The sequence below is a fragment of the Enterobacter sp. ODB01 genome, assembly GCF_001623605.1.
In the GTDB taxonomy this organism is placed as follows: Bacteria; Pseudomonadota; Gammaproteobacteria; order Enterobacterales; family Enterobacteriaceae; genus Enterobacter; species Enterobacter kobei.
Genome location: NZ_CP015227.1, coordinates 2,582,118 through 2,811,451 on the forward strand (window position 1 = coordinate 2,582,118; position 229,334 = coordinate 2,811,451).

At 53.3% G+C, this 229,334-nt stretch carries 221 protein-coding genes, 7 tRNA genes, 1 other RNA gene, 11 pseudogenes and 1 riboswitch (2 of these 241 cut by a window edge); of the genes and pseudogenes, 155 read left to right on the top strand and 85 right to left on the bottom strand.

The window, feature by feature from the left end; genetic code table 11:
* The 18 genes and pseudogenes from tssK to A4308_RS12330 all read left to right on the top strand — a co-directional run.
* A protein-coding gene (gene tssK, locus A4308_RS12270; RefSeq protein ID WP_063308568.1) for a type VI secretion system baseplate subunit TssK crosses the window boundary here: on the top strand, positions 1-431 show its end. The gene continues 970 nt to the left of window position 1, outside the view; only the last 431 of its 1,401 coding nucleotides appear in the window; the start codon falls outside the window, past its left edge; it ends in the stop codon at positions 429-431.
* Positions 432-845, top strand: a complete 414-nt coding sequence (locus A4308_RS12275; protein WP_063308569.1) for a DotU family type IV/VI secretion system protein — start codon at positions 432-434, stop codon at positions 843-845.
* Positions 846-1,336: 491 nt separating this feature from the next.
* Complete coding sequence (locus tag A4308_RS12280) at positions 1,337-2,263, top strand: type VI secretion protein IcmF/TssM N-terminal domain-containing protein (protein ID WP_063308570.1); 927 nt, start codon at positions 1,337-1,339, stop codon at positions 2,261-2,263.
* Entirely contained in the window at positions 2,203-4,572 is a 2,370-nt protein-coding gene (locus A4308_RS12285) for a hypothetical protein (RefSeq protein ID WP_156491218.1), read from the top strand. The genes A4308_RS12280 and A4308_RS12285 overlap by 61 nt, the downstream gene beginning before the upstream one ends.
* Complete coding sequence (locus A4308_RS22775) at positions 4,572-5,600, top strand: AAA family ATPase (RefSeq protein ID WP_231867141.1); 1,029 nt, start codon at positions 4,572-4,574, stop codon at positions 5,598-5,600. Before A4308_RS12285 ends, A4308_RS22775 begins: the two co-directional genes overlap by 1 nt.
* Before the next feature lie 62 nt (positions 5,601-5,662).
* Positions 5,663-7,108: an AAA family ATPase gene (locus tag A4308_RS22780; protein ID WP_231867142.1), complete on the top strand. Its 1,446-nt coding sequence runs from the start codon at positions 5,663-5,665 to the stop codon at positions 7,106-7,108.
* A 71-nt stretch (positions 7,109-7,179) separates the two neighbouring features.
* A complete protein-coding gene (locus tag A4308_RS21910; protein WP_082826301.1) occupies positions 7,180-7,506 on the top strand; it encodes a DUF4280 domain-containing protein in 327 nt (108 codons plus the stop codon).
* A gap of 215 nt (positions 7,507-7,721) precedes the next feature.
* Complete coding sequence (locus A4308_RS22455; RefSeq protein WP_156491219.1) at positions 7,722-8,423, top strand: hypothetical protein; 702 nt, start codon at positions 7,722-7,724, stop codon at positions 8,421-8,423.
* A 29-nt stretch (positions 8,424-8,452) separates the two neighbouring features.
* Positions 8,453-8,941: a hypothetical protein gene (locus A4308_RS22460; protein WP_156491220.1), complete on the top strand. Its 489-nt coding sequence runs from the start codon at positions 8,453-8,455 to the stop codon at positions 8,939-8,941.
* A 503-nt stretch (positions 8,942-9,444) separates the two neighbouring features.
* Positions 9,445-9,726: a hypothetical protein gene (locus A4308_RS22465; protein WP_156491221.1), complete on the top strand. Its 282-nt coding sequence runs from the start codon at positions 9,445-9,447 to the stop codon at positions 9,724-9,726.
* A gap of 3,216 nt (positions 9,727-12,942) precedes the next feature.
* Entirely contained in the window at positions 12,943-13,077 is a 135-nt protein-coding gene (locus A4308_RS22890; RefSeq protein WP_269447067.1) for a hypothetical protein, read from the top strand.
* A pseudogene (locus A4308_RS12305) lies at positions 13,070-13,856 on the top strand (hypothetical protein). The gene A4308_RS22890 and the pseudogene A4308_RS12305 overlap by 8 nt, the downstream one beginning before the upstream one ends.
* The gene (locus tag A4308_RS22925) at positions 13,853-14,014 is read left to right on the top strand and encodes a hypothetical protein (RefSeq protein ID WP_331710264.1); all 162 of its coding nucleotides are present in this window, start codon (positions 13,853-13,855) and stop codon (positions 14,012-14,014) included. The pseudogene A4308_RS12305 and the gene A4308_RS22925 overlap by 4 nt, the downstream one beginning before the upstream one ends.
* 1,351 nt (positions 14,015-15,365) lie before the next feature.
* Positions 15,366-15,442: transfer RNA gene (locus A4308_RS22470), tRNA-Ser, on the top strand.
* Positions 15,443-16,339: 897 nt separating this feature from the next.
* Positions 16,340-16,416, top strand: a tRNA-Ile gene (locus tag A4308_RS12315).
* Between the two features lie 2 nt (positions 16,417-16,418).
* Positions 16,419-16,492 (top strand) — tRNA-Arg (locus A4308_RS12320).
* 117 nt (positions 16,493-16,609) lie between these two features.
* Positions 16,610-16,684: transfer RNA gene (locus A4308_RS12325), tRNA-Gly, on the top strand.
* Between the two features lie 372 nt (positions 16,685-17,056).
* A complete protein-coding gene (locus A4308_RS12330) occupies positions 17,057-17,974 on the top strand; it encodes a hypothetical protein (RefSeq protein WP_071890903.1) in 918 nt (305 codons plus the stop codon).
* Between the two features lie 44 nt (positions 17,975-18,018).
* On the opposite strand, the gene A4308_RS12335 is transcribed toward A4308_RS12330, so the two are convergent.
* From A4308_RS12335 to A4308_RS12365, 5 genes are all read right to left on the bottom strand, one after another.
* Complete coding sequence (locus tag A4308_RS12335) at positions 18,019-18,525, bottom strand: hypothetical protein (protein ID WP_063308574.1); 507 nt, start codon at positions 18,523-18,525, stop codon at positions 18,019-18,021.
* Between the two features lie 460 nt (positions 18,526-18,985).
* Positions 18,986-19,279, bottom strand: coding sequence for a hypothetical protein (locus tag A4308_RS12340; RefSeq protein ID WP_063308575.1), 294 nt, complete (start codon positions 19,277-19,279; stop codon positions 18,986-18,988).
* Positions 19,280-19,424: 145 nt separating this feature from the next.
* Entirely contained in the window at positions 19,425-19,958 is a 534-nt protein-coding gene (locus A4308_RS12345; protein ID WP_197469588.1) for an MgtC/SapB family protein, read from the bottom strand.
* Positions 19,959-20,744: 786 nt separating this feature from the next.
* Positions 20,745-21,860 carry a porin OmpC gene (gene ompC / locus A4308_RS12355; RefSeq protein WP_063308578.1) on the bottom strand — a complete coding sequence of 372 codons (1,116 nt, stop codon included), beginning with the start codon at positions 21,858-21,860 and terminating at the stop codon, positions 20,745-20,747.
* 621 nt (positions 21,861-22,481) lie between these two features.
* Positions 22,482-22,961: a hypothetical protein gene (locus A4308_RS12365; protein WP_156491223.1), complete on the bottom strand. Its 480-nt coding sequence runs from the start codon at positions 22,959-22,961 to the stop codon at positions 22,482-22,484.
* Positions 22,962-23,675: 714 nt separating this feature from the next.
* Here A4308_RS12365 and A4308_RS22930 point away from each other — a divergent pair.
* A complete protein-coding gene (locus tag A4308_RS22930) occupies positions 23,676-24,059 on the top strand; it encodes a hypothetical protein (protein WP_197469589.1) in 384 nt (127 codons plus the stop codon).
* Between the two features lie 1,211 nt (positions 24,060-25,270).
* A tRNA-Ile gene (locus tag A4308_RS12375) sits at positions 25,271-25,339 on the top strand.
* Positions 25,340-25,731: 392 nt separating this feature from the next.
* Here the strand turns inward: A4308_RS12375 and A4308_RS22935 are convergent.
* Positions 25,732-25,999: pseudogene (locus A4308_RS22935) on the bottom strand (IS3 family transposase); the annotation flags it as partial.
* A gap of 115 nt (positions 26,000-26,114) precedes the next feature.
* On the opposite strand from A4308_RS22935, the gene tnpA reads away from it, so the two are divergent.
* The 3 genes and pseudogenes from tnpA (at position 26,115) to tnpC (ending at position 28,496) form a co-directional block, all read left to right on the top strand.
* Positions 26,115-26,528 carry an IS66-like element accessory protein TnpA gene (gene tnpA / locus A4308_RS12380; protein ID WP_063308582.1) on the top strand — a complete coding sequence of 138 codons (414 nt, stop codon included), beginning with the start codon at positions 26,115-26,117 and terminating at the stop codon, positions 26,526-26,528.
* Positions 26,525-26,875: an IS66 family insertion sequence element accessory protein TnpB gene (gene tnpB, locus A4308_RS12385; RefSeq protein WP_063308583.1), complete on the top strand. Its 351-nt coding sequence runs from the start codon at positions 26,525-26,527 to the stop codon at positions 26,873-26,875. The genes tnpA and tnpB overlap by 4 nt, the downstream gene beginning before the upstream one ends.
* Positions 26,876-26,905: 30 nt before the next feature.
* A pseudogene (gene tnpC, locus A4308_RS12395) lies at positions 26,906-28,496 on the top strand (IS66 family transposase).
* A gap of 83 nt (positions 28,497-28,579) precedes the next feature.
* Here tnpC and A4308_RS12400 read toward each other — a convergent pair.
* Positions 28,580-28,822 (bottom strand): annotated as a pseudogene (locus A4308_RS12400) (transposase); the annotation flags it as partial.
* Positions 28,823-29,182: 360 nt separating this feature from the next.
* Here A4308_RS12400 and A4308_RS12405 point away from each other — a divergent pair.
* The 4 genes from A4308_RS12405 to A4308_RS12420 are packed head-to-tail and all read left to right on the top strand — an operon-like array spanning position 29,183 to position 33,778.
* The gene (locus A4308_RS12405; RefSeq protein WP_063308586.1) at positions 29,183-29,704 is read left to right on the top strand and encodes a Csu type fimbrial protein; all 522 of its coding nucleotides are present in this window, start codon (positions 29,183-29,185) and stop codon (positions 29,702-29,704) included.
* 13 nt (positions 29,705-29,717) lie between these two features.
* Positions 29,718-30,443, top strand: coding sequence for a fimbrial biogenesis chaperone (locus A4308_RS12410; protein WP_063308587.1), 726 nt, complete (start codon positions 29,718-29,720; stop codon positions 30,441-30,443).
* A gap of 55 nt (positions 30,444-30,498) precedes the next feature.
* The gene (locus A4308_RS12415) at positions 30,499-32,778 is read left to right on the top strand and encodes a fimbria/pilus outer membrane usher protein (protein ID WP_063308773.1); all 2,280 of its coding nucleotides are present in this window, start codon (positions 30,499-30,501) and stop codon (positions 32,776-32,778) included.
* A 31-nt stretch (positions 32,779-32,809) separates the two neighbouring features.
* Positions 32,810-33,778, top strand: a complete 969-nt coding sequence (locus A4308_RS12420; RefSeq protein ID WP_063308588.1) for a Csu type fimbrial protein — start codon at positions 32,810-32,812, stop codon at positions 33,776-33,778.
* A 1,529-nt stretch (positions 33,779-35,307) separates the two neighbouring features.
* Here A4308_RS12420 and A4308_RS21920 read toward each other — a convergent pair.
* Together A4308_RS21920 and A4308_RS12425 are read right to left on the bottom strand one after the other, a co-directional pair.
* A complete protein-coding gene (locus A4308_RS21920; protein ID WP_071890846.1) occupies positions 35,308-35,922 on the bottom strand; it encodes a tyrosine-type DNA invertase in 615 nt (204 codons plus the stop codon).
* Positions 35,923-36,379: 457 nt separating this feature from the next.
* The gene (locus tag A4308_RS12425; protein ID WP_063308589.1) at positions 36,380-37,429 is read right to left on the bottom strand and encodes a GlxA family transcriptional regulator; all 1,050 of its coding nucleotides are present in this window, start codon (positions 37,427-37,429) and stop codon (positions 36,380-36,382) included.
* Positions 37,430-38,115: 686 nt separating this feature from the next.
* Between A4308_RS12425 and A4308_RS21925 the strand changes: the two genes are divergently transcribed.
* The 28 genes from A4308_RS21925 (at position 38,116) to A4308_RS12540 (ending at position 61,185) form a co-directional block, all read left to right on the top strand.
* A complete protein-coding gene (locus A4308_RS21925; RefSeq protein WP_071890849.1) occupies positions 38,116-38,769 on the top strand; it encodes a tyrosine-type DNA invertase in 654 nt (217 codons plus the stop codon).
* Positions 38,770-39,086: 317 nt separating this feature from the next.
* Positions 39,087-39,632, top strand: coding sequence for a fimbrial protein (locus tag A4308_RS22485; protein WP_156491225.1), 546 nt, complete (start codon positions 39,087-39,089; stop codon positions 39,630-39,632).
* Positions 39,633-39,669: 37 nt separating this feature from the next.
* The gene (locus tag A4308_RS12430) at positions 39,670-40,209 is read left to right on the top strand and encodes a fimbrial protein (RefSeq protein WP_063308590.1); all 540 of its coding nucleotides are present in this window, start codon (positions 39,670-39,672) and stop codon (positions 40,207-40,209) included.
* Positions 40,210-40,262: 53 nt separating this feature from the next.
* Positions 40,263-40,970 (top strand): fimbrial biogenesis chaperone, encoded by a 708-nt coding sequence (locus tag A4308_RS12435; RefSeq protein WP_082826304.1) that lies wholly within the window; start codon positions 40,263-40,265, stop codon positions 40,968-40,970.
* Between the two features lie 200 nt (positions 40,971-41,170).
* Positions 41,171-43,780: a fimbria/pilus outer membrane usher protein gene (locus A4308_RS12440; protein ID WP_063308592.1), complete on the top strand. Its 2,610-nt coding sequence runs from the start codon at positions 41,171-41,173 to the stop codon at positions 43,778-43,780.
* A gap of 9 nt (positions 43,781-43,789) precedes the next feature.
* Entirely contained in the window at positions 43,790-44,548 is a 759-nt protein-coding gene (locus tag A4308_RS12445) for a fimbrial biogenesis chaperone (protein WP_063308593.1), read from the top strand.
* A gap of 114 nt (positions 44,549-44,662) precedes the next feature.
* Positions 44,663-45,823 carry a hypothetical protein gene (locus A4308_RS12450; protein ID WP_156491227.1) on the top strand — a complete coding sequence of 387 codons (1,161 nt, stop codon included), beginning with the start codon at positions 44,663-44,665 and terminating at the stop codon, positions 45,821-45,823.
* 140 nt (positions 45,824-45,963) lie between these two features.
* Positions 45,964-46,446 carry a CaiF/GrlA family transcriptional regulator gene (locus tag A4308_RS12455; RefSeq protein ID WP_063308595.1) on the top strand — a complete coding sequence of 161 codons (483 nt, stop codon included), beginning with the start codon at positions 45,964-45,966 and terminating at the stop codon, positions 46,444-46,446.
* A gap of 24 nt (positions 46,447-46,470) precedes the next feature.
* On the top strand, positions 46,471-46,866 hold the full coding sequence (locus A4308_RS12460) for a hypothetical protein (RefSeq protein ID WP_063308596.1): 396 nt from the start codon (positions 46,471-46,473) through the stop codon (positions 46,864-46,866).
* On the top strand, positions 46,857-47,285 hold the full coding sequence (locus A4308_RS12465; RefSeq protein WP_063308597.1) for a hypothetical protein: 429 nt from the start codon (positions 46,857-46,859) through the stop codon (positions 47,283-47,285). Before A4308_RS12460 ends, A4308_RS12465 begins: the two co-directional genes overlap by 10 nt.
* Positions 47,286-47,348: 63 nt before the next feature.
* On the top strand, positions 47,349-48,044 hold the full coding sequence (gene aqpZ, locus A4308_RS12470; RefSeq protein WP_063308774.1) for an aquaporin Z: 696 nt from the start codon (positions 47,349-47,351) through the stop codon (positions 48,042-48,044).
* Positions 48,044-48,742 carry a helix-turn-helix transcriptional regulator gene (locus A4308_RS12475; protein ID WP_063308598.1) on the top strand — a complete coding sequence of 233 codons (699 nt, stop codon included), beginning with the start codon at positions 48,044-48,046 and terminating at the stop codon, positions 48,740-48,742. The genes aqpZ and A4308_RS12475 overlap by 1 nt, the downstream gene beginning before the upstream one ends.
* Complete coding sequence (locus tag A4308_RS22895) at positions 48,726-48,854, top strand: hypothetical protein (RefSeq protein WP_269447068.1); 129 nt, start codon at positions 48,726-48,728, stop codon at positions 48,852-48,854. The genes A4308_RS12475 and A4308_RS22895 overlap by 17 nt, the downstream gene beginning before the upstream one ends.
* Before the next feature lie 18 nt (positions 48,855-48,872).
* Complete coding sequence (locus tag A4308_RS12480) at positions 48,873-49,250, top strand: YcgJ family protein (RefSeq protein WP_063308599.1); 378 nt, start codon at positions 48,873-48,875, stop codon at positions 49,248-49,250.
* A 118-nt stretch (positions 49,251-49,368) separates the two neighbouring features.
* Entirely contained in the window at positions 49,369-49,914 is a 546-nt protein-coding gene (locus tag A4308_RS12485) for a hypothetical protein (RefSeq protein WP_063308600.1), read from the top strand.
* A 196-nt stretch (positions 49,915-50,110) separates the two neighbouring features.
* Positions 50,111-50,533, top strand: a complete 423-nt coding sequence (locus A4308_RS22490; protein ID WP_156491228.1) for a hypothetical protein — start codon at positions 50,111-50,113, stop codon at positions 50,531-50,533.
* Complete coding sequence (locus A4308_RS22290; protein ID WP_063308601.1) at positions 50,533-52,791, top strand: hypothetical protein; 2,259 nt, start codon at positions 50,533-50,535, stop codon at positions 52,789-52,791. Before A4308_RS22490 ends, A4308_RS22290 begins: the two co-directional genes overlap by 1 nt.
* 208 nt (positions 52,792-52,999) lie before the next feature.
* Positions 53,000-53,389, top strand: coding sequence for a hypothetical protein (locus A4308_RS12500; protein WP_063308602.1), 390 nt, complete (start codon positions 53,000-53,002; stop codon positions 53,387-53,389).
* Positions 53,386-53,640, top strand: coding sequence for a hypothetical protein (locus A4308_RS12505; RefSeq protein WP_063308603.1), 255 nt, complete (start codon positions 53,386-53,388; stop codon positions 53,638-53,640). Before A4308_RS12500 ends, A4308_RS12505 begins: the two co-directional genes overlap by 4 nt.
* 177 nt (positions 53,641-53,817) lie before the next feature.
* Positions 53,818-53,973 (top strand): hypothetical protein, encoded by a 156-nt coding sequence (locus tag A4308_RS22495; protein WP_156491229.1) that lies wholly within the window; start codon positions 53,818-53,820, stop codon positions 53,971-53,973.
* 18 nt (positions 53,974-53,991) lie between these two features.
* Positions 53,992-54,795 (top strand): hypothetical protein, encoded by an 804-nt coding sequence (locus A4308_RS12510; protein WP_063308604.1) that lies wholly within the window; start codon positions 53,992-53,994, stop codon positions 54,793-54,795.
* Positions 54,795-55,694, top strand: a complete 900-nt coding sequence (locus tag A4308_RS12515) for an EAL domain-containing protein (RefSeq protein WP_063308605.1) — start codon at positions 54,795-54,797, stop codon at positions 55,692-55,694. The genes A4308_RS12510 and A4308_RS12515 overlap by 1 nt, the downstream gene beginning before the upstream one ends.
* On the top strand, positions 55,684-55,902 hold the full coding sequence (locus tag A4308_RS12520) for a TraR/DksA C4-type zinc finger protein (protein ID WP_063308606.1): 219 nt from the start codon (positions 55,684-55,686) through the stop codon (positions 55,900-55,902). Before A4308_RS12515 ends, A4308_RS12520 begins: the two co-directional genes overlap by 11 nt.
* Positions 55,903-55,964: 62 nt before the next feature.
* Positions 55,965-57,086, top strand: a complete 1,122-nt coding sequence (locus A4308_RS12525; protein ID WP_063308607.1) for a linear amide C-N hydrolase — start codon at positions 55,965-55,967, stop codon at positions 57,084-57,086.
* A gap of 100 nt (positions 57,087-57,186) precedes the next feature.
* On the top strand, positions 57,187-57,339 hold the full coding sequence (locus A4308_RS22500) for a hypothetical protein (RefSeq protein WP_156491230.1): 153 nt from the start codon (positions 57,187-57,189) through the stop codon (positions 57,337-57,339).
* 80 nt (positions 57,340-57,419) lie between these two features.
* A complete protein-coding gene (locus A4308_RS12530) occupies positions 57,420-58,556 on the top strand; it encodes a polysaccharide export protein (RefSeq protein ID WP_063308776.1) in 1,137 nt (378 codons plus the stop codon).
* Complete coding sequence (locus A4308_RS12535; protein ID WP_231867143.1) at positions 58,553-59,005, top strand: arsenate reductase/protein-tyrosine-phosphatase family protein; 453 nt, start codon at positions 58,553-58,555, stop codon at positions 59,003-59,005. The genes A4308_RS12530 and A4308_RS12535 overlap by 4 nt, the downstream gene beginning before the upstream one ends.
* A gap of 14 nt (positions 59,006-59,019) precedes the next feature.
* Positions 59,020-61,185 carry a polysaccharide biosynthesis tyrosine autokinase gene (locus tag A4308_RS12540; protein ID WP_063308609.1) on the top strand — a complete coding sequence of 722 codons (2,166 nt, stop codon included), beginning with the start codon at positions 59,020-59,022 and terminating at the stop codon, positions 61,183-61,185.
* 226 nt (positions 61,186-61,411) lie between these two features.
* Here the strand turns inward: A4308_RS12540 and A4308_RS22795 are convergent.
* Positions 61,412-61,540, bottom strand: a pseudogene (locus A4308_RS22795) (IS66 family insertion sequence element accessory protein TnpB); the annotation flags it as partial.
* Between the two features lie 30 nt (positions 61,541-61,570).
* Here A4308_RS22795 and A4308_RS12545 point away from each other — a divergent pair.
* From A4308_RS12545 to A4308_RS12560, 4 genes are all read left to right on the top strand, one after another.
* Positions 61,571-63,685 carry a fimbria/pilus outer membrane usher protein gene (locus A4308_RS12545; RefSeq protein ID WP_063308610.1) on the top strand — a complete coding sequence of 705 codons (2,115 nt, stop codon included), beginning with the start codon at positions 61,571-61,573 and terminating at the stop codon, positions 63,683-63,685.
* Between the two features lie 99 nt (positions 63,686-63,784).
* A complete protein-coding gene (locus A4308_RS12550; protein WP_063308611.1) occupies positions 63,785-64,927 on the top strand; it encodes a hypothetical protein in 1,143 nt (380 codons plus the stop codon).
* A gap of 151 nt (positions 64,928-65,078) precedes the next feature.
* On the top strand, positions 65,079-66,500 hold the full coding sequence (locus A4308_RS12555) for a hypothetical protein (protein WP_063308612.1): 1,422 nt from the start codon (positions 65,079-65,081) through the stop codon (positions 66,498-66,500).
* Between the two features lie 504 nt (positions 66,501-67,004).
* Positions 67,005-67,766 (top strand): FKBP-type peptidyl-prolyl cis-trans isomerase N-terminal domain-containing protein, encoded by a 762-nt coding sequence (locus A4308_RS12560; protein ID WP_180261879.1) that lies wholly within the window; start codon positions 67,005-67,007, stop codon positions 67,764-67,766.
* On the opposite strand, the pseudogene A4308_RS22800 reads toward A4308_RS12560, so the two are convergent.
* The 5 genes and pseudogenes from A4308_RS22800 to A4308_RS12580 all read right to left on the bottom strand — a co-directional run.
* Positions 67,712-67,977 (bottom strand): annotated as a pseudogene (locus A4308_RS22800) (transposase domain-containing protein); the annotation flags it as partial. The gene A4308_RS12560 and the pseudogene A4308_RS22800 sit on opposite strands and share 55 nt — an antisense overlap.
* Before the next feature lie 448 nt (positions 67,978-68,425).
* Positions 68,426-69,475, bottom strand: coding sequence for a linear amide C-N hydrolase (locus A4308_RS12565; RefSeq protein WP_063308614.1), 1,050 nt, complete (start codon positions 69,473-69,475; stop codon positions 68,426-68,428).
* Between the two features lie 1,662 nt (positions 69,476-71,137).
* Entirely contained in the window at positions 71,138-71,353 is a 216-nt protein-coding gene (locus A4308_RS22295) for an outer membrane beta-barrel protein (RefSeq protein WP_063308615.1), read from the bottom strand.
* Positions 71,354-71,414: 61 nt separating this feature from the next.
* Positions 71,415-71,636 (bottom strand): hypothetical protein, encoded by a 222-nt coding sequence (locus A4308_RS22300; RefSeq protein ID WP_063308616.1) that lies wholly within the window; start codon positions 71,634-71,636, stop codon positions 71,415-71,417.
* Positions 71,637-71,925: 289 nt separating this feature from the next.
* The gene (locus A4308_RS12580) at positions 71,926-72,285 is read right to left on the bottom strand and encodes a lysozyme inhibitor LprI family protein (RefSeq protein WP_063308617.1); all 360 of its coding nucleotides are present in this window, start codon (positions 72,283-72,285) and stop codon (positions 71,926-71,928) included.
* A 178-nt stretch (positions 72,286-72,463) separates the two neighbouring features.
* Here A4308_RS12580 and A4308_RS12585 point away from each other — a divergent pair, with 178 nt between their 5' ends.
* From A4308_RS12585 to A4308_RS12595, 3 genes are all read left to right on the top strand, one after another.
* The gene (locus tag A4308_RS12585; RefSeq protein WP_063308618.1) at positions 72,464-72,994 is read left to right on the top strand and encodes a hypothetical protein; all 531 of its coding nucleotides are present in this window, start codon (positions 72,464-72,466) and stop codon (positions 72,992-72,994) included.
* A gap of 29 nt (positions 72,995-73,023) precedes the next feature.
* Complete coding sequence (locus A4308_RS12590; RefSeq protein WP_063308619.1) at positions 73,024-74,820, top strand: penicillin-binding protein activator; 1,797 nt, start codon at positions 73,024-73,026, stop codon at positions 74,818-74,820.
* 168 nt (positions 74,821-74,988) lie between these two features.
* The gene (locus A4308_RS12595; RefSeq protein WP_063308620.1) at positions 74,989-75,414 is read left to right on the top strand and encodes a hypothetical protein; all 426 of its coding nucleotides are present in this window, start codon (positions 74,989-74,991) and stop codon (positions 75,412-75,414) included.
* Positions 75,415-75,683: 269 nt separating this feature from the next.
* On the opposite strand, the gene A4308_RS21945 is transcribed toward A4308_RS12595, so the two are convergent.
* Positions 75,684-75,866, bottom strand: a complete 183-nt coding sequence (locus A4308_RS21945) for a DUF1187 family protein (protein ID WP_071890853.1) — start codon at positions 75,864-75,866, stop codon at positions 75,684-75,686.
* 738 nt (positions 75,867-76,604) lie between these two features.
* Between A4308_RS21945 and A4308_RS22305 the strand changes: the two genes are divergently transcribed.
* The 3 genes from A4308_RS22305 (at position 76,605) to A4308_RS12605 (ending at position 77,913) form a co-directional block, all read left to right on the top strand.
* A complete protein-coding gene (locus A4308_RS22305) occupies positions 76,605-77,054 on the top strand; it encodes a DUF3761 domain-containing protein (protein ID WP_231867144.1) in 450 nt (149 codons plus the stop codon).
* Between the two features lies 1 nt (position 77,055).
* A complete protein-coding gene (locus A4308_RS12600; protein ID WP_063308621.1) occupies positions 77,056-77,424 on the top strand; it encodes a YidB family protein in 369 nt (122 codons plus the stop codon).
* Between the two features lie 138 nt (positions 77,425-77,562).
* Entirely contained in the window at positions 77,563-77,913 is a 351-nt protein-coding gene (locus A4308_RS12605) for a hypothetical protein (RefSeq protein ID WP_063308622.1), read from the top strand.
* A 331-nt stretch (positions 77,914-78,244) separates the two neighbouring features.
* Here the strand turns inward: A4308_RS12605 and A4308_RS22505 are convergent, their stop codons facing one another.
* The gene (locus A4308_RS22505; RefSeq protein ID WP_156491231.1) at positions 78,245-78,427 is read right to left on the bottom strand and encodes a hypothetical protein; all 183 of its coding nucleotides are present in this window, start codon (positions 78,425-78,427) and stop codon (positions 78,245-78,247) included.
* 2,175 nt (positions 78,428-80,602) lie between these two features.
* On the opposite strand from A4308_RS22505, the gene A4308_RS12610 reads away from it, so the two are divergent.
* Positions 80,603-80,980, top strand: a complete 378-nt coding sequence (locus tag A4308_RS12610) for a hypothetical protein (RefSeq protein WP_063308623.1) — start codon at positions 80,603-80,605, stop codon at positions 80,978-80,980.
* 955 nt (positions 80,981-81,935) lie between these two features.
* On the opposite strand, the gene A4308_RS21955 is transcribed toward A4308_RS12610, so the two are convergent.
* Positions 81,936-82,148, bottom strand: coding sequence for an AlpA family phage regulatory protein (locus tag A4308_RS21955; RefSeq protein ID WP_071890856.1), 213 nt, complete (start codon positions 82,146-82,148; stop codon positions 81,936-81,938).
* A gap of 116 nt (positions 82,149-82,264) precedes the next feature.
* Here A4308_RS21955 and A4308_RS22310 point away from each other — a divergent pair, with 116 nt between their 5' ends.
* Complete coding sequence (locus A4308_RS22310; protein WP_063308624.1) at positions 82,265-83,026, top strand: hypothetical protein; 762 nt, start codon at positions 82,265-82,267, stop codon at positions 83,024-83,026.
* Here the strand turns inward: A4308_RS22310 and A4308_RS22975 are convergent.
* The 4 genes and pseudogenes from A4308_RS22975 to A4308_RS12625 form a co-directional block, all read right to left on the bottom strand.
* The gene (locus tag A4308_RS22975; RefSeq protein ID WP_410375788.1) at positions 83,019-83,339 is read right to left on the bottom strand and encodes a tyrosine-type recombinase/integrase; all 321 of its coding nucleotides are present in this window, start codon (positions 83,337-83,339) and stop codon (positions 83,019-83,021) included. The two genes, A4308_RS22310 and A4308_RS22975, sit on opposite strands and share 8 nt — an antisense overlap.
* 514 nt (positions 83,340-83,853) lie before the next feature.
* Positions 83,854-83,994, bottom strand: a complete 141-nt coding sequence (locus A4308_RS22980; RefSeq protein WP_410375702.1) for a hypothetical protein — start codon at positions 83,992-83,994, stop codon at positions 83,854-83,856.
* A 129-nt stretch (positions 83,995-84,123) separates the two neighbouring features.
* On the bottom strand, positions 84,124-84,561 hold the full coding sequence (locus A4308_RS12620) for a hypothetical protein (protein ID WP_063308625.1): 438 nt from the start codon (positions 84,559-84,561) through the stop codon (positions 84,124-84,126).
* A gap of 461 nt (positions 84,562-85,022) precedes the next feature.
* Positions 85,023-85,169: pseudogene (locus A4308_RS12625) on the bottom strand (transposase); the annotation flags it as partial.
* Between the two features lie 141 nt (positions 85,170-85,310).
* Between A4308_RS12625 and A4308_RS12630 the strand changes: the two are divergent.
* Genes A4308_RS12630 through A4308_RS12645 form a run of 4 tightly spaced genes read left to right on the top strand, consistent with a single transcriptional unit; the run spans position 85,311 to position 89,671 of the window.
* Positions 85,311-86,396, top strand: coding sequence for a patatin-like phospholipase family protein (locus A4308_RS12630; protein ID WP_156491232.1), 1,086 nt, complete (start codon positions 85,311-85,313; stop codon positions 86,394-86,396).
* Between the two features lie 14 nt (positions 86,397-86,410).
* Complete coding sequence (locus A4308_RS12635; protein WP_063308627.1) at positions 86,411-87,469, top strand: cyclic GMP-AMP synthase DncV-like nucleotidyltransferase; 1,059 nt, start codon at positions 86,411-86,413, stop codon at positions 87,467-87,469.
* Positions 87,470-87,477: 8 nt separating this feature from the next.
* The gene (locus tag A4308_RS12640; RefSeq protein ID WP_071890862.1) at positions 87,478-89,232 is read left to right on the top strand and encodes a ThiF family adenylyltransferase; all 1,755 of its coding nucleotides are present in this window, start codon (positions 87,478-87,480) and stop codon (positions 89,230-89,232) included.
* Positions 89,207-89,671, top strand: coding sequence for a Mov34/MPN/PAD-1 family protein (locus A4308_RS12645; protein ID WP_063308629.1), 465 nt, complete (start codon positions 89,207-89,209; stop codon positions 89,669-89,671). Before A4308_RS12640 ends, A4308_RS12645 begins: the two co-directional genes overlap by 26 nt.
* Before the next feature lie 433 nt (positions 89,672-90,104).
* Here the strand turns inward: A4308_RS12645 and A4308_RS12650 are convergent, their stop codons facing one another.
* Together A4308_RS12650 and A4308_RS12655 are read right to left on the bottom strand one after the other, a co-directional pair.
* Positions 90,105-91,301 carry a tyrosine-type recombinase/integrase gene (locus A4308_RS12650; protein ID WP_063308630.1) on the bottom strand — a complete coding sequence of 399 codons (1,197 nt, stop codon included), beginning with the start codon at positions 91,299-91,301 and terminating at the stop codon, positions 90,105-90,107.
* A 226-nt stretch (positions 91,302-91,527) separates the two neighbouring features.
* On the bottom strand, positions 91,528-92,385 hold the full coding sequence (locus A4308_RS12655) for an AraC family transcriptional regulator (protein WP_045281275.1): 858 nt from the start codon (positions 92,383-92,385) through the stop codon (positions 91,528-91,530).
* 228 nt (positions 92,386-92,613) lie between these two features.
* Between A4308_RS12655 and A4308_RS12660 the strand changes: the two genes are divergently transcribed.
* The 4 genes from A4308_RS12660 to A4308_RS12675 are packed head-to-tail and all read left to right on the top strand — an operon-like array spanning position 92,614 to position 97,555.
* Entirely contained in the window at positions 92,614-94,452 is a 1,839-nt protein-coding gene (locus A4308_RS12660; RefSeq protein WP_063308631.1) for a DUF2264 domain-containing protein, read from the top strand.
* Positions 94,449-95,729, top strand: a complete 1,281-nt coding sequence (locus A4308_RS12665; RefSeq protein ID WP_045281273.1) for an oligosaccharide MFS transporter — start codon at positions 94,449-94,451, stop codon at positions 95,727-95,729. The genes A4308_RS12660 and A4308_RS12665 overlap by 4 nt, the downstream gene beginning before the upstream one ends.
* 13 nt (positions 95,730-95,742) lie before the next feature.
* Complete coding sequence (locus A4308_RS12670; protein WP_045281272.1) at positions 95,743-96,933, top strand: glycoside hydrolase family 88 protein; 1,191 nt, start codon at positions 95,743-95,745, stop codon at positions 96,931-96,933.
* A 22-nt stretch (positions 96,934-96,955) separates the two neighbouring features.
* Positions 96,956-97,555 (top strand): DJ-1/PfpI family protein, encoded by a 600-nt coding sequence (locus tag A4308_RS12675; RefSeq protein ID WP_014883278.1) that lies wholly within the window; start codon positions 96,956-96,958, stop codon positions 97,553-97,555.
* A gap of 132 nt (positions 97,556-97,687) precedes the next feature.
* On the opposite strand, the gene A4308_RS12680 is transcribed toward A4308_RS12675, so the two are convergent.
* Genes A4308_RS12680 through hpxO form a run of 3 tightly spaced genes read right to left on the bottom strand, consistent with a single transcriptional unit; the run spans position 97,688 to position 100,839 of the window.
* Positions 97,688-98,623 (bottom strand): PDR/VanB family oxidoreductase, encoded by a 936-nt coding sequence (locus A4308_RS12680; RefSeq protein ID WP_045281271.1) that lies wholly within the window; start codon positions 98,621-98,623, stop codon positions 97,688-97,690.
* Positions 98,624-98,634: 11 nt separating this feature from the next.
* Positions 98,635-99,669 (bottom strand): molybdenum cofactor-independent xanthine hydroxylase subunit HpxD, encoded by a 1,035-nt coding sequence (hpxD, locus tag A4308_RS12685; RefSeq protein ID WP_014883280.1) that lies wholly within the window; start codon positions 99,667-99,669, stop codon positions 98,635-98,637.
* Positions 99,670-99,684: 15 nt separating this feature from the next.
* Entirely contained in the window at positions 99,685-100,839 is a 1,155-nt protein-coding gene (gene hpxO, locus A4308_RS12690) for an FAD-dependent urate hydroxylase HpxO (RefSeq protein ID WP_023337051.1), read from the bottom strand.
* 240 nt (positions 100,840-101,079) lie between these two features.
* On the opposite strand from hpxO, the gene uraD reads away from it, so the two are divergent.
* Both uraD and uraH read left to right on the top strand, forming a co-directional pair.
* Positions 101,080-101,580, top strand: coding sequence for a 2-oxo-4-hydroxy-4-carboxy-5-ureidoimidazoline decarboxylase (uraD, locus tag A4308_RS12695; RefSeq protein ID WP_023332641.1), 501 nt, complete (start codon positions 101,080-101,082; stop codon positions 101,578-101,580).
* Positions 101,577-101,900, top strand: coding sequence for a hydroxyisourate hydrolase (uraH, locus tag A4308_RS12700; protein WP_014883283.1), 324 nt, complete (start codon positions 101,577-101,579; stop codon positions 101,898-101,900). Before uraD ends, uraH begins: the two co-directional genes overlap by 4 nt.
* Here the strand turns inward: uraH and guaD are convergent.
* Positions 101,880-103,196: a guanine deaminase gene (guaD, locus tag A4308_RS12705; RefSeq protein WP_045269370.1), complete on the bottom strand. Its 1,317-nt coding sequence runs from the start codon at positions 103,194-103,196 to the stop codon at positions 101,880-101,882. The two genes, uraH and guaD, sit on opposite strands and share 21 nt — an antisense overlap.
* 107 nt (positions 103,197-103,303) lie before the next feature.
* Positions 103,304-104,799: pseudogene (locus tag A4308_RS12710) on the bottom strand (NCS1 family nucleobase:cation symporter-1).
* Positions 104,800-104,943: 144 nt separating this feature from the next.
* Here A4308_RS12710 and A4308_RS12715 point away from each other — a divergent pair.
* From A4308_RS12715 to puuE, 3 genes and pseudogenes are all read left to right on the top strand, one after another.
* A complete protein-coding gene (locus A4308_RS12715; protein ID WP_014883286.1) occupies positions 104,944-105,660 on the top strand; it encodes a GntR family transcriptional regulator in 717 nt (238 codons plus the stop codon).
* Positions 105,660-106,531 (top strand): annotated as a pseudogene (locus A4308_RS12720) (aspartate/glutamate racemase family protein); the annotation flags it as partial. The gene A4308_RS12715 and the pseudogene A4308_RS12720, both read left to right, overlap by 1 nt.
* Positions 106,452-107,351: an allantoinase PuuE gene (gene puuE, locus A4308_RS12725; RefSeq protein WP_231867154.1), complete on the top strand. Its 900-nt coding sequence runs from the start codon at positions 106,452-106,454 to the stop codon at positions 107,349-107,351. The pseudogene A4308_RS12720 and the gene puuE, both read left to right, overlap by 80 nt.
* 48 nt (positions 107,352-107,399) lie before the next feature.
* Here the strand turns inward: puuE and hpxZ are convergent, their stop codons facing one another.
* Genes hpxZ through hpxW form a run of 4 tightly spaced genes read right to left on the bottom strand, consistent with a single transcriptional unit; the run spans position 107,400 to position 110,959 of the window.
* On the bottom strand, positions 107,400-107,786 hold the full coding sequence (gene hpxZ, locus A4308_RS12730) for an oxalurate catabolism protein HpxZ (RefSeq protein ID WP_045281270.1): 387 nt from the start codon (positions 107,784-107,786) through the stop codon (positions 107,400-107,402).
* A complete protein-coding gene (locus A4308_RS12735; protein ID WP_045281269.1) occupies positions 107,783-109,180 on the bottom strand; it encodes an AtzE family amidohydrolase in 1,398 nt (465 codons plus the stop codon). Before A4308_RS12735 ends, hpxZ begins: the two co-directional genes overlap by 4 nt.
* A complete protein-coding gene (hpxX, locus tag A4308_RS12740) occupies positions 109,177-109,365 on the bottom strand; it encodes an oxalurate catabolism protein HpxX (RefSeq protein ID WP_023332649.1) in 189 nt (62 codons plus the stop codon). The genes A4308_RS12735 and hpxX overlap by 4 nt, the downstream gene beginning before the upstream one ends.
* Positions 109,366-109,375: 10 nt before the next feature.
* On the bottom strand, positions 109,376-110,959 hold the full coding sequence (gene hpxW / locus A4308_RS12745; RefSeq protein ID WP_045281268.1) for an oxamate amidohydrolase: 1,584 nt from the start codon (positions 110,957-110,959) through the stop codon (positions 109,376-109,378).
* A gap of 144 nt (positions 110,960-111,103) precedes the next feature.
* Here hpxW and hpxU point away from each other — a divergent pair, with 144 nt between their 5' ends.
* From hpxU to hpxK, 7 genes are all read left to right on the top strand, one after another.
* Entirely contained in the window at positions 111,104-111,943 is an 840-nt protein-coding gene (hpxU, locus tag A4308_RS12750) for a MurR/RpiR family transcriptional regulator HpxU (protein ID WP_045281267.1), read from the top strand.
* Positions 111,944-112,135: 192 nt separating this feature from the next.
* A complete protein-coding gene (locus A4308_RS12755) occupies positions 112,136-112,918 on the top strand; it encodes a transporter substrate-binding domain-containing protein (protein WP_014883294.1) in 783 nt (260 codons plus the stop codon).
* Between the two features lie 4 nt (positions 112,919-112,922).
* The gene (locus tag A4308_RS12760) at positions 112,923-113,588 is read left to right on the top strand and encodes an amino acid ABC transporter permease (protein ID WP_023332651.1); all 666 of its coding nucleotides are present in this window, start codon (positions 112,923-112,925) and stop codon (positions 113,586-113,588) included.
* Complete coding sequence (locus A4308_RS12765) at positions 113,588-114,244, top strand: amino acid ABC transporter permease (RefSeq protein ID WP_014883296.1); 657 nt, start codon at positions 113,588-113,590, stop codon at positions 114,242-114,244. Before A4308_RS12760 ends, A4308_RS12765 begins: the two co-directional genes overlap by 1 nt.
* Positions 114,225-114,962: an amino acid ABC transporter ATP-binding protein gene (locus tag A4308_RS12770; RefSeq protein ID WP_045281266.1), complete on the top strand. Its 738-nt coding sequence runs from the start codon at positions 114,225-114,227 to the stop codon at positions 114,960-114,962. Before A4308_RS12765 ends, A4308_RS12770 begins: the two co-directional genes overlap by 20 nt.
* 13 nt (positions 114,963-114,975) lie before the next feature.
* Positions 114,976-116,217, top strand: a complete 1,242-nt coding sequence (locus A4308_RS12775) for a pyridoxal-phosphate-dependent aminotransferase family protein (RefSeq protein WP_032637023.1) — start codon at positions 114,976-114,978, stop codon at positions 116,215-116,217.
* A complete protein-coding gene (gene hpxK / locus A4308_RS12780) occupies positions 116,214-117,476 on the top strand; it encodes an allantoate amidohydrolase (protein WP_045281265.1) in 1,263 nt (420 codons plus the stop codon). Before A4308_RS12775 ends, hpxK begins: the two co-directional genes overlap by 4 nt.
* Here hpxK and A4308_RS12785 read toward each other — a convergent pair.
* Complete coding sequence (locus A4308_RS12785) at positions 117,442-118,443, bottom strand: magnesium transporter (RefSeq protein WP_014883298.1); 1,002 nt, start codon at positions 118,441-118,443, stop codon at positions 117,442-117,444. The two genes, hpxK and A4308_RS12785, sit on opposite strands and share 35 nt — an antisense overlap.
* 60 nt (positions 118,444-118,503) lie before the next feature.
* Positions 118,504-118,673, bottom strand: a riboswitch (M-box (ykoK) riboswitch).
* Positions 118,674-118,831: 158 nt separating this feature from the next.
* Between A4308_RS12785 and A4308_RS12790 the strand changes: the two genes are divergently transcribed.
* Entirely contained in the window at positions 118,832-119,332 is a 501-nt protein-coding gene (locus A4308_RS12790) for a DedA family protein (protein WP_014883299.1), read from the top strand.
* A 103-nt stretch (positions 119,333-119,435) separates the two neighbouring features.
* Positions 119,436-120,677 (top strand): bifunctional glucose-1-phosphatase/inositol phosphatase, encoded by a 1,242-nt coding sequence (agp, locus tag A4308_RS12795; RefSeq protein ID WP_023337066.1) that lies wholly within the window; start codon positions 119,436-119,438, stop codon positions 120,675-120,677.
* A gap of 33 nt (positions 120,678-120,710) precedes the next feature.
* On the opposite strand, the gene A4308_RS12800 is transcribed toward agp, so the two are convergent.
* Together A4308_RS12800 and wrbA are read right to left on the bottom strand one after the other, a co-directional pair.
* A complete protein-coding gene (locus tag A4308_RS12800) occupies positions 120,711-120,938 on the bottom strand; it encodes a YccJ family protein (RefSeq protein WP_014883300.1) in 228 nt (75 codons plus the stop codon).
* Positions 120,939-120,956: 18 nt separating this feature from the next.
* Positions 120,957-121,553, bottom strand: coding sequence for an NAD(P)H:quinone oxidoreductase (wrbA, locus tag A4308_RS12805; RefSeq protein ID WP_014883301.1), 597 nt, complete (start codon positions 121,551-121,553; stop codon positions 120,957-120,959).
* A 391-nt stretch (positions 121,554-121,944) separates the two neighbouring features.
* On the opposite strand from wrbA, the gene A4308_RS12810 reads away from it, so the two are divergent.
* The 4 genes from A4308_RS12810 (at position 121,945) to A4308_RS12825 (ending at position 124,008) form a co-directional block, all read left to right on the top strand.
* Positions 121,945-122,115, top strand: coding sequence for a general stress protein (locus A4308_RS12810; RefSeq protein WP_023332656.1), 171 nt, complete (start codon positions 121,945-121,947; stop codon positions 122,113-122,115).
* A 116-nt stretch (positions 122,116-122,231) separates the two neighbouring features.
* A complete protein-coding gene (locus A4308_RS12815) occupies positions 122,232-123,149 on the top strand; it encodes a DMT family transporter (protein WP_047028038.1) in 918 nt (305 codons plus the stop codon).
* A gap of 61 nt (positions 123,150-123,210) precedes the next feature.
* On the top strand, positions 123,211-123,480 hold the full coding sequence (locus A4308_RS12820) for a type II toxin-antitoxin system TacA family antitoxin (RefSeq protein WP_014883303.1): 270 nt from the start codon (positions 123,211-123,213) through the stop codon (positions 123,478-123,480).
* A gap of 3 nt (positions 123,481-123,483) precedes the next feature.
* On the top strand, positions 123,484-124,008 hold the full coding sequence (locus A4308_RS12825; protein WP_176450254.1) for a GNAT family N-acetyltransferase: 525 nt from the start codon (positions 123,484-123,486) through the stop codon (positions 124,006-124,008).
* A gap of 73 nt (positions 124,009-124,081) precedes the next feature.
* Here the strand turns inward: A4308_RS12825 and rutG are convergent, their stop codons facing one another.
* From rutG to rutA, 7 genes are read right to left on the bottom strand one after another with little or no spacing between them, the layout of a single operon-like run.
* Positions 124,082-125,404, bottom strand: a complete 1,323-nt coding sequence (rutG, locus tag A4308_RS12830) for a pyrimidine utilization transport protein G (protein ID WP_045281263.1) — start codon at positions 125,402-125,404, stop codon at positions 124,082-124,084.
* 21 nt (positions 125,405-125,425) lie between these two features.
* Positions 125,426-125,920 (bottom strand): NADH-dependent FMN reductase RutF, encoded by a 495-nt coding sequence (gene rutF, locus A4308_RS12835; protein ID WP_045281262.1) that lies wholly within the window; start codon positions 125,918-125,920, stop codon positions 125,426-125,428.
* A gap of 9 nt (positions 125,921-125,929) precedes the next feature.
* Positions 125,930-126,520, bottom strand: coding sequence for a malonic semialdehyde reductase (locus A4308_RS12840; RefSeq protein WP_045281261.1), 591 nt, complete (start codon positions 126,518-126,520; stop codon positions 125,930-125,932).
* 9 nt (positions 126,521-126,529) lie between these two features.
* Entirely contained in the window at positions 126,530-127,330 is an 801-nt protein-coding gene (rutD, locus tag A4308_RS12845; RefSeq protein WP_023338236.1) for a pyrimidine utilization protein D, read from the bottom strand.
* Positions 127,331-127,337: 7 nt separating this feature from the next.
* Positions 127,338-127,724: a pyrimidine utilization protein C gene (gene rutC / locus A4308_RS12850; protein WP_045281260.1), complete on the bottom strand. Its 387-nt coding sequence runs from the start codon at positions 127,722-127,724 to the stop codon at positions 127,338-127,340.
* An 11-nt stretch (positions 127,725-127,735) separates the two neighbouring features.
* On the bottom strand, positions 127,736-128,425 hold the full coding sequence (gene rutB, locus A4308_RS12855) for a pyrimidine utilization protein B (RefSeq protein WP_014883310.1): 690 nt from the start codon (positions 128,423-128,425) through the stop codon (positions 127,736-127,738).
* On the bottom strand, positions 128,425-129,516 hold the full coding sequence (rutA, locus tag A4308_RS12860) for a pyrimidine utilization protein A (protein ID WP_014883311.1): 1,092 nt from the start codon (positions 129,514-129,516) through the stop codon (positions 128,425-128,427). Before rutA ends, rutB begins: the two co-directional genes overlap by 1 nt.
* A 243-nt stretch (positions 129,517-129,759) precedes the next feature.
* Between rutA and rutR the strand changes: the two genes are divergently transcribed.
* Positions 129,760-130,398: an HTH-type transcriptional regulator RutR gene (rutR, locus tag A4308_RS12865; RefSeq protein WP_014883312.1), complete on the top strand. Its 639-nt coding sequence runs from the start codon at positions 129,760-129,762 to the stop codon at positions 130,396-130,398.
* On the opposite strand, the gene A4308_RS12870 is transcribed toward rutR, so the two are convergent.
* Together A4308_RS12870 and putA are read right to left on the bottom strand one after the other, a co-directional pair.
* Positions 130,395-130,790, bottom strand: coding sequence for a lysozyme inhibitor LprI family protein (locus A4308_RS12870; protein ID WP_014883313.1), 396 nt, complete (start codon positions 130,788-130,790; stop codon positions 130,395-130,397). The genes rutR and A4308_RS12870 overlap by 4 nt on opposite strands.
* A 102-nt stretch (positions 130,791-130,892) precedes the next feature.
* Positions 130,893-134,855, bottom strand: a complete 3,963-nt coding sequence (gene putA, locus A4308_RS12875; protein ID WP_014883314.1) for a trifunctional transcriptional regulator/proline dehydrogenase/L-glutamate gamma-semialdehyde dehydrogenase — start codon at positions 134,853-134,855, stop codon at positions 130,893-130,895.
* A 422-nt stretch (positions 134,856-135,277) separates the two neighbouring features.
* Here putA and putP point away from each other — a divergent pair, with 422 nt between their 5' ends.
* Complete coding sequence (gene putP / locus A4308_RS12880) at positions 135,278-136,786, top strand: sodium/proline symporter PutP (protein ID WP_063308633.1); 1,509 nt, start codon at positions 135,278-135,280, stop codon at positions 136,784-136,786.
* A 117-nt stretch (positions 136,787-136,903) separates the two neighbouring features.
* Positions 136,904-137,323: a DUF3574 domain-containing protein gene (locus A4308_RS12885; protein ID WP_014883316.1), complete on the top strand. Its 420-nt coding sequence runs from the start codon at positions 136,904-136,906 to the stop codon at positions 137,321-137,323.
* 69 nt (positions 137,324-137,392) lie between these two features.
* Here the strand turns inward: A4308_RS12885 and A4308_RS12890 are convergent, their stop codons facing one another.
* Positions 137,393-138,577 (bottom strand): NupC/NupG family nucleoside CNT transporter, encoded by a 1,185-nt coding sequence (locus tag A4308_RS12890; RefSeq protein WP_014883317.1) that lies wholly within the window; start codon positions 138,575-138,577, stop codon positions 137,393-137,395.
* Between the two features lie 251 nt (positions 138,578-138,828).
* On the opposite strand from A4308_RS12890, the gene efeU reads away from it, so the two are divergent.
* From efeU to A4308_RS12915, 5 genes are all read left to right on the top strand, one after another.
* On the top strand, positions 138,829-139,662 hold the full coding sequence (gene efeU / locus A4308_RS12895) for an iron uptake transporter permease EfeU (RefSeq protein ID WP_014883318.1): 834 nt from the start codon (positions 138,829-138,831) through the stop codon (positions 139,660-139,662).
* 40 nt (positions 139,663-139,702) lie between these two features.
* Entirely contained in the window at positions 139,703-140,830 is a 1,128-nt protein-coding gene (gene efeO, locus A4308_RS12900) for an iron uptake system protein EfeO (protein ID WP_045281258.1), read from the top strand.
* A gap of 5 nt (positions 140,831-140,835) precedes the next feature.
* Positions 140,836-142,119: an iron uptake transporter deferrochelatase/peroxidase subunit gene (gene efeB, locus A4308_RS12905; protein ID WP_014883320.1), complete on the top strand. Its 1,284-nt coding sequence runs from the start codon at positions 140,836-140,838 to the stop codon at positions 142,117-142,119.
* Between the two features lie 499 nt (positions 142,120-142,618).
* On the top strand, positions 142,619-143,410 hold the full coding sequence (gene phoH, locus A4308_RS12910; protein ID WP_014883322.1) for a phosphate starvation-inducible protein PhoH: 792 nt from the start codon (positions 142,619-142,621) through the stop codon (positions 143,408-143,410).
* A gap of 406 nt (positions 143,411-143,816) precedes the next feature.
* Positions 143,817-145,322 (top strand): alanine/glycine:cation symporter family protein, encoded by a 1,506-nt coding sequence (locus A4308_RS12915; RefSeq protein ID WP_023332665.1) that lies wholly within the window; start codon positions 143,817-143,819, stop codon positions 145,320-145,322.
* A 175-nt stretch (positions 145,323-145,497) separates the two neighbouring features.
* Here the strand turns inward: A4308_RS12915 and A4308_RS12920 are convergent.
* The 4 genes and pseudogenes from A4308_RS12920 to A4308_RS12935 all read right to left on the bottom strand — a co-directional run bounded on the left by A4308_RS12920 (position 145,498) and on the right by A4308_RS12935 (position 147,449).
* Positions 145,498-145,634: non-coding RNA, RtT sRNA (locus A4308_RS12920), on the bottom strand.
* Between the two features lie 43 nt (positions 145,635-145,677).
* Positions 145,678-145,765 (bottom strand) — tRNA-Ser (locus tag A4308_RS12925).
* Positions 145,766-145,902: 137 nt separating this feature from the next.
* A pseudogene (locus tag A4308_RS12930) lies at positions 145,903-146,569 on the bottom strand (isochorismatase family protein).
* Positions 146,570-146,588: 19 nt separating this feature from the next.
* Complete coding sequence (locus A4308_RS12935; protein ID WP_023337078.1) at positions 146,589-147,449, bottom strand: pirin family protein; 861 nt, start codon at positions 147,447-147,449, stop codon at positions 146,589-146,591.
* A 109-nt stretch (positions 147,450-147,558) separates the two neighbouring features.
* On the opposite strand from A4308_RS12935, the gene A4308_RS12940 reads away from it, so the two are divergent.
* Complete coding sequence (locus tag A4308_RS12940; protein ID WP_032637011.1) at positions 147,559-148,464, top strand: LysR family transcriptional regulator; 906 nt, start codon at positions 147,559-147,561, stop codon at positions 148,462-148,464.
* Positions 148,465-148,596: 132 nt separating this feature from the next.
* Here A4308_RS12940 and A4308_RS12945 read toward each other — a convergent pair.
* Positions 148,597-148,684, bottom strand: a tRNA-Ser gene (locus A4308_RS12945).
* Between the two features lie 232 nt (positions 148,685-148,916).
* Here A4308_RS12945 and ghrA point away from each other — a divergent pair.
* The 4 genes from ghrA to A4308_RS12965 all read left to right on the top strand — a co-directional run bounded on the left by ghrA (position 148,917) and on the right by A4308_RS12965 (position 151,831).
* Positions 148,917-149,855: a glyoxylate/hydroxypyruvate reductase GhrA gene (gene ghrA, locus A4308_RS12950; RefSeq protein WP_045281257.1), complete on the top strand. Its 939-nt coding sequence runs from the start codon at positions 148,917-148,919 to the stop codon at positions 149,853-149,855.
* An 84-nt stretch (positions 149,856-149,939) separates the two neighbouring features.
* Positions 149,940-150,677: a phosphatase gene (locus tag A4308_RS12955; protein WP_014883328.1), complete on the top strand. Its 738-nt coding sequence runs from the start codon at positions 149,940-149,942 to the stop codon at positions 150,675-150,677.
* 20 nt (positions 150,678-150,697) lie between these two features.
* Positions 150,698-151,252 carry a TorD/DmsD family molecular chaperone gene (locus tag A4308_RS12960; protein ID WP_023332670.1) on the top strand — a complete coding sequence of 185 codons (555 nt, stop codon included), beginning with the start codon at positions 150,698-150,700 and terminating at the stop codon, positions 151,250-151,252.
* 96 nt (positions 151,253-151,348) lie between these two features.
* Positions 151,349-151,831 (top strand): DUF1097 domain-containing protein, encoded by a 483-nt coding sequence (locus A4308_RS12965; protein WP_072251815.1) that lies wholly within the window; start codon positions 151,349-151,351, stop codon positions 151,829-151,831.
* Positions 151,832-151,874: 43 nt separating this feature from the next.
* Here A4308_RS12965 and csgG read toward each other — a convergent pair whose 3' ends face one another.
* The 4 genes from csgG to csgD are packed head-to-tail and all read right to left on the bottom strand — an operon-like array spanning position 151,875 to position 154,216.
* A complete protein-coding gene (csgG, locus tag A4308_RS12970; protein ID WP_014883331.1) occupies positions 151,875-152,708 on the bottom strand; it encodes a curli production assembly/transport protein CsgG in 834 nt (277 codons plus the stop codon).
* A gap of 26 nt (positions 152,709-152,734) precedes the next feature.
* Positions 152,735-153,148, bottom strand: coding sequence for a curli production assembly/transport protein CsgF (gene csgF, locus A4308_RS12975; RefSeq protein ID WP_014883332.1), 414 nt, complete (start codon positions 153,146-153,148; stop codon positions 152,735-152,737).
* A gap of 23 nt (positions 153,149-153,171) precedes the next feature.
* Positions 153,172-153,561 (bottom strand): curli production assembly/transport protein CsgE, encoded by a 390-nt coding sequence (gene csgE / locus A4308_RS12980; protein WP_014883333.1) that lies wholly within the window; start codon positions 153,559-153,561, stop codon positions 153,172-153,174.
* Between the two features lie 4 nt (positions 153,562-153,565).
* Positions 153,566-154,216, bottom strand: coding sequence for a biofilm master transcriptional regulator CsgD (gene csgD / locus A4308_RS12985; RefSeq protein ID WP_045281255.1), 651 nt, complete (start codon positions 154,214-154,216; stop codon positions 153,566-153,568).
* A 756-nt stretch (positions 154,217-154,972) separates the two neighbouring features.
* Between csgD and csgB the strand changes: the two genes are divergently transcribed.
* The 5 genes from csgB (at position 154,973) to ymdB (ending at position 157,419) form a co-directional block, all read left to right on the top strand.
* Positions 154,973-155,428 (top strand): curli minor subunit CsgB, encoded by a 456-nt coding sequence (gene csgB, locus A4308_RS12990; protein WP_014883335.1) that lies wholly within the window; start codon positions 154,973-154,975, stop codon positions 155,426-155,428.
* 41 nt (positions 155,429-155,469) lie between these two features.
* Entirely contained in the window at positions 155,470-155,922 is a 453-nt protein-coding gene (gene csgA, locus A4308_RS12995) for a curli major subunit CsgA (protein WP_014883336.1), read from the top strand.
* Between the two features lie 60 nt (positions 155,923-155,982).
* A complete protein-coding gene (csgC, locus tag A4308_RS13000) occupies positions 155,983-156,315 on the top strand; it encodes a curli assembly chaperone CsgC (protein ID WP_063308634.1) in 333 nt (110 codons plus the stop codon).
* Positions 156,316-156,474: 159 nt separating this feature from the next.
* Complete coding sequence (locus tag A4308_RS13005; RefSeq protein ID WP_014883338.1) at positions 156,475-156,795, top strand: hypothetical protein; 321 nt, start codon at positions 156,475-156,477, stop codon at positions 156,793-156,795.
* Between the two features lie 81 nt (positions 156,796-156,876).
* Positions 156,877-157,419: an O-acetyl-ADP-ribose deacetylase gene (gene ymdB, locus A4308_RS13010; RefSeq protein WP_014883339.1), complete on the top strand. Its 543-nt coding sequence runs from the start codon at positions 156,877-156,879 to the stop codon at positions 157,417-157,419.
* Positions 157,420-157,454: 35 nt separating this feature from the next.
* Here ymdB and mdoC read toward each other — a convergent pair whose 3' ends face one another.
* Positions 157,455-158,594: a glucans biosynthesis protein MdoC gene (gene mdoC / locus A4308_RS13015; protein ID WP_023337083.1), complete on the bottom strand. Its 1,140-nt coding sequence runs from the start codon at positions 158,592-158,594 to the stop codon at positions 157,455-157,457.
* Between the two features lie 254 nt (positions 158,595-158,848).
* Here mdoC and mdoG point away from each other — a divergent pair, with 254 nt between their 5' ends.
* The 3 genes from mdoG (at position 158,849) to A4308_RS13030 (ending at position 163,236) form a co-directional block, all read left to right on the top strand.
* The gene (gene mdoG, locus A4308_RS13020; protein WP_032628846.1) at positions 158,849-160,402 is read left to right on the top strand and encodes a glucans biosynthesis protein MdoG; all 1,554 of its coding nucleotides are present in this window, start codon (positions 158,849-158,851) and stop codon (positions 160,400-160,402) included.
* Positions 160,395-162,923, top strand: coding sequence for a glucans biosynthesis glucosyltransferase MdoH (gene mdoH / locus A4308_RS13025; protein ID WP_023338244.1), 2,529 nt, complete (start codon positions 160,395-160,397; stop codon positions 162,921-162,923). The genes mdoG and mdoH overlap by 8 nt, the downstream gene beginning before the upstream one ends.
* An 85-nt stretch (positions 162,924-163,008) precedes the next feature.
* Complete coding sequence (locus A4308_RS13030; protein WP_014883343.1) at positions 163,009-163,236, top strand: YceK/YidQ family lipoprotein; 228 nt, start codon at positions 163,009-163,011, stop codon at positions 163,234-163,236.
* Between the two features lie 6 nt (positions 163,237-163,242).
* On the opposite strand, the gene A4308_RS13035 is transcribed toward A4308_RS13030, so the two are convergent.
* The 3 genes from A4308_RS13035 to A4308_RS13045 all read right to left on the bottom strand — a co-directional run bounded on the left by A4308_RS13035 (position 163,243) and on the right by A4308_RS13045 (position 166,001).
* Positions 163,243-163,617, bottom strand: a complete 375-nt coding sequence (locus A4308_RS13035; protein WP_008500834.1) for a MysB family protein — start codon at positions 163,615-163,617, stop codon at positions 163,243-163,245.
* 97 nt (positions 163,618-163,714) lie between these two features.
* Positions 163,715-164,932, bottom strand: a complete 1,218-nt coding sequence (mdtG, locus tag A4308_RS13040) for a multidrug efflux MFS transporter MdtG (protein WP_014883344.1) — start codon at positions 164,930-164,932, stop codon at positions 163,715-163,717.
* Positions 164,933-165,074: 142 nt separating this feature from the next.
* Complete coding sequence (locus A4308_RS13045) at positions 165,075-166,001, bottom strand: Kdo(2)-lipid IV(A) acyltransferase (protein WP_023332678.1); 927 nt, start codon at positions 165,999-166,001, stop codon at positions 165,075-165,077.
* 221 nt (positions 166,002-166,222) lie between these two features.
* Between A4308_RS13045 and trhO the strand changes: the two genes are divergently transcribed.
* Positions 166,223-167,272, top strand: a complete 1,050-nt coding sequence (gene trhO, locus A4308_RS13050) for an oxygen-dependent tRNA uridine(34) hydroxylase TrhO (protein ID WP_014883346.1) — start codon at positions 166,223-166,225, stop codon at positions 167,270-167,272.
* A gap of 40 nt (positions 167,273-167,312) precedes the next feature.
* Here trhO and A4308_RS13055 read toward each other — a convergent pair whose 3' ends face one another.
* The 9 genes from A4308_RS13055 to mdtH form a co-directional block, all read right to left on the bottom strand.
* Positions 167,313-167,891 (bottom strand): YceI family protein, encoded by a 579-nt coding sequence (locus A4308_RS13055; RefSeq protein ID WP_045281254.1) that lies wholly within the window; start codon positions 167,889-167,891, stop codon positions 167,313-167,315.
* A 1-nt stretch (position 167,892) separates the two neighbouring features.
* Positions 167,893-168,459: a cytochrome b gene (locus A4308_RS13060; protein WP_045281253.1), complete on the bottom strand. Its 567-nt coding sequence runs from the start codon at positions 168,457-168,459 to the stop codon at positions 167,893-167,895.
* 218 nt (positions 168,460-168,677) lie between these two features.
* Positions 168,678-168,791 (bottom strand): YceO family protein, encoded by a 114-nt coding sequence (locus A4308_RS13070; RefSeq protein ID WP_014883349.1) that lies wholly within the window; start codon positions 168,789-168,791, stop codon positions 168,678-168,680.
* Between the two features lie 59 nt (positions 168,792-168,850).
* Positions 168,851-169,969: an N-methyl-L-tryptophan oxidase gene (gene solA / locus A4308_RS13075; RefSeq protein WP_045135502.1), complete on the bottom strand. Its 1,119-nt coding sequence runs from the start codon at positions 169,967-169,969 to the stop codon at positions 168,851-168,853.
* Positions 169,970-170,085: 116 nt separating this feature from the next.
* On the bottom strand, positions 170,086-170,340 hold the full coding sequence (gene bssS / locus A4308_RS13080) for a biofilm formation regulator BssS (protein ID WP_008500827.1): 255 nt from the start codon (positions 170,338-170,340) through the stop codon (positions 170,086-170,088).
* Positions 170,341-170,612: 272 nt separating this feature from the next.
* Positions 170,613-170,858 (bottom strand): DNA damage-inducible protein I, encoded by a 246-nt coding sequence (gene dinI / locus A4308_RS13085; protein ID WP_014883351.1) that lies wholly within the window; start codon positions 170,856-170,858, stop codon positions 170,613-170,615.
* Between the two features lie 74 nt (positions 170,859-170,932).
* Positions 170,933-171,979: a dihydroorotase gene (pyrC, locus tag A4308_RS13090; RefSeq protein WP_045135503.1), complete on the bottom strand. Its 1,047-nt coding sequence runs from the start codon at positions 171,977-171,979 to the stop codon at positions 170,933-170,935.
* A 126-nt stretch (positions 171,980-172,105) separates the two neighbouring features.
* Positions 172,106-172,666, bottom strand: coding sequence for a lipoprotein (locus A4308_RS13095; RefSeq protein WP_063308635.1), 561 nt, complete (start codon positions 172,664-172,666; stop codon positions 172,106-172,108).
* Between the two features lie 124 nt (positions 172,667-172,790).
* A complete protein-coding gene (mdtH, locus tag A4308_RS13100; RefSeq protein ID WP_014883354.1) occupies positions 172,791-173,999 on the bottom strand; it encodes a multidrug efflux MFS transporter MdtH in 1,209 nt (402 codons plus the stop codon).
* Positions 174,000-174,235: 236 nt separating this feature from the next.
* Between mdtH and rimJ the strand changes: the two genes are divergently transcribed.
* The 4 genes from rimJ to murJ all read left to right on the top strand — a co-directional run bounded on the left by rimJ (position 174,236) and on the right by murJ (position 178,071).
* On the top strand, positions 174,236-174,820 hold the full coding sequence (gene rimJ, locus A4308_RS13105; protein ID WP_014883355.1) for a ribosomal protein S5-alanine N-acetyltransferase: 585 nt from the start codon (positions 174,236-174,238) through the stop codon (positions 174,818-174,820).
* 9 nt (positions 174,821-174,829) lie between these two features.
* Positions 174,830-175,480 (top strand): YceH family protein, encoded by a 651-nt coding sequence (locus tag A4308_RS13110; protein ID WP_045135504.1) that lies wholly within the window; start codon positions 174,830-174,832, stop codon positions 175,478-175,480.
* Between the two features lie 2 nt (positions 175,481-175,482).
* Positions 175,483-176,406 carry a Gfo/Idh/MocA family protein gene (locus A4308_RS13115; protein ID WP_045281250.1) on the top strand — a complete coding sequence of 308 codons (924 nt, stop codon included), beginning with the start codon at positions 175,483-175,485 and terminating at the stop codon, positions 176,404-176,406.
* 129 nt (positions 176,407-176,535) lie between these two features.
* Positions 176,536-178,071, top strand: coding sequence for a murein biosynthesis integral membrane protein MurJ (murJ, locus tag A4308_RS13120; protein ID WP_045269404.1), 1,536 nt, complete (start codon positions 176,536-176,538; stop codon positions 178,069-178,071).
* A 59-nt stretch (positions 178,072-178,130) separates the two neighbouring features.
* Here murJ and flgN read toward each other — a convergent pair whose 3' ends face one another.
* From flgN to flgA, 3 genes are all read right to left on the bottom strand, one after another.
* Complete coding sequence (gene flgN, locus A4308_RS13125; RefSeq protein ID WP_014883359.1) at positions 178,131-178,556, bottom strand: flagella biosynthesis chaperone FlgN; 426 nt, start codon at positions 178,554-178,556, stop codon at positions 178,131-178,133.
* A gap of 4 nt (positions 178,557-178,560) precedes the next feature.
* Complete coding sequence (gene flgM / locus A4308_RS13130) at positions 178,561-178,854, bottom strand: flagellar biosynthesis anti-sigma factor FlgM (RefSeq protein ID WP_023332688.1); 294 nt, start codon at positions 178,852-178,854, stop codon at positions 178,561-178,563.
* 93 nt (positions 178,855-178,947) lie between these two features.
* Positions 178,948-179,607, bottom strand: coding sequence for a flagellar basal body P-ring formation chaperone FlgA (gene flgA / locus A4308_RS13135; protein WP_014883361.1), 660 nt, complete (start codon positions 179,605-179,607; stop codon positions 178,948-178,950).
* A gap of 157 nt (positions 179,608-179,764) precedes the next feature.
* Between flgA and flgB the strand changes: the two genes are divergently transcribed.
* From flgB to flgL, 11 genes are all read left to right on the top strand, one after another.
* Positions 179,765-180,181, top strand: coding sequence for a flagellar basal body rod protein FlgB (gene flgB, locus A4308_RS13140; RefSeq protein WP_014883362.1), 417 nt, complete (start codon positions 179,765-179,767; stop codon positions 180,179-180,181).
* Positions 180,182-180,184: 3 nt separating this feature from the next.
* Complete coding sequence (gene flgC / locus A4308_RS13145; RefSeq protein ID WP_013097138.1) at positions 180,185-180,589, top strand: flagellar basal body rod protein FlgC; 405 nt, start codon at positions 180,185-180,187, stop codon at positions 180,587-180,589.
* Between the two features lie 11 nt (positions 180,590-180,600).
* Positions 180,601-181,311, top strand: coding sequence for a flagellar hook assembly protein FlgD (gene flgD / locus A4308_RS13150; protein WP_014883363.1), 711 nt, complete (start codon positions 180,601-180,603; stop codon positions 181,309-181,311).
* Positions 181,312-181,337: 26 nt separating this feature from the next.
* A complete protein-coding gene (flgE, locus tag A4308_RS13155; RefSeq protein WP_014883364.1) occupies positions 181,338-182,546 on the top strand; it encodes a flagellar hook protein FlgE in 1,209 nt (402 codons plus the stop codon).
* 20 nt (positions 182,547-182,566) lie between these two features.
* On the top strand, positions 182,567-183,322 hold the full coding sequence (locus A4308_RS13160; protein ID WP_045281249.1) for a flagellar basal body rod protein FlgF: 756 nt from the start codon (positions 182,567-182,569) through the stop codon (positions 183,320-183,322).
* An 11-nt stretch (positions 183,323-183,333) separates the two neighbouring features.
* Entirely contained in the window at positions 183,334-184,116 is a 783-nt protein-coding gene (gene flgG, locus A4308_RS13165) for a flagellar basal-body rod protein FlgG (RefSeq protein ID WP_008500810.1), read from the top strand.
* 57 nt (positions 184,117-184,173) lie between these two features.
* Positions 184,174-184,872, top strand: a complete 699-nt coding sequence (gene flgH, locus A4308_RS13170; protein ID WP_003857987.1) for a flagellar basal body L-ring protein FlgH — start codon at positions 184,174-184,176, stop codon at positions 184,870-184,872.
* 12 nt (positions 184,873-184,884) lie between these two features.
* A complete protein-coding gene (locus A4308_RS13175; RefSeq protein WP_014883366.1) occupies positions 184,885-185,982 on the top strand; it encodes a flagellar basal body P-ring protein FlgI in 1,098 nt (365 codons plus the stop codon).
* Positions 185,982-186,935 (top strand): flagellar assembly peptidoglycan hydrolase FlgJ, encoded by a 954-nt coding sequence (gene flgJ / locus A4308_RS13180; RefSeq protein ID WP_023332690.1) that lies wholly within the window; start codon positions 185,982-185,984, stop codon positions 186,933-186,935. Before A4308_RS13175 ends, flgJ begins: the two co-directional genes overlap by 1 nt.
* A gap of 75 nt (positions 186,936-187,010) precedes the next feature.
* On the top strand, positions 187,011-188,651 hold the full coding sequence (gene flgK, locus A4308_RS13185) for a flagellar hook-associated protein FlgK (RefSeq protein WP_014883368.1): 1,641 nt from the start codon (positions 187,011-187,013) through the stop codon (positions 188,649-188,651).
* 16 nt (positions 188,652-188,667) lie between these two features.
* On the top strand, positions 188,668-189,621 hold the full coding sequence (gene flgL / locus A4308_RS13190) for a flagellar hook-associated protein FlgL (protein ID WP_014883369.1): 954 nt from the start codon (positions 188,668-188,670) through the stop codon (positions 189,619-189,621).
* A gap of 75 nt (positions 189,622-189,696) precedes the next feature.
* Here flgL and A4308_RS13195 read toward each other — a convergent pair whose 3' ends face one another.
* Positions 189,697-190,911 carry an MFS transporter gene (locus tag A4308_RS13195; RefSeq protein WP_045135546.1) on the bottom strand — a complete coding sequence of 405 codons (1,215 nt, stop codon included), beginning with the start codon at positions 190,909-190,911 and terminating at the stop codon, positions 189,697-189,699.
* 16 nt (positions 190,912-190,927) lie between these two features.
* Between A4308_RS13195 and A4308_RS13200 the strand changes: the two genes are divergently transcribed.
* Positions 190,928-191,959 (top strand): LysR family transcriptional regulator, encoded by a 1,032-nt coding sequence (locus A4308_RS13200; protein ID WP_082826312.1) that lies wholly within the window; start codon positions 190,928-190,930, stop codon positions 191,957-191,959.
* 40 nt (positions 191,960-191,999) lie between these two features.
* On the opposite strand, the gene rne is transcribed toward A4308_RS13200, so the two are convergent.
* On the bottom strand, positions 192,000-195,116 hold the full coding sequence (gene rne, locus A4308_RS13205) for a ribonuclease E (RefSeq protein ID WP_049011355.1): 3,117 nt from the start codon (positions 195,114-195,116) through the stop codon (positions 192,000-192,002).
* 572 nt (positions 195,117-195,688) lie between these two features.
* On the opposite strand from rne, the gene rluC reads away from it, so the two are divergent.
* The gene (gene rluC, locus A4308_RS13210; RefSeq protein WP_014883373.1) at positions 195,689-196,636 is read left to right on the top strand and encodes a 23S rRNA pseudouridine(955/2504/2580) synthase RluC; all 948 of its coding nucleotides are present in this window, start codon (positions 195,689-195,691) and stop codon (positions 196,634-196,636) included.
* A gap of 74 nt (positions 196,637-196,710) precedes the next feature.
* Here rluC and A4308_RS13215 read toward each other — a convergent pair whose 3' ends face one another.
* Both A4308_RS13215 and A4308_RS13220 read right to left on the bottom strand, forming a co-directional pair.
* Positions 196,711-197,868: a DDE-type integrase/transposase/recombinase gene (locus tag A4308_RS13215; RefSeq protein ID WP_045282386.1), complete on the bottom strand. Its 1,158-nt coding sequence runs from the start codon at positions 197,866-197,868 to the stop codon at positions 196,711-196,713.
* Between the two features lie 144 nt (positions 197,869-198,012).
* Complete coding sequence (locus A4308_RS13220; RefSeq protein ID WP_023332694.1) at positions 198,013-198,597, bottom strand: Maf family protein; 585 nt, start codon at positions 198,595-198,597, stop codon at positions 198,013-198,015.
* A 140-nt stretch (positions 198,598-198,737) separates the two neighbouring features.
* On the opposite strand from A4308_RS13220, the gene yceD reads away from it, so the two are divergent.
* The 8 genes from yceD (at position 198,738) to fabF (ending at position 204,941) form a co-directional block, all read left to right on the top strand.
* Positions 198,738-199,259: a 23S rRNA accumulation protein YceD gene (gene yceD, locus A4308_RS13225; protein ID WP_014883375.1), complete on the top strand. Its 522-nt coding sequence runs from the start codon at positions 198,738-198,740 to the stop codon at positions 199,257-199,259.
* Positions 199,260-199,275: 16 nt separating this feature from the next.
* On the top strand, positions 199,276-199,449 hold the full coding sequence (gene rpmF, locus A4308_RS13230) for a 50S ribosomal protein L32 (RefSeq protein ID WP_003857964.1): 174 nt from the start codon (positions 199,276-199,278) through the stop codon (positions 199,447-199,449).
* Positions 199,450-199,529: 80 nt separating this feature from the next.
* Positions 199,530-200,564, top strand: a complete 1,035-nt coding sequence (gene plsX / locus A4308_RS13235; protein ID WP_014883376.1) for a phosphate acyltransferase PlsX — start codon at positions 199,530-199,532, stop codon at positions 200,562-200,564.
* Between the two features lie 6 nt (positions 200,565-200,570).
* Complete coding sequence (locus A4308_RS13240) at positions 200,571-201,524, top strand: beta-ketoacyl-ACP synthase III (RefSeq protein WP_023332696.1); 954 nt, start codon at positions 200,571-200,573, stop codon at positions 201,522-201,524.
* Between the two features lie 16 nt (positions 201,525-201,540).
* Positions 201,541-202,470 carry an ACP S-malonyltransferase gene (gene fabD / locus A4308_RS13245; RefSeq protein WP_014883378.1) on the top strand — a complete coding sequence of 310 codons (930 nt, stop codon included), beginning with the start codon at positions 201,541-201,543 and terminating at the stop codon, positions 202,468-202,470.
* A 12-nt stretch (positions 202,471-202,482) separates the two neighbouring features.
* Positions 202,483-203,217 (top strand): 3-oxoacyl-ACP reductase FabG, encoded by a 735-nt coding sequence (gene fabG, locus A4308_RS13250; RefSeq protein ID WP_008500795.1) that lies wholly within the window; start codon positions 202,483-202,485, stop codon positions 203,215-203,217.
* Positions 203,218-203,371: 154 nt separating this feature from the next.
* Positions 203,372-203,608: an acyl carrier protein gene (acpP, locus tag A4308_RS13255; RefSeq protein ID WP_003857954.1), complete on the top strand. Its 237-nt coding sequence runs from the start codon at positions 203,372-203,374 to the stop codon at positions 203,606-203,608.
* A 91-nt stretch (positions 203,609-203,699) separates the two neighbouring features.
* Positions 203,700-204,941 carry a beta-ketoacyl-ACP synthase II gene (gene fabF, locus A4308_RS13260; protein WP_014883379.1) on the top strand — a complete coding sequence of 414 codons (1,242 nt, stop codon included), beginning with the start codon at positions 203,700-203,702 and terminating at the stop codon, positions 204,939-204,941.
* A gap of 62 nt (positions 204,942-205,003) precedes the next feature.
* On the opposite strand, the gene A4308_RS13265 is transcribed toward fabF, so the two are convergent.
* The 6 genes and pseudogenes from A4308_RS13265 to A4308_RS13290 all read right to left on the bottom strand — a co-directional run bounded on the left by A4308_RS13265 (position 205,004) and on the right by A4308_RS13290 (position 210,938).
* Positions 205,004-205,525, bottom strand: a complete 522-nt coding sequence (locus A4308_RS13265) for a fimbrial protein (RefSeq protein WP_045282243.1) — start codon at positions 205,523-205,525, stop codon at positions 205,004-205,006.
* A 6-nt stretch (positions 205,526-205,531) separates the two neighbouring features.
* On the bottom strand, positions 205,532-206,059 hold the full coding sequence (locus tag A4308_RS13270) for a fimbrial protein (protein ID WP_045282242.1): 528 nt from the start codon (positions 206,057-206,059) through the stop codon (positions 205,532-205,534).
* Positions 206,060-206,075: 16 nt separating this feature from the next.
* Positions 206,076-207,077, bottom strand: coding sequence for a fimbrial protein (locus tag A4308_RS13275; protein ID WP_023332700.1), 1,002 nt, complete (start codon positions 207,075-207,077; stop codon positions 206,076-206,078).
* Positions 207,068-209,610 (bottom strand): annotated as a pseudogene (locus A4308_RS13280) (fimbria/pilus outer membrane usher protein). Before A4308_RS13280 ends, A4308_RS13275 begins: the two are co-directional and overlap by 10 nt.
* A 38-nt stretch (positions 209,611-209,648) precedes the next feature.
* On the bottom strand, positions 209,649-210,320 hold the full coding sequence (locus A4308_RS13285; RefSeq protein WP_045282240.1) for a fimbrial biogenesis chaperone: 672 nt from the start codon (positions 210,318-210,320) through the stop codon (positions 209,649-209,651).
* 78 nt (positions 210,321-210,398) lie between these two features.
* On the bottom strand, positions 210,399-210,938 hold the full coding sequence (locus A4308_RS13290; protein ID WP_014883385.1) for a fimbrial protein: 540 nt from the start codon (positions 210,936-210,938) through the stop codon (positions 210,399-210,401).
* 392 nt (positions 210,939-211,330) lie between these two features.
* Here A4308_RS13290 and pabC point away from each other — a divergent pair, with 392 nt between their 5' ends.
* The 6 genes from pabC (at position 211,331) to ptsG (ending at position 217,332) form a co-directional block, all read left to right on the top strand.
* The gene (gene pabC / locus A4308_RS13295) at positions 211,331-212,140 is read left to right on the top strand and encodes an aminodeoxychorismate lyase (RefSeq protein WP_014883386.1); all 810 of its coding nucleotides are present in this window, start codon (positions 211,331-211,333) and stop codon (positions 212,138-212,140) included.
* Position 212,141: 1 nt separating this feature from the next.
* Positions 212,142-213,164 (top strand): cell division protein YceG, encoded by a 1,023-nt coding sequence (gene yceG, locus A4308_RS13300; RefSeq protein ID WP_045282239.1) that lies wholly within the window; start codon positions 212,142-212,144, stop codon positions 213,162-213,164.
* Entirely contained in the window at positions 213,154-213,795 is a 642-nt protein-coding gene (tmk, locus tag A4308_RS13305) for a dTMP kinase (protein ID WP_014883388.1), read from the top strand. The genes yceG and tmk overlap by 11 nt, the downstream gene beginning before the upstream one ends.
* Complete coding sequence (gene holB / locus A4308_RS13310; RefSeq protein WP_045282238.1) at positions 213,792-214,796, top strand: DNA polymerase III subunit delta'; 1,005 nt, start codon at positions 213,792-213,794, stop codon at positions 214,794-214,796. The genes tmk and holB overlap by 4 nt, the downstream gene beginning before the upstream one ends.
* A gap of 10 nt (positions 214,797-214,806) precedes the next feature.
* On the top strand, positions 214,807-215,601 hold the full coding sequence (locus tag A4308_RS13315) for a metal-dependent hydrolase (RefSeq protein WP_045282237.1): 795 nt from the start codon (positions 214,807-214,809) through the stop codon (positions 215,599-215,601).
* Positions 215,602-215,898: 297 nt separating this feature from the next.
* Positions 215,899-217,332, top strand: a complete 1,434-nt coding sequence (gene ptsG, locus A4308_RS13320) for a PTS glucose transporter subunit IIBC (RefSeq protein WP_014883391.1) — start codon at positions 215,899-215,901, stop codon at positions 217,330-217,332.
* 98 nt (positions 217,333-217,430) lie between these two features.
* On the opposite strand, the gene fhuE is transcribed toward ptsG, so the two are convergent.
* Positions 217,431-219,620, bottom strand: a complete 2,190-nt coding sequence (gene fhuE, locus A4308_RS13325) for a ferric-rhodotorulic acid/ferric-coprogen receptor FhuE (protein WP_045282236.1) — start codon at positions 219,618-219,620, stop codon at positions 217,431-217,433.
* Positions 219,621-219,970: 350 nt separating this feature from the next.
* On the opposite strand from fhuE, the gene hinT reads away from it, so the two are divergent.
* The 8 genes from hinT (at position 219,971) to A4308_RS13365 (ending at position 226,058) form a co-directional block, all read left to right on the top strand.
* Positions 219,971-220,330: a purine nucleoside phosphoramidase gene (gene hinT, locus A4308_RS13330; RefSeq protein WP_008500786.1), complete on the top strand. Its 360-nt coding sequence runs from the start codon at positions 219,971-219,973 to the stop codon at positions 220,328-220,330.
* A gap of 1 nt (position 220,331) precedes the next feature.
* The gene (locus tag A4308_RS13335; RefSeq protein WP_023332707.1) at positions 220,332-220,706 is read left to right on the top strand and encodes a YcfL family protein; all 375 of its coding nucleotides are present in this window, start codon (positions 220,332-220,334) and stop codon (positions 220,704-220,706) included.
* Between the two features lie 10 nt (positions 220,707-220,716).
* Positions 220,717-221,364 (top strand): penicillin-binding protein activator LpoB, encoded by a 648-nt coding sequence (lpoB, locus tag A4308_RS13340; RefSeq protein ID WP_014883395.1) that lies wholly within the window; start codon positions 220,717-220,719, stop codon positions 221,362-221,364.
* On the top strand, positions 221,345-222,169 hold the full coding sequence (gene thiK / locus A4308_RS13345; RefSeq protein WP_045282235.1) for a thiamine kinase: 825 nt from the start codon (positions 221,345-221,347) through the stop codon (positions 222,167-222,169). Before lpoB ends, thiK begins: the two co-directional genes overlap by 20 nt.
* Before the next feature lie 11 nt (positions 222,170-222,180).
* Positions 222,181-223,206 (top strand): beta-N-acetylhexosaminidase, encoded by a 1,026-nt coding sequence (nagZ, locus tag A4308_RS13350; RefSeq protein ID WP_045282245.1) that lies wholly within the window; start codon positions 222,181-222,183, stop codon positions 223,204-223,206.
* Positions 223,207-223,240: 34 nt separating this feature from the next.
* Positions 223,241-223,783, top strand: a complete 543-nt coding sequence (ycfP, locus tag A4308_RS13355) for an alpha/beta hydrolase YcfP (protein ID WP_045282234.1) — start codon at positions 223,241-223,243, stop codon at positions 223,781-223,783.
* 237 nt (positions 223,784-224,020) lie between these two features.
* Positions 224,021-225,325, top strand: a complete 1,305-nt coding sequence (locus tag A4308_RS13360) for an NAD(P)/FAD-dependent oxidoreductase (RefSeq protein WP_023337096.1) — start codon at positions 224,021-224,023, stop codon at positions 225,323-225,325.
* A gap of 193 nt (positions 225,326-225,518) precedes the next feature.
* On the top strand, positions 225,519-226,058 hold the full coding sequence (locus tag A4308_RS13365; protein ID WP_008500779.1) for a glycine zipper 2TM domain-containing protein: 540 nt from the start codon (positions 225,519-225,521) through the stop codon (positions 226,056-226,058).
* Between the two features lie 59 nt (positions 226,059-226,117).
* On the opposite strand, the gene comR is transcribed toward A4308_RS13365, so the two are convergent.
* Positions 226,118-226,753, bottom strand: coding sequence for a TetR family copper-responsive transcriptional repressor ComR (gene comR, locus A4308_RS13370; RefSeq protein WP_014883400.1), 636 nt, complete (start codon positions 226,751-226,753; stop codon positions 226,118-226,120).
* Positions 226,754-226,997: 244 nt separating this feature from the next.
* Between comR and bhsA the strand changes: the two genes are divergently transcribed.
* Positions 226,998-227,255 carry a multiple stress resistance protein BhsA gene (gene bhsA / locus A4308_RS13375; protein WP_023332711.1) on the top strand — a complete coding sequence of 86 codons (258 nt, stop codon included), beginning with the start codon at positions 226,998-227,000 and terminating at the stop codon, positions 227,253-227,255.
* Positions 227,256-227,328: 73 nt separating this feature from the next.
* On the opposite strand, the gene ldtC is transcribed toward bhsA, so the two are convergent.
* Both ldtC and mfd read right to left on the bottom strand, forming a co-directional pair.
* Complete coding sequence (gene ldtC, locus A4308_RS13380) at positions 227,329-228,294, bottom strand: L,D-transpeptidase LdtC (RefSeq protein ID WP_045282233.1); 966 nt, start codon at positions 228,292-228,294, stop codon at positions 227,329-227,331.
* A 148-nt stretch (positions 228,295-228,442) separates the two neighbouring features.
* Positions 228,443-229,334, bottom strand: the 3' end of a protein-coding gene (gene mfd / locus A4308_RS13385) for a transcription-repair coupling factor (RefSeq protein ID WP_045282232.1). The gene runs 2,555 nt beyond the window's last position; the window shows 892 of its 3,447 coding nt (coding positions 2,556-3,447); its start codon lies off the right edge, out of view; it ends in the stop codon at positions 228,443-228,445.

Below are 229,334 nucleotides of genomic sequence, written 5' to 3' on the forward strand. Positions count from 1 at the left end.
GGTTCGATTACGTCATCGATCAGTTACTTAGTCTCTCTGGTTCACGTGCTGTACTACGCCCTGCTGGAGAAGGTCGTTATCTTTCTTCTATTGAACACGTTGCTGTGAGCGCGGAAGCTGAAGTCTATTTATGCCTGAATTCAGCACAATTTTCTGCTTATGAGGTGCGTCCAGTGGATGAGGAAAATAGTAAATTGTGTGCCCCTGGACAACTGGAAAATTTAATTAATTACTCCTTACCTGGTGTGCCGCTCATTGTTCTCCAGCGTTTACCTCATAATCTTTCTGTCCGCGATGATGCGTTTTGTTATCGTTTGGACACGCGCTCTCCTTTATGGTCTACAGCATGGCAGGAAAAACAGGTGATCTTTTACTGGATGGATGCTCCAGCAGATTTACAGGTGGAATTGCTCTGGCAGGAGGTGAAGTAAATGGCGCTGGTTGATTACTATTTAACGCTGTTTTCTCATATGCTGATTACGCTCAAAAACCCTGAAGCCACTGCGGAGTCTTTACGGCAGGAACTAGTGCAGGAGCTTCAAACACTTCAACAGCCCAGTCTTCGTCATTATAGTCGTCAGGATATTTATGCAGCCTCTTCTGCCGTCTGTATTTGTCTGGATGAACTGATCCTCTGTTCTGGTCATCCGATGGTAGGATACTGGCGAAACCATCTGTTACAGAGAGAAATTCATAATAACAGTCTGGGAGGAATGCATTTCTTTCAGCAACTCTCAGAAATTAGCGATAATAATCATGAACTCCGTATTGTCTATCTTTTCTGCTTACTGATGGGGTATAAGGGGCGTTATGTCATTGATGAAAAAAAGAGCTGGAAAGAATAATTGACCAAAATATTAAAAAGCTACCACAAGAGTATATTCGCTGTCTGATATACAATGAAACTGACGTGTGGAATACTAGACCTGAAATGCCTAGGCTGAAAAAAAATAAACCAATACTGACTATTTTTATTATTTTGCTAGCCAGTATTGTCTACCTATCCATGAACTTAATGTTGGTTTTTTAATTACTTTTATGTTGATATTAAAATTTTTTGGGAAGTTATTAATGGTGTTGTTGGTTTTGAGTGGCGTTTTTCTAGCCTCCTCACTGTTAACAATTTATTTTGACTGGCCCGCTTGGAAGGGGGTATTGTATTTTTTTGCTAGGGATTTTTCTGGTCATTACTTTTTATCTGCTTATCAATATAAGAGTTTTGAGCAAGTGGTTATGGCATCGAATACGTAAATTATTTAGATTTAATAGCCGATTCAAATATATTAACTGGCAATCTTTTATAAAAGGTCTTGATATTCAAGGGAGACGATGGTTTATGCCGCTGAAATGGTTTCGCGCAACACCGTCTCCCTGGTATCTGATGGTGAATTTATTTAACAGTGATTGTGATCAATTACTGCAGGATCGCAATATGGCTGCGATGCGCTTTATGCCTGGCCACAGACGTAAAAGCAGTAAAGCATGCCGGTGGTGGTTTTTTCACAACGTGATGTATTTATCTATTCCTGGGCATTTTATTTATAAAAATGAGAACATCGCACCGACATGGCGCTATCTGGTGCGATGGATCTGGTTATGGTGTCGTCCACCTGCTGGTGTGATTGTCACTTTGCCCGCTAACATCCTGCACCAGAATATGGCATCGGAACATCATGCTCATGCACGTTTATTACGTGATGCACTGGGTTTACTGTTTAAACGGCTGGCGAAACGCTTACCAATTTATCTGATGATGACCAATCTGCAGCGGCTGGCGGGTGCAGAGCAGTGGCTGGCTTGTCACGATGAAACTCAGCCTACAGGGATGACGGGCGTCCTGCTGAACAGCCGCTATGATGAACGTGTGAATTATCAAGTGAGCAGGGCGATGGAGTCTATTTTTCAGTCACTTTGTCTCCAGCGACTAAATTTGCTCAATAATAGTCGTGCATTGCCAGATGAAAATTTCCTGCTTTTTCCTGAAACGATTAAAAAGCTTCAGGGACCGCTTGCTAATTTCTTATCACCGTTATGTGAGAAGGACATCTATATGGAATATGGCGTCTTGTCTGGTATATTTCTAACGGCATTTCGTCGAGACCAGCAAGGTGAAGTACATGGAATCTTCAGCCAGTATTTACTGGAAAATGCTATTCCAGCACATCAGGTTTCTATTCGTTATCAGTGTGTGCCCGGTGCCTGGTGGCTAATCCGTCAGATGATGCTGATTATGCTGGGGGATCACTGTGTTTTACTGCGGTGAAATCATTCCGGCAGATTAAAAATGATGAAGATATGCTCAGTACACAGCAGGCTGCTAGTCCGATAGAGAAAAATTACCTGCGTTTTGCAGAAATGTCTGATTTGAAAGAACAGCGGTTATACCGCTGGTTCTTTAATCCGGCATTAAATTGGATGATAACTCAACGGGCCAGAGAATATCAGCATAATACTGCCAGTCAAGAGTTTTTACCTGGTGAGATTAATAATCAGATACTAGCACGATTACATAAGGTCAATATATCGCAGCAGGCTAAACTAATTATTAACTGGGCAGCCTTTATTAACACTGAACAGCAGATGGATTCAGGGGCATCGCTACAGACACTCAATGAAATGCCGGAATATTCTGCTAGCCTGCTGAGTGCACATCCGGTGTCACTCACCTTTGAACAGTTGCTTGCAAAGCGCATGGCGGCCCGAATTTTAGGAGAAAAACAGTACCTTCCGGCGTGGAGAAAGACCCTGCGAGTGATGATAGCCAGCAAACCCAATCTGTCATGGCTGCTGGCTGTACCACTACCTGAGGGTAGTCATGATGTTCGTCTTAGTGATTACTGGCCAGCATTTTCAGCCGAACTGCCTGAGGTCGGTTTATCCGCTGATAAAGCGCGGCAGGTGTCGTGGATTTTCACACAGCAGGGTGAGCGTTATTTGTCTCATGAACTGGATATTCTTCAGCAGGCATGCGGAGATACTGTGGTTTTTCATCAGCTACGCGAAGTATTCTGGCAGGAATACTTACTAAAGCGGCAAAATGCCTGGATTAATTTTGCGAATCAGTTGTTACTGACAGAGCCCAATGTCACAGGCAAAGAGAACTGGCATGAACTACTGCTGAGTGTGATGCATACAGAGAGCCCATATGATCGATTTATGGCGGATTTATCCGTTGATTTATCAACCATTGGTAATGAACAGGCACTTCCATGGTTGCTCTTGTTCCGGGATTTCCAGCGTCAAAAGGCCATGCTGGGTCAATCAGGGTTATTTTCTGCACTAGAACGTAACCGGATGTTAATTCGTGGAAGGGTCAGGCGGTATCAGCGACTGGCCGTAAGAAATAGCAGTTTCTTCAGTGACAGCACGCTGGTCCTTTATAAAAAATATCTGGATAGCGTGCAAAATTTAGCTCATCAAGTAGAAAAGGCCCCTAAAAATACAGCCAGACTGCTCAACTTAAATGAAAATGAGGAGAGCAGGAAAACTGAGACAGAAACAGTGAATAGTATGTTTACTAATTTTTCCCAGTGGCATAGAGCCAGTACAGAAAAAAAAGATTCCGATCTGTCAACACAGGTATTATGGGATCTCTTTCAGGGAAATGCCCGCTTATTACGTGATTATATTGTGCTGAGTGCGGCTGACCAATTGCAGTATTACTGGAATACGAGTGTTTCATGGCCTCTCAATGCTAAAATAGCTGAGCAGGGGGCTGATGCTGAGGGGATTGAGAAAGATCTTTATCAACATATTGTGACTTTTATTCAGAAAAATGCCGAGGGTTTACTGGTTTTTGATGAAGAGGGTATCAGGTCTAATCACTGGCAGGAGCAGTCGCTACCTTTGACTGTCGATTTTATTAGTTATATTAATGAGTATATTAAACCGGACTCAATATCAGGTCAGTCAACCGAGACTCGGAAACGTCTACTGGATGAAAAAGCACAACTTGATCAGCGAGATGATAGTAATAAAGTACAGAGTCAGGATGCGACTCAAAATAAGTCCGAAAACAAACCAGCAGTCCTTAATATTGCGGGTCGTCCGGCAACAGCTAACTGGGATGCAACTCTACTTCCTGTAGGTACGTCACTCAGATTGATATGCAGTGATGGTGATCAGTTTTTGAATAATATGAATTTCAATACTCAGGCTAAGTTTAACTGGAAACCACAATATTGTAGTGATGTGATTTTGACGATTACTTTCCCGAAATTCAATGTGCAAAAAATTTATCCCGGACGTGAGGGACTTGTTGACTTTTTACAGGATTATTCTAGCGGAGAACATCGTTATGTTGCTGAGGATTTTCCTGTTAACAGCGAGCAGCTCAAACATAGTCGGGTAAATCTTATTACGGTCAGATATCAACTCTCCGGGCAGAATGATATTCTTTCTTCATTAGAAGCCTGGAATACAGAACAACAGCAACAGTTATCTGCTTTTCTGAAGCGTGAAGATATTAATACTCAACTTAATACTATTGATACACCGTCAGATTCTTCCGGGATTTTATCGGCACTACCGAAAAATATTACAACAACATGGCAGCTAGCAGGGTATAATTAATGGAACTTAGAGAGCTTATTAATCAGTTAAGTGAAGAAGCACAGGCGTGCCTGAATCTGGCCGTTAATATTGCAGTGGAATATCATTATCCACAGGTTTGTGCTGAACATTTGTTGCTGGCTATTAAAGAGTGCGAACCGCATATTTTTGAGCAGATACATCATTATGATGTCTGGCTACAGGAGAGAGTGTTAAGCCATGTTATGGCTGAATTTACCCGGCATATGCCTGAAAGTGATACGACACCTATTTTATCACCATCATTAGTCAACTGGCTGGAAGTCAGCGAACGTTATTCTCGCGAAAACTGGCGTGATGTGTCTGTCAGCCCACACGTGCTGATATTTACCTTAATCAGTTTGCCTCAGCTCTCATTACAGAGCTGTCCTGCCGATCGCCCGGCATTATCAAAAAATGTGCTGGGTGCTCTGGAGGAACAGCTAAAAAAGAAAAGTACCGATAGTCGTGTTGTAGCGTCGCACGCATTAGCAGGGTTTGCTGCCATTGAGCAGTTTACACATAATATGACGCATGCAGCGGCAGCAAATGCTTTCGACCCGGTTCTTGAGAGAGAAACTGAGATCCGGCAGATGATTGATGTTCTGTTACGACGTCGGCAAAACAATCCACTGCTGGCTGGTGAGCCTGGCGTCGGTAAGACCGCGTTAATTGAAGGACTGGCGCAGCGTATTGTCGCGGGGCTGGTACCTGAAACTCTGAAGAATACAGAAATTTTAACCCTTGATCTGGGATTATTGCAGGCGGGGGCAAGTGTAAAAGGGATATATGAGCAACGTTTGCAGGCTGTGATTAAAGAAGTTAAAGCCTATCCGAAACAGGTCATTTTGTTTATTGATGAAGCACATATGTTGATAGGTGCAGGAGGTGTGGCAGGGCAGTCGGATGCGGCTAACTTGCTAAAACCCGCCCTTGCCAGAGGGGAGCTACGTACAATCGCTGCCACCACTTGGGCTGAATATAAAAATATTTCGAAAAAGATGCAGCATTATCGCGGCGCTTCCAATTGATCGGGGTAGGGGAACCAGCGCCGGATGCTGCGTTATCAATCCTGCGTTCGGTAGTGGAAAATATGGAAAACCATCATCGTGTGAGGATACTCAATGAAGCGGTGATTGAGACGATACAACTTGCTGAACGATATATTACAGACCGCCAGTTTCCAGATAAAGCGTTGTGCTTATTGGATACCGCCTGCGCCAGGGTTCTGACTTCACAGAGTGCTGAACCGGTAGAAATTGAAGTGTTACGTAAACAGATCCTCGGGCTTCAGAGTGAGCTTGAGATATTGCGTAGGGAAGATATCCAGCAAGAACGTCAAAATACTCTGACAGAACAACAGGCGGAATGGCAGCAGCAGCTAGCGGAAAAACTGATGCATTTCCAGCAGCAGCAGGCTCTGGTACAGTCTATCCGACATAGCGATGACCCGCAGCAGATCCACCAGTGGCGGGCTGAATTAAAAGTACATCATCAGCAGTTTCCTTATGTTTTTGATTGCGTAGATGCAACCTGCGTTGCGGATGTTGTTGCGGGTTGGACAGGCATTCCTCTGGGTTACATTCTGGAGGATGAAAAAAAGAAGCTAATGAGTCTTGAACAGCGCCTTGCACAGCGTATTTTTGGCCAAGATCATGCGCTGAGTCAGATAGCTCGCCAGATACGCATTACCTGCTCACAGCTGGCTGATCCGCTCAAACCACAAGGGGTTTTTCTACTGGTGGGTCCGTCAGGTGTTGGTAAAACAGAAACGGCACTGGCGCTTGCTGCTGAACTGTTCGGGGGAGAGGATCGGTTAATAACGGTCAATATGTCGGAGTACCAAGAAGCGCACTCATTGGCAGGTCTGAAGGGTTCCCCCCCTGGCTACGTCGGTTACGGTGAAGGCGGAACACTCACAGAAAAAGTTCGTCGTCAGCCTTATAGTATTATTTTGCTTGATGAAATTGAAAAAGCGCATCCAGATGTGCTCGAAATTTTCTATCAGGTTTTTGATAAAGGTGAAATGGAGGATGCCGAAGGCATAAAAATTAACTTCCGTCACTCACTTATTCTACTGACCAGCAATGTAGCAGCAGATTTCATTAGTAAGAAAACACTCATCTCTCCTCCCTCTGATGCTGTTGCAATGAATACAGAAATTATGCCGATTTTAGAGCAGCACTTTATGCCAGCTTTTATTGGTAGAACGCAGGTTATTCCTTATTATGCTATAGGTTGTGGCATGCTACATAAAATCATTAAGCACAAGATAAATAAAATCCTTGAACGCTATCAAACGGTAACTGGGGAAAGAATATCTTGTCATTCATCGATGGTGGATTTTATTGCGGAACGCTGTGAATATTCGACAGCTGGGGCTCGGGATATTGATAATGTGCTCACCCGTGAGATGTTACCCATTCTGGCTGAATATGTATTAATGAATACCAGTCAGGATGCGCTACACCGTCATTTGTTTGTCGGTGATGACGGGATGGTCAAGTTGATAACCGAATTAAATGCAACGGGAGAATAAACGATGTCTTGTACGGCATTATGTGCAGGTGCAATTCTTGAGTGCGAGGGGGGATATCTCCATCCGAGCTGATGGTGCTACCAGAGCAGAGAGTCTTCATCGGAGAAAGACCAGTTGCCAGTATTATGGCCCATATTCCTGAGGTAAATATTCCGTCTTTTGGGTTGTGTCACTCCCCCAGAAATCCAGAATTTATCGCGGCGACGACTGCTGCCTTTGGTGTTCCTACACCGGTTCCCTGCATTCCAGTAACCCCTATGCCTTGGATCACTGATAAAATGAATGTCACCGTTGGTATGATGCCGATTCTTACCCATGAGGCAAAGCTGGAATGCCTGTGGGGGACTATTTCTATCGTTGAATCGGGACAGTTAAGCGTCTGCGTGGGGGATATATAATGTATTACGGGGGCGTTATTTTTTCCTGAGTAAACCTGCTTTATGTTAGATTGCGGGATTGTAGTATGAAACATGAGAGTTATCACGAGTTTTTATAAGGCTTGCAACCATATTAAAGACGGTTACTCTCAATCTTACAAGCTCCCATGTCGGCTCAGGTCGTTACCAATATAAAGTTCAATAGCTAAATTATTTAAAATGGTTGTTAATTAAGAATGAATGCCAAAAAACTCATTATGTTGAAAAAACGGAATAATGAATTTGGCTTTTTTTGCCCTGTATGCCAAGCTCATTACGCACAACATTCAGCATTACTAACCCATATGACCCAGAAACATGCAAATGATAGTTATTTAACCAATTTATCTACCTCAGTGGAACCTACTTTTTTTTTACCACCCACTCCACCTTACCCAGGGCGGAGAAGATTACCAAATAGTCTTCACGCAGAAACAGAGATAGTTTACCTTCCACCACCACCGCCTTATGTTGACAGGCGCAGCAAAAATCTTGCACGTTCTAAGAAGGTTAGTCGAAGGCATTCCTGTGAAAATATAAATGAATTAAGACATGATGAAAATTTTAATAATATACTTGCGACAATTAAGGAATCGTTGTGCGCTGCTATTATAATAAGAAATCCACATTTATTTGGAGAGGTGGTGTACGAATTATCATCGATTATGTTACCACTTGTTATACAGGTTGAAGAATGGATGAATTACATAAGCATTAAAAGTAAAAGAAATGGACAGTTTGCTAGCGTTCAGCCAGCGGAAATTATTTCTATTTTAAAAAGCTCAATTTGTTCACCACTTATTTATGCGAAAAAAATGTTGTTGCTGATTAATTTTGGTGCTTTGTTTATCGATGTTGTTAGCAGGGACTCAAGATTTTTAGAATTAATGGTAGAGTAGTTGACTTAAAAGCGATACGAAGAAGGAACTTGAACGAAAATTTTTTTGCTGTCCGCGGTAGATTGAAAACAGACAAAAAACACAATCATAAGCATATTGGCATTATGACGGAGCAAACGCTTAATAATTATCTCGATTCCCTATCGCAAAAATATTTCTTTATTAATGAGTTAACAAGTTACCCACCAGTTATGCGGGTACAGATTAAAACTGCAAATGGTATTTCCTCATTTGTTAATCAGGCAGTTGATCTTGATTTGCCTTTAATTGGGTCCATTTCGGGTTCTGCTGCTTGCCTTCAAACAGCTCTTGATATACTACTTCCTTATTATACATTAAAGCAACGGCTCGATTTAGCATTGAGTTGTTCAGCAATGTTGGTCGGGGGAGGTTACCATTCCGATGTAGAAGTTATGTCTGTGATGGCTCCGGGTATGAGCATGCAAAAAGGAATACAAGGAGTCATGTCTCTGATAACAGATAAACCAACATCGGCACTATTAAACCTAATTAGGTAGCACACGGAGCATGAAGGTGTACAAGTCCGCACAAATTTTGGATTGAGAGGGATATCGACTGTAATATTGAAGCATCTCATGAGCAAAACATACAAATTGAAAACGGTTTTGTAATTACATTTTAGTACTTATATGCCACAGCTAAGCTGTGCTCCTTAACTTTCTAATTTAACGTTAAACTCCGGAGTTTGAACAATCAAATAAATCATTATGGGCATTGCGGCTATACTTTGAACTCGATCGCGAACAGCACCTGTGGTCGTGCAATCATCTTTTTTTTAGGCTAGTGCTTGTTCATACTGCAAAGCGGTATGCCAGCACTTCAAGATGATAATTCATAATTGAGCACGATTTCTTCATTATTTTAAAAGACTAAAGTGAGATAAAATGAACAACATGCCAAATTTTGACATCCAAAATAATCTTAATACTCTCCAGGGGGGGGGCGTTTTAATCCAACGAACATGCCACATAGTTTATATTTTCGGATGGGTGTTTCAGATGTGTCTGCTGCGGCCATGACAGCAGCACAAGAAGGAAGGTTAATATTTAATCGACTTCACGGATACAGCTATTGCTGGTTTGTTACACCAGAGGATAAACGAACACGACCTTATTTTCTTGATGATTTAGCACGACTCAACTGGGAAGGTATTCATTTTGCCGCACATATTCCACAATCGGGTGAATTCAACAGCATGAGGGCTGAAGCTGTCCAGCTTTTTAATCACCATTTAAACCGAAACTATCGAAACATGAACATCTCTGTATTTGTGCACCGCTAAGTGGTCGAGTAGCCCAAGTGAGTCCCCCTCTTTTGACGGTAAAGAAGCAAATTCTGGTGAGTAGCAGTTAACCAGCTGGCGATATTATTTTTGCCGCCTCCGGAAGAGGCGTAAGTCTTCCTCGCTGTTCTCCGGAGGGTATTGAACTTTTCCCACAGTATAGGAATTGCAGTAGCTTCTACCAGTATTCTATCATTACGTTGAAGTTGTTTTTCAAGCCCTCATAATCTTTACATAACTCTTTATCGGAAAGTCGGTTTTCCGTAAGATTAATTTCATGAGCCAGAATAAGGATAGCAAGCCATTCTTTGACTTGTTCAATAAATAAGCCCATAAGATGGCAGTAATTGGCCAATTTCATTTCAGATAAAGTCGAAGTTTTCAGAACCACTTAAAGTCGATGTTCAGGTAGCTATTCATTACAATCGACGGAAAATACATTTTCAAGTAATAGGCCATTCTCTTTTCAACTCACTTCTTCACTTTGATACAACGGAAGCACTTACGTTGAGGTTATTGGCGATTTGTCCGCGTGACCAACAGTAAGGATATAAGAGCCATATCAATCCTTTTTCTTTAACATCAATTGTTGTTTCATATCCTTGTATAGTTTTTTACAAAAAAATTGAAGGCCAAGGGGCCCGAGGGAACTGCCTCCTCAGGCTCTCACATATCCGTACCTGAGAGTGGTAGCGAGTTACAGTTTGATCAGCATTTTTCCTGACATCGCCTCTCCAAACCTAGCATGAGCCTTTCAATCTCACTCGGCTTTCAATTATCATATTTCCTGATGTCTTGTCAATATGGTTATGTAAATATTTTGGTGTCATCCTAGACTTACATCTAATGGTTTACGATGTCGTCAAGCCATTATCCTCAGCCACCTTGGTTTATCTTTCCTGTCTAGTTGACTCAGATCGATCAGTTTGTTTGCTGATATGATGACATCAAAGTCCCATCGTTTGCCCCGCAGCATTCACAGACCTGGGCCAGTAGCTTGGATATCATTTCGCCGCGAATCCCGTTAATTACTTGCTTCGGGCAATCGGAGATCACTGTATCTTTATGCCTAGCCAGAGACGATCCCGACCGCCGCCGGGCTTTACTTAAGCGCTGAGCCACTGCTGCCGAATACTCGCTATCCAAACTGTTCCGCCTAACCTCATGGGATATCGTGGATGTGCTGACACCAGCAAGTTTGCTGATCTCTGTGAGCCTAATCTTCTTATCAAACAACAATGCCATTTGGGATCTTGTGCCTTCGGTTAACATATTCGTTGCCGTTGCTGACGTACCGCCTGAGACTACCGATAAACTGATGAACGGCACCCGATGTAATCTCAATGGCAGGATTCAGCAATATCAGCCGACACCTGATTAGCTGCAGGATATTACGCAGCAGCTGAAACTACAGGCAGAGGCTGATTGAGTTATTGCGCCGCTCGAGCGGGCTGTAAAATACGGCATTGCGACCGAAGAAGAAAAGCTCCGGCTTGACGCCTAGGAGAAGTACAGCATGCCACTGTATAGCGTGAAACAGGAAAAAACGGAGTGACCGAAAAAGCCTGAATAAAAAAGAGGCGCAACAGCAAGGAGACTGTCAGATGCGCCGAAAGTAAAACAAAGTTTCGTTGGGGATGTGGCGCAGAACCCATTGCCCGCGGATACTGCGCCGAGTCTGGGAAACCGACATGGAAAACGGCATAGAAACCCAGACGAAGGCGATATTCATAACGGGAGTCAATAAAGTCAAGAGATGGCGGCAGCGCTAACCTGATAGATGATGACAATGAAGATACAGTATTCGGGATAGCGCAGCCATTGAAGGTGGCGGTGCAGCTTTCAGGTAACCAGATTATCTGCGAGATTATGGTATGAGCTGCACCGCCGTGCCGGGGGACTATCAATACCCTAGCAATGTGACTTTGCAAACGGAATGAGCGTAAGTCAATCTTTGATTAGAAATAGGGGGAGTGTAAGACATGGTCCTGATGGGCAGTACAGGCTTGGAAGATTTTGCATGGTATGAAAAGCCTGAAAAAAAAGGCGCATCAGTACTGGGATGTCCTGGTGCGCCGTAAATGGTTCAAAAACTTCCTAAGGTGATGTACGGAAGCATTACGTACCCGATAGTGCTTCCGAAACCTGGACACCTGCAGGATACCAGGAACTAAGAATGTCAGAACGGGGGCTTAACTCGTCAAGAGAATATGGCGGCGGTGCTTTCCGGGGGTAACCACTTTCTATGCTGTGTAATGAAAGAGGACGAAAGCACCGCCATTGAGGTTGGAGCAATATCCATCATGCCAGGGGGCTGCGCCGTGTCCGGGAAACAGGCATGCAAACCCAGACACAGGTTATAGTCATAACGGGAGTAAATGAAGTCAAGAGATGGCGGCTGAGCTAACCCGGTAGATGACGACGATGCAGATACAGGGTTCAGGAAAGCGCAGCCTTTGATTATGAGTCGCACAGCACCGCATCCATGCGGAATCCTACAAGCTGTGCTTTAGCCTATGTTGAAGCAAGCGAAGTGATAATCTGAGTGGGAGAATATTGCAGTCAAGCGGGAGTGGTGGCGGTGCTTACCAGTAATGACTGAAGCTGGCATGAACGGAGAAACTGAAACGGGTGAACCTGGAAAAAGTGGAGTGGCCGGAAAAGTATGAATAAAAAAACGGCGCATCGGTACACGGATGTACTTGTGCGCCACAAGCGATTCAAATGCCTTTTACGGAATCTACGATGTAGACCGACTACCTATTGCGCCCTGGATACCTACCGGGAACCAGAAGACTGTAAATTTCTTAACGGGGGGATTAACTAGTCAAGAGAAGATTGTGGTGGTGTTAAGCTGACAGTAGATAACGACTTACTAACATTAGTTAGAAAAGGGTAGACATTGAAGTGCTTGAAAATTCATCATTTCCAGTTCTGCATCCAACCCAGATGGTTATTTCTTATCGATATATTGAGTAAAACCCATCTTAACTAGAGACAAGTCAATTGCCTCACAACGAAGAGTAAGGGGGAGCGTCATGCGTGAACCTGTTTTGCTCTGCTCAATATGCAGGTAACCCGGCTTGACGCCAGGTTGGTGGATTACTTAAGCGGATGTGTAAGTGGAGCTGGTTCGTGGAGATTGGGATTTGCGAAATTACTACATGCCCCCCTTGATGTGGCAACTTTATCTTTCCTGTCGGCGCAGGCGTTACAGTGATACGCTGCGTTGGTCATCACCATATCGGCATTGGTTACTCACTGGGCGGTAAACAGGGTGCGCGTGAAGAGCTGCTGCGACGCTGGCAGGAGCTGACAGACCAGGTCAAACAGAAGCAAAACAATGGCTAAAAACTCTATCGACGCCTATGGCGCCAGCGGGAAGAGCAACGTTCTCTGTTTCGAACCGGAAAAACTGCACCTGGTGATAGATATGTCACACCCGCTTTACGACGAGCGTATTCACCTGCCGGTTAGCGAAGGGGGGATTGAACATCAGGGACCAGGGTGTCCTTGAGCAGATTATCGTCTGGAAAGACCCGTAAACAGGGCTGTCCTGTGTTGTCGATGGCCGACAGCGTGTCCGGCACACGCTGGAAGCGAATATCCGTCTGCAGGTCGCGGGCAGGGAAACGCTGAAGGTACCTGCTGTGACGAAGCGTGGCTATGCTGTTCGTATGGCGCAGGCGATGATTAGCGCTAACGAAATTCGCCAGGCAGACACCCCTGTGGGGCGCGCGAAGAAGATGGCTGATGCACTGGAGCGCGGACACGACGAAGACGAGCTCGGCCTGATGTTCGGCGTCAGTACTCAGATCGTTCTCGCCACTGGCCCTGCTGGACACCATATAGGCGGTACGTGACGCCGTGGAATCCTGAACGGTGACTGTCCCCCGGGCCTGTCAGCTGGCATCATTTACGCCGGACGAGCAGCGGAAGAAGGTCAGAGATCTGGAAGTTGCAACCGCTGGTACCACGGGCCATGAAAAATCACGCCTCCAGCGCCAGGTTCTTGGCGAGACAAAACCACGGATGAAATCCCGTAAAATCATACTAGCGCCCTCGAGGCCGCCAGCGGTGAATATGCTGCCGCGTTGCGCTGGGTGACGGGTGAGGAAGAAACAGCATGAGCAATCATTTACTTCTCAAATGCACCAACGATACAGAAGGCTGGTGGACCGAATATGAGAAGTACCCGGCCCGTGTCGTTGCCGGTGGTTTCGTGCTCATTGATGATGATGAGTTGGATAGAGAACAATGGAGTGAAGCGCCGGTGCAATACCGTTAGGTATGGTTCGATCGTTTATCAGGTCTGCAGCCTTGATGGTGAGGTTTTTTTGAGGAAGCCGCCCAATGACGCTTATCACAGTCAAAATACTGTTTTGAGTTGACTCCCGTTGTAATGATTCAACTTTCTGTACGGGAGATGGCTATGGATTTATACGAAACAATGAAAGGATTACTGTTTCTTGTGGCGTTTGTTTGGTTGATATGGTTAATCGGTGAACGCTAAATGCAGTTCGTTTAATTGCCGTAAAGTTCCCGTTGCCATTATCTGGTTTTCAACTACTGGAGGCCGATGTATTGATCTCGAAGTTGCTCATTGCAATAGACATTGCTGCTGTCATCTACTTCATCGTGATTTTAATTATGGACAGATATGGATTCTGAACTGGTGGTATTGATTTACTTGTACTCGCTGAAGGGAGGCGTAAATGCTCTGGCTGGAATTAATTGTAATTATGATCTGGCTAATCGCTCTGGTGAGACTGATTGTGGGTGATAGAGATTGCAAATTTTTCGTCAGAGTAGTGGGTTAAGTAATATTGCTGCGGATGCTTGAGGCTATCTGTCTCGGGCATGAACACTGAATGGCTGGTATAAAAAAGTCCCGGAAACATTCAACGCCCTGCAAGGCGTTTAATATTTAGTGAGGCCATATTTATATGTGGCACATAAAGATTAGCCTCATACCGATCTTCTGGCCAAGGAGTCAAGAGCGATGAAACCGCAAAACTGACGCTTATGGCGCTAATCTTTACCGCTAAACTTTTTTGAAATTGTCTAGGCTGTTTGTAAATGTATCTAATTATTCAAAAGTAAATTTTTACAAGTCTACCCTTATGACTCAAAAGGGTACCTAAGAGCGAATATTACAATAACATTAACGCGTACGCAAAAAGTATCGAAACCAGTTAAGAGCGGTTACGACGTCGCATCGCTTAAGCTCAAAACGGCCGCTAAGGTGGTACAGAGAGATATGCAAATGCAACTCCTGCGTCTTTAGATAATTTTTTCAGTGATGTAGGCGAGTGCACAATCCTTCCAGAAGTGACGGTGTTTTGGCTATATCAGAGATGGTGTTAATATTCGCTTAATCAAGTAACAAAAAGTTAACGGCAGGTTGCCTCAGTTATTTCCCCGTTCCTATTATATCTGCTCGCCTCGGCTTAGCTCAGTAAGTAGAGCTACTGACTTTTTGCCATCAGGTCACCAGTTCGATTCCGGCAGCCGGCACTATAATCAAGCAACAGAAAAGCACACTGGCAATTGTGTCTTTGGCGCTTGTAATCACTCTGGCGGGTGTTATCAGTGTGCTTCTCTGTTGTAATGAATCCCCCTGACGGAGGGGCGTTCTCGCGGTCATCATATTATGGCTATTATCATCAGCCTTCCAAGCTGATGATGCGGGTTGGATTGCCGCTGGACCGCTCCAGTTAACGCTTTTGAGTCTGCGATGATAGGTCTGCGGAGTGTCTGTAAAGAGACCCGGTTTTGGATGAGCGCTGCTTTTTGCTAAATTGCTGTGTAAAATACTGGCCTCTGGGTTCAGCGCTCATCCAAAAGCACCTCGTTAAATTCCAGTTAACCTCGGGTGGTTTGTTGGAAGAGGTGCCTCAAATTTCTATGCCTCGCACTGGCGGGTTTTTAATCGTTACCCCACCCTGAAGTACTTGCTACGAATCACCTCCCGTTGCAGCTAATAGCATGTTGAATGTGTTTTGCTCAGGGAGTCAACGTGAAACGAAAATGGTCATTTCTGATTCTGCTTATCTGCTTCAGTAGCGGGCTGGTGATTTATTGCCATGTGATCCTGCTCTTCGTATCAGGTTTCCAGTTCACTACGGTTGATGAAAGGATTTTTGAGGCACTCAATCTGTAAATTTAGCATCAAATGCAACGAATAGTTAACATGCACTTGGCAGCTGGTATTTCCCTTTCTCAGTATCCTGCTCATCCGTCAGCTTAAGCTCATCATGTGGAATTATGAACGGGGTTATTTGCTATTGATTGCAGTCCAAAGCCGGCTTAACTCATTAGGTAGAGCAACTGACTTGTGGCCATCAGATCACCAGTTCGATTCCGGTAGTCGGCACCATTTTTCACTCAAGAAGCAAGTGTACTGCTATTGATGAATCCCACTCACTGGGCGTGTCGGGACAGTGCGCTTCCTTGTTGTGATGAATCCCCCTGTGCGGCGGGGCGTAAACAGCGAAAACAGCGAAAACAGCGAAAACAGACCATTATCTGCCTGGTTTGGGATATCCGTTAGCGAGTCATGGTAGCTGACCAAAGGCTCACCGGGAGGCACCCGGCATCACAACATTTTTTAGGCCCTTTAGCTCAGTTGGTCAGAGCGAGCGACTCATAATCGCCTGGTCGCTGGTTCAAGTCCAGCAGGGGCCACCAAAGCGCTGTTAGCTCAGATGGATAGAGTATTGCTTTCCGAAGGCAGTGGTCACTGGTTCGACTCCAGTACAGCGCATCAGTTTCAATGTGCGGTGAATCCCCCTGGCGGAGGGGCGTTCTGAGTTCCTGATCAGTCGATGAACGCGGGTGAATAACCCACCGGGAAGCACCCGGCACCGCGCTACCAATTATTGCGGTCATCATATAATGGCTATTATCTCAGCCTTCCAAGCTGATGATGCGGGTTCGATTCCCGCTGATCGCTCCATTTTTGCCTTCCGGTCTGCGATGAAGGGACTGCCCGGAGTGACCGGAGGGCGCATTTGCATGGGTGTCACCTGAGTATGTTCTTATCTGGCCTGAGCATACTGAAGAGCCAGGCTGGCACCCAGTCGAATGCGAAAAGATTAGCTTCAAGAGTAAAGCTATCTTGAGAGATAGTTTTACTGTTGCGGTGAATCCCACTATGCGTAGGGGCGAAACAGCAGACCCTGATTGAATGAGAAAGTCGCGAGCCACGGTGGCTGACCAAAGGCTCATGGAGAGGCACTCCACATCGCAACATCTGCTTTTTACCTTGCAATATCTCTATACCCGTTTGGATTGTCTTTTAGTGCTTCCAACCAATAAGGTGAATAAGATGACTAAAGTATATACAACGTGGCATTCGTATGAGACGCAGGTTTATGACCAGCAGTGTGGTGATAACACTGAGGGAGATTTTGGTACCGCCACTAATTTTAATAAAAAAGTTGGTGCGGGATTCATCATGGATGCGCCAGGAAAAAATCTGGTATTGAATGACGGTCAGGGCATCATCTGGCCCAGTAGCCCGCAGGACCCGGAAGAACTTCCCGATACGGTAACTGAGTTTGGTATTTTTTCGGGGAAGTTCGGCTGTAACACTCATGAAAGTATTTTCATGGGAAAAAAACGTTCTTTCAGTCTTGTACTTCAACGCGATGGTTCTATGGAGCTAAGGGCTGATAGTATAATATCTACTGAATCAGATGCAGGTTCGAATGGTTTTGTAGGCGTTGAAATGTACGATTGTTCGTCCCTGAACCTATCCAGTAATGGTTTTATATGGGATGGAACTTATTCTATCAATGATAGTGCCACGCTGAATATTTCTGCCCAACATGTTATCCCTCACGATCATCTGACTCAGTTGTATGGAACGTCTGAGGTAAATGTAGTAACGAATTTAATTAAAGAAACTGCAGATCCGTGGCGGATTTCTCTTTTCCAGGGTACACCGCAGTTAAACATCATGGCTCTCTCGAAAGGGGGGGACCCATTGAACAGTTCGGTCGCAGAAGTGAGCTATCCTCAAGGCATTATCGATTTCACCTCTGTATCAAGGGGCACGGTTGTTTTGGACGTTCCAGTCGCTAATACATTCATTCTAAATATTTTGAACTCCAGAGGAACCTTTGCAGTTGATGGAAAAGTTACCAATATTGCTGAAGGTAACGGTTTTAAATTCTCATACGGTTCAGATGTTCAACGAAATGGATTTACTACAGGAACTATTACCATAACTAAAGTGCGGTAATCCTTGTTCCAGTCAGTTGTACATCTACGAGTAACAGGCCCACGTTAAGACGTGGGCTTTTTGCTATCAGGTGAAAAGGTCATGGAGCGTTTAGAGGGGCCGCCAGCTATTCTGGCTGTAATTCGCTCGATGATATTTAGGTCTGGTTCATGTTCGTCGGGGGCCACTCCCAGGTGAGTTCGGGTTCTGAGTATTGCCGGGTTATGCAATACTGCCCATGGCTCAAAATCATTATCTTCAATTTCGAGCATTTTGTTAAATAGCTCGTCATCGCTCAGCTTGAATGCCATTGTAAAAAGAACCTGGTATTGTTTAGCTTGCTTTCGTGAGTGCTCAGACGACTTGCCAAACTGGAAAGTCATCTGAAGTGCGGAAATCATAGCGATGGAAATACCGCTCCAGACTGGGCTTCCAATGTCGGCAACAATCGAAGAGCCGAGAAATAATGACAAAAAGGATAGTAACCTATCGATTCGACCGGTTAATGTGCTGAACATTTTCTCAAAATAGTGAGAGAACAGTACTCTGTCTAAAACTTCTTCTCGGCTCATAGATTAATCACTTTTTGCTGCTTCCTCCTGAGTTAGCAGGGGGAACTGGGGGAGTATTATTAACAGGGGTTCGAACAGGTTGAGAAGGCATGTGCCCTCCCTTTGATGGTGGCTCTGAATGAGAACGAATCAGCCCTGCAGGCATATGGTCGAACACTGGAATCTTTTTATCTGACATACTTAAAATTCTCACTGTAGGTTTCGATATATCAATTTTGGCGATTTGACTATATCACCGGCAGGGTAATCGCCGCCAGACGTAGTCTGGCACAATCATCAAGCTGCGCAACCACGCGGCTTTTTTATTATTGATAGGGAGCCCATCAAGAAGAAACGTGGTTGGATAATAATATTCCAGTAGCTGAGGCAATCCATGGAAATTGTCACTTCGCTGACGAAAAGACGCTGTATGGGCCTGAAAGGGAGAAAATAATCTCTATCGACTATGCTTCGTCACCAGTTACTGTTTTTCTGCTGGTGGTATAAGACCATGAGGTAATCTGCGAGGGGGATTTGGCTTAAACTGAGTGGTAGTGTCGGAGGCTGCCTTCTGATCTTTTTTCATCTCGGCTTTTTTATCTTCCATATATTGTGAGTTCTCCGGTTCAATTACCGGGCCTGGCCCGAATACAAGTGATGGATGTGCAGGAAGGCTTGTCTTCTCATGATTCGATGGGGAGGATTGCTCCTCTGCCGCAACAGCGGTGAATCCGGACAGTAATGCTATGAACACGATAACCATTATTTGATACATAGTGTTATCTCCGTTATGTTAATGGCAAATAGCGTAGCGCCGGGAGCTGTCTGGTATCAATAGTTTCTAGAGTAGCTGGCATCCTTGTGACGAACGATCAAAGTATCTGCCGCTGTTTGCGGGGGGGGCACTGCTGGGGCTGGTGTCAGCGATTTTCAGTTGTATCAGGCGGAACACGGGACATATCGTTCTGCGGGCTCTCCTGCGACAATTCCGCTTTAGCGGAGTCATCCCGCCGGCGGTGTACGCCACGCTGAAGAGCTTTAAAACTGCTTTCTAGCCAGTTCGCGCCCGCCAAGATCCCGAGGATCACCAGCGTCATCACAGCGGACTGTGCCAGCAGATCGAGCCCAATCATGGCACCAAGTGCTGCCAGAACCCAGACGGTGGCTGCAGAGGTGACACCCATGACCTGGCCATTGCGGGTCATCATCACACCAGCTCCGAGAAAACCGATACCACTGACCAGTTGGCCGAGTACACGGCTGCGGTCTGACTCCTGTCCGGTAAGATGCAGACCCATCGCCAGAAAAAGATAGCTTCCCAGAATTATTAGCGTTGAAGTACGGATACCAACGGGTTTGCCACGAAGCTGGCGCTCCAGGCCGATGACGGTGCCGCATATCAGACAGGCCAGAATATGAGACAGGGACATGGGGGATATATCGATTATATTCACAACATTTATCCTGCTGGTTATAAGGCCCGATATGATCAGAACGGTTGTCCGTTGATGTCCAGAGCGGGGAGCGCTTTACCCACAATCCATCGGATGTGACCTTTGCACTTCATTGAAGGGGATTGGAAAGATGGTTGTCGCTCGCTAAGAGGAGAGCCGCCTGCGCGGCGGACATTAAAAGCAGTTAAAGTGTGGTCAGCGTCAGGGAGAAGATATATCGCACCGGCAAAACTCACGTGATCGTGTCTATCGGCTCGGACAGTAGGCAGATAAAAAAAGCGCAACACAAAATGAACGATGTGTTGCGCGCTATATAAAATAAAGTGAAACAGTGGCAAATAACATCTCAATTAGCAGAACGGGTAGACTGTTAAGTCAACCCGGTCAATTGTACTTAGCCTCCCGACTTCGGACACCGTTGATCATCCGGGCTCGAAAACGCCGCTCATGGTCGTCGCGGCAGTATGAGTCACAGAACCCCCCTTCCTTCAAGGGCTCACTGCAGTTATGGCACGACCCGGTAAACGCCAGAACCGGACGCAGCCGTCCTTTCAGCAGCCGGGTCATACGCGCCAGCTCCGCTCTCTGAGCCAGATCCACAGTATCCATCACACCAGTCTCCGTTGTTAAAAACTTTTTTTTCAGAACGGGTGCTCCTGTATGGCTGTGATTCCACACACAAAATTCTGAAAATCACATAGAGAAAGGATAATGGTTTCAATACTGGTGATGACACTGGCAAAAAAAAACGGCCATCCAGGCCGGTTTTCAGCACAGTCAAGCGGGTCAGAACTGGTAAACCAGTCCGGTCGCCACTACGTTATCCGTCGCCACGCCTGAGGCGCGGGTGAACTTACTGTCGTCGATTAGGTTGATTTTATAGTCTACGTAAGTGGACATGTTTTTGTTGAAGTAATAGGTCGCTCCGAGGTCGATGTAGTTCAGCAGATCCTGATCGCCGTAGCCTTCGATGTTCTTGCCACGGGAGTGCAGGTAGGCAATGGACGGACGCAGGCCAAAGTCGGTTTGATACTGCGCCACGACCTCGAAGTTCTGCGCTTTGTTGGCAAAGCCCCAGGTATGGTCGCCGTCATTGTTGCCGAATCGGGTGGCGTTGTAGCTTTGGGTGTACTGCGTCGCGAGGTAAACGTTGTTGGCGTCATACTTCAGGCCACCGGTGTAGGTGGTTGCTTTGTCCCCTTTGCCGAAAGACAGTTTGTTCTGCTCATCTGTACGCTTTGAACTGGCGATAGCGGTACCAGCGCTGAAACCTTCACCGATATCGTAGGTCAGGGAGCCGCCGAAGCCGTCGCCGTTCTGGTACAGAGCATTACGACCATTGTTGGTAGGGCCGGTGCCTTCCCCCTTCACGCTGCCGTTTTTCCCCTGATACTGCAGAGCCAGATTCAGGCCGTCAACCAGACCGAAGAAATCGTTGTTACGGTACGTCGCCACGCCGTTAGCACGCTGCTGCAGGAAGTTGTCAGCGCCGTAGGTGTCACCGCCGAACTCGGGCAGCACGTCGGTCCAGGAAGTCACGTCGTAGACCACACCGTAATTACGGCCGTAGTCCAGGGAACCCAGGTCGCTGAACTTCAGGCCGGCGAAGCCAAGACGGGTCCAGGACTGGTCTCCGTCGCTCTCGGCACCGCTGGCCTGCATGTTATATTCCCACTGACCGTAGCCGGTCAGTTGGTCACTCACCTGCGTTTCACCTTTAAAGCCGAGGCGTGCATAGCTCTGGTCACCGTCCGCACTTTTGTCAGAGGAAAAGTAGTGCAGGCCGTCCACCTTGCCGTATAAATCCAGCTTGTTGCCGTCCTTGTTATAGATTTCAGCTGCGTGTGAGGTACCCGCTGCCAGAAGTGCCGGAACCACCAGGGAAAGTACTTTGAATTTCATTCAGATAGCCTCTGCTTGTGTATTATTAATCACTAAACGGAGCAGGAAACGGCGGTTTTAGCACCATTCTGTTCCGGAGATGTTATGAACACATCAGGGCAAAAATCATAACGGGTGAGCCGGTAAATCAACGCCTGACATCACATATTTATGCTAATCAGGGTAATCCGGGCTGTGGCAGAGGGGCTTATGCTCCGCGTCACGAAAGCCGCAGCATCGGTTATGGCGACATTATACAAGCTGACACCCCTAACACTGAAAGCTATTGCAAATAGTGACAATGACAACTGCCATCTTACCTGGCTGAATTTCTGTGCCGGGTGCAGTCTTATTCGGAAGTCATCAAAAAATTTATTCTGTTTGGACGTATTACGCCTCTTCATGGGGATGTCCTCATGAGGCTTATGAAGACAATACTAACATCTCGGTGTATTAATCTGCGGAGGATGGTCAGACTAGGTAGTAACAAGCATTTCGTGTCCCAGACATTTGTACGGATCTTTTATTTCCCAGTAAGGAAGCCCATTAAGAAGAAAAACAGGCGTGTGTTAATCAGCGGGCTTCTTGTGGTCGCAATTGTCGCTAAGTCGGCCTGTTCCGCAGTTTCGTTTACTCGTGCCATCAGTGAAAAAAAGTCAGAGCATCACCATTGCAGATGTTCAGCCAGATAACAATGTTATGCTGACTTATCCGGAAGGTTCTGCCTGGATCGATACTAAGCCCGGCTAAAGCCATACCCTTAAAGGAAAGCGATATGCGAACGCTGACGTTATGCCTGGCGTTGTTGCGTTTGCTTAACAGCTGCGTGCCACAGCGGTACGTCGGCGTGCAGATCGCTTCGTCGGCTCCGATGGAATTTACCTGCTTGGTAGCAGATGGCAGGGCGGTGGTGGTGTGCAAGGTGGATCCATAAAAAAGACCCGCCTGGGCGGCGGGTAAAAGAAAGTACTGAACCAAAAGAAGTTTATCTGTACTGCAGATGTTACTGTCAGCACGGGGGATGAAAATGTCAATGCAGGGGAAAAAAAAGCCCGCTACACGCGGGCAAAGAAACAAGTAGGAGCATTTATCATCAGGATGCGTCTTTTTATCGAGTCGCATATTAAGCGTCAAAACGGGTTGGTGAATTGTCAATCGGGCAGTCAAAAAAAAAGCCCGCACGGGCGGGCAAATGGTCGTAAGGCTTTTTAATAATTACCTTCTTATATAGAGCGTGATTAGTGTCGAAACGGAATGCATCCAATGAAAGTGTCTGGCAAGTAAATCGTGCGCCAGGTCACGTTAATAAATCGGTGAAACTATTCAGAAAAAATAAATATGAATGTGTAATGTTCGCCGTATCTTGTTTTGAAAATGATTATTTATGCGTTCAAGAAGCTCTTTTTAGGCGTGGGGTATAATGTAAAGCCGAGCACGTTCCCCATCACGTCCAGGGTGTAGAACGGAAGGGGCTGGTCAAACGCACAGTAATCACTCCTGACAGCAAAGGTAAACCGTTACTGAGCGCTTTTGTTGTCCCGGTGGTCGTAGCTCAAGGCACGAAGCGGCAGTTTCTGAAAGAGGTCGAGACAGCATTCTCTAGGGAGAGCGTGCGGTTCAGTACGGCATCGTGTTCGAAAAAGATAAAGTCCTGTTTAAAACCTGAGAAAAATACAGGTTACTTCTTAGCTGGGGGAACTCTGAGAGGCCGGAGCGGTGTGAAAAACCCGGATAAAAAAATGGCGCATCAGTACAGGGATAGACAGATGCGCCGCAAGTAAAACAAAGTTTCGTTAGGGATGTGGCAAAGCATCCGGTACCCGCGGGTGCTCCGCCATGTCCGGCAAACCAACTGAGGAACCGGACAGGGTAATGCTCATAACGGGAGTGGCTGAAGTCAACGACTGGCGGCCGAGTTCACCCGGAAAGAAGCTCGGTGATGGTAAGGTGTCGACGTTGCCCTCAGGATGTGACATTACGCTGTTAAAACTCATTTTTTCGTTGTCAGTCCGGGCATCGAACAAGCAAAGTGAGGTCAGAATTGACGATAAACAGGCACCGCAAATCGGCAGCGAGGCTGGTTTTAACGGCGAGCGCCGGGACCCGGTACTGGGCGGTTATCACCCGGGTAATGGCTCCCGCGTATACAATCCAGCGTTATACCGCTTTCCTTCCCTGGACAGTACGTGTCCGTTTGGGGAGGAAGGAATTAACCCGTAAGCCTTCTGCTCGGTGGGGCGATTAATCATTCAGACCAAGCTTGACAAATCAAGCCGGATATGACCGGAGGATTGTATCGGCCTAATCTTCTTGTGAACCTGGGGTGAACACTGGATATGACAGGCAAACCTGAAATGGCACAGAAAGAAAGATCAAGGGAAGAGAGAGCTGAAACGTCATATTCAGTACCCGGAAGTAGTGCTGTAGCGGGGAATTCAGTCAGTGATGAGTCTGTATGTTGAAAGCCCCGCGTTGGTCACGCTTTTGCTTTTCGGCGATACGACTAGGGCATGAGATGTATAGCATCAGTGTCCCTGCCACAGCATCGGATTAAAGCACCTATCAGGCCCGCCCATGATGGTTTTTTGCTTTACCTGGCTGGTTGGTATAGCATTATAAGGTTTAAAAGGACTTGAAAAATGGTCTTTATGCCGCTTTGGTAGCTAAAAGGGATTAAACCTCTATCTTTGTTGTCTGCGATGTTCTGTTTCTCCAAAGCGACTAAATTTTCCAGTTTTGAATGAGTGCTGCGTTTTACAAAATTGCTGTATGAAGACATTCATCTCTGAGGTCAGCGCTCATCCAAAAGCACCTCGTTAAATTCCAGTTAACCTCGGGTGGTTTGTTGGAAGAGGTGCCTCAAAATCCTATGCCTCGCTCCGGCGAGGTTTTTTTATTATCTGAATATCCTGGCTGACAAATCCGTCGCGAGAATAATATTAAGTGTGTACTTCCAGACTAGATGTTAATTTTTGATTGATCTGGTAACTAAGGGTTAGCGAGGGGTTGCTAATGCCGCTCTCCCGTTTCCATCATTACATACGTGCCAACTTAGCTCTGCAGGCAGACTACTGACTTATAATCAGTCATTCAACTTTTCTATTGCGGTGGTCGGGCACCATAAATCAGTAACAGGAAAGCACACTGGCAGAGAGGGTTTAGGGGCCTCACATTCTGAGCGAGAATGTTGTCAGTGTGCTTCCCTGTTGTGATGAATCCCCCTGTGCGGTGGGGCGTAAACAGCAAGTGGTTATTGTATTACGAACTCAAAGCTAAGCGCAGCAGTCAAACGCGAGCCATGGCTGCTGGCCAAAGGCTCACCGGGAGGCACCCGGCATCACAACATTTTTTAGACCCTTTAACTCAGTTGGTCAGAGCGAGTGACTCATAATCGCCTGGTCGCTGGTTCAAGTCCCGCAAAAGGTACCAAGCCGCGATTAGCTCAACGGGAAGAGCGTGTTATATGCAGGTACGGGGTTCGAGTCCTCGATGGCGGTCCATTCTTTTCAGGAAAGTAGCGTAGGATAAAAAAAACTACGTATCATTTGATGTTCTTAAGGTACTGGTTTTAATTGGTTGTGGGGTAGGGGGTATGAACACGGGAGTCATAAACATCGGTTGATTATTCAGTGTCTAAACCTCCTGTTTGCGATAAAGGGAAAGTCCTGACGGATTAGACAACAAACAGTAAAGCACATTATAAGCCCGTTTTCTCAGGAATGATAATATTTGGGTAGTGTGCTTTACTGTTGCGGTGAATCCCACTATGCGTAGGGGCATAAACAGTTAGAAGTGTCCATGACGGTTGATATGCGAGTCACGGTGGCTGACCAAAGGCTCATGGAGAGGCACTCCACACTGCAACATCTTATATCATATACATACTGCTAAGTTTTTGCGCTCGTGGGCCTTGATACCCAACCTGAGCCTCTATCCCGGCACGCTTGCCGGATCCGGTTTATCTCAGATTGTAGGTCGCTATCTCGTACGTCGGGATGGATCTTGCGATAGCCATAAATGCAACCTGATACCAGCCAGAACTGTTTAGTTTTTCCTGTCAGACTAAGATCCGACTGATGGCGTTGTGAATGCGGCTGCAGAAACCCGGTGTAGAACCAACTCGGATGAAAATTCAGCATCCGACAGAGCTGATGAACAGGTCAACAACAGTAGTTGTCACGGATAAAGACCGTAAGCGTAAACCCAGCGCCGTATGTAGCCATTAAGCCCGTACTGGTAACTTAGACGTCCACCTGTACAGACGGACATCTAAGTATGAAATCTCAGTCCTGGCGAAAAGAACCCCGTAAAAATTATCCTAATGACTTCAAACTACGTATGGTCGAACTTGCTTCCCGTCCCGGAGCCTGCGTTGCTCAGATTGCCCGTGAAAACGGCGTCAATGATAACGTTATCTTCAAATGGCTGCGGCTCTGGCAGGATGAAGGCCGCATATCACGTCGACTTCCGGCAGTTGTTGAATCTTCACCATCACCAATAATGTTACCTGTCAAGGTGATATCTGATCCAGCGCCAACCGGTGAGACCAATACAGACCCGGGTCAGTTCTCAGCGCTGAATGCCACCTCCTGTTGTGTTGAGTTACGCCACGGCAAAATGACGCTTGAGAACCCGTCGCCGGAGTTGCTGGCTGCGCTGCTCCGCGAACTGACCGGGAGAAGCCAATGATATCCCTCCCGTCAGGCACCCGTATCTGGCTGGTTGCTGGCGTCACGGATATGCGTAAATCATTCAATGGTCTTGGCGAGCTGGTACAACATGCACTTGATGAAAATCCGTTCTCCGGCCACCTGTTTATCTTCCGTGGTCGCAAAGGTGACACCGTGAAGATCCTCTGGGCTGATGCTGACGGTCTGTGCCTGTTTACCAAACGACTGGAAGAAGGCCAGTTTATCTGGCCTGCTGTACGCGATGGTAAAATCGCTATCACCCGCTCACAACTCGCCATGCTCCTCGATAAGCTGGACTGGCGTCAGCCAAAAACAGCTCGCCTTAACTCTCTGACAATGTTGTAAAAAGCGCATGGCCGCATTATAAATGGGGTCATGAGTCAGGACTATCCCGCCCGTATCGCCGCGCTGGAAGACGCGCTTCGCCAGAAAGACAGTCAGCTTAGCCTCGTTGCAGAGACTGAGTCGTTCCTGCGTTCGGCGCTGGCCCGTGCAGAAGAGAAAATAGAGAACGAAGAGCGCGAAATAGAGCATCTGCGGGCACAGATAAAAAACTGCGGCGGATGCTGTTCGGCACCCGTTCAGAAAAACTTCGCCGACAGGTTGAAGACGCAGAAGCCCTGTTGAAACAGCAGGAGCAGCAAAGCGATCGTTACAATGGCCGGGATAACGATCAGCAGGTTCCGCGTCAGCTTCGCCAGTCGCGCCACCGCCGTCCTCTACCTGAACATCTTCCCCGCGAAATAAACAGGCTGGAGCCAGCCGAAACCTGCTGTCCTGGTTGCGGTAGTGATATGGCATATCTAAGTGAAGTCAGCGCGGAGCAACTGGAGCTGGTCTCCAGCGCCCTGAAAGTGATCCGCACGGTCAGGGTGAAAAAGGCCTGCACCCGATGCGACTGTATCGTTGAAGCGCCTGCGCCATCACGTCCCATCGATCGGGGTATCGCCGGGCCGGGTCTGCTGGCCCGCGTGTTAACGGCCAAATACTGCGAACACCTGCCGCTATATCGCCAGTGCGAAATCTTTGCCCGCCAGGACGTGGATCTGAGCCGGGCTCTGCTCTCCAACTGGGTGAATGCCTGTTGCCGGTTAATGGCCCCGCTGGATGAGGCCCTTTACCACTACGTGATGGACTCCCGCAAACTGCATACGGATGATACTCCGGTGCCGGTGCTGGCACCGGGCAGAAAGAAGACGAAAACAGGGCGTATCTGGACATATGTTCGCGATGACAGAAATGCCGCTTCATCAGATCCGCCAGCGGCATGGTTCGCCTTCTCACCAGACCGGCAGGGGAAACATCCTCAGCAACATCTTCGGCACTATAATGGTGTGCTGCAGGCGGATGCCTTCGCAGGCTACGATCGGTTGTTCAGCGGAGAACGTGAAGGAGGTCCGTTAACCGAAGCGGCCTGCTGGGCTCACGCGCGCAGAAAAATCCACGATGTCTATATAAGTACTCAAACGGCCACAGCAGAGGAAGCCCTGAAACGTATAGGTGAGCTGTACGCAATCGAAGAAGCCATACGTGGCCTCCCTGCAACTGAGCGCCTGGCAGCCAGACAGTCCCGGAGTAAGCCGCTGCTGATATCCCTGCATGACTGGTTGGTGGAGAAAAGCGCCACTCTGTCGAAAAAATCCCGGTTGGGCGAGGCGTTCGCTTATGCCCTGAACCAGTGGGATGCCCTGTGTTACTACTGCGATGACGGTCTTGCAGAGCGGATAACAATGCCGCAGAACGCGCGCTACGAGCCGTCTGTCTTGGCAAGAAAAATTATATCTTCTTCGGGAGCGATCACGGTGGTGAGCGTGGAGCACTGCTGTACGGTCTGCTCGGTACGTGCAGGCTGAATGGCATCGATCCGGAGGCTTACCTTCGCCATATCCTGAGCGTACTGCCGGAGTGGCCTTCGAATAAAGTGGCTGAACTTCTGCCCTGGAACGTTGATCTCACCAATAAATAGTCGTCAATACGGCACTCACTTAACGCTTACTAAAGACCTACCCCTGTCGCACAGCTTAGCGAAATACACCGCGGTTTTTTTTATATGTTCCGTTCGTCAGTAACCCGCTTAAGCCCCTTCTGTAGTAGGCGGAGTTAAGCCTGAGCATCTGACTGCTCTTTGTTGGTGGAAGCGTCTGGCCAGTAATTCCTTATCCAGGCATAAAGTTTGTAGGCTGTGATATCGAGACGTGTTGCAACACAGGAAAGAGAATGGCCACGATCAATAATACGTTTAACAGCCTCAATTTTATCCTCTTCATGATAACATTTACTGCTTAAATACATCTCTCTAAGCCGATTTAAATGACTCTAAGATGTCTGTTAAACCCGCGGTGTTCACAATGGCAAAAACAAGCAGCTTAAGTATTTGCAGGCTTAGTGTTCGAAGCAAACATCTTGTTCAGAATTGATGTTACTCAGAATAATAAGCCAGGCAGCCAACATAATTACCTTCATTGTTTTAGATTGCTCGCTATTTGATGTTGTCTTTTCTCGTATGCCCGAAGATTACTCGGCAATAAGGCTGTGTTTGTTGTTCCGCAACTCACAATGCTTTTTGTGGCAGGAGAAGTAATTCTTTGCTGGACAAGCATAACCTCCCGTCTCCAAAACTATTAAGGAGAAAACAATATAAGGCGGACTGTTATGAAATCAATTCAGCAAGTGTATCTAGTTTTATCCGGCATTGTAACGGCTTTTATTCCAACAGCAAACGCAGCAATAGCTACGGGAAATTTTCAGGTGTTGATGACAATACAGAAATCCTGCACCGTGATGGCAGGGAACACTTCCAATATAAATCTCGGTACAGTCGATGCATCAGCGACTAACACAAGTGGAAATAATACTATTTCGGTTAATTGTTCAAAAACAACGCCCTATTTTATTGGGCTGGAACCCTCTAACAACAATACTCTAGGTGCGGGTGTTATGTCTTCAGTTGCTAACGGCGCGAACAATACCGATAAAGTACCCTATCAGTTAAACCAGACTTCTGCCACCGGTCCGGTTTGGGGGAACACTGCGACCACAACTACAGTAGGCAACGGGGTGGAGGGGACTGGAGACGGAACCCCGCAAACATTTACCGTTTATGCTACAGCGGCCAGCGCTAACTTCACTCCAGACAACTATGCCGATACTGTGACCGTCAACGTTAACTATTGACGGCAGAAATGGTATGAAATCGAAATTGCGAGTTCTTCGACCATATGCTCGACTTTACCTGTCAGCCCTATTCTGTTCCGTCAGCCCCGTGCTGGCGGGGGGCTTGCAGATAGCACCTGTCAGCTTGACATTACAGGCGATGCAAAACGCCGATGGGATCTGGCTTAGTAATGAAGGCGGCACCCCACTCCACGCCCAGGTGCGCGTCTGGAGATGGACGCAAAGCGGGTTCAGCGACAAGCTCTCCAGCGCCCAGGGGCTTGTTATCAGTCCGCCGATGCTGGTGCTAGCACCTGGTGAAAAACAACTGGTACGTGTTATTCGTACCGTTCCCACAACTCCAAATGCGGAGGCTTCCTGGCGTCTCTCTATCGATGAACTCCCCCCTGGAATACGCGAGAATAATCGGCTCCAGTTCGTTATGCGCTACTCCGTTCCCGTTTTTACGCAGCCAGCGGGTCTGGTCGATGCCGCACCAAAGTTGCAATGGAGGGTGGTAGAAGCGGACGGAAAGGCATTCTTTGAAGTGAAAAATCAGGGAAACATTCACGCGCAGCTTGCCCAGGCCACGTTAGTAAAAGACGATGGTAGGCGTAAGATCATTACGCCAGGACTGATGGGGTATGTTCTCCCTGGTTCGACGATGCGCTGGGTAATACCAGTGAATGCCGGTGATGTCCAGCGTGGTGGGAAAGTCGAAGTAATGATTAATGGTCAAAAAACAGTACAACACCTCTGAACGGCATCATCGTACGGTGAAAATTGTCCTGCTCAGTGGAGTCTTTATATCGGCTTTGGCTACGGCGCATGATATCAGCAATAATACGCCACAAAGTGCAATTGTCAGTGATTCTCAGCCGTTGATTGGTAGCGATTTGTACCTTGATGTTACTTTAAATGGAAATCCAGTTGGGTTGATTCACTTTAGTTATGCTGATGGCAAGCTCTATGGCAGCGCGAATACCCTTCGCCAGTTGGGATTGCGCTTACCGAAAGGGATGACATCGCCGGTATCCCTCGACTCATTTATGCAGTTAAAAGTGTCTTACAATGCCCGGCAGCAGACGCTGGAGCTACATACCCCGCTTGAAATGCTGGATATCACAACCACTCAAATCAACGAGTTCAATGAGACCGGACCGAAGAGCGATATCTCTAGTGGGGCTTTGCTCAATTATGAACTCTACACTCAGCAGGGCAATGATAGCAGTGTGAATACATTTAGCGAACTGCGCGCCTTTAATACTGAGGGGGTGCTCAGTACTAATCAGCTTAGCCAGTTCTCGAAAGTGAAGGAACACGGTAATCAATTTGCTCGCCTTGATACCAGCTGGCGCTCGTCGTTTCCCGATAAAATGTTGGCTGTTACCCTTGGTGATACCCTGACAAGCTCGCTTTCGTGGTCTCGCCCGACACGCATCGCTGGGATCCAGGTCGGTACTGATTTCAGCCTGAAACCATACATGCCCACGACTCCGCTCCCGTCCTTTCTTGGTTCCGCAACTTTACCCTCAAGTGTTGAGCTTTACGTTAATGGTATGAAGACTTACAACGGACAAGTTCCGGCGGGCAACTTCCAGATCAACACTATGCCGAGTATCAGCGGTGCGGGAAATGCGCGGATGGTAATGACTGATGCGCTTGGTAGAACAACGGTGCAGAATTTTTCGTTTTACAATGATCAACAACTCTTAGGGAAAGGACTCACTTCATGGTCTGCAGAGCTCGGTGTTGTGCGGGAAAATTACGGCTTCTCATCATTTGATTACACTGGCACTCCGGCCTTAAGCGCAACTTGGCGACGCGGTATTAGTAATGCACTCACCACTGGTGCCCATGCCGAAGCCAGAAGTAATCTGGTGAATAGCGGTGTCGACAGCAATTGGATACCAAGCGCCCGTAGTGGCACTCTCTCCACTTCCTTTGCCATGAGTACTGATGCGGGAGAGAATGGTTTTCAATACGGTATGGGCTATCGCTGGAGCGGAGAAAAGTTCAACTTCGGCACCAGCACCGTTGGCACTTCCGGCAAATACCATGACGTAGCGACATACTATGGTTTGCCGCCACCTGAACTCAACAGCAGTACCGTCGCAGGTTATAATTTTGGTACCGCTGGCAACCTTAGCCTCAGCTACCTCCAGCTCCGCTATCCGAAAAAATCAGCCGTGCGCTATGCTAGTGCCAGCTGGTTCAAAACCCTGACCGACTACGTTTTTATCAATGCTGGCTTCAATCAAAACGTAAATGACAGCAGAGATAGTAGCATATATTTGATGCTGACAGTGAGCGCTAGCGACAACATTAGCGTCAGCAGCACCGTTCAGCGTACCAATAATGAAACGGGTTATCAGCTCAATGCCAGCCGTACACCGCCATCGGATGGAGGAATAGGCTGGAACGTCGCCGCCAGCCAGCAGGGCTCAGAACAGAACGGTCAGGGAGAAGTGGGTTACCTGGGGCGCTATGGTAAGGTCTACACTGGCTTTAACAGCGTACCGCATAACCAATATAGCTATTCAGGGATAACTGGAGCGGTAGTGATGATGGGGGGCGGGCTGTTTGCCGCAAGGCAAATCAACAGTGGATTTGCTGTGGTTTCAACCGACGGAATTCCTGACGTGCCAATCAAGCTGCAAAACAACTTAGTGGGTGTAAGTGACGCTCAGGGACTGCTGCTGGTATCTCAGCTCAATAGCTATCAAAAGAATGAGATTAGCATCGATCCGATGAAATTACCTGCCAATATGCGCATAACAAGAGTCATTGCCAACGCTACGCCGGCGGATCGTTCCGGCACGCTGGTAAATTTCGGAATCATTCCTGTACACGCCGCGCTGGTTATTCTGGTGGATGATAACGGGCGGGTAATTCCGCAGGGAAGTACTGCAACCTTAAGCGGCGGAACACGGCAATCCTCAGAAGTGGGTTTCGAAGGGATGGCATATTTTGATACCCTGGAGCCCCACAACCGGCTTCATGTTTCTACTGTAAACGGTGACTGCTACGTGCGGTTTAGCTACCCGAAAAACACAAAAGATATAGCTCGCATTGGCCCGCTGATTTGCCGGTAATCGTGTAACGTTTTATATCAGGAGCACATATATGGGATTAAAACTCTGGGTATTACTGGTAGTCCTACTAGTATCTCCCGGTATCAGCCTCGCGGTAACCTGTAATGTAAGTAACGTTTCTCCCGTTAACTTCGCTTCGGTGAATCCTCTAGGTACCACAGGACCAAGTACTTCAATGACATTTAACTACTCTTGTGCAAAAGAGTTAGGAGATGTACTTGCAGGCATTAACCTATGCTTTAACATTGGTAACTCTGCTGTGAGTGGTCAGATTGGCACCAGAACAATGTCCTCCACCGGGCCGCCTGCCAGCACGCTTGCCTATCAGCTGTTTCAAAACGCAGGTAATACCATTGTCTGGGGAAGTCAGTATCAGACCGGTACTTCATTTCCAATGGTGCAGCTTACGCTACTTAATTTGATACCGATAATGGGAAGTATGACTATTTATGGACAAGTATTGACGCCGCAAAGAACGGCAGTCCCTGGTACATACCGGGACAGTTACACCCCGGCGACCGCCTTTATCACCATGAACACTGGACTGCTCGCTCCTCCCACAACCTGCGGCAACTCCGTTGTCGCCACTTTTCCGTTTAACGTGACGGCAACAGTCGTTAAACAGTGCAATGTTAGTTTTGCCAACAATCTGAGTTTTGGTAATATTTACGCCAGACAGAACAACATCACATCATTCAATACCTTTGGTGTAGCCTGCTCCAGTAACACCCCCTACAGCATAGGGCTCCTCCCTTCCAATAACAATACTGCTGGCAATGGGATGATGAAGGGGACGGGTAGTAATACCGATACCGTTCCTTATCAGCTTAGTTCAACTGCAGGGCCGTCCGGTATGGTATGGGGTAATACGGCACAAAATACAGTGGCTGGGCTTGGTACGGGGTCACCGGCTTCATATACTGTTTATGGTACCGTCCCTAGCGCCAACTACAAACCAGACAGTTATTCCGACACAGTAACTATAAATGTCAATTATTAGCTGAGTAAGAATGTCTGTTTGCATTGATTATTGCTCTGTCTCCTAGATTCGTATTACAACCATCAGTTAATGATATCTGGTTTGGGTGACTAATCCTTCTTGGCACTTTCGGCTACCACAGTGGGCGAAAGTGGCAGTGTCTGCGTCATATATTCACCGGTTGTTGGGGGGGGCGGCTTCCGTGTTGCAGGTATGGTCTGCAAAAAAAGTGGTAGCATGAGTACTGTCTAGGAGTGAACGGCAAAAATATGAAATCCACGGCGGAGGGGGACGGTAGTTGGTGCGAGAGCCAGTGCTGTGTTTAGACGAAGGCGAAAAAGGTAAAATCTTACGAAGAGAGGCTGCTTTCGGGGCTGCAGCTATCGGAGCTAGTACTACTGTGGTAACAGACCAAAATATGTAAAAAGGTACAGCTCCTGGTGCGAAGACAAGTGGTGTTGGGGGAGAAGTAATAAGCACTGAATAGCTTGGTTACCTGAAGGCAATGCTGTGAAAGATTCGTCTTCCTATTTTTTCCACGTGAAGTGAACCCGTAATAGTTTGTCGCATGAATAAGTGGCACACTTCATTACATACTTAAGAGCTCCAAGACGACCAGTCCTTTTTATCTTGGTGTGCACTGGTAGGCTTAAGTATGACGCAAGAGAACGATTTGGCGCGGTCACCACTGACCATTCATGCCTTTTATTACGTTGGCTTGCTTGCGCGCAAAAAGAGCGGCGTATTACCCGCTCTGTTGTCGCCGATATTGACAACCTACTTAGATTTTTAAATCGGACAGGTCCGGTAGCCATTTTTTTAGTTGCTGGAATACTAATCCTGTACGTTAATGGTGATGCAGCAGTAAGATTTTTAACGGCCGACAAAAACAATCAAAATCATCGCTCCCAGTCTGAATCAATGCAATGTTCACAGGTGTGGAAATTAGTTCTCGAGTCGCTATATGCCGAATAAGGGGATAACTACACTTTTGGTTCGTAATTTAGAAATGAAAAAAATCACAGACAAAAGGCATCATTAAGAATCGGTAAGGTTCACTGTGGTAGGGGATGCAGACATGGCTTTTGATATGCCGGGAATGCATAAGTTGCGTTAAGCAATCAGCGAACATAACTTGGGGAGAATTCTTTTAGCCATTTCGATTAAATGGAAAATAAAGCTCACTCAGGTATGTGAAGAAAACGCTGGTATACGAATCATTCAGGGCATCTACTTATGTATGTGGAAACCGTATTATCTAGCATATACCATATGAGTTAGTCGATTAAATTACAGGTGAATGTAATCCTACAGTATTGAATTCAGTAAGATATATAATCTTATTGGTTATTTAATATGGGAGTTATCTCTTAATAAAAGTATGCCTATTTTTACAGAGCCGAGAGTAATTCTTCTGAAAGGGATGCCTGAAATGAAGTTAAACTCTTGGGATATAGAGTGAGTATTATTTTCCTGTCAGTCCGACCTGCATTATCTTAACTGGGATAACCGCTCTCATTTAAAGAGCGGTTTATGTAATTTAAATATATTTACCAAGAGGAAAATTCCATTTTAATTCTTTCTTTTTCTTTTTTTGTTGAGTCTAGATGCCAAGCGTGAAAAAACCTTGCAGCATTACTTGCTGTATAATGTACGGTATGGCGTATATTCTTGTGGCCAAGATAATCCTGAATAAGACGTGTATCAAGCCCCTGTTCTGCAAGTTCAAAACCGCAAGCGTGTCTAAGCATATGTGGATGAGCTTGTATTGTTAACCCTGCAAGTCTTCCTGATAGTACAAGTATTTTGTAAAACTGCTGACGGGTCACACGATGACCTTTAGATGAAATAAATAACCAGTCATTGTTTTGTTCATTATATTTATTGCGCTGTAATAACCACTTATTCAGTAGAGATATTTCTCTTGCAAGTAATGGATGAGTAGTGCTAAGTCCATTTTTTAATCTTCTAATATAAATAATATGACTTACTAAGTCGATATCTGTAATCTTCAGTCCTGTAAGTTCGCTAACTCTTAATCCATGGATGAAACACATCAAAATCATACAGCGGTCACGAATACAATGTCGTGTACCTGCAAGTGCCTGGAAGATTTTCTGGATTTCATTATGGGTAAGGTAAAGTCTTTTATTCATTATGATCATCCCGAGGTAAGTATTATTATGAATGGATTTGATTTATGACTATTACAAACGTACGACTTATTAAAATCCCTCCAATCTACTAATATCTAAATTTAGGCTCCACAGATTTATATTATACTTCGTTAAGCATGGTTTTTTTCCTCAATATCCTGTTTTTCAGGTGAGAAAAAAACAACCTGATTAACGCAAACATGGTGATTATGTATCAGTAAGAAAACAAAACGTCAACATTAATATAATCACTGGATGTTATTGACTTTTGAAAACAGGTGTGAAGTATATTAATTCAGGACAGGAAAGTTGCAAAAAAAGACATTCTACATTTAATGAGCAGAAACTTTTTCTTTGATGTCATTTAATTAAACTACCCTGTATAGCAAATGAAAAGCATTGTGATAATGCTTTTCATTTGCTATTGGTTTTACAAGGTTAAAAGATCTTTTAAATAAGTTAATTATCACATTGGATAATGCTTATAAAAGATCCCATTAATAATATTGATTAGTGCTTGTTTTTTTTGTTTTTTTATTTGTCTGTATTTACATGGTGAGATATTGCGACTGTTTATGAATCCTCTTCTGAATGCGTTAGTGGATACAAATCCAGATCTGCTTGCTATTTTTTGGATGCTCCAGTCAGTTTTTATCAATAAAGTTTCTGCATGATCAAGTCTTAAGTTAAGTATGAATTTTGAAGGTGCTATACCTACCTCATTAACAAACATGCGATTGAAGTGACGTATGCTTACTCCCATTTTTTTTGCGAGAAAGTTGGGGTTGCAGTCCTCTAAAAAATTAAATTGTAGCCATGATATTATCTCTCTGACAGGAAGGGGCATCTGAGTTTGATTTTTTATTAGAGCGCTTTGCTGTGGCGATTCCGCAGTTCGGATTCCTGAGATGACAAGTAAATTTGCAATGCTGACTGATAGTTTTCTTCCTATGTCTTCTTCAACCAATGCCAGTGACATATCAATACCTGCCATTATTCCTGCAGAAGACCAGATGTTTTGATCCTGTATGAAAAGTCTATCACGGTGAATATGGGCATCAGGAAACAAACGCTCCAGAATATCACATGCGCTCCAGTGTGTTGTAATGTTGCGCTTATGTAATAATCCAGCATAGCCCAGTGCAAAAGCACCTGTACAAACACTCACGATTCTCCGAAAAGAGTTTTTAAATGTGCCGAGCCATGCTGGAAGAGTTGAAGTCTGGAAATAAGTTATAAACGCGCGCTCATCACCCCCAGGAATAATAATTGTGTCAATTTCATCCGGGGATATGTTACCCCATGCAGCGTCTGCCATGATAGTTAAACCTGCATTGGTCGTAATCATCCCTTCCTCTTCTGCGAGGATAACTGTTTTATAAGAACCAGGTTGGTAAATATTGGCTTTAGAGAATACGCTCAACGGGCCTGTGACATCTAATATCTCCACACCTTCATAAACAGTTATTGCTATTGTTTTTGTGTGTGGTTTTGTTTTGGTCTTGTACATTGTCATTTTAGATATTATTCATCCATGTGCAGTACGCCAGTATATCGTTAAAGCATTATTGTGTTGATAGGAATTTTCTTGATTCTCTTCTTTGTGTTTGTTGTGAAAGGCTTTGTTGATGCGGTTTAATTCTTTTTGGATGCCAAAGGGTTGGGGAGGATGGTTTGTTAAATTTAAGGTGTGGTGATTTTAAATAATAATTATATTAAGGGTGGTTTTTGGTATGTGCAGGTTTTAACATATATAAAGTATATAGGTGTTTGTTTTGTTCTAAAGTAGTGCTTAAGGACCTTGTGAAATGTGGTTGACTCACGGTATGTTATAATGATTCTTGATTGTTAGCATAGGTTTTTAGTGTAGAGTGGGGATCTTTACTTATTGTTATATTAAGATAGCTTTCGTAGATAAATCATTTCGTTATTGTATTTAATATTGTGTGTTACATTCGCTTTAATTCGTTTAAAGTTTATGTGTCAGATGTAATATAATAAATGCAAGTGCCTATGGACGAATGGATATCAACGTGACATGTCTGTTACATCAGTAGCTATACTGTCTGGTTGATAAGCAGAAGAATCTGATATCGGATGGCCAAGTATGGTAACATTATTTTTCGTCTGCCTGAACACTCAGGTAAGAATGGCGACATATTTAAATAATACCAATACTGAAAAAACTGGGAATCATACAAAATGACATCTACAAGGAAATACCTGACACAGAGCGAGGTGGAATGCTTGCTGGAATCGGCGAAATTATCGAGGAATCCGGAACGTGATTATTGTCTCATTTACATGAGTTTCATTCATGGTCTCAGGGTAAGTGAAGCGCGACTCCTGCGTTTGTCAGACCTCGATCTGAAAGAGGGGAGTTTGTACATTCATCGCCTTAAGCAGGGGTTCAGTACAAGCCATCCACTGCTCAGGAAAGAAGTTATGGCGATCAGGGCCTGGCTAAAGGTGCGCAGCAGGATGCCGGGAGCTGAAAGCGACCATATGTTTTTGTCTTCGCGTGGAGGAGTGCTGAGTCGTCAGCGTATATATAACCTGATTAAGGAACTGGGTATGAATGCAGGACTTTCGTTATGTTCGCATCCGCACATGCTAAGACATGCCTGTGGATTCGCATTAGCAGATCGCGGAATCGATACTCGACTTATTCAGGACTATCTGGGGCACCGTAATATCAGGCATACAGTGCGCTATACGGCAAGTAATGCTGAACGATTTTACGGGGTGTGGAGTACAAAAAATAGGCAAAAAAAGATCCATTTAGGACCAAACTGTAACTATCTTAGCTCATCGCTTCGTTTTTGTTCCAGTACAAAAGCAACAAAGTTCTTGTGAGTGTGTATCCCAATGTAAAAAAAGTAAAAATTACGTCAAGCTCGCATGTTAACCACATGAAATAAATGATATTAAGTATGAACATCCATGTTCATATTCTTTCCTCAAACTTACCTTATAGTTCCCTTTCTTATTATCCTCTCGTTTTCGAAAGTTTTATCCTCCGCGTTTTCACTAAATGTTGGATATCTAATGATTCAAGTGCAATCCCATCAGCATAACATGCTGGAGGCGGGGTATTGTTGTCAAAATGGTCCTAAATGACAACAAAACTAGTTTGATTTTAGGTTTATTGTTTACATGACTTAGAGGTTCCTATGAAGAAGAAAATTGTGGCGGTGATGTTTAGCGCAGCGTGCTTCACATCTTTAAACGTTTATGCTGGAAATGATGGAGCTAGTGGGACAATCACTTTTACCGGGGATGTAAGCGGCGGTACTTGTACTGCCCCGGTTGATTTTGCGGCGGCGAGTGTTCATTTGGGAGATGTAGGGCAAAATGAAATGCCACAGAATGGTAGTACCTCCGGTCGTCTTTGGGATAAAGTTTTTAATTTTACAGACTGCAGTCCGGATATTGCGAATGTTACAACTACGGTAACATTTGCACAGCAGGGTAATGATACTCGCCTCATAAAGAACCAGGGGACTTCAACTAATATTGTAGCGTATGTGACTAATGATAAGACAAAGCAAAGTTCTTATAAAAATGGCTTAAGTACTGGTACTTCGTTTGATTCAGTCGTCAATAATGGTGAGGGTACAGTCCATTTATATGGTGCGCTTGTTCGTAATACATCTAACACTGCAATAAGTAACGGAACACTATCGTACCCAATTAATCTTGTTTCTGTTTACCACTAACTCTGTGATTAACTGTTTTTGATAGAAGGTTTTTTATATGCGAAATAAAATTTATGCGATTGGGTTACTCGGTGGTGCCATCTTCATGTCTGTTAATGCTTATGCCGTTGGAAACAATGCAACAGGTTTGCTTACAGTCGATGGTAACATGGTTGCACAAACTTGTTTAGTTCCACAGAATGATTTAACGAAGACTGTCAATTTTGATACAGTTGACGTCGGAGATATCCGAGCGTTAGCCGCTAATGCGAAAATTGCAGGAACAACAAAATCACTCGACTTCAACATTACTGGTTGCCCTGGTAATGATGGAGATACCGTGTCAATCCGTTTTGATTATAATGTTGAAACTGGTAAAACTAATTACCTTCTAAATACTTCTGATAGCCGTGGTGTTCTTGTCGGTATCAATAAAAAAGGTGATGATGCGTTAATTGTTCCAGCAGGTACAATTGATGCAACTACTACAGGTGGTAATGCCACGGTAGAAGCTGAAGCCAGTCTATACAGAGATGCGGGGAGTGTTTTCACTGGTGGTATCAACTCAACAATGAATGTTACCTTAGTTAACCCATAGTTTATTACTCTAGCCCTGCGCTTAGCGGGGCTAAACAACGAGTGCGAATATATATGAAAAATAAATTAATTAAGGTGTTGTTTTGCTGTTGTTTTATGTTGACTTCACATTTTTGTTTTTCTGGTGGCTTTTCTCTCGCAAAAAATAGAATTGTTATAAATGAAGGGGAAGGAAGCGGAATTAAGGTTTTAAATACTTCGAATGTACCTGTGCTTATACAGTCATGGGTTTCATTTTATAAAGAAAGTGATGCTAAGAAATATGGGGGTAAAGTACCTTTTTCGGTTAGCCCTCCTCTTTATCGGCAAGATCCAGGGAGTAATTATGTAAAGATATTTATCTTAGGTAATGACTTCCCAAAAAATCGTGAGTCGGTTTTTTATTTCAACGCCAAGGCAATTCCAGCAGCTATTAGTGATAATGGTGATATTGATAAAAATAAAATCTCATTTTCATTTACTAATACCATCAAGGTTTTTTATAGGCCTTCAGGGTTAACCGGAGGGTCTACTGAGGCTTATAAAAAATTAACCTTCTCTAAAGTCGGGGATAGATTGATGGTTAAAAATGTTACGCCTTATTATATTACATTTAATAAGATTGTTATCGCAGGGCGTAGCGTCAAGGATGTCGCGGAGATGGTTCCTCCATTTGGGCTCCAATCCTATACGATTCCTGAAGGCGCTACTGGTCCTCTGAAGTATCAAACTATAAATGAATTTGGAGGTGTGACCCCTGCCGTTTTGGTTGACAACATTTAGTTTTATTAAGTGCTCTCACCCAACGTGTATTTAAAGCGTCAGCTATTTACGGCAGTCCCTTTCCTTTGGGGGGGTATTAATAACTATGTAAATCAATGCCGGCTTATGACTGGCCGGCTGCTCTACTTTTGTTTGACCTGAAATTAACTTGTCGCTTTAAACGGGATAGCTTCTCTTTTTATTATTTAAAAGGTTTTACCATGAATAAAAATAAACTGCCTGTGTATGGCAGGGAGTGCTTTCCTTTGTCCGTTCTGGCGGCGGGGATAAAAATCATACTGTTGTCCGCGCTTTCCAGTAGCGCTGTTCCGGCGGCTGAGTATTTCAATCCTGCGTTACTTTCTCTGGGCGCGCCTGAAGGCAGTGACATGAAGCAGGTTGACCTGTCCCGCTTTGAAGACGGCGGTCAGCTGCCGGGCATCTACCGTGTAGATATTTACCTGAACGGTCAGTACATGACCACCCGGGATGTTAACTTCGTGGCCGGCAAGGGGACCGAGCTTGATCCGTCCCTGGTACTGAAGGAATACCGCAATCTGGGGCTCAACGATAAGGCCATTCCGGCCCTCCGGGACACGCCCGCGGAGACCGCGCTGGCCCCCCTGGGGCAGTTTGTTCCGGCGGCAACGACGCAGTTTGATTTCGCCACCCAGCGCCTGAATATCACCATTCCGCAGGCGCTGATGCAGGCGCGCGCGCAGGGATACGTAGATCCGGATAGCTGGGATGAAGGGGTGCCGGCTGCCATCCTGGATTACAACATCACCGGCAACCACACCAGCTACCGGGGTGACAGCGCCTCGATGGCAAGCTCGGACGGCCAGTACGCCAACCTGCGCAGCGGCCTGAACCTGATGGGCTGGCGCCTGAGAAACTATTCCACCTGGAACCGTAACAGCAGCGGGCAGAGCACGCAGTCTCACTTTAACAGCATCAATACCTACCTTGCGCACGATGTGAAGTCGCTGCAGGGGGAGTTTCTGGCGGGGGAGTATTCCACGCCGGGTGATGTCTTCGACAGCGTGCCGTTCCGCGGGGTGCAGCTTGCCTCCGACCAGGGCATGCTGCCGGACAGTCTGCGCGGATTTGCCCCCATTATCCGGGGCGTGGCGAACTCGGATGCACAGGTGACCGTACGCCAGAGCGGCAGCATCATTTATCAGGCCTACGTGCCGCCCGGGCCTTTTGAAATTAAGGATTTGTATCCGTCGACCGACAGCGGTGACCTTCAGGTCACCGTGAAAGAAAAAGACGGCAGCGAGCGGCGCTTCACGCAGGCCTATTCGTCCGTTGCCATCATGCAGCGTGAAGGGCAGGTGAAATATGGCATGACGATGGGGGAGCTGCGCGACAGCGGCGGCGGCAACAGCCTGCGGGAAGCGAAGTTTGCCCAGGCAACCCTGATTTACGGTATGCCGCACAGCGTCACGCCGTATGTCGGCCTGCTGGCGGCCCAGAAATATCTGGCTGCAACCGGTGGTGTGGGAGTGAGTCTGGGTGAGTGGGGGGCGATGTCGCTCGATGCCACGCAGGCAAACGCGACGCTGACCGACGGGGATAAGTCCCAGGGGCAGTCTTACCGTATCCGTTACTCAAAAAGTATGCTGGATACCGGGACGACGGTGACGCTTGCCGCCTACCGTTATTCAACCGAGGGTTACTACAGCTTCCAGGATGCGAACACCTATCGCGACCGCAATGCGGAGAACGGCTGGACGTCCTATTACCGCCCCCGCAGCGAGTTCCAGGTGGCCCTGAACCAGTCCCTGGATAACTTTGGCTCTGTTTATCTCTCCGGCACGCAGCGTGATTACTGGGGGCGTAATGGAACGGAGCGCACCTACAACGCGGGGTATAACACCACGATTTACGGCATCAGCTACGGGCTTAACCTCAGCCAGAGTAAAAACAGCGACAGCGGGAGCAAAACCGATAAGCGGCTGTTTTTCAACATGTCAGTACCGCTCAGCCGCTTCCTGTCCGGACCGGATGCGTATGCCGGCAGCAGCATGAATATGAACTACTCCATCGCGACTGACCAGGACCACAATACCAGTCAGCAGGTCGGGGTGAGCGGCTCGGCGCTGTCGGACAACCAGCTTAACTACAACCTGAACCAGAGCACCGGCAATCACGGACAGGGCTACGGCGGCAGCATGAACGCGACCTACAACGGCAGCGTGGCGTCGCTGACGGGCGGGTATAACTACGGCAAAACGCAGCAGCAGCTGACCTACGGCATGAGTGGCGGCATCGTCGCCCACCCGCACGGCATCACGCTTGGCCAGGAGCCGGGTGAAACCATTGCGATTGTCCGCGCGCCGGGTGCCTCCGGCGTGAAGGTCAACAGCCAGAGCGGGGTGAAAACGGACTGGCGGGGCTATGCCATCGTGCCGTACCTGACGCCGTACCGGAGCACGGAGGTCACGATTGATCCGTCCAATATCGGCAACGATGTGGCCATGGATATGACCTCAGCCCGCGTCGTGCCGACCCGTGGTGCGGTGGTGATGGCGAATTACCGTACCCAGGTCGGCCGTCAGGCGATGCTGAACCTGACGTTTAACGGTAAACCTGTTCCGTTCGGGGCCATGGCGGTCCTGGACGCAGCCGGTCAGGAAGATGGGCAGCAGGCAGCCAGCGGCATTGTAGGTGATGCCGGACAGCTCTTCATGACCGGTCTGCCTGACGAGGGGCGTCTTAACGTACAGTGGGGAAGTGATGCGGGGGCGCACTGTAGTGTTCCGTATCGCCTGCCTGCAGAGCGTCAGGACGGCGTACCGGTCAGCGTGACCGCGGTCTGTCAGTAAGGGGCCGGCATGATGACGCAACAGTGGCGAAGCATCACCGTCTTTGTGATGCTGATGGCGGCCGGGATCAGCAGCGTTCTGGCCATTCCGTCAAACACCGATACGTCCCTCAGCGGCGTTGGCACGGACCGGACCCGGTATGTCTTTAAGGAAGGGACCCGGCAGATTGGCCTGACGCTGAAAAACAAGACCCGGGAAAGCTATCTGGTGCAGGCCTGGGTCAGGGGTATCGATCCGAAAACCGGGGATGTTGTTAATGAACAGACGCCGTTTTTCCTGAAGCAGCCTCTGGTGAAAACGGTGGCGGGCGGGCGTTACGGGTTCCAGCTGATTAAGACAAAGCCGGTTCAGGTGCAGGACAGGGAAAGTCTTTACCTCCTGTCTTTCAAGTTCATTCCGTCAAAAGAGAAAGAGACAAAGAAGCGTCCGGATTACGGTCAGACAGATGTTGTGCTGACCTATAACGTCAAGCTGTTTTACCGGCCGGCAACGCTGAAAGACAGCCGGGTCGCTCAGGCTGCCGCCTTGCTTAAATTTCATCGCCAGGGCAGCGTGCTGAAAGTGAATAATCCGGGACCGCTCTGGATAACGTTTTATTCTCTGAAGGCCGGAGGATATAACGTGCCGGAAGAGAGCTTCCGTCAGATGGTGCCGCCTTTTGGTGAGGCTGACTATACCATTCCTGAAAACACAGGCGGAAATCATCTGACATGGCGGGTTATTGATGAAAACGGCGACCCAACCCGAGAGAATAGTGCTGTTTTCTAATTTCAAGTGAAAACACTTATACTGAGAAGCAGTACTTGCGAATTTTAATTTTTATTTTTTTAGTGATGAGTTTTATGCTGAAAAAATAAAGTAGAAAGAAGGGAGTGAAAAAGAATGAATTTATTATGCCGTGGGCTCCTAGCCGTTTTACGCGTCCCGGGTAAAATGCCGGTTTTAATGTTGATGTTAATATTAAAACCGGGAGGGGCTTTTGCGACGGATATTACTATTCCTGATTCAGGTACGACAACTGCATGGCTAAGCGGCAGTGTTACTAGTTGGTATGATTCTGGTATTTATAATTCGAATGGTGTAATTAGTGGGGGGATTCAAGGGCTTACTACATCCAGCCCTCCTGGTACGATGTATTACGATCATCGCGGATATTTAGATTTACGATTGAGTAACTATTCTCAAATAGTTTCAGCTACAGCCCCGCAGTTGTCATGCGCATTGATAAGACCTGGCCATTATGAGGCAGATACAATAATGAACTGGATAGGGAATATAGGTCAGGGAGGGCACGTATCTTCCATAACTGGAAGTGCAGTTGAGGGATATTCTGCTAATGCAGGCTCTATGTCCGTCATAGATTATCCTATAAACCCCCTGGGTTTTGTGGGTTTTAATGTTAAATGGCAAAAGGGACAGGACACTGTTTACCTGCATATAACCGGAGACACAAAGCTTCAGGTTATTGTGGGGGCTAATGCAATTCCTGGCGCATATTCAGCAACATACCATATGTCATGCTCTGGAAATACAGACCCGACAAACCAGGCAGCGGCTACAGATGTAACTTTTAATTTCAACCTTGTCGCAAGGCCAACATCCTGTTCGATTACGCCACCACAGACGGTAAATTTCGGCGACAATATTTTAACAAACGAAACTGACACCCAGATTGCGACTGCACAGACCGCATTACAGACCAGCTGCGATGTTGGCAACGGCTCTGCAGATATTAACCGCGGAATGTATCTGACGTTTGAGCCAGGATCTCACGGGCTTTATGAGAGTAATACCAAAAAGCTGGCCACGGATAATTCGTCGCTTTATATCACGGGCGGAACTGACTCATCCACGTCATCCTGCAATACGTCCACAATGACGTTTAATGGCGAAGTGAGCACTGATTATAAATTAAAGGATTTGACTTTAGGGGTAAATAATGCGCAGAAAGAACTTTATTTCTCCTTGTGCCATGATACCAACAAGGTACTGCTTACTGGTCGTGTTAAATCTGATGCAAAAGTGAATGTAGTTATTCAGTAATACCGCTCCATGGCGCACTCAGGGAGACGGGGCGTGTGTTGTAAATAAACGATCCCTGACGGGAATATAAACTCCTGTTTTTCAGGAGCGGATGGCTACGTCTGTTTTATCTGATTTTGATTATTATGTGGAGAGGTAAGATGAATAAGAATCTGCTCAGTAATATTCAACGAGATGGCGGAAATAATAAACCCGCAGGGGAGGTTGCGGGTCGCCAGTCAAATCATGGCTCCTTTTCGCTTCCTGCCTGTATTTCTCATCTTCAGTCGCCTGCTTTTTATATGGCAGTGGCCTGGTGGGGGCTTCAGAGACAGCAGCCCTTCACCCGGGATGATATTGCCCAGGCGTTTCACGTCACGCCCCGCCGGGCCGCGGATGTCATGACCTATTTAGCCACCGCCGTGCCTGCTGACGTCATTCGCTCGGAGAAAACAGTTGTGAGAGTGGGAAGCGGCAGAAATGTGCTCTTTATGATGATTCATGACGTTTGTGAGGATAACGTCCCGGCGCCTAAACCCGCGCCGGTTGCCGCGCCCCGCAAGAGCCGTCATGCGAGTCCGAACAAGGCTTTCCTTGATGCACGGGACCTGTTCCTGGGCCGCCGTCCCCGGACGGTCGGGTAAAAACCTGCCGTGGGCAGCGAGAGTATGGCCCTGCATCTGGTGCTCTGGCTGCACCAGACCGCCGGGATCTGGCAGCCGGTGCTGAGCGTTCTGGCGCTGACGTCCGTCAGCGGCCTCTTTGCCTGGCAGATGTACCGCTGGGTGGTGCACTGGCGTACCCGTATGCACTGCCGCCCGGGGCTGCGGGAATGGCTGCGGGAATGGGGCGCGCCGGGAGGGCTTATTCTGGCCGGGTTGCTGTTGCTGCTGAGTCCGGGCTGGCAGTGGCTGGACAGCCGGCTCGGGGGAACCGAGCTGCACACGTCCGTGGCATCGGGGCCGGGCAGTCGCGCCGTACCTTATCGCGGCCCGGCAGGTGCCGGAATGGGGATCCCGGCCACGCTGTGCTGGCGGGAAGACGGAGGAAAGGCATGTCGCTGATACATGTGGATGCGCTGATGCGTCCGGCCTGGCTGGCGCTCTGCTGGTGTGCGCTGGGGCTTGTCCTCACGGCCGGCGTGTACTGTTTTATTGTGCTTCAGCCGGTGCCCCGCCGGCGCTGGATGTTTCACCGCCCGGGGCTGCTGGAGCGCGTGACGGGCGGGGATGTTGACCTGTTCCCCGCGCTGTTGCTGTTGCTGGTCTGGGTGACCTGCGGCCTGGCCGCGACGGAGTGGCTGCGCCATGCCTCGCCTGCCTGGCCCGGGGCCGTGCTGCAGAGCGGGGTGCTGCTTACGGCGGCGGTGGTCCTGGTCAATCTGGTGCGCCACGTGCGTATGTGCTGCGTCGTGGTCGCGCTGCCCGCGGCGGCGGTAAGCCTGATGGTGATGCGAACGATTTGGATCTGGATACCAGCCTGACCGGTGTCCGGTTACTGAGAGACCGGCGCGTGCCGGTACTGACTGAGAAAAGGAAACAACATGCTGAAAAAACTGATAGCAGAAATGACAGGGACCTTCTGGCTGGTACTGGGAGGGTGTGGCAGTGCGGTACTGGCGGCAGGGTTTCCGGACCTGGGCATTGGCTTTGCCGGCGTGGCGCTTGCGTTCGGGCTGACTGTCCTGACCGGGGCGTATGCCCTGGGGCATATTTCAGGCGCCCATTTCAACCCGGCGGTTTCGCTGGGGCTGTGGGCAGGCGGGCGTTTTCCGGCGCGGGAGCTTGTGCCCTACGTTCTGGCACAGGTCCTGGGCGGACTCGCGGGAGCCGGTGCGATTTACCTTATCGCCCGCGGGGCGCCCGGCTTTAACGTGCACGCCGGGTTTGCATCCAACGGGTTTGGCGCGCAGTCGCCGGCAGGATTTACCCTGACCTCCGCCCTGCTGACCGAGGTCATCCTGACCGCGGTGTTCGTGGTGGTCATTATGGGGGCCACGCATCCGAAGGCGCCTGCCATGATGGCGCCGCTGGCTATCGGGTTCTGTCTGACGCTCATCCACCTGATTTCCATTCCCGTGGACAACACGTCGGTTAACCCGGCGCGCAGCACCGCGATGGCGCTCTTTGCGGGCGGGGAGTGGCTTGGGCAGCTGTGGCTCTTCTGGGTGGCACCGCTTGCCGGCGGCCTGCTGGGCGGCCTTTTCAGCCGCTTTTTCCTGAGCGCGGAGCATGACCGGTAATGGACGCCCTGTCGCGCAAACGCCCGGGTACCTGGGTGATATCGGCCTGTACGCTGACCCGGTCAGGCACTGCCGCCCTGTTAGCGGAGTCCGGCTGTGCGCCCGGGGAGACGGTCCTGCTGAGCGGGCGTGAGTACCGCAGCGACGTGCTGGAGGTCCTGCGTCAGGTTCCCCCGGCGCGGATCCTGTTTTTCCTCTCCCCGTCCCTGCGGGAGCTGCTGGCGCAGATAAAGCTGTTCGGATGGCTGATGAATGCGGGCTCAGCGGCGTCCGTGCTGCTGGTCTGCGGGGCGGAGCAGGTCTGGATCTTTGACACGCTGAGAAAAATCGTGGGGGACAGGGTCCGCACGGATCCGATCCGGATCCTGCCGGCGCGCGCGCCGGTCAGCACGTTACGGACCGTGCTGAAGCGCTGGGGGAAGGGGAGCGGGTACACCGGTCCGCACGTCCGGCCGCTGCCCGCGGCCGGCGTGACCGGTCTCAGCCCGCGCGAGCTGCAGAGCCTGCAGATGACGCTGGAAGGCATCAGCGTTCCGGTTCAGGCCTGCCTGACGGGACTGTCATCCAAAACGCTCTACACGCACCGCTCGCGGGCCGTCCGAAAACTGTCGCCGGAGGGCAGCCGCCGGGGGGCTTACCGGCTCTGGCAGCTGTTCACGGTGTCGGACATAAACGGGGTAAATGATGGGGACATGTGAAAATGCGCAGGTCTGTCTCAGGACGGCGCTTCAGTATCTGTCAGGCGATCCGGTGCTGCCCGTTCTGGCGGGCACGGGTCTTCTGGTGTGGCTGATTTTCCGGCTCCGCTAATAACTAAAGAGGTGAAGAATGCGAGCACAAAAGAGTAAGGCGTCCTGGCTCCCGGGACTGCTTGTCCTGCTGGCAGGCTGGATGACGACGGTCCGGGCGGCGGAAAACGATCGGGTCTGGAGCCCGGAGGCCGGGGTGGTCTGTGACGGCCGGGGCGGCTTCTGCGCTGACCATGAAGGGCTGTCCATGGGCCTGACCCGGCAGTGGCTCGGCGAACAGGCGCAGTCGCGTCTGATGCAGATGGTCAGCGGTACGCTCAGCATGAACACGCGGGATTTTACGCTGACCACCGGGGAGCACTGTGAAAGCGCCAGCCGGACCTGCTGGACCGACCGCTACAGGGAGGCGCGGGATGAGAAGCTGACGCGACAGCTTTACGGGGAAAGCAGGCCATGATAATAAACGGGCGCAGGGCGACCGCGGCGACGGTGAGACTGGCAGGGACGCCATGCTGAGAGAGGGAGCCAGGGGCGGACGTTTTCCCGTGAGGCTGGCCGGTCTGGGGGGACTTCTGATGATTTTTGTGACGGCGCTGGTGTGCAGCCGGCATGTCAGGGCACACCGGGACGTCACGTCCGGGCCGGAACAGGCGGTGACGCGCTACGCGTTTGCGGATCCCCTGGTGGTGGATGACTCCCTGCCGGTGGGGACGGTGATTGCGTCCCTGCAGGTTCCGGAGTACGGGCCCGGGCGCATGTTCAGCACGCCGTCTTCAGGCGGCATGTGGAGCATGCGGGGGCTGCGGCACCGCTATCTGCTGGCACGAACCGACGTGAACGGGGTGTGGGTCAGGGTCAGCCCGGAAAAAACAACGCCGCGGGAGGCGACGCTGCTGTCGTCCTCCGGCTGGCGTACGGGCGGGTTCCGGGTTGAACTGGTCAAGACCGGCGTTATCCGCAACGGCGTCCTGCGTCACGTGATGGATCCGCTGGAGTACCGTGTCTACGGAACCCGTCTCGGATACAGGCGGCTGCTGCTTCGCGAGCAGTTAAGGTATGACGGGCCGCTGCGGATCCGGGTGCGCTACGATCGCGATGGGGCGCTGGTGAGGACGGGATGAGAGGGAATGATGCGGGAGTCAGATATCTTTCTGCTGGTCTGGGCGGGGCTGGTGTGCCTGCTTTTTTTGCTTTTTGTCGTGTGGTGAGGTTTCTCCCGCTCCGGAGAATGATTTTATGCCGCACGGGTGATAATCTGCCCGGGAAAAGGCTGGCCCGTGGCCAGGGTAGCGTTAACTCCATGAAAAAAGGTTAAAAATGAAAACAGCAGGAATGGCAGTGATGATGATGGCAGTGATGGTTCTGGGCGGATGTGCAAACCTGAAAACCGGTAAGAAATCGACGGTCACGCCGCAGAGCTCGCGGCCCGTCACGGGGCAGGCGACGGTCACGCCGCCGGCGGGAAAGGACGTCAGCGCACAGCTGAGTACCTGCCTGTTTGAGGCCGGTCAGCTGATCAAACTCAGTCCTGAAAAATACCGGGAGCAGGTCAACGCCCTTTACGAAGATATCCGGGGGGCAAAATATTACGCGTCGGTTGCCGGCAACCTGAGCGCCGCGACGACGGATACCATCACGCCGCTTTATCAGTTCCGGGTGAATGATGCGTGTAACACTGTTTCGCAGCTTCTGCTTCAGGAACTTAAGCAGGGCAGCCGGGTTAAGGAGGCGCAGCCTTAATGCAATCTGAACGTTCTGGTTTTCACCGTTCGTACCTGAGCCTGCTTGTGGCAGGGATCCTGTTGTGCGGTCCGGTGCAGGCCCGGGCCGCGGACCCGGCGGACTTTTTGTCCGCCGTGGGCGATGTTCCTGTACCGCCGCCGGTAAGTGCACCGGCGCTTCAGAAGCAGGCCCCGCCGGCAGCCTCCTCCGGGGCCCGGCCGCAGTCCGGGGCGCCGCCCCGTTCCGTGCCTCATCCGGCCCGCCGGGCGGGGGAGGCGCACAGCGCCGACGCGGCGTTGCTGAAGCGGCGCCTGGCGCAGGCGCAGAAAGAAAACGCGACACTGCAGCGCCAGACGGCGGCGCCCACCGCCGGGCAGCGGGACCGGGACACGACCCTGGCGGCCCTGCGCGCGCAGACGGAGCGCCTCAGCGGGGAGCTTGCGACGGCGCGGCAGGCGCTGAGCAGGGCTGAGGACGCTAAAGAGAACGCCGGCAGGGAGACAGAGCGGGTGCGCGAGGAGCTCCGGCACCTGACCCTGCTGAATCATGCCCTGTCCGTCAAAGCCGACGTGGCGGCGATTGCCGGGACGCCGGTGGCTTCGGGGGCAAAGGCGGCCGCGTCAGATGAGCTGGCCCGGATAAAGGCGCAGCTGGCAGAGCAGCAGGCCGCCTCCGGCGCGCTCAGCGAAGAGACGGCACGGTTAAGAGAAACCCTTGCGAAGCGCGAAGCGGCGTACGCGGCGCTGACGCAGCGTACTGCCGGGCTGCAGGCGCAGCTGGCCGGCCTGACCCGGGCGCGCGACCAGCTGCAGAAACAAATAGCGGATACCCGGGCGCAGACCGCGGGTATGCAGACCGCCACCTCACAGCAGGAGGCCCGGCTTTCGGCCATGCGGGCTGAGCGGGACAGGCTTGTGCAGGATGCGGAAAAAAACGGGGCCGCGCTGGCCTCGGTGCGGGAACAGATGGCCACCGTCAGCCATGAGCGTGACGCGCTCCGGGCGCAGCTCGCTGCCGGCGGGGGACAGGGTCATGTGCAGACGCAGCTCGCAGCCCTGACCCGTGACCGGGACAGCCTGAAGGCATCCGTGACGGCACTGACGGCTGAGCGCGACGCGCTGCAGGGGAAAGCCGCGGCGCTGACCGCACAGGTGAAGGGCGCGGAAGATGGCCTGAACAGGGAAAAAACCGGGGCTGAGGATGTGCGGAAACAGCTGACGGCCATGACGGCTGAGCGCGACGCGCTGCAGGAGAAAGCCGCGGCGCTGACCGCACAGGTGAAGAGCGCGGAAGATGGCCTGAACAGGGAAAAAACCGGGGCTGAGGATGTTCGAAAACAGCTGACGGCCATGACGGCTGAGCGCGACGCGCTGCAGGAGAAAGCCGCGGCGCTGACCGCGCAGGTGAAGGGCGCGGAAGATGGCCTGAACAGGGAGAAAACCGGGGCTGAGGATGTGCGGAAACAGCTGACGGCCATGACGGCTGAGCGCGACAGGCTGCAGAAACAGACGATGATGCCGACGGCACAGCCTGCTGCCCTGCAGGCCGGGCGCGGGGACGCCGTCGCGGCTGAGAGCAAAAACGTGCCCGATGAGCAGGATAAACAGCAGATCAGGGCGCTGAATGACCAGGTGGCCGCGCTGACTAAACAGCTGGCAGAGAAAAACGACAGCGAACCCGCGCTCAGCACGGAGGACCGGGAGCAGCTGTATGCCGGGGGCGTGATGCTCTCCAGAACCCTGCTCAGGTCCCTGAATCTGCAAAAAAACCTCGGCCTTGAGCCCGATCCTTCACTGCTGATTGCCGGCGTTTCCGACGGGATCAGGGGACAGGTACGGCTGGCTGACGATGTCCTGGACAAACGCTATCAGGCGCTTATCAGCAGGCTTTCATCGCGTGAGGAGGGAAAGTACCGGGAAGGTGAAGCGGTGCTGGAGAAAGAGACGGCGGGGCGAAAAATCCTCAAGCGTAACCGCAGCGTATTTTTTGTTCAGGCTGCAGCCGGGAAGGCAAAGCTGAAGCCGGGCGATCCGGTGGTGTTCGACCTGAAGGAGAGCGTGCTGAAGGGGCGCGTGCTGCGGGACAACAAAGGGGTAAAAGCCGCGTTTGATGACAAACTGCCCTACCTTATCCATGAGGCGCTGACCCTGGCCGGTCGCGGAGGCGTCACGGATGTGTACTGTATGGCCTCGGATGTTTATCCGCCGGAGCAGCTCCCTGAGGGCCTGTTCGGTTACTCCCTGCTGAAATTTACGCTGAGCGTCAGCAAGGGATAATAATTGCGCGGGAGGCGTAATATTAAACCGGCGAAGTCTGCTTATTTTTATCATGACAAATTGTTTCGGTATTTTTTACAAGGGTGTCGACGAATACCCGGCATTTTTATTTTTATATGCCCCGTTTAAATTGCCATGACACTATTGACAGCGACGGCGAGTCGTTGGGTTAATTAAAATACCTTAATTTTAAATATAAGGAATTGACGTGAAAATAACTGACGGGATCTTACCCGGGATATTCTGCATTCTTTTTATGAGCGGCAGTGCCGTGGCCGCTCAGGATAATAGCGCACTGAATAAGCTGTACGGCAGCGATATGGGGACCTGTCTGAATAACCTGAATATGCTGAAAACGTACAGCCAGACGGAATATTCGCGTCAGACCGGCGCGCTTAACGCTGATATTGGCCGGGCAACGCACTACCTGATGGTCCGGGACCAGCTCAGCAGCGACATGCGCTCTGTCATGGACAATATCTATCAGTCACGCCTGACCAGCCGCTGCCAGTCCATTCACAATGCCCTGTTTGACAGCCTGCTGAATCAGGCAGGGGGGGCTGCCGGCGGGTACGGCAGCGCCAGGGAGGGCTCATGACGTTACGCCATGTGTTCATCCTTGCCTGCGGCATCGTGCTGCTGAGCGGCTGCGCCGCTTCCCGTCTGCAGACGAAGGCCCCGGCCAGCGCGCCGGTAACCCTGCTGGATGCGCTCTCGCAGCAGGTTTCCACCCTCCGGCTTCAGGCCTCGCAGGGCAACCGTCAGGCAGAGGACGCCCTGATGGCCATGGTGTCCGGGCAGGGGGTACAGGTCCTGATGTCGCGGCGCGCGGACTCAGGCGGCTCCTGAGCCGGGCATGCAGTAGCGGGAGACGCGTTGTTTTCCCGCTCCTCTACGGCCGCGGCAGGGTCAGTATCATCCACAGCAGGACGGCCGCATAAATTAAAAATATTAATACCGGATTTTCATTTGTGACGGCAGCCAGAAGGGCATAAACCGTTCCGGGCAAATCTGAAAGCAACTGCATTGCGATCACCGCTGACAGGATTTTTTTATTTTTTCTTTTTCCGAACGGGAAAAGGAAAAAGTAAAGATGTTCCGGCGGGGGAATATGTCGCGCTGAACCCGCCAGTTGAAAATGACAATGCTGCCGGAGGCTTTTCCGGCATGAATGCAGCCTGAAAACCGGAGTGTGAAATAATGAAAACCTTCAGCAGAATGAAATATATGTTGTTCACCTGTGGCGTGCTGGCAGCAGGCTTAACCTGTTCCCGGGCCGGGGCTGCAGAGCTGGCCGGTGCGGATAATGCCGGGGCAGATGAGTGGCACTTTACCGTCTCCCCGGTCATCGGTGCGGCCGGTTTTCGGGGCAATGGTGCCGTGGGGCCGCTGGCAGGACAGCTGCGGATGCCGTTTCACCGGGTGGCGAAGGACACCCGCTTTGCCGCAGCCGGGAGCCTGGAAGCCGACCGCGGCCCGTGGAGCGTCTGGCTGTCCGGGCAGTACCTTGACCTGTCTCAGGATATCGGCCTCGGGGAGTTCGGGGAGGGCCATGCGAAGGCTCATGCCACACAGATTGACCTGGGCGGGGCCTGGCGCGCCTGGTCAGAGGCCACGGGGGGCACCACGGTGCACGGGGGGCAGCAGCAAATGACCCTGGCGCCGCTTGCCGGTGTGCGGTGGATGCGTCTTAAGGCCACGCTGAGCGCGGACGGCATGTCTGCATCGCAGCGTGAAAGCTGGGCGGTGCCGTTCGCGGGCGCCCGGTTCAGTGCTGATCTCTCCCCGCGATGGCTGCTGTCATCGGAAGCCGATACCGGCGCCTGGGGGCGTGATTTTACCCTGCAGGCCCAGGCCTGGCTGGGGTACCGGCTGAGTATGATGGGCTACCCGGCGGTGGTCCGGGCCGGTTACCAGGTGGTGCACCAGGACCACAAAACTGATGACTTCCACTGGAATGTCACCCAGTTTGGCCCGGCAGTCGGCCTGAGCTTCACCTTCTGATGCTGACCGCGCTCCCGGATGAGGCCTATCAGGCGGTGACCGTTGCGGCAGGACTGTCCGGCCTGCTGCTGTCCGTCTTTCTCGTGCGGCTGTGGTGCTCCCCGCTGGCCCGCCTGCGCCGGGCCACCCGCAGCGGGCATATTCAGCCCTGGTATCAGCCTGTTGTCAGTTCCGCCACCGGGGAGATATCGGGGTGTGAAGTGCTGGCTCGCTGGACGCGTACCGGGAAAGCGGTGCTGCCCGCTTCCGCCTTCATTCCCCTGGCGGAGCGTTCGGGCTGGATTGTTCCGCTTACCCGCTGTCTCATGCGTCAGGTTGAACGTGACCTTGTCCCGGTGATGCACCTGCTGCCGGAGGGGTTTCATATTGCCATCAACATCTGTACGGCCCACGCGCAGGCTCCAGGGTTTATTCAGGACTGCCTGCGGTTACAGAACGCCTTTGCCGGATGCCGCGCGCGCGTGGTGGTGGAGATAACCGAGCGGGCACGCCCCGAGGCCACTCCGGCCATGCTGAGTATGCTGGAAAAACTGCGCATCGCCGGCATACGGGTGGCGCTGGATGATTTTGGTACCGAGTACGCAAGCCTGGTTTCCCTGGACGCATTGCCGGTGAATTACATCAAGCTTGACCGCTACTTTACCGCCCGTATCCGTGAGGACAGGGCGCCGGAAAAAGGCTGTCTGATGGCGGAGGTCATCACTGACCTGGCCCGCCAGCTGGGGCTGGAAGTGGTGGCTGAGGGCGTGGAGACGACATGGCAGAAGGACTGGCTGACCCGGCACGGCGTGCACTGGCTGCAGGGCTATTACTTTTCCCCTCCGCTTGAGGCCGCCGCGTTTATCCGCTGGCTTTTCGCGGGCAGGGGAGGCAGGAAAGGAAAGCAGAATGGCGGATGAGGCAGACAGGGCGCTGATACTGACGGAAATGCTGATTCAGGCCGGACTGCACAGAGTGCGCGTTTCACAGTCTGCGCGCGGCACCGTGCAGTGCGCAGACTGCGGTGAGGACATTCCGGCCAGTCGCCGGGACTGTTACCCGGCGGCAACAACCTGCGTCGACTGTCAGCTCAGACGCGAGGAGCACGAACGACGCAGGGTGCGCTGAACCCTGAGCGCCACCGGCGCACAGAGCCGGGGCGGGTGATAAACGAGACGGAGAAGAGGACGATGACATATCTGCTGAAAAATAAGCGTGTTTCTGCCCTGACGGCCATGCTGTTCGCCGTGGTGCTTCCCGGGGTGGCCATGACGGCCCCGGACAGGGCCGATGCCTGCACCAGCTTTGTGCTGCCGACCACCGGCGGGGCCGGGATTTACGCCCGCACTATGGAGTTCGAATTTGACATGAAGTCCGCACTGGTGGCTATTCCGCGGCATTATGCCCTCAAAGGTACCGGCCCGGAAGGTAAAACGGCCATGACCTGGGAGAGCCGGTATGCGGTTATCGGGATGAATGCCTTTGGCCTGCCTTCGCTGCTCGACGGCATGAACGAAAAAGGGCTCTCGGGGGGCATCCTCTATTTTCCGGGATTCGCGCAGTTCGCGCCCTGGGATGAGGCCCGTGCTGCCGAATCACTGGCCCCGTGGGACTTACTGACCTGGGCGCTGACGAACTTCTCCACGGTGGCGGAAGTGAAGGCGGCCCTGGAGAACGTGACGGTGGCGGCGGTATCCCAGAAAAACATGGGGATGATACCGCCGGTCCACTACACCCTGCACGACAGCACCGGCGCATCGGTGGTGATTGAGCCGGTGGAGGGACGTCTTAAGATCCACGACAACCCGCTCGGGGTGATGACCAACTCGCCGTCTTTTGACTGGCACATGACCAACCTGCGTAATTACGTCAACCTGCGCCCGGAGAACGTTGCGCCGCTTCATATCGGCAGGGCGACGGTCCTGCCGCTGGGGACGGGATCCGGCCTGCACGGCATTCCGGGAGACTCGTCCCCGCCTTCACGCTTTGTCAGGGCCGCGGCCTATGTCCTGTCCGTTGAGAAGGTCCCGGACGGGGAGGAAGGGGTCAGGATGGCGGAGCATGTGGCCAGCAACTTCGATATGCCGAAAGGGCTGGTACAGGACGAAAAAATGCCGCCTGAGTACACGCAGTGGACGGCGATTGCCGATCCGGGAACCGCGCATTATTACATCAAAACCTGGGACGTGCCTGTGCTGCACGGGGCCGGATTCGGGGATTTCGACGTGGACGGGAAAAATATGGTGACGTTTGACCTGCCGTCGGAGCAGGGGATCCCGTCCCTTAAGGTGCTGCCCGGCGCTCAGGGCTGACAGTAGGCCGGGGGCCGGGACGGCCCCTGCTTTGACACGATAACCGACTGCCTGCCGGAAACGGGATGGCATACCGCAGGAGCCGAATACGGAGATAACCATGATGACAGACAGAACATCCATACCGGCGACGACGCAGTCCGGAACCCGAAAGCGAAGCACCTGGACTGCAGGGGCGGTTGCCTTTGTGGTGATGCTGACACTGGCGGGGGTGCAGTGCGCCTGTGCACTGCTGGACGAGCTGCTGCGATGAGAGCCTGTTTCGTTCACTTCGCCCGGGGCAGCACTCCCCGGGCGTCTTTGCCCGCGGCGTCCCGCTTCCCGGCACCGTCGCTGAATACGGCCGCTAAAACGGGGGCCCTCGCCCTTGCCCTGCTGCTGTTCACCGGCTGTACGGTTATCCCGGGACAGACCCTGAGTACGGCAGGCAAAACGGTATCGGGTGCTCCCCTCAGCCAGGCGGCGCTGGACAGGCTGGTGAACGTCCGCCCGCTGACGCCGGAGCTGCTTCGCCGCATGACCCCGGAACCGGTATCAGCCCGGCCCAATCCCGCGCTGGACGCTGAGGTGGCCCGGTATCACTACCGCATCGGGCCCGGGGACGTGCTGATGGTGACGGTATGGGATCATCCTGAGCTCACTATCCCGGCCGGCCAGTACCGCAGCGCAAGCGACACCGGTAACCAGGTGGCGCCGGACGGAACCATCTTCTATCCCTGGGTGGGGAAGATGGCCGTGGCGGGAAAAACGCCCGCTCAGGTTCGTGAAGAGCTGACCCTCAGGCTGGGCCGCGTGATTGAAAGCCCGCAGGTGGACGTGAATGTCGCCGCGTTTCGTTCCCAGAAGGTGTATGTCACCGGGGAGGTAGTGCATTCCGGCCAGCAGGCCGTCACCAGCATTCCGCTGACGGTGATGGATGCGGTTAACGCCGCCGGCGGGCTCACTGCCGATGCCGACTGGCGTAACGTCATTCTGACCCAGGGGGGAAAGGATACCCGGCTGTCGCTGTATGCGCTGCTCCAGCGCGGAGATCTGACGCAGAACCGGATGCTCGGGGCGGGGGACATCCTGTTTGTGCCGCGTAACGACGACCTGAAGGTGTTTGTGATGGGGGAGGTCGGCCGGCAGAGCACCCTGAAAATGGACCGCAGCGGCATGACGCTGACCGAAGCGCTCAGCAGCGCGGAGGGGATCCGGCAGGATATGGCGGATGCCACCGGGATATTTGTGATCCGACCGTTAATAAACGATCCGCAAAAGAAGATTGCCGACATTTTCCAGCTGGACGCGCGCGACGCCACGGCGATGGTGCTGGGCACCCGCTTCCCGCTCGAGCCCTACGATATTGTCATGGTCACCACCGCGCCGCTTGTCCGCTGGAACCGGGTGATTTCGCAGCTGGTCCCCACCATCAGCGGCGTGCACGACCTGACCGAAACCGGGCGCTATATCAGGACATGGACGCCATGATGTTCCGCAATATCATGGTTATCTGTACCGGCAATATCTGCCGCTCTCCCGCAGGGGAGCGGCTGCTGCAGCGGCTGCTTCCAGGCAGGAGGATAGACTCAGCCGGCATACCGGGGCTGTCTGACCACCCCGCGGACAGCATGATGCGGGCGGTATGTGAGGCCCGCGGTCTCTCTCTGGAAGGGCATCTGTCCCGGCCTGTCACCCCTGCAATGCTGCGCCGGTATGAGCTGCTACTGGTCATGGAGCAGTCCCATCTGCGCCGGCTAACCGCGCTGGCCCCGGAGTGCCGGGGTAAAACGCTGCTCTTCAGCCACTGGTCTGAACATGCGGGTCAGCGGAACATCCGCGATCCTTTCGGTCAGCACCGCCAGGTTTATGAGCAGGTATTCCACCAGCTCGAACGGGCTGCGCTGGCATGGGTACAACATCTCACGGAACGACCGTAAAGACAGGGACAAATATGATACTGAAAAATAACGCCACCGGCACGACAGAAAGCCGGGAGCAGGACATTGACCTTATGCAGCTGGCGAGGCTCCTTGCCGGGCGCTTTCCGCTGATACTGGGGGTTACGGCCGCCGTGGTTCTGGTGGCTACCGCGCTGGTTATCTCACGGCCACCGGTGTGGCAGGCCGATGCCCTTGTGCAGGTGGAGCAGCATCAGGGAAGCGATTTGCTGGGTAATCTCAGCCAGTTTTTGCCGGATGCCCGTCCTGATGCCTCGCCGGAGATAGAGCTGCTGCGCTCCCGCATGGTGCTGGGAAAAACCATTGACGACCTGAATCTGCAGACCGTCGTCAGCCAGCGGTATTTTCCGGTCCTCGGACGGCTGCGGGCCCGGCTGACCGGTGAGCCGCCAGCCACGCTCTCCGTGGCTACCCTGACGCTGCCCGCGGTAAACGGTCGCGCTGACCCGGTGATGCTCATTGCGGGGCGGGCCGGACATTTTACCCTGGAGGGGGAGCAGGGACGCGTGCAGGGGCAGGTGGGGCAGCGGCTTGAGCAGGGGGGCATAAGCCTGCTTGTCACCGGCCTTGAGGCGCCGCCGGGCACGCGGTTTACGCTGATGCACCTGACAAAACCGGAGGCGCTGAAGGCGCTTGAGGACGCTTTCACTGTCACGGAAAAAGGGAAAAGCAGCGGCATGCTCTCGCTGATGCTCAGGGGAGACGACCCGGCGCAGACGGCCCGCATCCTGGATCGTATTGCCGGTAACTATCTGGAGCAGAATATTGACCGGCAGGCCGCGCGGGATGGCAGGCAGCTGGCGTATCTGCAGGAGCAGCTCCCGCGGGTCCGCGAGTCGCTTGACGGGGCAGAAAGCCGGCTGAACGCGTATCGCCGGGAGCAGGACTCCGTTGACCTGAGCCTTGAGGCAAAATCGGTGCTTGAGCAGACGGTTAACGTGGACAATCAGCTTAACGCGCTGACGTTCCGTGAAGCTGAAATCGCGCAGCTGTATAAAAAGAACCATCCCGTTTTCCGGGCGCTGCTTGAAAAGCGCCAGACGCTGCTGCAGGAAAAAAAGCGTCTGGCGAAGCAGGTATCAGGCATGCCGGCAACCCAGCAGGAAATTCTGCGCCTGAGCCGGGAGGTGGAATCCGGTCGCGCCATTTACCTTCAGCTACTTCACCGGCAGCAGGAGTTAAGCATATCGCGCTCCAGCGTGACCGGAAACGTCCGTATCATTGACCCGGCGCTTACGGCGTCCGAACCGCTCGGCCCGCAGACGGCGCTGGTTGTGTTGCTGGCGGCCCTGGGCGGGGCGACAGCCGGCTGCGCCCTCGTGGTTGTACTGAATGTGCTTCGCCGTAACGTGGAAAGCCCGGAAGAGCTGGAGGCGCTGGGGATTGAGGTGTGCGCCACGGTTCCGGTCTCCGCGTGGATGATGAACAACGGCGCGCGCAGGTGGCAGAACCGGCTTGCGGGAGGGGGCTCGCGGGCGAAACAGGGGCCTCCCTTCCTGGCTGCCGAACACCCTGAGGATGTGGCCCTTGAGGCCGTCCGGGCACTGAGAACCCGGCTGCATTTTGCCCTGCAGGCGGCCCCGGAAAATAAGGTGGTGATGCTGACAAGCCCCACGCCTGGGTGCGGCAAGACCTTTGTGAGCACCCTGCTTGCCGCCGTGATGGCGCAGACATCTCGGCGTATATTACTGCTAGATGCGGACATGCGCCTGAGCTATCTGGCACAGATGCTGGGGCTGGAAAACCGCAGCGGGCTGTCATCGCTCCTGAAGGGGGAGGGGGGGCCGGCCGCTGTCGTGCAGCATGCCGGGGCGGGAGGATTTGACGTGATAACAAGCGGCCCGTTTACGGACAGCCCCTCAGAGCTGCTGATGAGTGCCGGGTTTGGTGAACTGCTGGGCTGGGCCCGCGAACACTACGATATGGTGATAATCGACACCCCGCCGGTGCTGGCGGTGACGGACCCGGTCATCATCGGACACGCCGCCGGGATAAGCCTGCTGGTTGCCCGGGCAGGGCACAGCAATGCCCGGGAAATCCTGCTGGCCCGGCAGATACTGGTGAACAGCGGCAGGCCGCCGGATGCAGTCATTCTGAACGGGGTTGCGAAGCAGCACGGCACATACTACGGGTATTATCAGGGGTACGGGAAAAGCTGAGGTCTGGCCTGCCTTCGGCAGGGGCAGGTTTGCGAAGAGGAATGCCGGAGGTGGCTGCATCCGGCATGACGAACATCCCGCACGTAGAACCCCTGACGTGCGGATCTTACCCCGCTGCCCGACTCAGCTGCCGGCACCGATACTCGTTACGCAGTGCATCAGCACGCCGGCGCCGCAGATCGTACCGCGGGTACCAGCCGTTCGCTCTCCGCGCCGGAACAGCGTCCCGGAGCATTCGGTCGGTGAACAGGCGCAGAGCAACACGGTCTGACCACAGACCCTGTATCATGTCGCCGCGATGTCCGCGGAAGATTAACAGATGCCCGCTGAACGGGTCATCCCGTAACGTGTTTTGCCCCCCTCCCCGGAAGGCGACCCGGTATTTTTGCTTAATTACAACCTGAGCGGGAATACCTATCAGAGTAAAAACGATGGCAATAAAAACAACTCGCAGGGGTTATTCGGCTCTTTCCAGAGCGGCCTGAACCTGGGCGCATGGCGTTTGCGTAACAGCTCAACCTATACGTACAGCCAGCAGCGTTACGACAGCCACGATACCCTGACCAATGCCCGCAACCGCACGTCGCAGTCCCAGCAGCAATGGACCTCGCAGCAGACCTATTTGCAGCGGGATATTATTGCGCTGCGCAGCCAGCTTACGATGGGGGAGACCAGCACCGGCAGCGTGGCCAGTCAGGTACTGGACGGCTTCTCGTATCGCGGTGTGGGGCTGATGAGCAGTGATGCGATGATCCCGGGCAGCATGAACGGATTTGCGCCGGTCATTACCGGGATAGCCCGCAGCAATGCGCAGGTGACGGTGACCCAGAACGGGTACGTCATCTATCAGGCTAACGTGGCGCCGGGGCCTTTCCGCTTTACGGATATCTCCGGTGGCGGGACCAGCGGTGACCTCGACGTGTCTATCCGGGAATCAGACGGCACCACGCACGGTTTCCGCCAGCCGTACTCCAGCCTGCCGGTGATGCAGCGCCAGGGGCAACTGCGTTATGAGGTGGCGGCCGGGCAGTACTACCTCGGCCACGGAGGCTATACGGCAACCGGCACCCCGGGCTTTGCCATGCTGTCCGCGATTTACGGTTTGCCGGGGGATGTCACCTTGTATGGCGGGGGCATCGGGGCAAGCGGTTATCAGTCGCTGGCACTGGGTACCGGTGTGTCTCTGGGGGAGTTGGGGGCCATCTCGGTGGATGCTACGCATTCCCGTGCCACTCTCTCCGGTGACAACCAGACCCTGACCGGGGAGTCATACCGGGCCCGTTACTCCAAGAGCATGATGACCACAGGCACCACGGTAGATTTGACGGCGTACCGTTATTCCACCCGCAATTATTTGAGCTTTAACGACGCCAATAACCGCGGCTATGACACCGACAGCGGGTTACCCGACTGGCTGAACGGGCGTCGTCGCAGCACGTACGAGTTACGTCTGAACCAGACGCTGTGGACCAGCTATCAGCTGTGGCTGAGCGGACATCGTGACAACTACTGGGGGTCGGACAAAACCAATACCACCATGAGTGCCGGCCTGAGCGGTTCGTTGCACCAGGTTGGCTGGTCGCTGGCGTACAGTGTGGACCGCATGCGGGGGGACGGCGACTGGCCTCAAAACCGCCAGTGGACATTGACACTGAACGTGCCGATGAGTCTGTTCAGTTCAACCGCGGCCCTGCAAAACAGCTATGCCAACTACAGCCTGATGCATGACAACACGGGGCGAACGACTAACCAGCTGTCACTGGGCGGCAGCCTGCTGGATGACAACAGCATGAACTGGAGCGTGTCACAGAGTCAGGGTAATCAGGGACAAGGCAACAGCGGCTCGGCCTCTGTGGGCTACAACGACTCCTGGGGTAATGCCAACCTGGGCTACAACTACGATAACAATGGCGGCCGCGGCGTGACGTACAGCGCCAGCGGCGGCCTGGTTGCTCATCCTCATGGTGTGACCCTTGCACAGAACATCAGTGATGCGGCTATCGTAGTGCACACCGGCGTGCCGGGCGTGAAGGTCATGAACGGCAATGTGACGACAGACTACTGGGGGAACGCGGTGGTGACCGGGGTGCGCACTTACGGCCGCAACAACATCAACATCGACCCGTCTTCCTTGCCCGAGGGGGCCAATCCCCCTGCCGGCAGTCACGCGCTGTACCCGACGGCCGGCGCCATCGTGATGGATGACAACCCGATACGCCTTGGCCAGCAGGTGCTGATGAACCTGCGTTACAACGGCAAGCCGGTGCCGTTCGGGGCCATAGCGGCCCTGAAGGGGGACGCAGACCTGGGGAGTATCGTGGGTGAAGGCGGGCAGGTGTATCTGGGCGGGATGCCGCAGAAGGGCACGCTGCAGGTGAAGTGGGGCACAGCGGCCGATGCGCAGTGTCAGGTACCGTTTGCGCTGCCTAAACCTGTTGTGCGAGACAAGAAGGATGCGAGCTGGCACCCCATCAAGACCCTGGACATGACGTGTCGCTAGGCAACACAACCAACGACCAGACCATGAAAAAATCAAGAGGTGCGGACCATGAGCACTCTGACAGGACAGTTACAGGCCAGATTGAGAGGAGTTGACCGGATGGCTATTCAAATGAGCGCTGCCGGCGTGCCGGCCCGTCGCGTCCATCCGCGTCGGCGGCTTGCCGTGCCGCCCCGCAAAAAGAGGGCAATACGGTCGATGGCGTTTTATGGGGGAATTGGGCTACCCACCGCCGGCGTGCACGCCAGCATGGGGTCCGAAACGAACCAGGGCGCGGGCGTGCGCTCCTGCATCCAGAACGGCAGTCTGAAAGGTCAGCCCGGTGGGATGTGGGGGGGAATATGCGTTATCACTCTGCCTAGCGGGCAATTAAATATGAATGACTCTCACGACGGTATATACAATATAAACATGCCAGGGACCTTACCCCTGGGCATTGCTGCCGTAAACACCCTGTGGCCCGGTTCGGCTACCGTGAAACTGACCAGCGCGTTTACCGTTTCTCTGAACGGTGTTATTCAGGGGAAATTCCCGGCGGGGTACGTACTGTCAACCCAAACCCCTAATGGTTATATTGGCTCCACCGTGCCAACGCATAATCCGCTGTCCACAGCACCGTCGGTTGCCCCTCTGGGCAATGGCATCGGGCCTATGGATGGTCACATACAAAATTCAAAACAGAAGTGGACTCTTGCCGGGCTGACCTCCGGTGAGCTGGTGTGGACATTGAGTGTGCCGTCAGGGAGGACACTCCTGTATCCCAATATTATTCTGTACATCGGTGACCGGTCCTTAAAGCCTTCTTACAGCTTTATGCAAATCGGGGTGGGAGGGGATAATGGTCAGTCACCTACCCCCACCACCCGTCCCCTGGTCGCGAGGATCCAGCCACATTGCTCTGCCATCACCGGCATGCCCGTGACGTCGGATTTTGGCACCGCCACACCATTATCCATGGCCGGTGATTTAAATACCTCCAGTACAGTGCCGGCGCATACGATTTCGTTGACATGCTCGGCTGACGCCAGCGGGAACGCCTCGGAAAACATCACGTTGTACGCGACATCCAGTAATCTAAAGTCCGGGGACGGGACAACCTTGCTCTCCCGTCCCGGTGACTGGATGGGGCAGTATTTTCGTTTGCCGGCCAGCGTGTCTTCGGATGCCACCCTCGCTGCTGGGCAGGCACTCAGCCAGCGGCTGAAATGGTCCGGCAATTCCCCCACGCCACTGTGGACCTAGTCCCTGCCGGCAGGGGCCACGGCAGGCGATATCGCTGTACCTCCGGTGTCCCTTCAGCCGAAGCTGTACCAGACCGACGCCCAAGGGATACAGGCTGGCCTTCGGAGTTACACCGTACAGTACTCGGTCATCATTCAATAAGGAAAAGTCTATGTGTCTGAATGACATGGCGCGGTTGGGTCTGCGCTTACTGGAAGGGATCGTCGGTGTATCTGTGGATGACATTGTCATCCTGACACACACGCGCCGGACGAGGCGCAAGCAGTTGCGGGCGCTGAGTCGCTATTTTAATGGTTTTGGTTTTTGTCAGCACGCTGACAAAACGTTTAACAGCAGAGTTGAGAGAGGATTGGGTGGTATGGGTGTAGAGATGAATGATGTCGGCGTGGAGGACCTCACGCATTGCGCACGAGTTAATCACATAATGCGGTGGCGGCAGCTTTATAAGCAGATCAGGATGTCGCAATACCGCAGGAAGTGGACTATATGGGCGATGGGGCTTTGTGGAGGAATGGCTATCCATACCCCCATGGCCACAGCATATATGGGGCCAGACGGTGCAATCAGCGCTGCGATTGCAGCACAAGGGAAGCCACAACCTAGTGGTCGCTGGGGTGGGCCTATCACCGTACAACTAACCTACGTCCCCTCCAGCTATGACAAAAGCTTCGGAAATCCGACAGGGCACGTTAATCCTCAAGGCAAAATTTCTGACTGGAGGTTTACTACCCTTTCTGTTACGGGCACTACGACAGGAACGGTGTCAGCGACATGCACGGTGCTATATGGCAAAAAAGGTGATTACAACACCGGGGTGACTGCGTCTTATAACAGCTCCATCGCCATGCCTTCGAATGACGCAATTGTGTACAAGGGGAGTGCCTATACCTCCGTAGCTGGATCTGACAACTCGGCTACTATCGGATACGCGAACGCTGCACCAGGCGTATCCACTCACACGGATTCTACCTTCCAGCCCGATGCTACTGAGGAACCCGTGATAGCGAACTGCAGCAGATTCAATATATCCTTTAATATCGATGTCGCAATAGGAACGACCATCGCGGTTCAACCTGGTAGGCTTTACTTGGGGATATCTAACTATGGCAACGTCGTGGCACTCGGCTTAGGCTCCGGGGATACAACGAAACCATCGCCTCCGGTCCCGGCAGCAGGCCCTGTGAACTGCACAGCGATAAATGGAGTCCCCCTGCAGAACGATTTTGGTATTGCAGCCCCCCTGTCGGTGCCAAATGGTTTTTTGCAGCCTACTAAAAGCATACCTGCACACAACATCTCTCTTTCCTGCAATGCGCCAACCTCCGCAGGTTCTGCTAGCGCATCGGCTACCCTATATGTGACTTCCGGCAATACCAAATCGGCAGACAGTACCACCTTGCTATCTTCTGCGGGGGACTGGTTAGGGTTAGTTCTCACCATGCCGGCAAGCTTGCCAACCATGGCTACCATCGCAACCGGGCAGGCGGTCAGTCAGAACGTAAAATGGAACGGGAGTAACAATACCCCCCTGTGGACCTGGAATATTCCGGCACGTTCGGGGCTGGGGGGGTAACAGTGTCCCCCGTCCCCCTCCAGCCGAGGTTGTACCAGAACAGGGCTCCGACAGGGGCACAGTTCGGACCGCGCACTTACACCGTTCAGTATTCCGTCGTTATACAGTGAGGAGCGTACGATGCCACTACGTTATTCTGTGGATGCGGTGCAACCGGTCTAGATCTACCGAGTCAACCCGGTGACCCTATGTTAAAAGCAAAAGCCGCGCTCGGCGCACAGCATTTACGGCCCATTCCGTTGGTCGACCCGGTTTCGCCGTGCTCCCAGGGCAAAACTCTTCGTCAGCCTTCTTGCGGGGCTGATAGCGGTATGGGGGGGCGCGGCCGCCGAGGAAGCGGCGCCGTCCCTGTCATCTGCCGGTGTCACTGCGCGTGCAGCATCAGGGGCTGCAGTTGGTGCAGGCCAGGGCGCCCTGAGTCCTGAGGAGCTGCCCTCGCTTCGTCAGCAGATAGCGCAGCAGCAAGTGCTGTTACAGAAGTTGTCCGACCGGGTCCACACCGTTGTGTCTGTGAGCGCGGCTGCAGAGGCGAACGATAAGACGCCGGGCACAGCATCCTCAGCCGAGACTAAACCGGCTGACCACTTACTGGCGCCTGCGGCTGCTTCATCCGATAAGCCGGCCGTGCGTGCTGCCAGCGGGCCCGCCATCGACACGGCAGAAGACTGCCGCACCTATGCCAACGGCGTGGTCCTGGGGCGGGAGCTGCTCCAGTTTCTGGCCCTGCAGCGCAAGGTCGGCATGACCCTCAGTCCCGCCCGGGTGCTGGCCGGTCTCGAAGACAGCTACAGCGGCCATACCCTGCGTCTGTCCGATGACGATGTCCGCCAGGCGCTGCAGGACTTTAATGCCGATTTCCGCGCCCGCATGCAGACGGCGCGTGCCGATGAGCTTGCGCGGGGGACGGCGTTTCGGGCTGGCTTTCGTCAGCAAAAGGGCATAGTGGCCGATGCCGGGGCCCTGTACCTCATCGACAATAAAGGCAGGGCGCCGCGTCTGCGCACGTCGGACATGGCGACGCTGCAGGTCAATGGCCATTTACCGGACGGGACGGTATTCTACGGTAACGGCGTTCGCCAGGTCTCCGGTGTACTGCGTCAGGTGTTTGGGTCAGGGCTGCGGGCATCTACTTTTGTTGTAAGCCGCGCGCCGTCAGGCGTGCAGACTGTTTACTGTGTCAGGGACGAGAGTGCGGAGGAAGGGATTGTCGCTCATGGTATCAGGATACTGCGCAGGGGGCAGTACTCTGGACTGACGAAGCTGTAGGCCGGGCACGGTAGTAACTCATGTAACCGTTCTTCCGTCCAGGGGGCAGTAGCGTTGTACATCGGTTAGCCACGCATGCGGCTCCATGTAGTTTATTTCCACTGTTTCCTGCAGGCTCATGATCTGCGTCGCACGAGCTCCTGCACCCAATGAACCCGCGAAACAACCAGTTAGAGTGTCCCATCACCACCAGTCTGATGGCGTGCTCACAGTGTCAAGCCTGCGAGCAATCATCAAGGAAGCGTCTAAGCGTTTCACTTCGTTTTAGAATATAGTTTATGCCTTACCCAGCGCTGGGCTTTCCGGCCACGTCTCTTTTTTTCTTTAAAAGTGTAGAGCTTTCGTTCCTGCATGATATTCCTCAATATCCAGATAACTGGAGGGAAAACCGATGCTAACGAACCAAAAGACAATTGGAATATGAGTTAACCGCATGCTTACCCAGCCGCGCGGCCAGTTGATACTCTCTATTTTGTCCGTCATCATGCTCAGAGCCGAGCCAACTCACTGGCACCTTTATTGCCCCCCCTCCTTCAAGGCGATTTCCCCGCAACGTCATGAAATAACTCGAAGGTTATTGTTTCCAATGGTCCTCTTACCGCTGATATTGCTGAGGTAAGAATAAAAGCACCCCAGGAAAGAAGTGCTTTTCTGAGGATTCAGAAGGGAATATTTTGCATGACCTTGAAATTCGGGGCGGGACCGTTTTTTTCATAAGGATCCCAGGACATGACAGGGGAGCCTTTTTCAATGCTGAAATTTTTCAACGCGACACTGGCAATTTCAGGTCTGGCTGTCAGCTCAAAAAAGTATTGTTTATTCGTCAAATCAATAATCGTTCTGTATTCGGTAGCATATGTTCCACTACCATGATAAGGCGCATCATATGGCACGGAAACATTTCTCATGACGGATAACAATTTGGCAATTGCTAGATCTGAAGTCTCCGGTGTCTTAAGCAATTGGCTGAAATAGGCCGCCCGGGTAAACCGATCTATAGAAGTCACATTGCCTGGAAGAGGAAGATCACTGCCAGCATGCGTAAGGTCATGCTGACCGAGCAGACGGAGTTGTGTGGAATAATCCGGGTCGTTGGTGACAACCGTCCACTTACTGTTGTGATGCACCGTCATCCGACCATTCAGGTATTCTACAACGGCAGAATCTCCATTGGCGTCTTCGAGTACCAGGTGCAGTGCAGCCTTAAAACCACGTACGGTAATCATAACCGGGTGTACCTGGCCCAGGAGATGTAATGCTTCATTGACTGTCGCTGCCTGGTCCAGTACATATTGTGCCCAGAGGCCTGGCTGGATCTCTTTTCCGGGGGACTTCTGATCCGGATATTCTGTAGCATTCAGATAGAGAAGGTGTGCTCCCAGACCTTTTTCATTAAAACCGTCAACTGAACCTACACCATAAATCCCGGTGACAAGACTGGCATAATTCGATGTCCATTGTACCGGATGCACAACACTGTGGGGCGCACCGGGAACGTCGCCAGTATGATTCAGGCCTCTTGGAAGCACCATCAGTACCGGATGGGTGCTTTCTGGCCAGTCCATCGTTCTGCCGACCAGAACGCCTGTCTTGCCACTGTTCCAGAGAATTCGGGTGCATGCATGTCCTTGATAAGAGGTTATCTGAAAGAATAATACTGCCAATACAATACGCGGAACAATACTGCGTGATCTGAATATTCTGAACATATTTCAATCCTTTCCTTGTGTTTGTTGCAGACTAATCATTAACACAGGGAGCGGTTCTTCGTAGCTGGTCTTTTCACTGTAACGTGACATAACCCCCGATTTTTGATTTGATTTTATATAAGAGGTTACTTCACATTTTTTGCTGAGTAACTCCCATCATCAATACGGTTTTCGTTGCGCGTTTATGAAAAAAAACAGGGGAGTTAAAAAACGGAGTTATCTGCATGTTTTCGTACTCGAGACAGTCACCTTATTGCAAAAAGTCAACACAGTCCATGATATTTGAAGAACAATTACAACCGTTTTCGCAGCATTTTTCATGCATATTCAGAATGTCCGTCCTGGATGTCGAGTAACTGCAGTCTTGCCGGCAGGCATGTACCTGCGAGGGTGTTTTATCAGAGGGCTACATATTCGTCATCTATATTCAATGTCTGCATCTTCGTAGACAGGCCGCGAAATAGTTAAGTATATCGATGTAGGCAACACTGCCTGGTAACTTGAAACCGTGGACTGGAATATAGTGCCTTGTCTGCATGTCCTATAATTAATAAAAGCATCACGTGAATGGATAAGGGCGGTATTGAAAACAGGCTAAGGTTGCTGTATTCGGTCAACTTCGACTGTTCAGAATCTTAGGTCATTTCGCCATAGTACAGTGTCTTCGCAAAGCACCTATATCGATAGAATTCCAGAACTAGATGTGACCGATAACCTCATTCGGCCACCAGCCGACTCGTGGTTTAACTACTTTCTTTCAGAGAGTGACTTACCAGCGCTTGCTCAATCAATTCTCCCTGCGGGAGCATGAGGATGTTGCGGTGAATCCCACTAGCGTAGGGGTGAAAAAGCGGTAAATTCAACTGAGGATTTGCTTAAAAGACCACGAGCCACGGTGGCTGACCAAAGGCTTACCTGGAGGCACCAGGCACCGCAACACTTAGAAGCGTGATGCTCAACAGCAGAGGGCCTGTTTTGCCGCCTAACTGATATGATGCCAATTTCTCTATCCTAAAATACTTGATATGGAAATGTTTCGACGTTGTTAACCTGCTAGTTTTAAGTTACATGGTTTGTTTATTGGAAACAGGATTTTTTTGTTCAGAAGAATGAATTAATATTAACTAAAGGCACTGTCTTGCCTGCAGGTCCAGGCTCTTCACGGATTCGGCAGCCTTGATGATTAATTTACTTGTGCTCAGTGGGAGTCAGCTCAACGCATTCTTTATGCATCTTCCGAAGCCGTTGCTGGGCAGCGCTTAATAGATGAGAAAGCTCCTCCTCCTCACTACTGATGGGAGCCTGAAACAACTGGTGAACAAAGTTAATAGCATTTATTGCGTTATTCAGGTCATCACTGCTCATTTTGTCCTCCGGCAGAAGGAAGGGGAGGAGGTAACATTTAGGCTCCTGATTTCGACTCGATGAACATTGCTATTTACCTAGGCTCATTAGCAAAAAGAAGACAAAAACAACCATCAATAAAATAAACAAGCCAATAACACCGGCAATAAATAGATCATGTAACATGGTCAGTATCCTGTTGTGCGAGACGAGCAGTACTATTTATAATCGGAAAGATGTTTTTAATTTCACGTATTTTCAGACCCGAAGCCGGCACTATCGGAAAGCCAGCTTCGGGCATAATGCATCACGACATTATCAGAAACGATAACCCATGCCGAGATTCCAGCCATTAGTGTCCAGACTACCGCTGGCATGGTTGCTGTTAAAGTCAGAACCTTCATAACCTACGATGATGTTAATGTCCTGACGGGAGGTGATCTGAAACCCCGCGCCATACCCGTAACCCCATTTGGTCTCCATAACATCCTGATGGAAGAAAGCGGGTCCCACCTGCGCGTATAAACCTAGCATATCATTCACCTGATACGAAGGCCCGGTCAGCAAGGATATATGGTCGGCATTACCATGGTTACTACCATTGTTCATTTGTCCATGAGCTGGAAGTATTTAGGCCCCAGTTATCAACAATTGTATGGTTATCACCCAGACGAAAACCGTGAAGCGTACCAGCGTGGTCACTGTGCTGCTGTGAATAGCCCAGAGACATAATATCATTACCATGCATCGCGGCCATCGCAGGATGGACGCAGCTGAGGCCTGCCAGCAGCGGCAGTGTGAGCATCAGTTTATTCATTATCTAAATCCTCATTCAACAGTGCGTGCTTTTCATTTATAGTTAAGGGATATGCACGGGAGCTCCAACTTGTCCATATGATGACGAATTCTCAGTCTGTAGAATTAGAATTGGGGAGTCCGGCAGACACGCTCTCACTACAAAGGCGTCGTTTAAAGTTGCCTTGACTTTCGGTGGTATATTGCAATCGTGCTCTCAGCGCGCGAAGTGTCGAGCCGGATAAAAAGCTATGAGTTTTCGGTTGAAATAAATCAGGCCGCTCGGTTCGAGATTTCTTCATAATTTCTATTTAACGATTGATCATTGTTACTATGTGTTGATATTGCCCGTTTAGCACATCAATACGCTCATCGTACAAATGGGACAGGCAAACTGTGTTGTCACCACACGCCTGGCGTTTTTGAAGCCAGACATTCTGTTCATCCTGTAGTGCACCGCGCCCCCCCATAAGCACTATCTCTCGCAGCATGGAGTACGTCGTTGCCATCCTGACATCTTTCTCACTCAATTCCTGGTCGGCGCAGATGGCTTTTTCATCGGGCGCCTTGATGTTGCTGCAACTGAAGCTGGCGGCAGAAGCGGTACTTGATAACAACAGCAGAACGACCAAGAGGCGGGTGACACCAGCGAACGTTGTGGTTATTGCCATAACATTACTCCTTCCAGTGCTGATCATGGGATATCTCTCCCGACGGGAGACCTCGGATGTCAACTCGCACTTTTATAATCGGGTGAGAAATATGGACAAAGAGCTCTCCCCGTTGTTAAGCATGTGCTTCACAGTGAAGTAGGGCTGCAATATTTCTGAACGTGGCAGGGGGAGAGAAATGAGAGTGGTAAAAGGTGGGATGAATGCAGCAAAAGAAAGGCGACAGAGGATAAGCAGAGAGCAACAACTTCAACAGATCCGGCAGGATATCACCTTATTTCGTGATCGTATGTTGAGACTGGCAGACAACCTGGCGGAAATGGTTCAAGGTCGCGGTATCGATATTACGCTTCGTGAAATGGCACCCATCGAATCAGCCGGCGCATACACCATTCCATGTATTGCCCTTTGCTGTGGCCGTAACTGGGCCGGCTTCACTCCACAGGCTCTTTATAGCGTAAAAGACGGGATTCAGCTTAAGGGCGAAGTTTGCCTAGTTGTCGATAAACCTGGCCGCCGGCCACGCACTGTAAAATATATGCTTTGTATGCCTGAGCATTTGATGTCTGCAGCCGACTGGGCAATACATCTCGACGAGCGAGCGTCTGGAAAATGGAAAGTGCTTACGCGTGATTTATTACTGGCAGCCATCGCGCCGCTGTTCGAGGACATAGCAGAGCCTGCCCTACGGCCCCGCCTGTTCCAATGAACGACATCAAAGACAGGGAGAGAACTGCTATGCAGCCGTCTGAGTTTAGAGGCCTCAATATTTTATATTTTATTCCATTAATCGCGGCGATTATTTTGTTCACAGGCTGCGCAGTTCACTCCGTTGACAGGAGCACTGCTCTCCTGGAAAGTCCTGTGCAGACGGACTCCGAAATGGCTCTGCAACGTACGGAGAAAAGTCATGGCAGCAGCAGAACCAGCTGGCAGTTACTCACTATTCGCGCCTTCCTCAGGGAAGGTAAAAACCAGCAGGCAAGCGAGCTGTTCAGCCGGTTGCCTCAAAATATGGATAGCGCACAGCATCAGGAACAGTTATTGCTTGCTGTAGAGCTAAAACTTGCGCAGGGTGATGTGACCGGAGCCCGGGCGCTGATGATGAAAATAAGCCCGGCAGACCTTCACGGCGACCAGTCTTTGCGCTACTGGCAATGCATGGTTACCGCGAGACAGGGTAAAACCTCTCCGGAACTGATACGGGCGCTGATAGCTCAGGCACCTTTACTGACCATCCTCAAGGAAAAACAAAACAATATTAATGCGACCTGGCAGGCACTTACTAATATGTTACAGACTCAGGTTGATTCCATACATCCAGCGGCTGATGAAAACGTACTTCAGGGCTGGCTGGCGTTACGCCATACCTGGTCTGATAGTCATGACACACCAGACAGACTGAAGGCGGACATCACAGCATGGCAGAGACGCTGGCCGCAGCATCCGGCTGCGGTGATGTTGCCTGTAACACTTATCAACAACATGAACTTTCGCCCCGCATCGGTGCGAAAAGTGGCCCTGATGCTCCCACTGAGCGGTCCGGGAGGGCGATATGGCCGCGCCATTATGCAGGGATTTGAGGCTGGGAAAAAAGTGGCCCATCCTATATCCGATGAAGCTTCAGAACTTATGCTCTACGATACCGCGACAAAGCCGGTGGCGCAGTTGCTTACGCAGGCCCAAAAGGACGGTGCGACGCTGGTTGTAGGACCGTTGCTAAAAAAACATGTAGAGGAACTGCTCAGCATCACCACCACGATGAATGTTCTGACGCTAAACCTGCCTGAAAAACCAAAGCGCTGGGATAACGTCTGTTACTTTGCACTCTCCCCGGAGGATGAGGCACGCAACGCAGCGCGTCATATCCGTAAGCAAGGTAAACATTTCCCACTACTTCTGCTCCCTGATAATGAAATCAGTGCGCGCGTGGCACGCGCTTTTGCAGAAGAGTGGCGACAACTTGGGGGCGGCGTAGTGCCGGAGCAGCGTTTTGGTTCACTGGCGAAACTCAAGGCTGGAGTCAAAAACGGTATCGTCTTAACCAGCATCCCCGTAACAGTTTCGAGCAGTATTACCGAAAGCCACGGCAGAGGAAAGACAGATGCAGTTTATATTATCGCCACCCCTGGTGAGATGGGTTACATCAAACCGATGATAGCAGCACGAAATGGGAGTCAATCTGGCTCGATGCTGTATGCCAGTTCCCGTAGTATCAGTGGTAACGTCGGGCTGGATAATCGCCTGGATCTGGAGGGCCTACAGTTCAGCGATATTCCACTACTGGCGAACAGCAACCCTGGTCTGAAGCAATCAGCACTCAGTGCTGTGGGAAACGATTATTTTTTGGCTCGTCTGTTCGCCATGGGTGCGGATGCCTGGATGCTGGCAAACCATTACGCAAAAATGCATCAAATGCCTGATTTGACGCTGAAGGGTAATGCCGGGGAGCTGAGCATTTCGTCTGATTGTGTAATCCATCGGGAATTGCCCTGGTTCAGATATCAGCAGGGACAAGTTGTACCTGTAAAGTAAGTATATGAATTAATGTGTTAGCGCCTGCGTCCAAAAACGACGGCCGATAAATGAGCGATAATATCCCATTTGATTTTAGCAAAAAACTAATATGGAGGCCGTGACATGCGGCGCTGATAATGATTGTCATCAAAGGCTAAATAATTGTCCGGCGGGTGTGAAAAGTGAATGGGGCAACCAGAACCATCTAAATTGCAATGTCAGGATAAAACCGGAGACGTTGAACTGCTGAATATCAGGGGGCAAAGTCAGTCGGTAAGGGATGCGGAAAAGGGAACAATTAATAAGAATAAACTGGCAGTGATTTCTCTGTTGACTCTGCGGGGCTCCCGGTCACATTTTCAATGTGTAATGTTATCTCACACTGGAGAGGTTGTTATGTCAAAGTTATCGGTTGTCCTGCTGGGAGCTACTTTGTCCCTTTTCGCTACAACTTCATTCGCAGCTACGTCATTATCTAATCAGCACTTGCCTGTTCAGCACATCCAGGCTGGTAAACTGAAAAAGGATGTGGCAAAAGTGACCGGCAAGCATGCCAAAAAGAAAGCGATACGTAATGCGAAGCGAAAAGTAGCTCGCTCACTGGCGAAATAATGTATCACGACGGCCTCTCTTAGAGGGCCGTCTTTTTTATAAAATCAAACTCAGGGTGTATTTTTCCAGAAGTCTGCTTATCAACTCAATAAGAAATAATGCCATTAAAAAATCCAATTACATTCTAATATAAAAAGTGCCAAAAAAAATACTCACCCCCACTCCAGGCGTCTCAGAGCAGGCATGTCAATAATTTGTTGGGCTAGGTTCATTGCAGATGTTGCCAGAGAACCAATTTTGATAACGTTACGCGGGTCAGCTTTCGCGATTTAATCTATTTTTTCACACAAAAAATTTTCTACTTTGATTTTTTCATCGAATGGGCTCCTGAACTCTTTTGGTGTGTAGAATAATGCTTCACACTGCTCCAGTGTTAATTTTTTTGATGAATATCGCGTCCAGGTGGTTTCGGGATTTCCTGGTTTAATAATCGTAGCTGTTATCTTGTACAAGATTCCTCTCCTTCATTATGCCTGGGTCAGGTGAATGATGCTATGTTCTGTGCTGACTTTTTTGGGGCAGAGGCGAGCAATGCAGTACACGCCTTCCGCTGTTTTCTTTGAACGGGTATCAAAAAAATCTGAGCGTTTGTAATAATCCAGCTCGTTACACAAAGCCAGTTTTAGGAAATATCTCTCATCGGTAGAGTTCTCATGATGATGGTTTAAGTATGGCAATTGAGGAATGCCAGCGATGCCACCCTACATCCGGGAAAAAATAAACCAGAGGTGGTCAGCGGGATGCTTTTATCTTCCCCATTATCTTGTTGTAGGGACGGGAGGTCGTAGCTGTAAAGTATTCGGGAGAAATTTTCGTGGTAGTCAAAGACTGTGATCGCTTTGCTTCAGGTGGCTCGAAAGATAGGGGGGAGTTGTCGTGTAAATTTTTTTAGTTAAAGTAATGATGCATACAAAATTATTGGCGAGGGAAGTTGTATTCTGGTCGGAATGAGTGCTGACAACTAAATTTTCTTTTCCCGAGTATGGTAATGAGTTTGATAAGAAATCGGTTTGCCATTGATGATTAAGGGATTTGTAAAGATTTCAAGACCAAAGAAACCTGGTTCAGGCATGTAATCTTGGAATAATTAGAGATAATATCACAAAGCTCAGCTCATCAACTTTTTGACTACACGCATCTCCCGTTGCTATGGATTATCCGTCAATTACATTCAATGGAGAATTGAAGCTATGCGTAAATTACTAGTTACCATTTTCGCCTGCAGTTTTATTCTGAGTGCAGAGACGATGGCTGCTTCCCCGGCAAAGAAAGATGCGCAATCCCCGGTAGATGTTCAACAGACTACAGATATACCTGCGGCAAAGAAGTCCCCTCGTTCTCGTAAACCAAAGGCAGATGATGTCGTAACTCAGCCAGCTGATACCGCTCCAGTGGCTGTACGGGATAAAAATGGCCGATTTGTGAAAAAAGAGGCCACTCCTCCAGTGCCTGAACAGAAGTCAGCCCCTGTTCCTGCTTCTGCGAAAGAAACTAGGTCAGGAGCAGCGTCTGCGATCGCGCCAAAAACAACTGAGCAAGGTGCGACAGCACGTTGCCAGGATGGTACTTTCAGTCACAGCAAACAGCACAGCGGCTCCTGTTCGCGTCACGGCGGTGTGGCACAATGGTTAGGGGAATAAAATGGGGATACTGAATAACATACTGGGTCGGCTCTTTCAGGGCACGGATGTACATCCCAATCTGATGGCTTTTTTATCATGGGTGCAGGATGAGGGCGGTTTACCCGTGCTGCTGACTCGCTTTAAGTCTCTGGAAGAGGAGGGGATTACAGCTGACAAACTTACCCCTGAACATATCAGTCGTTTGTTCACTGCTGACGAGCTGTCTTCACTTGCACAGCGAATGAACATCTCTCAGCAAGATGTTACTGAGTGGATTAGTGGCCATCTTCCGGCGGTATTTCAGCATTTGTCTCCTGAGGTGAATCAACTTGGCGGTAACAATATGCTTGATGTGGCGCTATCTATATTACGTAAGCGGCTGAAGTAAATTTGCTCTCCTCTTGCCTGCCAGTATAGTGCAGGAGGAGAGTCCTGTTTATGGTAATGTAGAGAAGTGTTAGAACAATAGATTTTAGTCAGCTTTTATGTTATCAACTGTGTTTTCTGATACATTAGAGGATGCAACATGTCTGTGGATTTTTTTAGCTCTGACCCTCAGAGTCTTTTAAATAAATTTAACGAAGCAATTGAACAGGATGCTGCCAAAGGGAAGATAACTACCTGGATCAGGAGCGAGGACAAAAAATACTACACACACAAATCAGAAGAATGGAATGCTAAAGCCTGGTTTAAACCTGAAGTAAGGAATGAAGTTTTAACCTTTAATATAATTAAACCGAAAAGCACTGCAATAAGCACGGTTACTTATGCTTATTACCATGGGCACCTGACGGAAACATTTTTGAGTCATTTTGATAATGATTTCACAAAAGCAACTTCATCCGCCATGCCTGTATCTGGTGATAAAGTGAAATAGATATAAAATAATACTTATGGATTCCATTGTTTCTCAGATGATTTTTTTCTAAAAATATTTATAAATATATTTTGTGGGGAAGGGAGTCAATAAAAAAACTGGGCGCCAACTCATCAATAATAAGCGTCCTGTTCTTACCTTCATACTTTGTACATTATAGTATTGAGAGCTCTATGAGCTCCCTTGGTTTATCACTTAAATTTTTGCCACCTCACGTACAGAGTCGATGGTCGGGAATCCAAATTACAGAGTTTCTAGTATGGGAATACCCGACAAGTCATTTATTGTGGTGTCGTTTTTTAGAGTAATGCATTTTATTTTGTGATTTCTTTTAATTTTTTTTCGCGGGTTTTTCTCTTTCGGTGTACTGAGAATTTTCAGGATTTATTACTGGGCCTGGTTCTCTTGCCACTACAGGACTGGTTATCTGAGATGGGGCGTCAGTAGCATTTACTGTTGTGATACCGAATCCACTTAAAATTGTAAGCAGGATATAAACAGTATGTTTATTCATGTCTAGACCTTATTGATGAGCAAAGGATTTTTATTTACTTAGCATTGATTATTTGTTTTTCGAAGTGGTTAACGATTTTCTTTCTGTTTCATGTATAGCTTTCTTTTCAGTTTTTTTTCTTTGTGAGAAATTTGGTCTTTGGTTCTGATGTATTGTTATCTGGGTGTGTGAGATTTGTCTTGATATTATTGCTGTGTATCAACTCAGATGGTAACGGTGCTGGTGGCAGTCGGGTTGTCGGTACAGCCTCAGCCGGGTTTATCATATTTACGAATAAAGCGCCTGTGAAAGCGAAGATTATTAACTGACGCATGTTTTTCTCTCTGTTTGATAAGTGTGCGGTCATATTTTTTGACCATATTGCAATGTACTATTAAAATCTTGTTTCATGGCTCAGTTTGTATGAATTAAATGACTGGCTTCACTGCATTAAAACCCGCTCTGAATAACTGTTATGAGAGGAAATCTTCCCCAGAAAGGTGGTTGTTATAGAATGTTGGTTTTTTGTTCGGATCATTCCTTGTCTACTTACATTTGTATAGTGCTGTGTAATTGTGAGACCGGGAGCTTTAAAACGTCAAGATGCTGCCAAGTGTACTTGGCTGAATGGGTATCTGATTATGTATCAATCATTATTTTACTAAATGAAGTGTTTGAGGTTATCGTTACCATTTGCGTTATTTGGTTTCTATCTCGTTGTAATTAGTAATGGAACTTTATAATGCATAGTTCACCAGTCGTACTATCATTCGATAAAGTTTGTGATTGTTCATTATGTTACGGGGGCAATCAATGAACTTGTCAGCGTAATACAAGACGCGTTCCAAATCTTTACCTTTAGCTTTTCTATATCTCGCCTTGCTGTTTAGCAATCTCTTTTCCGTTGAAGATGTTGTGTGGGAAATGTACAGTCGTCGTTTGCGATTTTACATTTTTGTATACAGACATAGTGGGTTATCTTTTTGTAATCTGTATCTCACTGTATGTGATTGTAAGATATAAAAACACTTGCAATATATCTCACCTTTTAATGTGATGTATCTTGTTATGTTTTGTCTTCGTATCTCACTATTAGGGATGACCAAAACAACGAAGCCCAGTAAGTGGTTACAATACCTGCCGGGCTTCTAACCACAACTACCTAAACCGCCGGAGAAAATTTCTGAGTGGAATGCAGCACACCCAAAATCGGCTCACATTTAAATTGTTGTTTCTCGGCACGCCTATCTTGTGCCGATTTTGGCGAACGTGAAGGCTCGGGCATGCTGAAGTTCGGCGTCGTAAAGGTCACGACCAGGAGCTGCTTTCGCACCATCCTGCCGGACTGGCCCTCTGCAGTGCGGGCCGTTAAAAGAATGGTAGATATGCCACACGTCTAGCCAAAGCTTATATCATACCGGATGGTGAAGTTATCGGTGAATCTTAAATTCTGCTCTTGATTAAAGGTTGCAGCGCGGCTGCTGGTGGGTGTTAGACAACCGGCGTGACGGAAAACTAGCGTGATTCTGGTGCGCGTCTTACGGGTTACAACGCATCTGTGATGTTGGACATGGTGGTAGCACTGACGGCCCCGCTGAGTGGTCTGGTGGGCTTGATGGGTTCGGTGTTCACATGTTTGAGCGGTTCCTCGCATGAAGCCTGAAAGCGTAGCCATCAGCAGACCGAATGATAATTGACGCAAAGAAAAATTCCCCTTATTTAAAACGGTAGAAAGTCTGACTGGAAGTGAAGAGGCGTCAAATACACCGTCGACAGCAGCATGTCGTAAATACCGCTACATGTTGACGCTGTTAAGCAAAGTCAGATTAATGGATTCTAAAGGCTGAGGATGCGCTGCTGGTCATGATGTTAGGTCAGCGCGTAATCGTACTATTGGCGTAGAAAATATATGCAGCCCATCGGATATGCCAGTAACAATGGAAAGACCCGCGCGCTCATTTTTGAGGACCCAAATCATATTATACGAGATTTTATATGGCTTGCACCCATAGTATTGGCGAGCTATTTCATAGTACTTGATTCTATCTAGAAAATTTTTTTGTTGACTTCCAATGCCATCCGTTATGAGTCTGCATAATATCATGTCGGAGCTCTATATGTTATCGAGAGCCTTGAACATGAAAATGCATTATTAAGAAAACAAAATGTTATTATGAGTAATAATACGGAGAAATAATGAAGCTAACAAATGAACAACTCAAAAGTCTTTTTAAAAATGGTAAAGTACAGCTTGATGGCGGTAGTGAAGGGTATCTGATCAAAAGAGTTGCTACTATGGATATGGGATTTGGAATGGCTGCCATAGAAGGTTATTTGGCATTAACTTTTGAGGTTTATGATGATATGAACTTCCCGTACCCTAAAACCTCATATCTGCAAACCAAGTATCATGCCGCTCGTGATACATTAACACAAGCAATTAATGGGCAGCTGATCACAATGCTTGTGGGCGCCAATACATGGATGGAGCAAAGCCATGAACATAATGTTCTGGTTGTAGTGAATAATTCAACTCTGGATAGCGTTGCATATTACTCTCAAATCTATATTTGAGTAGGTACTATGCATTCTGCAACCTATAGTTAATATTAACCACCCATCCCTGGAGCATAAATTCAGTGGGTGGGTTTACTGGATTAATAGGTGGATTGTTAGCCAAAGCACAATGCAATAGTTAAAACACTAAAATTGAAATATGAAGATATTATGTTTTTTTTACTACGGAAGTGATATACACCGGGAAAAAAATCATGATTCCATGAGGTATTTAATTTTTGTAACTCAGTTGATAGTTTTCGATTTTTAAATGCGAATGCATAGTGAGGTGAATACGGTCAGGCCAGCATTAATAATCGTCCTGCCAACTGACTGGATAAGGCGCTGATACAGCCCTGTTCTTTCCGCGTAACGTCCTTATCTCGAGCCAGAGCGCTACCGGTACCGTCCTGGTCGACCATTTATCACCCTTACCTCATCGGATGACTGATAACATCCGGTTATACTAGGCAGAGATGCACAAGCTCAGTCTGTTTCTGATCGTGGCGTGTCGGATATGCAGGTAGCCCACAGAGAGAGACGGGAAAGTTTGCTCTGAGGACTACTGACAGCCAGCTGCTGGATGATTGTCCTGTAACAGGGGCCGGAATTCAGGGGGAGAGGTTGTGCCAGGCGTACTCGTTCTTACGCAGAACCCTGATACTTGGTGCAAGCATTTGGCGGTGGGCGGGGGATTCCAAGTACAATCACGGTTGAAGTAACGCAGCGCATTGCGAAACTCCCACCATTCCTTCTGAGGTGTAATTACTGACCGGAATCATCGGAATAGGCATTTTATCACTAAAGGCAGCTACAAGACCTTAACGATTACCCTTATAGTCCGTTAATGTTTGCGATTGTTCGCTGGAGTGCAGAGTAATGGGTAGTCACTTTCATAATAAGGCGCTTACCTGCGTTGGTTCGCGCCGTTTTAAACATTCAGTTAGCTAACTGAAATTCGTTCATGCCGTGCTCACTCAGTAAGTGTCTTGCGTTGAAGTAACCATTCATCCAGCTCTGCTTCTATCCATCCTACAGACTGTTGCCCTAACTGACGCTGTTTTGGGAAGGTTGCATCGTGACGTGGGGACTCTGGGTTGAGCCAATCGTAAATTGTTGATCGGGCGATGCCGAGTTTTTGCACTACTGAACGCATACGCAGGATTTTTACGTTAGATGATGGCATAGTGTTTTTCCTCATAATCTGGTTTGTTTTGGATGAGAGGAAGGTTAACCATTGATGCAGTTCTAAACCATACGGCTGCATTACCTCATTTTTTACACAGCGTAGGTGATTGAATTGTGTGTAATTATAATTTTATTTTTTTGATTGATGAACTGAAAGCATCGTTTAAGAAGAAAAGAGAACTATTGTTATTCAATTTACATATTGTTGGCTGGCAAATCGATGTTTCCAGCTTGTGTGGGGACGATCCCGATATTGACGCAATAGTGGTCGAACTTGTACAGAGTTCAGTGAAAAGTCGGGAGTTTGAGCAGATGCAGCATCAGATGTTAAGCGAAGATGCCGATACATTCCAGGAGATGGTCAGTGAGCAGATCTTTATGGCAGCGATTTTCTGGTATTCCGGGCTTCATTTCGTTGCATCTGATTGGTGTGTGGGTGTCAAGTGGCTAATGAAATCTCTCGAACTAATCGATTTCTGTAGAGGGATGGTCGAACACGCAATCTGGCAGCAGACAGACGCAATCAAAAAAGAAAAGGCGACTCATGGAGGCAAAGCCAAAGCTGCTATGTTTTCCCCTCTCAAGGCCGAAGTTATTCGCTTGTTGCAGGTCAGACAACGGGAAGGAGGCTGGAAAAGCAAAGAACAGGCTATAAATGCAATTCATGACGATTTATATACCTTTATAAGACAGTCTTATTTTCCCGGTTATTCAGAGGGGCAGAAATTAAAAAATAACCAGACTGAGACATATGACCGCATTCCTCGCCTTATTAGCGACTGGTCAAGATATGATGTCGATGTGAAAGCTGCTTTTGATGTAATCGTTGAACGAAAAAGAAAAGCGGCCCGAAAGGCGCACAGTAAATCTATTTAACTAATGAAAAGACGTAATCAGCCCAGGCTTGGATGATCGGGCGACGCAGTTCAAGCAGATCAGTACGGTGATACGCTGCTTCAACTTTGTTTTTCACGGTATCGGCTAATGCACGTTCCGCTAAATCGCGTGGGTAGCAATGCTCGCTATACCAGTCGCGAAAGCTCGAGCGGAAACCATGAGCTGTTGCTACCTGACCAGGAACATCACTTTCTGCATTTGTTCTTCTTAAAAAAGGTGTGAGCACCATATCGGATAAAAGGCTCTTCTTACGCGGGGAAGGGAATACGAGAACTTGATGCAATCCACGCATTTTTTTCGAGAACGACAAGGGCCTAGTTTGGCAGAGATACCCGATGTTGGATCCCTGCCTTCATTCTTTCTGCAGCAATAGTCCAGACTCTGTTCTTAAAATCAATATCAGACCAGCACATAAACCTCGCCTCACCGGCACGACAGGTAGTCAAAATAATATATGTCATTAATGCTTGGCTTACGGTGAATATTTCTTCATGCTCTGGCTGTATGGCCATATACAGTGGGATATTATTCCAGGGCATTGCAGTTTGGTGAACTCTGCAGATAGTGGAACTGGTCTGTTGGGAAAGTAAATGACCTACCATATCTACTGGGGTAGCTGAACAATACCCATGGGCCCACCACCATGCCATTACAGTGTGAACACGTTGTCGTGTTCTTCTGGAAGTTTCTGAAAGAGGCAATCAGAGGGGACGCAATACAGCTGCAATGTTAGGTGTTACGAGGCTATTCAGTTTCATCGAGCCGATAAACGGGAACACATACCTTTCAAGCGTGGAGATCCCCTGTTATCCATGTTTATCGTTTTTCCAGCCAGGCAGCAATTCAGTATGAACTTTTCGTGCAGCTTCTTCGAAAGTTGAGACTACCACTTTTTCTTTGTTTTGTAATTCGAGTGGATCGGTGCCTGCTGCTAATTGCTCGCGCATAGCCCTGGCCAGCTTTGCTGCTTCAGCGATACTGACTTCAGGGTAGATACTAATGCCCGCAGTAGGTGCGGGCGAATCAACAAATTTTTTTTCATGTTGCAGATTTTTATCCCTGCCTTCCCTGTAATACTAAAAATCCGTGAAAAGATTATTGAGAAAATCTGTTGCCTCCTGTGGACTCCGAAAGGCTTCATTATTCAGATAACGGTTCATCTCCTCCTCACGACGTTGAGCATTGATAACCGGAGCGCTGGTCATTGCCCGGGAAAACCTTTGGTTGTCGGGGATGAAGGAGTGTTTTAGATTTGGCAGAATAAAATGCCGGTAGAAATTCCTGCTAATCGGGAAAGTATGGGCTCTCAGAATGTAGCGGCGTGGGCCGCCATTAATATTGGCCCTCCCACTTGCCGATATAAATCCCAGTCTTGTTAATCTATTCGCTATAGCCGAAGGTAGCGCGTCTGTCCGCCCCTCGTGACGTCTGATCAAATCTCGAGCTTCTTCCGGCAGCATAATCTCTTGCCAGATAGGTGGGATATTCAACTCAAGCGAAAGAACACGCTCCACTCGCTACCCTCCATCTCTGAGACGTGCACGCACCGTACTCTGGTACTCACGAATGAACCCGCGCCCATCCAGATAGTTAAAATATGTTTCCAGAGATACCGCCATTATCCATCCTCTTGCTTTACGCTAATATATCAATCCCTTTATGTCTGAACGGGTGTGCAGGTAACGCAATGTTTAAATCTGAAGCCCGCTCCTGACCTGGTCGCGGTCTGTATCACCGCGGTTTATGGGTTAAATACCGCCGTGATCCGCCCAATGATCCGATGTCCTGCATCAGGTTCAATAATTCCACCAGCCTGACGGCCCGCCAGTGCGGTATTCTGCTGCTGGTTCTGTAATCACTTTGCAGCGGCTATCTGCTCCGGCGGACTGCTCATGCTGCTTTCCGTTTTCCCGCCAGTAGTGCCGGTGACCTCACGTGCCGCCATGACCTTACCGCTCACCTGCCCGTACAGCAGCACCAGCATACCGCCATACTTCTTGCGCCAGGTGTAAAAGGTGGCGTCGGAAATGGCGTGCTTACGGCAGAGCTCATGGGCAGAAACCCCGGCTTCAGCCTCGCGGAGGATACTGATGATCTGTTTGTCGGAAAAACGCTTCTTCATGGGGATGTCCTCATGTGGCTTATGAAGACATTACTAACATCGGTGTGTATTAATCAACGTGGAGCAGGTCAGATAGCTACTTGAATTCGGAAAATAAGATACTATATCTTGTAAAGGTCGAGTCAATTTTTGGTATATACAGTGGAAGTTAAACCATTTCGTGTCCTTTGTTTAGATGGCGGTGGTATGCGTGGCGTTTATCAAGCGACGTATCTCAATACATTCGCGCAGCGTCTGCATAAATCTGGCGAAGGAGCCATAGATCCAGGCAAAGCGTTCGATTTAATTGTAGGAACCAGTACGGGCGGGATAGTTGCCTGCGCGCTTGCTGCGGGGGTCTCACTTGATAAGGTTGTTGATCTTTATCAAGTGCATGGTGGAAAAATTTTCCCGCGGCAACGATTACGTGCTTTACCTGTACTGGGGAAGTTTGTTCGTGCCCTTTTTTCTGGCCTTGCATCTGGGGATCAAGCCTTGCGAGCAATCCTTTCAGACTCCTTTGGTACCGAAACTATGGGGCAAGTCTATATTCGTCGTGGAATTGGGTTAGCCATCACAGCAGTAGATCTTAATCGCCATGCTGCCACAGTTTTCAAAACCCCTCATATGAATCGTCTTAATGGACGCGACAACGACCGACTATTGGTCGATGCCTGTATGGCAACTAGTGCTGCTCCTATCCTGAGATCAATAGCTCGTTTATCTGAACCAGGTGGCGGAGCAACAGTTGATTATGTTGATGGGGGGCTCTGGGCAAATAATCCGGGAGCTGTGGGAATGATAGAAGCTCATGAAATCCTTCAACAGAGAGGAGAGAGTGAGCGTCCGATTCAGTTATTTATGCTCGGTACGCTTCCAGTGCAGGGAGGCGAAGAACTTATGAGTGCTGATAAATTGCACCGAGGTGTCTGGGGATGGGGGGCAGGAATTAAGGCTATCACTGTAAGTATGAATTCACAGGCAATTGCGTACGACTACCTGGCTTGTAAAATCGCGGAGCTGCGAGGAGATGGGAGTTTTGCATATCGACTTCCGGCACAATGCCCATCAGGAGAACTCCAGAAGTATTTAGAAAATATGGACGATGCACGTCCTAGGGTGCTAAATGCGCTTGCCCGGCAAGCCATCTCAGATGTTGATTACGCTTGGGCTACGGCAGAATCAGTAAGTAAAATGGGCGCGTTTCGAACTGCATTGGCTAGCTCGTCCAATTATAGTTGTCATTAAATCCGAGGATCCTCATGACCATTATTGATTGTAATAAAGAGATGAAAGGGTATCACTCAGAAGAAGTGAACCTTTCTAACGCAGAGCAGGCAGAAATGCGTAGCCGCCGTGACAATGGCCGAACAAGGCTCCAAAATGGATTGACAAAGGCTGGGCATCCTTTGCCAAAGAAATTTAGCTCTCAGGGCTCATATGCGATGCGGACAATGGTTCAGGATGATGCATGTGACTATGATATTGATGATGGTGCGTATTTCGATAAGGAAGATCTTAAGAACGCTGAAGGCGATTATCTTAGTGCGCTTGATGTTCGTAAGCGGGTTAAGAAGGCATTGAAGGATGACCGGTTGGCGTACGATGCGGTTGTCAAAACTAATTGTGTGCGTCAAGAGTATCCCGATGGCTATCACATCGATATTCCAATTTATCGTACGACCTGCTCTAAAGATATTTGGGGGAATGACGTCATAGAGTATGAATTAGCAAGTGGCGACGAATGGACTAAGTCAGATGCACGTAAGGTCACGAGCTGGTACAACGATGCCGTTGGTAATGAACTGAAAACAGGGGAATCAGATACCAGTCAGATGCGCCGTATCACCAAACTTACTAAGAAAATGGCTAGAAGCCGTAATGCCTGGAAAAAAAAGACAACCAGTGGCATTTGTATTTCTAAGTTAGTTGTAGACAATTTTATTGCCTGTCCAAATCGGGATGATGATGCTTTACGTGATACATGGAAGGCAATCAAATTGCAGTTAGACGTAAGTCAACGTATATCCCACCCGGTATTTACTGATAAAAATCTTGCAGAAGAAGACGACGAATGCGTTATTTTTTTCCGGGGGTGTCTGGGAGATGCGCTGGAGGTATTGAAAGTTTTAGACGAGCAAGATTGCACAAGTAAAAAGGCTGGCGACGCCTGGGATGAGGTGTTTAATACAACCTATTTCAGTGCTCAGTTTACCACTACATCTAAATCGCTGTTACGGCCTGCGGTTGCTGCCTCGACTACTTTATCTTTTCCTAGTCATCCCGTACAACCTAACAAATCATCGGGGTTTGCCTCATGAAGTGGGCTATGGACGATCCCGTGCGTTTCCTGAGGGAGAAGGATGAACTCACGCATCTTGAAACCGAGACGGGTTGGCTAAGCACAGCTTGGCGTATATCTGAAGAGGGCTCGATCACCGTTGATATCGACATGTATATCCATGGACGATTGTTTGCAGGGGAGATGAAATATCCGGACTCGTTCCCGGATTCTCCGCCCTCCATATGTCCGCGAGATAAATCAGAGCGATGGACTAGTCATCAATATGGCGTGGGTGGCTCTCTGTGCTTGCAGTGGCGGGCAGATAACTGGCATAGCAATGTGACTGGTGCAGATATGGTACGCAGTGCATACGAGTTGCTAAGTACAGAACAGCATCCTGAGTTACCTCATTCTGTTCCCTCTGCGCATCGCTTGACAGAGGGGCAGAACCTTAATTTTATATTTCGACGTTATGTCCCTACCTCCGAAGTTGAAAATATTTTTACTGCGCTCCCACTTCCGTCCAGAACCCGAATATCATCTTCAACGGTGTACAACGAAGGGTCGGCGGTAATGTTCATAGCAAGAGTCGCTGACGCACAGAATGAACTGCGAAATATTTCCGATATCCCTCAAGGGCTCATCGATTTTATTAGTATTTTGTCATTATCTTATGAGGGTTGGGTCTATAGAAGCGACTACTTTAGCCAGAGGCAATCCTTAGATTCCGTAGAAGCTTTAATCCAGATGTTGATGATGGCCGGTTTTAACACCGATGACGTTCTGATTAAGGAAGGGGATAAGTACAAGGCTCGGACGATCATATTACTAGGCAAAGAGTGGACATCACTGCGAGTATTCCTGATAGATTCTGGGGAGCAACCAGTGCTACGGGAACATCGAGTTGTCAGCTCTCCGAGCTCAGCCTTAAGGCTTTCGGAAGAATCACTGAAGTTGAGTAAGGTCCGCATAGGAATTGTTGGGCTGGGATCCGTAGGCAGCAAACTTGCGATTTCCCTTTCTCGTTCAGGTGTTAGACAGTTCTTATTAATCGATGACGATTATCTCACTCCGGGCAACTTGGTGCGTCATGAGTTGGGGTGGGCCCATGTGGGAGCGCATAAGGCATGGGCCGTAAGCAATACTTTAGCGCTTATAGCGGCTGGAGTGAAAGTAGATGTAAAGATTATTCGTCTTGCGGGACAAGAGTCGGCGGTGACAGCAGCAGCTGCATTAAAAGATCTGTCTAATTGCGACTTGTTGATCGACGCCACAGCTAATCCAGAAGTCTTTTTGTTGTTAGCAGCGACTGCCCAGCGAAATAGAATACCTATGTGCTGGGGGGAGATATTCGCAGGTGGTTACGGAGGCATGATCGCGCGAGCACGCCCTAAACACGACCCAAATCCATTAGCTGTGCGTGACGCTTACCATTCTTATCTCTCAACCCTCCCCGAAGCACCTTTCAAGAATATGGCTAGCTACGATGGGAGTGATGAACAACCACTTATTGCATACGACAGCGACGTGGGCTTTATTACCACTGCACTGACACGGCTGGCTGTGGATACTGCTTTATGCAGAGAGCCAAGCGAATTCCCGTATTCTTTGTACTTGCTTGGTATGCGTCGTGAATGGATTTTCGAGGAGCCGTTTGACACACGGCCAGTTGAAATAAGTGGAGAAGGCTGGGAACGCGACGAAAATGCTGTGAGAGATGAAGATAGGGTCGAAGTTGCAAAGGCATTGATAAATATGTATGAAGGAAAACAAAGTGCTAACTCTGATTCTACCGACTAAGCAACATAATTTAATGAGGGCAGCGCTCCAAAAAGCTGGTCAACGTGAAGTTGGCGGTATTCTTATGGGTGAAAATGTCGGGAATAATGTTTTCATCGTTCGTGAGATAACCATACATCGTCAGGGTACGCTTGCATCCTTTATCAGACGAATTGAAGATGCTATTGGTGGGCTCCGTGCTTTTTTTCAAGAAACTGGCTACGATTATGCACGCTTCAATTATATCGGTGAATGGCACTCACACCCTTCATTTGAGCCATATCCAAGCAGAAAAGACGATCTTTCTATGTTACAGATCGTAAAGGATGAAACTGTCGGAGCGAATTTTGTAGCTTTGTTGATTACCAAGCTTGGACCTGGCGGAGAGATGATTTCAACAGTCTATACATATCTTCCTGATGGTTCGAAGATTCCATCAACTTTTAAGATTGAGACGTGATTTAGGTAGGGGGAAGAAATGTTAACTTGTCTAATTACAACGGTTAACATTGATTCTTCTTAGCTATTGTTTATATTTTACCCTTTTTCGGTGGCGGCATATTATTATTCTAACCATACCGAAGCTTTCTGTCATAAAACATTTCGATGTAATAAAAAATGCCAGTATAGGCTACTTCCCGTGCCCCACAAATCTTTTTTCTTTGTCCGTTCTGGCTTAAGCAACTGGAAACAACTTTCTCCATCTACGTAGTCGTGACAGTACCCCCGGCGCTATCTGTACCACTCCTGCTAGGCTTATATGTCAGCACATGGTCTGGGCAAGCCAGTATTCCCCGCATGAGTGAAGATTGGTCCAGAGAAAATGCAATAGTTAAGGCTGCGTTTGATGCAACAGTTAAATAAAAAAGCGCCTTGAAAGGCGCTGAGAAAATTTATTTCACCACTGAAAAAACATAATCAGCCCATGCCTGCATCATCGGGCGACGCAGCTCAAGCAGATCAGTGCGGTGATAAGCCGCTTCAACTTTATTCTTCACCGTATGGGCTAATGCACGTTCCGCTAAATCGCGTGGGTATCCATGTTCGCTACACCAGTCGCGAAAACTAGAGCGGAAGCCATGAGCAGTCGCTACCCTACCAGGAACATCACTTTCAGCGTTTGCTCTTCGTAAAAACGAGGTGAGTACCATATCGGATAAAACAACCTGCTTACGAGGAGAGGGGAAAACAAGCTCTTTGTGCAAACCACGCATTTTTTCGAGAACGGTAAGAGCTTGCTCTGATAAAGGCACGCGATGCAGTATTCCTGCCTTCATTTTTTCAGCCGGAATTACCCAGACTCTATTTTTAAAGTCAATCTCAGACCAGTGCATAGACCTTGCCTCACCAGAACGACATGCTGTCAAAATTACATACAACATTAATGATTGGCTTACGTTGAATACCTCTTCAGGATTGAAATATGTCTGTAGAAATACAGGGATTTTTTCCCATGGCATTGCAGGCTGGTGGACCCGACGAATAGTGGCACTTGCCTGCTGAGGAAGCAAAAGACCTACCACATCTACTGGATTAGCTGAACAATACCCATGAGCCCATCCCCAAGCCATTACAGTGTGGATACGTTGTCTAGTTCTTCTGGCTGTTTCTGAATGTGATAACCAGATAGGGCGCAATACTGCTGCAATCTTGGCAGCGGTGAGAGTATCTAGTTTCATCGAACCGATAAGAGGGAGTACGTGTTTCTCCAGCGTGGAAATCCACTGCTTGCCATGTTTGTCGTTTTTCCAGCCAGGCAGCAATTCAGTATGAACTTTTCGTGCAGCTTCTTCGAAAGTTGGGACTACCACTTTTTCCTTGTTTTGTAATTCGAGTGGATCGGTACCTGCTGCTAACTGCTCGCGCATAGCCCTGGCTAGCTTTGCGGCTTCTGCGATACTGACTTCAGGGTAGATGCCAAGGCCCGCGTTACGGCGTTTTTGTGTTTGAGGACTAATAAAGCGCAGGACCCACTTTCCTCGCCCACGTTTTGAGGATGGGTGAAGTGCCAGGCCCGTGACACTTCCATGAGGGATTGGTTTATCGTCCGGTTTGATATTTTTTGCTTTGGTGTCGGTGATTACAGCCATGGGTTTTCCTCGAAATCCAGTATGCCATTCGGTATGCCATTTGTTGTGGCTATTAGTGGATTTGATTGAACAGGTTTAAATGAGGTTTGTAAATAACTAAATGATATTAAAGGAATAATTGGATTTGTTTGGATTGAGTTAGATCTTAGTTAAGAGGTCTACGCTTCCGCCAAATTCGAAACCCAGGTCGTTATGCGACCTGGGTTTTTTGTTTGTTAAAACCGCCTTAACCGGGAATTCTGGTGCCGGAGTTACTCCGTCGATACTGCAGCGGCGTCTGACGCATCATCTTTTTAAAGCAGGTAATGAAATAGGTCACCTCGCTAAACCCCACTGCCAGTGCAATGGCGTCAACAGGCTCATCGCTGTACCGTAACAGATCGCAGCTGCTTTTAATCCGCCGGGTCAGCAAATATTCGTGGATGCTACCGCCGGTCTGCTGGCGGAAAATGCGTGAGGTATAGCTTCGCGAGAGCCCCAGGTCGTGCGCTAACCGATCGAGCGAAAACTTGCTGGCATAGTGGGCTTCGACCCAGCTCATTATCCGCGAGGCGACGGTCTGCTGGCGCGGCGGGTAGGGCTGCGGCTGCTCGGGCAGACATGTCATGAGCTGCATCACCAGAAATGCCACCTCGCAGGCCTCGGTCTGCGCGTTGTCCTCCAGGCGCTGAAACTGTTCAAGTATTCTTTCAATAAACGGCGCGTGCGTGCTGAGATCGTAAATTTGTGCCGGGAGATTGCTGGCGGCCAGCGAGGCGAAGCGGGCCTGATGGCGCGGAAAGGTGCTGAGCGCACTTTCGACGACCGATTGCGCAATGTGCATGGTGGTGCGGTGATAGGGGTTCTTATCGCTATGATCGACCTGCACTTTGTGCAAACGGAAGGGCGGGAAAACAAATAAACGCCCCGGACGGGCGGTGTAGTGCTGATTGTCCACCACCACGATGCCATAACCGCTGGAAATATAGAGCAATTCAACGCACTGATGCCAGTGGTAGTAAACCGCGCTGGTGGTGTACATGCGGTTAAATGAAATGGCCTGCCGATCGAGCGTAATGCGTTCCAGCAGTTGCGTTTCACCCATTTTCCCTCCAGGACAACAGATTTAAATTTTTAGACCATCATTTGTAATTTATCCCTCTCTCGATCGACAAAATCCAGCAAAAATGAAATGCCGGTTTAATTTTGTGAGTCTGCTCACTCAGCACCGGGAATAAAAGCGGTTACTCTTCATTCAGACGTCGCACTCGTGGCTTTAAAAAGCCAAATAACAATAACTTATCTCTACCCTCGTGTTATGCGGGAGGACCCTGTGCAACCTGAAAATATTCATGTGGATAACCCACTGACGAGCCGTGATGAGGTACTGCGGCTGGTTAACGATATGCTGAACGCGGTGACGCCTTATTTTAAAAAAGACGCCAGCCGCATTGATTTAGCGAACTTTACCGCTCACTACGGCCAGCAGGTCGCGAGCATGGAAACCTTTTCCCGCCTGCTGTGGGGCATCACGCCATTGTTGGCTGGCGGCAGCGAGCCGCAACACTTCTCTTTCTATTTACAGGCGATAAAAAACGGCACCAATCCGCAGCATGCTGATTACTGGGGCGATGTCGGCCCTTTCGATCAGCGAATCGTCGAAATGGCGGCTTACGGGTTAATGCTGGCGCTGGCGGGCGAAACCGTACTGGCACATTTCACTGAGACGGAGAAAGAGAATCTATGGCGCTGGCTAAAGCAGTGCGAGACCCAGGATATCCCCGATAACAACTGGCACTTCTTTCCGATTCTGGTGCAGGTTGGCTTCCATTATTGTGGCATGCCGACCCATCCGCAGGCGCTGGAAAATCATTTCGCTGCCATGGAGCACTACTATCTTGGCGATGGCTGGTACTCCGATGGACCGGGCCGGCCGCGCGACTATTACATCTCGATGGGCTTCCATTTCTATGGACTGATTTACGCGAAGCTAATGGCCGATGTCGATCCAACGCGGTGCCCAACCCTGCGCGATCGCGCCGCGCGTTTCTCCTCTGACTTCATTCATTTCTTTGCCGAAGACGGCGCGGCGATCCCGTTTGGCCGTAGCCTGACCTACCGCTTTGCCGAGGCGGCGTTCTGGAGTGCGGCGGCTTTCGCCGGGCTGGAGGTCTTTTCGCCGGGCGTAATTAAGGGCATCGTGCTGCGCCATCTGCGCTGGTGGCTGAAGCAGCCGATATTCGACCGTGACGGCATACTGAGCGTCGGCTACAGCTACCCGAATCTGGTGATGGCGGAAGACTACAACGCGCCGGGTTCACCGTACTGGGGCCTGAAGACCCTGCTGGTACTGGCATTAGATGAGGGCGACGCCTTCTGGCAGGCGGCCGAGCTGCCGCTGCCGCCATTGCCCGCGCAGCACACGATAGCCCACGCGGATCAGGTGGTGGTGCATCAGGCCGATCACCTGTGGATGCTGACGTCCGGCCAGCTGGAGCTGAACAACTTCGTGAATACCGAAGCGAAATACTGCAAATTTGCCTATTCCACCCGCTTTGGCTTCACCCTCGAACGCGGGCGCTACGGCCTGAACCATGCCGCACCCGATTCGATGCTGCTGCTGGCCGAAAAAGATAACTACTGGCGTGGCCGCCGTGAATGCCAGCACGTGGTCACCGCCGACGGTACCATATACAGCCGCTGGCTGCCGTGGCGCGACGTGGTGATTGAGAGCTGGCTGCTGGCGCTGGGCGACTGGCAACTGCGCGTCCATCGTATCAATACTCAACGCGAGCTGGATTGCGCGGAAGGGGGCTTTAGCCTCGCGAACCGCCCACAGCCGCAGGCGCAGGAGATGGAAAGCGCCTGCTGGTTACGCAATGCCCAGGATGCCTCAGCCATTTTCTGTTTACATCCGCACGCCCGCCGCGGCGAAACGGTGGTGACGCCACCAAACAGTAATCTGTTGTTTGCCGAGCGCGCGGCAGTGCCGCTGCTGCGCGGCGAACTCGATCCCGGCACGCATTTGCTGATAAGCGCGGTGTGGGCGGGAAATGCCGCAGGCTTCGATCCGCAACACTGCCCGCAGGCCTTCATTAGCGATGACGCGGTACGCTTCGTGATGGCACGACAAAAAACGACGCTCGTTCTGGCCCCGGAGACATCGCTATGAGCACATCATCGTCCGTACGCGCCGCACAGTACAAAATGAGTACCTTTATTTTTCTCTACTTCTTCACCTGGTCATCCAGCTTTGGCCTGTACGCCTTGTGGCTGAGCCAGAAAGTGGGCCTCGATAGCATCACTATCGGCAGCGTGTTCGCCATCAATGGCGTCTTCGCGGTTGTCCTGAAGCCGGTGTATGGCTACATCATGGACAAAATCGGCATGAGCAAGTGGCTGCTCTATTTTGTCTGCGCCATTTCTGCGCTGATGGCACCGTTTTTTGCGCTGGTGTACCAGCCGCTGCTGGAAAGCCATGCGATGGCCGGGATTATCATCGGCGCGCTGTATCTGAGCCTGGGCTGGTACGCTGGCGTGGCGGCGTCTGAATCTTACGCAGACCGCTTTAGCCGCCTGTACGGGCTGGAGTTTGGCCGTATCAGAATGTGGGGTTCGCTGGGCTGGGCGATGGCGGCTTCGGTCTCCGGGCTGTTGTTTAACGTCACGCCGCTGGCCAACTTTCTGCTCAGCAGCGGTACCTCGGTACTGATGCTGCTGGTGCTGATTAGCCTCAAAATCGGCGATGAGCAGCTGCGTAATAACAGCGTTATTTCCGCGAATAAGATTGTCTTCGCCGATGTGCTGATGCTCCTGAAAAACCGCAAATTCTGGATGTTCAGCCTCTACGTCGCCGGGGTGGCGTGGATGATGTTTATCGCCGAACAGCAATTCCCGCGCTACTTCGTATCATTCTTCGCCACCAAAGAGCAGGGAAATGCCTGGTACGGCTACCTGAGCACCGTCCAGTCGGGTATGGAATTCCTGATGATGATGTGTATCCCGTGGCTGGTGAATCACTACGGCGCCAAGCGCGGCCTGGTGTTCTGCGGCTGCGTGGTCGGGGCTCGGCTGATCGCCTCCGGACTCACCAGTGACCCGATAGTGATCTCTATCATCAAACCGTTTTATGGCGTCGAGATCGCGCTGCTGCTGATCTCGGTCTTCAAATACATCGCCGAACATTTCCATCGTCGGGTTAACGCCACGATGTACCTGCTGGGCTACCAGGCGATGATTTACGTGGGGTCGATTGTGGTCGCCCCACCTGCTGGCTATTTGTACGACAGGATAGGCTTTGAGCATACCTATCTGCTGATGGGCTGCTGCGCCCTGATATTTACGCTGATTTCCGCCTTTACGCTGTCGCGCTGCCAGTCTAAGTGCGATGTCTCACGCCCCTTTGCTCCAACATTAGATTCCGCCCCGGTTGAACCGGCCAAACATTAATTCAGGAGTTGTTATGATCAAATCTGTTATCACCGAAGCGCTGCGGCCGATCGAACTGCATCAGGTCGATCGCCTGGCCCTGAGCCAGAAGCTGGAAGCGGCGTTAACCCGCGTAACGCGCAAGCTCGACAAAAATATTGTTGCCTTCGGCGATAAATTCCCCGGCGAAGCCTGTGAGAACGGCGTCTGGCCGCGCACCGATAACGTGGAATGGACCACCAGTTTTTGGCCAGGCCAGCTGTGGCTGGCGTGGGAGATGACGGGCAAAGCGCATTATCGTGACGCCGCCGAGCGCTATTTACCGTCGTTCGCCCGGCGTATTGAGCAGCGTATCGACACGGCAACGCACGATCTTGGTTTTCTCTATTCGCTCTCCTGCATCAGCGCCTGGCGCCTCACCGGCAACGAAGCCGCTCGCCGGTCGGCGCTGCTGGCAGCCGAGCGCCTGATGGAGCGTTTTAACCCAACGGCCAGGATTATCCAGGCATGGGGTGATTTAAACGACCCGGAGCAGCAGGGGCGAATGATCATCGACTGCAACATGAACCTGCCGCTGCTGTACTGGGCCAGCGAACAGACCGGAGATCCGCGCTATGCGCAAGCGGCGACGGCTCACGCCGGACAGGCCGCGAACTATATCGTGCGGGAAGATGCCTCGACGTATCACACTTACTATATGGATGTGCAGACGGGTGAGCCGCGCTTTGGCAACACCCATCAGGGCTACAGCGATACCTCGTGCTGGTCGCGCGGGCAGGCATGGGGCATTTACGGCTTCCTGCTCAGCTATCAGCACACCGGCGATAAGCAGATGGTTGAGCTGTCACGCAGCCTGGCACATTACTTCCTCAACCGTTTGCCGGAAGATGATGTGTGCCACTGGGATCTGGCGCTGCTCGGCACCGACGCCGTGCGCGACAGTTCAGCGGCGGCGATTGCCGCTTGCGGTCTGCTGGAGCTGGTCAAGGCGCTGCCGACGCTCGACGCAAACCGTGCGTATTACGAAGAGATGGCGCTGCGTATTGCGCTGTCGCTGACCGATAACTACCTTGCCCACGACGACGATCCGACCGAAGGGCTGCTGCAACACTCGGTTTATCATATGGGCAGCGGCAAGGGGGTCGATCAGTGCTGTAGCTGGGGAGACTATTTCTATCTTGAGCTGCTGGCGCGGCTGCGACAGATTTGGCACCCGTACTGGTAACCCTGAAGCCATGGAGAGCAAAATGAAAAGCGTAGCCGTGCTATTAGCCCCCGGTTTTGAAGAGGGGGAAGCGATCGTCACCATTGATATCCTGCGTCGCCTGAATATTACGGTGCAGACGATTGCCTGCGGCGAGAGCCGCGAAGTGGTGAGCTATCACGCCATCTCAATGGTGGCGGACAGCACCCTGAAGGCCAGTTTCGATTGCACCTTTGACGCCGTGGTGTTACCGGGCGGCCCGGAGGGCAGCGTTAACCTGGCGAAAAGCGCGGAGGTCATCGCCTTCGTCCGCCGCCACGATGAAATGGGCAAATATATCTGCCCGATTTGTTCCGCCGCCGCCCGTGTGCTGGGCGGTAACGGGCTGCTGAAGGGGCGCCGCTACGTCTGTTCCGGCGATCTGTGGAAAACAGTCAGCGAGGGCAGGTACGTCGATGCCGAGGTGGTGGAAGACGGCAATCTGCTGAGCGGTCGCGGCCTGGGTAACGTATTTGATTTCGCCTTTACCCTGGCGGCGCGATTACAGGGCGATGATGCCCTGGCGCGCGAGCAGGCCAGCCATATTGAGTACGCGTGGCAGGATAGCGATCCCGTTTACGGGCTGGCAAAAAGCGATGTGTGAGTTTCGCCCGGCGGCGCTACGCTTGCACGGGCCTACAATGAATAGTGCAATATATTGATATTGTTACGGATTGTAGGCCGGGTAAGCACAGCGCCACCCGGCAAGAAGGGCCGCTAAAATGTTGATGTCGTTTTACAGCCCAATCACCAGCTCCCCCGAATGGCTCCGCGAGCAGCACAGCGCCACCTGCTGGTTTGTTGCGCCTTTTTCCGCCTCCGACTGCACGCTGTCCCGGTGATCCACCACGCCGTCAATCACCGGCGTCAGGCAGGCGCCGCAGATCCCCATTTCACAGGACAGCGGTACGTCTACGCCGTTTGCCTGTAAGACTTGGGCAATGGTTTTATCCGCAGGCACCGGCCAGCGCTCCCCGGTGGAGGCCAGTTTAACGGTAAAGATCTCGCCGGTTTCATGACCAGCGGCAGGCGCAGCAGGCTGAAACGCCTCGCTGTGAATGTGGGCGTTATCCCATCCCTTCGTCGTTGCCACATTGCGGACTTTCTCCATAAAACCCGCAGGTCCGCACACCCAGGCATGCAGTCCCGCTTCCGGTATGGGGAGATGTTCTGCCAGCGCTGAGCGGGGGCTGAGGGTATGAATGATGCACTCACCGTACTTTGAGAGTTCCCGAACAAACGCCGCGCTTTCGCGATTTTTAACGTAATAATGCAGCGTAAACGGCGTTCCGGCCGCCTTCAGCTGCAGGGCCATCGCAAACAGCGGCGTAATGCCAATGCCCGCAGCCAGGAGTAAAACCCGCTCTGACTGAACGAGCGGGAACAGATTGCGTGGGGCGGAGATCGTGAGTTTCTGTCCAGGCCGCAGCGTCTCGTGAACGTAGCGCGACCCGCCGCGCGAGGCGGTTTCGCGCCCCACGCAGATAAGATACCCCTCGTCCTCACAGGCTCCGGTCAGGGAATACTGGCGCACCAGGCCGCAGGGCAGGTGCACATCAATATGCGCGCCGGGCTGCCACGCCGGTAGCGCGGCGCCGTTTTCCGCCACCAGCCTGACGGCGAGGCTTTTATCCCCCTCACGCCACAGCCCATCAACGATAACGCTCAACATATTGGCCTCCGTCATACCAGGAAAAATTCGCCGAATCCCATCTTTTTCAGTCCCCGACGGTAGGCAATCGAGCTTTTATCCGCCGGGATATGGGCTTCGAGCGTCAGATCCAGCGGCAGGCTTTCCGGGCGCTGGGTTTCGACCATCAGACGGTCTTCTTCAAAAATGCGCAGATTGAAGGCATGCACATCTTCCACCGGAATATGCAGATCGAAGTTGCGCGCGATAGGGGCGAACATCCGGGTCACCCGCGATGATACTGGCGACGCGGCGTTCATAATCACCAGTCGGGATTCCCCCGGGAAATGGATCGTCAGCGTGGCGGTAAACGGCAGATGCATTTCAAAATGACGCAGCCACTGGAAGCCCTCCGGAGCCTGGACATCTGAACTGGCGGGATAGTTGCTCACGGAACTCCAGTAATCGGCCACGAAACCGAACGGCGTCTCCTGCGGCTGATAGGTGGGAACCAGTTGATTATTGGGATCGGCAAAGGTATCGGTGTGGATCCAGGCAAAGTGCGCCACGTCCAGAAATCCTTCCACCTGGCGGCCGGCGAAGCCATTCACCTCGAACGCCGGGCAGTTAATCTGCTGGAATCCGTCGTCATCCCAGTGCGGCATGGCGGGCAGCGGTACCGGATTGTCCGGGTCAAAGGCCAGACAGGTCCAGATCAGGCCAAAGCGCTCCTCCACGGCGTAGTTAATCAGGTTCAGCTTCGCCGGAACGGGCTGGTCGGGGCTGGACGGGATACGGTTGCAGCGCCCGTCCTCTCCGAAGCGTAAGCCGTGGTACGGACAAATAATGCCGTGCTCATCGTGAAAGCCCAGCGTCAGCGGCACGCCGCGGTGCGGACAGACATCCCGGGCGACCACGACCTGGTCGTTAATCCGATAAATGACCAGCTGTTCATCCAGCAGGGTTGCTTTAACCGGTGCCGGGCCGATGTCGCAGGCGCGTGCAACCGGATGCCAGCATTTCGCCAGGCGCAGCCAGTCCTCTGGCTCAAAGGTACAGTGGGCGGGTGGAGTCGGTTCTCTTTTCATCGTTGTCCCTCTTGTTCAGCCTAACGGGCCGCCCTGAATGGTTTCGCACAGACCGTTGATGATGCGCTCCCCGGTCTCCTCTTTCAGCTCCTGATACCAGGCCTGCGTCAACGTCATGTCTTTGCCGTGGGTGACGTCGCAGCGTTTGCGCGCCTTCAGCACCAGGTCACGCACCCGGTCGCAGCGCAGCGCTTCGTACTGTCGCAGCGCCAGCGTAATGTTGTGGTTCTCTCGCAGGCATTCGCCCAGCACCACGGCATCTTCCATCGCCGCACAGCCGCCCTGGCCGATATCCGGCGTGGTGCTGTGCCCGGCATCGCCAAGCAGCGCGACGTTGCCGCGCACCAGGGTATCGAACGGTTCGATGTCGTGGATTTCAATCCGGTTAGTGGTGTCAGGATCGAGCGCGGCGATAAGCTTTTGCACCGGCGGCGCCCAGCCGCGGAAGTAGCCCGTGAGATCGGCACGCAGGGTGGTGCGATCTTCTGCCAGACCCGCAGGGAGCGGCACGTCAAAGAAGAAGTAGAAGCGTCCGCCGGAGACGGGCATCAGCGATACGCGTTTGCCCTCACCAACGAAGGTGGTCCACTGGTGCGCCGGGGCAATCTCTTCATCAATCTTCACCAGCCCGTTCCAGTTCACGTAACCGGCGTAGCGGCGCTCCGGCGTATACCCCAGCACATACGGACGAACCGCCGAGTGGCTGCCGTCGGCGGCAATCAGAAAATCCCCGGTTGCCGCGGTGCCATCGGTGAAGGTGACGCTCACGCCCGCGTCATCTTCCCGGACACGTTCGACGCGCTTGCCAAACTGCACGTTATCGCGCCCCCAGAAGTCCAGCATTTCGCGCTGAAGTTCCGCACGCGAGACGGGGCAGGGACGCCCGCCGGTGCGCTCGACCAGCGGCGCGAGGCTAAAGCGGGTCAGGGTATCGCCGCGCCGGTAATCTTTGTAGGCCATAAAACGCATCGGCCCGCCGTACGTCTCGATGATGTCGCCCATGCCGAGGTGCTGCATGCATTTCACGCCGTTAGGCCAGATGGAGATGGCCGCCCCGACGGGCTTGATCGCTTTGACGGCTTCAAACACGGTACAGTCGATGCCCGCTTTCTTCAGCGCAACAGCGGCGCTCAGGCCGCCAATTCCCGCACCAATAACGATTGCTTTCATGCTTCTCTCCTTTTGCAGGGTGTAAAGCCATTCAGCAATTTGCGTACCAGGCTGCAACGGGGTGAAAACGGCGTTGTGAAGGGCAGGTTTGCACTGCTAAGGTGCGCAGACGCGGTGAGCTTGCCTTTTTTTGAATCAAAAATTTCCAGTTGAGCTATACGGAATCAACTGTTTCACGCTCAGGCAAAGGAGTGGCGTGGTTTGTGCAATGACCTGAAAGAGGATAATCAAGGAGATACTATGATCGCACTGCACGACTTTAATCGGCTTCCTGAGAAAGAATCTCTCGCGCTACTCCACCCCTGCGTGGCGATCCCCGGCTGGGCTGAAGCCCTGGTGCGCGGGCGGCCCTATTCCCGCCGGGAAGACGTGTTCAGTACGGCACTGGCGCTGACGCAACGCTGGGATGAGACGGCGTTAACGCAAGCCCTGAGCGCCCATCCGCGTATCGGGGAAAAGCCAGCGGGTTCCCAGGCGGAGGCAGCACTGTCGCGCCAGGAACAGGGCGCGGTGAATGACCGCGATGCTGCCCTGACGCAGGCGTTACGGGAAGGAAACGCCCGCTATGAAGCCCGTTTCGGACGGGTCTTTCTTATCCGCGCGAAGGGCCGCAGCGGAGAAGAGATCTTACAGGCGCTGAACGCGCGGCTGGAAAACAACGATACGCAGGAAGTATTGACCGCGCTGGAACAGCTGCGGGAAATTACGCTGCTGCGGCTGGAAGGAGTCATTAGCGAATGAGCACACTCAGCACCCATATTCTCGATATTTCAACGGGGAAACCCGCCGAGGGCGTGACGGTTCATCTTGAGCGGGACGGGGAGATCATGGCGACTGGCGTCACGAACGCCAGTGGGCGCATCACAGAATTCGTCCCGAACCTGGCAAAAGGCCGCTACCGGCTGGTGGCCGAAATCGGTAAGTGGTTTAGCGACGCAGGCCGCGAGACGATCTATCCCTGCGCGCAGATTGAGTTTGTGACGGGAGAATCGGCAGACGAGCATTTCCATCTGCCGTTTGTGATTGCGCCCGGCGGCTGGTCAACCTACCGGGGCAGCTGACCACACCTGCACGCCGTTGACCCAGGTTTCGCTGATGTTGCGCTCATCGCCCAGGGTCATCAGCACAAAGAGCTGCTCGTAAATGTCCTGGCAGCGGCGATTGCGCAGGCGCTGCAGCGGCGTTACGTCCGGGTCGATGACGACGAAATCCGCCTCTTTGCCGGGCGTGAAGTTGCCAATCTTCTCGTCAAGCCGGAGGGCGTGCGCGCCGCCCAGCGTGGCGTGGTAAAACGCCTCGCTGGCGCGGAGACGGTAGCTCTGGAGCTGACCCACCTTGTACGCTTCCCCCAGGGTACGCAGCATGCTGAAGGTGGTGCCCGCACCCACGTCAGTGCCGATGCCCATCCTCACTCTGTGCTGCCAGCAGGCGGGCAGGCGAAACAGCCCGCTACCGAGAAACAGGTTCGAGGTGGGGCAAAACGCCACCGCCGAACCGGTGTCATGCAGGCATTGCCACTCGCTGTGGTGCAGGTGGATGGCGTGGGCAAACACGCTGCGCTCGCCGGTCAGGCCGTAGTGGTGATACACGTCCAGATAGCGTTCATGCTCCGGCCAGAGGTCGTTCACCCAGGCCACTTCGTTTGGGTTTTCGCTCAGATGGGTTTGCAGCCAGGTATCCGGAAACTCCTCTCTCAGCAGGCTGACCGCGGCGAGCAACTCGGGGGATGACGTCGGGGCAAAGCGTGGCGTAATGGCATAGCCCAGCCGCCCCCGGTGATGCCAGCGCTGGATCAGCTCACGCGTCTGCCGGTAGCTCTGTTTCGCGTCCTCGCTCAGGTAGTCAGGCGCGTGTCTGTCCATCATCACCTTCCCGGCGATAAGGCGCATGTTGAGGCGCAGCGCCTCAGTAAACAGCGCCTCGACCGATTCCGGATGCAGCGTGCAGAACACCAGCGCGGTGGTGGTGCCATTACTCACCAGCTGGTTAATGAAAAATTCGGCGATCTCTTTCGCGTAGGCTTCATCGGCAAACTGGCTCTCCACCGGGAAGGTATAGGTGGTCAGCCACTCCAGCAGCTGCTCGCCAAAGGCGCCGATCATCTCCGTTTGCGGATAATGCACATGGGTATCGATAAAACCGGGCAGCAGCAGCTTGCCGCGCAGGTCAGTGTAGCCTTTGTGCGGGTCAAGATACTGCTCGCCCTCCTGCCACGCCATGTGCGCCAGAATGTGGCCATTCTGAATAAACAGCAGCCCGTCCTCAAGGTAGCGCGCGTGTTCGGCAATGGTGTCTGCGCTGTCGCAGACCTGGGCAATGTCAAAAAATGTACCGCGTATCGCAGTCTGGTATTCCATCATGGTTCCTGCCTTCGTGTTTGCGTAGCGGGGTGAGAAAGCGCAGCAAGAACAGTGCCAGAATGAACGGGCCGCAGTTACGCTGCGGCCAGAGGAGGAGGGAAGGGTTACTCTTTTTGCGTTGCCACGCGGGAGCTGAACGTCGTCGCTCCTGCTGTCTCGCGATCTTCTCGCGCCAGCCAGCGGTAGGTCACGCCGCCGAGGAAGACGCCGATGAACCAGCTGAAGTTCGCCACCTCATGCAGGGCCGGGATAAAGCTAATCACCAGGCCCACGGCAACGGACGGGATCAGCGCGCCGATGGCTTTCGGGTTAAAGCCGTTGCGATACCAGTATTTGCCCTTTGGCGTGTCATCGAACAGGTCGTCAACCGACACCTTGCCGCGTTTAATCAGGTAGAAATCGGCAATCAGTATGCCGAACAGCGGGCCGATAAACGCCCCGAGCACGTCCAGGGTGTAGTGGATTAACTCCGGTGAGTTGAACAGGTTCCACGGGGTGAGCAGGATCGAGCCGACGGCAGCAATCATTCCCCCGGTGCGGAAGCTGATTTTCTGCGGCGAGCAGTTAGAGAAATCAAAGGCTGGCGAGACAAAGTTCGCCACAATGTTAATCCCGATGGTGGCGGTGATCATCGTCAGCAGGCCAATCGCCACGGCCAGATCGTTACCCACACGGCTGACGGTTTCAATCGGGTCGGTGATCATGCGGCCAAACAGCGACTGGGTACCGGAGACAATCACCACGGTGACGATGGAGAACAGCAGGAAGTTAAACGGCAGACCCCAGCGGTTACCGCGGCGGATCTCCCCCATGCTTTTCCCGTAGCGGGAGAAGTCACCAAAGTTGAGCAGCGGGCCGGAGAAGTAGGAGACCACCAGCGCGGTCGCGGTGATCATCTGCCAGGTTTGCTCGCCCGCGGTCAGGGATTTGCTGGCGAGGGTAAAGGAGATCCCGTCAAAACCGGTCTTGTATACAATCCAGCCCGCAAGGGCCAGCATCACTACGTATACCGCCGGACCGGCGATATCAATGAAGCGCTTGATGGCGCTCATCCCGTGCCAGAAAACCATCGCCTGCAATACCCACATGATGGCGAAGCAGATCCAGCCCAGATGTGACAGGCCGAGGAACGCGCCGGTGGTGAGTGAAGAGAGCGACGGCCAGAACTTCAGTGCCACCAGCATCAGGGCGTTGGCGGCCAGGTAGGTTTGGATGCCATACCACGCAAAGGCGATAAGCCCGCGGATCACCGCCGGAATGTTCGCCCCAAAGACGCCGAACGCCTGACGGCTGATCACGGCATAGGGCACGCCCGCCATCTGGCTCGGTTTTGCGACCAGGTTGGCGCACAGTTGCACAATACAAATCCCCACCAGCAGGCAGAGTAACACCTGCCAGCTTGCCAGCCCGAGCGTAAAGAAGCTCGCGGCGACCACATATCCCCCATGCTGTGAACGTCCGACATCCAGAATGAAAAGATGTTGTACCAGCTCCAGTTCTGGTCACGCGTGGGTGCCAGATCCTCATTGCAAAGACGTGGGCTGTAAACCGCACCGGAATCAGCGGCCGTACCCTGCTGCGCGTTTTGACTGTTTGGCATGAAACCTGCTCCTGTGAATGAAAACCCGTTGAGTTGGAGTGCAAACGGTGTTGCAGGATCCAGGCCAAAATAATAAATCTTGTATGCAATATTTTATTTTTATGTATACGATTCGATAACGAAAGGTAAAGCACGGAGTGGTGAATGAACAACGTAAATGGCCTGCAGACCGCGCCAGACCTGCATGACAAAGACGAATCCATCTTTCAGGCGCTGATGACCGCAATTGTCGAACATCAGTTGCTGCCGGGGAGCAAATTGCCGGAAGAGGCGCTGGCCGAGGTGTTTGGCGTGAGCCGTACCGGCATCCGAAAGGTGCTGCAACGACTCGCCGCTGTGCAAATGGTCACCTTAACGCCCAAACGTGGTGCACACGTCGCCAGCCCGACGGTAGAAGAGGCGCGGCACATCTTCCGCACCCGCGCGCTGCTGGAGGTCGCTAATCTGCCGGACGTGCTGGCCCACTGCCAGCCGCCGCATCTGGCAGCACTGGAGGCCATTATTCGTCAGGAGCAGCAGGCGCACGAGGCCTATGACGGCCCGGCGGCGATCCGCCACTCCGCCAATTTTCACATTCAGCTACAGGCCATCTCCGGCAACCAGGTGCTGACGGAGATGGTGACCGGCCTGAGCCAGCGTTCATCGCTGGTGATTGCCACCTGGGGCGCGCCGTGGCGGCAGGGCTGTCGCTGCAACGATCACGAACAGCTGGTGGATCTGCTGCGCCAGAAGGCGCTCCAGCCGCTCAGCGAGGCCTTAATGCACCATTTTGAACATATCGTCGCCAGCCTCTGCTTCGAGCGGGCGGGCGAGTGTCTGCCTGATTTTGCCCGGCTGTTTGCCGGCCACAAGGAGTCGTAATGTCGTCTGTCTGTATACAAGTGATCAACCCCAACACCAGCCTCGCCATGACGGAAACCATCGGTGCGGCAGCCCGTGCGGTGGCTGCACCGGGAACGGAAATCCTCGCGGTCTGCCCGACCGCAGGCGTGCCGTCCATCGAAGGCCACTTTGACGAGGCCATTGCTGCCGTGGGCGTTCTCGAACAGGTCAAACTCGGCAGACAGCAGGGCGTGGATGGTCACGTTATTGCCTGCTTTGGCGACCCGGGTCTGCTGGCGGCGCGCGAGCTGGCCCAGGGGCCGGTGGTAGGGATTGCTGAAGCCGCCATGCATATGGCGACGCTGGTGGCGACGCGCTTTTCGGTGGTCACCACGCTGCCGCGCACGTTGATTATCGCCCGCCATCTGCTGCATCAGTATGGCTTTCAGGACCACTGCGCGGCGCTGCATGCCATCGATCTCCCGGTGCTGGCGCTGGAAGACGGCAGCGGTGTGGCGCAGGAAAAGGTGCGCGCGCGCTGTATACAGGCGCTGAAAGAGGATGGCTGCGGGGCCATCGTGCTGGGCTGCGGCGGCATGGCGACGCTGGCGCAGGAGCTGACGCGCGAACTGCGCGTGCCGGTTATCGACGGCGTCAGCGCGGCGGTGAAGATGGTGGAGTCGCTGGTGGCACTGGGGCTGTCGACCAGCAAGCACGGGGATCTGGCCTTCCCGGAAAATAAAGCGTTAAGCGGACAATTTCAGGCACTGAATCCATTTTAATTTTTGGGGGTGGCAATGGGGACTTTTGAACAGGATTACCCGCGTGATCTGCGCGGTTACGCAGGCAACCCACCGCACGCGCGGTGGCCGAATCAGGCGCGCATCGCCGTGCAGTTTGTACTCAATTACGAGGAAGGAGCGGAAAACCACGTTCTGCACGGCGATGCCGGATCCGAGCAGTTCCTGTCGGACATCATCGGTGCCGCAAGCTACCCGGACAGGCACATGTCGATGGACTCGCTCTACGAATACGGCAGCCGCGCCGGGTTCTGGCGCATCCACACTGAATTTCAAAAACGCGGTCTGCCGCTGACGGTCTTTGGCGTAGCGATGGCGCTGGCGCGTCATCCGGAAATCGTCGAAGCGATTAAGGCGGCGGATTATGACGTGGTCAGCCACGGCTGGCGCTGGATCCACTATCAGCATATGGACATCGCCCAGGAGCGCGAGCATCTGCATAAAGCGGTGCACGTGCTGACCGATCTGTTTGGCAAACCGCCCACAGGCTGGTACACCGGGCGCGATAGCCCCAACACGCGCCAGCTGGTCGTGGAGCATGGCGGCTTCGACTACGACAGCGACTACTATGGCGATGACTTACCCTTCTGGACGGAAGTGGCCTGTAGCGACGGGACCCGTAAACCGCACCTGATTGTGCCCTATACGCTGGATGCTAACGATATGCGCTTTGCCACCGCGCAGGGGTTTAACACCGCCGAGCAGTTTTATACGTATCTGAAGGACAGTTTTGACGTGCTGTACAAGGAGGGGGAGCGCGCGCCGAAAATGATGTCTATCGGCATGCACTGCCGCCTGCTGGGGCGGCCGGGGCGTTTTCGCGCGCTACAGCGGTTCCTGGATTACGTGCAGCAGCATGAGCAGGTGTGGGTCTGTACCCGCCAGCAGATTGCCGACCACTGGCGGGAGGTGCATCCGTTTCTGAAATAATTGTGCGATGTTTTGCCGGGTGGCGGCTGCGCCTTACCCGGCCTACGACTACGACATCAAACTCACCTGCGCCGCCACGATCCGCCACCCACAGGCAAACCGCACCCATGTTTGCTGCTGGCGGCCGATGCGTTCGCTGCCTTCACGGGTAAACTCGGTGCTGCACACGGCATAATTCTCCCCGAAGGTGGTGATGACGGTGTGACGCAACGTTCGCGCCAGCCCGGCTGACGGGCGCGCCGCACGAAAGGCGCGGATTTCATCAATGCCGTACAGGTTTTCACCTGCCCCCAGACGCACCGTATTTTTGTCGTGCCAGAACAGTTCATCCAGCACGGCAATGTTGTTGCTCACCAGCGCATCTTCATAGCGGTAAAACACCGCCGTCACTTCGGCTACCACCCACGGCAGGTTAATATCATCGTGATTGATCATGCCGCCACCTCCGCCGGGCGGGCATCGGTGATGCCACTCTCTTCCAGCACGCGCGCGACGCGCAGGCAGGCCTGCTCGTTAAACGGCGCGGCAATCAGCTGCAGGCCAATCGGCATACCCCGGGCGGTGCGTAGCGGAACGGTGGTCACCGGCAAACCCAGGAACGAAATCGGTTGAGTGAGCATGCCCATGCTGGCGCGAATGGGCAGCGGCTGACCGTTAATCTCCATGGTTTGCTCACCGATCCGCGTGGCGCTACGCGGCGTTGCGGGGGCGATCAGGACATCGGCTTGTTCAAACAAGGCGTTGAACGCCTGACGCGCCTGAGCGCGAAACCGCTGGGCCTGAATATACCAGGCGGAAGGGATCATCGCGCCTGCCAGAAGCCGTTCGCGGGAATGGGGTTCAAAACGCTCAGGCTCGCGGCGAAGCGCGGGCAGGTACTGGTTACCCCCTTCCGAGGCGCTGGTGATAAACGCCGCGGAGCGCGCCAGCCCGGCGTCGGGGAACTGCAGCTCGTCCTGCACGTCGAGGGCCTTCGCCACCCGCGCCACGGCGTCCCGGGCCTCCGCGTCGCACCAGGTGGTGAAGTAGCCGCCAAGCACCGCACAGCGCAGGCCGTCCAGACCGCGTTCGAGCAGGGGACGCGTCTCCTTGCGCGAGCGTTCTGCCTGAAAACCGTCGCGGGTATCGCGCCCCTGAAGCGCGTCGTACACCGACGCCAGATCGCACACGCGGCGCGCAAAGGGTCCGATATGATCCAGACTCGCGACAAACGGATGGCTACCGGATCGCGACAGGCGGCCAAAGGTGGGTTTCAGGCCATAAATCCCGCACAGGGATGCCGGAACGCGAATGGAGCCGTTGGTGTCGGTGCCGAGCGAAAAATGCACCAGCCCGGCGGCCACGGCGGCGGCTGAACCGCCGGACGAACCGCCCGCGATGCGCGTCAGGTCGTGCGGGTTATGCGTCGCGCCGTAGTGGCTGTTTTCGGTGGTAAAGCCGTAGGCGTAGGCATCCATATTCACCATCCCGGTCAGTAACCCGCCCGCGCTACGCAGCTGACGTACGGCAAAACTGTCAGTGGCCGCGGGAGGGCGCTGGCTGAACAGCTCGGCCCCGGCGAGGGTAGTATGCCCGGCAACGTCAAACAGGTTTTTCACCGCATAGGGCACGCCCGCCAGCGGTGGCAGGGGGCGCTTTTCGCGGCGCAGGGTGTCGATATTCGCGGCCTCGGCGAGCATGCGCGCTTCCGTCACGGCGGTCCAGGCGTTGATCTGCGGGTTCACGCGCGCTATCGCCTCCAGCGTCTGACGGGCAATCTCATGGGCGCTCAGCTCGCCCGCACTCAGCGCCTGCTGGATTGCGCTGATACTCATCTCGTGTAGCGTCATGCTTTATACACTCCTGCGATCTCCAGACGGTCATCGAGCGGCAGCGCCATCAATGGAGCGGCCATGCTGGCAATGCGGCTGAACTGTACCTGCAGCTCGGCGCGGCGGGCATCATCCAGCGTCACGCCAAGAACGGTCTCCATTTGCGCGAGATAGGCATGCCAGTCGGGTTGTTGTGTCGTCATTATTCTCTCCTCAAAATCCGGCGGCCGCGCCGTTGCTGCGCGGATCAAACGCCCCTTCAAACAGCCCGTTGGGGTGGCGAACAATCGCCCCCGCGTGGCCCATGGCTTCACTGAAGTCCGGGCAGATCTCCACGTCGTGTCCACGCGCCCTGAGCTGTGACACGGTCTCATCCGAAAAGCGTCCTTCCAGTTTTAACGTGTCCGACGTTTGTCCCCAGGTACGCCCCAGCAGCCAGCGCGGGCGAGCGATGCTCTCCTGCAGGGGCGCACCCTGGACCACATAGCGGGTAAACAGCGTGGCCTGCGTTTGCGGCTGTCCATCGCCGCCCATCGAGCCATAGACCATCACGCGCCCGTCCTTGAGGCGCGCCGCCGCCGGGTTCAGGGTGTGGAAAGGCTGTTTGCCCGGCGCGAGGGCCAGAAGATGACTGGGGTCGAGACTGAACGATGCGCCCCGGTTCTGCCAGACGATGCCGGTATCGGGCAGTACCACGCCGCTGCCAAATTCGTGATAAATACTCTGGATAAACGACACGGCAAGCCCGCTGTTATCCATCACGCCCATCCACACCGTATCGCCGGGACCTTTGCCGGTGCCCCACGGCGCGGCACGGCTGTCGTCAACCCTGTCGGCAAGCGCCTGAAGGGCGGTGGGTGCCAGCAGTGCCTGAATATCCGTTTTCAGCTCGCGCGGATCGGTAATGTGCGCATCGCGCAGGCCAAAGGCCAGCTTGGTGGCTTCAACAATGCGGTGAATCGTCCCCGCATCGTCAGCCTCCGCCATATTCAGGCGGTCTGTGATGCCGAGTATCGCCAGCGACACCAGCCCCTGGGTCGGCGGGGCGTGGTTATAAATTTCTCCCTGCTGATGCTGCAACTTCAGCGGCGAGGTACGCCGGGCGACGTGGGCGTGTAGATCGGCCAGCGTGACCGGCAGGCCCAGCGTCTCCATACCCTGCGCCAGCACCTCCGCCAGCGGGCCGCGATAAAAACTGTCCAGACCGTCTTCCACCAGGCGCGAAAGGGTCGTGGCCATGGCGGGCTGGTAAAAACGGCTCCCGACCGGCGGTGGCTTGCCGTCCACCAGCCAGGTTTCGGCAAAGCCGGGAACGTCCTTTAGCTCGTCAAATTTACTGGCGGTGGCATGCGCCTGTGACGCCGTGACCGGGGTACCGTTTTGCGCGTACTCAATGGCGTCGGCCAGCAGGCGGGACAGCGGCAGCGCCTTGCCCGTCATCTCGCGCGAGACCTTCAGCGCCTCGTCCCAGCCGCTCACCGTGCCGGCAACGGTCAGCGCCGCCTGAGGGCCGCGATGGGGGATATGCGGGAGCCCGTCGTAGGCCGCGAGCGTCGCGCGCGATCCCGCCGCACCGCTGGCATCAATGGCGATCGGATCCCCTTCCGGCGGCACGATAAGCCAGAAGCCATCGCCACCCAGCCCGTTCATGTGCGGGTAAACTACGGCAATGGTGGCCGCCGCCGCGACCATGGCTTCTATCGCGCTGCCGCCTTCGCGCAGGACGGCCAGCGCACTCTGGCTGGCAAGGTGGTGGGGGGCAACAGCCATCCCGTGTGTGGAGACATTACTTTGCATGAAGCGTCCTCATAACCCTTAAAGTCACAAGGTGCTGCAAAAGCTGTTCCAGTTCTGAATAAAAAGTTTCATGCCAGTTGCCGCAGAAGCTGGCATGCTTAATGAATAGTGAGTATGAGATGAAACAAACGTTACAGAGGCGTTATGGAACAGCTTGATGAACGACTGAAAGCGCAATACCCGTCACTGTCGCCGCAGGAGCAGCGGGTGGCGGATTTCATTTTCGATCATTTTGACGACCTTATTAGCTATAACAGTGCCGAGCTGGCGCAGCTGAGCGGGGTATCGAAAGCCACGGTGAGCCGTCTGTTCAAGCGTCTGGGCTATGAGAAGTATAAAGAGATGCGTGACGAGCTGCGCACCCTGCGTCAGAGCGGGATGCCGCTTACCGATAACCGCGACGCGGTGCAGGGCAATACGCTACTGGCGCGCCATTATAAGCAGGAGATGGCGAACCTGACCCAGTGTGTCAATGCTCTCGATGCTCAGCAGTTTGCCGACGCCATGGCCTGTATGGTGAAGGCGCGGCGCATTGTCATTATTGGCATGCGTAACGCCTATCCCGCGGCGCTCCACCTGCGCCAGCAGCTGCTGCAGGCGCGGGGTCAGGTGCTGGTGCTCCCTCAGCCAGGCCAGAGCCTGAGCGAAGAACTGGTGGATTTAACCCCTGACGATCTGGTGGTGATGATGGCCTTTCGCCGCCGTCCGCGCATTATCCGCCCGCTGATGCAGCAGCTTCAGAGTAGCGGTATTCCGGTGCTGCTGATGTGCGAGCCGCAGGCGCACAGCCTGTTTCCGCTGGCGAGCTGGCAGCTCTGCGCCCCGCTGGACAGCGTTTCGGCCTATGACAGCTATTCCTCGGTCAACAGCCTCATCAACCTGCTGGCGAATGCCTTCCTGCATGACAGTCTCGATAAAGGCCGTCCGCGCATTCACGAGATTGCTTCCCTTTATCAGCAGCTGGACGAACTCGAACAACGATAATGGGGCGTCAGACTGGTGCTTTGCATTGAAATGGTGCAACGTGGCGGGGCGTGAACATCCTCAATTTTTCGCTCCGTCCGCATTTTATCAGGCTTTATAAGAATATCCCCCGTTTCGCCTCACCTGGCACATTAGTTGCAAAATCACATTCAAAGAATCTTTTGTTTCATGTTAACGTTACGGGGAAGCACCATGAAAAAACTGTTGATTGCACTCGCCGGGGCCGCATGCCTCTTCACACAACTGCCTGCAAAGGCTGACCAGCTTCAGGATATCGAGAAGCGCGGCACCCTCCGCATTGCCGTGCCGCAGGACTTCCCGCCGTTTGGCTCGGTGGGGACCGACCTGCAGCCGCAGGGCTACGACATTGACATGGCACGCTATCTGGCGAAACAGATGAAGCTCAAGCTGCAGCTCGTGCCGGTGACCAGCGCCAACCGTGTGCCGTATCTGCAAACCGATAAGGTGGATCTGGTCATCTCCAGCCTCGGGAAAAACCCGGAGCGCGAGAAGGTGATTGATTTTAGCCGCGCCTACGCGCCGTTCTTCCTTGGCGTGTTTGGCCCGAAAGGGGCCGAGCTGAAAGATGCCGCCGGGCTGAGCGGAAAAACTATCGGCGTGACGCGCGGGGCGGTGGAGGACATGGTACTCACCAGCCTGGCGCCGAAAGATGCCAACGTGAAACGTTACGAAGACAATAACACCACGCTCTCTGCATACCTTTCCGGACAGGTGCAGTACGTGGCGACTGGCAACCTCGTGGTGGCGGCGATTTCCCGCCAGAACGCCGATAAGGCCCCGGTGCCGAGCTTTATGCTGAAAGATTCACCGTGCTTTATCGGCCTGAAGAAAAACGAACCGGCTCTGAAGGCAAAAGTGGATGCGCTGATTGAGCAGGGCATTAAGGACGGCACGCTGAACGGTCTGTCTGAGCAATGGCTGAAGGCCCCACTGCCGGCAAACCTTGGCGCCTGAGCCGATGACTGAGCAACTTCATTTCTCTGAACTGTGGCCGCACTGGCCGGCGCTGCTGGCGGGATTGTGGGTCACCATCCAACTGACGGTGATGGCGACCGTCGGCGGGCTGGCGATAGGGATTTTCGGGGCGGCGATCCGCAGCGGACGCCCAACGTGGTACAGCCGGATCTGGGGCGGTTACGTGGAGATTATCCGCAACACGCCGTTTGTGGTGCAGCTATTTTTCATCGTCTTCGGCCTGCCGAATCTGGGCCTGAAGATGACGGCGGGGGAAGCGGCGCTGCTGGCGATGGTGGTGAACCTTGGCGCCTATAGCACTGAGATTATCCGCGCGGGCATTCAGGTAACGCCGAGAGGGCAGTGGGAGGCCGGACGCGTGCTGGGGCTGACCCGCCTGCAGACCTTTATTCGCGTGGTGCTGCCGCCCGCGCTGCAACGTATTTATCCGGCACTGGTGAGCCAGTGCATCATCGTGATGCTCGGCTCGTCGGTGGTGTCGCAGGTCTCGTATGAAGAGCTGACCTTTGCCGCCAACCTGATCCAGTCCAGAACGTTTTTGAGCTTTGAGGTCTATCTGGTGACAACCGGTATTTACTTAGCGCTGTCGATTACCCTGCGCCAGCTGATGATGGCGGCAGGACGCAAATGGCTGGGGGTGCAGGCATGATGACCACCTTTACCGACTGGGACATTATTCGCAACCTGCTGCTGGCCGGACGCTGGACGGTGCTGCTGTCGCTGGTGGCGTTTGTCGGCGGGGCGGTGGTAACGCTGCCGCTCCTGCTGCTGCGCCTGACGGGCGGGCGCACGGTGAAGCGCATTATCCGCGGCTATATCGAGCTGTTTCAGGGCACCCCGCTGCTGATGCAGCTGTTCCTGGCCTTCTTCGGCGTGGCGCTGTTCGGCATCGACGTTTCGCCGTGGACCGCCGCCTCGCTGGCGTTAACCTTTTACACCAGCGCATTTCTGCTCGATATCTGGTACGGCAGCATTCGCGCCCTGCCGAAGGGGCAGTGGGAAGCCTCGCGCTGCCTGGGCCTGACCTTCGGCCAGACCCTGTTTCGCGTGGTCGCTCCGCAGGCATTGCGCATCGGCATCGCCCCGACGGTCGGCTTTGCCGTACAGGTGATCAAAGGTACCGCACTGGCGTCGATTATCGGCTTTATCGAGCTGACCAAGGCTGGGACCATGCTGACCAACGTGACCTATCAGCCGTTCAAAGTCTTTGCGCTGGTGGCGCTGGGCTACTTCATTCTGTGTTATCCGCTGTCGCGCTACAGCCGCTATCTGGAGACGAAATTCAATGCCTCTCATCACCATTAATCAGGTGCAGAAGTACTACGGTAATAACCACGTGCTCAAGGGCGTCGATCTGGATATCGACATGGGCCAGGTGATCTCCATTATCGGGCGCAGCGGATCGGGAAAAAGCACGCTGCTGCGCTGTATCAACGGCCTGGAAGGCTATCAGGACGGCAGCATTAAGCTCGGTGGCATGACGATTACCGACCGGGATTCCCAGGCGCGTGAAATCAGCCGCTCGGTGGGGATGGTGTTCCAGAGCTTCAACCTGTTCCCGCACATGACGGCGCTGGAAAACGTCATGCTCGCCCCGCGTCGGGTGCTGAAGAAAAGTGCTGCCGAATGCCGGGAGCTGGCGCAGCGCATGCTGGAGAAAGTGGGCTTAGGCGATCGTCTGGATTACTACCCGTCGAGCCTCTCCGGCGGCCAGCAGCAGCGCGTGGCGATTGCCCGCGCGCTGGCGATGTCGCCTAAAGTTTTACTCTGTGACGAGATCACCTCCGCGCTTGACCCGGAGCTGGTGAGCGAAGTGCTCAAGGTACTGGAGCAGCTGGCCGCCGAGGGGATGACCCTGATTCTCGTGACGCACGAAATGAATTTTGCCCGCGAAGTGGGCGACCGCGTGGTGTTTATGCACCAGGGGAAAGTCTGGGAGCAGGGCGACAGCAAAACGCTGTTCGCCAACCCGCAGACCACGGAACTGAAGCAGTTCATCTCCTCCGTGCGCGGCCTCAACTGATAAGGACTGACTCATGGATATTGCACATTTTCCGCAAATTAACCCGCCGCAACGTCTGCTGATGGGGCCGGGGCCGATCAACGCCGACCCGCGCGTGCTGCGCGCTATGTCGAGCCAGCTGATTGGCCAGTACGATCCGGCCATGACCCACTACATGAACGAGGTGATGGCGCTCTATCGCGGCGTATTCCGCACTGAAAATCGCTGGACGATGCTGGTCGACGGTACCTCCCGGGCGGGGATTGAAGCGATACTGGTTTCCGCCATTCGCCCGGGGGATAAAGTGCTGGTTCCGGTCTTTGGCCGCTTTGGTCACCTGCTGTGCGAAATTGCCCGCCGCTGTCGGGCGGAGGTACATACCATCGAGGTGCCGTGGGGCGAGGTGTTCACCCCGGACCAGGTGGAGGATGCAATTAAGCGTATTCGTCCTCGCCTGCTGCTCACCGTACAGGGCGACACCTCCACCACCATGCTGCAGCCGCTCGCGGAGCTTGGCGCTATCTGCCGCCGCTACGACGTGCTGTTTTACACCGACGCCACCGCGTCGCTCGGCGGCAACGCGCTGGAGACCGACGCCTGGGGGCTGGATGCCGTTTCGGCCGGGATGCAGAAGTGTCTCGGTGGGCCATCGGGTACTTCGCCAGTCACCCTGAGTACGCGGATGGAGGAGGCGATCCGCCGCCGCAAGTGCGTTGAGGCGGGCATTCGCACCGACGCCCACCGCGACGGCGACGAGGAGATGATCTACTCCAACTACTTCGATCTTGGCATGGTGATGGACTACTGGGGGCCGGAACGGCTGAATCACCATACCGAAGCCACCACCGCGCTGTTTGGTGCCCGCGAATGCGCGCGGCTGATCCTGCAGGAAGGGCTGGATAACGGCATTGCCCGCCACAAGCTGCACGGCGATGCGCTCCTGAAGGGCATTCAGGCGATGGGGCTGGAGACCTTCGGCGACCTGAAGCACAAGATGAATAACGTGCTGGGCGTGGTGATTCCACAGGGCGTCAACGGCGACGAGGTGCGTAAGCTGATGCTGGAGGATTTCGGGATTGAAATCGGCACCTCGTTTGGCCCGCTGCACGGTAAAGTGTGGCGCATTGGCACCATGGGTTATAACGCGCGTAAGGATTGCGTGATGACAACCCTGAGCGCGCTGGAGTCGGTGCTGAACTACCTGAAATTCACCACCACGCAGGGGGCCGCCATGCAGGCCGCGTGGGACCACTATCGCCGCGAGACGCCGCAATGAGCCCGGCGGCAGAACGGGTGATGGCGCGCGCCGATGCGCTGGCCGCCATCAGCGAAACGCCGGATGCGCTGACCCGGGTCTACCTCTCGGCGCAGCATCTGCAGGCCAACCAGCTGGTCGGGCAGTGGATGAGCCAGGCGGGGATGACCGTCTGGCAGGACAGCGTGGGCAATATCTGTGGACGCTATGAAGGTGCTCAGGAAGGGGCGCAGGCGGTGCTGCTCGGTTCGCATCTGGATACCGTGCGCAATGCGGGGCGCTACGACGGTATGCTCGGGGTGCTCACCGCGATTGAAGTGGTGGACAGCCTGCACCAGCAGGGTCTGCACCTGGCGAAGGCCATTGAGATTGTCGGTTTTTGCGATGAAGAGGGCACCCGTTTCGGCATTACGCTGTTAGGCAGCCGGGGTCTGACGGGCACCTGGCCGCAGGACTGGCTGGAAAAAACCGACGCCAGCGGCATCAGCGTAGCGCAGGCAATGGTGCAGGTGGGGCTCGATCCCGGCCGCGTGTCGCATGCTGCACGCCGTCCCGAGGATTTCAGCGCCTACCTGGAGCTGCACATTGAACAGGGGCCGTGCCTTGAGCAGGACGGTCTCGCGCTCGGCGTGGTGGAAGCCATCAACGGCGCGCGTCGCCTGAATTGCCGTTTCACCGGCGAAGCCGGGCACGCGGGAACCGTGCCGATGAACCATCGTAAGGACGCGCTGGCCGCCGCTGCCGAATGGATGGTTCTCATCGAAAATACCACCCGGCAGCAGGGCGGCAATCGGGTGGCGACGGTCGGGGAGCTGCGCTGCCTGCCCGGTGCGGTAAACGTGATCCCCGGCGAGGTTCAGCTCTCGCTGGATATCCGCGGTCCGCAGGATGCGCCGCTGGATCGGTTGCTGGCCGAATTGCTGGAAAATGCGCAGGCAATCGCGTCGCGACGCGGACTGCAGTTCAGCGCCGAGGAGTTTTACCGCATCGCCGCCACGCCGTGCGATATCCACCTGCAAAACGTGTTAGGGGAGGCCGTCGAATCGGTGCAGGGGCGTTCACTGTCGCTGCCCAGCGGCGCGGGCCATGATGCGATAGCCATCGCGGAACGCTGGCCGGTAGGGATGCTGTTTGTGCGCTGCAAGGGGGGCGTCAGCCACCACCCGGCAGAGTCGGTGATGGCTGAGGATGTCGCGCTGGCGATTGAGGCGTTTTCGCGAGCGGTGATCCAGCTGGCGGACCGCGTTACTCCAGCCCCAGCGTATATTGCGCGATCTTGAAGTAGATAATCAGCCCGGTGCCGTCGATAAGCGTCGCGATAAACGGCGCGGAGACGACCGCCGGGTCAATGCCGCAGCGTTTGAGCACCATCGGAATCACGGACGACACAATCGCGCTCCACAGCGTTATGCACACCAGCGTCAGGCTGACGATAAGCGTGATTTCCAGCCCAATCCCCATCATCCACGCGCGGATACACCCGGCGATACCGAGCGTCACGGCAATCATCAGCGAGGTGGTCATCTCTTTTCGCAGCACGCGCCCGACGTCGCGAAGATGCACCTCTCCCAGCGCCATGGCGCGCACCAGCGTGGAGGTGATCTGCGTTCCGCTGTTGCCGCCCGTGCCGATCAGCAGCGGAATAAAGAACGCCAGCGCAATGGCAGACTCCAGCGCCTCTTCGAAGTGCTGGATCACCGAACTGGTGTAGGCTTCCGCGACAAACAGCAGCAGGAGCCAGACGGAGCGTTTCTTCCACAGGCTGAAGGCGCTGGTTTCCAGATAGGGCTTCTCCAGCGGCAGCGTCGCCCCCTGAAGCTGAGCGTCTTCGGTGACGTCATCTTCCAGCAGATGGGCGATTTCGCGCTCGGTCAGGCAGCCGACGAGCTTGCCGTGGGTGACCACCGGCACCACGTCCGCGCCGCCGTGAGCCAGCTGGCCGGCAACATCGGCACGTTCATCCTCCGGTTTGACCTGTAAAAACTGCGAGATCATCAGCGATTTCACCGGCTGTAGCGTATCGGCGGTTTGCAGCAATTTACGCACCGCAATCATGCCCGCCAGGCGGCCATTGTCTTCAATAAAAATATGCGATGGAATATCGTCGTCTTTTAATTTTGCGAAGAATTGCTCGCGCGCCAGCGCCACGCATAATGCAATATCAAGGACGATAAAATCGGTATTCATATATTGCGCGATGGCGCTGTCATTGAATGCCGGGTTTTGATTGTGAATAGCGTAAGACATAGTGAATTCCCTTTGAATAATAACATCTCTCAGGGGCGAGCAAGACAGGGCATGTCGAAGAGGAGATCCCCACGTCCTGGGTTCAGCACTGTACACCGTATCCCGCAAGGGAAGTTATACTGACAAAGCCTTGATTCGACAGTGCCTGTTTTACCCTGTGTTGGTTCTCTCGAACCCACCAGAGCGATAACGTGTATTTGTACAGGAGCCTCGCCATAACGAGATCGTTGTAAAACGTGAGGGATAATACGCATATTTAATTTTACCGCTCAGGATTTTAAATAATGTTTAAGAACGGTTTAGAAGAATTTTATTAATACGATGTTGAGGGTTTATTTAAGGTTATTCATTTTAAATAAAAGATTAAATCATCACGAGGATGGGGTAAATGGCGTGGTTTGATCATCTGCTTACTCATTTTGCGCTCTATCCGGCACATCTGTTTGCGTTGTTATTCGTGATGGCGCTGGGTAAATCGACGGTACTGATCTCCTCCGTGCTGCCACCCGCCTCGGTGATGCTGCTGGCGGGCATCGGCGTCAGCCAGGGGAGCATGCATCCTGGGCTCGCATGGCTTGCCGTGGTAATGGGGGCAACGGTGGGGTCGGTGCTAAATTACCATGTTGGCCAGCTGATGGGACACACCCGGCTGGTCACGCGTTTCACGTCTAAGCATGCCGACAGGTTTTTGCGAGTGCAGCATCAGCTGCAAAAGAACGGTGAAATTGCGCTGTTTACGTCGCGCTTTCTGGCGGTATTGCGTTATATCGTGCCGCTGGCAGCGGGGATGCTCAGGCTAAGCGCCGTGAAGGTCTATGCCGTCAGCCTGCTTTCTGCCTGCGCGTGGGCGGCGCTGTATGTTGGCATCGTCGCTGGCATCAGCGTCTGAATCGGCGAGTAAGGTATTCATCAGATTGAGAAATGCTTCCCGGAAAATTGTCACGAATCTGTCACACTGAATGCGACATTTTAAAACGAGTGAGGAATTAGGGATGAGAAAAGCACTACTCGCGCTGGCAGTCGCCGGTTCCATTTCAGCAACGTTTGGCGTGCAGGCACAAGAGACGCCGGAAGGGTATCAGCTGGAGCAAGTTTTAATCATGAGTCGCCATAACCTGCGCGCACCGCTCGCCAACAACGGCAGCGTGCTGGAGCAGTCCACGCCGAAACAGTGGCCAGAGTGGGAGGTACCGGGTGGTCAGCTCACCACCAAAGGCGGCGTGCTGGAAGTCTATATGGGTCATTACATGCGCGAGTGGCTGGCGCAGCAGGGGATGATAAAGACTGGAGAGTGCCCGCCAGCGGACACCGTTTATGCATATGCCAATAGCCTGCAGCGTACCGTTGCGACCGCACAATTCTTCATTACCGGCGCGTTCCCGGGGTGCGATGTGCCTGTGCATCATCAGGAAAAAATGGGCACGATGGATCCCACCTTTAATCCGGTCATTACCGATAACTCGCCTGAGTTCCGCGAAAAAGCGCTGAAGGCGATGGAGACCGAGCGGCAGAAAATGCAGCTTTCAGAAAGCTATAAGCTGCTGGAGCAGATGACGAACTACGCCGATTCGCCGTCCTGCAAAGAGAAAAAAGTCTGCTCGCTGGCGGACGCGAAAGATACGTTCAGTGCCGACTATGAAAAAGAGCCAGGCGTGTCCGGTCCGCTGAAAGTGGGTAACTCGCTGGTGGATGCGTTCACGCTGCAATATTACGAAGGTTTCCCGGCTGATCAGGTGGCCTGGGGTGAGATCAAGACTGACCAGCAGTGGCGTGTGCTGTCGAAGCTGAAAAACGGCTATCAGGACTCGCTGTTTACCTCCACCGAGGTGGCGCAAAACGTCGCCAAACCGCTGGTGAAATATATTGATAAAGCGCTGGTCACCGATCAGGCGAAAGCGCCTAAAATCACCCTGCTGGTGGGGCATGATTCGAACATTGCTTCGCTGCTGACCGCGCTGGATTTCAAACCGTATCAACTCCACGATCAGCACGAGCGCACGCCAATTGGCGGCAAAATAGTCTTCCAGCGCTGGCATGACAAAAACGCTAACCAGGAACTGATGAAAATTGAGTATGTCTACCAGAGCTCAGAGCAGCTGCGAAACGCCAGCGTGCTGTCGCTGGAATCCCCCGCGCAGCGTGTGACGCTGGAGCTGAAAGGCTGCCCGGTGGATGCTAACGGCTTCTGCCCGGTTGATAAGTTTAATGCGGTGATGAACAGCGCGGCAAAATAGAGGATAACCCCCCGCAAAGGCGGGGGGAAACGTTCAGACGTTTTTACGTTCGATGGTCTGTTCGCCCCAGAAGAGCGAGTCTTTGTCCGTCTTTTCGAAGGCGCGAACCAGTACTTCGTCGCTACCTTCTTCCCAAATCTGCTCTGCCAGTTTCTCGTCATATTTCGCGACTTCAAAAATGGCTTCGGCAATCTCCGGAGAGGTATTGCGTAAACTTGCCCATTCACCCACGCGGTGGGCTTTTGATTCCTGAGTTGGCATGCTTGTCCTCCTGTTGAGTTAGCCGTTCAGTTTTTTGGCGAGGCCCGCGACATGCTCACCCTGATAACGGGCGATGGCGAGCTCTTCGTCGCTCGGCTGTCGGGAACCATCGCCGCCGGCAATGGTGGTTGCACCGTAGGGAGTACCGCCACGTACCTGAGAAACATCAAAGAGTTCCTGCGCGCCGTAGCCAATCGGCACAATCACCATCCCATGATGAGCAAGGGTAGTCCAGGTTGAGGTAATCGTCTGCTCCTGACCGCCACCGGTGCCGGTAGAGCTGAAGACGCTGGCGAGTTTGCCGTATAAAGCGCCTGAGGCCCATAGCCCGCCCGTCTGATCGAGGAAGGTTCGCATCTGGCCGGACATATTGCCGAAACGGGTTGGCGTCCCGAAAATAATCGCATCGTAATCTGCCAGCTCCTGAGGCGTGGCGACCGGGGCATTCTGTGTTTTTCCCCCGGCTTTGGCGAAGGCTTCCGCCTGCATGGTTTCCGGTACGCGCTTCACCACAACCTCAACGCCGTCCACCCTGTTTGCACCTTCTGCGACTGCGTGAGCCATGGTTTCAATGTGTCCATACATGGAATAATAGAGCACCAGAACTTTTGCCATTTTGCATCACTCCTCGTTTGTGTTTTCTGACAGCGGATCGCTGCGTTCATTTAAAGATATGCCATCACGGCCAGACTGCAAAAATGAACACCATTTCTTTGATTTATAACAATATGATTGGGGAAGCGTGCTGTAGCAAAATGAAACAACTTTCTCGCCTCCGTTTTTTGAAATGATAAGAAAGAGTTATGAATCTCCGCCGCGTTATCTCACCCGAAAGACTGAGATCCTGTTGCAGGATATTACCAGCGGCTTGCCGGACAGCCTTAGTCCACTAAGCTTAGTTTCACGCGGCACAGATAAAGGCACTGTCCTCATGCCGCGAGGTGAAAGAATCCTCTTTTACTGAATGCAATATGATGTCTAATGTTTCACACTCTGGAGGTTAGAGATGGCAAACCATCGTGGTGGTTCAGGTAATTTCGCTGAAGACCGTGAAAGAGCATCAGAAGCAGGTCGTAAAGGTGGCCAGCATAGCGGGGGCAACTTCAAAAATGACCCTCAGCGCGCATCAGAGGCTGGCAAGAAAGGGGGTAAAAACAGCCACGGCAGCAATAAGTAACGCGCCAGGCTGAACCCTGCCGCCGGGCGTTCCCGGCGGTTTTTTTATTTCTGCAACATTGAACTGTAACCAAAGGCGACGCACACTACAGAATTGTTCTCATTTGCTGGTGTCGCATGTCTGTCTCACGCTTTAAATTCTCCGTAAAACCGCAGGAAGCCATCCTTATTCTCATCACCATGTTCTGGGGCGGGACGTTTCTGGCCGTCCAGTACGCGGTAACGCTGAGCGATCCGTTCTTTTTTGTTGGTTTGCGCTTTGCGACGGCGGCGATAGCCGTGGCGCTCGTATCGCTAAAATCCCTGCGCGGATTAACCCTTAAAGAGCTGAAGGCCGGGGTGGCGATCGGGGTGGCGATTGCAATGGGTTACAGCCTGCAGACATGGGGATTACAGACTATCTCCAGCAGCAAATCGGCATTTATCACCGCCATGTATGTACCGCTGGTACCGCTCCTGCAGTGGCTTTGCCTGGGACGGCTGCCGGGGATGATGTCCTGCATCGGTATCGTGCTGGCGTTTATCGGCCTGATTTTGCTGGCCGGGCCGGAAAATAACCTGCTGGCACTGGGACCGGGCGAGATCATTACCCTCGTCGGGGCGATTGCCATTGCGGCGGAAATTATTCTGATTAGCGCCTGGGCGGGCAAGGTGGACGTCAAGCGTGTGACGGTGGTCCAGCTTGCCACGGCCTCGCTGGTAGCGTTTGCGACGATGGTACCGGCCGGAGAGTCCGTGCCGCCGATGTCTACCGGTCTGATCGTGGTCGCGTTGGGGCTGGGCATCTTCAGCGCCATTATTCAGGTCACCATGAACTGGGCGCAGCGCAGCGTCTCCCCGACGCGGGCGACGGTGATCTACACCGGTGAACCGGTATGGGCGGGGATTTTTGGTCGCCTCGCCGGAGAGCGTTTGCCGCTGCTGGCCCTGGTCGGTGCGGCATTTATTGTCGCCGGGGTGCTGGTGAGCGAGCTGAAGCTCAGAAAACGCCGGATTGAGGTGAGCGATCTGACGACTGAAAAAGGTTGTGATTGAAAAACGGAGCGGATTAGTCCAGGATATGTACGGATAAATACCGTACACGGTGATGTAAACCATGCCAGCACTTAAAAAACAGCGTATCGATCTTCGCTTAACGGACGAAGACAAAACAATGATTGAAGAAGCGGCGGCGATGACGAACCAGACAATCACCCAGTTTATGGTGAACAGTGCGTCAGAACGCGCTGCTGAAGTCATCGAACAACATCGGCGTCTCGTATTAAACGAGTCATCATGGAATGCGGTGATGGACGCCATCGACAATCCGCCAGAGCCAAATGAACGCCTGAAGCGAGCGGCAAAACGTCTTCGAAACATGGAGTGAAGCATCGTGGCAAATCTCACGATCGAAATGTTTTCAGAGGGAAGTGATTACGATTTCAGGGGCTTCGATTGTGGTGAACCCTCGCTCAATGCCTTCCTGACGGAACATCTGGTGCGTCAGCACAAGGGACGGATATTGCGAGGTTACCTGCTTAAAGATCGTGACCATCCGCGTGTGCTGGGCTATTACACGTTGTCCGGAAGCTGCTTTGAAAAAGCGATGCTTCCTTCTAAGACCCAGCAGCGTCGGATCCCCTATGTCAACGTACCCAGTGTGACGCTGGGGCGTCTGGCTGTGCATAAAGATCTACAGGGAAAGGAGTGGGGAACAACGCTCGTCGCACATGCTATGCGCGTTGTGTATCTGGCATCGCAGGCGGTAGGGGTACACGGAATCTTTGTTGATGCTCTCAATGAACAGGCAAAACGATTCTATCTGAAGCAGGGTTTTATTCCGCTGACAGGTGAAAACAGCCATTCTCTTTTCTTCCCCACAAAATCTATCGAACAACTCTTTGAGCAGGCGTGATCGTTGTACTGCCTTTTGATAGTACGCAAGATTATGGTCGGGTAAGGTGTGACTATTACCCGACGTCAAGATTTTACGAATCCTGATGCACCACCTCACCCTGCGGTGCTGCGCCCATCCGGCGGCTCAGCAGGGCGTTAAGCAGAATTGCCCCGAACGTTGCCGTGCCGATCCCACCAATTGTAAATCCGCCCAGCGTCAGGGCGAAATCGCCCGCGCCCAGCACCAGCGTGACCGCCACCATAATCAGGTTGCTGTTCTGGCTCAGATTGACCCGATGCTGCACCCAGATTCGCGCGCCAGCCACGGCGATCAGCCCAAATACCACAATCGATGCCCCGCCGATGACCGGCGACGGAATGGTGTGGATCAGCGCGCCGAACTTTGGAGAGAAACCAAGCAGTATCGCCATCGCTGCTGCCGCGACGAAGACCAGCGTCGAGTAGACTTTGGTCACCGCCATCACGCCGATATTTTCGGCATAGGTGGTGACGCCGCTGCCGCCCACGGAGCCTGAGATCATGGTAGCCAGACCGTCACCGACAAATGCCCGGCCCATGTACGGGTCCATACTGCGGCCGGTCATTCCCGCGACCGCCTTCAGGTGACCTAAGTTCTCCGCCACCAGTATCACCGCCACCGGTGCGATAAGCATCATTGCCTGGGTGTTAAAGGTGGGGGAAGTGACCTGCGGCAGGCCAAACCAGGCAGCCTGATGGAGCAGGGTAAAATCGACCGGCTTGCCGAGACCGAAAACGTTCGCCAGCAGAGCGTAAACCAGACAGGCGACAATCAGCCCGACCAGAATCAGCAGACGCTGGATCATCCCGCGCGTAAACACCGCCACCAGGCCGATACACAGCACGGTGATCACCGCCATCCAGCTTTCAAACGGCGAGCCGGAGACGCTTTTCACCGCGATCGGTGCCAGGTTCAGGCCAATCGCCATCACGACGGCTCCGGTCACCACGGGAGGCATCATGCGTTCGATCCAGCGCGTGCCGATCTTCATCACCACCAGACCAATCAGGGTATAGACCAGGCCGCAGGCGATGATGCCGCCGAGCGCCACGCTCAGGTTAGGGTTGATCCCCTGGCCGTTAAATCCGGTTGTGGCGATAACCACCCCGACAAACGCGGCGCTGGAGCCCAGATAGCTGGGCACGCGCCCACCGGTGACAAAAAAGAACAGCAGGGTGCCGATACCCGACATCAGAATCGACAGGTTGGGATCAAGCCCCATCAGCATCGGCATGAGTACGGTCGCACCAAACATCGCGACTGCATGCTGGACGCCCATCACCATCGTTTGTCCGAGCGGGAGTCGTTCATCCGGCGCGACCACGCCTGCTTCTGTGGAGGTCGATTTCAACTGCCAGTGGGGAAATCCGAACATGGTCTGTCTCCTTAAAGCGCCTTAGCAGGCGGGTCGCATAAGCGCGTGGTAGCCGCGGTCAAACCACACCAGCCCTTGCGGCGCGGGGTGGCGAACAATCGAAACAATGTCGCAAAACAGAATGTCGTGGGTACCGACGCTCACCACCTGGCTGATGCGGCAGTCAAACGAGGCCAGCGCATCCTCCAGACGCGGACACCCCGTATCGCCCGTTTGCCAGCGGGCGGCGGCAAAGCGCGTCTCCATTGGCGTTTTGCCGCCAAACAGGTTGGATAGCGGCTCTTGTCCGGCGCTCAGGGTGTTCACGCACAGCGTGCGGTTTTCGCTAAACGTCGGCCAGACGGACGCGCCGCGGTTCAGGCATACCAGCAGGGTGGGAGGCGAATCCGTGACGCTGCACACCGCGCTGGCAGTGAATCCCGCCATTCCCGCCGGGCCGTCGGTGGTGATGATGTTGACTGCCGCGCCGACGCAGGCCATGGTGTCGCGAAAGGTTTGTTTATCCGGTGTCGTCATGATTGCTCCTTACGCCAGCCCGCAGGCATCTTCGAACGCCAGACGCGGCAGGCGTCCGTAAAGTTTGTTCGTATCACCATAGCCAATGTTGATCAGCAGATTGCTTTTAAGCAGCGTGCCGGTGAAAAAGGCCTCGTCGACCTTTTGTCGGTCAAAGCCTGACATCGGGCCGGTGTCCAGCCCGAGGGCGCGACAGGCGAAAATCAGGTAAGCAGCCTGCATTGAGCTGTTGCGAAATGCCGTCTCTTCGGCGAGCGCCGGGCTGGTGGTAAACCAGCTTCTGGCATCGCCGTGCGGGAACAGTTCCGGCAGGCGCTCATAAAACTCGCTGTCCCAGGCAACAATCGCCGTGACCGGCGCGGTGAGCGTTTTTTCCAGATTGCCGCTGGAGAGCGCCGGGCGCAGCGTCTCTTTTCCCTCTGCGCTGCGCACAAACACGATTCGCGCCGGGGAGCAGTTGGCGGAGGTTGGGCCCCATTTCATCAGGTCGTAGATTTCGCGCAGCGTCTCGTCACTGACGGGCAGATTCTGCCAGCCGTTGTGGGTACGGGCGCCGGTGAATAGCGTTTCGCGCGCCGCAGGATTAATGGCTTCGCTCATTAAAGCTCCTTATAAAGCGGGTTCAGGACTGTGCAGCAGGCTGGCAAGCCCGTTCAGCAGCAGGGTGTTAAAGGTGTTCGGTTCGGTGACGTTGCAGGCATGCCCGCCCTGGCGCATGACCACGCTGTGGCTGCGTGGGAGAGCCGCCTGTAGCTCAGTCGAGCAGACAGAGGGCACCAGCATGTCGTCGGCTGAACAGATGAGGTGTACCGGACAATGAATACGCGCGGCGTGGCGGCTGAAATCCGCTTTCTTCAGGGCGCTGAGCCTGTGCAGCAGGTTGCTTTTGCCCTGGAAATGGGCCAGCGCCAGCGCTTCTTCGGCCTCCAGGCGGGGCGCACGAGCAGCCATCCAGTCTGCCGGGTAGAGAAACAGCGGCTGCGCCTCTACCCACGCCTGCGCGCCGCCGGAATGCAGCAAACGCTCGCGGATCTGAAAACAGCGTCGGGTATGGGCGTTGAGGGTTAGCCAGCCGTTGACGCACACCAGCGCGGTGAGCGCATCAGGTCTGTCGAGGGCCAGCTGTAGCCCGATCAGCGCGCCCAGCGCATGACCGACCACGCAGTAGCAGGCAATTCCGGCTTCAGCCAGCGCTATGGCCAGTTCGTCCGCCATTTGCGCCAGGCTATAGCCTTCCGGCAGGGTATCGCGGTTATTACCCGTCCCCCGCTGGTCATAGCACACCACCTGATACTCCGGCTCCAGCGCGGCCAGCTGGGGCAGCCAGTAGCTGCCGCTGCCGCCGAGACCGGCAATGAGGACTACCACGGGTGCCCCCTCATACGGGGGCGGTGAGACGGAGAGTTTCATGGCCGCCTCACTTCGCAATGTGCGCAACGGTGGCAATTTCAACCAGCGCGTCCGGCTTTACCAGCCCGCACTGAATACAGAACCGGGCCGGCTTATCGCCGGGGAAGAACTCGGCGTAGACCTCGTTAATCGCGGCGTAGTTTTTCCAGTCGGTGATAAAGATGCTGTTGAAGGTCACATCCTCCATCGTGCCACCCGCCGTTTCGATCACGCTTTTGATCGTCTCCAGCACGTGGCGGGTTTGTGCCTTTGGGTCGTTGATAAACACCACGTTGTTGTCTTTATCAAACGGCAGCGTACCGGAGACATACACCACGCCGTCGGCGAGCGTTCCGGGGACAAACGGGGCAATCGGTGTGCTGGTGCCCGGCGGAATAATCACGGATTTCGGCATCGTCGTTCTCCTCAGGCGATACGGGCGAGCGGCGGATTCAGGGCATCGCAGAACGCTGCGACGTTACTCACCCAGCCAAAAAAGGTTTCGATATTGAACAGGGCCGCTTTCTGCGCGAATTCCGGCCCGGCCTGATGGGTCGCGTCTTCCAGTACCACGCCAAAATACTCAAGGAAAAAGCCGTCGCGCAGGGTCGACTCCACACAAACGTTGGTGGCGATGCCGGTAAAGACCAGGTGACGAATGCCCCGGCTGCGCAGCAGGCTGTCGAGCGGGGTGTTGAAAAAGCCGCTGTAGCGCGGTTTGGGCAAGACAATATCACCTGCCTGCGGGACCAGCTCGTCCACCAGCTGATAATCCCAGCCGCCTTTTGCCAGCAGCTTGCCCTGCAGTTCTGGGTTTTTGCGCATCGTTTTCAGGGCGTTGGACTTGTGGAAGTTGGGCGAGCCGGGGCCACCGGCCTCCACGTACTGGTCGTCCCAGCCGTTCTGGAACCAGACGATGAGCATGCCGGCTTCCCGTGCGGCGCTGACGGCGGTGTTGATGTTCGCAATGACCGGCTGCGTGGCGGAGACGTCGAACCCCGCCAGATCCAGATAACCCCCTTTACTGGCGTAGGCGTTTTGCATGTCCACCACGATCAGCGCGCTCTGCTGCGGCGCAAAGGTAATGGCTTCCGGGCGAGCGTTTAAGGTCGTCATTACGCAACCTCCTTCGTGACGGCAGGAATGTGGGCGCGGCATTGCATCAGCGGCTGGATGCGCTCGCCGAAGGTTTCCACACCGGTGAGGAAATCATCGAAGGTCAGCAGAACGCCCTCTGCGCCGGGTACGGCGGCGACTTCGTCGAGCATTCTGGCAACGCTGGCATAGGATCCAACCAGCGTGCCCATATTGATATTGACGGCGGAGGTGGGGTCAGCCATCTGGCGGACGTTGGTGTCTGCACCGGAACGGGTATCTTTCTGGCTCTGCTCGGTAAGCCAGCTCAGGGCCTCCTCGTCGGCACCGTCTTTGTAACACTCCCATTTCGCGCGTGCGGCCTCGTCGGTTTCGTCGGCAATCACCATAAACAGCACGTAGGAGCCCACGTCGCGCCCGGTTTTGTCGGCAGCCTCTTTCATGCGCGCCGCGGTGGGGGCGAAAGCGGCAGGGGTGTTAACGCCTTTCCCGAAGCAGAAGTTAAAGTCGGCGTATTTGGCGGAGAATTCCATCCCCGCGTCGCTCTGCCCGGCGCAGATCACCTTCATCGGCACCGACGGTTGCGGGCTGACGCGGCAGTCGTTCATGGTGAAGAAGTCACCTTTGAAATCGCTTTTGCCGGTGCCCCAGAGATCGCGCAGGACCTGCACGTATTCGGTCAGGTAGTCGTAGCGACGCGAGAAGTAATCGTCACCCGGCCAGAGCCCCATCTGCTCGTACTCCGGCTTTTGCCAGCCGGTCACCAGGTTCACGCCAAAGCGTCCTCCGGAGATCGAGTCGATGGTGGAGGCCATGCGCGCGACGATCGCCGGTGGCAGAGTGAGCGTGGCGGCGGTAGCGTAGATCTGAATCCGCGAGGTGACCGCGGCCAGTCCTGCCATCAGGGTGAAGGACTCCAGGTTGTGATCCCAGAATTCGGTTTTGCCGCCAAAGCCGCGCAGCTTGATCATCGAAAGCGCAAAGTCGAAATGGTAGTGCTCCGCTTTTTGCACGATGGCTTTATTCAGCTCAAAGGTCGGCATGTATTGCGGGGCAGTGGTCGAGATAAGCCAGCCGTTGTTGCCGATAGGTACAAATACGCCAATTTTCATCACGAACCTCTCTTCACTACGTTGCAGGTACTGGCGTTTTTGCAAAGGGAGTGCCAGTTTTGAAAATGACTTTGTTATTAATGTGTTAATCGAAGGTTGGCGTATTGATGCGGTTAAAAGTGGACTAACTGGTCAAAAACATTGCACAGAAAACAGGCATTCATGCGCGATGGGAGTGCAGAATGTCGTGGCGAGACGGGGGTTTTGCTATGCTGAGGGCAACGCAGAATAAGGAGAGCGGGAATGACACAAGGCGCAGTGAAAACACCAGGTAAACGGTCACAGGCAGTCAGCGCCAAGAAGCAGGCTATTCTCAGCGCGGCGCTGGAGACGTTTTCACAGTTTGGCATTCACGGCACGCGGCTGGAGCAGGTAGCGGAGCAGTCCGGGGTTTCCAAAACTAATCTGCTTTACTACTACCCGTCGAAAGAGGCGCTCTATGTGGCGGTGATGCAGCAGATCCTCGATATCTGGCTGGCGCCCCTGAAAGCGTTCCGCGCAGAGCTGGCCCCGCTGGTGGCGATCAAAGAGTACATCCGCCTTAAGCTGGAGGTTTCACGCGATTACCCGCAGGCGTCGCGCCTGTTTTGTCTTGAGATGCTGCAGGGCGCGCCGCTGTTGCAGGCTGAGCTGACGGGGGATTTAAAGCAGCTGGTGGACGATAAGTCGGCGATTATTGCCGGCTGGGTCGCCAGCGGCAAGCTGGCGCCGGTCGATCCGCAACATTTGATCTTTATGATTTGGGCCGCCACCCAGCATTACGCTGACTTTGCGGCCCAGGTCGAGGCGGTGACCGGGAAAACGCTCCAGGATGAAGCGTTTTTCCACAGCACCCTGGAAAACGTACAGCGGATGATTATCGAAGGGATCCGCGTGCGTTAGTTTCCCGGCGGGAGAGGGCAGCTTAAATCGCCCTCTTCACATTGCATCAGCGAGGCCAGAAACGCTTCTCGCTCCGCGGTTTTCTCTGCCAGACACTGATTGACAATCATTGGCTGAATGCTTCCACCTTCCGTACCCGAACCGATAAACGTGCAGTCTGCATCCCGCAGGGTAATCCACGCCTGCTGCGCTTTTTTTAGCAGGTCACGCTGGGGGGCTGCCGCACGTTTGATAGCGGCCTGATACGTCGCGTTGAGCTTCTTATCCGCCGCCTGGTACTGCTGCGCGCTACAGGTGTTCAGTTCAAGCTGGGTGGTGGCGTTGTCGCACTCGTTGGCCAGCGCGCTGGTGCTCAACAGCAGTGCGGCACCTGCGAGAAATACTCTTTTCATCATCCCCTCCGTGTAAAAAAAAGCCGGATGCGCTATGCATATCCGGCCTACGATTCTTAGTAGCCCCGGTAAGCGTAGCGCCACCGGGGAGAGTTTACACGATTAACCGATGGTCATCAGGCTGGCGTTACCGCCCGCCGCCGCGGTGTTGACGCTGAGTGAACGCTCCACGTACAGACGCTCCAGCAGCAGGTTGGTTTCCCCACGCGCAAAGCCCTGTACCGAAACAATCGCCCCGCTGCGGGCCGCCACCTGTTCGCACAGTTCGCGCAGCTGGTCGGAATCACCGTGATAAATCACGGCGTCAAACGGCTGCGTCAGCAGCGCATCGGCCTTCGCGAAGCGAATGCGGGCTGAAACGGCTTTTGGCAGCTGTTTTGCCAGGTCGCGATGCAGCGCATCTTCCGGCCACAGCACTTCACATCCGGTTGCCATCGCGGCAGCCAGCTGTACCAGCGCATCCTGCTCGTTATCCGCTACGCAGAGTACGTGCTCGCGCGGCATCAGCGTCCAGGTGTTGCGCTCGCCGGTTGGCCCCGGAAGCAGACGCTGCGTGCCAGCCTGCGCCAGCTCGCCGTACTGCTGCGCAATGGCACGCAGTTCAGGACGTTTTTCCGCCCAGGCGATCAGCGCTTCAAGCGGCTGCGTCAGCACGGTTTTCAGCTGCGCGTCGACCGGATAGTCTGCGTCCTGACGTGCCAGCGTCACGCCCAGCGCGTTCTCTGGACGGTTCGCCAGCAGACGGTACAGGTAAAGCGGACCGCCCGCTTTCGGACCGGTGCCGGACAAACCTTCACCGCCGAACGGCTGCACGCCCACGACCGCGCCGACCATGTTGCGGTTAACGTACAGGTTGCCCACTTTGGCGCTGCCGGTCACCTGCGCGATGGTTTCGTCGATACGGGTGTGTACGCCAAGCGTCAGGCCATAGCCGGAGGCGTTGATCTGATCGATCAGTTCATTAAGGTTGTTACGGTTGTAACGCACCACGTGCAGCACCGGACCGAAGACCTCTTTTTTCAGCTCGTCGAAGCTTGCCAGCTCAATCAGCGTTGGCGGCACGAAGGTGCCGGTCTGCCACTCGCGGGCATCTTCGCTGTTCTCACGCACCGCCTGGAACACCGGACGGCCTTTGGCGCGCATGGTCTGGATGTGGTTTTCGATATTGGCTTTAGCTTCCGCGTCAATCACCGGGCCGATGTCGGTGGTGAGACGCCCCGGGTTGCCCATACGGCATTCGGCCATCGCGCCGCGCAGCATCTTCAGCGTGTGGTCGGCCACGTCATCCTGCAGGCACAGTACGCGCAGGGCGGAGCAGCGTTGACCGGCGCTGTCGAACGCCGAGGCCAGCACGTCAACCACCACCTGTTCGGTGAGGGCAGAGGAGTCAACGATCATGGCGTTCATGCCGCCGGTTTCCGCGATGAGCGGGGTAGGACGACCCTGCGCATCCAGACGGGTAGCAATATTGCGCTGCAGCAGAGAGGCAACTTCGGTCGAGCCGGTAAACATCACGCCGCGTACGCGGTTATCGGAGGTCAGTTTAGCGCCGACCGTTTCGCCGCGGCCTGGCAGCAGCTGGACCACGCCCGCAGGTACGCCGGCTTCCAGAAGAATGTTGATGCCCTGCGCGGCAATCAGCGGGGTCTGCTCTGCCGGTTTGGCCAGCACGCTGTTACCTGCGGCAAGGGCGGCGGCAATCTGGCCGGTAAAAATAGCCAGCGGGAAGTTCCACGGGCTGATACACACGACCGGTCCGAGCGGACGGTGGGTTTCGTTATCGAAATCATCGCGCACCTGACCCGCGTAGTAGTGCAGGAAGTCCACGGCCTCACGCACTTCGGCGATAGCGTTGCTAAAGGTTTTACCCGCTTCACGCACCAGAATGCCGATAAGCGACTGCATCTGATCTTCCATCAGCACGGCAGCACGCTCCAGAATGGCGGCACGCTCCTGCGGCGGGGTGGCAAACCAGATTGGCGCGTTGTTGACCGCACTGTCCAGCGCCTGATCCACTTCCGCTTCGGTGGCTTCGCGTACATAGCCGACGATATCTTTTGGCTCTGCCGGGTTGATAACCGGCTGCATTTCACCGTCCTCGACGGACTGCTCAAGGATCGGTTTCGCCTGCCATTTCTGCAGCGCGCTGTTGAGCAGGGCAGAGGAGAGGGACGCCAGACGATGTTCGTTCGCCAGGTCCAGACCCGCAGAGTTGACGCGGCCTGCGCCATACAGCTCGCGCGGCAGGGCAATCTTCGGATGTGGCAGACCAATCTGACCTTCCTGGGCCGCCATCTTCTCAACGGCCTGTACCGGATCGGCCACCAGCTCGTCGAGCGGCAGCGTGGTGTCGGCGATGCGGTTTACGAAGGAGGTATTCGCGCCGTTTTCCAGCAGACGACGCACCAGGTACGCCAGCAGCGTTTCGTGCGTACCTACCGGCGCATAAATGCGGCATGGGCGGTTAAGCTTGCCATCCGCTACCTTACCGGTCACCTGCTCGTACAGCGGTTCACCCATGCCGTGCAGGCACTGGAACTCGTACTGGCCAGGATAATAGTTTTGACCCGCCAGGCTGTAGATTGCCGCCAGGGTGTGGGCGTTATGGGTAGCGAACTGCGGGTAGATCAGGTTCGGCACGCCGAGCAGTTTTTTCGCACAGGCGAGGTAAGAGACGTCGGTGTAGACCTTACGGGTATAGACCGGATAGCCTTCCAGACCTTCCATCTGGGCGCGTTTGATTTCGCTGTCCCAGTAGGCGCCTTTCACGAGGCGGATCATCAGGCGGCGACGGCTGCGGCTTGCCAGGTCAATCAGATAATCAATGACGAACGGGCAGCGCTTCTGGTACGCCTGGATAACGAAGCCAATGCCGTTCCAGCCCGCCAGCTCTGGCTCGAAGCACAGTTTTTCCAGCAGATCGAGGGAGATCTCCAGACGATCGGCCTCTTCGGCGTCGATATTGATGCCGATGTCATACTGGCGCGCCAGCAGGGTCAGGGACTTCAGGCGCGGGTAAAGTTCCTCCATCACGCGGTCGTACTGCGCGCGGCTGTAGCGCGGGTGCAGGGCGGACAGTTTGATAGAGATACCCGGACCTTCATAAATACCGCGGCCGTTAGAGGCTTTACCGATGGCGTGGATCGCCTGCTGATAAGAGACCATGTAGGCCTGCGCGTCGGCGGCAGTCAGGGCCGCTTCACCGAGCATGTCATACGAGTAGCGGAAACCTTTGTCTTCCAGCTTGCGGGCGTTCGCCAGCGCTTCGGCAATGGTTTCGCCGGTCACGAACTGCTCGCCCATCAGGCGCATCGCCATGTCCACGCCTTTGCGGATCAGCGGCTCGCCGCTCTTACCGATGATGCGGTTCAGAGAGCGTGACAGGTTGGCTTCGTTATGGGTTGAGACCAGTTTGCCGGTAAACAGCAGGCCCCAGGTGGCGGCGTTAACGAACAGGGACGGGCTGCGGCCAATGTGCGAATGCCAGTTGCCGTTGCTGATCTTGTCGCGGATCAACGCGTCGCGGGTGGCTTTATCCGGAATACGCAGCAGCGCTTCCGCCAGACACATCAGCGCCACGCCTTCCTGTGAAGAGAGGGAAAACTCCTGCAGCAGACCCTGCACCATCCCGGCGCGGCCGGTGGCGGTTTTTTGGTTGCGCAGCTTGTCGGCCAGCTGATACGCCAGGCTGTGCGCCTGGGCGGCAATGGCTTCCGGCAGGCGGGCCTGCTCCAGCAGCATCGGCACGGCGTCGGTTTCGGCACGACGGTAAGCGCCGGTAATGGCGGCACGGCTGACGGATTGCGGCAGGATCTGCTCGGCGAATTCGAGGAACGGCTGGTGGCTTTCGTCACCAGCGGCGGGTGCATCCTCGCTTTCATTGGCGGCACCCGCCAGCAGGGCAGGCAGTTCTGGCAGGCCTTCGTCGCTCTCCAGTCTTTCCAGATAGTTAAAAATCGCCTGCTTGATTAACCAGTGCGGTGTGCGGTCAATGCGGGTCGCTGCGGTTTTAATCCGTTCGCGGGTAGCGTCATCCAGCTTAACCCCCATGGTGGTCATCCCCATGCCAAAACTCCTGTTGTTCTGTAATCGCGTTTTGTAGATGGCATGAAATATCCACCATGTTGCAACTTTGTGCAACCGTGTTAAATGTGACCTGGTTTGCAACCCAGAAAATGAATGGATTGTTAATGATTGGTTAGCTGGAAAAAAGCGCTGGCTTCTGCATGAGAAGCCTGTTTTTATGCGGTACTTAACACTTTTAAAAGGTGCAACCCGTATAAGTGTGAGCGAGTGCAACCTATAGGAAACTCGTATCAAACCGGGGATGAATTTGATGTAAATGCAGTGTTAAATCGTTTGTCAGCGGGATGCGCATACGGCAGGATAGCGCGCCCAATGGAAACACATACACACATCACTACGTTCCGGTGATGACATAACAAGGCAACCCGGACGGTTGTCGCTCGACATTTTGGAGAATTTGAATGGCTATTAGCACACCGATGCTGGTGACATTTCTCGTTTATATTTTTGGCATGATCCTGATAGGGTTTTTGGCATGGCGTTCAACAAAGAACTTTGACGACTACATTCTCGGCGGCCGCAGTTTAGGCCCGATGGTGACCGCGCTGTCTGCGGGCGCATCCGATATGAGCGGCTGGCTGCTGATGGGGTTACCGGGCGCGATTTTCATCTCCGGTATCTCTGAAAGCTGGATTGCCATCGGCCTGACCCTTGGGGCGTGGATCAACTGGAAGCTGGTAGCAGGCCGTCTGCGCGTGTATACCGAAGCGAACAACAATGCCCTGACGCTGCCGGATTACTTCACCGGACGTTTTGAAGATAACAGCCGCATTCTGCGCATTATCTCCGCGGTGGTGATTCTGCTGTTCTTCACCATCTACTGTGCTTCCGGCATCGTGGCGGGCGCGCGTCTGTTTGAGAGCACCTTCGGCATGAGCTATGAAACCGCGCTGTGGGCAGGTGCCGCGGCGACCATTCTCTATACCTTCGTGGGCGGATTCCTGGCGGTAAGCTGGACCGACACCGTGCAGGCGAGCCTGATGATCTTCGCCCTGATCCTGACCCCGGTGATTGTGATTTTCACCGTTGGCGGCTTCGGTGAATCGCTGGAAGTGATCAAGCAGAAGAGCATTGAAAACGTCGACATGCTGAAAGGGCTGAACTTCGTGGCCATCGTCTCTCTGATGGGCTGGGGTCTGGGCTACTTTGGTCAGCCGCACATTCTGGCGCGCTTTATGGCCGCTGACTCTCACCACACGATTGTTCATGCCCGTCGTATCAGTATGACGTGGATGATCCTCTGTCTGGCGGGTGCCTGTGCGGTTGGCTTCTTCGGCATCGCTTACTTCAACAATAACCCGGCGCAGGCAGGTGCAGTAAACCAGAATGCCGAGCGTGTGTTCATCGAACTGGCGGGCATTCTGTTCAACCCGTGGATTGCCGGTATTCTGCTCTCCGCAATTCTGGCGGCGGTGATGTCGACTCTGAGCTGCCAGCTGCTGGTCTGCTCCAGTGCGATTACCGAAGATCTCTACAAAGCTTTCCTGCGTAAAGGTGCGAGCCAGAAAGAGCTGGTATGGGTCGGGCGCTTTATGGTGCTGTTAGTGGCGCTGATTGCCATCGCGCTGGCGGCCAATCCTGATAACCGCGTTCTGGGTCTTGTGAGCTATGCGTGGGCGGGCTTTGGTGCGGCGTTTGGTCCGGTGGTTCTGTTCTCCGTTCTGTGGTCACGCATGACCCGCAACGGCGCGCTGGCGGGGATGATCATCGGAGCGGTGACCGTTATCGTCTGGAAGCAGTTCGCGTGGCTGGGTCTGTACGAAATCATCCCGGGCTTCATCTTCGCCAGCATCGGTATTGTGGTGTTCAGCCTGCTGGGTAAAGCACCGTCTGCCTCCATGCAGAAACGCTTTGCGGAAGCGGACGCGCACTACCACACTGCACCACCGACGAAGCTTCAGGCTGAGTAAAAAAAACTATTCCCTCCTGTAAGCCGGGTAAGCGCTAGCGCGACCCGGCTTTTTTCTTGCCAAAATGCGTAAATTACGTTGATATCGCTGCACTTATAACAATGAGGATAGCGAACAATGACCATCAAAACAGGGCTTATGGCGGCGGCATTATTGATGCTCGCAGGCTGCAACGCACCCGCGCAACACGCGGCAATGGAGACCTGCAAAGCAGATAACCAGATGCAGCAAACCACGCTTTATTTCGGACTGAATCGTCCGGCCGGAGCGCAGATCACCGGCAACGAGTGGCAGCAGTTTGTTGACCAGGACGTGACGCCGCGCTTTCGGGACGGCTTAACGGTGTTTGATGCACGTGGCCAGTGGCTGGGGAATGACGGGAAAGTGGCGCGCGAGCCGAGCAAAGCGTTGATGCTGATCCACGGTAAAGACGCGCAGAGCGAGAAGAATATCGAAGCGTTGCGCGGGATTTATAAATCTCGCTTCGCGCAGGAGTCGGTGATGCGGGTCGATCAGCCGGTGTGCGTGCAGTTTTAAGCAAAATGGCGGGATAGTTTTGTAGGCCCGGTAAGGCGTAGCCGCCACCGGGCACAAACCGCACAAAACTTACAACACTAATCCCGCAAAGCTCGCCGACAGCAGGCTCACCAGCGTTGCGCCGTACACCAGGCGCAGACCAAACCGCGAAACCACGTTCCCCTGCCGCTCGTTCAGGCCCTTGATGGCGCCTGCGACGATACCAATAGACGCGAAGTTAGCGAACGACACCAGGAAGACGGATAAAATGCCCAGCCCGCGCGGTGACATCTGATGGGCAATTTTTTGCAGCTCAATCATCGCCACAAATTCATTTGCCACCAGCTTGGTTGCCATAATACTGCCGGCGTTGAGCGCATCACTCAGCGGAATACCGATGAGCCACGCCAGCGGATAAAACACATAACCTAAAATCTGCTGGAAGCTCATGCCGAATACGCTGGAGAAGAGGGCGTTAACGGCGCTAATAAGCGCGATAAAGCCAATCAGCATCGCCAGAATAATCATCGCTACCTTAAAACCGGCCAGAATATACTCCCCGAGCATTTCGAAGAAGCTCTGGGATTCATGCAGTTTTTCCAGCTTGATATCCGGCTCCGCTTCCGGACGCACCGGATTAATGACGGAGAGAATAATGAAGGTGCTGAACATGTTCAGGATCAGCGCCGCAACGACAAATTTGGCGTCAAGCATGGTCATATATGCGCCGACAATCGACAGGGAAACGGTCGACATGGCGGTCGCAGCCATGGTGAACAGACGGCGCGAGGAGAGATCCCCCAGCACGCCTTTGTAGGCAATGAAGTTTTCCGACTGGCCGAGGATCAGCGAGCTCACCGCGTTAAACGATTCCAGCTTGCCCATACCGTTCAGTTTTGACAGCAGCGTCCCGATAACCCGAATAAAAATCGGCAGGATCCGCCAGTGCTGGAGAATACCAATCAATGCGGAAATAAAAATAATCGGGCAAAGCACGCCAAGGAAAATGAACGCCAGCCCTTTTTCACCCATTCCGCCAAAGACAAAATTGGTGCCTTCGCCAGCAAATTTCAGCAGGGATTCAAAGAAGCCGGAAACGTATTTAATCAGGAATAACCCACTTTCGGCATGCAGGAAAAAGAACGCCAGGGCAATCTCAATAACAATCAGCTGTAAAACATAACGAATGCGAATTTTTCGGCGGTCGAAACTCACCAGCCAGGCGAGCGCAAGAATAATCACCAGCGCCAGCAGGAAATGGATAATCTTAAACATGGTTTATTTTCACTTGGTTTTCGAAGCAGATATTTAGCCACAGCGCTGATTAACCGTAAACGGGCATTTTCGTTATAACTTATAAACGTAATGATTACGTTGACAACTATTATCAGACTTCGCGTTTACAACTCGTCATCAAAACATCCCACATTTCGCTTGTTTTTCTTCTCGGCGTAATGATAATCACTATCACAAGAATTTACCTTTCTTTGCATCAGTTGACCGCGATAAACATTTAAGGTGTCGGCATGTTTGTTCCATTTCTCATTATGTTACGTGAAGGGCTCGAAGCGGCTCTGATTGTCAGCCTTATCGCCAGTTATCTGAAGCGAACCCAGCGCGGACGCTGGATTGGCGTCATGTGGATTGGCGTGTTCCTCGCCGCGGCGCTCTGTCTGGGCCTGGGTATCCTCATCAACGAAACCACCGGCGAGTTCCCGCAGAAAGAGCAAGAGCTGTTTGAGGGGATCGTCGCCGTCATTGCGGTGGTGATTCTGACCTGGATGGTGTTCTGGATGCGCAAGGTCTCCCGCAATGTGAAAGTCCAGCTGGAGCAGGCGGTGGATAACGCCCTGCAAAAAGGCAACCATCACGGCTGGGCGCTGATCATGATGGTCTTTTTTGCGGTGGCGCGTGAAGGGCTGGAATCGGTCTTCTTCCTGCTGGCCGCCTTCCAGCAGGACGTAGGCATCTGGCCGCCGCTGGGGGCAGTGCTGGGGCTGGCAACGGCCGTTGTGCTGGGTTTCCTGCTCTACTGGGGCGGTATTCGCCTTAACCTGGGGGCGTTCTTCAAATGGACCAGCCTGTTTATTCTGCTGGTCGCCGCGGGGCTGGCGGCTGGGGCGATCCGCGCCTTTCATGAAGCGGGCCTGTGGAACCACTTCCAGGACGTGGCGTTTGATCTCAGCAATGTCCTCTCCACACACTCTCTGACCGGCACTCTGCTCGAAGGTATCTTTGGTTACCAGGAGACACCGAGCGTGAGCGAAGTGGCGATGTACTTTATTTATCTGGTGCCGGCGCTGGTGTTGTTTGCGATGCCGCCGCGTACCGGCACACAGGCGACGCGCGTCGCGCCGTAATAGTTGATTTAGTTACAACATACTTTTAAAGGGAAGAGTCATGGCAATTCAGTTCCGTCGTAGTGCGTTATGCGCAGGCATTGCCGCGCTGTTCGCTTCCGCATTTTCCGCCTGGGGGGCCGATGTTCCTCAGGTCAAAGTGACCGTCAATGACAAGCAGTGCGAGCCGATGACCCTCACGGTGAACAGCGGTAAAACCCAGTTCATTATTCAGAACCACAGCCAGAAGGCGCTGGAGTGGGAGATCCTGAAAGGGGTGCTGGTCGTCGAAGAGCGTGAAAATATCGCCCCTGGCTTCAGCCAGAAGATGACCGCCAACCTGCAGCCGGGCGAGTATGAAATGACCTGCGGTCTGCTGACCAATCCTAAGGGTAAGCTGATCGTTAAAGGTGAAGCGACGGCGGATGCGGCGAAAGGCGCTGCGGTGCTGAGCCTGGGTGACGCGATTACCGCTTATAAAGCATACGTTACCAAAGAGACGGCAGATCTGGTGGCGGGCACGAAAGCCTTTACCGATGCGGTGAAAGCCGGTGATATCGAAAAAGCCAAATCCCTTTATGCACCAGCTCGTCAGCACTACGAGCGCATAGAGCCGATTGCCGAGCTGTTCTCAGATCTGGATGGCAGCATTGATGCCCGCGAAGACGACTACGAGCAAAAGGCCGCCGATCCGAAATTCACCGGTTTCCACCGTCTTGAAAAAGCCCTGTTTGGCGATAACACCACCAAAGGGATGGAAAAATACGCCGCACAGCTGAACGGTGACGTGCTGGAACTGCAAAAGCGCATCAGCGAGCTGGCTTTCCCGCCTTCAAAAGTGGTGGGCGGCGCGGCGGGTCTGATTGAAGAAGTGGCCGCAAGCAAAATCAGCGGTGAAGAAGATCGCTACAGCCACACCGACCTCTGGGACTTCCAGGCCAACGTCGACGGTGCGCAGAAAATTGTCGATCTGCTGCGTCCTCAGCTGCAGAAAGAGAACAGCGAACTGCTGGCAAAAGTGGATGCCAACTTCAAAAAAGTCGACACCATTCTGGCGAAATACCGCACCAAAGACAGATTTGAAACGTACGATAAGCTGACCGACGCCGACCGTAATGCGCTGAAAGGCCCGATTACCGCCCTGGCGGAAGATCTCTCTCTGCTGCGCGGCGTACTGGGTCTGGACTAAGCACGATGAACAAGAATGGTAAGTTCGACGAGGTAGAACCTTCCCGTCGTCGGTTGTTAAAAGGGGTAGGGGCGCTGGGTGGCGCGCTTGCCCTTGCAGGCGGCTGCCCGGTGGCGCATGCGGCGAAACCGCAAAGCGCACCCGGCACGCTGTCCCCCAATGCCCGCATGGAGACGCAGCCTTTTTACGGCGATCATCAGTCGGGCATTCTGACGCCGCAGCAGGCCTCCATGATGCTGGTGGCCTTTGATTCGCTGGCCAGCGATAAAGCCGATCTGGAACGTCTGTTCCGCCTGCTGACGGCACGCATTGCGTTTCTGACCGCAGGTGGACCGGCGCCGGACACGCCTAATCCGCGCCTGCCGCCAATGGACTCCGGTATTCTCGGGGCGTTTATCGCGCCCGATAACCTGACCATTACCGTGTCGGTCGGAGAGTCGCTGTTTGATGGCCGCTACGGCCTGACAAAGCAGAAGCCGAAAGCGCTGCAAAAAATGACGCGTTTTCCAAACGATTCCCTCGACGCGGGGTTGTGTCATGGCGACCTGCTCCTGCAGATTTGCGCCAATACCCAGGACACGGTGATCCACGCCCTGCGCGATATCATCAAGCACACCCCGGATCTGCTCAGCGTGCGCTGGAAGCGGGAAGGGTTTATCTCTGACCACGCTGCGCGCAGTAAAGGGAAAGAGACGCCGGTTAACCTGCTGGGCTTTAAGGACGGCACGGCCAACCCGGACAGCAGCAATGCTGCGCTCATGAAAGAGGTGGTGTGGGTGACGGCGGATCAGGGCGAACCGGCGTGGGCCGTCGGCGGCAGCTACCAGGCGGTGCGCATTATCCAGTTCCATGTGGAGTTCTGGGACCGCACGCCGCTGAAAGAGCAGCAGACCATTTTCGGCCGCGACAAGCAGAGCGGGGCGCCGCTCGGTATGACGCATGAGCATGATGTGCCCGACTATGCCCGCGATCCCAATGGCGATGTGATTGCGCTAGACAGCCATATTCGCCTCGCCAATCCGCGCACCAAAGAGACGCAGTCCAGCCTGATGATGCGTCGTGGCTACAGCTACTCCCTCGGCGTGACCAACGCAGGCCAGCTCGATATGGGGCTGCTGTTCGTCTGCTATCAGCATGACCTTGAAAAGGGCTTCCTGACCGTGCAGAAGCGCTTAAACGGCGAAGCGCTGGAAGAGTATGTAAAACCCATCGGCGGCGGCTACTTCTTTGCCCTGCCTGGCGTGCGCGACCGGAACGCGTATCTCGCGCAAGATCTGATTGAAGCCTGATAATTGTCCCTGCGAGAGTTCGCGGGGACATTATTTTTTCCTATGACAAACATATTGTTATATTTCTGTAATATTTCTATATAAGACTGAATCCACTGCAGGAGCAGTCTGAAAAGTTGCAATCAGGTAAAATAAATGTTGCATTTATGATAACTCCTGATGTACTTAAGATAAGACAGCGGTAGTTCCCGGCAGTGATGCTGAATCACTATGGAGATCGCGAATGGTTGCGTCCTGTACTGGACAAGGTAAACATAACAACCGCAGCACCCGGCGCGGAGGCTCAGACTCCGGCAGCGATTTCCTCACCACTAAATTCTCCCCCTCTCCTCAAGAATCTGATTCGACCGACGTGCAGACTGGTGCGCGTAGCCGTTCTGTATCGTCATCTGATAAAGCAAGCAATGGCTTACAAGGAAGCCAACCCTCTGATGTTCGTGCGCATAATCGTGCCGACGCTGGCACGTGTGATGAATACCAACAACTCAAGGTGCTATCCATGGGAAGACAAAAAGCAGTGATCAAAGCTCGTCGCGAGGCAAAACGTGTGCTGAGACGGGACTCACGTAGCCATAAACAGCGTGAAGAAGAATCGGTCACCTCGCTTGTGCAGATGAGTGGCGTAGAAGCAATTGGCATGGCCCGAGACAGCCGTGATCATTCTCCAATTGTGGCGCGCAATGAGGCTCAGGCGCACTACCTGAATGCTATCGAGAGTAAACAGCTCATCTTTGCAACCGGTGAAGCCGGATGCGGGAAAACCTGGATCAGTGCAGCCAAAGCGGCGGAAGCGCTGATCCATAAGGACGTGGAGCGTATTATTGTTACCCGTCCGGTACTGCAAGCGGATGAAGATCTCGGCTTCCTACCCGGCGATATTTCGGAGAAGTTTGCCCCGTACTTCAGACCCGTCTATGACGTGCTGGTGAAGCGTTTGGGTGCATCCTTTATGCAGTACTGCCTGCGACCAGAGATTGGCAAGGTGGAAATCGCGCCGTTCGCCTATATGCGCGGACGTACATTTGAAAATGCGGTCGTCATTCTTGACGAGGCTCAGAACGTGACCGCTGCGCAAATGAAGATGTTCTTAACGCGCCTCGGGGAGAACGTGACGGTCATCGTTAACGGCGACATTACCCAGTGTGACCTGCCATCCGGCGTGAAATCCGGGCTGAGCGACGCGATGTCACGTTTTGAGGAAGATGAGATGATTGGGGTGGTACGCTTCACGAAAGAGGATTGCGTGCGTTCGGCACTGTGTCAGCGGACGTTGCAAGTCTATTCCGACTGAAGGTAAAACATTACCGTTTTATCCTTCTTCAGTAATCCCTTCCCGGCATCATGCCGGGAAGCTTCTTTTATTCCTGTGCTCTACTCGCGCCTGGTTATCTTTTAATAGATCGCCTGTCGTGCGGAATTCATCATTTCGGTATTCATTTCAGCGGTGGGTTTTTATCACGCCTGGCGAAATGTGATGCGTATTTATAATATCCACAAAATACCCATGAATATCATGATCGCGCTAATTGTTCATTCAAATTTAAACGTGAATGTTGTCACATAATGTTACTAAGTTGTAAAAATTAAGTTGGTGTATTGAGGGTAATTATCTATGTTTCGTACTGATTCAAACAACATTCTAACAAGAAAATCCCATGGGGAACCGTTTCCCTGGAACATCACGTTGAGGGTCATACATGAACGAACTGGTTGGTGCAATTAACGGTGTTATCTGGAGCCCGGCGTTAATATTCTTATGTCTGGGTGTCGGTCTCTATTTCTCATTACGTAGTCGTTTTTTGCAGTTACGTCATATAAAACATATGATTACCTTGATGTTCCAGGGGCGTCCTACCGATGCAGGGGTATCGTCTTTCCAGGCACTGACGATGACGCTGGCAGGGCGAGTAGGGACCGGAAACATTGCTGGTGTCGCCACCGCAATCACCTTCGGTGGACCGGGCGCACTTTTCTGGATGTGGATGGTGGCGTTTTTGGGTGCCAGCTCAGCGTTTGTGGAATCTACGTTGGGCCAGGTTTATAAAGAAAAAATCAACGGTGAATATCGTGGCGGTCCTGCCTTTTATATCGAAAAAGGATTAGGGGTCAAATGGTATGCATGGTTATTTGCAGTCGTCACCATTTTCTCCTGCGGTTTATTAATGCCAGGGGTTCAAGCAAACTCGATTGGCGCCAGCCTGGAGATAGCTTTTGGGCTTGATCCCAATGTCACGGCGGCATTACTTGCCGTACTGTTAAGCTTTATTATTTTCGGTGGTGTGAAAAGGATCGCCAGTTTTAGCAGTATGGTGGTTCCGTTTATGGCACTTGGCTATATTATTGTGGCTTGCGTTATTATCGCGATTAATATTACCGAGCTTCCTGGTGTTATTCTGCTGATCTGGAAAAGTGCTTTTGGCTTTGAAGCGGGCTTTGGCGCGATTCTGGGTCAGGCGATTATGTGGGGCGTTAAGCGCGGCGTCTATTCCAACGAAGCGGCACAGGGGACCGGACCGCATGCTTCATCTGCGGCAGCGGTGAGCCATCCGGTGAAACAGGGGCTGGTGCAGGCATTCTCAGTTTATATCGATACGCTGTTTGTCTGCTCCGCGACCGGGTTTATGCTGCTGATCACCGGGCTGTATAATGTTCAGGGCGTCGACGGCGCTGCACTCTATACGGGGATTGCAGGCGTGGCCGCAGGTCCTGGCTATGTTCAGACGGCGATGGAAAGTATGATGCCGGGCTTTGGTAATTACTTTGTTGCCATTGCGCTGTTCTTCTTCGCCTTTACCACCATTATTGCGTACTACTATATCGCCGAAACCAATATCGCCTACATCAACCGTAAAATTCACCGTCCCTGGCTGACATTCCTGCTCAAATTATGTTTGATGGCTTCCACCGTGTACGGGACCGTCCGCACCGCGGATCTGGCATGGGGACTGGGGGATATTGGGGTTGGGATGATGGCATGGCTTAACATTATTGCCATTGTACTTTTACATAAAAAAGCCTTTGTCAGCCTTAAGGATTATGAAACCCAGAATGCACAGGGACTGGATCCACAGTTTGATCCGGTTCGACTGGGAATTAAAAATGCCGATTACTGGCTGGGAGAGCGTAAGGATGAACCGGCTGCGAATCCGGGGCAGACGACTTCTGTCGTGAGAGAGCAAAGCGCAGGGAAACTGAACAATTAATCGTGACAGCCCGTATCGCAATACGGGCTCAGACTGCTGACAACGTTTCGCCCGGCGGCGCTACGCTTGCACGGGCCTACGGGTTTTGTCGAACCCCGGTCGGGGATTCTCATTCCCCGCTGGAGAATATAAAAGAAAAAAGCCCGTACTTTCGTACGAGCTCTCATCTTGAATATGGCGGTGAGGGGGGGATTGACTCGCTTCGCTCGCCCTGCGGGCAGCCTGTTCGCTGCGCTCTCAGTCTGTCCAACTGGCTACGCCAGTTGTCGAACCCCGGTCGGGGATTCTCATCCCCCCCGCTGGAGAATATAAAAGAAAAAAGCCCGTACTTTCGTACGAGCTCTCATCTTGAATATGGCGGTGAGGGGGGGATTCGAACCCCCGATACGTTGCCGTATACACACTTTCCAGGCGTGCTCCTTCAGCCACTCGGACACCTCACCATATTGTTTTGCTGCCTGACCGCGTGGGGGGCAACGGGGCGCTACTATAGGGAGTTGCGCTTACACGGTCAAGCAGATTTTCTGTATTCGTGCTTGTTCGGTTAAGCCTTAATCAGCACATGCCGCTGAGGGCTGAATTAACGCTGTGAATCGAGCACTTCGCTGTTTTTAACCACTTCCTGAGCTTTGCTATAGCTTTCGATCAGCAACTGGTACGCCGGGAAGATATGGGTGTACACCTCAGCCCACTCCGCAGCATCTTCGCGGTTCCAGGTTCGCTGGATCTCGGACGCCACCGCCGCGGTGTCCATCGGTACCACACCGGCCTGCGAGGGTGATCTCCTGCGCCATTTTGCTGTAGGTCCCGGAGGCGTCAATTACCGCAAAGACTTTATACCCATCCGCAACCGCGCTGATCGACGGGAAGGCCATGCAGACGCTGGTGATCGTGCCCGCAATGATCAACGTGTTGCGCCCGGTGGCTTTTACTGCCGCCACAAACTCCGGATTATCCCAGGCGTTGATTTCACCTTTGCGGGCCACGTACTGAGCATGCGGCGCATTGGCGTGGATCTCCGGGATAAGCGGGCCGTTCGGTCCTTGTGGGACGGAAGCGGTGGTGATCACCGGGATTTTCGCCAGGGTGGCGATTTTTGCCAGCGCCGCCGCACGGGCGCGCAGTTCTGGCATCGGCATATCGCCGACGGTCTGGAACAGCCCGCTCTGGTGGTCGATAAGCAGCATGACTGCATCGTTTACGTCAATGACGGGACGTGTACCGTTGAAGTTTGCAGGGGTAGACATTTTGCGCTCCTTATTACGTTTAGATCTGGCCGAAGCGGCCGGAGTTGAAATCACGAATGGCTTCCGCGATTTCGGTTTTACTGTTCATCACAAACGGGCCATAGCCCACAATCGGTTCATTCAGCGGCTCGCCGGCCATCAGCAGTACTTTTGCGTCGCCGTTTGCTTCCAGATGAAGCTTGTCGCCTTGCTGACTGAATACGATCAGCTGTGCCTCACCCGCTGGCGTGGTGCCGTTCACCGTTACGCTGCCCTCAAGTACCACCAGCGCCGTGCTCCAGCCTTCAGGCTGATTGAGCGTCAGGTGGCTGCCCTGGCGTAGTGTCAGATCCCACACATTCAGCGGTGAGAAGGTATGAGCCGGGCCAGTCACCTCGTCAAAGCGGCCGGCGATGACGCGCAACGTTCCGCTGCTATCCGGCAGCGTGACGACAGGGATATCCGCCTTCGTGATGCTCTGGTAACCGGGCGCTGCCATCTTGTCTTTGGCGGGCAGGTTGACCCACAGCTGCATCATTTTCAGTTCGCCGCCTTTCTGCGAGAACGCGCTGGAGTGGAACTCCTCGTGCAAAATGCCTGCGCCCGCCGTCATCCACTGCACGTCGCCCGGTCCGATGACTCCGCCTTTGCCGCTGGAGTCACGATGTTCCACTTCGCCGGAGTAGACGATGGTGACCGTTTCAAAGCCACGGTGAGGGTGCTCGCCCACGCCACGCTTCGCGCCATCCGCCGGGAAGGTGTAGGGACCGGCATAGTCCAGCAGCAGGAACGGACTGAGTGATTCACCGTGCGTCTGATAGGAAAACATCGAACGAACCGGGAAACCGTCTCCGACCCAATGGGGACGAGGTGCGGTATAGACGCCTGTTACGTTTTTCATGATTAACTCCTGATGTGCTGTCGATGTAATTAGCTTATATTCAGAGCTAATATCCCGGTAGAGAGTGAAAATGACATTCACTGTTCTTAAAATGGAACAATGAGGGCGTATGCAGGATCTCAATGATTTCGTGTGGTTTGTGAAAGTGGTGGACCACGGTGGGTTTGCAGCGGCAGGTCGGGCGCTCGATCAGCCTAAATCGAAACTGAGCCGCCGGATTGCGCAACTGGAAGAGCGGCTGGGTGTGCGGTTGATACAGCGTACCACGCGGCAGTTTACGGTGACGGAGGTGGGGCAAACGTTCTATCAGCACTGTAAAGCCATGCTGGTCGAGGCTGAAGCGGCGGAGGAGGCGGTGGCTGCCTTACAGGCTGAACCGCGCGGTGTTGTCAGGATAACGTGTCCTGTCACGTTGCTGCACGTTCATGTGGGGCCCATGCTGGCGCGGTTTATGGCGCGCTACCCGGGGATCAATCTTCAGCTGGAGGCCACCAACCGGCGGGTTGACCTGGTAGGTGAAGGCATTGACGTGGCGATCCGCGTTCGTCCGCGTCCGTTTGATGACAGCGATCTGGTGTTAAGGGTGCTGGCTGACAGAGGACACTGCCTGGTGGCGAGCCCGGCGTTGATTGAGCGGATGGGCAACCCGGTGATGCCTGCTGAACTCAGCGACTGGCCGGGTTTAAGTATGGGGGCGGGCAAGCAACTGCATAAATGGGATCTGAGCGGTCCGGAGGGGGCGAAAGCCGAAATCCACTACACGCCGCGCTTTATAACTACCGATATGCTGGCGCTGCGGGAAGCGGCGATGGCGGGCGTAGGCGTGGTGCAGTTGCCGATTTTAATGGTTAAAGATCAGTTGGCGAAAGGGGAATTGGTGCGGGTTCTGGATGCCTGGGAGCCCAGACGGGAAGTGATCCACGCGGTGTATCCTTCGCGGCGCGGTCTACTGCCATCGGTCAGGGCGCTGGTCGATTTTCTAACCGAAGAGTATGCGCGGATGGTTGAGGAGTAAATTCTTTGTAGGTCGGGTAAGCGAAGCGCCACCCGACATATTCACCGCAGAGGAAGCAAAGTTCGAATCCCCTGCAGACGTGCAACATGCGAAAAAAAAGCCCGCATTTTCATGCGAGCTCTTCTTTAAATATGGCGGTGAGGGGGGGATTCGAACCCCCGATACGTTGCCGTATACACACTTTCCAGGCGTGCTCCTTCAGCCACTCGGACACCTCACCATATTGTCATCCCGTTGTTGCCGGGACGGGCGCTAATGTAAGGAAAAGCCGAACTGCCGTCAACTCACTTTTTCAGTAATTTAGCGTGTTTAGACAAACTTCAGGCAACCTGATTCCGAAATGTGCGAAAAGCGTCTTTTTTATCAGCAATAACATAGCGCCATAAATTTGTTATGCTGACAATCCATTTGAAAATGAAAACAAAACAGCGCGAAAAAAGGCAGGAATGGCTATGGATATACTCTTCTATCACCCCACTTTTGATACGGCTTATTGGATTAAAGCACTGTCGGCAGCACTGCCGGGCGCGCGCGTTCGTGAGTGGAAGCGGGGCGATAACGAACATGCTGACTATGCGCTGGTCTGGCATCCACCCGTTGAGATGCTTCAGGGCCGTAAACTGAAGGCCGTGTTTGCGCTTGGCGCTGGCGTGGATTCCATTCTGAGCAAACTGAAGGCACACCCGGAGATGCTGCCGGAAGATATCCCCCTGTTCCGCCTGGAAGATACCGGTATGGGCCAGCAAATGCAGGAATATGCCGTAAGTCAGGTCCTGCACTGGTTCCGCCGCTTTGATGATTATCAGGCCTTTAAGCAGCAATCCCACTGGGAGCCGCTGCCGGAATATCAACGTGAAGACTTTACCATCGGTATCCTCGGGGCGGGCGTGCTGGGCTCAAAGGTGGCTGAAGCCCTTGCCCCGTGGGGCTTCCCGTTACGCTGCTGGAGCCGTAGCCGTAAAGCGTATCCGGGCGTTGAGAGTTTTGCCGGAACGGATGAACTCCCGGCGTTTCTGAAAGGCACACGCGTGTTGATCAACCTGCTGCCGAATACGGCGGAAACGGTGGGGATTATCAACGAAGCCTTGCTCAATCAGCTGGCCGATCAGAGCTACCTGATGAACCTGGCGCGCGGGGTGCATCTGGTGGAGCCGGATCTGCTGAAGGCGCTGGATAGCGGAAAGCTTAAAGGTGCCATGCTGGATGTTTACAGCCGTGAGCCGCTGCCTGAAGAAAGCCCTCTATGGCGACACCCTCGCGTGGCAATGACCCCGCATGTCGCCGCCGTGACGCGACCGACTGAGGCGGTGGCTTATATCTCGCATACCATCGGTGAAATAGAGAAAGGGAACGCGGTTACCGGTCAGGTCGACCGACAGCGCGGCTACTGAGAGAAACCCGGCGTTGGCCGGGTTTTTGCTAATATTCGCCGCTGATAACTGCTATCCTTTGGAAAAACCGCAGAGGAGAGAAAGATGTATCCCGTTGACCTGCATATGCACACCGTCGCCAGCACCCACGCGTATAGCAACCTCCATGATTATATCGCCCAGGCAAAGCTAAAAGGTATTAAGCTCTTTGCGATAACCGATCACGGCCCGGATATGGCGGATGCGCCGCACTACTGGCATTTTGTGAATATGCGGATCTGGCCACGTCTGGTGGATGGCATTGGGATACTGCGCGGCATTGAGGCGAACATCAAAAACACCGACGGTGAAATCGACTGCACCGGCCCGATGCTGACCTCCTTAGATCTGATCCTTGCCGGTTTCCATGAGCCGGTTTTCCCGCCGCAGGATAAAGAGACCAATACCGCGGCGATGATTGCCACCATTGCCAGCGGCAATGTGCATATCATCAGCCATCCGGGTAATCCTAAATACCCTATTGATATTCAGGCAGTGGCGCAGGCCGCCGCGAAACACCGTGTGGCGCTGGAGATTAACAACTCCTCGTTCGTGCACTCGCGTAAAGGCAGTGAAGCCAACTGTCGCGAAGTGGCAGCCGCCGTGCGTGATGCCGGAGGGATGGTGGCGCTGGGCTCTGATTCGCACACGGCCTTCACGCTGGGGGATTTTGGCGAGTGCATGAAAGTGCTGCAGGACGTCAATTTCCCGGAAGCACAGATCCTGAACGTCACGCCACGCCGTATGCTCGACTTCCTGGAGTCGCGCGGCATGACGCCCGTTGATGAATTTGCCGACCTTTAATTGAATAACGGAATAACACAATGAATGAATTCTCCATCCTTTGCCGCGTGCTGGGCTCCCTGTATTATCGCCAGCCGCAGGACCCGCTGTTGGTTCCGCTGTTTACGCTCATTCGCGAGGGTAAGCTGGCGCAGAACTGGCCGCTGGAACAGGATGAGTTACTGGAACGTCTGCAGAAAAGCTGTGATATGCAGCAGATCTCAACGGACTACAACGCATTGTTCGTGGGGGAAGAGTGCCGCGTTTCGCCTTACCGTTCTGCCTGGCAGGAAGGGGCGACCGAAGCGGAAGTGCGGGCATTCCTCTCTGAGCGCGGTATGCCGCTGAGCGATACGCCAGCCGATCATATTGGTACTCTGCTGCTGGCGGCCTCCTGGATCGAAGACAACGCGGGTGATGATGAAAATGAAGCCATCGAAATCCTCTTCGAGACGTATCTGCTGCCGTGGGTTGGAACCTTCCTGGGGAAAGTTGAAGCCCACGCCACCTCTCCGTTCTGGAGAACGCTGGCTCCGCTGACGCGCGACGCCATCGCAGCAATGTGGGATGAGCTGGAAGAAGAGAGTGAAGAGTGATTTAAATCACAAAAATTCTGCAACGATACATTTCAACTTGCACGTAATGTGCTTCTGATCTCATTTCCATGGTGCGCATCTGCTAAGATGCGCACCATGAACATATTACTTTGTATTGCAATCACGACGGGCATTCTCTCCGGTATCTGGGGATGGGTGGCGGTGTCTCTCGGTTTATTAAGCTGGGCTGGCTTCCTTGGCTGCACGGCCTATTTCGCCTGCCCGCAGGGAGGGCTGAAAGGGCTCTTTATCTCTGGTTGCACGCTGATGAGCGGCGTTATATGGGCGCTGGTTATCATGAAAGGCAGCGCGCTTGCGCCGCATCTGGAGATCCTGGGCTACGTCATGACGGGGGTCGTTGCCTTCCTGATGTGTATTCAGGCGAAGCATCTGCTGCTGTCGTTTGTACCGGGCACCTTTATGGGGGCGTGCGCGACCTTTGCCGGACAGGGGGAGTGGAAGCTGGTCGTCCCTTCACTGGCGCTGGGGTTGCTGTTTGGCTATGCCATGAAGAACAGCGGTCTCTGGCTGGCGGCGCGACGGGAAAAAACGCAAAACATCACCGCGGTGAGTGAATAAAAAAAGGCGAGATAATCATCTCGCCTTTTTTATGCGCTTCCTGTCAGGATTCCGGAGGCACGGACATATCACGGTATTTCACCAGGATCGGGTTCTGCACGTCTGATTTGTTTTGCAGATCCCACAGCCCGCGATCGATACCATCGTTAATCAGGAAGATCACGCCGGTTTCAATGGCTGACATCAGACACATCATGACCGGTTCATTCGAGGTATAACCAATTTCACCTTCCAGTAAACGCTGGTAGTCGATGAAGCGGAATACCCCCGCCTGGACTTCATAAGACAATATCGTTTTGCTGGTGTTTACCGAGGAGAGCACTTCACCGGTACTGACGTTGACGACACGCAGGTTAACGGCAATTTGGTCGAGCTGATACTGGGTATCCGCGCCAATCCCAAAGTAACGTGCTCCCACACCACCCGATTTAACGTTGCTCTCATATCCGATAATCGAGCCTTCGATCATGACGTTTGCCGCAGCCAGAGACTGCAGAGGCATTCGGTTATTGTCCGCGACGGTGCCATTCTCCTGTGCCGCACGAATAATTTTTCGTTCATTTAACAGGTTCTGTAGCCCCTGGCGTTCCAGCGGTATAAACCAGTGCGAATCCTTGAGTGCGGTAACCAGCATGGCGGTGGCGCTTTGCGGCACTGCCGTGGAGAAGTTACTGGCCGGGTAGGGCTTAAATTGCCCTGTTTCATCCTGAATGTTGTATACCGAGACAAATATTTTGCCCGTTGGAGAAGGCAAATGGGTTAAATCACGATAACTCTGAGCCCGAGGCATTAATGTTGGTTTTGCAGCTTCTTTAGGCGGAGCAGTTAAACAACCGCTCAATAAGCACACTGCAACAAATATCAGGAAGCGCTGCATGATCGTTGTCCTTATTTAGCTATTGTTTAAAAGTCAGTTGAATTGCTTTGTAGGCCAGAAACCTCAATGGTGGAGGTTTTTCCGGTTTTACGATCGGTTACGTTCAACTGAAGTTGTCCGTCTCTGTTGGCGATATCGACAATAAAATCGTTGGTCACCATTCGGCCGGGCTTGCCGGTGTTAATGTTTGTCAGCAATCCCCCTAAAATTTGCGACTGGATAGCCTGGGTGAAGTTATCCAGTGCGGAAGGGGTATCAACGGTAAAGTCCTTATAACTGGGATCTTTATAGGAGTTTTGCGCCTGAGCTTCATTCAGCAGGAACGCACCGTTGTTAGGGTTACCGCCAAAGTTGGGGTTACGGAACTGGAACGTCATATTTCCGCCCCAGCAAAGAGGGGTAATAAGCATTATCGAAACAACTGCATATGCAATACGCATGACAGCCTCCGCATATCGGTTCGCTAGAACTCATCTTTTGCTAAATCGCTGGTGCTTAATAGCGCTTTGTCTATTTGCAGGCGATTAATAGCATCTTCAGTTTGAGCCAGTGCTAAGGCCACGTTTTTATCGAAGTCTGTTTTCGAGGGGAATAAAAACGTTTGATAAATAACGTCCTGATTAGCCGTGATGGTTATCCAGCTTCCCCAACGTGCACTGGGCCGCTCGTTGATTGTTAAATTACCCGTGTAAGTACTGTCCCATTTATCACTGAAGGCCCGGTAAAAACTGTGCCCGATCGATGAGACTGTGTGGTCAGTTAACAATCCGGGAACTTCGACCTCGACGGCCTGCAGGTTCCCTGCAGCGAGCAAGAAACTCGCTGCGGCGATCCAACTCAACGTGCGCTTCATGTGATTAACGCCTGAGGTTATCGTTTGCCCATGAAACAGCCTGAGTTCGATTTTTAACAGCTATCTTCTTGAAAAGATTATAAAGGTGCGTCTTTACCGTATTTTCGCTGATAAATAACGAACGGGCGATTTCAATATTTGAAGCACCAATGCGTAATTTGTTCAGGATCTCTTTTTCACGGTGCGTGAGCAGCGCGGATTCCGAACTGTTATAGCGGTAGTTACCGGAGTGCGTGATGAGGTAGCTGGCCAGCTTTTGCGAGAAATAACACTCTCCGCGCAATATGCCCTGCAGACCCTCTACCACCCGGCCTTCTTCTTCAGTGACGTAGAACACGCCATTGATATGCGGCCAGCTTTCAATATCTCTGAAAGGGTATTCATCAGGAGTGTTCAATAATAACACGCGGATATTATTGTTTTTCCTGCTTAAGTTATCTTGCCAGTAATGGATAAGCTTCTTATCAGCTTCCATCATATCAAACAGAATGATGCTGCCAGGCGCAATATCATCAAAAGAACGTTGAATATTATGCAATTTCCCGATCAATGATAAAGATTGCTTTAAATGTTGTAATAAAGCTGTCGCTTGCAGAGAAGGTTTTGTGATCAACAGTAATGTATGACCATGTAAACTATGGACTTCATTATACATGATGAAACCCCACTTATTTTTGGCACCTGACAGCTGCCCTCCTGAAAAGAGGAAGGCACCAGAAGTACTGACAGATGTTGCACTGCTGTGTGTAGAATCAGAACATAACCTCCACAGGGAGGTAAATATAAAACCAATTTCGTACAGCTAATTTCAATCTAGCTTTTACGAAGTTTAAAGCAAGTGTTAATCATGTAACAAGATGTAAAAATCAATATTAATTTGTGAATATTGGCTGTTTTGAATGTTGTTATTTGATATGAAAGTTGTACATATAAATAGGCGTGCACAGATTTTAAAAATCATACAAATTTTATTAACTGGTTGATTTTATGTCTTAATTTTTATTTTGGAGACGTTAAGCTTTGGTATGAGTAACTGATACTTTCTAAGCCATTATGTTCTCCTCTCTCTGGCTTAAGAAAACACGTCCTGTGTCACGTGATGAACAAAATGCCATCCTGCCGTTACGCTTAAACAACGCGGAGGGAAGCGTGGGCAGGCTTGTCGTCGTTGTACGACACAACGCGTATAAATATTCTATAAAAAATTAAACCAGCCTGTGTAATGTGTATTTTTTCTGCAAATTACGACTTTGTGGTGACCTGATAAATAAAAATAAGCCACGCGGGTGAGATATTTAAAATGTTTCAGCGGACATACTCTTCACCGTAACGACGCGTTAACAAAAAAACGAGTCGTTTAACACGAAATACGAACAGGGTGTTTTCAGGTAGCCGGGTCCAGGGTGACAACATGAAAAACACATCGTTATTTTTGATGTTTACATTACTGGGTGTGCCTGGATTTGTAACCGCGGCTAATACTGATTTGGCGAATGCTGAATATAATTTTGCGGTTAATGAATTAAGTCGTTCATCATTAAATCAGGCAGCCATTATTGGTCAACAGGGCGTATTTAATGACGCTCAGATTCGCCAGGAAGGGTCGAAACTCTTGTCAGTCGTTTCCCAGGATGGTGCAGGCAACAGAGCGAGAGTTGATCAATCAGGGACTTACAATATTGCCTGGATCGATCAGAGCGGTAACGGGAACGATGCAGGTATTACGCAAGATGGATATGGTAATAGTGCAAAAATTATCCAGAAAGGGTCGGGTAATAGAGCAAATATTACGCAGTACGGTACGCAGAAAACCGCAGTTGTAGTGCAGAAACAGTCGCAGATGGCAATTCGCGTTATTCAACGCTAGTTATTTCGCGACGACTTTAATCAATCCGATGGGGGTTTACCATGAAATTTATCAAAGTGGCAGCACTTGCAGCAATCGTAGTTTCTGGTAGTGCTATGGCTGGTATGATTAACCAGGGCGGATGGGGTCATGGACATGGTCATGGCGGATACGGTGGCCCAAATTCAACCCTGAATATTTACCAGAATGGTGGCGGTAACTCCGCGCTGGCCCTGCAGACTGATGCCAGAAATTCAGTTCTGAATATTAGCCAGACCGGTGGTGGTAACGGCGCTGACGTTGGCCAGGGGTCTGACGACAGTAGCATTAACCTGACCCAGAACGGATTTGGCAACAGTGCGACACTTGATCAGTGGAACAGTAAAGATTCCGTGATGAATGTCAGCCAGTACGGTGGCCTTAACGGCGCACTGGTAGACCAGACGGCGTCTAACTCCACCGTCAACGTTACCCAGATTGGCTTTGGTAACCACGCGACAGCTCATCAGTACTGATACTGACATCTGTGCTACAAAAAACAGGGCTGATGCCCTGTTTTTTTTCGGGAGTTAATTATGAATACCTTAATTCTCCTCGCCGCGCTGTCGAGCCAGATAACCTTTCAAACCTCACAGCAGGGCAATATGATCACCATTATTCCGCAGGTCACGTTGACGGAATCGTGTGATTGTCAGGTCCAGATTGTTTCTTTGCGCGAAGGGCAGAGTGGACAAAGTTCATCCCGCCAGCAAAACACACTTTTTATCCCCGCTAATCAGGCGATTGATTTAATGCGCTTGAGTTTAAATATCTCTGCGGGAGACACGGTAACGATCGTGGTAACCGTCACTGATGGAAAAGCACTTCATTTATCACAACAGTGGTCGCCTGGAGGGCGCGCGCTCTAATAATTCATAATATCAATATGTTGCGAAGGTGGCGGGTCTGTGCCGTTGAGCTATGCTGTTATCAGGAACTGTGTCGTAATGTTCCGTAACGTGACACTTCGTTAACATAATGAAGCGCGTTTGCCCCTCATGGACGATTTTCATTGAGGAGTACCTATCGTGACCCACAATTTTGCACATCTTATTTCAGGTTTGGGCCTGCTCGTTTCTGCCTTTATCGTTCCTGCACATTCGGCCACTTTTGCGGAAGGGGGCGTCATTCACTTTCGCGGTGCAATCGTTGCTGACCCGTGTGAAGTTACGCAGCAACATCGGCAGCTGGCGGTATCGTGCCCGGATAAAAACCGTATGCAAACCCGTATGGTCAGTTACGACGATGCGCTGAACGGCATGACGACACCTTCCAGCCTGGCGACAGTGGATATGAAATACCTTAATCCTGAAAAAACGCTCGCAGTGGTTCAGATCCAGTACCGCTAATTCGTGTTTTACCGCCGATCGTTTTTCTCAATAACCCCTCTGCGATACACTTAAGAAAAAGGCGGGTAGCAGAGGGCTTTTATGAAACCGCAAATTGAAGTGATTCATGGCGATATTACGACCCAGCATGTCGATGTCATCGTCAATGCGGCCAATCCTTCCCTGATGGGGGGAGGCGGGGTTGACGGTGCTATTCACCGCGCTGCCGGACCGCAGCTGCTGGAAGCCTGTAAAATCGTGCGTCAGCAACAGGGCGAATGCCCGCCGGGCCATGCGGTGATTACGCTTGCGGGCAACCTTCCGGCCAAAGCGGTGATTCACGCCGTTGGCCCAGTATGGCAGGGCGGCGACCACCATGAAGCGAGTCTGCTGGAAGAGGCATACCGAAACTGCCTACGGCTTGCCGCCGACAACGGATACAAAACGATGGCGTTTCCGGCAATTAGTACCGGCGTGTATGGTTATCCTAAGGCGGCAGCGGCGACCATCGCGGTAGAAACCGTTTACCGTTACCTGTCGCTGAAACCGCTGCCAGAGAAGGTGACCTTTGTCTGTTTTGATGAAGACACCCTGCATCTGTATCAGCGGTTGTTGGCGCAGCGCAGACAAGCGTTGGAGAGTTGAAACAAACGTGGCGCACCGTCAGTGCGCCACGCTGCTCAGGCAGTTTTCGTCTGGGGCTTGCCTGAAAACAGGAAACGCAGGAGAGGGATCCGCAGATGGATCTCGTAGAGCACGATCGCCACGCCCACTACAAACACCAGTCCGGTAAAGAAGCCCAGCGTGTTAGAGGCGATATGCGGCGTGATGTAAGCCCCGAAGAACAGCGTCAACGGGTGATGCACCAGATAGATAAACAGTGAAGCATTGACGAAGTAGGTCACGCGGCTGGACTTAAAGTTCAGCAAGCGGTGGCCGAGTGCGAACACCACATTCACCATCCACAAGCCCAGCAGCATAGTGATCACGCTTTCCGTTTCATACATCCAGGCGTCGCCGCTACCGTAGCGCTGGTTCAGCAGATAGGCCGCAAACGCGAAGGCGGCACCCACTGCGCACCACGGTGACGGTGTGGTAAACAAGGCTTTAAGCTTCGGATAAATAAACGCCAGTGCGCCAATTAAAAAGAACGGAATGTAGAACAGCGACTGCATCACCACAAAATTAAACAACCCGTCGCTCAGTATCGGTGGGTAGACGATAAACAGAGTGCGTCTCACGGCGGCATAAGCAACGCCAAGCAGCAAAAAGAGCACCGACAGTTTGCCCAGCGTGACGTTGGCGAAGAAGGCGTCAGCGGTCGTGCTTAAATGACGGCGCAGACGGCTAAAGATCACCAGGCTGACCGTGGTCAGTACCACCAGTACCAGCAGGAACCAGAGGTGAGACACCAGTTCCCAGACCAGCGTATTGTACTTTTCATACAGCGTAAGATTCGGCCAGTTCTCTGCTTTGCCTTTAACATACTGCAGCATAATGAACTGCGGCAGCGTCAGCAGCGGGATGGCGGTCAACATAGGAATACCCACGCGCTCTACGCGGACTTTCCACCAGCGCTTCAGCGGATAGCGTAAAAAAAGCATGTAGGAGAAATAGCCTGAAATGACAAAAAACACCTGCATACGGAAGGCGTGAATAAAGTCATTAAACAGCGTGAGCCACCAGGAGGGCATCTGGCTATTAACATGCCACGTGTGGCTGGAGTAAATCAGTGAAATGTGAAAGGGGATCCCCAATAGCATCAGCCATGCCCGGATCGAGTCGAGGAAATATTCACGTTCTGTTGGTGATGTGCTCATATAACTTTGTGCATTCTCAGACTTTTCGTCTTATCCCTAAGACTCATAATGGTTACATTCGACGCCAACCCTACACCAAGACCGACACACTGTCTCCAGGATAAGCACGCAAAGTGAATCGCGGGTTCTTTCATTTGCTTAATCCATGAGCCAGTAGCTGAACAAAGCAGTGATTATGTTGTCGGATTGCCTGAGTTTCCATTAAAATGGATCGGATCGATATAAGCACACAAAGGGGGAAGTGCTTACTTATTATGAAACATAAACCACAGATGATGAAAATGCGTTGGGTGGGTGCTGCAGTCGTGTTATCACTGTATACCTCATCGGCACTGGCCTTTAACATCGACGATGTCGCAAAACAGGCAAAATCGATGGCAGGCAAGAGCTACGAAGCGCCGAAAAGTAACTTGCCCTCCGTTTTCCGCGACATGAAGTATGCGGACTATCAGCAGATCCAGTTCAATCACGATAAAGCGTACTGGAACAACATTAAAACCCCGTTCAAGCTTGAATTTTATCATCAGGGTATGTACTTCGACACGCCTGTTGCCATCAATGAAGTGACGGCGACCGCGGTACGTAAGATCAAGTACAGCCCGGATTACTTCAATTTTGGCAATGTGCAACACGACAAAGATACGGTGAAAGACCTGGGCTTCGCAGGCTTCAAGGTGCTTTACCCGATTAACAGCAAAGATAAAAACGACGAAATCGTCAGCATGCTTGGCGCCAGCTACTTCCGCGTGATTGGCGCGGGGCAGGTGTACGGGCTTTCTGCGCGTGGTCTGGCCATTGATACCGCGCTGCCATCAGGTGAAGAGTTTCCGCGTTTCCGCGAGTTCTGGATTGAACGTCCAAAACCAACGGACAAACGTCTGACTATTTATGCGCTGCTGGACTCCCCGCGCGCAACCGGTGCCTATCGCTTTGTGATTATGCCGGGTCGTGACACGGTCGTTGACGTGCAGTCTAAAGTCTATCTGCGTGACAAAGTGGGCAAACTGGGCGTTGCGCCGCTTACCAGTATGTTCCTGTTTGGGCCAAACCAGCCGTCGCCGGCAACCAACTTCCGCCCGGAACTGCATGACTCCAATGGTCTGTCTATTCATGCCGGTAACGGTGAGTGGATCTGGCGTCCGCTGAATAATCCGAAACATCTGGCAGTAAGCAGCTTTGCGATGGAAAACCCGCAGGGCTTTGGCCTGCTGCAGCGTGGCCGTCAGTTCTCTCGCTTTGAAGATTTGGACGATCGTTATGACCTGCGCCCAAGCGCCTGGGTTACGCCGAAAGGCGACTGGGGTAAAGGCAAGGTAGAGCTGGTTGAAATTCCAACCAACGACGAAACCAACGATAACATCGTCGCTTACTGGACGCCGGATCAACTGCCGGAAGCCGGCAAAGAGATGAACTTCAAGTACACCATTACCTTCAGCCGCGACGAAGATAAGCTGCATGCGCCGGATAACGCGTATGTGATGCAGACTCGCCGCTCAACGGGTGATGTGAAGCAGTCTAACCTTATCCGTCAGCCTGACGGTACCGTGGCGTTTGTCGTGGACTTCACAGGCCAGGATATGAAGAAACTGTCTCCGGATACGGCGGTGTCGGCTCAGGCCAGCATTGGTGATAACGGTGAAATCGTTGAAAACACGGTGCGTTACAATCCGGTAACCAAAGGCTGGCGTCTGACCCTGCGCGTGAAAGTGAAAGATCCGAAACAGACCACTGAAATGCGTGCTGCGCTGGTCAGTGACGATCAGCCGCTGAGTGAAACCTGGAGCTATCAGCTACCTGCCAATGAATAATACATCTGAATATATTGATGCCATGCCACTGACGGATATCGAAAAAGCGGCGCTGCCTAAGAGCGACATCCGCGCGGTTCACACCGCGCTGGATGGTGAACATCGTCAGTTTTCCCGTGATGATGATACGCCGCTGGGGTCAGTAAAAGCGCGTCTGGAGCAGGCATGGCCAGACTCGCTGGCAGAAGGGCAGTTGATTAAAGACGACGAAGGACGCGATCAGCTTCAGGCGATGCCGAAGGCGACGCGTTCCTCTATGTTCCCCGATCCATGGCGCACCAACCCGGTTGGCCGCTTCTGGGATCGCCTGCGTGGGCGTGATGTGACGCCGCGCTATCTGTCACGCCTGACGAAAGAAGAGCAGGCCTCTGAGCAGAAATGGCGTACCGTGGGGACTATTCGCCGTTACATCCTGCTGCTTCTGACGCTGGCACAAACGGTTGTCGCGACCTGGTACATGAAAACCATTCTGCCTTACCAGGGCTGGGCGTTTATTAACCCAACGGACATGATGGGCCAGGATCTCTGGGTCTCCTTCATGCAGCTACTGCCTTATATCCTGCAAAGCGGCATCCTCCTGCTGTTTGCAGTTCTGTTCTGCTGGGTTTCGGCCGGTTTCTGGACCGCGCTAATGGGCTTCCTGCAATTGCTGATGGGGCGGGACAAATACAGCATTTCAGCGTCAACGGTCGGGGATGAACCCCTCAATCCTGAGCACCGTACCGCGCTGATCATGCCTATTTGTAACGAAGACGTTGACCGCGTATTTGCGGGCCTGCGTGCGACCTGGGAGTCCGTCAAGGCGACCGGCAACGCGGCGCATTTCGACGTCTATATCCTGAGCGACAGTTACAACCCGGATATCTGCGTTGCAGAACAAAAAGCGTGGATGGAGCTGATTGCAGAAGTACAGGGCGAAGGCCAGATCTTCTACCGTCGTCGTCGCCGTCGTGTGAAGCGTAAAAGCGGTAACATCGATGACTTCTGCCGTCGCTGGGGTAACCAGTACAGCTACATGGTGGTGCTGGATGCGGACTCCGTCATGAGCGGTGACTGCCTGAGCGGTCTGGTGCGTCTGATGGAAGCCAACCCGAACGCGGGGATCATTCAGTCTTCGCCAAAAGCGTCCGGTATGGACACGCTTTATGCGCGCTGCCAGCAGTTTGCCACCCGTGTTTACGGGCCGCTGTTTACTGCCGGTCTGCACTTCTGGCAGTTGGGTGAATCGCACTACTGGGGTCACAACGCCATTATTCGCGTGAAGCCGTTCATTGAACACTGTGCGCTGGCGCCGCTGCCAGGTGAGGGTTCGTTTGCCGGTTCTATTCTGTCGCATGACTTCGTGGAAGCTGCGCTGATGCGTCGTGCGGGCTGGGGCGTCTGGATTGCCTACGACCTCCCGGGATCGTACGAAGAGCTGCCGCCGAACCTGCTGGATGAGCTCAAGCGTGACCGCCGCTGGTGTCACGGCAACCTGATGAACTTCCGCCTGTTCCTTGTCAAAGGGATGCACCCGGTTCACCGCGCGGTGTTCCTGACGGGCGTGATGTCTTATCTCTCTGCACCGCTGTGGTTCATGTTCCTTGCGCTCTCTACTGCATTGCAGGTCGTCCATGCTTTGACGGAGCCGCAATACTTCCTGCAACCGCGCCAGCTGTTCCCGGTGTGGCCGCAGTGGCGTCCGGAGCTGGCAATTGCACTGTTTGCGTCTACCATGGTGCTGCTGTTCCTGCCTAAGCTGCTCAGTATCATCCTGATCTGGTGCAAAGGTTCGAAAGAGTACGGCGGTTTCTTCCGCGTGACCCTTTCACTGCTGCTGGAAGTGCTGTTCTCCGTGCTGCTGGCACCGGTGCGTATGCTGTTCCACACCGTGTTTGTGGTCAGTGCGTTCCTGGGCTGGGAAGTGGTCTGGAACTCACCGCAGCGTGATGACGACTCCACGCCGTGGGGCGAAGCCTTCATGCGTCACGGTTCTCAGCTGCTGCTGGGGCTGGTGTGGGCGGCGGGCATGGCCTGGCTGGATCTGCGCTTCCTGTTCTGGCTGGCGCCGATTGTCTTCTCGCTGATCCTGTCGCCGTTCGTCTCTGTGATCTCCAGCCGTTCAACGGTGGGACTGCGGACTAAACGCTGGAAACTGTTCCTGATCCCGGAAGAGTACTCCCCGCCGAAGGTGCTGGTGGATACCGATACCTATCTGGAGCAGAACCGCAATCGCACGCTGGATGATGGCTTTATGCACGCCGTGTTTAACCCGTCATTTAACGCCCTGGCAACAGCCATGGCGACGGCGCGTCACCGTGCAAGTCATGTGCTGGAGATTGCCCGCGATCGTCACGTTGAGCAGGCGCTTAACGAGACGCCGGAAAAACTCAACCGCGACCGTCGTCTGGTGCTGCTGAGCGATCCGGTCACGATGGCAAGGCTTCACTATCGCGTATGGTCCGCTCCGGAAAAGTATTCTTCGTGGGTGAACTACTACAAAGACGTGAAGCTGAATCCGCTTGCACTGAAGGCGAAGTAAGTTGTTAACCAGGGCGGGTAAGCGTAGCGCCACCCGCCAGATAAAAATACCGGCTTAATCGCCGGTATTTTTTTAGAGGTAACTTATGAGAATAATCATTGTCGTCCTGATGGCATGCCTGCTTAGCGGCTGCGGCAGCATCATCAGCCGCACTATTCCAGGGCAGGGCCATGGGAATCAGTATTACCCGGGTGTGAAATGGGATGTCCGTGATTCCGCGTGGCGCTACCTGACCGTGCTCGATCTGCCGTTTTCGCTGATTTTCGACACGCTGTTGCTGCCCATCGATGCCAGCCACGGCCCGTACGAGTAGCGTAAATCAACGCTCGTCCCACTCATCGGCTGCGGTTTGACCTTCTTCCGTATCCAGCGGGGGTTCGAGCTGAAATTCGCCCTCATCCCACTCGTGCAGGGTGTTCTCTTCCAGCCACTCCTGCCGTAACTCGATTTCGTCATAATCACCATCAAAGACGGCCTGCGCGCCTTCACCGCTCAGGACCGGCAAACATTCCCCTTCTTCACCTTCATCAGCAAAGAATTCGGCCTGCCACATAATATCCCCGTCCTGCAGAACGTATTTTTGGATATTAAGTTGTTGCACGTCAGCATCTTCTTCCTCAACACCGGGATTGTCGGCGAGGAACTCTTCGCGAGCGGCATCAATAGCTTCTTCCAGCGTGGCGTACATGGTCATTGGTGTCTCCCTGTTTTCCAGAAGGTTTCAGGGAAAGAATAGCTGAAGATCGGATTCTGCAAGTATGAATGCGAAAATAAGCCGTCAGGCTTTCGCCTTATTCTGTCGTGGGGCGTAACGCGCGGGATAAACTCAACCACGAATACATCGCGTTGAACAACACCACGCCCGCCGTCACGATAAAGACGGCGCGGAAACCAAAGCTGGCGGATATACCTGCACCGAGAAGCGGTCCGGTCACGTTACCGATATCGCGAAATGACTGGTTATAGCTAAAGATTCGTCCGGCGATCTGGTTCGTGGAGTTGTAAACCAGCAGGGTCTGTACGGCGGGCAGTAACGCCCCGTCGGCGGCGCCCAGTAAAAAGCGCAGAACCCCCAGTTGCCACGGAGAGTGCACCATCGACATGGGGACAAGCAGCAGGACGGAGATCACCAGTGCGCAGATCAGAATTTTTTCCGGGCCCACCCGATCCCCCAGCTTGCCCAGCCTCGGGGCGCTAAGCAGCGCCGCCACGCCGGGCACGGAGGCAATCAGCCCGCTGATAAAGGCGATGTTACTGACATCACCCGCCAGGTCACGCACGTAGAGCGTCAGAATTGGCGCAATCGAGCCGGTAGCGACCTGAATAATCATTGTCGTGACGAACAGGCTCAGCACCAGTCTGGGATTCTTAAGCGAGGTCAGCACGTCTCTGGCATGGAGCATCTCTTTTTTGGCGACAGGCGTGAAGTTCTCACGGATACAGAGCAGAGTGACGATAAAGCACAGGAACAGCACGCTGGCGGTGATGAAAAAGACCGGGCGCAGGCCGTAATTATCCGCCAGCAGTCCTCCGGCCAGTGGCCCCAGCAAGGCGCCACTTACGCCACCGGTGGAGAGCGTCCCAAGCGCCCAGCCGCTCTTATGGCGCGGAATTTGCGTGGCAATCAGGGCATTCGCATTGGGAATAAATCCGCCCAGTAAACCCAGCAATGCCCGCAATACCAGGAACTGCCAGACGTTTTGCGCGACCCCCATCAGCGCCATGATGATGGCCATCCCCAGCGCAGAACGTAGGAGCATAATTTTTCGGCCCTTGCGATCGGCAAGGCCACCCCAGAAGGGTGAGGCAATCGCGGAGAAGAGAAACGTAATGCTGAAGACCAGTCCAGACCACATATTGAGCGCGCTGTGGCCCGTCACGCCCAGTTGTTCGACGTAGAGCGGCAGGAAAGGCATAACCAGGCTGAACGCCGCACCGGTAAGAAAACAGCCAAGCCACGCAACCGTGAGGTTACGTTTCCAGTTTATGGGGGCATCTGAGGGTGACATAACATTCCGCATAATGAGGTGCTGAGCACCTGAGGCATAAAGTAATAAGCCTGCTAATTATGCGCCTGGGTTATGATTGCCGCAATGCGGAAGCGCTTTTAAAGCTAAAACAGGAGGCGGCCCGAATGGGGCCGCATGAGGATCAATAGCGGGACGGTGTGCCCTGTGGTCGCGTTTTAAAGCGGCGATGCAGCCACATATACTGCTCAGGGGCCAGCATGATGCACTTCTCTACAACGCTGTTCATCCAGCGCGCGGTGGTTTCTGCATCGTCTAACGGCGGCGCGAGCTCCGGTTCGAGCATCATCAGCTCGTAGCCTGAGCCATCCGGCATACGGCGGGGCACAAAGGGGACGATGGCGGCTTTGGACATCCGTGCCAGCATCCAGGTGCCGGTGGTGGTGGCCGCCTCTTCAACGGCGAAGAACGGCACAAATACGCTCGACTGCGGACCGTAGTCGTGGTCGGGAGCATACCAGACCACTTCACCGGATTTAAGGGCGCGGATCATGCCCTTCAGATCCTTACGGTCGATCATGCTTTTATTGGAGCGCATGCGGCCGTTGGTCTGAATGAGATCGATAACCGGGTTGTCGTTTGGACGATAAACACCGATGCCGGGCGCCTGCATGCCAAACATCCGCGCCCCGATCTCCAGCGTCAGAAAATGAACCCCGATCAGCAGAACGCCGGTCTGGTTAGCCTGAAGCGTATGCACGGGCTCCATGCCGGTTCCCGTCACTTTGCTCCAGCGCGCCATGCGCTTATCTGACCAGAACCACGCCATACCGGTTTCCATGAGCCCCATACCGACGGATTCGAAATTCTTCGTGACCATATCGTGGCGCTCTGCCTCGCTCATCTGCGGGAAGCACAGCTCAAGATTTCGGTACGCGATGCGCGCCCGACGCTTCATGAACGTTAGCGCGATTCGGCCTAACGATTTACCTAACCGGAAGATAACAGGGTAGGGAAGCTGTACCAGTAGCCATAAAAAGCCAATGCCAAGCCAGGTCATCCAATAGCGAGGGTGCAAAAGGGCGACGGTAAATTTGGGTAACTGGGTCATGTCTTTCCTGTGTTCAAACGTCCTGTTTCGCTATTGTCGCATTTTTTGAGACGTTGCCAAAATATCTGCCAACGAAACCTGTACGACGAGAGCAATTGTTAAACCTGATTAATCAGGGTGTGTGAAATGTAGCGTAAATTGTGTGGATGTAAATTGGTTTTGTTTGCTATATGATGCCGACCGATTTTTCATTCTCTCTAACGATTCCAGGACTGTACACCATGCCAGTGTTACACAACCGCGTGTCGAATGAGATGTTAAGAGCGCGTATGTTGGCTGAAACCGAACCGCGCACAACCATCTCTTTCTATAAATACTTCACGATCGACGATCCGCAGGCGACCCGCGATGCGCTTTACCAGGCCTTCACGGCGCTGAACGTTTTCGGGCGCGTCTACCTTGCCCGCGAAGGCATCAACGCGCAGATTAGCGTACCGGAAAGCAAAGTCAGCGCTTTCCGCGAGTGTCTTTATCGCTTCGACCCCGCCCTCGACGGCTTACGTCTGAACATTGCCCTGGACGATGACGGGAAATCCTTCTGGGTGCTGCGCATGAAGGTGCGTGAACGCATTGTGGCGGACGGTATTGACGATCCTGAATTTAACCCGGCGAACGTCGGTGAATATCTGAAGGCCGCGGAAGTGAATGCGATGCTGGACGATCCGGATGCCGTGTTCATTGATATGCGTAACCACTATGAATACGAAGTGGGGCATTTCGAGAACGCGATGGAAATCCCGGCCGATACCTTCCGCGAGCAACTGCCTAAAGCGGTTGAGATGATGCAGGAGCATAAAGATAAAAAAATCGTTATGTACTGCACCGGCGGTATCCGCTGTGAGAAAGCCAGCGCGTGGATGAAGCACAACGGCTTTAATAAGGTCTGGCACATTGAAGGCGGCATTATCGAGTACGCCCGCCGCGCGCGCGAGCAGGGTTTACCGGTGCGTTTTATCGGGAAAAACTTTGTCTTTGACGAGCGTATGGGTGAGCGTATTTCGGAAGACGTTATTGCCCAGTGCCACCAGTGCGGTGCGCCGTGCGATACCCATACCAACTGTAAAAACGACGGTTGCCATCTACTGTTCATCCAGTGCCCTGCCTGTGCCGAGAAGTTTAACGGTTGCTGCAGTGAACTGTGCAGTGAAGAGAGTATTCTGCCGGAAGAAGAGCAGCGTCGGCGTCGTGCGGGACGAGAAAACGGCAATAAGATTTTTAATAAATCACGCGGCCGTCTGAATACCAAACTGGGTATTCCCGACCCGGAATGATAATAACGCCCGGCAGGCGAGATCCTGCCGGGCGAATCTATTATGACTTCTGCTGCACACCTTCAACAGAAATAACCAGCTCAACATACTGAGACGCCGGACCCAAATCCGTTGTGATATTAAAATCTTTCAGGTGAATTTTTCCTGCCGCTTCAAAACCTGCGCGTTTACCCCCCCACGGATCGTCACCCTGGCCGATCAATTTTGCATCCAGAGTCACGGGTTTCGTAACGCCATTCAGGGTAAGATTACCGGTAATATTCAACTTATCACCGTCTTTTTTCACGTCCGTAGAGGTGAAAGTCGCTTTCGGGAATTTAGTGACGTTCAGGAACTCTGCGCTGCGCAGGTGTTTATCGCGCTCAGCATGATTGGTGTCAACGCTGTTCGTATTAATGGTCACATTGACTTTATCCGCCGCAGGATTTTTCTCGTCAAAGGTGAATGTGCCGTCAAAATCTTTAAAGGTACCGTACAGCCAGCTGTATCCCAGATGCTGAATACGGAAATTGACGAACGCGTGCTGGCCCTCTTTATCAATTTTATAATCCGCCGCCACGGCGGAACCGGTGGTGAATAACAGAGAGCCCAGTGCGATACCCAGCAGGTGTTTTTTCATTTTATACTCCAGAGTCAATTGACGAGCGGCCAAGCATGCGCTTGAGCGTATCGTCTTTATCAAAAAAGTGGTGTTTAAGGGCGGCAAGCCCGTGCAGCACGGACAGGATCACCACGCTCCAGGCAAGCCAGAGGTGGACCACCCCCGCCGTGTCGGCCTGAACCCCAGCATCACTGAGCGTTGCTGGCACCTCGAACAGACCAAAAACGCTGATCGGCTTGCCGTCTGCCGTCGAAATGAGATAGCCGCTGATCAGAATGGCGAAGAGCAGCGCATAAAGCGCAATATGCGCGGCGACAGCACTGAAACGGGTCAATTTACTGTGGGTCTTCGGTGCTGCAGGTGGCGGGGAGATATGTCGCCATATCACGCGGAAAATCAGCCCCAGCATCAGCAAAACGCCGATGCTTTTATGCAACTCCGGCGCCTGGTGATACCAGCCGTCGTAATAGCTGAGCGTGACCATCCAGAGTCCAAGTCCGAACATGCCATAGACGGCAATGGCAAATATCCAGTGCAAACTTATGGATATTATTCCGTAGCGCCGGGAGGAGTTACGCAATTGCATCAGAATGTCCATTTTCAAATTAACCGAAACGTAAAAATGAACGGGAAGGCAAGATATTGCAACTGAAATAAGAGTATATGGATTTTTATTTTATTTATTTCAGCAATTTTGAAAAGGAACCGCAAAGGTAATTCAAAGGCTTCGTGCAAGGCGGAATAAGCAGGGGAAAAGAGATTAAATAAACATAAAGTAACGTCAATAAATGTCAGTCAACGCTTTCAATAAAATACAATGTAAATAAAATCAACGATCGCAAGTAGTGCCCACAGTAAGATATAGAGCATAAAATGTTCGCGAATATTATTGACGAGAAAACTCACGATCCTGCGCATAATGCCCCATGATTCACCGTAAAGAAAACGGGCCCCGAACTGTCCGGAGCCCATAGCGATTATCCGTTAAAACGCGCGAGTGAGAAGGGCGTCAGATCAAACTGAGGCGTGATACCCTGAGCAAATTGCGCGGCGATTTCACCCAGCACGGAAGCGAACTTAAATCCGTGTCCGCTCAGCCCGGTAATGAGCAGGGTGTTGTCATGTCCTGGCAGCGTATCAATGATAAAGTCTTCATCCGGCGTGTTGTCGTAGGTGCAGGCCGCGCCGTAGAGCAGGCCACCCACGCCCGGGAGAATATTGCGCAGGAACGAGAAGGCTTCTGAACCATCCTGCGGACAAGCACCAAACGGTTTACGCTCGTCAGGTGAGGAGATAACTTGCCCCCCGTTGTGTTTTCCAATCTTGAGCGCGTCTTTTTCGGAAGGGAAACCGTAGAACTGATCGCCATTGGGCAACTCGCCGGTGAACGCCGGGAATTTATTCTGGGCACTGTAGCGACCATCCGACTGGAACCACGAAAAGACCTTACGCACGGGCTGGATCGGCAGGTCTGGCAGCAGGCGGGTGACCCAGGTTCCAGCGCTGATAAGCAAACGAGACGCCGAATATTCACCGTCCAGAGTCGTTACCGTCACGCCATCTGCGTTATGCGTGATGGCCTCCACCGGACAGTTAAACAATTGCGCACAGCCCGCTTTGGCGGCAAGGTCGATCCAGGTTTTGATGGCGGTTTCACAGTGCAACACCCCGGAGTTGGCTTCAAAGAGGCCAATATAATCGTCCGGGACGGTAATTTCTGGCCAGCGCGCGGTGATAGCCGGCGCGTCCAGCTTCTCAACCTCCAGATTAAAGGCCTTTGCGCTGCGTTCCACATTAGCCAGAAATTCCGAACGGGCCGGGCCAAGATTGATGACGCCCGTACGTTCGAAAATGCGCTCTTCAGTCTCTTTAGCCAGCTCGTCCCACAGCGTCTGGGCACGAAGCACCAGCGGAACATAGCGTTCCCCCTCGCCATAGGCATGGCGAATGAGACGCGTGTCGCCGTGGTGGCTACCTTCGCTATGGGGCGGCAGGTGAGAGTCAATCATCAGGACATTGAGTCCTGCCTGTGTCGCGTAATACCCGGCGGCCGATCCTACGGAGCCACTGCCAATAATGATTAGGTCATATCTCATATGCATCTCGTCACGTACGTTTTTTTTAGCAGAGTAATTAACAAAGCGGGTGCAAACAAGCGGGAAATAAATAAGGCACCGCGTGGGTGCCTGTTGAAAGAAAAGTGAGCATTCGGTTAGTGCCGTTTATACTCATTTTCCTGATAGTCGCCAGATTCTATTTTTGCAATTCCTGCCTCTAAAATAGAAATAAACTGACGGGCGACGTCTGTCGTAAGCCACAGCGTCTGTCCAACTTCCGCTTCTTCACGGTTCAGCTGATTTGGGGTCTGGTAGTGCAAACGCAGCATCAGTGCATCGTAGCTGTCTACGGTACTGATATCCCAGCCAACGAGTGGGTGGGTCTGGATGACTTCGCTATTCTTTTCCATTATAACCCCCATAATGCGTGTTAGAAGACAACGACTTCGAGGTTCAATGCATGTTTTTCTGAAAGCAACTTCAGTATACAAGTAATAAGGGTTCCTAAGGGAAAAATAAACAGCTAGCAACACATTTTTCTGCTTTTTAGGATTGTTCGAGCAATAAAACACCATCTTGTTCACGATTTTTAAAGAAGTTGCCGAATTATTTTGAACTTTCTGGAATTTCAGGCAAAAAAAAGCCGGGGCGACCCGGCAAAAAACACAATGAGGGAGCAGTGTTAATCTGTGATGAACCAGTCGTCCGCGCTCTCCCACGTTTCCTGCAGGATTTCGCTGATGCGATCTTTATCTTCTTTTGCACCGCCAATGACGGAAAGGTTGTTCGCCGCGGCGTAACGAACAGTGACGGCGCCTGCATTGTCGGGGAAGGTGTTATGAATACGACGGGATAATTCGCCTGCCAGTGCGTCAAGCGCGCCAGCAGGCAGAACGGTAGTTTTGGCTATGGTGACTTCAATACGCATAAATGCCCCCTGTGTAATATACTGTTTATTTATACAGGTATATTGTTCGTTTGACAACAAGGGGCGTTGATTATTTAGCGTTTTACCGTCCAGTTGACGGTTTCGCCTGCCAGGAAGGGGATCAGCGTATCATCCGTCAGGGCAATGGATGCCTCCACCTGGCTCGCTTTGCGCTCCAGTTCAATGAACGTGTCATTGACCGGCAGGCCGTAAAAGCGCGGGCCGTTGAGGGAGCAGAACGCTTCGAAATGTTCCAGCGCGTCCATCTCTTCAAATACCGTTGCATAGCTGGCAAGGGCCGTAGGGGCGTTGAAACAGCCTGCGCAGCCGCAGCTCGCCTCTTTACGATGGCGGGCGTGAGGCGCGGAGTCTGTGCCGAGGAAAGCGCGTGAGAAACCGCTGGCAACCAGTTCGCGCAGCGCCTGCTGGTGAACGTTGCGCTTAAGGATCGGCAGGCAGTACAGGTGAGGGCGTACCCCGCCTACCAGCATGTGGTTACGGTTAAACATCAGATGCTGTGGGGTGATGGTGGCGGCAATCAACTCGTTGCCGTCACGCACATATTCTGCGGCGTCTTTGGTGGTGATATGTTCAAAGACCACTTTAAGCGCAGGCAGGCGCTGACGCAGCGGTTCCATCACGGTCTCGATAAAGCGGGCTTCACGGTCGAAGATATCAATCTCGGCATGCGTGACTTCGCCGTGTACCAGCAACGGCATGCCCAGTTTCTGCATACGTTCCAGCACCGGCATGATGGCATCAATGCTGGTGACGCCGTGGCTGGAGTTGGTGGTGGCGTTTGCAGGATAGAGTTTCGCCGCCGTAAAAACGCCTTCGTTAAACCCGCGCTCAACTTCGTCCGGATCGAGAGAATCGGTCAGATAGCAGGTCATCAGCGGGGTGAAATTATGTCCAGCCGGGACGGCATCCAGAATGCGCTGGCGGTAGGCAATCGCGGCATCGACGGAGGTGACTGGCGGAACCAGGTTTGGCATGACAATCGCGCGGCCATAAATTTCACTGGTATAAGGCACGACGGTTTTCAGCATATCGCCATCGCGCAGATGGATATGCCAGTCGTCAGGGCGGCGGATTTTAAGAACCTGGGGTTGTGCAGTCATGGAAGCTCCGGCTTGTCAGGAATCAGTCATAAGGATGGCTGTTTTTGCCGGACACAAATCATAAGCGGAAACGTTTTCGTTTGCACACTTTTCCGTAAAAAAAAGGGCGCCGCAGCGCCCTTCAGGTTAATCGGTGAAAGAAATGATGATTTCTCCCGGTTTCACCTCTATCCCTTTTGCGTATTTTTTCGCAAGGGCTTCACCCTTACTTTTGTCTTCGCTTAAGACATACGCCGGTTGCTGATTGAAATAGTTACGCAGCGACTGGTTCAGATAGGGCATCAGGGTTTGCAGAACCGGTGCCATCTTGTCCGGTGAAACCTGCGCATCGACCACTTCCATCTCCTGCAGGAAAATCGCGCCCTTCTCTTTGTTGAAAACCGGAAGTGCCTTCAGCTTGAGCTTGATGTTGGCTTTCTGGTTGCCAAAAAGGGAGGTCATATCAAGGCTGGCATCCCCGGCGAGGGTGACTTTGTTGGGCTCTTCACGACCAATCTGGCTGGTGAGATTGGTGAGAATGATATGCGCATCGGCAAGGCCTGGCACACCAATGTCTTTGGAGAAATTGTTATGTTTTTCCAGCGCCTGATTAATTTCCTGTTCACTGACGGTGTATTGCGTAAGCTGATTGCAGCCCACCAGCAGGCCGCTAACGATAAATGCGGCGGCAATGACAATTTTCTTCATGGTGTTCCTCAACGAAAAATCGGCGCTTCTGTCCTGTAGCGTCAGTATGTCAGTGTGAAATGGCAGAAACCAGCAGAAAATACTGAGAAGTGAGGCGGGAGAGTTCTCCCGCCAACGAGAAGGATTATGCGCCCGGCTCGAGCATACCGCTCGCGCTGCGCTTCTGGCTGAACTGCCACCAGAGGGCCAGTAACGTCATAAAGCCCACTGCGCCGAGCATCATCCACGGCAGTTCCGGTTGATTCAGCGCTTTACCGGCATCGAACAGCCAGCCGCCGCCGGTGTAGCCTAACGCGCCACCAAAGGCCAGACCGAGTCGGCTGAATCCCATATAGCTGCCGCGGGCACGCGCGTCCGCAAGCGAGGCGCTCAGCGTTTCCCGGGCGGGCTCGGCGATGATGGAGCCGATATAGAAGGTGCAAATCAGCGTAAACAGCTGCTGGAGCGAGCTCACCAGACCGATCGGCATCATGCTCAGCGTCATCAGAAACAGCCCGGCCATCAGGCGATGTTCCAGGCGAAAACGCCGTTCGCTCCAGCGGGCGATGGGGTAGAGCAGCGTCAGTGACAGGCAGGCTTCAATGGCGTACATCCATTTAACGGCAGCAGGCGTGCCCGCAATATCGTTTACCATGATCGGCAGCATCAGCATCACCTGCACGGCCAGCATGTAATACCCGGTCAGGGTCAATACGTAGGTGACAAAACGCTTGTCGCGAAGCACGCGACCTAGCCCTTCGCGCACCGGCGCTTTTACCGTCGACAGTTTCCAGGCGGGAAGATAGAGACCGTTAAACAGCGCGCACAGAATAAAGAGTACCGCCCCGGCCGCACAGACCAGACGGAAATCGTACTGCAGCAGCCAGCTTCCCAGCAATGCGCCAACCACCGCGCCGGCACTGTCCTGCATCATCAGAATGGAGAAGAAACGCCCCCGGTGCTGCGGGCGAATCAGCTTCACCACCAGCGCGGTACGGGGCGGGTCAAACAGCGTGCCGCCGATACCTGAGAGGAAGCAGGAGAACCAGAGCAGCCAGGGCTCGTGGGCAACGGCCATCGTGGCAAAGCCTGCCGCGCGGAGCAGCATACCGGTCACGATCATTGGTTTAGCGCCAAAGCGGTCAGCGATCGCGCCGCCAAAGACGCCCAGACCCTGCTGGACAAACTGACGCAGTCCCAGGGCAATACCGACCATTACCGCCGCCCAGCCCATTTGATCGACAAAGCGGATCGAGATGAGAGGGAACACGACAAAAAAGCCGAGCACGACCAGCATGTTATCGACTAACAGGAAATATTTACCCAGGCTCCTCGCCTGTGATACGCGGGACATTTTCCCTCCAGGGAAAATAAGAAGGTGAGCACGCTAACATTCTGCGGTGTCGCCACGTTTTTTCCCACCCCTGGACGCGACAATATTTTTTTATCAAAAGGGTGCTTTGATAGAGAGTTTTCATTGAAAAAGGTGAAAAGAGGTGAAAATGGTATGTCACTGTTTTCACAGACGGCACGGGCGCAGGTATAGTAAAGCTAATGGGCAAGCTGAAGTGACGGGAAGGAGTGGTATTGATGTTTGGCTATCGCAGTAATGTGCCAAAAGTGCGTCTGACAACGGACCGGCTGGTCGTTCGTCTGGTGCATGAGCGTGATGCCTGGCGTCTGGCGGATTATTACGCCGAGAATCGCCAGTTTTTGAAACCCTGGGAACCCGTTCGGGATGAGAGCCATTGTTACCCCTCCGGCTGGCAGGCGCGCCTCAGCATGATTGCGGAATTTCATAAGCAGGGTAGCGCGTTTTATTTTGCGTTGCTGGATCCAGAAGAGAAAGAAATTATCGGGATCGCCAATTTCTCGAATGTGGTGCGCGGGTCGTTTCACGCCTGTTACCTTGGCTACTCCATCGGTCAGAAATGGCAGGGGCAGGGGCTGATGTACGAGGCGTTAACGGCGGCAATCCGCTATATGCAACGTACGCAACACATTCATCGCATTATGGCGAACTATATGCCGCATAATCAGCGCAGCGGAAATTTACTGGCGCGCTTAGGGTTCGAGAAAGAAGGTTACGCCAAAGACTATTTGTTGATAGACGGCGAGTGGCGTGACCACGTGCTGACGGCGTTAACCACCCGTGACTGGACTGCAGGTCGTTAAGGAGAAAAGATGAAGTATCAGCTAAACGGTACAGAAGCGCGCGTGATTGGGTGCTTACTCGAAAAACAGGTCACCACGCCGGAACAGTATCCGCTTTCTGTTAACGCCGTGACCATGGCCTGTAACCAAAAAACGAACCGTGAGCCGGTGATGAACCTCAGCGAGCATGACGTTCAGGAGGTGCTGGATGCGCTGGTAAAACGCCACTATCTGCGCACCGTCAGCGGCTTCGGTAACCGCGTGACCAAATACGAACAGCGTTTCTGTAACTCCGAATTTGGCGACCTGAAGCTGAGCAGCGCCGAAGTGGCGGTCGTTACTACGCTGCTGTTGCGCGGGGCGCAGACGCCAGGGGAGCTGCGCACGCGTGCTTCCCGTATGCATGAGTTTAGCGACATGCAGGAAGTTGAGCAGACGCTGGAGGGGCTGGCCGCACGTGAAGATGGCCCGTACGTTGTCCGTCTGGCCCGCGAGCCGGGTAAACGTGAAAGCCGCTATATGCATCTCTTCTGCGGTGACGTTGATATTTCAGTTAAGTCTCCTGTAACCGATATAACAACTGGCGATGACGATTTGGTTGCCCGTGTGGAGGCTCTGGAAGGTGAGGTTGCCGGGTTGAAACAACGTCTGGATGCATTACTGGCACATTTGGGAGACTGACGGTGAAAAAATTACGCATTGGCGTCGTGGGGCTGGGCGGAATAGCGCAAAAAGCCTGGCTACCGGTTTTAGGGGCTGCGACCGACTGGACGCTGCAAGGCGCATGGTCTCCTGGCCGTGAAAAAGCAGAGCGTATCTGCGCAACCTGGCGTATTCCGTATGCCGCCTCGCTGCAGGATCTGGCCCGCGAGTGTGACGCCGTCTTTGTGCATACCTCTACGGCCACCCACTATCAGGTGGTAAGCGAGCTGCTCAATGCGGGCGTCCACGTCTGCGTGGATAAACCGCTGGCGGAAAACGTGCAGGACGCCGAACGCCTGATTGATCTGGCGGCGCGTAAAAACCTGACCCTGATGGTGGGGTTTAACCGCCGCTTTGCGCCGCTTTACCAGCAGCTGAAAGCGCAGTCCGGCAATATGGCTTCGCTGCGTATGGATAAGCATCGTACCGACAGCGTAGGGCCGAACGATCTGCGTTTTACCCTTCTTGATGATTATCTTCACGTGGTGGATACCGCGCTGTGGCTGAGCAACGGTAATGCACAGCTGAAAAGCGGCACCCTGGTCACTAACGAACGAGGGGAGATGGTGTACGCGGAACACCATTTTGCCGTTGAGCATCTTCAGATTACCACCAGTATGCACCGTCGTGCGGGCAGCCAGCGTGAGTTCGTTCAGGCCGTCACCGACGGTGCGCTGTATGACATTACCGATATGCGCGAGTGGCGCGAAGAGAAGGGCAATGGCGTTGCTACGCCTCCTGCACCCGGCTGGCAAAGTACGCTTGAGCAGCGTGGTTTCGCAGGATGTGCCCGTCACTTCATCACCTGTGTGCAAAATCAGACGGTTCCTGAAACGTCCGGCGAGCAGGCCATTCTGGCGCAGCGCATTGTGGAAAGGCTCTGGCGCGATGCCATGAGTGAATAATTCGCTGTAACATCTGCCGATAGTAATTCGATGAAATCCGGTTAGACTAAGCGCCGCTTGTTGGCTTTGCCGGGTAGCGCTTACGCTAACCCGGCCTACACATCCGTATGGTTCTGGAAATTCACGTTAATGAACTTATTAAAATCGCTGGCGGCAGTCAGCTCGATGACCATGTTTTCTCGCGTGCTGGGCTTTGCACGTGACGCGATTGTGGCAAGGGTTTTTGGTGCAGGAATGGCGACGGACGCCTTTTTCGTCGCGTTCAAATTGCCAAATCTGTTGCGTCGTATTTTTGCGGAAGGGGCATTTTCGCAGGCATTTGTGCCTATTCTCGCGGAATATAAAAGCAAGCAGGGCGAGGATGCGACCCGCGTCTTTGTCTCTTACGTCTCTGGGCTACTGACCCTGGCGCTAGCCGTGGTGACCGTTATCGGGATGCTGGCCGCGCCGTGGGTGATTCTGGTGACCGCCCCCGGTTTTGCCGATACGGCTGATAAATTTGCACTGACCTCGCAGCTGCTGCGCATTACCTTCCCCTATATTCTGCTGATCTCGCTGGCCTCGCTGGTGGGGGCGATACTGAACACCTGGAACCGTTTCTCCGTTCCGGCGTTTGCGCCGACGTTCCTTAACGTCAGCATGATCGGTTTTGCCCTGTTCGCCGCGCCGCATTTCAACCCACCGGTACTGGCGCTGGCCTGGGCGGTAACCGTGGGCGGCGTGCTGCAGCTGGCGTATCAGCTGCCGCACCTGAAGAAAATCGGTATGCTGGTGCTGCCGCGCATTAATCTCAAAGATGCCGGCGCGATGCGCGTGATTAAGCAGATGGGGCCCGCCATTCTTGGCGTCTCCGTCAGCCAGATCTCGCTTATCATCAACACCATCTTTGCCTCTTTCCTGGTGTCGGGCTCTGTGTCGTGGATGTACTACGCGGACCGTCTGATGGAGTTTCCATCCGGTGTGCTGGGCGTGGCGCTGGGGACCATCCTGCTGCCGTCGCTGTCAAAAAGCTTTGCCAGCGGCAACCATGATGAATACTGCCGCCTGATGGACTGGGGGTTACGTCTCTGCTTCCTGCTGGCATTGCCAAGTGCGGTGGCGCTGGGGATTCTGGCCAAGCCGCTGACTGTGTCCCTGTTCCAGTACGGTAAATTCACTGCCTTTGACGCCGCGATGACCCAGCGGGCGCTGATTGCCTACTCCGTCGGCTTGATGGGGCTGATTGTCGTCAAGGTGCTGGCTCCGGGGTTCTACTCGCGTCAGGACATTAAAACGCCGGTGAAAATTGCCATTGTGACGCTGATTATGACGCAGCTGATGAACCTGGCGTTTATCGGCCCGCTGAAGCATGCCGGTCTGTCGCTGTCTATTGGTCTGGCGGCCTGTCTGAATGCCGGGCTGTTGTACTGGCAACTGCGCAAGCAGGATATCTTTACGCCGCAGCCGGGCTGGGCGAGCTTCCTTGTGCGGTTGATTATTGCAGTACTGGTGATGTCTGCGGCATTACTCGGGATGATGCATGTTATGCCAGAGTGGTCCCAGGGCACGATGCCTTATCGTCTGATGCGGCTGATGGCCGTGGTGGGCGTCGGGGTGGTAGCTTACTTTGCCACGCTCGCCGTACTGGGCTTCAAAGTGAAAGAGTTTGCCCGCCGTACGGCATAAACGCCAAAAGGGGAGTTCACCTTAGGGTGCTCCCCACTGCATGATTTGTCGCAGATGCGTCAAATCGAAATCTTTTTCACACCCGCAATGCGCGCCGTCGCTGTCTGACCATCCGCACCGTACAGTCCGGTTTCTTTATGCGGCTTCAACACCTCAAGCGCCTGCTGATTACGCTCTATCTGGCCTTCAAGCAGCCAGCCGTTATGCTGGTTGAGGTCGCGCAGGTGCTGGGTTTTTTCCGTTATGGTCTGCCAGCGCTCAACAATATCGTCATTGGCGCTGCGCTTAGGATCCTGCTCAGCGCGTCGTTGCTGCTCCAGATAATCCAGCGTCGCCAGAAGCGAACTCTTATCCTCAGTAATCCGCTGCAGCGCACTGCCGTTGATGTTACCGGAAGAGAGGTGCTGCTGTTCAGCGTCCATTACCGTTTTCAGGTCGTTCAGGACAACCGTCATGTGATCCAGTATTTCTGACAGTCGACTCATACGGTTAGTTACTCTGTAAGAAACTCTGTGCTTCCTGAATCAGGGCGTCAGCGATTTTGCTGGTGTCCATTTTCAGCTCGCCGTTACGAATTGCGGTTTTCAGCGCTTCCACACGTTCCATATTGATATCGTTGCTGCCGGGCTGCATCAGTTTTGCCTGGGCATCGCTCAGCGTCACGCTGGTGCTGTTAGACGTTGACGGTTTTTCCAGACGCGTTTTCTGAGGGGCAGCGTCATTCGTTTCGCGAGGCTGTACAGCGCTTACCGGCTTCAGGGCTGATGTACGATCAATGCTCATAGTGTTGTCCTCATCGAGGGTTCGCGGCGTTTGCGCCTGACATCATCATTAGTTGAATATTTATCGGCACGCGCCGCGAAATCTTTAAAAAGATTATAGGTTAATCAGAATATTCCCATCAGAATCGACGGTTCCGCTCACCACCTGGCCTGAGGACATTCTGACGCGGGCGTTTTGCGCGACCGCGGCATTGTTTAACGCTTTCCCTTCACTGTTGATGCTAAAGCCGTCTCCGTTGGCCACAACCATCACCTGCTGTCCCGCTTTGACACGCCATGCCTGGCGCAGCATTGAAAGCTGAATCGGCTGGCCTGGCGCAACATCGCGCAGGCTGACGGCATCCTGTGCCTGGTTCATTTCCAGCATTGTCCGTGGCGGGAGCTGATCCAGGCGCCCGCGCTTCAACGTCACGCTGTTTGCCTGCAGCAGGCTGCCACGCGCAATAGGCACGGCGGCAACAACATAATTGCCCGTCGCCTGAACGGCAACCTGTAAATAGCGTTTTTCGTTGGCGCAGCGAGCCAGCACGTTCACATTGCCCCACAGCTTCGTGGTTCCCGTGACGCTGAATGACGGTTGCTCACAGGTGGGGTACAGATTCGGGGGCGTACGTACGGTAACGGTAACGTCATCGCTAAAGCCTGCCAGCTTTTCCGCAAAGAAAGCCGTTAACTGATCCTGTAAACCTTCAGCCTGCACCAGAGGGCTAAACAGCAAGAAAGCCGCCACCAGACCACGTTTTAACGTTTGCATCGCAAGTTCCACCGTTTCCAGAGTTGACTGAATTCTACCTGCAGTGGTTTTGCATCAACGGAATAAATAGCGACGCATTTTGCGCTTATTCCGTCGATAGGGGAGACCGGGTGAGATTTAAGCTGTGAACTGAAATTTTGCCATCAGCGGAGGAGACATGCTCGATAAACTCGACGCCGCGTTACGTTTTCAGCAGGAAGCGCTCAATTTACGCGCCCAGCGGCAGGAGATTTTAGCCGCCAACATCGCTAACGCCGATACGCCCGGGTATCAGGCGCGCGATATTGATTTTTCCAGTGAACTCAAAAAGGTGATGGAGCGTGGACGTGCCGAAGGAACGGGTGTTGCACTTGCCATGACATCCTCTCGCCATATTCCTGCTCAGGCGATGACCGCGCCAGCGACCGATTTACTTTATCGCATCCCCGACCAGCCATCACTCGACGGTAACACCGTGGATATGGACCGGGAGCGTACGCAGTTCGCCGATAACAGCCTGAAATACCAGACGGGCCTGACCCTACTCGGCGGACAAATCAAAGGCATGATGAACGTCCTGCAGGGGGGCAACTGATAAATGGCCTTGCTGAACATTTTTGATATCGCCGGTTCGGCGTTAACCGCTCAGTCCAAACGTCTGAACGTGGCGGCCAGTAACCTGGCGAACGCCGACAGCGTGACCGGACCTGACGGACAGCCTTACCGTGCCAAACAGGTCGTCTTTCAGGTCGATGCGGCGCCCGGTGCGGCCACGGGCGGCGTGAAGGTGTCTGACGTGGTAGAGAGCCAGGCGCCGGACAAGCTGGTGTATGAGCCCGGTAACCCGCTTGCGGACGCTAACGGATACGTGAAGATGCCAAACGTGGATGTGGTAGGTGAGATGGTGAACTCCATGTCGGCCTCTCGTAGCTACCAGGCGAACGTCGAAGTGCTTAATACCGTGAAGAGCATGATGCTCAAAACACTCACTCTCGGCCAGTAAAGGAGACACGCATGTCCATCGCCGTCAATGTGAATGATCCCACGAACACGGGTGTTAATAACACCCAAAGTTCGACAAGCTCCAGCTCCCTGACGGGAAGTAACGCCTCCGATTTGCAGAGCAGCTTTCTGACGCTGCTGGTTGCTCAGCTGAAGAACCAGGATCCCACGAATCCAATGCAGAACAACGAACTGACGACGCAGCTTGCGCAGATCAGTACCGTGAGCGGCATTGAGAAACTTAACACGACCCTGGGTTCCGTCTCCGGCCAGATTAACAGCAGCCAGTCTCTGCAGGCGGCCAGCCTGATTGGTCACGGGGTAATGATCCCGGGCACCACTATTCTTGCCGGCACCAGCACCACAGACGGTACCTCGACCACCACGACGACCCCGTTTGGCGTTGAATTGCAGCAGGCCGCTGACAAAGTGACTGCGACGATCACCGACTCGACCGGCGCGGTGGTTCGCACCATCGACATTGGTGAGCTGAAGGCGGGCGTTCATACCTTTACCTGGGATGGCAGCCTGGCGGACGGCACCAAAGCACCAAATGGCTCCTACAAAGTCGCGATTAGCGCCAGCAACGGGACAACCCAGCTGGTGGCGCAGCCGCTGCAGTTCGCGCTGGTTCAGGGCGTGATTAGAGGGGGCGACGGCAACAAACTGGATTTGGGTACCTCGGGTACCACCACACTCGACGAAGTTCGGCAGATTATCTAAGCCTTAACACTTATCAGGAGTAAGTCATGGCCTTTTCTCAAGCGGTCAGCGGCCTGAATGCTGCGGCCACCAACCTGGATGTCATTGGCAACAACATCGCCAACTCCGCGACCTATGGTTTTAAATCCGGTTCTGCTTCCTTTGCAGACATGTTTGCCGGTTCCAAAGTGGGTCTGGGCGTCAAAGTTGCGGGTATCACTCAGGACTTTACCGACGGCACCACCACCAATACCGGGCGCGGCCTGGACGTTGCCATCAGCCAGAACGGTTTCTTCCGTATGGTCGATGCAAACGGCTCGGTGTTCTACAGCCGTAACGGCCAGTTTAAGCTGGACGAGAACCGTAACCTGGTGAACATGCAGGGGATGCAATTAACCGGTTATCCGGTTGCCGGCACGCCATCAACGGTTCAGACCGGTGCGAATCCACAGGCGATTAATATCCCGACCACGCTGATGGCCGCGAAGTCCACCTCCACGGCTTCCCAGCAGATTAACCTCAATTCCACCGACACCGCACCGACCACCGCCTTTGATCCGGCTAACCCGGATACCTACAACAAAAAAGGCACGGTAACCGTCTTTGATAGCCAGGGTAATGCGCACAACATGAACCTGTTTTACGTCAAAGATGCGACTCCGGCCAACTCCTGGAAAGTGTATGCCCAGGACGGTAGCGTGGCAGGCAGCACGGCGGCACTGGCCACCACGCTGACCTTCGATAATAACGGGACGTTGACCGGTGGTGGAAACATCAACCTGACGACCGGGACCATCCCGGGTGCGACCCCTGCGACCTTCGCCATGAGTTTTGCTAACTCTATGCAGCAGAACACCGGCGCAAACAATATCGTGGCGACCAGCCAGAATGGCTTCAAGCCGGGCGATCTGGTGAGCTATCAGATCAACGATGACGGTACCGTGGTGGGGAACTATTCCAACGAACAGACTCAGGTGCTGGGTCAGATCGTGCTGGCAAACTTCGCCAACAACGAAGGCCTGAAGTCTGAAGGCGATAACGTCTGGTCGGCTACCCAGTCCTCCGGCGTGGCGCTGCTGGGTACAGCGGGAAGCGGTAACTTCGGTACGCTGACCAACGGTGCGCTGGAAGCCTCAAACGTCGATCTGAGTAAAGAGCTGGTGAACATGATTGTCGCGCAACGTAACTATCAGTCGAACGCGCAGACCATCAAGACCCAGGATCAGATCCTCAACACGCTGGTTAACCTGCGTTAAGCGGCTAACAGGAAAGCGCAATGGATCACGCAATATATACCGCGATGGGCGCGGCAAGTCAGACGCTCAATCAGCAGGCCGTTACTGCCAGCAACCTGGCAAACGCCTCGACGCCGGGCTTTCGCGCGCAGCTGAATGCGTTGCGCGCGGTGCCGGTAGAAGGTCTTTCCCTGCCGACCCGTACGCTGGTCGCCGCCTCTACCCCTGGCGCAGATATGACGCCAGGGCAGATGGATTACACCTCACGCCCGCTGGATGTTGCGCTGCAGCAGGACGGCTGGCTGGCGGTGCAGACCGCTGATGGCGGCGAAGGCTATACCCGTAACGGGAATATCCAGGTTAGTGCAACCGGCCAGTTGACGATTCAGGGTCATCCGGTGATGGGGGAAGCGGGTCCGCTGACGGTGCCTGAAGGCTCTGAGTTGACCATCGCTGCTGACGGTACCATCTCCGCGTTGAACCCGGGCGATCCGGCCAATACCGTTGCCCCTGTCGGACGACTGAAACTGGTGAAAGCGGAAGGCAAAGAGGTGCAGCGTGGTGACGACGGGATGTTCCGTCTGACCCAGGCTGCTCAGGCTACCCGTGGTGCTACGTTACAGGCCGATCCGAGCATCCGCGTGATGTCCGGCGTTCTGGAAGGCAGTAACGTCAAGCCAGTAGCCGCCATGAGCGACATGATCGCCAGCGCCCGTCGTTTCGAAATGCAGATGAAAATTATCAGCAGCGTGGATGAAAACGCGGGCAAGGCTAACCAACTTCTGTCTATGAGTTAACAGGACTCTTTATGATCAGTTCTTTATGGATCGCGAAAACTGGCCTGGACGCGCAGCAAACCAACATGGATGTGATTGCCAACAACCTGGCAAACGTCAGCACCAATGGTTTCAAGCGTCAGCGCGCCGTTTTCGAAGATTTGCTTTATCAAACCATCCGTCAGCCGGGCGCGCAGTCTTCTGAACAGACGACGCTGCCGTCAGGTCTGCAGATCGGTACCGGTGTTCGCCCGGTGGCCACCGAGCGTCTGCACAGCCAGGGCAACCTGTCTCAGACCAACAACAGTAAAGACGTGGCAATCAAAGGTCAGGGTTTCTTCCAGGTGCAGTTGCCTGACGGTACTTCTGCCTATACCCGTGACGGCTCGTTCCAGGTCGATCAGAACGGCCAGCTGGTGACGGCGGGCGGTTTCCAGGTTCAACCTGCGATCACCATTCCGGCGAACGCCCTGAGCATTACTATCGGCCGCGACGGTGTGGTCAGCGTGACCCAGCAGGGCCAGGCTGCGCCGGTCCAGGTCGGACAGCTTAACCTGACCACCTTCATGAACGATACCGGTCTGGAAAGCATTGGTGAGAACCTCTACACCGAAACGCAATCCTCCGGTACGCCAAATGAAAGCACGCCTGGCCTGAACGGTGCGGGTTTGCTGTATCAGGGGTATGTAGAAACCTCCAACGTGAACGTGGCGGAAGAGCTGGTGAATATGATCCAGGTTCAGCGCGCGTATGAAATTAACAGTAAAGCAGTCTCGACGACCGATCAGATGCTGCAAAAACTGACGCAACTCTAAGGTGTAGCCCGGTGCGGTAAACGCCGCACCGGCTCCCTGTTTTCGAAGATGAAGGCAATGCAAAAAAACGCGGCGTTTCGTTATCCGATACTGACTGTCCTGGCCGTCACCCTCAGCGGGTGTGCCTGGATCCCGTCTAAACCATTGGTCCAGGGTGCGACGACTGCCCAACCCGTTCCTGGCCCTGCGCCAGTGGTAAACGGCTCTATTTTCCAGACCGCGCAGCCGATTAATTACGGTTATCAGCCGCTGTTTGAAGATCGCCGCCCGCGTAACGTCGGCGATACATTGACCATTGTTCTGCAGGAAAACGTCAGCGCGAGCAAGAGCTCGTCGGCGAATGCCAGCCGCGATGGCAAAACCAATTTTGGCTTTGACACCGTACCGCGTTATCTGCAAGGGCTCTTCGGCAATGCGCGAGCGGACGTTGAGGCTTCCGGCGGCAATACCTTTAACGGTAAAGGTGGCGCGAACGCCAGCAATACCTTTAGCGGTACGCTGACGGTCACGGTTGACCAGGTGCTGGTCAACGGCAACTTACACGTTGTGGGTGAAAAACAGATCGCCATTAACCAGGGCACTGAATTCATTCGCTTCTCGGGCGTGGTGAATCCACGCACCATCAGCGGCACCAACACCGTTCCGTCCACTCAGGTGGCGGATGCGCGCATTGAGTACGTCGGTAACGGCTACATTAATGAAGCGCAAAATATGGGTTGGCTGCAGCGCTTCTTCCTTAATTTATCGCCGATGTAAGCGAGGTGACCCATGTTTAAATCGATCTTCGCCGTGGCGCTGGTTCTGGTGGCTACCTTTGCCCAGGCTGACCGTATTCGCGATCTCACCAGCGTTCAGGGCGTACGCGAGAACTCGCTGATTGGCTATGGCCTGGTGGTGGGGCTGGACGGTACGGGTGACCAGACAACCCAGACGCCATTCACGACGCAGAGCCTGAACAACATGCTTTCCCAGCTCGGTATTACCGTTCCGGCGGGAACCAACATGCAGCTGAAAAACGTGGCTGCGGTCATGGTCACGGCCTCTTACCCGGCGTTTGCACGCCAGGGGCAGACCATTGATGTGGTGGTCTCCTCTATGGGGAACGCCAAAAGCCTGCGCGGCGGTACGCTGCTGATGACGCCCCTGAAAGGCGTCGACAGCCAGGTCTATGCCCTGGCGCAGGGTAACATTCTGGTCGGCGGTGCGGGGGCCTCAGCTGGCGGTAGCAGCGTGCAGGTGAACCAGCTGAACGGCGGACGCATTACCAACGGCGCGATCATTGAGCGAGAACTGCCGACCCAGTTCGGCGCCGGGAATACCATCAACCTGCAGCTGAACAACGAAGATTTCACCATGGCGCAGCAGATCGCCGACACCATCAACCGCAGCCGCGGCTATGGCAGTGCGACGGCGCTGGATGCCCGTACCGTGCAGATCCGTACCTCCACGGGCAGCAGCAACCAGGTGCGCATGCTGGCCGATATCCAGAATATGGAAGTGAACGTCCCTGTTCAGGATGCCAAAGTGATCATCAACTCCCGTACGGGCTCCGTGGTGATGAACCGGGAAGTCTCGCTGGATAGCTGCGCCGTGGCGCAGGGTAACCTCTCCGTGACGGTTAACCGTTCTGCCAACGTCAGCCAGCCGGATACCCCATTTGGTGGCGGCCAGACGGTGGTGACGCCACAAACGCAGATTGATTTACGTCAGAGCGGTGGTTCTCTGCAGAGCGTACGCTCCAGCGCCAACCTGAACAGCGTCGTGCGTGCTCTGAATGCGCTGGGTGCCACGCCGATGGATCTGATGTCCATTCTGCAGTCCATGCAAAGTGCAGGCTGTCTGCGCGCCAAACTGGAAATCATCTGATGCTGACCGATAGCAAACTGTTGACCAGTGCCGCCTGGGATGCCCAGTCGCTCAACGAACTGAAAACCAAAGCAGGTAAAGACCCGGCGGCGAATATCCGCCCGGTCGCCCGCCAGGTGGAAGGGATGTTTGTACAGATGATGCTGAAAAGCATGCGTGAAACCCTGCCGAAAGACGGGATGTTCAGCAGCGATTCAACGCGTCTTTACACCAGCATGTATGACCAGCAGATTGCGCAGCAGATGACCGCCGGTAAAGGCCTCGGTCTGGCTGACATGATAGTCAAACAGACCGAAGCCGCGCAGGGGATCCAGCCGAAAGATGAGCCGCAGCAGGTACCGATGAAGTTTGACCTGCAAACGGTGACCAGCTATCAGAACCAGGCCCTGACGCAAATGGTGCGTAAAGCGATACCGAAGGCGACGGTGAGCAGCGACGAGCCGCTCTCCGGTGACAGCAAAGACTTTCTGGCGCAGCTTTCGCTGCCGGCCCGCCTTGCCAGTGAGCAGAGCGGTGTGCCACACCATCTGATTCTGGCCCAGGCCGCGCTGGAATCCGGGTGGGGCCAGCGCCAGATCCGTAAGGAAAACGGCGACCCGAGCTTTAACATCTTCGGCGTGAAGGCCACCTCCAGCTGGAAGGGACCGACAACGGAGATCACCACCACCGAATACGAGAACGGTGCGGCGGTGAAGGTGAAAGCGAAATTCCGTGTTTACAGCTCCTATCTGGAAGCATTGTCCGACTATGTCGGTCTGCTGAGCCGAAATCCACGTTATACCGCCGTTACGCAGGCTGCGACGGCGGAGCAGGGCGCTCAGGCTTTGCAAAACGCAGGCTACGCGACCGACCCGAACTACGCACGTAAGCTTACCAGCATGATCCAGCAGCTGAAATCTATGGGCGAGAAGGTCAGTAAAGCCTATAGCACAGATATTGAAAATCTGTTCTGAAAGTTCTCAAGTCCCGGTGGAGGTTGCCGATAACCTTCATCAGGACTCGTGTCTGAACGTATAAAAGGAACCCCCATGTCCAGTTTGATTAACAGCGCCATGAGTGGCCTCAGTGCCGCGCAGTCGGCACTCAATACCGTCAGTAATAATATTTCAAGCTATAACGTGGCAGGTTACACCCGCCAGACCACGGTACTGGGTGCCTCTAACAGCACGCTGACCGGCGGTGGCTGGGTGGGTAACGGGGTGTATGTCTCCGGTGTCCAGCGTGAGTATGACGCTTTCATCACCAACCAGCTGCGCGCCGCGCAGACCCAGAGCAGCGGCCTGACGACGCGCTATCAGCAGATGTCAAAAATTGACGATGTGCTCTCCGATACCACGAACTCGCTTTCGACCACCCTGCAGGATTTCTTCAAGAGTCTGCAAACGCTGGTGAGCAACGCCGAAGACCCGGCTGCACGTCAAACGGTGCTGGGTAAAGCGGACGGTCTGGTGAATCAGTTCAAAACGAACGATCAGTATCTCCGTGACCAGGATTCACAGGTTAATACGGCGATTTCTACCAGCGTCGATCAGATCAATAACTATGCGAAGCAGATTGCCAATCTGAACGATCAGATTTCCCGTCTCACCGGTGTTGGCGCGGGTGCATCGCCTAACGAACTGCTCGACCAGCGCGATCAGCTGGTGAGTGAACTGAATAAGATTGTCGGTGTTGACGTCACCATACAGGACAGTGGCACCTACAACATCTCTATCGCCAACGGCTACAGCCTGGTACAGGGCAGCAACGCAAGCCAGCTGGCGGCGGTGAAATCCAGCGCGGATCCTGCGCGTACAACCATTGCTTATGTGGATGCCGTAGCGGGTAGCGTGGAGATCAAGGAAAAACAGATCACCACGGGGTCGCTTGGGGGGCTGTTAACGTTTCGTTCTCAGGATCTGGATCAGGCGCGAAATACGCTTAACCAGATGGCGCTGGCGTTTGCTGATGCCATGAATACCCAGCATCAGGCTGGCTTTGATGCAAACGGGGACCCAGGCGGTAAACTGTTCGACTTTGGATCTCCGGCGGTGTTGAGTAATGGCAAAAATACCGGAAGTGCGTCTGTTACGGCCACGATGACGGACAGTACTAAGGTCCAGGCGACAAACTATAAAGTTGAGTACAACGGTACTGACTGGACAATCACGCGTCTTTCAGACAACACCAGCTTCACGGCCCAGCCTGATACCAGTGGTAATCTGTCGTTTGATGGTCTCAACGTCAATATTAGTGGCTCAGCCAATACTAAAGACAGTTTCATCGTCAAACCGGTGAATGACGTTATCATCAATATGGACGTTACGATCAGCGACGAGTCCAAACTGGCGATGGCTTCAGCGAATGGAAGCGGAGCAAGCGACAATACCAATGGCCAAAAGCTCCTGGATTTGCAGAGCGCCAGGCTGGTGGGTGGGAATAAAACCTTTAACGATGCTTATGCCTCACTGGTCAGTACGGTGGGTAGCACCACGGCGTCGCTGAAAACCAGCAGTGAAACCAAAGTTAACGTGGTGACGCAGCTTACCAAACAACAGCAGTCAATCTCCGGGGTTAACCTGGATGAAGAGTATGGCAACCTCCAGCGCTATCAGCAGTACTATCTGGCGAATGCGCAGGTGCTTCAAACGGCGAGTACGCTGTTTGATGCATTGATCAATATCCGCTAAGGCTGAGGCATAAAAAATGCGTATTAGTACTCAAATGATGTATGAGCAAAGCATGCGCGGCGTGACGAACTCCCAAAGCCTCTGGCTAAGCTACGGCGAGCAGATGTCTACGGGTAAGCGTGTCAACCGTCCTTCTGACGACCCGATTGCCGCCTCGCAGGCCGTTGTGCTCTCTCAGGCTCAAACACAAAACAGCCAGTATGCGCTGGCGCGCTCCTTCGCTACGACAAAAGTTTCGCTGGAAGAGAACGTGTTATCGCAAGTGACAACCGCTATCCAGGCTGCTCAGGAAAAGATTGTCAATGCGGGCAACGGCACGTTAAGTGATGATGACCGCGCTTCGCTGGCAACGAACCTGCAAGGTATTCGCGATCAGCTAATGAACCTGGCTAACAGCACGGACGGTAACGGTCGCTATATCTTTTCAGGATACAAAACCGAAGCGGCGGCTTTTGACCAGACTACGGGTGATTATAAGGGCGGTGGGACGCCAATCAGCCAGCAGGTTGACTCCGCGCGCACGATGCAAATAAGCCATACGGGCGCAGAAGTTTTCGACAGCTTCACCAGCAATGCGAAACCAGAGCCGGCGGGGAGTACGCAGGAAACGAATTTGTTCAAGATCCTCGACACCGCTATCGGGGCGCTGAATACGCCGATTGGTGATGACGAAACGAAAGCCGAGGCGTTTACTGCGGCTATTGATAAAGCCAACCGTGGCCTGAGCAACTCTCTCAACAACGTTCTGACCGTGCGCGCCGATCTCGGCATTAAGCTGGATGAGCTAGGGAAGCTGGATTCTCTGGGTGAAGACCGTGCTCTGGGCCAGACCCAACAGATGAGTGACCTGGTTGACGTGGACTGGAACTCGGTAATTTCATCCTACACCATGCAGCAGGCGGCTTTGCAGGCCTCGTATAAAGCGTTTAGCGATATGCAGGGCATGTCTCTGTTCCAGCTGAACAAATAACATCTTGACCTCTTAGAACATGTCTTGAAACTGGGCATGTTTTGCTGCCCAATCCGTCTGGATTGGGCATTTTTTTTATGCCATTTCCGCCGGCGCTGAGGCGAGGCGGGCGCTTTCAACCAGACGGATTGCCAGCGCAATGATGCCGCATACCGTTGCCAGAGCGACCACGCCCGTCCAGCCCGCCAGCGTATAAATATTGCTGCCTAATGCGGAGCCCAATGCCATGCCGATAAAGATCACGGTAAAGAGCAGGGCGTTAAGACGACCGCGCGCCTGCGGTTCAAGGCTATAGACCAGATTCTGGTGTGCAACCAGGCTGGACTGCAGACCCAGATCGAACCCGACGGCAGAGAGGGCAATCAGAACCAGCTGTCCGTGCACCCCCAGCGCGGGCATCAGGAACATCAGGGCAAACGAGATGGTCACGAGGATAGCACCGAGCTGCGTGACTTTCCCGGCACCCAATTTGTCTGCCAGACCACCCGCCAGCGGCGCGGCTAACGCACCGGCCGCACCGGCGATACCAAAACCACCCGCGACTGCACTCCCGAGGTGATAGCGTTCCAGCAGCATGACCGCCAGCGTAGACCAGAAGGCACTAAAGGCAATCGACAGAAAACCCTGAGCCAGCGCCGCACGGCGCAGAGCGGGGTAACGACGCCACAAATGCGCCATTGAGCGCATAAGCGCGGGATAGCTCAGCGTGGAGTGAATGGCAAAACGAGGAAGTACCGCCCACATCACCACGCCGATAAATGCAATGCTTACCGCAGCCAGCTGATACATCACGCGCCAGCCGAACGCTTCGCCCACGACACCGCTGACGGTTCGGGAGAGCAAAATCCCCAGCAGCAGACCGGTCATCACCGTACCCACGGTTTTCCCCTGTTTACCTTCCGGCGCAAGAATAGCCGCTGCCGGGACAATATCCTGCGCCATGGTGGCGGCCATGCCGATGAGCAGACTCGTCAGCAGCAGGGAGTGGATCTGTCCGGTCAGACTACAGCCAAGAAGAAACAGCGCCAGCGCAGCACTTTTTATCAGTATTAACGTCCTGCGGTCGTGGCGGTCACCGAGCGGTAACAGAAACAGGATCCCTAAGGCATAACCGGCCTGGGTGAGCGTCGGGACCATGCCCATTCCTTCGATACTCAGGTGAAGGTCTGCGCCCATCAGGGGCAGCAGAGGCTGGGCATAATAGATAGATGCCACGCTAAAGCCAGCCCCGAGTGCCAGCATTAAAATGACCCAGCGGCTTACGGCATGGGCGGCAGTGGTTGTGTTCATAAGACATTCCTCATTCATGGTGTACGGCTATTTTTTACCAGGACGCCTTGCGACGGTAGCGGGCCCGGTGGTAAAACGCTTATACGTTGAACGTATAAGTGGAAAGATAATGAAAAGAGTTGAGCGTATAGACAGGGTGGAGTTAATGCGAACGTTTGTCCGTATTGTTGAGGCTGGTTCACTCTCTGCTGCGGCACGCCAGCTGGCAACAACCCAGGCCACGGTGAGTCGACGGCTGCAATCGCTTGAGACGATGCTGGGCGTACGCCTGATGTTGCGCACCACCCATACGACACGGCTGACGGATGACGGTGAACGCTGCTATCAGCACGCTCGTCGGGTGATTGACAGCTGGCTGGCACTGGAAGATGAGGTGGGGCAGACGGAAGATGAACCGGTAGGTGTGCTGAGGGTGCGGGCACCGCATGCGTTTGGTCAGGATCAACTCCTGCAACCGTTAACCGAGTTTTTGCAGCGTTATCCGCAGCTTTCCATTGAATGGTTGCTCAACGATCGGTCGGCTGATTTTCTCGGTGACAACCTTGATTGTGCTATTCGGGTGGGGGCAGAAGTCGATCCGGCGACCGTATCCGTGCTGCTGGCGGAAGTGCCGCGCTCGGTGGTGGCATCTCCGGCATTACTGGCCCGTTTCCCGGCGGTTAACACGCCTGAGGATTTGCAACCGTTTCCGTGGATTGCCATTAACTCTTTCTACCAGCGTCATGTAGAGCTTTTTCATGATGCTTCGTCAGCCACCGCGCGAATTGACATTACTCCGCGCCTCAGCACTGACAGCCTGTATGTTGCACGTAAAACGGCACTCACCGGGCTGGGTGTGGCGGTAGTGTCAAGCTGGACGGTACATGACGATATTCGGGAAGGGCGGCTGGTGCATGTGCTGCCGGAGTGGCAAACGGCGGCATTACCGGTGCATCTGGTTTATCCCTGGTCTCGTTATTATCCTGCGCGTTTGCGGCGTTTTCTGGAGTTGATGCGGCAGGTCATGCCGGAGGTCACGGGAATGAGAAAGCCCGTGCAGCAGCCATAAAAAAGCCGACCCGAAGGTCGGCTTTCAGCGCCAGCGTCCGTTATTCAACAGACTGCGGACGGGTGGCTGGTGCAGTAGCCTTGTGCGTAGCACTGTGACCACCGGCTGCACCTTTACCTTCGAAGTTGAATTCCGGGCGAACCCAGTCGCTGTGACGCGGTGCTTCAGGCACATAATCCGGTGCCGGAGCACGTGTCATCGGCGCTGTTGCAACGTGAACTGGCGCAGGCGCGGCGACAATCTTAACCGGCTCTGGCTCCACTTCAGGCGCTTTCACGTCTTCGACAACCGGTTCAACCTGAATCTCAACGTCCTGAACAACGTCTTCAGTGGTGGTTTCGACGATGGCTTCAGCGGTCTCTTCCACTGCGGCTACAGGTTCAGCCTCTTCAGCGACGTCCTTAGCGACCACGACATCTTCTTCAGCAATCAGCTGTGGAGCGGCTTCAACCGGCGCGGCAATCACTTCAGGGTGCGTGGTTTCGACTTCTACAGCCTGAGGTTCTGCTGTTTCAACAGCCTGAGGCTCAACCACGGTTGCGGCTTCAGTCACGACCTCTTCAACGGCGGCGACAGGTGCAATCACCTCTTCGGTCACAGCCTGTTCTTCAACAGCCTGCTCCGGGCGAGCAACCGGGTAACGGATCCAGACTTTGCCGGATGCCATTTCAGGTGACGCGCACGCGACGGTCAACGGCATTGGAGACTGAGTCGGGTAACGCTCGTCACGGTAACGACGACGACGCTGGCCGCTGACGCGCAGATGACGCGGAGAACGACGTGAACGGCGCGGCATGCCTGCGTTGTCACGGTTTTCCCCATTCTCATCCTGCTCAACGTGATTTTCCACAACGGCTGGCAGATCAACTTTTGCAATCTGCGTACCCGTTGCGGCTTCCGGTACTTCAGCCGCTACAGCTGCGGTTTCTTCTGCCTGAGGAGCACCAATGCGCACTTTCTGCGTCAGCTGGCGCTGCTTACGACGTGGCATAACCTGAGTACGTTCTTCCTGCTCGCTGTCCTGCTGCTCTACAGGCTCTTCGCGGTTCAGGTTTTTGACTTCCTGCTGGGCCTGACGTTTCTCGTCGTTACGACGACGGCTACGTTCGCGACGTGGCTGCTGGTCGTCACGCTGTTTGCCCTTCTCAGACTCATCGCCCGCCTGCTGGCGAATTTCACGATCTTCAACGTTCTGCTGTTGTTTCTCGCGACGGTTGCGACGGTTGTCTTCGCGTTGCTCACGGCCTTCGCTGTTGTCTGAACGGTTGTCACGACGGTCGTTACGATCGTTACGGTCGTTGCGGTCATTACGATCGCGGCGGTTGTTCTGACGTTTACGACGATCCTGCTGACGCTCAGGTTTAGCCGCTTTTGGTTCTTCTTTCGGCTGCTCTGGCTGGACTTCTTCACCCGCAAACATCTTTTTCAGCGCGCCGAAGAAGCGGCTCAGCAGACCCGGTTGCGCCGGCTGGGCTTTCGGTGCCGCGGCTTCTGGTTTCTGCACGACAGGTTTAGTGACCGGTTTTTCCAGGGCCGCTTCTGGCGGTGCTTCTGGCATGATGAAGGTGGCTAACGCAGGCTGCTCTGGCAGTTTGCGCTCGGCGGGTTCCTCATCGGAAGGCAGCGCCATCTCTTCTTCGTGCAGCTTCGGCAGCAGGTAGCTGAGAGTGGTCGTCTCTTCGCCCTTACGCACGCGCAGCACGTGATAGTGTGGGGTCTGCATCTGGTCGTTTGGCACGATGATGCAGCGAACGCCGCCCTGACGTGCTTCGATAGCACTTACCGCTGCACGTTTTTCGTTCAGCAGGTAAGAGGCAACGGGCACCGGCACAATGGCGTGAACCTCTTTGGTGTTCTCTTTCAGCGCTTCTTCTTCAATCAGACGCAGAATGGAGAGGGACAGAGATTCGTTATCACGCACGGTACCGGTGCCGGAGCAGCGCGGACAAACGTGATGGCTGGACTCGCCGAGAGACGGGCTCAGACGCTGACGAGACATCTCCAGCAGGCCAAAGCGTGAGATATGGCTAATCTGGATACGCGCCCTGTCCTGACGCACCGCTTCGCGCAGACGGTTTTCAACCGCACGCTGGTGGCGTACAGGGGTCATGTCGATGAAGTCGATAACAATCAGACCACCCAGATCGCGCAGGCGGAGCTGGCGGGCGATTTCATCAGCGGCTTCGAGGTTAGTGTTGTAGGCGGTCTCTTCGATATCGCCACCACGTGTAGCACGCGCGGAGTTGATGTCGATAGCGGTCAGCGCTTCAGTGGTATCGATAACGATAGAACCGCCGGAAGGCAGACGCACTTCACGCTGGAAGGCGGACTCAATCTGGGATTCAATCTGATAGTGGCTGAACAGCGGGATTTCGCCGGTGTACAGTTTGATTTTGCTGGTGAAATCCGGACGACCCAGTGCGGCGATGTGCTGGCGAGCCAGTTCAAGCACTTTTGGGTTGTCGATCAGGATTTCACCGATGTCCTGACGCAGGTAGTCACGGAAGGCACGCACGATAACGTTGCTTTCCTGGTGGATCAGGAACGGAGCAGGGCGGCTTTCTGCAGCTTTCTGGATAGCTTCCCAGTGCTTCAGACGGAAGCTTAAGTCCCACTGCAGCGCTTCGGCAGATTTGCCCACGCCTGCGGTACGCACGATAAGTCCCATGCCATCCGGCAGCTCAAGGCTTGCCAGCGCTTCTTTCAGCTCGGTACGGTCATCACCTTCGATACGGCGAGAAATGCCACCCGCACGCGGGTTGTTTGGCATCAGCACCAGATAGCTCCCTGCCAGGCTAATAAAGGTAGTCAGTGCGGCACCTTTGTTGCCACGCTCTTCTTTATCAATCTGGACGATAACTTCCTGACCTTCACGCAGAACATCTTTGATGTTTGGGCGGCCATGGGCGTTGTAGTTGGCAGGGAAATATTCGCGGGCGATTTCTTTCAGAGGGAGGAAACCATGACGCTCAGCACCGTAATCAACAAATGCAGCTTCAAGGCTGGGTTCAATGCGGGTGATTTTACCTTTGTAAATGTTCGCTTTTTTCTGTTCGTGTCCAGGACTTTCGATATCCAGATCGTACAGGCGCTGCCCATCCACAAGGGCGACACGCAACTCTTCTTGCTGAGTTGCGTTGATTAACATTCTTTTCATCGTAACTTACTCGTTATTCTTACATTGACGACAAAGCTGCGGGCAAGGTGACGCTTTCCGGGGTATGAACCGATGGCCTCGTGTCTGTTCACGTCGCCAACCTCACGGTTGTCGCTCGCTTAAGAGGCGCAGAGTGTCGGTTGCCTGTATTTCATACGGAAACACAGCGCAATTATCAGGGGAATTGCCTGGGTAGAACTCTCCAGAGAACAATCCTTATACCGGGAAGTACTGCAACCCGCAGCCCGCTAACTGCCTGAAAGATCAATACGTCTTACGCCATTGCTGCGTGGATGATCGGTCAGGCAAAATTGGTCATTCCGTCAACATCCTTACGTAACCAGGATTTAACACGGAAAACGGCTTCATTATTCCACTGCTCGCCGGGTTATAGCAAGATGACTTTTACCAATTATCACCCGGTTACTCACAGTTTCTTCACTTCAAAACGGTGATTGGTTTAATAACCACCAAATCGATTGCGTGAAACGGGGTGCAGGCCGGACAAAAGTAAATATAAGCATAGAAAAATGAGTGGCGCTAATGGCTGACGATATTTAGAATCGCCAACCATGAAAACAGAGACTCCAGCCGTAAAAATGGTTGCTATCGCGGATGATGACGCGGGGCAACGTATCGACAACTTTTTGCGTACCCAACTGAAAGGGGTGCCAAAGAGCATGATTTACCGCATCCTGCGTAAGGGCGAGGTGCGGGTTAACAAAAAACGTGTGAAGCCCGAGTACAAACTCGAGGCGGGTGATGAAGTGCGCATTCCGCCGGTGCGCGTTGCCGAGCGTGAAGAAGAGACCGTTTCACCTAAACTACAGAAAGTGGCGGCTCTGAGTGATGTGATCCTGTATGAAGACGACCACATTCTGGTGCTGAACAAGCCGTCAGGGACCGCAGTCCACGGCGGTAGCGGCCTGAGCTTCGGCGTGATTGAAGGGTTACGCGCGCTGCGTCCGGAAGCCCGTTTCCTCGAGCTGGTTCACCGTCTTGACCGCGATACTTCCGGCGTGCTGCTGGTGGCGAAAAAGCGTTCCGCGCTGCGTTCCCTGCATGAGCAACTGCGTGAGAAAGGCATGCAGAAAGATTATCTCGCGCTGGTGCGCGGTCAGTGGCAGTCCCATGTGAAAGTGGTTCAGGCGCCGTTGCTGAAGAACATTCTGCAAAGCGGTGAGCGCATCGTCCGCGTAAACCAGGAAGGGAAACCGTCTGAGACGCGCTTTAAAGTTGAAGAGCGCTATGAGTTTGCCACGCTGGTACGCTGCAGCCCGGTGACGGGGCGTACCCATCAGATTCGCGTGCATACGCAGTTTGCGGGCCATCCGATTGCGTTTGATGACCGCTATGGCGATCGCGAATTTGATAAGCAGCTGGCGGGAACCGGCTTGTCTCGTCTGTTCCTGCATGCGGCTGCGCTGAAGTTTACCCATCCGAATACCGGGGAAGTCATTCGTATTGAAGCGCCGCTGGATGAGCAGTTGAAACGCTGCCTGAAGGTTTTGCGCGGCTGATTATGTGCCGGGTGGCGCTGCTGTATGACCGGATACATAGGTGACAGATCAGACCGGGAACATAGGTAACACTTTTAGTCTATCCGGAGCACACTCTGGGTTTTTCGGTCGTAGTACGCAAGCGTTATCCCATTAAAGATGATGGCCTCAAGGCCATCATCTTGTTCTTCCAGCATGATGTACTCCCCAGTCAGTGCTTCACTCAGGAACACCGTACCCTTTTTTCCCATATAGAGGGTCCCCCTCGATTTCACCCTGTAGACTGTACCTCCTTCCGGATAAGCATATTCAGGAACACGGCCATCCCAGTGTCGGTTTGAGGGTTGCCATACCGTTCCGGGCGTTGCTCCCGCCAGTGCTTCATGCGGCCTTTCGTAGTTAAATTCTTTCCGGTAGTCACTGAACCACCGCTGTTGTTCTTCCATCGTCATGAAGGTGTTGCCCTGTTTCACCGCACTTTTCAGGGAGCGGTGCATTCGCTCATGGCGGCCATTTTCTTCCGGATGCCCCTTTCTGATACGCTCCGGCCTGATGCCCAGCTTGATTAGCCAGACGGCAAGACGACTTAATCCGGCTATTCCTGTTCCCGCGAAGGGCTGGCCGTTATCGGTTCTAAGCACTTCCGGCAGACCATATTCCAGGAACGCATCCGTCAGGCACTCTCTGACAAAGGGTTCACTCTCACGGTGTGTTCCCCGGCAGCTGAGCAGATACCGGCTGTGATTATCGGTCAGGGTGAAAGGATGGCAGTACTCTCTGCTGAGCAGCCTGAACTTGCCTTTAAAATCAGCGCTCCAGACCTGATTGTTCTCACTGATGATGGTCAGGGGCTGGCGATTGCCTGGTGTTCTGCGTTTTCGTTTTTTATCCGGAACCAGGCCTTCGCGCTTGAGGATATCGCCGATAGTGCTGGCGGCAGGTACGGTAAAATCGACGTGATGATTGAGCAACCACATCCGCAGTTTTTTTGGCCCCCAGTCAGGGTGTTTTTGACGCAGGGCAGTCAGGTGTCCGGCGATATCATCAGGAACCGTCCGGGAGTGGGAGCGTGGCGCACGCGACCGGTCCGAGAGAGATGACAGGTCAGAAGGGTCAAAACGCTGAAGCCATTTATAGCCGGTTTTACGGCTGATGCCAAAAAGACGGCAAAGCGCGGAGAAGGAATCCGTACCTGCATGGCAGGCACGGATAAAATCAAGGCGTTGCATAGGTCGGGTCTCAGTCCAGGGCATAGCGAGTCTCCTCTTCTATGCCAGTTATAACTGTTACCCATGTATCCGGTCTAAAGTGTTACCCATGTTTCCGGTTCATACCCTGCGCTTACCCGGCCTACGAAACCTGTAGGCCCATGCAAGCGAAGCGCCGCTGGGCAAACGTCACAGGGTCAGCGGATTACACGCTTCTCTGCGTAACATCTGGCACAGCGCTATCAACGGTAACCCCACCAGCGTATTCGGATCGCGTCCGTCCAGCTTGTCGAATAGCGCAATCCCCAATCCTTCACTTTTAAAACTTCCCGCACAGTTCAGCGGACGCTCCCGGCGTACATAATCCATGATCTCCTGCTCGCTGAGATGGCGGAAGTGCACGTCAAAAGGCTCACACTCCGTTTGCAGATGACCAGAGGCGGAGTTATAGAGCGCCAGACCCGTATAAAAGGTCACAATGTTGCCACGCGCCTGCATAAGCTGTTTGAACGCGTTCTCTTCAGTGTGCGGTTTACCTGTTATTTCTCCGTCCAGCACACAAACCTGATCGGAGCCTATAATCAAGTGTGAAGGATAGCGCGCTGCGAGCGACTGCGCCTTCTCCTTAGCGAGACGGCTCACCAGATGTCGTGGTGATTCACCAGGCTGTGGCGTTTCATCAACATCCGGTGCGGCACATTCAAACGGGATCCCAAGCTTTTCCAGCAACATTCGGCGGTAAGGAGAAGTGGAAGCAAGGACGAGATTTGGCATATTTTTATCACCAGATATAGCGTATCGATGCCAGCCATTTTAAACTACAGGCCGCAATGTGTGCGAATAATTGGCAAAAGGCAGCTCTGGTTGCCTTTTTCTTTGACTCTATGACGTTACAAAGTTAATATGCGCGCCCTATGCAAAAGGTAAAATTACCCCTGACTCTTGATCCGGTTCGTACGGCTCAAAAACGCCTCGATTACGAAGGTATTTATACTTCCGATCAGGCTGAGCGTATTGCCGAATCCGTAGTCAGTGTGGACAGTGATGTAGAATGCTCCATGTCGTTCGCTATCGACAACCAGCGTCTCGCCGTTTTAACCGGTGATGCAAAGGTGACGGTAACCCTCGAGTGTCAGCGTTGCGGGAAACCGTTTGTACAGCATGTTCACACAACGTATTGTTTTAGTCCGGTTCGTTCTGACGAACAGGCTGAAGCACTCCCGGAAGCGTATGAGCCGATTGAGGTAAACGAATTCGGTGAAATCGATCTTCTGGCTCTGGTTGAAGATGAAATCATCCTCACCTTGCCAGTGGTTCCGGTGCATGATTCTGAACACTGTGAAGTGTCCGAGGCGGACATGGTCTTTGGGGAATTGCCTGATGAAGCGCAAAAACCAAACCCATTTGCCGTATTAGCCAGCTTAAAGCGTAAGTAATTGAGGAGTAAGGTCCATGGCCGTACAACAGAATAAACCAACCCGTTCCAAACGTGGCATGCGTCGTTCCCATGACGCGCTGACTGCAGTTACCAGCCTGTCTGTAGACAAGACTTCTGGTGAGAAACACCTGCGTCACCACATCACCGCTGACGGTTTCTACCGCGGCCGCAAGGTTATCACTAAGTAATCACGCGTCAGCGTGATTAGGCTTAGTGAGGATTTCCCCGTGCAAACGGGGAAGTTACCGAACCAGGCTGCGACGATACCTTGACACGTCTAACCCTGGCGTTAGATGTCATGGGGGGAGATTTTGGCCCTTCCGTGACAGTGCCTGCAGCATTGCAGGCACTGAATTCTAATTCGCAACTCACACTTCTTTTAGTCGGCAATCCCGACACAATCACGCCATTACTTGCAAAAGCTGACTTTGAACAACGTTCACGTCTGCAGATTATTCCTGCGCAGTCAGTTATTGCCAGTGATGCCCGGCCTTCGCAGGCGATTCGCAACAGCCGTGGGAGCTCAATGCGGATCGCGCTGGAGCTGGTGAAAGAAGGGCGAGCGCAGGCTTGCGTCAGTGCGGGAAATACCGGCGCGCTGATGGGGCTGTCGAAATTATTGCTCAAGCCGATTGAGGGTATTGAGCGCCCGGCGCTGGTGACGGTATTACCGCATCAACAAAAGGGCAAAACGGTGGTGCTGGATCTCGGTGCTAACGTGGATTGTGATAGTACCATGCTGGCTCAGTTCGCCGTGATGGGATCGGTGCTGGCAGAAGACGTGGTCGGGATTAAGAATCCCCGCGTGGCGTTATTAAATATTGGTGAAGAAGAGACCAAAGGCCTGGACAGCATTCGCGAAGCTGCTGAAATGCTCAAACAGGTTCCCTCCATCAACTATATTGGTTATCTCGAAGCCAATGAGTTGCTGACGGGGAAAACGGACGTTCTGGTGTGCGATGGCTTCACCGGGAACGTCACGTTGAAGACCATGGAAGGGGTCGTGCGCATGTTCCTTTCTCTGCTGAAATCTCAGGGAGAGGGCAAAAAAAGTGCCTGGTGGCTGATTTTATTGAAGCGTTGGTTACAAAAAAGCCTGACGCGGCGATTCAGTCACCTCAACCCCGACCAGTATAATGGCGCCTGTCTGTTAGGATTGCGCGGCATTGTGATTAAGAGTCACGGAGCCGCCAATCAGCGAGCATTTTCTGTCGCCATTGAACAGGCAGTGCAGGCGGTGCAGCGACAAGTCCCTCAGCGGATTGCCGCTCGCCTGGAATCTGTATTAGCTAAAAGTGACTGAGCGTACATGTATACGAAGATTTTAGGTACCGGCAGCTACCTGCCAAAACAAGTGCGTACCAACGCCGATCTGGAAAAAATGGTAGATACGTCTGACGAGTGGATTGTCACGCGCACAGGTATCCGTGAACGTCGTATCGCCGCGCCAGACGAAACCGTGTCCACCATGGGTTACGAAGCCGCACAGCGTGCTATCGAAATGGCGGGCATTGATAAAGAACAGATTGGCTTGATCGTGGTCGCTACGACGTCTGCCACGCATGCTTTCCCTAGCGCAGCGTGCCAGGTGCAAAACATGCTCGGTATTAAAGGCTGTCCGGCGTTTGACGTTGCCGCCGCGTGTGCAGGCTTTACCTATGCGCTGAGCATTGCCGATCAGTATGTTAAATCGGGTTCCGTCAAATATGCGCTGGTGATCGGTGCTGACGTACTGGCGCGTACCTGCGATCCAACCGATCGCGGGACGATCATTATTTTTGGTGATGGTGCAGGCGCGGTGCTGCTGGGGCAGTCCGAAGAGCCGGGTATCATCTCTACGCATTTGCATGCCGATGGTCGCTACGGTGAACTGTTAACGCTGCCTAACGCCGATCGCGTTAATCCGGATAACGCTATTTACCTGACCATGGCGGGTAATGAGGTGTTCAAGGTGGCGGTGACTGAGCTTGCGCACATTGTCGATGAGACGCTGGAAGCGAACAACCTTGAACGTACCGCACTCGACTGGCTGGTACCGCATCAGGCGAACCTGCGTATCATCAGCGCGACCGCTAAAAAGCTGGGCATGTCGATGGATAACGTTGTGGTGACGCTGGACCGTCACGGCAACACCTCTGCGGCGTCAGTACCGTGCGCATTTGATGAAGCGGTACGCGACGGACGAATCAAACGGGGCCAGTTGGTCTTGCTTGAAGCCTTCGGTGGCGGGTTCACCTGGGGTTCCGCGCTGGTTCGTTTCTAGGATAAGGAATAAAAAAATGACGCAATTTGCTTTTGTGTTCCCGGGCCAGGGTTCTCAAACCGTTGGGATGTTGTCTGAAATGGCAGCAAACTACCCGGTCATTGAAGAGACTTTTCGTGAAGCTTCTGACGCGCTGGGTTATGATCTGTGGGCGCTGACTCAACAGGGTCCGGCCGAAGAGCTGAACAAAACCTGGCAGACCCAGCCAGCATTGCTGACCGCCTCCGTTGCACTGTGGCGCGTCTGGCAGCAGCAGGGTGGTAAAGCCCCCGCGCTGCTCGCGGGTCATAGCCTGGGAGAATATTCTGCGCTGGTCTGCGCCGGTGTGATCGCGTTTGCTGACGCGGTGCGTCTGGTGGAACTGCGCGGTAAATTCATGCAGGAAGCGGTGCCGGAAGGCACGGGTGGCATGTCTGCCATTATCGGCCTGGATGATGCCGCGATTGCAAAAGCGTGTGAAGAGTCTGCTGAAGGTCAGGTGGTTTCTCCGGTTAACTTCAACTCGCCAGGCCAGGTTGTTATCGCCGGTCATAAAGAAGCGGTTGAGCGTGCCGGTGCTGCCTGTAAAGCTGCAGGCGCGAAACGTGCACTGCCGCTGCCGGTGAGCGTGCCGTCTCACTGTGCATTGATGAAGCCCGCTGCCGAGAAACTGGCGGTTGAGCTGGAAAAAATCACCTTTAACGCACCGACGATTTCCGTCGTGAACAACGTCGATGTGAAATGCGAAACCGCGCCGGAAGCCATCCGCGACGCGCTGGTTCGCCAGCTCTACAGCCCGGTACAGTGGACCAAAACCGTTGAGTTTATGGCCGCTCAGGGCGTTGAGCAACTGTATGAAGTCGGCCCAGGTAAGGTCCTCACCGGTCTGACAAAACGTATTGTTGACACCCTGACAGCGTCCGCGATTAACGAGCCGGAAGCGATGTCAGCGGCACTCTCGCAATAAAAGAGGAATACCATGAGTTTTGAAGGAAAAATTGCCCTGGTCACTGGCGCAAGCCGTGGTATCGGGCGCGCAATTGCTGAAACACTGGTTGCGCGCGGCGCGAAAGTGATTGGTACAGCAACCAGCGAGAATGGCGCTCAGGCCATCAGCGAATATCTGGGTGCAAACGGTAAAGGTCTGGTACTGAATGTGACCGAACCTGCATCTATCGAATCTGTTCTGGAAAATATTCGTGCAGAGTTTGGCGAAGTGGATATTCTGGTAAACAATGCCGGGATCACTCGCGACAACCTTCTGATGCGAATGAAAGATGATGAGTGGAACGATATTATCGAAACCAACCTGTCATCTGTATTCCGTCTGTCAAAAGCGGTAATGCGCGCTATGATGAAAAAGCGTCATGGTCGTATTATCACTGTTGGTTCTGTGGTTGGTACCATGGGAAATGCTGGTCAGGCTAACTACGCTGCGGCGAAAGCGGGTCTGATTGGTTTCAGTAAGTCGCTGGCGCGTGAAGTCGCGTCCCGTGGGATTACTGTAAACGTTGTTGCTCCGGGCTTTATTGAAACGGACATGACGCGTGCGCTGACCGATGAGCAGCGTGCGGGTACACTGGCAGCAGTTCCGGCGGGTCGTCTTGGCGACCCTAAAGAAATCGCCAGTGCGGTTGCATTTTTAGCCTCTGACGAAGCGGGTTACATCACTGGTGAAACCCTCCACGTCAACGGCGGGATGTACATGGTTTAATCACGATCGAAAATATTTGCGTTATTAGGGCAAATGGCCTCAAAATAACGTAAAATCGTGGTAAGACCTGCCGGGATTTAGTTGCAAATTTTTCAACATTTTATACACTACGAAAACCATCGCGAAAGCGAGTTTTGATAGGAAATTTAAGAGTATGAGCACTATCGAAGAACGCGTTAAGAAAATTATCGGCGAACAGCTGGGCGTTAAGCAGGAAGAAGTTGTGAACTCCGCTTCCTTCGTTGAAGACCTGGGCGCAGATTCTCTTGACACCGTTGAGCTGGTAATGGCTCTGGAAGAAGAGTTTGATACTGAGATTCCGGACGAAGAAGCTGAGAAAATCACCACCGTTCAGGCTGCCATTGATTACATCAACGGCCACCAGGCGTAAGTGAACATCTCCAGGCGGTCATTCGACCGCCTGAGTTTTATCTTTTTTAGTCCCACGAATCTCTTTTTTTATCCCTCCCTGGAGGACAAACGTGTCTAAGCGTCGTGTAGTTGTGACCGGACTTGGCATGTTGTCTCCTGTCGGCAATACCGTAGAGTCCACCTGGAAAGCTCTCCTTGCCGGTCAGAGCGGCATCAGCCTAATCGACCATTTCGATACTAGCGCCTATGCAACGAAATTTGCTGGCTTAGTAAAGGATTTTAACTGTGAAGAGATCATCTCGCGCAAAGAACAGCGCAAGATGGATGCCTTCATTCAATATGGAATTGTCGCTGGCGTTCAGGCCATGCAGGATTCTGGCCTTGAAATTACGGAAGAGAACGCAACCCGTATCGGTGCCGCTATCGGCTCCGGGATTGGCGGTCTTGGCCTGATCGAGGAAAACCATACATCCCTGATGAATGGCGGCCCGCGTAAAATCAGCCCGTTCTTCGTTCCGTCCACGATTGTTAATATGGTGGCGGGTCACCTGACCATCATGTTTGGCCTGCGTGGTCCAAGCATTTCAATCGCGACTGCTTGTACGTCTGGCGTACATAACATCGGCCAGGCCGCGCGCATGATTGCGTACGGCGATGCAGATGCTATGGTTGCGGGTGGTGCAGAAAAAGCCAGTACCCCTCTGGGTGTCGGTGGTTTTGGTGCAGCGCGTGCGCTCTCTACCCGTAACGATAATCCTCAGGCGGCAAGCCGTCCGTGGGATAAAGACCGTGACGGTTTCGTACTGGGTGACGGTGCGGGCATGCTCGTGCTGGAAGAGTATGAACACGCGAAAAAACGCGGCGCGAAAATTTATGCTGAAGTCGTTGGCTTTGGTATGAGTAGCGATGCTTATCACATGACGTCTCCTCCGGAGAATGGCGCAGGTGCTGCGCTGGCAATGGAAAACGCGATCCGTGATGCGGGCATTACGCCAGCTCAGATTGGCTACGTTAACGCGCACGGTACCTCTACACCTGCAGGCGACAAAGCGGAAGCTCAGGCTGTTAAGTCCATCTTCGGCGAGTCTGCCAGCCGCGTACTGGTCAGCTCCACAAAATCCATGACCGGTCACCTGTTGGGTGCGGCGGGTGCAGTAGAGTCAATCTACTCTATCCTTGCGCTGCGCGATCAGGCGGTTCCACCAACCATCAACCTGGATAACCCGGATGAAGGTTGCGATCTGGACTTCGTGCCTCACGAAGCGCGTCAGGTTAGCGGTATGGAGTACACCCTGTGTAACTCCTTCGGCTTCGGCGGTACCAATGGCTCGCTGATTTTCAAACGCGTGTAATGGTTTCTTGCCCATAAAAAACGGAGCGCATAGCGCTCCGTTTTTTTTAGTTCACATTTTCGTTACTGATAGGTGAAAGTGAACTGGACGGTGGTGTTAAATTCGCCTGCCGTGACGGTTCCCGTAGGGGTATAGAGGCGGGCCGCGAGAGGGAACTGCGCATAGTGCGTTGTTCTGTCTACATCGACGGTAATCGAGCCCGCGGGTGAGATCTCGGTGAGATGATCGCGGGTCATGATCTGCATCGCCATGCCTGTTGCATCCCCGCTGCTATTAGCAAATTTTGTCTGATCGTCACTGTCTGAATCGCCGGTCAAGGTAGCCTTAACACGTGTCGTTGAGCTGGGGCAGGATGAAAGCGTGAGTGAAAAATCCTGCCATTCTCCGGTTGCCCCAACGCGACTAAAGTTTACCGCTCGTGCTTGATCGAACCTTACTGTCTGATTTTTGGATCCCGTATCCACGGTACAGGCAGACGCCACGACCGTGCCGCTCAGATCGATAGTGGTTGCCTGCGCGGAGCTACAAAGTGCAAACACCAGGCATGCGAGAGTAGATTTTACCCGTTCTATCATCATCCCCATCCTGCATTACTGATAGGTAAAGGTGGCCTGTGCCTGGCCGATAATGGTGCCTGGCATCACGTTGCCGTTGGAAACGGCGCGGGCACGCATTTTCAAATCATAGGCGTGCGTACTGCTGCTGATGGCGACATTTTGCAATGTGGCGCCACTCTTGTAAGCCGTGTTAGTCGTTTCGTCGGTCAACTCCAGCTTCAGGTTAGTGGCCGTTCCGGTATTTTTATAATAGTTAGTATCGGTATCCGTTGTACCGCCAAAAGTAACGCTAAAGCTGGACGTTGAAGCAGGGCAGTTTGTTAATGCAAGCGTAAAGTTAGTCCAGTTTGTTGCACTTCCGGCAGTGGCCAGACTATCAGCCTGTATATTGTCACCTAATTTTACCGCCAGCGAGGGGCTATCTCCATTGACCACACAGGGTGAGGCAACAACCGTGCCTGTAATGTCAATATTGACCGAGTTGGCTGAACACGCGCCAGAAAACAGACCTCCGCAGAGCGTTGCCAGAATCGCTATTTTTTTTCCATTCGCGATATTCATTTTCATTCCTTATGTATTAGTTGTAGGTTACTTTAAGTTCAATGGCCGATTTCACATTGCCAGCAGTAACGGTTGCAGCGTCATCAATATAATAAGCGACCTTAAAATCGGGCAGGGTGTAGTCGCCTGACCCGTCATAAAGGCCCAGATTGATCTCACTGTTGATCTTATGTGCAGAACCATCGGCGTTCTGTACCTGAATATAGACATTGCTGGCGTAACCATCGCCAGTGACCGTATTTAATACCCCATTATTGGCATTGTGTGCGCCGTATACCGCGAATAAGTTATAGGTGATCCCATTAATCGCGCCAGGGCAGTTTTTCAACTCAACTTTGGGTACGTCGGTAATGTTTGATGCGCCACTTGCCAGGCTTGCACCATACAGTGGGGATAATTTTATTTCCTTTGGTGCGTTAATAGTACAGGCAGTTACAATTGGCTGACTGACTACGCCGGACAGAATCAGGCCCGAATCTAACGCAACACCATCACCATCAGGGTTATGTACGTTCATGGTTACGTCGGGGACAGAAATAATAGTACCTGCTGGTATTTTTTCACTTAATCTGACCAGGCGATACCATACATGGTAGTAACCGTCACGCGCGCTACCATCGACAATTGGCAGATTGATGCGGTAATTGGGAGCTGTGGGATTATCTTGCGGTGAATATCCCGGTACAGATGAAACATGGACCTGATATTGAATACCAATACCTGGATTGCTTGTTGCCCAGGTCACATTGTCGGCAAGTAATTGTCCGTTAACAGACAAATCAATATAGGAGTTTTTTCCTTCGCCGGGGATAGTCTCGGTATAAATGGAATCATTATCATACCAGTCTGTCGTGCCGCCCACGACATTCGGTATAGATAATGTAGAAAATCCATGGTGCATGACATGGAAAGATTGAACTTCAATATAATTTGCGTAGGCGCAATTTATGCCTGACAGACCACATGGAATAAAAATAACAGGGGTTAGCCATTTTTTAAGCATTTTATTTAACGACATGATGCGTTGACCTCTACAATTGCGCTTGATGATGTGCTCTCTGGTAATTGCCAGCGGGTATGACACTGCTTATTTGCACCCCATTTAACGGTTGCACTTCCCTGAAGTGACATACCAGCCAGATAAACCTGTCCACCATCACCGACAATCGAGGTGGTTTTTGCGTTCTTGTCGTCAGTCACGATTGCACCAAACGGAACAGGGCGCCCGTCACGACGGGTTAACGTCATCAAAACGCGTTTACCCACACGTGTGTCAAAATGTGCCCGGACAATAGCCCTCGGGTTGGCGTGACCGTTTTCGCAGAAAGCTCAACGTCGGCATCATCCGGCAGTTGTTCGGTATTCAGCGACAGCGTGTTTTCACGGTATGGGCTGATAAACGGCACAACGGTATAGCCGCGGAAATCGGTGCTGACGCCCGTCTGGTTAGTGATATCAACACCGCTTGCTCCCGGCGCTTCAACCAGAGCGACGGTCTCACCTAATTCCTGACTCAGCGTAATGCCATTTGCATGCGCAACCACACCGCCGCTGATACCATAATTTACCCGGCGCTGATCGTGGTCGTAACTGTAGGCGCTGTTCATTCTGGCATAGGTACCCTGGTAGTCTAGGCTGGCGCTACCGCCGTTACCCCCATCGTGGTTCGTCTCGCTTTCCTGCACGCTCCAGTTGAGGTTCTGATCTTGCAGCGCGGTGCCATTCAGCCCGACCGTATGGCTGGTGCTGCCATGTTTACTGGTATTGAGGTTGTAGGTGGCGCGACTGCTGCTGAGCCAGCGATCCAGCGGCACGCTGATACTCATTGAGAACACCTGGTCCTCGCTGTAAACGGTGTCGCTGTCGCGGGCATCAGTGGTGTTACGGTTAAAGCTGTAGTTCAGGCTCCAGGTGATGCCGTTCCAGCTGTTGCTGTAACCCGCGCCGATTGAGCGCATTGTTCGGTCGCTGTTCCAGTAATCCTCGCTGATGGCGTTTAACGAGATGGACCCCGCGCCTTCCCAGAGATTCTGGTTAAGCAATATCTCGGCACGATTACGCCGGCGTTCGGTATTGTCCTGCCAGTCACTGTCCCGCCAGGTGTCGAGCACTTCCTGCAGGGTGTAATAGCCTGAAGTTGAGTAGCGATAACCCGAAATGGCGATATTGGTCCCCGTTTCGAGAATGTTTTTACTGTAACGAACCCGCATTGACTGGCCGATCGCTTTTTCCTGATCCTGTTGGGTTGACCAGGCCTGCGTGCCATCGACGGATACGGCTCCCAGCCCACCAAAGTTTTTACCGATCCCCACAAGTAGCGACTGATAATGTTGCGATAGCTGTCCGCCGCCGTAGGCGGTAAATCCTGCTGGCAGGCCGTAGATGGCCGAGCCCTGAGTAAAGAATGTTTTATCGACGGCGCTGTCGTAAGGACGGTACTGACCGCTGGTCAGGCTGTACTTTAAACGACCTTCACGCTGTAGAACCGGCAGTGAGGCGAAGGGGACCAACTGGTGCTGTTCGCTGCCGTCAGCTTCTTTAATCGTCACGTCCAGATCGCCGCTACTGCCCGTGGGATACATGTCAGTGATCTCAAATGCCCCCGGCGACACATAGCTTTGGTAAATGGTGTAGCCGTTTTGTTTAATGATGACCTGGGCGTTGGTCCGGGCAATTCCGCGAACCACCGGTGCGTAGCCGCGCAGGCTGTCAGGCAGCATGTCGTCATCGGAGGCCAGTTGCGCACCCCGGAAAGGCACGCTGTCAAACAGATCGGAAGGGGAGTTGCTTTCGCCAAGCGTCAGCTGACTTTTGAGCGCGATGATATTTCGCTGAGCGTAGGTATATGCTGAATCCCAGTTATTCTGGGTACTGTTGCCGCTGGTATTGCGTGACCAGGTGCTGTAGTTACGTACGCGCCATGGGCCGATATTTAGCCCTGGGCGCAGGTTCAGGTAGTAGCTGTCTGAATCGGTCATATCAGAGTGACGAGCCTGGGTGTTGCCGCCTGTAAAGCTGTAATTAAGCAGCAGCGCATTGATGCCTTCATCCAGGCGTTCTGGAGCAACATATCCACGTGCCTGGTTATTCATCGCCGCCTGAGGGATGCTCAACAAAAGTTGCTGTTTATTGAAGACGAACTGACTAGCAGCGCTGGGAATAGCGGCCAGGTTTGCGCAGTTGGTCTCTCCGGTCAGCTGCGGAAATTGCTCGGTTCGGACGCCAAAATCACGCAGCATCTCCACGCTCAGGCACGGTTGCAATGATGTCTGGCCGTGACTGTCCTTTTGCATGCTAAATTCAATGTCATGTGTGCCAGTCAACGTCTGATTGACCAGCACGTCAACGCGATAAGTACCCGGCATTTGGCCAACACCTTCTTCAAAGGCACTCAGGTCAGAAATGTCTTTACCTGGACCGTCAATACCCAGTAGCGCGGGGTTAAAATACTCCCGGGCACAGGCAGGGTGCGACAACGAGAACGTACACTGTAATGCGATGAAGCAGGCCAGTCGGGTTGGCGAGATCTTATTTTTTTTAGCTCTGATCATTCCGTGATCCTTTCGGAGTCCGAGTATCTAATGAGTGATTACTGCGTCTGGTGTTCCGCGCCAGCTGCGCCGAAGTCACTGATAATTTTCCAGCGAATATTGCCTTTGGCATTTGCCGGAAGACTGAAGGTCGCGCTGGACATGGGCGCAACGTATGTCGCATCCGTAACCGTACTGGCACCGACTTTGACTTCGCTGAAGTTCATGTAATAGGGGGTTGGGTTACTGACCGTAAGCTGTTGATCGCTGCGTTTCCAGCTAAGCTTGCTGGCAAACTTTTCCGGCATCTCAGTAAGCGATGCGGGGCGATAAATGAGTTTGATACGTGTCTTAATCGCAATCTGTAGGGTATTTACGTTGTCTAACTTTTCTGTTGCCGGAATGGTTTTAATGTTCATCCAGAACAGTGACTCACGATCCTGTGGCAGATTCCCGCCCGTATTAATAATACGCAGTTTGTTTTCTTCATTGCCAGCTAAGCGGAACAGGGGCGGCGTGACGATAAACGGTGTTTTACTGCTGTCGTTTTCATCTTTATCAACCCATGACTGTATTAAATAGGAGTACGGGTCTGGGTTTTTGACGTCCAGGGAGGATTCTTTTTTGTCTGCATGGTATATGATGCGAGTGCCTCCAATAATAACACCCGCTTGCGCTGTTGCCATTGAAAAAACAAATGCAGCGGCGATTAATGAATTCACTAATTTCATCTGGTTAACCTCAAAATAGCAATGCCGGGAAGCCCCGGCATTGCTTATAGCCAAAGGCGGAAATTTATCGCGCGATGATTAATTGTATGCCAGCGTAAAGTTAGCGGTACCGTTAGCGGAACCCGCCTCAACGGTAGCGGCAGTTGCGATATACTGTGCGCTGAAATTCATGGTAGCGGTGCCAGCAGTCGCATCGATGGTCGCTGCTTTAGATGCGGTTGCCAGCGGTAACGCGGTGCCGTCGCCGTTCAGCAACTGAATAGCAACGCCTTTGGCAACGCCAGTGGTGCCTGCGCCGGTGACTTCCAGATAGTCATTATTAGTGGCGTCTGGTTTGCCGGTGTATTTCACAACAACAGCTTTGCCTTTCAGGTCTGCCGGGCACTCAGACAGTTTCAGAGTAAAGCGAGTATTCGCGGCAACAGAACCAGCCTCTGGCAGAGCAGTTTTAGCGATATCACCTAACTTGACGGTCTGCGGCGCGGTCATGGTGGTGTCAATTTTACAACCTTGCTCGATGATATTACCGGTGAAATTTACCTGTCCATCATCGGCCTGCGCGGCAGAAACCATTCCGAGTGTAGTGATTAAGGCAACAGCCGCTACTTTTCCTTTCATTGATAATGTCCTTGAAGAGTGTGATTGATATAAAACACAGGTGAGTACTCATGGCACACGATGTGATGATGCTCGATAGTTTTCAGCAAGAAACATTGTCTTGTGTTTTTAAAACCATCTTGCGCACTTGGGTATTCACATGGGGGATTATATCTATGTGCTAAAATATGAACTATAAACTATATCTAATGAGTGTTTTTAATTTAACTTTAATAATCCTCTCCGTGAATAATATTTCATTTGTTCATTAATAGGCGAATAGCATTTCTTTCATGTATACAGGCGTAGGCGCGCCCAACCTTCCTGTGCTTTTTTACATTTATTCGAAGATAACAGACTTGCGATATCCTCTTTCACCTGCCACCCTAGTCAGGTATTTATATGGAGGGTGAATGTATCTAATTAATGGTGAGTTACAAAAAAAGTTAGATGTGAACGATCGTAGCGTTCAGTTTGGGGATGGTTGTTTTACCACTGCTCGAATTAGCGGCGGCGTTGTTTCACTTTTCAGCCACCATCTGACACGTTTGCAGACGGCCTGCACAAGGTTGGCTATCCCGTTTGATGCATGGGAAACCCTTGCTGCGGAAATGCGGGATATGGCGCAAAAACAGGGTGACGGGGTGTTAAAGGTTGTTATCACGCGTGGAGCTGGCGGTCGCGGCTATAGCCCCGCAGGCTGTCAGCAACCGGTGCGCATCCTGAGCGTTTCTGAATACCCAACGCATTACGCACGCTGGAAAGAAACCGGCGTAACGCTTGCTCTCAGCCCGATCCCCTTGGGTCGCAACCCTTATCTTGCAGGAATGAAGCACCTCAACCGCCTTGAGCAGGTGTTGATTCGTTCTCATCTTGAGCAGACGGATGCCGATGAAGCCCTTGTCCTTGACAGCGATGGGTGGCTTACGGAATGCTGTGCCGCAAATCTGTTCTGGCGCTGTGGGCAGGATGTCTTTACCCCACGCCTCGATCAGGCGGGCGTAAACGGCATTATGCGGCAGTTTATTATCGCCCAACTGGCACTGACCGCGTATCGCGTTGTCGAAGTGAATGCGCCGCTAACGGCGCTCGCGCAGGCTGATGAAGTGCTTATCTGCAACGCGCTAATGCCGGTTGTCCCCGTACAGCGCTACGCAGAGCGAGAGTGGCCCGCGCGCGAACTTTACCACTATTTAGCCCCAATTTGTGAGTCGTCCGATTAGCATGATGAAACTGTTACGCCTTGTTCTGTTACTGTTGGTTGTCCTCGGCGCTGCCGCCGGCGTCGGTGTATGGAAAGTTTTCCAGCTGGCGGACAGTAAGATCCTCATTAAAGACGAGACGATTTTTACCCTTAAAGCCGGTACCGGGCGGATGGCGCTGGGCGAACAGCTTTACAGCGATAAAATCATCAACCGCCCGCGCGTGTTCCAGTGGTTACTGCGTATCGAGCCGGAACTGTCTCACTTCAAGGCCGGTACCTATCGTTTTACGCCCGGCATGACCGTCAGGGAGATGCTGCAGCTGCTGGAAAGTGGCAAAGAAGCGCAGTTCCCGCTGCGTTTTGTCGAAGGAATGCGACTGAGCGATTACCTGAAACAGCTGCGTGATGCACCCTATATCAAGCACACTCTGAAAGATGATCGTTACGAGACGGTCGCCGGGGTGCTGAAATTTGAGCATCCTGAGTGGGTGGAAGGCTGGTTCTGGCCGGACACCTGGATGTACACCGCGGGCACGACGGATGTCGCAATTCTTAAACGGGCGCACAAAAAGATGGTCGCGGCAGTCGATTCCGCCTGGGAAAGGCGTATGGAAGGGCTGCCCTATAAAGATCAAAACCAGTTCGTGACCATGGCTTCGATCATCGAGAAAGAGACTGCCGTTGCTGCCGAGCGCGATCGGGTCGCGTCGGTATTTATCAACCGTCTTCGCATTGGCATGCGTCTGCAAACCGATCCTACCGTTATTTACGGCATGGGCGAGCGCTACAACGGAAAGATTTCGAGGAAAGATCTCGAGACGCCAACGGCGTATAATACCTACGTCATTAACGGCCTGCCGCCGGGCCCGATTGCAACGCCGAGCGAGGCGTCGCTTAAAGCCGCCGCGCATCCGGCCAAAACACCGTATCTCTATTTTGTGGCTGACGGAAAAGGGGGGCATACCTTTAACACCAACCTTGTCAGTCATAATCGCTCTGTTCAGGACTATCTGAAGGCACTTAAGGAAAAAAATGCGCAGTAAATACATCGTCATTGAGGGACTCGAAGGCGCGGGGAAAACCACCGCTCGCGACGTAGTGGTGGAAACGCTGAACGCGCTTGGCGTCACTGACATGGTCTTCACCCGAGAGCCAGGCGGCACTCAGCTGGCTGAGAAACTGCGCAGCCTGGTGCTGGATATCAAATCTGTTGGCGACGAAGTTATCACTGACAAAGCCGAAGTGCTGATGTTCTATGCGGCCCGCGTCCAGTTGGTTGAGACGGTGATTAAACCCGCCCTGGCCGATGGCAAGTGGGTGATCGGCGACCGTCACGATCTGTCCACTCAGGCGTATCAGGGCGGGGGACGCGGTATTGACCAGACAATGCTGGCAACGCTGCGTAATGCCGTATTGGGTGATTTTCGCCCGGACCTGACGCTCTATCTGGATGTCACTCCGGAAGTGGGCCTCAAACGCGCCCGCGCGCGCGGCGAGCTGGATCGCATTGAACAAGAGTCCTTTGATTTCTTTAACCGCACCCGCGCACGCTATCTTGAGCTGGCCGCGCAGGACAGCTCAATTCGTACCATCGATGCGACGCAATCGCTGGAAGACGTCACGCAAGACATCCAGCAGACCGTTACGCAGTGGCTACAGGAGCAGCAGGCATGAAATGGTATCCATGGTTGCGCCCGCACTTTGAACAGCTGATCAACAGCTATCAGGCCGGTCGGGGGCATCATGCGTTACTGATTCAGGCATTGCCGGGGATGGGGGATGATGCGCTAATTTACGCCATTACCCGTTTCCTGATGTGCCAGCAGCCTGAAGGGCACAAAAGCTGCGGGAAATGCCGTGGCTGCCAGCTGATGCAGGCGGGCACGCATCCTGACTATTACACGCTGGCGCCTGAGAAGGGCAAAAGCGCGCTCGGTATTGATGCCGTGCGTGAAGTCAGTGAAAAACTGTACGAACATGCGCGACTGGGCGGGGCGAAAGTCGTCTGGCTCAACGACGCTGCATTACTGACCGAGGCGGCGGCTAACGCGCTGCTCAAAACGCTGGAAGAGCCGCCGGAGAAAACATGGTTCTTCCTCTCATGCCGCGATCCGGGCCGATTGGTGGCAACGTTGCGCAGCCGCTGTCGTCTTCATCACCTTGCGGTGCCCCAGGAATCATGGTCATTGAGCTGGCTAGAACGCGAGGTGACAACGTCACAGGAAGGTGCGCTCTCTGCGCTTCGCCTGAGCAGCGGCGCGCCCGCAGCGGCGCTGGCATTACTGCAACCCGATGTCTGGTCGCAGCGAGAAACGCTCTGTAAGGCCGTCGAGGCTTCGCTCAACAGCCAGGACTGGTTGAGCTTGCTGCCTGCACTGAATAGCGATCGGGCCGTTGAGCGTTTGCACTGGCTGGCGTCCTTACTTTTGGATGCGCTAAAGCTCCAGCAGCGGGCAACGCTACTGACAAACCCGGACGCGTGGCCACTGGTGAACCTGCTGGCGAGCCGCCTTTCAGGAACGTCCTTGCACGCTATCCTTCATGATATCTGCGAAAGCCGGGAACAGCTTTTAACCGTAACGGGTCTTAATCGCGAGCTGTTACTGACCGACCAGTTACTGCGTATTGAACATTACCTGCAACCAGGCGTTACGCCGCCTGTTTCCCATCTCTGAGAGAGACATTATGTTTTTAGTCGACTCACACTGCCATCTTGATGGCCTGGATTATCAATCCCTTCACAATGACGTGGATGACGTGCTGGCAAAAGCCGCTGCCCGCGATGTGAAATTTTGTCTTGCCGTGGCGACGACGTTGCCGGGGTACCGCGCCATGCGTGAGCTGGTGGGCGTTCGCGATAACGTGGTGTTCTCCTGCGGCGTGCATCCGCTGAACCAGGATGAAGCGTACGATGTTGATGAGTTACGCCGACTGGCTGCGGAAGAGGGCGTCGTGGCGATGGGTGAAACCGGGCTGGACTATTTTTACACGCCAGAAACGAAACCGCGCCAGCAGGAATCTTTCCGCAACCATATCCGCATTGGCCGCGAGCTGAACAAACCGGTCATCGTGCATACCCGTGATGCACGCGCCGATACGCTGGCGATCCTCCAGGAAGAAAAGGTGACGGATTGCGGTGGCGTACTACACTGTTTCACAGAAGACAGAGAAACGGCGGGTAAACTGCTTGATCTAGGGTTTTATATTTCGTTTTCCGGGATCGTGACGTTCCGTAATGCAGAGCAGCTGCGTGATGCTGCGCGTTATGTTCCGCTCGACCGCATTCTGGTAGAAACAGACTCTCCGTATCTGGCACCGGTACCGCATCGCGGGAAAGAGAACCAGCCAGCCATGACGCGAGACGTTGCGGAATACATGGCCGTGCTTAAAGGCGTCAGCATCGAAGAGCTGGCCCGCGTCACGACGGAAAACTTCTCTGCGCTGTTCAATATCGACCCCGCCCGCCTGCAATCTGTCTGATACACCTGTTTTTTTTAGGCTCGTAATTAATAAACAAAACGAGTAAAGTTCACCGCCTCATTTGGGGCGGTGAGGATGTATTTAGACACATCCAGACATGCTTTTTGTAAATAACTGCAAGTTTTTCGTCCGTCTTAAGCTGAAACGTGATAGCCGTCAAACAATCCCAGAGGGAATTATTTTACTCTGTGTAATAAATAAAGGGCGCTTAGATGTCCTGTCCACGGCACGGTACTCCCCCCGGGCCAATGCGTGAAAGCGTAAAAAAAGCACAAATACTCAGGAGCACTCTCAATTATGTTTAAGAATGCATTTGCTAACCTGCAAAAGGTCGGTAAATCGCTGATGCTGCCAGTATCCGTACTGCCTATCGCAGGTATCCTGCTGGGTGTCGGTTCTGCAAACTTCAGCTGGCTGCCAGCCGTAGTTTCCCATGTGATGGCCGAAGCAGGCGGTTCCGTCTTTGCTAACATGCCTCTGATCTTCGCGATCGGTGTGGCGCTGGGCTTCACCAATAACGACGGCGTTTCTGCGCTGGCTGCAGTGGTTGCCTACGGCATCATGGTGAAAACCATGGCTGTGGTTGCGCCTCTGGTTCTGCATTTACCGGCAGAAGAGATTGCCGCGAAACACCTGGCAGACACCGGTGTTCTGGGCGGTATCATCTCCGGTGCGATTGCAGCGTATATGTTTAACCGCTTCTATCGCATCAAGCTGCCTGAGTATCTGGGCTTCTTCGCGGGCAAGCGTTTCGTTCCGATCATCTCTGGTCTGGCAGCGATTTTCACTGGCGTGATCCTGTCCTTCATCTGGCCACCAATCGGTTCCGCGATCCAGACCTTCTCTCAGTGGGCTGCTTACCAGAACCCGGTTGTTGCGTTTGGTATCTACGGCTTCATCGAGCGTTGCCTGGTGCCATTCGGTCTGCACCACATCTGGAACGTTCCATTCCAGATGCAGATTGGTGAATTCACCAACGCAGCAGGCCAGGTATTCCACGGTGATATCCCACGTTACATGGCAGGTGATCCAACTGCAGGCAAACTGTCTGGTGGCTTCCTGTTCAAAATGTACGGCCTGCCGGCAGCTGCGATTGCAATCTGGCACTCTGCTAAACCAGAGAACCGTGCAAAAGTGGGCGGTATCATGATCTCCGCAGCGCTGACCTCTTTCCTGACCGGTATCACCGAGCCGATCGAGTTCTCCTTCATGTTCGTTGCGCCGATTCTGTACGTTATCCACGCGATTCTGGCGGGTCTGGCGTTCCCAATCTGTATCCTGCTGGGTATGCGTGACGGTACGTCCTTCTCTCACGGTCTGATCGACTTTATCGTTCTGTCCGGTAACAGCAGCAAACTGTGGCTGTTCCCAATCGTGGGTGCGTGCTATGCCGTTGTCTACTACACCATCTTCCGCGTGCTGATCAAAGCACTGGACCTGAAAACCCCAGGCCGTGAAGATGCAACTGAAGACAGCAAAGCAGGTGTGACCAGCGAAATGGCTCCGGCCCTGGTTGCAGCGTTCGGTGGCAAAGAGAACATCACTAACCTGGACGCGTGTATCACTCGTCTGCGTGTGAGCGTTGCCGATGTTGCGAAAGTAGACCAGCCGGGTCTGAAAAAACTGGGCGCAGCGGGCGTGGTTGTTGCAGGTTCTGGTGTTCAGGCAATCTTCGGTACTAAATCCGATAACCTGAAAACCGAAATGGATGAGTACATCCGCAACAGCTAAGCTGTGAGCAGGGGAGACTAAGGCAGCCGAATGGCTGCCTTTTTTATTGCTGCTGTTTGTTGTGCCGGGTAAGGCGCAGCCGCCACCCGGCTAAACACTCAGAAGTCGTAGCTCGCGCTCACCGAGACGTTCAGCGGTGCGCCATAAACCACATAAGAGCCGACGTAATCGTAATACTCTTTGTCAAACAGGTTGTTGACGTTAGCCTGGACGGCAAACTCTTTGGTGACCTGATAACGGCTGAACAGGTTAACCAGCCCGTAACTGCCTTGCTCTGCGCGGGATTGTCCCGCCGGGCCGCCGTCCACATCCGTCCACACCTTATTCTGCCAGTTTACGCCACCGCCCACGGTCAGTTCTGGCAGCATTGGCAGTTGATAACGGGTAAACAGCTTCATGGTTGTGCGCGGCTGATCGGAGCTGACTGCGTTGCCGTTTTTATCTTCAGCAATGTAGCGGGTTGCGCCGAACGTTAGCTGCCAGTTATCCGTCAGCGCGCCGTTAAGCTCGAACTCAATCCCTTTACTCACCACACCGTCCAGCGATTCATAAATGGATTCACCGCTCGGCATGTAGGTATAAGTGTTGCTCGCCACGTTATCCTGTTCAATGCGGAAAATTGCCAGCGAGGTGGTCAGGCGGGTATTGAACCAGTCCGCTTTCACACCGGCTTCATAGCTTTTACCCGTGGTTGGGTCGAGGTAACGACCACTGGCATTACGCTTGTCCTGAGGCTGGAAGATTGAGGTATAGCTGACGTAAGTCGACCAGTCTTCATTAATGTCGTAGACCAGGCCCGCGTAAGGCGTGACGTCATCTTTGGTACTTTCCAGACGGGTGTCCGGAGAGCCCGCCGGGTTATAGCGAATGTTATAGTTGGTATAGCGCGCCCCGAGGATCAGGTGCAGCGGATCGGCCAGCGAGAAGCGGGCGGAAGTATAGGCCGATGACTGACGGATGTCGTCCTGGCTGTAGAGCTTCCATGGCGTCCACTGAGGATCGGCAATATCCCCGTTCCAGTTTTTGAAATTACCCACGTCGACCATGCCGTATAACGCATCCGGCATCCTATTGTCATAATGGTTGCGCTGGCGGCTGAAGCTGCCGCCAAACATCATTTCGTGCTGACGGCCAAAGAGATCGAATCCACCACGCAGGAAGGCATCAACCGCATCCTGTTTGCGCTCGCCTTTGTTCCAGCCACCATAGCCCACCATGCCTGCACCGGTCGCTTGATCGGGATAGCCGGACATATACATCAGTTTGCTGTCGAAATTCGTATCAGCATGCATGCCGTTGATGTGGGCTTCCCAGCCGTTGTCAAAGCGCTGAGTCAGGTTGGCGAAAATGCGGGTGTTGTCTTTATCCGAATATGCCCACTTTGGCGCTACGGTCTGGCTACGATCGTAATGGGTTTTACTCCCGTCGCTGTTCCAGGTTGGCAATCCGCCCCAGGTCGGATCCTCGGTGTTGCTTTCCTGGTATTCATAGCCGACAGAAAGGGTCGTGCTGTCGGTCACATCCGCATCCACCACGCCGTAGAGGAATTTTTTACGGTAGTGGTAGTTATCAACAAAGCTGTCGTTATCCTGATAGCCCGTAATCAGGCGGCCGCGTATCTTGCCGGACTCCACCAGCGGCGCCTGCAGATCCAGCACGTAGCGCTGTTTATCCCAGCTACCGTAGCTGGCACTGACATTACCTTTGAATTCATTGCTGTCTGCATGTTTGCGCACCATATTGACATAGGCCGCCGGGTTTCCCGTCCCGGACATCAGGCCGGTTGCGCCGCGTACCACTTCGATACGGTCATAAATCGCGGTATCGGCGGCAGTATCGCCGAAGTTCCACACTTCGCTGATGGAGGTCGGCAGGTCATCGTACGCATAGTTACTCACGAAGAATCCGCGTGAGTAAAATACGGTACGGTCGCTGTCCTGAACCTGCGCCGTCACGCCAGTGGTATTAGTTAACACCTGGCCGATAGACTGCAGGTTTTGATCCGCCATGCGCTGCTGGCTGATGACGCTGACGGACTGCGGAATATCGCGAGGCACGAGGAGCAGTTTGGTCCCGGTGGTGGTGGTCTTGACGCTGTAGTCCCGATCCTGCCCGTCGGACAAGGCAGGCGCGTTATCGAAACTGCCATCAACCACAACGGTATCTTCGTCTGTGGAGGCAGCAAAACTCACGGCTGGCATCAATGCCATAGCAATACAGGCTGCCAGCAACGAAGGCGTTGCGACAGGCTGACGTTGCCCATCCCTGGTATGATGATTGAAAGACATGATCAAACCCTTAAGAACGGTGAAGGTTGGTAGCATCAGTCCCGCGATCGCGGTCTGACGTCGTTTTCTATGTTAAAAATGCGCATGAAAATGCAAATGCGAAATATACGCATTGCCATTAATGCTGTAAACAGATGTGTCGAGCGGAACTGAAATAATGTTTCAGCCAGTGAATACGCCTGAGCGGTCACTCTTCATTCAGCTGATGAAGATTCAGGAAAGAATTCGGGGGAGAAGGTTGAAAGGACAGGAGAAACTCGCTCATACTCTTGGATTGTGTCACACAGTCTTCCCGAGAGTGTGTTATCAGCGGACGCACCACGCCAGATTTTACAAAAAAGGAAAAGGTCATGGCTGAAGAAACGATTTTCAGTAAAATTATCCGTCGCGAAATCCCCTCGGATATCGTCTATCAGGATGAACTGGTGACGGCTTTCCGGGACATTTCCCCCCAGGCACCCACGCACGTCCTTATCATTCCCAATATTCTGATTCCGACCGTAAATGACGTAAAAACCGAGCACGAAGTGGCGTTAGGTCGTATGCTGACGGTGGCGGCGAAAATTGCCGAGCAGGAAGGCATAGCGGAAGACGGTTACCGTCTGATCATGAACTGTAATCGTCATGGCGGCCAGGAAGTTTATCATATTCACATGCATCTGCTGGGTGGACGTCCTCTGGGGCCGATGCTGGCACACAAAGGTCTTTGACATGTTTAAAGGGCGTATTGCAGCGCTGGTAATGACGATGATGATTGTGGGATGCAGCACGCGCCCGGCGATCCCCGTGAGCGATGAACAGACGCTGGTGATGGAGTCCTCCGTGCTGGCGGCGGGTATTACGGCGCAACAGCCCGCGTTAACCGTCAGTGAAATTAAGTCTTCAGCCTCCTCTGCGCTCTTTAACGAACGAAATGAACCCGTGACGGTCCACTACCGTTTTTTCTGGTATGACGTAAGAGGTCTTGAAATGCATCCGCTGGAGGCGCCGCGCAGCGTCACCCTTCCGGCGAGGTCGTCGGTAACGATCTATGACAGCGCCAGCTATTTGGGTGCACATAAGGTAAGACTTTATCTTTATCTGTAAGGGGTGAACTTTGATTAAAAATTTGAGCCGTTATGCTCTCGTGACAGCTTTCGCTCTGTTTCTGGCAGGGTGTGTGACCCGTACTGAACAGCCTGCACCTGTAGAAGAGGCTAAACCGGGTACTGAGCAGCCGACAACGCCAACGGAGCCACAGCCAACCGTGCCGTCTGTACCGTCCATTCCGTCACAGCCTGGTCCAATTGAGCACCCGGACCAGACGTCACAGCCTACGCCGCGCGTGCGCCATTATGACTGGAACGGTGCAATGCAACCGATGGTCGGTAAAATGCTGCAGGCACAGGGCGTGACGGCAGGCGGCGTGCTGCTGGTCGACAGCGTTAACAACCGTACTAACGGTTCGCTGAACGCGGGCGAAGCGACGGAAACCCTGCGCAATGCCCTGGCGAACAACGGCAAGTTTACGCTGGTCTCTGCTCAGCAGCTTGCGGTGGCCAAACAGCAACTCGGCCTGTCGCCGCAGGATAGCCTCGGCACCCGCAGCAAGGCGATTGGGATTGCCCGCAACGTTGGCGCCCAGTATGTGCTGTACTCTAATGCGACCGGCAACGTGAATACCCCAGCCCTGCAGATGCAGCTGATGCTGGTTCAGACAGGCGAAATTATCTGGTCAGGTAAAGGTGCGGTTACGCAACAATGACAGCACGCGTGATGCGATCCTGACGCGCTATTTTCCGCAGTACCGCCTTATCGCGCCGCAGGCCCACTCCGGGCTTGGCGGCGCGAGTTGTATTCTGGAGCAGGGTGCGCACCGTCTGGTCTTACGGCATAATCACGATCCCTTCGCGCCCGCTTTCCATTTTCGTCGTCAGTTTCGTGCCCTCAGACGTCTTCCGTCGGATCTCGTGCCGGAACCCCGTTTTTTCCGACAGGGCTGGATGGCCGTCGACTATCTTGAGGGCGAGGTGAAAAGCGCGCTGCCGGACACCCCGGAGCTCGCGGCGATGCTGTATCATCTGCACCAGCAACAGCGTCTGGGGTGGCGAATCGCGTTACTTCCGCTGCTTGAGCACTACTGGCAGCAAGCCTCCCCGAAAAGACGTACCCCAGTCTGGCTTGCGCATCTCAAACGGCTGCGTAAAGCGGGCGAGCCGCAACCGATTCGGCTCTCACCGTTACATATGGATGTGCACGCCGGGAACATTGTGCATACGTCAGGAGGAGCCAGACTTATTGACTGGGAATATGCCGGAGACGGCGATGTGGCGCTGGAGTTGGCCGCGGTCTGGACGGAAAGTGACGCCGCGCGGCTGACGCTCATCAGAGAGTATGCCAGAGTAGCGCATATTGACGCCGACGCGCTGGCTCGTCAGGTGAGACGCTGGCGACCCTGGGTCATTATGCTGATGGCGGGCTGGTTTGAAATGCGCCTTCAGCAGTCCAGAGAAAAACAATTTATTGCGCTGGCAAACGATGCCTGGCGTCAGTTACAAACGAAAGGATAAGAGAGGTGAGTGTGGGTCCAGTCATGTTGAATGTTGAAGGGTTTGAGCTGGATGCGGAGGAGCGTGACATTCTGGCGCATCCGCTGGTTGGCGGCCTGATCCTGTTTACCCGCAACTATCACGATCCGGCGCAGTTGCGTGAACTGGTGCGTCAGATCCGCGCGGCATCGCGCAATCATCTGGTGGTGGCCGTCGATCAGGAAGGTGGACGCGTGCAGCGTTTTCGCGACGGTTTTACCCGTTTGCCGGCTGCCCAGTCTTTTGCCGCGCTGCTCGGTACGGAAGAGGGGGGCAAACTGGCGCAGGAAGCGGGCTGGCTGATGGCCTGCGAGATGATAGCCATGGATATCGATATCAGTTTTGCCCCGGTACTTGATGTGGGCCATATCAGCGCCGCTATTGGCGAGCGCTCATACCATGAAGATCCGCGTATTGCGCTGGCAATGGCGACCCGATTTATCGACGGGATGCACGATGCAGGTATGAAAACCACCGGCAAACACTTCCCGGGCCACGGGGCCGTGACGGCGGATTCCCACAAAGAGACCCCGCGCGATCCGCGCCCGGAAGCGGAAATTCGTGCCAAAGATATGTCGGTGTTCCGTTCACTTATCACCGATAACAAACTTGACGCTATCATGCCTGCCCACGTGATTTACAGCGACGTCGACCCGCGGCCGGCCAGTGGCTCTCCGCACTGGCTGAAAACCGTATTGCGCCAGGAGCTGGGTTTCAATGGCGTGATTTTCTCCGACGATTTGTCGATGGAAGGGGCGGCAATTATGGGCAGCTATGCAGAACGCGGTCAGGCGTCGCTGGACGCAGGTTGCGATATGATCCTGGTCTGCAATAATCGTAAAGGGGCTGTTAGCGTGCTGGATAACCTGTCGCCGATCAATGCAGAGCGTGTTACACAATTGTATCATAAAGGTTCATTTAGCCGTCAGGATCTGATGGATTCGGCGCGCTGGAAGACGGTCAACGCCCGGCTTGAAGACCTGAATGAGCGCTGGCAGGCGCACAAAGCCAGCCTGTAATCCCTCCCGGAAGGCGTAGCATGGTGAGAAGACAATGATCATCTATTTACACGGTTTTGACTCAAACAGTCCAGGTAATCATGAGAAGGTGTTGCAGCTGCAGTTTATCGATCCCGATGTCCGGTTGATCAGCTACAGCACGCGCCATCCGAAGCATGATATGCAGCATCTGCTCAAAGAAGTGGACAAGATGCTGCAGCTTAATATCGACGATCGCCCGCTGATTTGCGGCGTGGGCCTGGGTGGCTACTGGGCAGAGCGGATTGGTTTTCTGTGCGACATTCGCCAGGTTGTATTTAATCCTAACCTTTTCCCGAATGAGAACATGGAAGGCAAAATTGACCGCCCGGAAGAGTACGTCGATATTGCCACCAAGTGCGTCAGTAATTTTCGCGATAAAAACCGCGACCGGTGTCTGGTGATCCTTTCGCGTAATGATGAGGCGCTCAACAGCCAACGGGCTGCGGAGCTTCTGCATCATTACTATGAGATTGTCTGGGATGAAGAACAGACCCATAAGTTCAAGAACATCTCCCCACATCTGCAGCGCATAAAAGCCTTTAAAACGCTGGGCTAAGTCACAGTCAGTCACCTCCGGAACCCGGTCGCTAATGTGTACCGGGTTTCTTTTTGTCCAGAATTGTCTACTTTTAAGCCATCAAAACTTGATGCATATCAATTTTGGTATGACCAATGCGCCTGACGTGGTATTCTCAATTCACCTGAATGGTTTCAGTGCTGTAACCTGTTGTTAATTAAGGGTTATTTTTATAACTTTTAATTAACAATTGGTTAATAATTTGAGGGGGTCACGTTGACTACGCCATTGAAAAAGATAGTGATTGTAGGCGGTGGTGCTGGCGGGCTGGAGCTGGCCACACAATTGGGTAAAAAGCTGGGTCGCGGTAAAAAAGCCAAAATCACGCTGGTGGATCGTAACCACAGTCACCTGTGGAAACCGTTGCTGCACGAAGTGGCGACCGGATCGCTGGATGAGGGCGTGGACGCGCTGAGCTATCTGGCGCACGCACGCAATCACCATTTCCAGTTCCAGCTGGGTTCCGTGGTGGATATCAACCGTGAAAGCAAAACCATCACCCTGGCAGAGCTGCGTGATGAAAAAGGCGAGCTGCTGGTTCCTGAACGCAAACTGGCGTATGACACGCTGGTAATGGCGCTGGGCAGTACCTCTAACGATTTCAACACGCCGGGCGTGAAAGAGCACTGTATCTTCCTTGATAACCCGCACCAGGCACGTCGTTTCCATCAGGAGATGCTGAACCTGTTCCTGAAGTACACCAATAACATGGGTGCGAATGGCAAGGTTAACATTGCCATTGTCGGCGGCGGGGCAACGGGGGTAGAGCTCTCTGCTGAGCTGCACAATGCGGTGAAACAGCTGCACAGCTACGGCTATAAAGGGTTAACAAACGACGCGCTGAACGTCACGCTGGTCGAAGCCGGTGAACGCATCCTCCCGGCGCTGCCTCCGCGTATCTCCGGTGCGGCGCACAATGAACTCACCAAACTGGGTGTGCGGGTGCTGACACAGACGATGGTGACCAGCGCCGACGAAGGCGGTCTGCACACCAAAGACGGCGAGTACATCAAAGCGGATCTGATGGTCTGGGCGGCAGGTATCAAAGCGCCTGATTTTATGAAAGATATCGGTGGTCTGGAAACGAACCGCATTAACCAGCTGGTGACGGAGCCAACGCTGCAAACCACGCGCGACCCGGAAATCTTTGCGATTGGCGACTGTGCTTCCTGCGCGCGCCCTGAAGGTGGCTTCGTGCCGCCGCGTGCTCAGGCTGCACACCAGATGGCAAGCCTGGTGCTGCATAATATTCTGGCGCAGTACAAAGGCAAACCGATGAAGACGTATGTCTATAAAGACCACGGCTCTCTGGTATCGCTGTCCAACTTCTCTACCGTCGGTAGCCTGATGGGTAACCTGATGCGTGGCTCGATGATGGTAGAAGGGCGCATAGCACGCTTTGTCTATATTTCACTGTACCGTATGCACCAGATCGCACTGCACGGCTACTTCAAAACGGGTCTGATGATGCTGGTGGGCAGAATCAACCGCGTCATCCGTCCGCGTCTTAAACTCCACTAATCTTTCACTCCCTCCGGGCCCTCCGGAGGGAGTTTTTAGCATATCATGCTGCCGGTCATGGATTAGGTGCTTAAGAGTTCTCCTAAACATGATATATCCCTCTCCAGTGTCCACTTTTTGATCCTTTGTCTTATTGGCGAAGCCGTGGCTTCATTGCAAAATTGTTACCAATAGCAACAAAGGAGGAAGTCCCGTGAATAAATCTATGTTGGCGGGTATAGGGATTGGTGTCGCAGCGGCGTTAGGTGTGGCTGCTGTTGCCAGTCTCAACGTATTAGATCGCGGCCCGCAGTATGCGCAGGTGGTTTCTGCTACTCCCATTAAAGAAACCGTAAAAACCCCTCGTCAGGAGTGCCGTAACGTCTCCGTGACCCACCGTCGTCCGGTACAGGATGAAAACCGTATTGCCGGCTCTGTTCTGGGTGCAGTAGCGGGTGGGGTAATTGGTCACCAGTTTGGCGGTGGCCGGGGTAAAGATGTCGCGACCGTCGTTGGTGCGCTGGGTGGCGGCTATGCCGGCAACCAGGTGCAGGGTGCGATGCAGGATAACGATACTTACACCACGACTCAGCAGCGTTGTAAAACCGTCTATGACAAGTCGGAGAAAATGCTGGGTTATGACGTGACCTACAAAATTGGCGATCAGCAGGGCAAAATCCGTATGGATAAAGACCCAGGAACGCAAATCCCACTGGATGGAAATGGCCAGCTGGTACTGAATAACAAAGTGTAAAAAAGATGTTCTCTGAACTTAGCTCCTCAAGCGCTCAGGCTGAGGAGCTTTTTTTTACCTCAAATTTTGAGGAGTTCAGGCCACAAGCGTAGTGTGGTTTCGGTTATATTCTGCAGTTTTTCCAGCGTCGCGCCTTCACGCGCGCTGATCGACATACCCTGCAAAATACAGCTCAGGTACTGCGCCAGCATCTGCGGCTGACAATGCGCGGGAATTTCACCGCGCTGCTGGCGTTGAGCCAGAAATGCGCTGAGGGTCTCTTCCTGCATGGCATGACGCGATTTCACCGTATTGGCGATCTCTTTCGACGCTGCCGCCAGGGTGGCGGAGGTGTTAATCATAAAGCAGCCCGCGGGTGTATCTTTACTGGTGAAGCAGGTGGCAACGGCGGTGAAGTAATCCCGTAGCGCCTGTTCAACGCTTTTCTCTTCACAAAACAGCTGGGCTTCGTGTTTCGCTGCAAAGCGCGAAATGTATCTGTCCAGCACTGCCCTGAACAGCCCCTCTTTGTTGGTAAATTCAGCATAGAGCGTCGGTGCTTTGGCGCCGGTGGCTTCTACCAGATCGGAAAGCGAGGTCGCTTCATACCCATGTTGCCAGAAGAGAGTCATGGCCTTATCAAGCGCTGCATCCCTGTCAAACACTTTTGGTCGGCCACGGCTTTTCTTCGCACAACTCGTGACGTCGGTTGTCATTTGCCGTTGGTCCTCTGTTGATTTGTTGAATAACCATTATAAAAATAAACGCAACCCACCACCAGTGCAGAATGCTTAAAAATAAATTAATCATATATGTATGAAAATTAACGACTTTAAAAATTAATTAATGCTCGTTATAAAATTGTGTTGACGCGTGAGCTGGATCACATTTATGATTTACCTATCGATCGTTAACTAAATCGCTAACGACCTCCAAATTCATCTGCCAAAGGTAAACATCATGAAAAACGTAAAAACCCTCATCGCTGCAGCCGTACTGAGTTCACTTTCTTTCGCAAGCTTTGCTGCTGTACAAGTTCAGTCAACGCCAGCCGATCAGCATAAAGTCGGGACGATCTCTGCGTCTGCCGGGACTAACCTGGGTTCACTGGAAGATCAGCTGGCACAAAAAGCGGAAGCAATGGGTGCAAAATCCTACCGCATCACCTCTGTGACCGGTCCTAACACGCTGCACGGCACGGCTGTCATCTACAAATAAGCCGGGCATAAACCCTCATTTATGCCACTGCAATAAAAAACGCCCTGCTAAGCAGGGCGTTTTGCGTTCTGTTTTACATCGACTGCTGAACGATATCGTGATGCCGGGTGACATCGGTCGGCATGCCTGACCGGGCCTCCATCGCACGTTCCATCACCTGGCTCTCGGTATTCGCATTCGTTTTAAAGCTCACCATCGCAGCATCTAGGTTAATGGGTAACGTCTGCGGATCGTCGCCGATATTTTTTGAGAGCGGCTGGTGAATCTCGACCAGTCGTACGCCGCCCGGCTCCTCAGAGACTTTAATCGGCGTATTGATAATATTCACTTTAGTCCCTGGCGTAACGACGTTGAACAGCGTTTTGATATCGTCATCGCGCAGACGAATACAGCCGGAGCTGACGCGCATGCCGATGCCAAAGTCGGCATTCGTTCCGTGCAGCAGGTAAACCCCACCGTATGCCGCCAGGCGGATCGCGTGGTGCCCCATTGGGTTATCCGGGCCAGCCGGAACAACCGCGGGAAGATCGATGCCCTGGGCTTTATAACGGGCGCGAATGTTGGCCGTTGGCGTCCAGGTTGGATTCGCCCGTTTATCCGAGACGGTCGTCACCATCGTCGGTGTCAGGGTGTCGCCGCCCAGTTGACCGATACCGATAGGGTAGACGGTCACTTCATTTTTACCCGGCGGATAATAATAGAGACGTAACTCAGCCAGGTTTATGACGATCCCCTCGCGCGGGGCATCCGGCAGGAGAGTTTGTAACGGGATCGTCAGTACGCTGCCCGCGCGCGGGACATACGGATCGACGCCGGGGTTCGCCTGCAGCAGAGCCAGAAAACCGACGTTATATTTTTTGGCAATGGCTTCCAGTGAACCGCCATTATTTTCAACCACATGAAAGCGGTTTTCCCCGACCAGCTTGCTGCCAGGCGGTGGAAGAGGCCAGGTGTTTGCGCGAGCGGGAAGTGCAACCGCGACGGCGGCAGCCAGCGTAAACAGGGTTATCCAGCGGGTAAAACGCGAAGAGGTCATCATCACCATAATCCATATAAATGATAAGGTTATTGTTTTATAAGGTGTTAATGATAATTATGGCGAAAGGGTGTGTCGGGAAGATCGGGTGAAGTGCAAAGAGTTTGTAAATTGTCCCCCCGGCAGCACTGGCTAACGGGGGGAGGTCAGATTACGCGACCGCGTTCTCTTCGAGCTGCCGCATAAAGTTACGCACCCAGTCCATACGGGTTTTGCGATCCGCCAGCTCCTGGGTAAATTTCAGACGGGTTGGCCCATCCAGGCGGAAATACTGCGGCTGTTTTTGCAGCAGGCCAATCAGCCACATCGGGTTGACGTGGTTCTTCTCGGCGAATTCAATGACGCCGCCTTTTTCATTACCTTCAAGTTTGCGGATCCCCAGCTTCTGCGCCTGCTGGCGCAGCCGCGCGATATCCAGCAGATTTCTCGCCGCATCGGGCAGCAGGCCAAAGCGGTCAATCAGTTCCACTTTGATCTCTTCCAGCTCATTTTCATTCTTCGCGCTGGCAATGCGTTTGTAGAATGACAGGCGGGTATTCACATCAGGAATGAAATCATCCGGCAGCAGGGACGGCATACGCAACTCGACCTCGGTCTGCTGGCTGGTGAGATCTTCCAGCGACGGCTCGCGTCCGGCCTTCAGGGCATCAACCGCGTTTTCCAGCAGCTCCATATAGAGCGAGAAGCCGATGGTTTCCATGGAGCCGCTCTGATCCTCGCCCAGCAGTTCGCCGGCACCACGGATCTCAAGATCGTGCGTGGCCAGCGCAAAGCCTGCACCGAGGTCTTCCAGCGAGGCGATGGCTTCCAGACGCTTTTGCGCGTCGGTGGTCATCGCTTTCGGATGCGGGGTCAATAGCCAGGCGTAAGCCTGATGATGCGAACGGCCGACGCGACCGCGCAGCTGATGAAGCTGCGCCAGACCAAAGTGATCCGCACGCTCAATAATGATGGTATTCGCCGTCGGGATATCAATGCCGGTTTCAATGATGGTGGTACACACCAGTACGTTAAAGCGCTGGTGGTGGAAGTCGTTCATCACC

What these genes read in the sequence shown, in the direction of transcription:
- A4308_RS12275 (WP_063308569.1), top strand. Translation starts at nt 432, where the DNA reads ATGGCGCTGGTTGATTACTATTTAACGCTGTTTTCTCATATGCTGATT.
- A4308_RS12280 (WP_063308570.1), top strand. Translation starts at nt 1,337, where the DNA reads ATGCCGCTGAAATGGTTTCGCGCAACACCGTCTCCCTGGTATCTGATG.
- A4308_RS22775 (WP_231867141.1), top strand. Translation starts at nt 4,572, where the DNA reads ATGGAACTTAGAGAGCTTATTAATCAGTTAAGTGAAGAAGCACAGGCG.
- A4308_RS22780 (WP_231867142.1), top strand. Translation starts at nt 5,663, where the DNA reads ATGGAAAACCATCATCGTGTGAGGATACTCAATGAAGCGGTGATTGAG.
- A4308_RS21910 (WP_082826301.1), top strand. Translation starts at nt 7,180, where the DNA reads ATGGTGCTACCAGAGCAGAGAGTCTTCATCGGAGAAAGACCAGTTGCC.
- A4308_RS22455 (WP_156491219.1), top strand. Translation starts at nt 7,722, where the DNA reads ATGAATGCCAAAAAACTCATTATGTTGAAAAAACGGAATAATGAATTT.
- A4308_RS22925 (WP_331710264.1), top strand. Translation starts at nt 13,853, where the DNA reads ATGAGCAATCATTTACTTCTCAAATGCACCAACGATACAGAAGGCTGG.
- A4308_RS12330 (WP_071890903.1), top strand. Translation starts at nt 17,057, where the DNA reads ATGACTAAAGTATATACAACGTGGCATTCGTATGAGACGCAGGTTTAT.
- A4308_RS12335 (WP_063308574.1), bottom strand. Translation starts at nt 18,525, where the DNA reads ATGAGCCGAGAAGAAGTTTTAGACAGAGTACTGTTCTCTCACTATTTT.
- A4308_RS12340 (WP_063308575.1), bottom strand. Translation starts at nt 19,279, where the DNA reads ATGTATCAAATAATGGTTATCGTGTTCATAGCATTACTGTCCGGATTC.
- ompC (WP_063308578.1), bottom strand. Translation starts at nt 21,860, where the DNA reads ATGAAATTCAAAGTACTTTCCCTGGTGGTTCCGGCACTTCTGGCAGCG.
- A4308_RS12365 (WP_156491223.1), bottom strand. Translation starts at nt 22,961, where the DNA reads ATGCGACTCGATAAAAAGACGCATCCTGATGATAAATGCTCCTACTTG.
- A4308_RS22930 (WP_197469589.1), top strand. Translation starts at nt 23,676, where the DNA reads ATGTCCGGCAAACCAACTGAGGAACCGGACAGGGTAATGCTCATAACG.
- tnpA (WP_063308582.1), top strand. Translation starts at nt 26,115, where the DNA reads ATGAAATCTCAGTCCTGGCGAAAAGAACCCCGTAAAAATTATCCTAAT.
- tnpB (WP_063308583.1), top strand. Translation starts at nt 26,525, where the DNA reads ATGATATCCCTCCCGTCAGGCACCCGTATCTGGCTGGTTGCTGGCGTC.
- A4308_RS12405 (WP_063308586.1), top strand. Translation starts at nt 29,183, where the DNA reads ATGAAATCAATTCAGCAAGTGTATCTAGTTTTATCCGGCATTGTAACG.
- A4308_RS12410 (WP_063308587.1), top strand. Translation starts at nt 29,718, where the DNA reads ATGAAATCGAAATTGCGAGTTCTTCGACCATATGCTCGACTTTACCTG.
- A4308_RS12420 (WP_063308588.1), top strand. Translation starts at nt 32,810, where the DNA reads ATGGGATTAAAACTCTGGGTATTACTGGTAGTCCTACTAGTATCTCCC.
- A4308_RS21920 (WP_071890846.1), bottom strand. Translation starts at nt 35,922, where the DNA reads ATGATCATAATGAATAAAAGACTTTACCTTACCCATAATGAAATCCAG.
- A4308_RS12425 (WP_063308589.1), bottom strand. Translation starts at nt 37,429, where the DNA reads ATGACAATGTACAAGACCAAAACAAAACCACACACAAAAACAATAGCA.
- A4308_RS21925 (WP_071890849.1), top strand. Translation starts at nt 38,116, where the DNA reads ATGACATCTACAAGGAAATACCTGACACAGAGCGAGGTGGAATGCTTG.
- A4308_RS22485 (WP_156491225.1), top strand. Translation starts at nt 39,087, where the DNA reads ATGAAGAAGAAAATTGTGGCGGTGATGTTTAGCGCAGCGTGCTTCACA.
- A4308_RS12430 (WP_063308590.1), top strand. Translation starts at nt 39,670, where the DNA reads ATGCGAAATAAAATTTATGCGATTGGGTTACTCGGTGGTGCCATCTTC.
- A4308_RS12435 (WP_082826304.1), top strand. Translation starts at nt 40,263, where the DNA reads ATGAAAAATAAATTAATTAAGGTGTTGTTTTGCTGTTGTTTTATGTTG.
- A4308_RS12440 (WP_063308592.1), top strand. Translation starts at nt 41,171, where the DNA reads ATGAATAAAAATAAACTGCCTGTGTATGGCAGGGAGTGCTTTCCTTTG.
- A4308_RS12445 (WP_063308593.1), top strand. Translation starts at nt 43,790, where the DNA reads ATGATGACGCAACAGTGGCGAAGCATCACCGTCTTTGTGATGCTGATG.
- A4308_RS12450 (WP_156491227.1), top strand. Translation starts at nt 44,663, where the DNA reads ATGAATTTATTATGCCGTGGGCTCCTAGCCGTTTTACGCGTCCCGGGT.
- A4308_RS12455 (WP_063308595.1), top strand. Translation starts at nt 45,964, where the DNA reads ATGAATAAGAATCTGCTCAGTAATATTCAACGAGATGGCGGAAATAAT.
- A4308_RS12460 (WP_063308596.1), top strand. Translation starts at nt 46,471, where the DNA reads ATGGCCCTGCATCTGGTGCTCTGGCTGCACCAGACCGCCGGGATCTGG.
- A4308_RS12465 (WP_063308597.1), top strand. Translation starts at nt 46,857, where the DNA reads ATGTCGCTGATACATGTGGATGCGCTGATGCGTCCGGCCTGGCTGGCG.
- A4308_RS12475 (WP_063308598.1), top strand. Translation starts at nt 48,044, where the DNA reads ATGGACGCCCTGTCGCGCAAACGCCCGGGTACCTGGGTGATATCGGCC.
- A4308_RS22895 (WP_269447068.1), top strand. Translation starts at nt 48,726, where the DNA reads ATGATGGGGACATGTGAAAATGCGCAGGTCTGTCTCAGGACGGCGCTT.
- A4308_RS12480 (WP_063308599.1), top strand. Translation starts at nt 48,873, where the DNA reads ATGCGAGCACAAAAGAGTAAGGCGTCCTGGCTCCCGGGACTGCTTGTC.
- A4308_RS12485 (WP_063308600.1), top strand. Translation starts at nt 49,369, where the DNA reads ATGATTTTTGTGACGGCGCTGGTGTGCAGCCGGCATGTCAGGGCACAC.
- A4308_RS22490 (WP_156491228.1), top strand. Translation starts at nt 50,111, where the DNA reads ATGAAAACAGCAGGAATGGCAGTGATGATGATGGCAGTGATGGTTCTG.
- A4308_RS22290 (WP_063308601.1), top strand. Translation starts at nt 50,533, where the DNA reads ATGCAATCTGAACGTTCTGGTTTTCACCGTTCGTACCTGAGCCTGCTT.
- A4308_RS12505 (WP_063308603.1), top strand. Translation starts at nt 53,386, where the DNA reads ATGACGTTACGCCATGTGTTCATCCTTGCCTGCGGCATCGTGCTGCTG.
- A4308_RS12510 (WP_063308604.1), top strand. Translation starts at nt 53,992, where the DNA reads ATGAAAACCTTCAGCAGAATGAAATATATGTTGTTCACCTGTGGCGTG.
- A4308_RS12515 (WP_063308605.1), top strand. Translation starts at nt 54,795, where the DNA reads ATGCTGACCGCGCTCCCGGATGAGGCCTATCAGGCGGTGACCGTTGCG.
- A4308_RS12520 (WP_063308606.1), top strand. Translation starts at nt 55,684, where the DNA reads ATGGCGGATGAGGCAGACAGGGCGCTGATACTGACGGAAATGCTGATT.
- A4308_RS12525 (WP_063308607.1), top strand. Translation starts at nt 55,965, where the DNA reads ATGACATATCTGCTGAAAAATAAGCGTGTTTCTGCCCTGACGGCCATG.
- A4308_RS22500 (WP_156491230.1), top strand. Translation starts at nt 57,187, where the DNA reads ATGATGACAGACAGAACATCCATACCGGCGACGACGCAGTCCGGAACC.
- A4308_RS12535 (WP_231867143.1), top strand. Translation starts at nt 58,553, where the DNA reads ATGATGTTCCGCAATATCATGGTTATCTGTACCGGCAATATCTGCCGC.
- A4308_RS12540 (WP_063308609.1), top strand. Translation starts at nt 59,020, where the DNA reads ATGATACTGAAAAATAACGCCACCGGCACGACAGAAAGCCGGGAGCAG.
- A4308_RS12550 (WP_063308611.1), top strand. Translation starts at nt 63,785, where the DNA reads ATGGCTATTCAAATGAGCGCTGCCGGCGTGCCGGCCCGTCGCGTCCAT.
- A4308_RS12555 (WP_063308612.1), top strand. Translation starts at nt 65,079, where the DNA reads ATGTGTCTGAATGACATGGCGCGGTTGGGTCTGCGCTTACTGGAAGGG.
- A4308_RS12565 (WP_063308614.1), bottom strand. Translation starts at nt 69,475, where the DNA reads ATGTTCAGAATATTCAGATCACGCAGTATTGTTCCGCGTATTGTATTG.
- A4308_RS22295 (WP_063308615.1), bottom strand. Translation starts at nt 71,353, where the DNA reads ATGCTAGGTTTATACGCGCAGGTGGGACCCGCTTTCTTCCATCAGGAT.
- A4308_RS22300 (WP_063308616.1), bottom strand. Translation starts at nt 71,636, where the DNA reads ATGAATAAACTGATGCTCACACTGCCGCTGCTGGCAGGCCTCAGCTGC.
- A4308_RS12580 (WP_063308617.1), bottom strand. Translation starts at nt 72,285, where the DNA reads ATGGCAATAACCACAACGTTCGCTGGTGTCACCCGCCTCTTGGTCGTT.
- A4308_RS12585 (WP_063308618.1), top strand. Translation starts at nt 72,464, where the DNA reads ATGAGAGTGGTAAAAGGTGGGATGAATGCAGCAAAAGAAAGGCGACAG.
- A4308_RS12590 (WP_063308619.1), top strand. Translation starts at nt 73,024, where the DNA reads ATGCAGCCGTCTGAGTTTAGAGGCCTCAATATTTTATATTTTATTCCA.
- A4308_RS12595 (WP_063308620.1), top strand. Translation starts at nt 74,989, where the DNA reads ATGGGGCAACCAGAACCATCTAAATTGCAATGTCAGGATAAAACCGGA.
- A4308_RS22305 (WP_231867144.1), top strand. Translation starts at nt 76,605, where the DNA reads ATGCGTAAATTACTAGTTACCATTTTCGCCTGCAGTTTTATTCTGAGT.
- A4308_RS12600 (WP_063308621.1), top strand. Translation starts at nt 77,056, where the DNA reads ATGGGGATACTGAATAACATACTGGGTCGGCTCTTTCAGGGCACGGAT.
- A4308_RS12605 (WP_063308622.1), top strand. Translation starts at nt 77,563, where the DNA reads ATGTCTGTGGATTTTTTTAGCTCTGACCCTCAGAGTCTTTTAAATAAA.
- A4308_RS22505 (WP_156491231.1), bottom strand. Translation starts at nt 78,427, where the DNA reads ATGAATAAACATACTGTTTATATCCTGCTTACAATTTTAAGTGGATTC.
- A4308_RS12610 (WP_063308623.1), top strand. Translation starts at nt 80,603, where the DNA reads ATGAAGCTAACAAATGAACAACTCAAAAGTCTTTTTAAAAATGGTAAA.
- A4308_RS21955 (WP_071890856.1), bottom strand. Translation starts at nt 82,148, where the DNA reads ATGCCATCATCTAACGTAAAAATCCTGCGTATGCGTTCAGTAGTGCAA.
- A4308_RS22975 (WP_410375788.1), bottom strand. Translation starts at nt 83,339, where the DNA reads ATGCGTGGATTGCATCAAGTTCTCGTATTCCCTTCCCCGCGTAAGAAG.
- A4308_RS22980 (WP_410375702.1), bottom strand. Translation starts at nt 83,994, where the DNA reads ATGCGCGAGCAATTAGCAGCAGGCACCGATCCACTCGAATTACAAAAC.
- A4308_RS12635 (WP_063308627.1), top strand. Translation starts at nt 86,411, where the DNA reads ATGACCATTATTGATTGTAATAAAGAGATGAAAGGGTATCACTCAGAA.
- A4308_RS12640 (WP_071890862.1), top strand. Translation starts at nt 87,478, where the DNA reads ATGGACGATCCCGTGCGTTTCCTGAGGGAGAAGGATGAACTCACGCAT.
- A4308_RS12650 (WP_063308630.1), bottom strand. Translation starts at nt 91,301, where the DNA reads ATGGCTGTAATCACCGACACCAAAGCAAAAAATATCAAACCGGACGAT.
- A4308_RS12655 (WP_045281275.1), bottom strand. Translation starts at nt 92,385, where the DNA reads ATGGGTGAAACGCAACTGCTGGAACGCATTACGCTCGATCGGCAGGCC.
- A4308_RS12665 (WP_045281273.1), top strand. Translation starts at nt 94,449, where the DNA reads ATGAGCACATCATCGTCCGTACGCGCCGCACAGTACAAAATGAGTACC.
- A4308_RS12670 (WP_045281272.1), top strand. Translation starts at nt 95,743, where the DNA reads ATGATCAAATCTGTTATCACCGAAGCGCTGCGGCCGATCGAACTGCAT.
- A4308_RS12675 (WP_014883278.1), top strand. Translation starts at nt 96,956, where the DNA reads ATGAAAAGCGTAGCCGTGCTATTAGCCCCCGGTTTTGAAGAGGGGGAA.
- A4308_RS12680 (WP_045281271.1), bottom strand. Translation starts at nt 98,623, where the DNA reads ATGTTGAGCGTTATCGTTGATGGGCTGTGGCGTGAGGGGGATAAAAGC.
- hpxD (WP_014883280.1), bottom strand. Translation starts at nt 99,669, where the DNA reads ATGAAAAGAGAACCGACTCCACCCGCCCACTGTACCTTTGAGCCAGAG.
- hpxO (WP_023337051.1), bottom strand. Translation starts at nt 100,839, where the DNA reads ATGAAAGCAATCGTTATTGGTGCGGGAATTGGCGGCCTGAGCGCCGCT.
- uraD (WP_023332641.1), top strand. Translation starts at nt 101,080, where the DNA reads ATGATCGCACTGCACGACTTTAATCGGCTTCCTGAGAAAGAATCTCTC.
- uraH (WP_014883283.1), top strand. Translation starts at nt 101,577, where the DNA reads ATGAGCACACTCAGCACCCATATTCTCGATATTTCAACGGGGAAACCC.
- guaD (WP_045269370.1), bottom strand. Translation starts at nt 103,196, where the DNA reads ATGGAATACCAGACTGCGATACGCGGTACATTTTTTGACATTGCCCAG.
- A4308_RS12715 (WP_014883286.1), top strand. Translation starts at nt 104,944, where the DNA reads ATGAACAACGTAAATGGCCTGCAGACCGCGCCAGACCTGCATGACAAA.
- hpxZ (WP_045281270.1), bottom strand. Translation starts at nt 107,786, where the DNA reads ATGATCAATCACGATGATATTAACCTGCCGTGGGTGGTAGCCGAAGTG.
- A4308_RS12735 (WP_045281269.1), bottom strand. Translation starts at nt 109,180, where the DNA reads ATGACGCTACACGAGATGAGTATCAGCGCAATCCAGCAGGCGCTGAGT.
- hpxX (WP_023332649.1), bottom strand. Translation starts at nt 109,365, where the DNA reads ATGACGACACAACAACCCGACTGGCATGCCTATCTCGCGCAAATGGAG.
- hpxW (WP_045281268.1), bottom strand. Translation starts at nt 110,959, where the DNA reads ATGCAAAGTAATGTCTCCACACACGGGATGGCTGTTGCCCCCCACCAC.
- hpxU (WP_045281267.1), top strand. Translation starts at nt 111,104, where the DNA reads ATGGAACAGCTTGATGAACGACTGAAAGCGCAATACCCGTCACTGTCG.
- A4308_RS12755 (WP_014883294.1), top strand. Translation starts at nt 112,136, where the DNA reads ATGAAAAAACTGTTGATTGCACTCGCCGGGGCCGCATGCCTCTTCACA.
- A4308_RS12760 (WP_023332651.1), top strand. Translation starts at nt 112,923, where the DNA reads ATGACTGAGCAACTTCATTTCTCTGAACTGTGGCCGCACTGGCCGGCG.
- A4308_RS12765 (WP_014883296.1), top strand. Translation starts at nt 113,588, where the DNA reads ATGACCACCTTTACCGACTGGGACATTATTCGCAACCTGCTGCTGGCC.
- A4308_RS12770 (WP_045281266.1), top strand. Translation starts at nt 114,225, where the DNA reads ATGCCTCTCATCACCATTAATCAGGTGCAGAAGTACTACGGTAATAAC.
- A4308_RS12775 (WP_032637023.1), top strand. Translation starts at nt 114,976, where the DNA reads ATGGATATTGCACATTTTCCGCAAATTAACCCGCCGCAACGTCTGCTG.
- hpxK (WP_045281265.1), top strand. Translation starts at nt 116,214, where the DNA reads ATGAGCCCGGCGGCAGAACGGGTGATGGCGCGCGCCGATGCGCTGGCC.
- A4308_RS12785 (WP_014883298.1), bottom strand. Translation starts at nt 118,443, where the DNA reads ATGTCTTACGCTATTCACAATCAAAACCCGGCATTCAATGACAGCGCC.
- A4308_RS12790 (WP_014883299.1), top strand. Translation starts at nt 118,832, where the DNA reads ATGGCGTGGTTTGATCATCTGCTTACTCATTTTGCGCTCTATCCGGCA.
- agp (WP_023337066.1), top strand. Translation starts at nt 119,436, where the DNA reads ATGAGAAAAGCACTACTCGCGCTGGCAGTCGCCGGTTCCATTTCAGCA.
- A4308_RS12800 (WP_014883300.1), bottom strand. Translation starts at nt 120,938, where the DNA reads ATGCCAACTCAGGAATCAAAAGCCCACCGCGTGGGTGAATGGGCAAGT.
- wrbA (WP_014883301.1), bottom strand. Translation starts at nt 121,553, where the DNA reads ATGGCAAAAGTTCTGGTGCTCTATTATTCCATGTATGGACACATTGAA.
- A4308_RS12810 (WP_023332656.1), top strand. Translation starts at nt 121,945, where the DNA reads ATGGCAAACCATCGTGGTGGTTCAGGTAATTTCGCTGAAGACCGTGAA.
- A4308_RS12815 (WP_047028038.1), top strand. Translation starts at nt 122,232, where the DNA reads ATGTCTGTCTCACGCTTTAAATTCTCCGTAAAACCGCAGGAAGCCATC.
- A4308_RS12820 (WP_014883303.1), top strand. Translation starts at nt 123,211, where the DNA reads ATGCCAGCACTTAAAAAACAGCGTATCGATCTTCGCTTAACGGACGAA.
- rutG (WP_045281263.1), bottom strand. Translation starts at nt 125,404, where the DNA reads ATGTTCGGATTTCCCCACTGGCAGTTGAAATCGACCTCCACAGAAGCA.
- rutF (WP_045281262.1), bottom strand. Translation starts at nt 125,920, where the DNA reads ATGACGACACCGGATAAACAAACCTTTCGCGACACCATGGCCTGCGTC.
- A4308_RS12840 (WP_045281261.1), bottom strand. Translation starts at nt 126,520, where the DNA reads ATGAGCGAAGCCATTAATCCTGCGGCGCGCGAAACGCTATTCACCGGC.
- rutD (WP_023338236.1), bottom strand. Translation starts at nt 127,330, where the DNA reads ATGAAACTCTCCGTCTCACCGCCCCCGTATGAGGGGGCACCCGTGGTA.
- rutC (WP_045281260.1), bottom strand. Translation starts at nt 127,724, where the DNA reads ATGCCGAAATCCGTGATTATTCCGCCGGGCACCAGCACACCGATTGCC.
- rutB (WP_014883310.1), bottom strand. Translation starts at nt 128,425, where the DNA reads ATGACGACCTTAAACGCTCGCCCGGAAGCCATTACCTTTGCGCCGCAG.
- rutA (WP_014883311.1), bottom strand. Translation starts at nt 129,516, where the DNA reads ATGAAAATTGGCGTATTTGTACCTATCGGCAACAACGGCTGGCTTATC.
- rutR (WP_014883312.1), top strand. Translation starts at nt 129,760, where the DNA reads ATGACACAAGGCGCAGTGAAAACACCAGGTAAACGGTCACAGGCAGTC.
- A4308_RS12870 (WP_014883313.1), bottom strand. Translation starts at nt 130,790, where the DNA reads ATGAAAAGAGTATTTCTCGCAGGTGCCGCACTGCTGTTGAGCACCAGC.
- putA (WP_014883314.1), bottom strand. Translation starts at nt 134,855, where the DNA reads ATGGGGATGACCACCATGGGGGTTAAGCTGGATGACGCTACCCGCGAA.
- putP (WP_063308633.1), top strand. Translation starts at nt 135,278, where the DNA reads ATGGCTATTAGCACACCGATGCTGGTGACATTTCTCGTTTATATTTTT.
- A4308_RS12885 (WP_014883316.1), top strand. Translation starts at nt 136,904, where the DNA reads ATGACCATCAAAACAGGGCTTATGGCGGCGGCATTATTGATGCTCGCA.
- A4308_RS12890 (WP_014883317.1), bottom strand. Translation starts at nt 138,577, where the DNA reads ATGTTTAAGATTATCCATTTCCTGCTGGCGCTGGTGATTATTCTTGCG.
- efeU (WP_014883318.1), top strand. Translation starts at nt 138,829, where the DNA reads ATGTTTGTTCCATTTCTCATTATGTTACGTGAAGGGCTCGAAGCGGCT.
- efeO (WP_045281258.1), top strand. Translation starts at nt 139,703, where the DNA reads ATGGCAATTCAGTTCCGTCGTAGTGCGTTATGCGCAGGCATTGCCGCG.
- efeB (WP_014883320.1), top strand. Translation starts at nt 140,836, where the DNA reads ATGAACAAGAATGGTAAGTTCGACGAGGTAGAACCTTCCCGTCGTCGG.
- phoH (WP_014883322.1), top strand. Translation starts at nt 142,619, where the DNA reads ATGGGAAGACAAAAAGCAGTGATCAAAGCTCGTCGCGAGGCAAAACGT.
- A4308_RS12915 (WP_023332665.1), top strand. Translation starts at nt 143,817, where the DNA reads ATGAACGAACTGGTTGGTGCAATTAACGGTGTTATCTGGAGCCCGGCG.
- A4308_RS12935 (WP_023337078.1), bottom strand. Translation starts at nt 147,449, where the DNA reads ATGAAAAACGTAACAGGCGTCTATACCGCACCTCGTCCCCATTGGGTC.
- A4308_RS12940 (WP_032637011.1), top strand. Translation starts at nt 147,559, where the DNA reads ATGCAGGATCTCAATGATTTCGTGTGGTTTGTGAAAGTGGTGGACCAC.
- ghrA (WP_045281257.1), top strand. Translation starts at nt 148,917, where the DNA reads ATGGATATACTCTTCTATCACCCCACTTTTGATACGGCTTATTGGATT.
- A4308_RS12955 (WP_014883328.1), top strand. Translation starts at nt 149,940, where the DNA reads ATGTATCCCGTTGACCTGCATATGCACACCGTCGCCAGCACCCACGCG.
- A4308_RS12960 (WP_023332670.1), top strand. Translation starts at nt 150,698, where the DNA reads ATGAATGAATTCTCCATCCTTTGCCGCGTGCTGGGCTCCCTGTATTAT.
- A4308_RS12965 (WP_072251815.1), top strand. Translation starts at nt 151,349, where the DNA reads ATGAACATATTACTTTGTATTGCAATCACGACGGGCATTCTCTCCGGT.
- csgG (WP_014883331.1), bottom strand. Translation starts at nt 152,708, where the DNA reads ATGCAGCGCTTCCTGATATTTGTTGCAGTGTGCTTATTGAGCGGTTGT.
- csgF (WP_014883332.1), bottom strand. Translation starts at nt 153,148, where the DNA reads ATGCGTATTGCATATGCAGTTGTTTCGATAATGCTTATTACCCCTCTT.
- csgE (WP_014883333.1), bottom strand. Translation starts at nt 153,561, where the DNA reads ATGAAGCGCACGTTGAGTTGGATCGCCGCAGCGAGTTTCTTGCTCGCT.
- csgD (WP_045281255.1), bottom strand. Translation starts at nt 154,216, where the DNA reads ATGTATAATGAAGTCCATAGTTTACATGGTCATACATTACTGTTGATC.
- csgB (WP_014883335.1), top strand. Translation starts at nt 154,973, where the DNA reads ATGAAAAACACATCGTTATTTTTGATGTTTACATTACTGGGTGTGCCT.
- csgA (WP_014883336.1), top strand. Translation starts at nt 155,470, where the DNA reads ATGAAATTTATCAAAGTGGCAGCACTTGCAGCAATCGTAGTTTCTGGT.
- csgC (WP_063308634.1), top strand. Translation starts at nt 155,983, where the DNA reads ATGAATACCTTAATTCTCCTCGCCGCGCTGTCGAGCCAGATAACCTTT.
- ymdB (WP_014883339.1), top strand. Translation starts at nt 156,877, where the DNA reads ATGAAACCGCAAATTGAAGTGATTCATGGCGATATTACGACCCAGCAT.
- mdoC (WP_023337083.1), bottom strand. Translation starts at nt 158,594, where the DNA reads ATGAGCACATCACCAACAGAACGTGAATATTTCCTCGACTCGATCCGG.
- mdoG (WP_032628846.1), top strand. Translation starts at nt 158,849, where the DNA reads ATGAAACATAAACCACAGATGATGAAAATGCGTTGGGTGGGTGCTGCA.
- mdoH (WP_023338244.1), top strand. Translation starts at nt 160,395, where the DNA reads ATGAATAATACATCTGAATATATTGATGCCATGCCACTGACGGATATC.
- A4308_RS13030 (WP_014883343.1), top strand. Translation starts at nt 163,009, where the DNA reads ATGAGAATAATCATTGTCGTCCTGATGGCATGCCTGCTTAGCGGCTGC.
- A4308_RS13035 (WP_008500834.1), bottom strand. Translation starts at nt 163,617, where the DNA reads ATGACCATGTACGCCACGCTGGAAGAAGCTATTGATGCCGCTCGCGAA.
- mdtG (WP_014883344.1), bottom strand. Translation starts at nt 164,932, where the DNA reads ATGTCACCCTCAGATGCCCCCATAAACTGGAAACGTAACCTCACGGTT.
- A4308_RS13045 (WP_023332678.1), bottom strand. Translation starts at nt 166,001, where the DNA reads ATGACCCAGTTACCCAAATTTACCGTCGCCCTTTTGCACCCTCGCTAT.
- trhO (WP_014883346.1), top strand. Translation starts at nt 166,223, where the DNA reads ATGCCAGTGTTACACAACCGCGTGTCGAATGAGATGTTAAGAGCGCGT.
- A4308_RS13055 (WP_045281254.1), bottom strand. Translation starts at nt 167,891, where the DNA reads ATGAAAAAACACCTGCTGGGTATCGCACTGGGCTCTCTGTTATTCACC.
- A4308_RS13060 (WP_045281253.1), bottom strand. Translation starts at nt 168,459, where the DNA reads ATGCAATTGCGTAACTCCTCCCGGCGCTACGGAATAATATCCATAAGT.
- A4308_RS13070 (WP_014883349.1), bottom strand. Translation starts at nt 168,791, where the DNA reads ATGCGCAGGATCGTGAGTTTTCTCGTCAATAATATTCGCGAACATTTT.
- solA (WP_045135502.1), bottom strand. Translation starts at nt 169,969, where the DNA reads ATGAGATATGACCTAATCATTATTGGCAGTGGCTCCGTAGGATCGGCC.
- bssS (WP_008500827.1), bottom strand. Translation starts at nt 170,340, where the DNA reads ATGGAAAAGAATAGCGAAGTCATCCAGACCCACCCACTCGTTGGCTGG.
- dinI (WP_014883351.1), bottom strand. Translation starts at nt 170,858, where the DNA reads ATGCGTATTGAAGTCACCATAGCCAAAACTACCGTTCTGCCTGCTGGC.
- pyrC (WP_045135503.1), bottom strand. Translation starts at nt 171,979, where the DNA reads ATGACTGCACAACCCCAGGTTCTTAAAATCCGCCGCCCTGACGACTGG.
- A4308_RS13095 (WP_063308635.1), bottom strand. Translation starts at nt 172,666, where the DNA reads ATGAAGAAAATTGTCATTGCCGCCGCATTTATCGTTAGCGGCCTGCTG.
- mdtH (WP_014883354.1), bottom strand. Translation starts at nt 173,999, where the DNA reads ATGTCCCGCGTATCACAGGCGAGGAGCCTGGGTAAATATTTCCTGTTA.
- rimJ (WP_014883355.1), top strand. Translation starts at nt 174,236, where the DNA reads ATGTTTGGCTATCGCAGTAATGTGCCAAAAGTGCGTCTGACAACGGAC.
- A4308_RS13110 (WP_045135504.1), top strand. Translation starts at nt 174,830, where the DNA reads ATGAAGTATCAGCTAAACGGTACAGAAGCGCGCGTGATTGGGTGCTTA.
- murJ (WP_045269404.1), top strand. Translation starts at nt 176,536, where the DNA reads ATGAACTTATTAAAATCGCTGGCGGCAGTCAGCTCGATGACCATGTTT.
- flgN (WP_014883359.1), bottom strand. Translation starts at nt 178,556, where the DNA reads ATGAGTCGACTGTCAGAAATACTGGATCACATGACGGTTGTCCTGAAC.
- flgM (WP_023332688.1), bottom strand. Translation starts at nt 178,854, where the DNA reads ATGAGCATTGATCGTACATCAGCCCTGAAGCCGGTAAGCGCTGTACAG.
- flgA (WP_014883361.1), bottom strand. Translation starts at nt 179,607, where the DNA reads ATGCAAACGTTAAAACGTGGTCTGGTGGCGGCTTTCTTGCTGTTTAGC.
- flgB (WP_014883362.1), top strand. Translation starts at nt 179,765, where the DNA reads ATGCTCGATAAACTCGACGCCGCGTTACGTTTTCAGCAGGAAGCGCTC.
- flgC (WP_013097138.1), top strand. Translation starts at nt 180,185, where the DNA reads ATGGCCTTGCTGAACATTTTTGATATCGCCGGTTCGGCGTTAACCGCT.
- flgD (WP_014883363.1), top strand. Translation starts at nt 180,601, where the DNA reads ATGTCCATCGCCGTCAATGTGAATGATCCCACGAACACGGGTGTTAAT.
- flgE (WP_014883364.1), top strand. Translation starts at nt 181,338, where the DNA reads ATGGCCTTTTCTCAAGCGGTCAGCGGCCTGAATGCTGCGGCCACCAAC.
- A4308_RS13160 (WP_045281249.1), top strand. Translation starts at nt 182,567, where the DNA reads ATGGATCACGCAATATATACCGCGATGGGCGCGGCAAGTCAGACGCTC.
- flgG (WP_008500810.1), top strand. Translation starts at nt 183,334, where the DNA reads ATGATCAGTTCTTTATGGATCGCGAAAACTGGCCTGGACGCGCAGCAA.
- flgH (WP_003857987.1), top strand. Translation starts at nt 184,174, where the DNA reads ATGCAAAAAAACGCGGCGTTTCGTTATCCGATACTGACTGTCCTGGCC.
- A4308_RS13175 (WP_014883366.1), top strand. Translation starts at nt 184,885, where the DNA reads ATGTTTAAATCGATCTTCGCCGTGGCGCTGGTTCTGGTGGCTACCTTT.
- flgJ (WP_023332690.1), top strand. Translation starts at nt 185,982, where the DNA reads ATGCTGACCGATAGCAAACTGTTGACCAGTGCCGCCTGGGATGCCCAG.
- flgK (WP_014883368.1), top strand. Translation starts at nt 187,011, where the DNA reads ATGTCCAGTTTGATTAACAGCGCCATGAGTGGCCTCAGTGCCGCGCAG.
- flgL (WP_014883369.1), top strand. Translation starts at nt 188,668, where the DNA reads ATGCGTATTAGTACTCAAATGATGTATGAGCAAAGCATGCGCGGCGTG.
- A4308_RS13195 (WP_045135546.1), bottom strand. Translation starts at nt 190,911, where the DNA reads ATGAACACAACCACTGCCGCCCATGCCGTAAGCCGCTGGGTCATTTTA.
- A4308_RS13200 (WP_082826312.1), top strand. Translation starts at nt 190,928, where the DNA reads ATGGTGTACGGCTATTTTTTACCAGGACGCCTTGCGACGGTAGCGGGC.
- rne (WP_049011355.1), bottom strand. Translation starts at nt 195,116, where the DNA reads ATGAAAAGAATGTTAATCAACGCAACTCAGCAAGAAGAGTTGCGTGTC.
- rluC (WP_014883373.1), top strand. Translation starts at nt 195,689, where the DNA reads ATGAAAACAGAGACTCCAGCCGTAAAAATGGTTGCTATCGCGGATGAT.
- A4308_RS13215 (WP_045282386.1), bottom strand. Translation starts at nt 197,868, where the DNA reads ATGCCCTGGACTGAGACCCGACCTATGCAACGCCTTGATTTTATCCGT.
- A4308_RS13220 (WP_023332694.1), bottom strand. Translation starts at nt 198,597, where the DNA reads ATGCCAAATCTCGTCCTTGCTTCCACTTCTCCTTACCGCCGAATGTTG.
- yceD (WP_014883375.1), top strand. Translation starts at nt 198,738, where the DNA reads ATGCAAAAGGTAAAATTACCCCTGACTCTTGATCCGGTTCGTACGGCT.
- rpmF (WP_003857964.1), top strand. Translation starts at nt 199,276, where the DNA reads ATGGCCGTACAACAGAATAAACCAACCCGTTCCAAACGTGGCATGCGT.
- A4308_RS13240 (WP_023332696.1), top strand. Translation starts at nt 200,571, where the DNA reads ATGTATACGAAGATTTTAGGTACCGGCAGCTACCTGCCAAAACAAGTG.
- fabD (WP_014883378.1), top strand. Translation starts at nt 201,541, where the DNA reads ATGACGCAATTTGCTTTTGTGTTCCCGGGCCAGGGTTCTCAAACCGTT.
- fabG (WP_008500795.1), top strand. Translation starts at nt 202,483, where the DNA reads ATGAGTTTTGAAGGAAAAATTGCCCTGGTCACTGGCGCAAGCCGTGGT.
- acpP (WP_003857954.1), top strand. Translation starts at nt 203,372, where the DNA reads ATGAGCACTATCGAAGAACGCGTTAAGAAAATTATCGGCGAACAGCTG.
- A4308_RS13265 (WP_045282243.1), bottom strand. Translation starts at nt 205,525, where the DNA reads ATGGGGATGATGATAGAACGGGTAAAATCTACTCTCGCATGCCTGGTG.
- A4308_RS13270 (WP_045282242.1), bottom strand. Translation starts at nt 206,059, where the DNA reads ATGAATATCGCGAATGGAAAAAAAATAGCGATTCTGGCAACGCTCTGC.
- A4308_RS13275 (WP_023332700.1), bottom strand. Translation starts at nt 207,077, where the DNA reads ATGTCGTTAAATAAAATGCTTAAAAAATGGCTAACCCCTGTTATTTTT.
- A4308_RS13285 (WP_045282240.1), bottom strand. Translation starts at nt 210,320, where the DNA reads ATGAAATTAGTGAATTCATTAATCGCCGCTGCATTTGTTTTTTCAATG.
- A4308_RS13290 (WP_014883385.1), bottom strand. Translation starts at nt 210,938, where the DNA reads ATGAAAGGAAAAGTAGCGGCTGTTGCCTTAATCACTACACTCGGAATG.
- pabC (WP_014883386.1), top strand. Translation starts at nt 211,331, where the DNA reads ATGTATCTAATTAATGGTGAGTTACAAAAAAAGTTAGATGTGAACGAT.
- yceG (WP_045282239.1), top strand. Translation starts at nt 212,142, where the DNA reads ATGATGAAACTGTTACGCCTTGTTCTGTTACTGTTGGTTGTCCTCGGC.
- tmk (WP_014883388.1), top strand. Translation starts at nt 213,154, where the DNA reads ATGCGCAGTAAATACATCGTCATTGAGGGACTCGAAGGCGCGGGGAAA.
- holB (WP_045282238.1), top strand. Translation starts at nt 213,792, where the DNA reads ATGAAATGGTATCCATGGTTGCGCCCGCACTTTGAACAGCTGATCAAC.
- A4308_RS13315 (WP_045282237.1), top strand. Translation starts at nt 214,807, where the DNA reads ATGTTTTTAGTCGACTCACACTGCCATCTTGATGGCCTGGATTATCAA.
- ptsG (WP_014883391.1), top strand. Translation starts at nt 215,899, where the DNA reads ATGTTTAAGAATGCATTTGCTAACCTGCAAAAGGTCGGTAAATCGCTG.
- fhuE (WP_045282236.1), bottom strand. Translation starts at nt 219,620, where the DNA reads ATGTCTTTCAATCATCATACCAGGGATGGGCAACGTCAGCCTGTCGCA.
- hinT (WP_008500786.1), top strand. Translation starts at nt 219,971, where the DNA reads ATGGCTGAAGAAACGATTTTCAGTAAAATTATCCGTCGCGAAATCCCC.
- A4308_RS13335 (WP_023332707.1), top strand. Translation starts at nt 220,332, where the DNA reads ATGTTTAAAGGGCGTATTGCAGCGCTGGTAATGACGATGATGATTGTG.
- ycfP (WP_045282234.1), top strand. Translation starts at nt 223,241, where the DNA reads ATGATCATCTATTTACACGGTTTTGACTCAAACAGTCCAGGTAATCAT.
- comR (WP_014883400.1), bottom strand. Translation starts at nt 226,753, where the DNA reads ATGACAACCGACGTCACGAGTTGTGCGAAGAAAAGCCGTGGCCGACCA.
- bhsA (WP_023332711.1), top strand. Translation starts at nt 226,998, where the DNA reads ATGAAAAACGTAAAAACCCTCATCGCTGCAGCCGTACTGAGTTCACTT.
- ldtC (WP_045282233.1), bottom strand. Translation starts at nt 228,294, where the DNA reads ATGATGACCTCTTCGCGTTTTACCCGCTGGATAACCCTGTTTACGCTG.